The sequence below is a fragment of the Microbacterium sp. CFBP 8794 genome (assembly GCF_014841235.1).
In the GTDB taxonomy this organism is placed as follows: Bacteria; Actinomycetota; Actinomycetes; order Actinomycetales; family Microbacteriaceae; genus Microbacterium.
Genome location: NZ_JACYTT010000003.1, coordinates 170,809 through 395,094 on the forward strand (window position 1 = coordinate 170,809; position 224,286 = coordinate 395,094).

Annotated in this window: 236 protein-coding genes, 1 tRNA gene and 1 pseudogene (2 of these 238 cut by a window edge); 148 read left to right on the forward strand and 90 right to left on the reverse strand. The window is 69.5% G+C overall.

The window, feature by feature from the left end; all coding sequences use genetic code 11:
• The 3 genes from IFU19_RS08165 to IFU19_RS08175 all read right to left on the reverse strand — a co-directional run.
• On the reverse strand, positions 1-822 hold the 5' portion of the coding sequence (locus IFU19_RS08165) for a glycosyltransferase (protein WP_192013421.1). It extends 276 nt beyond the left edge of the window; 822 of the gene's 1,098 nt are visible here — the first part of the coding sequence; it begins with the start codon at positions 820-822; its stop codon lies off the left edge, out of view.
• Positions 819-1,412 (reverse strand): acyltransferase, encoded by a 594-nt coding sequence (locus tag IFU19_RS16835; RefSeq protein ID WP_274604680.1) that lies wholly within the window; start codon positions 1,410-1,412, stop codon positions 819-821. Before IFU19_RS16835 ends, IFU19_RS08165 begins: the two co-directional genes overlap by 4 nt.
• A 111-nt stretch (positions 1,413-1,523) precedes the next feature.
• Complete coding sequence (locus tag IFU19_RS08175; RefSeq protein WP_342343394.1) at positions 1,524-2,678, reverse strand: glycosyltransferase; 1,155 nt, start codon at positions 2,676-2,678, stop codon at positions 1,524-1,526.
• Positions 2,679-2,853: 175 nt separating this feature from the next.
• Between IFU19_RS08175 and IFU19_RS08180 the strand changes: the two genes are divergently transcribed.
• The gene (locus tag IFU19_RS08180; protein WP_207301771.1) at positions 2,854-4,608 is read left to right on the forward strand and encodes a DUF4012 domain-containing protein; all 1,755 of its coding nucleotides are present in this window, start codon (positions 2,854-2,856) and stop codon (positions 4,606-4,608) included.
• 52 nt (positions 4,609-4,660) lie between these two features.
• Here IFU19_RS08180 and IFU19_RS08185 read toward each other — a convergent pair whose 3' ends face one another.
• Together IFU19_RS08185 and IFU19_RS08190 are read right to left on the reverse strand one after the other, a co-directional pair.
• The gene (locus IFU19_RS08185) at positions 4,661-4,945 is read right to left on the reverse strand and encodes a hypothetical protein (RefSeq protein WP_191916637.1); all 285 of its coding nucleotides are present in this window, start codon (positions 4,943-4,945) and stop codon (positions 4,661-4,663) included.
• Positions 4,942-5,424, reverse strand: a complete 483-nt coding sequence (locus IFU19_RS08190) for a GtrA family protein (RefSeq protein WP_191916638.1) — start codon at positions 5,422-5,424, stop codon at positions 4,942-4,944. The genes IFU19_RS08185 and IFU19_RS08190 overlap by 4 nt, the downstream gene beginning before the upstream one ends.
• 62 nt (positions 5,425-5,486) lie before the next feature.
• On the opposite strand from IFU19_RS08190, the gene IFU19_RS08195 reads away from it, so the two are divergent.
• The 13 genes from IFU19_RS08195 to IFU19_RS08255 all read left to right on the forward strand — a co-directional run bounded on the left by IFU19_RS08195 (position 5,487) and on the right by IFU19_RS08255 (position 20,372).
• Positions 5,487-6,278 carry a glycosyltransferase gene (locus IFU19_RS08195; protein ID WP_192013424.1) on the forward strand — a complete coding sequence of 264 codons (792 nt, stop codon included), beginning with the start codon at positions 5,487-5,489 and terminating at the stop codon, positions 6,276-6,278.
• Positions 6,279-6,280: 2 nt separating this feature from the next.
• Positions 6,281-6,757: a VanZ family protein gene (locus IFU19_RS08200; protein ID WP_191916640.1), complete on the forward strand. Its 477-nt coding sequence runs from the start codon at positions 6,281-6,283 to the stop codon at positions 6,755-6,757.
• Entirely contained in the window at positions 6,754-8,313 is a 1,560-nt protein-coding gene (locus IFU19_RS08205) for a hypothetical protein (RefSeq protein WP_191916641.1), read from the forward strand. Before IFU19_RS08200 ends, IFU19_RS08205 begins: the two co-directional genes overlap by 4 nt.
• Before the next feature lie 892 nt (positions 8,314-9,205).
• Positions 9,206-10,099 (forward strand): glycosyltransferase, encoded by an 894-nt coding sequence (locus IFU19_RS08210; RefSeq protein WP_192013425.1) that lies wholly within the window; start codon positions 9,206-9,208, stop codon positions 10,097-10,099.
• Positions 10,089-11,189 (forward strand): glycosyltransferase, encoded by a 1,101-nt coding sequence (locus tag IFU19_RS08215; RefSeq protein WP_191916643.1) that lies wholly within the window; start codon positions 10,089-10,091, stop codon positions 11,187-11,189. The genes IFU19_RS08210 and IFU19_RS08215 overlap by 11 nt, the downstream gene beginning before the upstream one ends.
• Entirely contained in the window at positions 11,171-12,184 is a 1,014-nt protein-coding gene (locus IFU19_RS08220) for a glycosyltransferase (RefSeq protein WP_191916644.1), read from the forward strand. The genes IFU19_RS08215 and IFU19_RS08220 overlap by 19 nt, the downstream gene beginning before the upstream one ends.
• Positions 12,185-12,336: 152 nt before the next feature.
• Positions 12,337-14,235 (forward strand): hypothetical protein, encoded by a 1,899-nt coding sequence (locus IFU19_RS08225; protein WP_192013426.1) that lies wholly within the window; start codon positions 12,337-12,339, stop codon positions 14,233-14,235.
• Positions 14,228-15,709, forward strand: coding sequence for a lipopolysaccharide biosynthesis protein (locus IFU19_RS08230; protein WP_191916646.1), 1,482 nt, complete (start codon positions 14,228-14,230; stop codon positions 15,707-15,709). The genes IFU19_RS08225 and IFU19_RS08230 overlap by 8 nt, the downstream gene beginning before the upstream one ends.
• Before the next feature lie 45 nt (positions 15,710-15,754).
• Positions 15,755-17,113: an O-antigen ligase family protein gene (locus tag IFU19_RS08235; RefSeq protein WP_191916647.1), complete on the forward strand. Its 1,359-nt coding sequence runs from the start codon at positions 15,755-15,757 to the stop codon at positions 17,111-17,113.
• A 218-nt stretch (positions 17,114-17,331) separates the two neighbouring features.
• Positions 17,332-17,703 (forward strand): hypothetical protein, encoded by a 372-nt coding sequence (locus IFU19_RS08240; protein ID WP_191916648.1) that lies wholly within the window; start codon positions 17,332-17,334, stop codon positions 17,701-17,703.
• 380 nt (positions 17,704-18,083) lie between these two features.
• Positions 18,084-19,127: a polysaccharide pyruvyl transferase family protein gene (locus tag IFU19_RS08245; protein WP_191916649.1), complete on the forward strand. Its 1,044-nt coding sequence runs from the start codon at positions 18,084-18,086 to the stop codon at positions 19,125-19,127.
• Between the two features lie 404 nt (positions 19,128-19,531).
• Positions 19,532-19,678 carry a hypothetical protein gene (locus tag IFU19_RS08250; protein WP_191916650.1) on the forward strand — a complete coding sequence of 49 codons (147 nt, stop codon included), beginning with the start codon at positions 19,532-19,534 and terminating at the stop codon, positions 19,676-19,678.
• Between the two features lie 175 nt (positions 19,679-19,853).
• Positions 19,854-20,372 (forward strand): YdcF family protein, encoded by a 519-nt coding sequence (locus IFU19_RS08255; RefSeq protein WP_191916651.1) that lies wholly within the window; start codon positions 19,854-19,856, stop codon positions 20,370-20,372.
• A gap of 732 nt (positions 20,373-21,104) precedes the next feature.
• On the opposite strand, the gene IFU19_RS08260 is transcribed toward IFU19_RS08255, so the two are convergent.
• From IFU19_RS08260 to IFU19_RS08270, 3 genes are all read right to left on the reverse strand, one after another.
• Positions 21,105-23,357, reverse strand: a complete 2,253-nt coding sequence (locus IFU19_RS08260) for a hypothetical protein (RefSeq protein ID WP_191916652.1) — start codon at positions 23,355-23,357, stop codon at positions 21,105-21,107.
• Between the two features lie 315 nt (positions 23,358-23,672).
• The gene (locus IFU19_RS08265) at positions 23,673-24,278 is read right to left on the reverse strand and encodes an arsenate reductase/protein-tyrosine-phosphatase family protein (protein WP_191916653.1); all 606 of its coding nucleotides are present in this window, start codon (positions 24,276-24,278) and stop codon (positions 23,673-23,675) included.
• Positions 24,275-25,699 carry a polysaccharide biosynthesis tyrosine autokinase gene (locus IFU19_RS08270; RefSeq protein ID WP_191916654.1) on the reverse strand — a complete coding sequence of 475 codons (1,425 nt, stop codon included), beginning with the start codon at positions 25,697-25,699 and terminating at the stop codon, positions 24,275-24,277. Before IFU19_RS08270 ends, IFU19_RS08265 begins: the two co-directional genes overlap by 4 nt.
• A 160-nt stretch (positions 25,700-25,859) precedes the next feature.
• On the opposite strand from IFU19_RS08270, the gene IFU19_RS08275 reads away from it, so the two are divergent.
• The 35 genes from IFU19_RS08275 (at position 25,860) to IFU19_RS08445 (ending at position 48,011) form a co-directional block, all read left to right on the forward strand.
• Positions 25,860-27,284 (forward strand): hypothetical protein, encoded by a 1,425-nt coding sequence (locus tag IFU19_RS08275; protein WP_191916655.1) that lies wholly within the window; start codon positions 25,860-25,862, stop codon positions 27,282-27,284.
• Entirely contained in the window at positions 27,281-29,164 is a 1,884-nt protein-coding gene (locus tag IFU19_RS08280; RefSeq protein WP_191916656.1) for a DUF4012 domain-containing protein, read from the forward strand. Before IFU19_RS08275 ends, IFU19_RS08280 begins: the two co-directional genes overlap by 4 nt.
• Before the next feature lie 110 nt (positions 29,165-29,274).
• Complete coding sequence (locus tag IFU19_RS08285) at positions 29,275-29,493, forward strand: hypothetical protein (RefSeq protein WP_191916657.1); 219 nt, start codon at positions 29,275-29,277, stop codon at positions 29,491-29,493.
• Positions 29,494-29,928: 435 nt separating this feature from the next.
• On the forward strand, positions 29,929-30,237 hold the full coding sequence (rpsJ, locus tag IFU19_RS08290) for a 30S ribosomal protein S10 (protein WP_013584016.1): 309 nt from the start codon (positions 29,929-29,931) through the stop codon (positions 30,235-30,237).
• Between the two features lie 8 nt (positions 30,238-30,245).
• Positions 30,246-30,905 carry a 50S ribosomal protein L3 gene (gene rplC / locus IFU19_RS08295; protein WP_055833690.1) on the forward strand — a complete coding sequence of 220 codons (660 nt, stop codon included), beginning with the start codon at positions 30,246-30,248 and terminating at the stop codon, positions 30,903-30,905.
• A gap of 2 nt (positions 30,906-30,907) precedes the next feature.
• On the forward strand, positions 30,908-31,570 hold the full coding sequence (gene rplD / locus IFU19_RS08300) for a 50S ribosomal protein L4 (protein WP_055833692.1): 663 nt from the start codon (positions 30,908-30,910) through the stop codon (positions 31,568-31,570).
• Complete coding sequence (gene rplW, locus IFU19_RS08305) at positions 31,567-31,866, forward strand: 50S ribosomal protein L23 (protein ID WP_055833695.1); 300 nt, start codon at positions 31,567-31,569, stop codon at positions 31,864-31,866. Before rplD ends, rplW begins: the two co-directional genes overlap by 4 nt.
• A gap of 24 nt (positions 31,867-31,890) precedes the next feature.
• Positions 31,891-32,730 carry a 50S ribosomal protein L2 gene (gene rplB, locus IFU19_RS08310; protein ID WP_055833696.1) on the forward strand — a complete coding sequence of 280 codons (840 nt, stop codon included), beginning with the start codon at positions 31,891-31,893 and terminating at the stop codon, positions 32,728-32,730.
• Positions 32,731-32,742: 12 nt separating this feature from the next.
• Complete coding sequence (rpsS, locus tag IFU19_RS08315) at positions 32,743-33,024, forward strand: 30S ribosomal protein S19 (RefSeq protein ID WP_013584011.1); 282 nt, start codon at positions 32,743-32,745, stop codon at positions 33,022-33,024.
• 25 nt (positions 33,025-33,049) lie between these two features.
• A complete protein-coding gene (rplV, locus tag IFU19_RS08320; protein ID WP_055833699.1) occupies positions 33,050-33,448 on the forward strand; it encodes a 50S ribosomal protein L22 in 399 nt (132 codons plus the stop codon).
• Complete coding sequence (gene rpsC, locus IFU19_RS08325) at positions 33,448-34,206, forward strand: 30S ribosomal protein S3 (RefSeq protein ID WP_055833702.1); 759 nt, start codon at positions 33,448-33,450, stop codon at positions 34,204-34,206. Before rplV ends, rpsC begins: the two co-directional genes overlap by 1 nt.
• Entirely contained in the window at positions 34,206-34,625 is a 420-nt protein-coding gene (gene rplP / locus IFU19_RS08330) for a 50S ribosomal protein L16 (RefSeq protein ID WP_055833705.1), read from the forward strand. The genes rpsC and rplP overlap by 1 nt, the downstream gene beginning before the upstream one ends.
• Positions 34,625-34,936 carry a 50S ribosomal protein L29 gene (gene rpmC, locus IFU19_RS16840; RefSeq protein ID WP_013584007.1) on the forward strand — a complete coding sequence of 104 codons (312 nt, stop codon included), beginning with the start codon at positions 34,625-34,627 and terminating at the stop codon, positions 34,934-34,936. Before rplP ends, rpmC begins: the two co-directional genes overlap by 1 nt.
• Entirely contained in the window at positions 34,936-35,268 is a 333-nt protein-coding gene (gene rpsQ, locus IFU19_RS08340; protein WP_070408572.1) for a 30S ribosomal protein S17, read from the forward strand. Before rpmC ends, rpsQ begins: the two co-directional genes overlap by 1 nt.
• Positions 35,269-35,302: 34 nt before the next feature.
• Entirely contained in the window at positions 35,303-35,671 is a 369-nt protein-coding gene (gene rplN, locus IFU19_RS08345; RefSeq protein WP_055833708.1) for a 50S ribosomal protein L14, read from the forward strand.
• 2 nt (positions 35,672-35,673) lie between these two features.
• Complete coding sequence (rplX, locus tag IFU19_RS08350) at positions 35,674-36,033, forward strand: 50S ribosomal protein L24 (RefSeq protein ID WP_055833711.1); 360 nt, start codon at positions 35,674-35,676, stop codon at positions 36,031-36,033.
• Positions 36,034-36,035: 2 nt separating this feature from the next.
• Entirely contained in the window at positions 36,036-36,626 is a 591-nt protein-coding gene (gene rplE / locus IFU19_RS08355) for a 50S ribosomal protein L5 (RefSeq protein WP_055833716.1), read from the forward strand.
• A 90-nt stretch (positions 36,627-36,716) separates the two neighbouring features.
• Positions 36,717-37,115 (forward strand): 30S ribosomal protein S8, encoded by a 399-nt coding sequence (gene rpsH, locus IFU19_RS08360; RefSeq protein ID WP_055833719.1) that lies wholly within the window; start codon positions 36,717-36,719, stop codon positions 37,113-37,115.
• Between the two features lie 7 nt (positions 37,116-37,122).
• Positions 37,123-37,659 carry a 50S ribosomal protein L6 gene (gene rplF, locus IFU19_RS08365; protein WP_055833722.1) on the forward strand — a complete coding sequence of 179 codons (537 nt, stop codon included), beginning with the start codon at positions 37,123-37,125 and terminating at the stop codon, positions 37,657-37,659.
• A gap of 2 nt (positions 37,660-37,661) precedes the next feature.
• Entirely contained in the window at positions 37,662-38,021 is a 360-nt protein-coding gene (gene rplR / locus IFU19_RS08370; protein WP_055833725.1) for a 50S ribosomal protein L18, read from the forward strand.
• Entirely contained in the window at positions 38,018-38,698 is a 681-nt protein-coding gene (gene rpsE, locus IFU19_RS08375; RefSeq protein WP_070408571.1) for a 30S ribosomal protein S5, read from the forward strand. The genes rplR and rpsE overlap by 4 nt, the downstream gene beginning before the upstream one ends.
• Entirely contained in the window at positions 38,698-38,883 is a 186-nt protein-coding gene (gene rpmD, locus IFU19_RS08380) for a 50S ribosomal protein L30 (RefSeq protein ID WP_013583998.1), read from the forward strand. The genes rpsE and rpmD overlap by 1 nt, the downstream gene beginning before the upstream one ends.
• Positions 38,883-39,416: a 50S ribosomal protein L15 gene (rplO, locus tag IFU19_RS08385; protein WP_070408570.1), complete on the forward strand. Its 534-nt coding sequence runs from the start codon at positions 38,883-38,885 to the stop codon at positions 39,414-39,416. The genes rpmD and rplO overlap by 1 nt, the downstream gene beginning before the upstream one ends.
• A gap of 108 nt (positions 39,417-39,524) precedes the next feature.
• Positions 39,525-40,847, forward strand: a complete 1,323-nt coding sequence (gene secY, locus IFU19_RS08390; protein WP_055833728.1) for a preprotein translocase subunit SecY — start codon at positions 39,525-39,527, stop codon at positions 40,845-40,847.
• Complete coding sequence (locus IFU19_RS08395) at positions 40,844-41,437, forward strand: adenylate kinase (protein WP_055936036.1); 594 nt, start codon at positions 40,844-40,846, stop codon at positions 41,435-41,437. Before secY ends, IFU19_RS08395 begins: the two co-directional genes overlap by 4 nt.
• Position 41,438: 1 nt before the next feature.
• Positions 41,439-42,278, forward strand: coding sequence for a type I methionyl aminopeptidase (gene map, locus IFU19_RS08400; RefSeq protein ID WP_082509262.1), 840 nt, complete (start codon positions 41,439-41,441; stop codon positions 42,276-42,278).
• Positions 42,278-42,982 (forward strand): DsbA family protein, encoded by a 705-nt coding sequence (locus tag IFU19_RS08405; protein ID WP_156458705.1) that lies wholly within the window; start codon positions 42,278-42,280, stop codon positions 42,980-42,982. The genes map and IFU19_RS08405 overlap by 1 nt, the downstream gene beginning before the upstream one ends.
• A gap of 140 nt (positions 42,983-43,122) precedes the next feature.
• On the forward strand, positions 43,123-43,344 hold the full coding sequence (infA, locus tag IFU19_RS08410) for a translation initiation factor IF-1 (RefSeq protein WP_013583992.1): 222 nt from the start codon (positions 43,123-43,125) through the stop codon (positions 43,342-43,344).
• Positions 43,345-43,403: 59 nt separating this feature from the next.
• Complete coding sequence (gene rpmJ / locus IFU19_RS08415) at positions 43,404-43,520, forward strand: 50S ribosomal protein L36 (RefSeq protein WP_005050492.1); 117 nt, start codon at positions 43,404-43,406, stop codon at positions 43,518-43,520.
• Positions 43,521-43,665: 145 nt separating this feature from the next.
• Positions 43,666-44,040: a 30S ribosomal protein S13 gene (gene rpsM, locus IFU19_RS08420; protein ID WP_055833737.1), complete on the forward strand. Its 375-nt coding sequence runs from the start codon at positions 43,666-43,668 to the stop codon at positions 44,038-44,040.
• A 34-nt stretch (positions 44,041-44,074) separates the two neighbouring features.
• On the forward strand, positions 44,075-44,473 hold the full coding sequence (rpsK, locus tag IFU19_RS08425; RefSeq protein WP_013583990.1) for a 30S ribosomal protein S11: 399 nt from the start codon (positions 44,075-44,077) through the stop codon (positions 44,471-44,473).
• A gap of 188 nt (positions 44,474-44,661) precedes the next feature.
• The gene (locus IFU19_RS08430) at positions 44,662-45,651 is read left to right on the forward strand and encodes a DNA-directed RNA polymerase subunit alpha (RefSeq protein ID WP_055833740.1); all 990 of its coding nucleotides are present in this window, start codon (positions 44,662-44,664) and stop codon (positions 45,649-45,651) included.
• Positions 45,652-45,693: 42 nt separating this feature from the next.
• The gene (rplQ, locus tag IFU19_RS08435; protein ID WP_191926933.1) at positions 45,694-46,251 is read left to right on the forward strand and encodes a 50S ribosomal protein L17; all 558 of its coding nucleotides are present in this window, start codon (positions 45,694-45,696) and stop codon (positions 46,249-46,251) included.
• Positions 46,252-46,370: 119 nt separating this feature from the next.
• Positions 46,371-47,216, forward strand: a complete 846-nt coding sequence (gene truA / locus IFU19_RS08440; RefSeq protein WP_192013427.1) for a tRNA pseudouridine(38-40) synthase TruA — start codon at positions 46,371-46,373, stop codon at positions 47,214-47,216.
• A gap of 81 nt (positions 47,217-47,297) precedes the next feature.
• Positions 47,298-48,011, forward strand: a complete 714-nt coding sequence (locus IFU19_RS08445; RefSeq protein WP_192013428.1) for an endonuclease/exonuclease/phosphatase family protein — start codon at positions 47,298-47,300, stop codon at positions 48,009-48,011.
• Between the two features lie 45 nt (positions 48,012-48,056).
• Here IFU19_RS08445 and IFU19_RS08450 read toward each other — a convergent pair whose 3' ends face one another.
• Together IFU19_RS08450 and IFU19_RS17015 are read right to left on the reverse strand one after the other, a co-directional pair.
• A complete protein-coding gene (locus IFU19_RS08450) occupies positions 48,057-48,611 on the reverse strand; it encodes a hypothetical protein (protein ID WP_192013429.1) in 555 nt (184 codons plus the stop codon).
• Between the two features lie 183 nt (positions 48,612-48,794).
• The gene (locus IFU19_RS17015; RefSeq protein WP_192013430.1) at positions 48,795-50,567 is read right to left on the reverse strand and encodes a DUF4012 domain-containing protein; all 1,773 of its coding nucleotides are present in this window, start codon (positions 50,565-50,567) and stop codon (positions 48,795-48,797) included.
• Between the two features lie 88 nt (positions 50,568-50,655).
• On the opposite strand from IFU19_RS17015, the gene IFU19_RS08460 reads away from it, so the two are divergent.
• Complete coding sequence (locus tag IFU19_RS08460; protein ID WP_055833754.1) at positions 50,656-51,294, forward strand: hypothetical protein; 639 nt, start codon at positions 50,656-50,658, stop codon at positions 51,292-51,294.
• Here IFU19_RS08460 and IFU19_RS08465 read toward each other — a convergent pair whose 3' ends face one another.
• Both IFU19_RS08465 and IFU19_RS08470 read right to left on the reverse strand, forming a co-directional pair.
• Entirely contained in the window at positions 51,295-52,413 is a 1,119-nt protein-coding gene (locus tag IFU19_RS08465) for a diguanylate cyclase (RefSeq protein WP_192013431.1), read from the reverse strand. It abuts the gene before it with no gap.
• Positions 52,410-54,077 (reverse strand): sensor histidine kinase, encoded by a 1,668-nt coding sequence (locus IFU19_RS08470; RefSeq protein WP_244630658.1) that lies wholly within the window; start codon positions 54,075-54,077, stop codon positions 52,410-52,412. Before IFU19_RS08470 ends, IFU19_RS08465 begins: the two co-directional genes overlap by 4 nt.
• Positions 54,078-54,254: 177 nt before the next feature.
• Between IFU19_RS08470 and IFU19_RS08475 the strand changes: the two genes are divergently transcribed.
• Positions 54,255-55,055, forward strand: coding sequence for a fructose 1,6-bisphosphatase (locus tag IFU19_RS08475; protein ID WP_192013432.1), 801 nt, complete (start codon positions 54,255-54,257; stop codon positions 55,053-55,055).
• A gap of 45 nt (positions 55,056-55,100) precedes the next feature.
• On the opposite strand, the gene IFU19_RS08480 is transcribed toward IFU19_RS08475, so the two are convergent.
• Positions 55,101-56,159, reverse strand: coding sequence for a hypothetical protein (locus IFU19_RS08480; protein ID WP_192013433.1), 1,059 nt, complete (start codon positions 56,157-56,159; stop codon positions 55,101-55,103).
• A gap of 145 nt (positions 56,160-56,304) precedes the next feature.
• On the opposite strand from IFU19_RS08480, the gene IFU19_RS08485 reads away from it, so the two are divergent.
• The gene (locus IFU19_RS08485; protein WP_055833768.1) at positions 56,305-57,783 is read left to right on the forward strand and encodes a glycosyltransferase family 2 protein; all 1,479 of its coding nucleotides are present in this window, start codon (positions 56,305-56,307) and stop codon (positions 57,781-57,783) included.
• Between the two features lie 98 nt (positions 57,784-57,881).
• Here the strand turns inward: IFU19_RS08485 and IFU19_RS08490 are convergent, their stop codons facing one another.
• The gene (locus tag IFU19_RS08490) at positions 57,882-58,826 is read right to left on the reverse strand and encodes a response regulator transcription factor (RefSeq protein ID WP_181015995.1); all 945 of its coding nucleotides are present in this window, start codon (positions 58,824-58,826) and stop codon (positions 57,882-57,884) included.
• Between the two features lie 133 nt (positions 58,827-58,959).
• A complete protein-coding gene (locus IFU19_RS08495; protein ID WP_235560518.1) occupies positions 58,960-59,985 on the reverse strand; it encodes a glycoside hydrolase family 6 protein in 1,026 nt (341 codons plus the stop codon).
• Between the two features lie 74 nt (positions 59,986-60,059).
• On the opposite strand from IFU19_RS08495, the gene IFU19_RS08500 reads away from it, so the two are divergent.
• The gene (locus IFU19_RS08500) at positions 60,060-60,377 is read left to right on the forward strand and encodes a DUF7882 family protein (protein ID WP_055833774.1); all 318 of its coding nucleotides are present in this window, start codon (positions 60,060-60,062) and stop codon (positions 60,375-60,377) included.
• 7 nt (positions 60,378-60,384) lie between these two features.
• Here IFU19_RS08500 and IFU19_RS08505 read toward each other — a convergent pair whose 3' ends face one another.
• Positions 60,385-60,837: a MarR family winged helix-turn-helix transcriptional regulator gene (locus tag IFU19_RS08505; protein ID WP_192013434.1), complete on the reverse strand. Its 453-nt coding sequence runs from the start codon at positions 60,835-60,837 to the stop codon at positions 60,385-60,387.
• A gap of 317 nt (positions 60,838-61,154) precedes the next feature.
• Positions 61,155-61,403, reverse strand: coding sequence for a hypothetical protein (locus IFU19_RS08510; RefSeq protein ID WP_156459378.1), 249 nt, complete (start codon positions 61,401-61,403; stop codon positions 61,155-61,157).
• 211 nt (positions 61,404-61,614) lie between these two features.
• Here IFU19_RS08510 and IFU19_RS08515 point away from each other — a divergent pair, with 211 nt between their 5' ends.
• The 6 genes from IFU19_RS08515 (at position 61,615) to IFU19_RS08540 (ending at position 65,051) form a co-directional block, all read left to right on the forward strand.
• The gene (locus IFU19_RS08515) at positions 61,615-61,992 is read left to right on the forward strand and encodes a DoxX family protein (RefSeq protein WP_070408563.1); all 378 of its coding nucleotides are present in this window, start codon (positions 61,615-61,617) and stop codon (positions 61,990-61,992) included.
• 7 nt (positions 61,993-61,999) lie between these two features.
• Positions 62,000-62,518 (forward strand): 2'-5' RNA ligase family protein, encoded by a 519-nt coding sequence (locus tag IFU19_RS08520; protein ID WP_192013435.1) that lies wholly within the window; start codon positions 62,000-62,002, stop codon positions 62,516-62,518.
• A gap of 17 nt (positions 62,519-62,535) precedes the next feature.
• Entirely contained in the window at positions 62,536-62,913 is a 378-nt protein-coding gene (locus IFU19_RS08525; protein WP_082509263.1) for a PPOX class F420-dependent oxidoreductase, read from the forward strand.
• Between the two features lie 268 nt (positions 62,914-63,181).
• On the forward strand, positions 63,182-63,673 hold the full coding sequence (locus tag IFU19_RS08530) for an FBP domain-containing protein (RefSeq protein WP_192013436.1): 492 nt from the start codon (positions 63,182-63,184) through the stop codon (positions 63,671-63,673).
• A 248-nt stretch (positions 63,674-63,921) separates the two neighbouring features.
• On the forward strand, positions 63,922-64,143 hold the full coding sequence (locus tag IFU19_RS08535; protein WP_082509264.1) for a hypothetical protein: 222 nt from the start codon (positions 63,922-63,924) through the stop codon (positions 64,141-64,143).
• Positions 64,144-64,148: 5 nt separating this feature from the next.
• The gene (locus tag IFU19_RS08540) at positions 64,149-65,051 is read left to right on the forward strand and encodes a helix-turn-helix domain-containing protein (RefSeq protein WP_192013437.1); all 903 of its coding nucleotides are present in this window, start codon (positions 64,149-64,151) and stop codon (positions 65,049-65,051) included.
• A gap of 46 nt (positions 65,052-65,097) precedes the next feature.
• On the opposite strand, the gene IFU19_RS08545 is transcribed toward IFU19_RS08540, so the two are convergent.
• The 3 genes from IFU19_RS08545 to IFU19_RS08555 all read right to left on the reverse strand — a co-directional run bounded on the left by IFU19_RS08545 (position 65,098) and on the right by IFU19_RS08555 (position 67,988).
• Positions 65,098-66,063: an LLM class F420-dependent oxidoreductase gene (locus tag IFU19_RS08545; RefSeq protein ID WP_055833795.1), complete on the reverse strand. Its 966-nt coding sequence runs from the start codon at positions 66,061-66,063 to the stop codon at positions 65,098-65,100.
• 108 nt (positions 66,064-66,171) lie between these two features.
• Positions 66,172-67,194, reverse strand: a complete 1,023-nt coding sequence (locus IFU19_RS08550; RefSeq protein ID WP_055833798.1) for a TerC family protein — start codon at positions 67,192-67,194, stop codon at positions 66,172-66,174.
• 230 nt (positions 67,195-67,424) lie between these two features.
• Positions 67,425-67,988, reverse strand: coding sequence for a TetR/AcrR family transcriptional regulator (locus IFU19_RS08555; RefSeq protein ID WP_055833802.1), 564 nt, complete (start codon positions 67,986-67,988; stop codon positions 67,425-67,427).
• A 119-nt stretch (positions 67,989-68,107) separates the two neighbouring features.
• Here IFU19_RS08555 and IFU19_RS08560 point away from each other — a divergent pair, with 119 nt between their 5' ends.
• Positions 68,108-70,765, forward strand: a complete 2,658-nt coding sequence (locus tag IFU19_RS08560) for an MMPL family transporter (protein ID WP_192013438.1) — start codon at positions 68,108-68,110, stop codon at positions 70,763-70,765.
• Between the two features lie 90 nt (positions 70,766-70,855).
• A complete protein-coding gene (locus IFU19_RS08565; RefSeq protein WP_055833809.1) occupies positions 70,856-71,041 on the forward strand; it encodes a hypothetical protein in 186 nt (61 codons plus the stop codon).
• A 149-nt stretch (positions 71,042-71,190) separates the two neighbouring features.
• Here IFU19_RS08565 and IFU19_RS08570 read toward each other — a convergent pair whose 3' ends face one another.
• Positions 71,191-72,630, reverse strand: a complete 1,440-nt coding sequence (locus IFU19_RS08570) for a glycosyltransferase (protein WP_192013439.1) — start codon at positions 72,628-72,630, stop codon at positions 71,191-71,193.
• On the reverse strand, positions 72,627-72,875 hold the full coding sequence (locus tag IFU19_RS08575) for a hypothetical protein (protein WP_191915754.1): 249 nt from the start codon (positions 72,873-72,875) through the stop codon (positions 72,627-72,629). The genes IFU19_RS08570 and IFU19_RS08575 overlap by 4 nt, the downstream gene beginning before the upstream one ends.
• A 123-nt stretch (positions 72,876-72,998) precedes the next feature.
• On the opposite strand from IFU19_RS08575, the gene IFU19_RS08580 reads away from it, so the two are divergent.
• Positions 72,999-73,682, forward strand: coding sequence for an esterase/lipase family protein (locus IFU19_RS08580; RefSeq protein ID WP_192013440.1), 684 nt, complete (start codon positions 72,999-73,001; stop codon positions 73,680-73,682).
• A gap of 51 nt (positions 73,683-73,733) precedes the next feature.
• On the opposite strand, the gene IFU19_RS08585 is transcribed toward IFU19_RS08580, so the two are convergent.
• The 3 genes from IFU19_RS08585 to IFU19_RS08595 are packed head-to-tail and all read right to left on the reverse strand — an operon-like array spanning position 73,734 to position 77,014.
• Positions 73,734-75,587, reverse strand: a complete 1,854-nt coding sequence (locus IFU19_RS08585; RefSeq protein ID WP_192013441.1) for a DUF2207 domain-containing protein — start codon at positions 75,585-75,587, stop codon at positions 73,734-73,736.
• A gap of 51 nt (positions 75,588-75,638) precedes the next feature.
• A complete protein-coding gene (locus IFU19_RS17020) occupies positions 75,639-76,430 on the reverse strand; it encodes a transglutaminase family protein (RefSeq protein WP_192013442.1) in 792 nt (263 codons plus the stop codon).
• Positions 76,427-77,014: a MarR family winged helix-turn-helix transcriptional regulator gene (locus IFU19_RS08595; RefSeq protein ID WP_192013443.1), complete on the reverse strand. Its 588-nt coding sequence runs from the start codon at positions 77,012-77,014 to the stop codon at positions 76,427-76,429. Before IFU19_RS08595 ends, IFU19_RS17020 begins: the two co-directional genes overlap by 4 nt.
• A gap of 81 nt (positions 77,015-77,095) precedes the next feature.
• Between IFU19_RS08595 and IFU19_RS08600 the strand changes: the two genes are divergently transcribed.
• A complete protein-coding gene (locus IFU19_RS08600) occupies positions 77,096-77,473 on the forward strand; it encodes a DUF7882 family protein (protein WP_192013444.1) in 378 nt (125 codons plus the stop codon).
• A gap of 200 nt (positions 77,474-77,673) precedes the next feature.
• On the opposite strand, the gene IFU19_RS08605 is transcribed toward IFU19_RS08600, so the two are convergent.
• Positions 77,674-77,901, reverse strand: coding sequence for a hypothetical protein (locus IFU19_RS08605; RefSeq protein ID WP_156458710.1), 228 nt, complete (start codon positions 77,899-77,901; stop codon positions 77,674-77,676).
• A gap of 146 nt (positions 77,902-78,047) precedes the next feature.
• Between IFU19_RS08605 and IFU19_RS08610 the strand changes: the two genes are divergently transcribed.
• Entirely contained in the window at positions 78,048-78,638 is a 591-nt protein-coding gene (locus IFU19_RS08610) for a hypothetical protein (RefSeq protein WP_192013445.1), read from the forward strand.
• A 10-nt stretch (positions 78,639-78,648) separates the two neighbouring features.
• On the opposite strand, the gene IFU19_RS08615 is transcribed toward IFU19_RS08610, so the two are convergent.
• Positions 78,649-79,584, reverse strand: a complete 936-nt coding sequence (locus tag IFU19_RS08615) for an aldo/keto reductase (protein WP_055833833.1) — start codon at positions 79,582-79,584, stop codon at positions 78,649-78,651.
• Between the two features lie 48 nt (positions 79,585-79,632).
• Positions 79,633-80,976 carry a cell division initiation protein gene (locus IFU19_RS08620; protein WP_192013446.1) on the reverse strand — a complete coding sequence of 448 codons (1,344 nt, stop codon included), beginning with the start codon at positions 80,974-80,976 and terminating at the stop codon, positions 79,633-79,635.
• 573 nt (positions 80,977-81,549) lie between these two features.
• On the opposite strand from IFU19_RS08620, the gene IFU19_RS08625 reads away from it, so the two are divergent.
• A complete protein-coding gene (locus tag IFU19_RS08625; RefSeq protein WP_055833836.1) occupies positions 81,550-82,245 on the forward strand; it encodes a DUF998 domain-containing protein in 696 nt (231 codons plus the stop codon).
• Positions 82,246-82,289: 44 nt separating this feature from the next.
• On the forward strand, positions 82,290-82,475 hold the full coding sequence (locus IFU19_RS08630) for a hypothetical protein (RefSeq protein WP_156458711.1): 186 nt from the start codon (positions 82,290-82,292) through the stop codon (positions 82,473-82,475).
• Here the strand turns inward: IFU19_RS08630 and IFU19_RS08635 are convergent, their stop codons facing one another.
• Positions 82,476-84,950 (reverse strand): LuxR C-terminal-related transcriptional regulator, encoded by a 2,475-nt coding sequence (locus IFU19_RS08635; RefSeq protein WP_191915760.1) that lies wholly within the window; start codon positions 84,948-84,950, stop codon positions 82,476-82,478.
• A 339-nt stretch (positions 84,951-85,289) separates the two neighbouring features.
• Here IFU19_RS08635 and IFU19_RS17025 point away from each other — a divergent pair, with 339 nt between their 5' ends.
• Positions 85,290-86,930 carry a polysaccharide biosynthesis tyrosine autokinase gene (locus tag IFU19_RS17025; protein ID WP_156458712.1) on the forward strand — a complete coding sequence of 547 codons (1,641 nt, stop codon included), beginning with the start codon at positions 85,290-85,292 and terminating at the stop codon, positions 86,928-86,930.
• A 64-nt stretch (positions 86,931-86,994) separates the two neighbouring features.
• On the opposite strand, the gene IFU19_RS08645 is transcribed toward IFU19_RS17025, so the two are convergent.
• Positions 86,995-88,470, reverse strand: coding sequence for a sugar transferase (locus IFU19_RS08645; protein ID WP_192013447.1), 1,476 nt, complete (start codon positions 88,468-88,470; stop codon positions 86,995-86,997).
• Between the two features lie 342 nt (positions 88,471-88,812).
• Between IFU19_RS08645 and IFU19_RS08650 the strand changes: the two genes are divergently transcribed.
• A complete protein-coding gene (locus tag IFU19_RS08650; RefSeq protein ID WP_055833847.1) occupies positions 88,813-89,088 on the forward strand; it encodes a helix-turn-helix domain-containing protein in 276 nt (91 codons plus the stop codon).
• A 34-nt stretch (positions 89,089-89,122) separates the two neighbouring features.
• Positions 89,123-89,536 carry a hypothetical protein gene (locus IFU19_RS08655; protein WP_192013448.1) on the forward strand — a complete coding sequence of 138 codons (414 nt, stop codon included), beginning with the start codon at positions 89,123-89,125 and terminating at the stop codon, positions 89,534-89,536.
• Here the strand turns inward: IFU19_RS08655 and tatC are convergent.
• Both tatC and IFU19_RS08665 read right to left on the reverse strand, forming a co-directional pair.
• Complete coding sequence (gene tatC, locus IFU19_RS08660) at positions 89,525-90,256, reverse strand: twin-arginine translocase subunit TatC (RefSeq protein WP_192013449.1); 732 nt, start codon at positions 90,254-90,256, stop codon at positions 89,525-89,527. The genes IFU19_RS08655 and tatC overlap by 12 nt on opposite strands.
• Positions 90,257-90,297: 41 nt before the next feature.
• Positions 90,298-90,543 (reverse strand): twin-arginine translocase TatA/TatE family subunit, encoded by a 246-nt coding sequence (locus IFU19_RS08665; protein WP_055833857.1) that lies wholly within the window; start codon positions 90,541-90,543, stop codon positions 90,298-90,300.
• 223 nt (positions 90,544-90,766) lie between these two features.
• Between IFU19_RS08665 and IFU19_RS08670 the strand changes: the two genes are divergently transcribed.
• Positions 90,767-91,432, forward strand: coding sequence for an arsenate reductase/protein-tyrosine-phosphatase family protein (locus IFU19_RS08670; protein ID WP_192013450.1), 666 nt, complete (start codon positions 90,767-90,769; stop codon positions 91,430-91,432).
• A gap of 286 nt (positions 91,433-91,718) precedes the next feature.
• Here IFU19_RS08670 and IFU19_RS17145 read toward each other — a convergent pair whose 3' ends face one another.
• The 7 genes from IFU19_RS17145 to IFU19_RS08705 form a co-directional block, all read right to left on the reverse strand.
• Positions 91,719-92,153: a VanZ family protein gene (locus tag IFU19_RS17145; protein ID WP_192013451.1), complete on the reverse strand. Its 435-nt coding sequence runs from the start codon at positions 92,151-92,153 to the stop codon at positions 91,719-91,721.
• A 55-nt stretch (positions 92,154-92,208) separates the two neighbouring features.
• Positions 92,209-92,373, reverse strand: a complete 165-nt coding sequence (locus IFU19_RS08680) for a hypothetical protein (RefSeq protein WP_192013452.1) — start codon at positions 92,371-92,373, stop codon at positions 92,209-92,211.
• 97 nt (positions 92,374-92,470) lie between these two features.
• Positions 92,471-94,477 (reverse strand): AarF/UbiB family protein, encoded by a 2,007-nt coding sequence (locus IFU19_RS08685; protein WP_192013453.1) that lies wholly within the window; start codon positions 94,475-94,477, stop codon positions 92,471-92,473.
• Between the two features lie 20 nt (positions 94,478-94,497).
• The gene (locus IFU19_RS17030) at positions 94,498-94,677 is read right to left on the reverse strand and encodes a hypothetical protein (protein WP_055936111.1); all 180 of its coding nucleotides are present in this window, start codon (positions 94,675-94,677) and stop codon (positions 94,498-94,500) included.
• 156 nt (positions 94,678-94,833) lie between these two features.
• Complete coding sequence (locus tag IFU19_RS08695; RefSeq protein WP_192013454.1) at positions 94,834-95,058, reverse strand: hypothetical protein; 225 nt, start codon at positions 95,056-95,058, stop codon at positions 94,834-94,836.
• A gap of 194 nt (positions 95,059-95,252) precedes the next feature.
• Positions 95,253-96,578: a nucleotide sugar dehydrogenase gene (locus tag IFU19_RS08700; protein WP_191915765.1), complete on the reverse strand. Its 1,326-nt coding sequence runs from the start codon at positions 96,576-96,578 to the stop codon at positions 95,253-95,255.
• A 77-nt stretch (positions 96,579-96,655) separates the two neighbouring features.
• Complete coding sequence (locus IFU19_RS08705; protein ID WP_342343395.1) at positions 96,656-98,140, reverse strand: sugar transferase; 1,485 nt, start codon at positions 98,138-98,140, stop codon at positions 96,656-96,658.
• Positions 98,141-98,455: 315 nt separating this feature from the next.
• On the opposite strand from IFU19_RS08705, the gene IFU19_RS08710 reads away from it, so the two are divergent.
• Positions 98,456-99,544: a PIG-L family deacetylase gene (locus IFU19_RS08710; protein ID WP_192013455.1), complete on the forward strand. Its 1,089-nt coding sequence runs from the start codon at positions 98,456-98,458 to the stop codon at positions 99,542-99,544.
• A 10-nt stretch (positions 99,545-99,554) separates the two neighbouring features.
• On the opposite strand, the gene IFU19_RS08715 is transcribed toward IFU19_RS08710, so the two are convergent.
• The 3 genes from IFU19_RS08715 to IFU19_RS08725 all read right to left on the reverse strand — a co-directional run bounded on the left by IFU19_RS08715 (position 99,555) and on the right by IFU19_RS08725 (position 100,668).
• Positions 99,555-99,773, reverse strand: coding sequence for a three-helix bundle dimerization domain-containing protein (locus tag IFU19_RS08715; protein ID WP_055833876.1), 219 nt, complete (start codon positions 99,771-99,773; stop codon positions 99,555-99,557).
• 9 nt (positions 99,774-99,782) lie between these two features.
• Positions 99,783-100,307, reverse strand: a complete 525-nt coding sequence (locus IFU19_RS08720; protein ID WP_192013456.1) for a YbhB/YbcL family Raf kinase inhibitor-like protein — start codon at positions 100,305-100,307, stop codon at positions 99,783-99,785.
• Between the two features lie 79 nt (positions 100,308-100,386).
• Positions 100,387-100,668 (reverse strand): hypothetical protein, encoded by a 282-nt coding sequence (locus tag IFU19_RS08725; protein WP_192013457.1) that lies wholly within the window; start codon positions 100,666-100,668, stop codon positions 100,387-100,389.
• Positions 100,669-100,906: 238 nt separating this feature from the next.
• Here IFU19_RS08725 and IFU19_RS08730 point away from each other — a divergent pair, with 238 nt between their 5' ends.
• Positions 100,907-101,998 carry a PIG-L family deacetylase gene (locus tag IFU19_RS08730; RefSeq protein ID WP_192013458.1) on the forward strand — a complete coding sequence of 364 codons (1,092 nt, stop codon included), beginning with the start codon at positions 100,907-100,909 and terminating at the stop codon, positions 101,996-101,998.
• A gap of 7 nt (positions 101,999-102,005) precedes the next feature.
• Here IFU19_RS08730 and IFU19_RS08735 read toward each other — a convergent pair whose 3' ends face one another.
• From IFU19_RS08735 to IFU19_RS08760, 6 genes are all read right to left on the reverse strand, one after another.
• Positions 102,006-103,136 (reverse strand): sensor histidine kinase, encoded by a 1,131-nt coding sequence (locus IFU19_RS08735; RefSeq protein ID WP_192013459.1) that lies wholly within the window; start codon positions 103,134-103,136, stop codon positions 102,006-102,008.
• Complete coding sequence (locus tag IFU19_RS08740) at positions 103,133-103,780, reverse strand: response regulator (protein WP_070408534.1); 648 nt, start codon at positions 103,778-103,780, stop codon at positions 103,133-103,135. Before IFU19_RS08740 ends, IFU19_RS08735 begins: the two co-directional genes overlap by 4 nt.
• Positions 103,781-103,953: 173 nt before the next feature.
• Positions 103,954-104,373, reverse strand: coding sequence for an organic hydroperoxide resistance protein (locus tag IFU19_RS08745; protein ID WP_192013460.1), 420 nt, complete (start codon positions 104,371-104,373; stop codon positions 103,954-103,956).
• Positions 104,374-104,420: 47 nt separating this feature from the next.
• The gene (locus IFU19_RS08750; protein ID WP_055833893.1) at positions 104,421-104,900 is read right to left on the reverse strand and encodes a MarR family winged helix-turn-helix transcriptional regulator; all 480 of its coding nucleotides are present in this window, start codon (positions 104,898-104,900) and stop codon (positions 104,421-104,423) included.
• Positions 104,901-105,000: 100 nt separating this feature from the next.
• Positions 105,001-106,305, reverse strand: a complete 1,305-nt coding sequence (locus IFU19_RS08755) for a hemolysin family protein (protein WP_192013461.1) — start codon at positions 106,303-106,305, stop codon at positions 105,001-105,003.
• 163 nt (positions 106,306-106,468) lie between these two features.
• Positions 106,469-106,969, reverse strand: coding sequence for a PepSY domain-containing protein (locus tag IFU19_RS08760; RefSeq protein ID WP_191915772.1), 501 nt, complete (start codon positions 106,967-106,969; stop codon positions 106,469-106,471).
• A gap of 140 nt (positions 106,970-107,109) precedes the next feature.
• Between IFU19_RS08760 and IFU19_RS08765 the strand changes: the two genes are divergently transcribed.
• The 5 genes from IFU19_RS08765 to glmM all read left to right on the forward strand — a co-directional run bounded on the left by IFU19_RS08765 (position 107,110) and on the right by glmM (position 111,394).
• Positions 107,110-107,946, forward strand: a complete 837-nt coding sequence (locus IFU19_RS08765) for an alpha/beta fold hydrolase (protein WP_055835851.1) — start codon at positions 107,110-107,112, stop codon at positions 107,944-107,946.
• Between the two features lie 190 nt (positions 107,947-108,136).
• Positions 108,137-108,895 (forward strand): CPBP family glutamic-type intramembrane protease, encoded by a 759-nt coding sequence (locus IFU19_RS08770; RefSeq protein ID WP_192013462.1) that lies wholly within the window; start codon positions 108,137-108,139, stop codon positions 108,893-108,895.
• Between the two features lie 187 nt (positions 108,896-109,082).
• On the forward strand, positions 109,083-109,529 hold the full coding sequence (gene rplM, locus IFU19_RS08775) for a 50S ribosomal protein L13 (protein WP_055833904.1): 447 nt from the start codon (positions 109,083-109,085) through the stop codon (positions 109,527-109,529).
• 24 nt (positions 109,530-109,553) lie between these two features.
• On the forward strand, positions 109,554-110,024 hold the full coding sequence (gene rpsI, locus IFU19_RS08780; RefSeq protein WP_055833907.1) for a 30S ribosomal protein S9: 471 nt from the start codon (positions 109,554-109,556) through the stop codon (positions 110,022-110,024).
• Between the two features lie 14 nt (positions 110,025-110,038).
• The gene (gene glmM, locus IFU19_RS08785; protein WP_191915774.1) at positions 110,039-111,394 is read left to right on the forward strand and encodes a phosphoglucosamine mutase; all 1,356 of its coding nucleotides are present in this window, start codon (positions 110,039-110,041) and stop codon (positions 111,392-111,394) included.
• A 63-nt stretch (positions 111,395-111,457) separates the two neighbouring features.
• Here glmM and IFU19_RS08790 read toward each other — a convergent pair whose 3' ends face one another.
• Positions 111,458-112,387: a Ppx/GppA phosphatase family protein gene (locus IFU19_RS08790; protein WP_055833911.1), complete on the reverse strand. Its 930-nt coding sequence runs from the start codon at positions 112,385-112,387 to the stop codon at positions 111,458-111,460.
• A gap of 74 nt (positions 112,388-112,461) precedes the next feature.
• Between IFU19_RS08790 and coaA the strand changes: the two genes are divergently transcribed.
• The 10 genes and pseudogenes from coaA to IFU19_RS08840 all read left to right on the forward strand — a co-directional run bounded on the left by coaA (position 112,462) and on the right by IFU19_RS08840 (position 121,425).
• A complete protein-coding gene (gene coaA / locus IFU19_RS08795; RefSeq protein WP_055833914.1) occupies positions 112,462-113,415 on the forward strand; it encodes a type I pantothenate kinase in 954 nt (317 codons plus the stop codon).
• Between the two features lie 68 nt (positions 113,416-113,483).
• Positions 113,484-115,334, forward strand: a complete 1,851-nt coding sequence (glmS, locus tag IFU19_RS08800; protein WP_055833929.1) for a glutamine--fructose-6-phosphate transaminase (isomerizing) — start codon at positions 113,484-113,486, stop codon at positions 115,332-115,334.
• 239 nt (positions 115,335-115,573) lie between these two features.
• A pseudogene (locus IFU19_RS08805) lies at positions 115,574-115,921 on the forward strand (holo-ACP synthase); the annotation flags it as partial.
• Positions 115,922-116,049: 128 nt separating this feature from the next.
• Positions 116,050-117,171, forward strand: coding sequence for an alanine racemase (gene alr / locus IFU19_RS08810; protein WP_055833933.1), 1,122 nt, complete (start codon positions 116,050-116,052; stop codon positions 117,169-117,171).
• Complete coding sequence (gene tsaE, locus IFU19_RS08815) at positions 117,168-117,671, forward strand: tRNA (adenosine(37)-N6)-threonylcarbamoyltransferase complex ATPase subunit type 1 TsaE (protein WP_070408527.1); 504 nt, start codon at positions 117,168-117,170, stop codon at positions 117,669-117,671. The genes alr and tsaE overlap by 4 nt, the downstream gene beginning before the upstream one ends.
• A gap of 80 nt (positions 117,672-117,751) precedes the next feature.
• Positions 117,752-118,984: an OmpA family protein gene (locus IFU19_RS08820; RefSeq protein WP_192013463.1), complete on the forward strand. Its 1,233-nt coding sequence runs from the start codon at positions 117,752-117,754 to the stop codon at positions 118,982-118,984.
• Between the two features lie 2 nt (positions 118,985-118,986).
• Positions 118,987-119,517, forward strand: a complete 531-nt coding sequence (locus tag IFU19_RS08825; protein WP_192013464.1) for a DUF3060 domain-containing protein — start codon at positions 118,987-118,989, stop codon at positions 119,515-119,517.
• Positions 119,514-119,792, forward strand: a complete 279-nt coding sequence (locus IFU19_RS08830; protein ID WP_055833947.1) for a DUF4190 domain-containing protein — start codon at positions 119,514-119,516, stop codon at positions 119,790-119,792. Before IFU19_RS08825 ends, IFU19_RS08830 begins: the two co-directional genes overlap by 4 nt.
• A complete protein-coding gene (locus IFU19_RS08835; protein ID WP_055833950.1) occupies positions 119,789-120,508 on the forward strand; it encodes a response regulator transcription factor in 720 nt (239 codons plus the stop codon). Before IFU19_RS08830 ends, IFU19_RS08835 begins: the two co-directional genes overlap by 4 nt.
• Positions 120,505-121,425 (forward strand): sensor histidine kinase, encoded by a 921-nt coding sequence (locus tag IFU19_RS08840; RefSeq protein WP_055833953.1) that lies wholly within the window; start codon positions 120,505-120,507, stop codon positions 121,423-121,425. Before IFU19_RS08835 ends, IFU19_RS08840 begins: the two co-directional genes overlap by 4 nt.
• A 36-nt stretch (positions 121,426-121,461) precedes the next feature.
• Here the strand turns inward: IFU19_RS08840 and IFU19_RS08845 are convergent, their stop codons facing one another.
• On the reverse strand, positions 121,462-122,382 hold the full coding sequence (locus IFU19_RS08845) for an alpha/beta fold hydrolase (RefSeq protein ID WP_191915779.1): 921 nt from the start codon (positions 122,380-122,382) through the stop codon (positions 121,462-121,464).
• Positions 122,383-122,447: 65 nt separating this feature from the next.
• Here IFU19_RS08845 and tsaB point away from each other — a divergent pair, with 65 nt between their 5' ends.
• The 4 genes from tsaB to IFU19_RS08865 are packed head-to-tail and all read left to right on the forward strand — an operon-like array spanning position 122,448 to position 125,216.
• On the forward strand, positions 122,448-123,080 hold the full coding sequence (gene tsaB, locus IFU19_RS08850) for a tRNA (adenosine(37)-N6)-threonylcarbamoyltransferase complex dimerization subunit type 1 TsaB (protein WP_192013465.1): 633 nt from the start codon (positions 122,448-122,450) through the stop codon (positions 123,078-123,080).
• The gene (gene rimI, locus IFU19_RS08855) at positions 123,080-123,673 is read left to right on the forward strand and encodes a ribosomal protein S18-alanine N-acetyltransferase (RefSeq protein ID WP_055833961.1); all 594 of its coding nucleotides are present in this window, start codon (positions 123,080-123,082) and stop codon (positions 123,671-123,673) included. The genes tsaB and rimI overlap by 1 nt, the downstream gene beginning before the upstream one ends.
• Positions 123,673-124,773, forward strand: a complete 1,101-nt coding sequence (gene tsaD / locus IFU19_RS08860; RefSeq protein WP_192013466.1) for a tRNA (adenosine(37)-N6)-threonylcarbamoyltransferase complex transferase subunit TsaD — start codon at positions 123,673-123,675, stop codon at positions 124,771-124,773. Before rimI ends, tsaD begins: the two co-directional genes overlap by 1 nt.
• Positions 124,770-125,216: a hypothetical protein gene (locus IFU19_RS08865; RefSeq protein ID WP_192013467.1), complete on the forward strand. Its 447-nt coding sequence runs from the start codon at positions 124,770-124,772 to the stop codon at positions 125,214-125,216. Before tsaD ends, IFU19_RS08865 begins: the two co-directional genes overlap by 4 nt.
• Positions 125,217-125,225: 9 nt before the next feature.
• On the opposite strand, the gene IFU19_RS08870 is transcribed toward IFU19_RS08865, so the two are convergent.
• Entirely contained in the window at positions 125,226-126,413 is a 1,188-nt protein-coding gene (locus IFU19_RS08870; protein WP_055936178.1) for a class I SAM-dependent methyltransferase, read from the reverse strand.
• Positions 126,414-126,542: 129 nt separating this feature from the next.
• Here IFU19_RS08870 and groES point away from each other — a divergent pair, with 129 nt between their 5' ends.
• The 3 genes from groES (at position 126,543) to IFU19_RS08885 (ending at position 129,410) form a co-directional block, all read left to right on the forward strand.
• Positions 126,543-126,839 (forward strand): co-chaperone GroES, encoded by a 297-nt coding sequence (gene groES, locus IFU19_RS08875; RefSeq protein ID WP_039394204.1) that lies wholly within the window; start codon positions 126,543-126,545, stop codon positions 126,837-126,839.
• Positions 126,840-126,979: 140 nt separating this feature from the next.
• A complete protein-coding gene (gene rarD / locus IFU19_RS08880; RefSeq protein ID WP_191926431.1) occupies positions 126,980-127,921 on the forward strand; it encodes an EamA family transporter RarD in 942 nt (313 codons plus the stop codon).
• 205 nt (positions 127,922-128,126) lie between these two features.
• Complete coding sequence (locus IFU19_RS08885; protein WP_055833974.1) at positions 128,127-129,410, forward strand: ABC transporter substrate-binding protein; 1,284 nt, start codon at positions 128,127-128,129, stop codon at positions 129,408-129,410.
• Between the two features lie 168 nt (positions 129,411-129,578).
• Here IFU19_RS08885 and IFU19_RS08890 read toward each other — a convergent pair whose 3' ends face one another.
• The 5 genes from IFU19_RS08890 to IFU19_RS08910 all read right to left on the reverse strand — a co-directional run bounded on the left by IFU19_RS08890 (position 129,579) and on the right by IFU19_RS08910 (position 134,418).
• Positions 129,579-130,316 carry a hypothetical protein gene (locus tag IFU19_RS08890; protein WP_191915786.1) on the reverse strand — a complete coding sequence of 246 codons (738 nt, stop codon included), beginning with the start codon at positions 130,314-130,316 and terminating at the stop codon, positions 129,579-129,581.
• 104 nt (positions 130,317-130,420) lie between these two features.
• Positions 130,421-131,203, reverse strand: coding sequence for an ABC transporter ATP-binding protein (locus tag IFU19_RS08895; protein WP_055833979.1), 783 nt, complete (start codon positions 131,201-131,203; stop codon positions 130,421-130,423).
• A complete protein-coding gene (locus IFU19_RS08900; RefSeq protein ID WP_055833982.1) occupies positions 131,203-132,135 on the reverse strand; it encodes an ABC transporter ATP-binding protein in 933 nt (310 codons plus the stop codon). Before IFU19_RS08900 ends, IFU19_RS08895 begins: the two co-directional genes overlap by 1 nt.
• Positions 132,128-133,108, reverse strand: a complete 981-nt coding sequence (locus IFU19_RS08905) for a branched-chain amino acid ABC transporter permease (protein WP_055936190.1) — start codon at positions 133,106-133,108, stop codon at positions 132,128-132,130. The genes IFU19_RS08900 and IFU19_RS08905 overlap by 8 nt, the downstream gene beginning before the upstream one ends.
• Before the next feature lie 11 nt (positions 133,109-133,119).
• Complete coding sequence (locus IFU19_RS08910) at positions 133,120-134,418, reverse strand: branched-chain amino acid ABC transporter permease (RefSeq protein ID WP_070408515.1); 1,299 nt, start codon at positions 134,416-134,418, stop codon at positions 133,120-133,122.
• A 300-nt stretch (positions 134,419-134,718) separates the two neighbouring features.
• On the opposite strand from IFU19_RS08910, the gene guaB reads away from it, so the two are divergent.
• The 7 genes from guaB to IFU19_RS08945 all read left to right on the forward strand — a co-directional run bounded on the left by guaB (position 134,719) and on the right by IFU19_RS08945 (position 142,535).
• The gene (gene guaB, locus IFU19_RS08915; protein WP_055833991.1) at positions 134,719-136,221 is read left to right on the forward strand and encodes an IMP dehydrogenase; all 1,503 of its coding nucleotides are present in this window, start codon (positions 134,719-134,721) and stop codon (positions 136,219-136,221) included.
• 73 nt (positions 136,222-136,294) lie between these two features.
• Positions 136,295-136,975: a TMEM175 family protein gene (locus IFU19_RS08920; protein ID WP_055835854.1), complete on the forward strand. Its 681-nt coding sequence runs from the start codon at positions 136,295-136,297 to the stop codon at positions 136,973-136,975.
• A 15-nt stretch (positions 136,976-136,990) separates the two neighbouring features.
• Positions 136,991-138,106 (forward strand): GuaB3 family IMP dehydrogenase-related protein, encoded by a 1,116-nt coding sequence (locus IFU19_RS08925; RefSeq protein WP_055833994.1) that lies wholly within the window; start codon positions 136,991-136,993, stop codon positions 138,104-138,106.
• A 12-nt stretch (positions 138,107-138,118) separates the two neighbouring features.
• Positions 138,119-138,988, forward strand: coding sequence for an SURF1 family protein (locus IFU19_RS08930; RefSeq protein WP_342343396.1), 870 nt, complete (start codon positions 138,119-138,121; stop codon positions 138,986-138,988).
• Positions 138,989-138,998: 10 nt separating this feature from the next.
• Entirely contained in the window at positions 138,999-139,520 is a 522-nt protein-coding gene (locus IFU19_RS08935; protein ID WP_055834000.1) for a DUF3817 domain-containing protein, read from the forward strand.
• Positions 139,517-141,097 carry a glutamine-hydrolyzing GMP synthase gene (gene guaA / locus IFU19_RS08940; RefSeq protein ID WP_055834003.1) on the forward strand — a complete coding sequence of 527 codons (1,581 nt, stop codon included), beginning with the start codon at positions 139,517-139,519 and terminating at the stop codon, positions 141,095-141,097. Before IFU19_RS08935 ends, guaA begins: the two co-directional genes overlap by 4 nt.
• Positions 141,098-141,167: 70 nt before the next feature.
• Positions 141,168-142,535: a glycosyltransferase gene (locus tag IFU19_RS08945; protein WP_192013468.1), complete on the forward strand. Its 1,368-nt coding sequence runs from the start codon at positions 141,168-141,170 to the stop codon at positions 142,533-142,535.
• Between the two features lie 95 nt (positions 142,536-142,630).
• Here IFU19_RS08945 and IFU19_RS08950 read toward each other — a convergent pair whose 3' ends face one another.
• Positions 142,631-143,344, reverse strand: coding sequence for an MBL fold metallo-hydrolase (locus tag IFU19_RS08950; RefSeq protein ID WP_192013469.1), 714 nt, complete (start codon positions 143,342-143,344; stop codon positions 142,631-142,633).
• Positions 143,345-143,412: 68 nt separating this feature from the next.
• Between IFU19_RS08950 and IFU19_RS08955 the strand changes: the two genes are divergently transcribed.
• On the forward strand, positions 143,413-143,970 hold the full coding sequence (locus tag IFU19_RS08955; RefSeq protein ID WP_192013470.1) for a TetR/AcrR family transcriptional regulator: 558 nt from the start codon (positions 143,413-143,415) through the stop codon (positions 143,968-143,970).
• On the opposite strand, the gene ligD (IFU19_RS08960) is transcribed toward IFU19_RS08955, so the two are convergent.
• A complete protein-coding gene (gene ligD, locus IFU19_RS08960; protein WP_192013471.1) occupies positions 143,937-145,166 on the reverse strand; it encodes a non-homologous end-joining DNA ligase in 1,230 nt (409 codons plus the stop codon). The genes IFU19_RS08955 and ligD (IFU19_RS08960) overlap by 34 nt on opposite strands.
• A 190-nt stretch (positions 145,167-145,356) precedes the next feature.
• On the reverse strand, positions 145,357-146,226 hold the full coding sequence (locus tag IFU19_RS08965) for a Bax inhibitor-1/YccA family membrane protein (RefSeq protein WP_192013472.1): 870 nt from the start codon (positions 146,224-146,226) through the stop codon (positions 145,357-145,359).
• A gap of 142 nt (positions 146,227-146,368) precedes the next feature.
• On the opposite strand from IFU19_RS08965, the gene IFU19_RS08970 reads away from it, so the two are divergent.
• The 4 genes from IFU19_RS08970 to IFU19_RS08985 all read left to right on the forward strand — a co-directional run bounded on the left by IFU19_RS08970 (position 146,369) and on the right by IFU19_RS08985 (position 150,535).
• The gene (locus IFU19_RS08970; protein ID WP_192013473.1) at positions 146,369-147,349 is read left to right on the forward strand and encodes a glycerophosphodiester phosphodiesterase family protein; all 981 of its coding nucleotides are present in this window, start codon (positions 146,369-146,371) and stop codon (positions 147,347-147,349) included.
• Between the two features lie 87 nt (positions 147,350-147,436).
• The gene (locus IFU19_RS08975; RefSeq protein WP_192013474.1) at positions 147,437-148,366 is read left to right on the forward strand and encodes an NAD(P)/FAD-dependent oxidoreductase; all 930 of its coding nucleotides are present in this window, start codon (positions 147,437-147,439) and stop codon (positions 148,364-148,366) included.
• A gap of 61 nt (positions 148,367-148,427) precedes the next feature.
• Positions 148,428-149,453, forward strand: a complete 1,026-nt coding sequence (locus IFU19_RS08980) for an ABC transporter ATP-binding protein (RefSeq protein WP_192013475.1) — start codon at positions 148,428-148,430, stop codon at positions 149,451-149,453.
• Entirely contained in the window at positions 149,450-150,535 is a 1,086-nt protein-coding gene (locus tag IFU19_RS08985; protein WP_192013476.1) for an ABC transporter permease, read from the forward strand. The genes IFU19_RS08980 and IFU19_RS08985 overlap by 4 nt, the downstream gene beginning before the upstream one ends.
• Before the next feature lie 113 nt (positions 150,536-150,648).
• Here the strand turns inward: IFU19_RS08985 and IFU19_RS08990 are convergent, their stop codons facing one another.
• Positions 150,649-150,855, reverse strand: coding sequence for a hypothetical protein (locus tag IFU19_RS08990; RefSeq protein WP_191915899.1), 207 nt, complete (start codon positions 150,853-150,855; stop codon positions 150,649-150,651).
• A 54-nt stretch (positions 150,856-150,909) separates the two neighbouring features.
• Complete coding sequence (locus tag IFU19_RS08995) at positions 150,910-151,905, reverse strand: GTP-binding protein (RefSeq protein WP_192013477.1); 996 nt, start codon at positions 151,903-151,905, stop codon at positions 150,910-150,912.
• An 80-nt stretch (positions 151,906-151,985) separates the two neighbouring features.
• On the opposite strand from IFU19_RS08995, the gene ykgO reads away from it, so the two are divergent.
• The 4 genes from ykgO to IFU19_RS09015 all read left to right on the forward strand — a co-directional run bounded on the left by ykgO (position 151,986) and on the right by IFU19_RS09015 (position 153,003).
• A complete protein-coding gene (ykgO, locus tag IFU19_RS09000) occupies positions 151,986-152,108 on the forward strand; it encodes a type B 50S ribosomal protein L36 (RefSeq protein ID WP_055834032.1) in 123 nt (40 codons plus the stop codon).
• A gap of 20 nt (positions 152,109-152,128) precedes the next feature.
• The gene (locus tag IFU19_RS09005) at positions 152,129-152,317 is read left to right on the forward strand and encodes a hypothetical protein (RefSeq protein ID WP_192013478.1); all 189 of its coding nucleotides are present in this window, start codon (positions 152,129-152,131) and stop codon (positions 152,315-152,317) included.
• A gap of 84 nt (positions 152,318-152,401) precedes the next feature.
• Entirely contained in the window at positions 152,402-152,710 is a 309-nt protein-coding gene (locus IFU19_RS09010) for an ArsR/SmtB family transcription factor (protein ID WP_070408504.1), read from the forward strand.
• A complete protein-coding gene (locus tag IFU19_RS09015; protein ID WP_192013479.1) occupies positions 152,707-153,003 on the forward strand; it encodes a hypothetical protein in 297 nt (98 codons plus the stop codon). Before IFU19_RS09010 ends, IFU19_RS09015 begins: the two co-directional genes overlap by 4 nt.
• Positions 153,004-153,117: 114 nt before the next feature.
• Here the strand turns inward: IFU19_RS09015 and IFU19_RS09020 are convergent, their stop codons facing one another.
• The 7 genes from IFU19_RS09020 to IFU19_RS09050 form a co-directional block, all read right to left on the reverse strand.
• Positions 153,118-153,342 (reverse strand): RNA-binding S4 domain-containing protein, encoded by a 225-nt coding sequence (locus IFU19_RS09020; RefSeq protein ID WP_055834045.1) that lies wholly within the window; start codon positions 153,340-153,342, stop codon positions 153,118-153,120.
• 70 nt (positions 153,343-153,412) lie between these two features.
• Entirely contained in the window at positions 153,413-153,829 is a 417-nt protein-coding gene (locus IFU19_RS09025; RefSeq protein ID WP_191915801.1) for a hypothetical protein, read from the reverse strand.
• Positions 153,826-154,290 (reverse strand): helix-turn-helix domain-containing protein, encoded by a 465-nt coding sequence (locus IFU19_RS09030; RefSeq protein WP_197978629.1) that lies wholly within the window; start codon positions 154,288-154,290, stop codon positions 153,826-153,828. The genes IFU19_RS09025 and IFU19_RS09030 overlap by 4 nt, the downstream gene beginning before the upstream one ends.
• Before the next feature lie 65 nt (positions 154,291-154,355).
• Positions 154,356-154,431 (reverse strand) — tRNA-Met (locus IFU19_RS09035).
• Between the two features lie 92 nt (positions 154,432-154,523).
• Positions 154,524-155,252, reverse strand: coding sequence for a GntR family transcriptional regulator (locus IFU19_RS09040; RefSeq protein ID WP_192013480.1), 729 nt, complete (start codon positions 155,250-155,252; stop codon positions 154,524-154,526).
• Positions 155,233-156,138: a DMT family transporter gene (locus IFU19_RS09045; protein WP_055834071.1), complete on the reverse strand. Its 906-nt coding sequence runs from the start codon at positions 156,136-156,138 to the stop codon at positions 155,233-155,235. The genes IFU19_RS09040 and IFU19_RS09045 overlap by 20 nt, the downstream gene beginning before the upstream one ends.
• Before the next feature lie 156 nt (positions 156,139-156,294).
• On the reverse strand, positions 156,295-156,732 hold the full coding sequence (locus IFU19_RS09050; RefSeq protein ID WP_192013481.1) for a MarR family winged helix-turn-helix transcriptional regulator: 438 nt from the start codon (positions 156,730-156,732) through the stop codon (positions 156,295-156,297).
• 54 nt (positions 156,733-156,786) lie between these two features.
• Here IFU19_RS09050 and IFU19_RS09055 point away from each other — a divergent pair, with 54 nt between their 5' ends.
• Positions 156,787-157,155, forward strand: coding sequence for a VOC family protein (locus IFU19_RS09055; RefSeq protein WP_192013482.1), 369 nt, complete (start codon positions 156,787-156,789; stop codon positions 157,153-157,155).
• Between the two features lie 106 nt (positions 157,156-157,261).
• Positions 157,262-158,200: a hypothetical protein gene (locus tag IFU19_RS09060; RefSeq protein ID WP_192013483.1), complete on the forward strand. Its 939-nt coding sequence runs from the start codon at positions 157,262-157,264 to the stop codon at positions 158,198-158,200.
• A 42-nt stretch (positions 158,201-158,242) separates the two neighbouring features.
• On the opposite strand, the gene IFU19_RS09065 is transcribed toward IFU19_RS09060, so the two are convergent.
• The gene (locus IFU19_RS09065) at positions 158,243-158,638 is read right to left on the reverse strand and encodes a YccF domain-containing protein (RefSeq protein WP_055936254.1); all 396 of its coding nucleotides are present in this window, start codon (positions 158,636-158,638) and stop codon (positions 158,243-158,245) included.
• A 143-nt stretch (positions 158,639-158,781) separates the two neighbouring features.
• Between IFU19_RS09065 and IFU19_RS09070 the strand changes: the two genes are divergently transcribed.
• From IFU19_RS09070 to IFU19_RS09080, 3 genes are all read left to right on the forward strand, one after another.
• Positions 158,782-159,258, forward strand: coding sequence for a general stress protein (locus IFU19_RS09070; protein WP_070408497.1), 477 nt, complete (start codon positions 158,782-158,784; stop codon positions 159,256-159,258).
• A 93-nt stretch (positions 159,259-159,351) separates the two neighbouring features.
• Complete coding sequence (locus IFU19_RS09075) at positions 159,352-161,796, forward strand: ATP-dependent helicase (protein WP_192013484.1); 2,445 nt, start codon at positions 159,352-159,354, stop codon at positions 161,794-161,796.
• 107 nt (positions 161,797-161,903) lie between these two features.
• A complete protein-coding gene (locus IFU19_RS09080; RefSeq protein WP_192013485.1) occupies positions 161,904-162,986 on the forward strand; it encodes an SseB family protein in 1,083 nt (360 codons plus the stop codon).
• A gap of 173 nt (positions 162,987-163,159) precedes the next feature.
• On the opposite strand, the gene IFU19_RS09085 is transcribed toward IFU19_RS09080, so the two are convergent.
• The gene (locus tag IFU19_RS09085) at positions 163,160-163,786 is read right to left on the reverse strand and encodes a DUF1684 domain-containing protein (protein ID WP_192013486.1); all 627 of its coding nucleotides are present in this window, start codon (positions 163,784-163,786) and stop codon (positions 163,160-163,162) included.
• A 110-nt stretch (positions 163,787-163,896) separates the two neighbouring features.
• On the opposite strand from IFU19_RS09085, the gene ligD (IFU19_RS09090) reads away from it, so the two are divergent.
• Entirely contained in the window at positions 163,897-164,928 is a 1,032-nt protein-coding gene (gene ligD / locus IFU19_RS09090) for a non-homologous end-joining DNA ligase (protein ID WP_192013487.1), read from the forward strand.
• A gap of 24 nt (positions 164,929-164,952) precedes the next feature.
• Here ligD (IFU19_RS09090) and IFU19_RS09095 read toward each other — a convergent pair whose 3' ends face one another.
• The 6 genes from IFU19_RS09095 to IFU19_RS09120 form a co-directional block, all read right to left on the reverse strand.
• On the reverse strand, positions 164,953-167,205 hold the full coding sequence (locus IFU19_RS09095) for a S8 family serine peptidase (RefSeq protein ID WP_192013488.1): 2,253 nt from the start codon (positions 167,203-167,205) through the stop codon (positions 164,953-164,955).
• A gap of 542 nt (positions 167,206-167,747) precedes the next feature.
• Positions 167,748-168,791 carry an ATP-dependent DNA ligase gene (locus IFU19_RS09100; protein WP_192013489.1) on the reverse strand — a complete coding sequence of 348 codons (1,044 nt, stop codon included), beginning with the start codon at positions 168,789-168,791 and terminating at the stop codon, positions 167,748-167,750.
• A gap of 3 nt (positions 168,792-168,794) precedes the next feature.
• Positions 168,795-169,973, reverse strand: coding sequence for an AI-2E family transporter (locus IFU19_RS09105; protein ID WP_191915814.1), 1,179 nt, complete (start codon positions 169,971-169,973; stop codon positions 168,795-168,797).
• 177 nt (positions 169,974-170,150) lie between these two features.
• Complete coding sequence (locus IFU19_RS09110) at positions 170,151-171,398, reverse strand: acyl-CoA dehydrogenase family protein (RefSeq protein ID WP_192013490.1); 1,248 nt, start codon at positions 171,396-171,398, stop codon at positions 170,151-170,153.
• Positions 171,399-171,534: 136 nt separating this feature from the next.
• Entirely contained in the window at positions 171,535-172,203 is a 669-nt protein-coding gene (locus IFU19_RS09115) for a TetR/AcrR family transcriptional regulator (protein ID WP_055936279.1), read from the reverse strand.
• Positions 172,204-172,228: 25 nt separating this feature from the next.
• The gene (locus tag IFU19_RS09120) at positions 172,229-174,061 is read right to left on the reverse strand and encodes a S8 family serine peptidase (RefSeq protein WP_192013491.1); all 1,833 of its coding nucleotides are present in this window, start codon (positions 174,059-174,061) and stop codon (positions 172,229-172,231) included.
• Between the two features lie 188 nt (positions 174,062-174,249).
• Between IFU19_RS09120 and IFU19_RS09125 the strand changes: the two genes are divergently transcribed.
• Positions 174,250-175,737, forward strand: coding sequence for an FAD-dependent oxidoreductase (locus IFU19_RS09125; protein WP_191915817.1), 1,488 nt, complete (start codon positions 174,250-174,252; stop codon positions 175,735-175,737).
• 82 nt (positions 175,738-175,819) lie between these two features.
• On the opposite strand, the gene IFU19_RS09130 is transcribed toward IFU19_RS09125, so the two are convergent.
• The 4 genes from IFU19_RS09130 to IFU19_RS09145 all read right to left on the reverse strand — a co-directional run bounded on the left by IFU19_RS09130 (position 175,820) and on the right by IFU19_RS09145 (position 181,709).
• Positions 175,820-176,452 (reverse strand): LysE family translocator, encoded by a 633-nt coding sequence (locus tag IFU19_RS09130; RefSeq protein ID WP_055834121.1) that lies wholly within the window; start codon positions 176,450-176,452, stop codon positions 175,820-175,822.
• A 109-nt stretch (positions 176,453-176,561) separates the two neighbouring features.
• Positions 176,562-178,133 (reverse strand): FAD-dependent oxidoreductase, encoded by a 1,572-nt coding sequence (locus IFU19_RS09135; RefSeq protein ID WP_192013492.1) that lies wholly within the window; start codon positions 178,131-178,133, stop codon positions 176,562-176,564.
• Positions 178,126-180,312 (reverse strand): molybdopterin oxidoreductase family protein, encoded by a 2,187-nt coding sequence (locus IFU19_RS09140; protein WP_441004773.1) that lies wholly within the window; start codon positions 180,310-180,312, stop codon positions 178,126-178,128. The genes IFU19_RS09135 and IFU19_RS09140 overlap by 8 nt, the downstream gene beginning before the upstream one ends.
• 5 nt (positions 180,313-180,317) lie before the next feature.
• A complete protein-coding gene (locus IFU19_RS09145; protein ID WP_192013493.1) occupies positions 180,318-181,709 on the reverse strand; it encodes an MFS transporter in 1,392 nt (463 codons plus the stop codon).
• Between the two features lie 461 nt (positions 181,710-182,170).
• On the opposite strand from IFU19_RS09145, the gene IFU19_RS09150 reads away from it, so the two are divergent.
• On the forward strand, positions 182,171-182,383 hold the full coding sequence (locus IFU19_RS09150; protein ID WP_249405401.1) for a nuclease: 213 nt from the start codon (positions 182,171-182,173) through the stop codon (positions 182,381-182,383).
• 146 nt (positions 182,384-182,529) lie between these two features.
• Here IFU19_RS09150 and IFU19_RS09155 read toward each other — a convergent pair whose 3' ends face one another.
• Positions 182,530-182,754, reverse strand: a complete 225-nt coding sequence (locus tag IFU19_RS09155) for a hypothetical protein (RefSeq protein WP_192013495.1) — start codon at positions 182,752-182,754, stop codon at positions 182,530-182,532.
• A gap of 207 nt (positions 182,755-182,961) precedes the next feature.
• On the opposite strand from IFU19_RS09155, the gene IFU19_RS09160 reads away from it, so the two are divergent.
• Entirely contained in the window at positions 182,962-183,996 is a 1,035-nt protein-coding gene (locus IFU19_RS09160; RefSeq protein ID WP_192013496.1) for a hypothetical protein, read from the forward strand.
• A gap of 9 nt (positions 183,997-184,005) precedes the next feature.
• Positions 184,006-184,428, forward strand: coding sequence for a hypothetical protein (locus tag IFU19_RS09165; RefSeq protein WP_192013497.1), 423 nt, complete (start codon positions 184,006-184,008; stop codon positions 184,426-184,428).
• Between the two features lie 279 nt (positions 184,429-184,707).
• On the opposite strand, the gene IFU19_RS09170 is transcribed toward IFU19_RS09165, so the two are convergent.
• The 3 genes from IFU19_RS09170 to IFU19_RS09180 all read right to left on the reverse strand — a co-directional run bounded on the left by IFU19_RS09170 (position 184,708) and on the right by IFU19_RS09180 (position 187,017).
• Positions 184,708-185,628 (reverse strand): Ltp family lipoprotein, encoded by a 921-nt coding sequence (locus IFU19_RS09170; protein WP_192013498.1) that lies wholly within the window; start codon positions 185,626-185,628, stop codon positions 184,708-184,710.
• A gap of 403 nt (positions 185,629-186,031) precedes the next feature.
• Positions 186,032-186,241, reverse strand: coding sequence for a DUF1653 domain-containing protein (locus tag IFU19_RS17035; protein WP_192013499.1), 210 nt, complete (start codon positions 186,239-186,241; stop codon positions 186,032-186,034).
• 110 nt (positions 186,242-186,351) lie between these two features.
• Positions 186,352-187,017, reverse strand: a complete 666-nt coding sequence (locus IFU19_RS09180; RefSeq protein ID WP_192013500.1) for a FadR/GntR family transcriptional regulator — start codon at positions 187,015-187,017, stop codon at positions 186,352-186,354.
• A 185-nt stretch (positions 187,018-187,202) separates the two neighbouring features.
• Here IFU19_RS09180 and IFU19_RS09185 point away from each other — a divergent pair, with 185 nt between their 5' ends.
• Positions 187,203-188,978, forward strand: a complete 1,776-nt coding sequence (locus IFU19_RS09185; protein WP_192013501.1) for a 2-isopropylmalate synthase — start codon at positions 187,203-187,205, stop codon at positions 188,976-188,978.
• A 43-nt stretch (positions 188,979-189,021) separates the two neighbouring features.
• Here IFU19_RS09185 and IFU19_RS09190 read toward each other — a convergent pair whose 3' ends face one another.
• From IFU19_RS09190 to IFU19_RS09200, 3 genes are all read right to left on the reverse strand, one after another.
• Complete coding sequence (locus IFU19_RS09190; RefSeq protein WP_192013502.1) at positions 189,022-189,426, reverse strand: carboxymuconolactone decarboxylase family protein; 405 nt, start codon at positions 189,424-189,426, stop codon at positions 189,022-189,024.
• A complete protein-coding gene (locus tag IFU19_RS09195) occupies positions 189,423-189,833 on the reverse strand; it encodes a MerR family transcriptional regulator (RefSeq protein WP_192013503.1) in 411 nt (136 codons plus the stop codon). Before IFU19_RS09195 ends, IFU19_RS09190 begins: the two co-directional genes overlap by 4 nt.
• Before the next feature lie 90 nt (positions 189,834-189,923).
• Positions 189,924-190,424, reverse strand: coding sequence for a hypothetical protein (locus tag IFU19_RS09200; RefSeq protein ID WP_055834165.1), 501 nt, complete (start codon positions 190,422-190,424; stop codon positions 189,924-189,926).
• A gap of 219 nt (positions 190,425-190,643) precedes the next feature.
• On the opposite strand from IFU19_RS09200, the gene IFU19_RS09205 reads away from it, so the two are divergent.
• The 6 genes from IFU19_RS09205 (at position 190,644) to sucD (ending at position 195,229) form a co-directional block, all read left to right on the forward strand.
• The gene (locus IFU19_RS09205) at positions 190,644-190,859 is read left to right on the forward strand and encodes a hypothetical protein (protein WP_055936386.1); all 216 of its coding nucleotides are present in this window, start codon (positions 190,644-190,646) and stop codon (positions 190,857-190,859) included.
• Positions 190,860-190,925: 66 nt separating this feature from the next.
• Positions 190,926-192,101 carry a sensor histidine kinase gene (locus IFU19_RS17040; protein WP_055835870.1) on the forward strand — a complete coding sequence of 392 codons (1,176 nt, stop codon included), beginning with the start codon at positions 190,926-190,928 and terminating at the stop codon, positions 192,099-192,101.
• On the forward strand, positions 192,098-192,700 hold the full coding sequence (locus IFU19_RS09215) for a response regulator transcription factor (protein ID WP_055936389.1): 603 nt from the start codon (positions 192,098-192,100) through the stop codon (positions 192,698-192,700). The genes IFU19_RS17040 and IFU19_RS09215 overlap by 4 nt, the downstream gene beginning before the upstream one ends.
• Positions 192,701-192,789: 89 nt before the next feature.
• A complete protein-coding gene (locus IFU19_RS09220; RefSeq protein WP_192013504.1) occupies positions 192,790-192,984 on the forward strand; it encodes a hypothetical protein in 195 nt (64 codons plus the stop codon).
• Positions 192,985-193,142: 158 nt separating this feature from the next.
• Positions 193,143-194,306, forward strand: coding sequence for an ADP-forming succinate--CoA ligase subunit beta (gene sucC, locus IFU19_RS09225; RefSeq protein WP_055834177.1), 1,164 nt, complete (start codon positions 193,143-193,145; stop codon positions 194,304-194,306).
• A gap of 20 nt (positions 194,307-194,326) precedes the next feature.
• Positions 194,327-195,229, forward strand: a complete 903-nt coding sequence (gene sucD / locus IFU19_RS09230) for a succinate--CoA ligase subunit alpha (protein WP_055834180.1) — start codon at positions 194,327-194,329, stop codon at positions 195,227-195,229.
• A 268-nt stretch (positions 195,230-195,497) separates the two neighbouring features.
• Here the strand turns inward: sucD and IFU19_RS09235 are convergent, their stop codons facing one another.
• Positions 195,498-196,949: an NCS2 family permease gene (locus tag IFU19_RS09235; protein WP_055834182.1), complete on the reverse strand. Its 1,452-nt coding sequence runs from the start codon at positions 196,947-196,949 to the stop codon at positions 195,498-195,500.
• Between the two features lie 66 nt (positions 196,950-197,015).
• Between IFU19_RS09235 and IFU19_RS09240 the strand changes: the two genes are divergently transcribed.
• The 9 genes from IFU19_RS09240 to purH all read left to right on the forward strand — a co-directional run bounded on the left by IFU19_RS09240 (position 197,016) and on the right by purH (position 208,129).
• Complete coding sequence (locus IFU19_RS09240; protein WP_191915834.1) at positions 197,016-197,453, forward strand: nitroreductase family deazaflavin-dependent oxidoreductase; 438 nt, start codon at positions 197,016-197,018, stop codon at positions 197,451-197,453.
• 503 nt (positions 197,454-197,956) lie between these two features.
• A complete protein-coding gene (gene nirB, locus IFU19_RS09245) occupies positions 197,957-200,536 on the forward strand; it encodes a nitrite reductase large subunit NirB (RefSeq protein ID WP_191915835.1) in 2,580 nt (859 codons plus the stop codon).
• Complete coding sequence (gene nirD / locus IFU19_RS09250) at positions 200,533-201,003, forward strand: nitrite reductase small subunit NirD (protein WP_191915836.1); 471 nt, start codon at positions 200,533-200,535, stop codon at positions 201,001-201,003. The genes nirB and nirD overlap by 4 nt, the downstream gene beginning before the upstream one ends.
• Complete coding sequence (gene cobA / locus IFU19_RS09255) at positions 201,000-202,247, forward strand: uroporphyrinogen-III C-methyltransferase (protein WP_191915837.1); 1,248 nt, start codon at positions 201,000-201,002, stop codon at positions 202,245-202,247. Before nirD ends, cobA begins: the two co-directional genes overlap by 4 nt.
• Positions 202,244-203,383 (forward strand): uroporphyrinogen-III synthase, encoded by a 1,140-nt coding sequence (locus tag IFU19_RS09260; protein ID WP_191915838.1) that lies wholly within the window; start codon positions 202,244-202,246, stop codon positions 203,381-203,383. The genes cobA and IFU19_RS09260 overlap by 4 nt, the downstream gene beginning before the upstream one ends.
• Complete coding sequence (locus tag IFU19_RS09265) at positions 203,380-204,084, forward strand: sirohydrochlorin chelatase (protein WP_055834197.1); 705 nt, start codon at positions 203,380-203,382, stop codon at positions 204,082-204,084. The genes IFU19_RS09260 and IFU19_RS09265 overlap by 4 nt, the downstream gene beginning before the upstream one ends.
• Before the next feature lie 188 nt (positions 204,085-204,272).
• Positions 204,273-205,772, forward strand: a complete 1,500-nt coding sequence (locus tag IFU19_RS09270; RefSeq protein ID WP_192013505.1) for a cell division protein PerM — start codon at positions 204,273-204,275, stop codon at positions 205,770-205,772.
• 81 nt (positions 205,773-205,853) lie between these two features.
• Positions 205,854-206,453 (forward strand): phosphoribosylglycinamide formyltransferase, encoded by a 600-nt coding sequence (purN, locus tag IFU19_RS09275; protein ID WP_055834203.1) that lies wholly within the window; start codon positions 205,854-205,856, stop codon positions 206,451-206,453.
• Positions 206,454-206,518: 65 nt separating this feature from the next.
• Complete coding sequence (purH, locus tag IFU19_RS09280; protein WP_055834207.1) at positions 206,519-208,129, forward strand: bifunctional phosphoribosylaminoimidazolecarboxamide formyltransferase/IMP cyclohydrolase; 1,611 nt, start codon at positions 206,519-206,521, stop codon at positions 208,127-208,129.
• 438 nt (positions 208,130-208,567) lie between these two features.
• Here the strand turns inward: purH and IFU19_RS09285 are convergent, their stop codons facing one another.
• Positions 208,568-209,083, reverse strand: a complete 516-nt coding sequence (locus IFU19_RS09285) for a DUF1697 domain-containing protein (RefSeq protein ID WP_055834210.1) — start codon at positions 209,081-209,083, stop codon at positions 208,568-208,570.
• Positions 209,084-209,199: 116 nt separating this feature from the next.
• A complete protein-coding gene (locus tag IFU19_RS09290) occupies positions 209,200-210,627 on the reverse strand; it encodes a dihydrolipoyl dehydrogenase family protein (protein WP_191915840.1) in 1,428 nt (475 codons plus the stop codon).
• Between the two features lie 255 nt (positions 210,628-210,882).
• Between IFU19_RS09290 and IFU19_RS09295 the strand changes: the two genes are divergently transcribed.
• The 12 genes from IFU19_RS09295 to IFU19_RS09340 form a co-directional block, all read left to right on the forward strand.
• Positions 210,883-212,502, forward strand: coding sequence for an AlkA N-terminal domain-containing protein (locus tag IFU19_RS09295; protein WP_192013506.1), 1,620 nt, complete (start codon positions 210,883-210,885; stop codon positions 212,500-212,502).
• The gene (locus tag IFU19_RS09300; protein WP_191915841.1) at positions 212,499-212,996 is read left to right on the forward strand and encodes a methylated-DNA--[protein]-cysteine S-methyltransferase; all 498 of its coding nucleotides are present in this window, start codon (positions 212,499-212,501) and stop codon (positions 212,994-212,996) included. Before IFU19_RS09295 ends, IFU19_RS09300 begins: the two co-directional genes overlap by 4 nt.
• Positions 212,997-213,294: 298 nt before the next feature.
• Positions 213,295-215,160, forward strand: a complete 1,866-nt coding sequence (locus IFU19_RS09305; RefSeq protein ID WP_192013507.1) for an ABC transporter ATP-binding protein — start codon at positions 213,295-213,297, stop codon at positions 215,158-215,160.
• Positions 215,157-216,974, forward strand: coding sequence for an ABC transporter ATP-binding protein (locus IFU19_RS09310; RefSeq protein ID WP_055834224.1), 1,818 nt, complete (start codon positions 215,157-215,159; stop codon positions 216,972-216,974). The genes IFU19_RS09305 and IFU19_RS09310 overlap by 4 nt, the downstream gene beginning before the upstream one ends.
• Before the next feature lie 218 nt (positions 216,975-217,192).
• On the forward strand, positions 217,193-218,218 hold the full coding sequence (gene mpaB / locus IFU19_RS09315) for a daptide biosynthesis RiPP recognition protein (RefSeq protein ID WP_192013508.1): 1,026 nt from the start codon (positions 217,193-217,195) through the stop codon (positions 218,216-218,218).
• Positions 218,215-219,462, forward strand: a complete 1,248-nt coding sequence (mpaD, locus tag IFU19_RS09320) for a daptide-type RiPP biosynthesis aminotransferase (protein WP_342343397.1) — start codon at positions 218,215-218,217, stop codon at positions 219,460-219,462. Before mpaB ends, mpaD begins: the two co-directional genes overlap by 4 nt.
• Positions 219,459-220,862 carry an iron-containing alcohol dehydrogenase gene (locus tag IFU19_RS09325; protein WP_191915844.1) on the forward strand — a complete coding sequence of 468 codons (1,404 nt, stop codon included), beginning with the start codon at positions 219,459-219,461 and terminating at the stop codon, positions 220,860-220,862. The genes mpaD and IFU19_RS09325 overlap by 4 nt, the downstream gene beginning before the upstream one ends.
• Positions 220,863-220,869: 7 nt before the next feature.
• Complete coding sequence (gene mpaA2 / locus IFU19_RS16845; protein ID WP_274604442.1) at positions 220,870-220,992, forward strand: MpaA2 family daptide-type RiPP; 123 nt, start codon at positions 220,870-220,872, stop codon at positions 220,990-220,992.
• Positions 220,993-221,056: 64 nt separating this feature from the next.
• Positions 221,057-221,179 carry an MpaA3 family daptide-type RiPP gene (gene mpaA3 / locus IFU19_RS16850; RefSeq protein ID WP_274604443.1) on the forward strand — a complete coding sequence of 41 codons (123 nt, stop codon included), beginning with the start codon at positions 221,057-221,059 and terminating at the stop codon, positions 221,177-221,179.
• A 70-nt stretch (positions 221,180-221,249) separates the two neighbouring features.
• Entirely contained in the window at positions 221,250-222,071 is an 822-nt protein-coding gene (gene mpaM, locus IFU19_RS09330) for a daptide-type RiPP biosynthesis methyltransferase (protein WP_191915845.1), read from the forward strand.
• Positions 222,072-222,084: 13 nt separating this feature from the next.
• Positions 222,085-223,752: a daptide biosynthesis intramembrane metalloprotease gene (gene mpaP, locus IFU19_RS09335; RefSeq protein ID WP_191915846.1), complete on the forward strand. Its 1,668-nt coding sequence runs from the start codon at positions 222,085-222,087 to the stop codon at positions 223,750-223,752.
• A 2-nt stretch (positions 223,753-223,754) separates the two neighbouring features.
• Positions 223,755-224,286: the 5' portion of an ABC transporter ATP-binding protein gene (locus IFU19_RS09340; RefSeq protein ID WP_191915847.1), read on the forward strand. 185 nt of this gene lie beyond the right edge of the window; 532 of the gene's 717 nt are visible here — the first part of the coding sequence; it begins with the start codon at positions 223,755-223,757; the stop codon falls past the right edge of the window.

The following is a 224,286-nucleotide window of genomic DNA, read 5'->3' on the forward strand; positions in this document are numbered from 1 at the left end:
GGGCAGAACGCTCGGCACCACGACGACGTGCGCGGCGTCGAGGTGCGCGCGCACGTCCGACGTCGGGCCGACCACGACGATGCGGTCGTGACGCGGCGAGGTGGCGACGAGGGCGGGCACGTCGACGGCTTCGCCGCTCGGCGGCCGATCGCCGAGGATCTCGAGCCGCAGGTCGTCTCGACGTGTCGCGTTCCAGGCGTCCAGGAGCACGCGGTGGCCCTTCCAGGCGTTCCATCGGCTCGCGACCACGACGCGGATGCCGTCGACGAATGTCGGAAGCGGGGTCGGGGGCGCCGCCTCGAAGCCGTTGTTCACCACGCGCGTGCGCCCCCGCAGGGCCGCCGGCAGAACGTCGGCGACGGCCGCGCTGACGGCGATGATGCGGTGCGCGAACCGGAGGAAGGGGACGACGGCCTTCGAGCGCTCGTCGATGTGCTCGTGCAGGTGCAGAACGACGCGGGCGCCGGACACGCGTGCGGGCGGGGCGGCGAGGGCGGCGGCCGCGGTGTTCAGGTAGACCAGGTCGGGGCGAGCGGCCAGCAGACGGGCTCCGGTCGTCAGCGCTCGCCAGGCGAGGCCCGGAAGGCGTGCGGGCCGCAGGTAGGCCCGTCGCATGATCGGGAGAGCGCGGTGGTGCACGCGGATCCCCGCGTCCTGAAGCGCGCGGGTGAGCTGGCGCTCGGGGTAGTCGACGTCGGTGGGCAGCCACACCTCCACGTCGAGATCGCGGGGCACCGTGCGCAGCACCTCGAGCAGCACGCGGTCGGCGCCGTACATCTCGTCGGAGGGGTGGATGACGATGGCGCGGCGACGTCGGTTCACTCGGCGACTCGCGACTTCAGCTCGCGCGCGGGGATGCCGCCGTAGACGGCCCCCGCCGGGACGTCGCGCGTCACGACGGCCCCCGCGGCGATGACCGCACCGTCACCGATCGTCACGCCCGAGGTGATCGTCACGCCGCTGGCGATCCAGCATCCGGAGCCGATGGTGATGGGCGACCACTCCACGCCCTGCGACTTCACGTCGAGGGAGGGATCGCTCATGACGTGGTCCTCGGCGAACACGCGCACGCCAGGGCCCAACATGGTCTTCTCGCCGATCGTGACCCCGCCGGAGCATCCGATGTAGCACCCGGGCGACAGGCTGCTGCCGTCGCCCATGACGAGTCCGACGCCGATCGCGCGGGAGTAGTAGCTGCTGGGGCGGATGAGTGTGCTCGAGCCGATCGACACCTTGTCTCCGAAGCGGATGCCGCCACGGCTGAGGCCCTGGATCTCGGCGAAGTCCTCGACGATGAGGTCGGCGCCGGCGTGCACGAGGTGCGGGTTGCGCACGCGAACGCCTCGGCCGATGAGCGGAAGTCCGGTCGAGGTGCCGAGGCGGGGGGCGAGGAGAGCACCTCGAACCGCCATCGGGCCGACTTTGGCCGCTAACTGCGCGCTGACGATCCGCCACCGGTCGCTGCCGACCTCGCGGAGACGCTCGCGCTGTTCGTGGACGATCTTGCTCGCAATACCCATGACTCAGCGGGCCCGCTTCTCGGAGGGGTGCGGGGAGCCCTCGGTCGAGCGAAGATGGGAGCGAAGAAGCCGTTCGTACGACGCGTTGACGCTTTCCCAGGAGTAGGCGTCGACCGCGCGACGCACCGCGTTCTCGCTCAGCTCCTGCTGACGCGCGGGGTTCGTCAGCAGGCCGCGCAGTGCCGCTTCGATCTCGGAAGGAGTCGCGCCCGTGAACTCACCGGCGTCGGCGCCGAGCACCTCGCGGCTGTGCACGGTGTCGCGGGCGACGATCGGGGCGCCGGCGGCCATCGCCTGCACGAGTGCGGGGTTGGTGCCGCCGACGCTGTGCCCGTGGAAGTATGCCCCCGCGTGCTGCCACAGGCTGTGCAGGCGGTGGTCGTCGTGGACGTGACCGAGCCAGTGGAAGCGGGGGAGGCGTTCCGCGAGGGCGGCGGCGCGATCGTCGAGATCACCGCCATAGCCGGACGACCCGACCACGATGACGTCGTGCGTCTCAGCGAGGCGCTCGGCGGCGTCGAAGAACTGTCCGACGGTGTTCTCGGGCACGAAACGCGCGACGACGAGCGCGTACCCGCGGTGGGTGAAACCGGGTTCGATGGGCAGCGGTGCCGGCACGTCGGCGCCGTAGGGGATGAAGGTCCCTCCGACGCCGAACTTGGTCTGCCAGGCGTCACCGATCGTGCGGGCGTCGACCACGCGCTCGGTCGACCACTTAGCTGTCACCTTGGCGCCGGCACGGAAGACCGCTTTACCCAGAGCGCTCCACTTCTCACGTTCCCACTCAAGACCGTCCACATTGACGATGGTCGGGATGCCGCCGGCGCGAAGCATCGGCAACCAGAACCCGTTCGCGACGTTCATGATGAGTGCGACGTCGGGCCTTCTGCGCGCGGCGTCGAACGTCGAAGTGAATCCGTACGACAACGTGCTGAGAGCCTTTGAATCCACGCCCTTGGTCATTCGCGAGACGACGCGTGGATCGCGCTCGGGGTCGGCGGGATCCGTTGCACCCGGCCGGCCGTAGACCGTCACGTCCCAGCCGTGCTCGACCAGAAAAGGAGACAGGCGTCGCACGGCTGTCTCGAAACCGCCGTAATAACTCGGATAGCCGCGCGTGCCAATGATGGCCACGGCGGGCATGCGGCGGTGTCCCACGCGTCTCCTCGGGTTTCTCGGGTAGGAGCGGCGGCGCAGCGCAGTGGTTTCGGCGCTTTCGCGCGCACAGCAGTCTTTGCCCCCGACTTCGGTAGCATACCCATCTGCGCGGCTATGCCCCGTCGCGCCTACGCCGTACCCCGACTCCCGGCGTGATCGGATCAGCATGCCGCGAATGTCCCTCGCCAACTACACCCCCACGAAGATCGCGTGGATTGTGCTCGCCGCACTTTCCGCTGTGCTGGTGGCGCTGGTGGCCGCTGTGGGCATCGGTGCCTTCATCGCGCAAAAGGAATTGCGCGCCGCAGTACCCCTGGTGTCGAAGGTGCAGGGGCAATTCGGATCTGACGATCAGGCGGCGCTGGCCGACTCCGTCGAGAAGTTGAAGGGGCATGCGTCGGCCGCTCGCGCCGCCGCTGACACGTGGCTGTGGCAGGCGGCGGAGCAGGCCCCTTTCATCGGGTCGACTCTGCACGCTGTGCGCTCGTCGACGATCGCGGTCGACGAGCTCGCCGAGGGTGTACTTCCCGTGCTCTCCGATGTCGATCCGGCTCTTCTCCGTCCGCAGGGCGGCGTCTTCGATATCGCGGCGATCGCCAACCTCACCGGACCGGTGTCCACCGCCGCGGAGGCGGGCGAGAAGGCGGCGAATGCGCTCGAGGGCGTCGACCCCACAACCGCGCCCGGCATGCTGCGGGCGCCGCTGACACAGCTGACCGGCGCGGTTGGGGCACTGCAGCCCGCGCTGTCGAGAATCAACGCACTCATGCCGCAACTCCCATCGATGATGGGCCAGGACGGCCCGCGCGACTACCTGCTGCTCGTTCAGAACAATGCCGAGGCGCGCGGGACGGGTGGCATTCCGGCATCGGTGGTGATGTTGCGTCTCGAGGGCGGCAAGCTGTCGATCGCGGCGCAGGCGACCAGTCGCGATTTCACGAACAAGCGCGCGACGCCGATCATCCCACTCGATCCCGAGGTCGTGAAGCTCTACGACGACAAGGTGGGGCGTTTCTCTCAGGACATCACCTCGACTCCCGATTTCGCCCTCTCCGCGGAACTGGCGAAAGCGTTCTGGACCGAATCGTTCGGAACGCCCGTGGACGGTGTGATCTCCATCGATCCGGTAACCCTGTCTTACATTCTTGAGGCGACCGGGCCGATCACGCTCGAGACGGGCGACGAGCTGACGTCGTCCGACGCCGTGAGCATTCTGCTGAGCGACGTCTACGCGCGCTATCCGAAGAACGCCGACCAGGATGCGTTCTTCGCCTCCGCCGCGGTCAAGGTCTTCGACGCGGTGTCGTCGGGAGATTTCCAGCCGGTTCCCTTCGCCGAGGCCATCGTGAAGGCTGTCGATGAGAACCGCGTCCTGTTCCACTCCTTCGACGAGGCGACGCAAGCGGCCTTCACCGGGTCTCGTCTGCTCGGGCCGCTGCCCGCGACCGATGATCCCGCCGACCCGACGCTCGGCGTCTTCGTGAACGACCTCACCGAGGGCAAGCTCAGCTACTACACGTGGATGTCGGCCGAGGTGCAGGTCAACCGGTGCGCCGCCGTGCCGACCTACACGTCGATCGTCACGTTCGTGAACGCTCTGGATCAGGCGACCTCCGACGGCCTGGTGAACTACGTCGACGGCGCACGCCACTACGCGAAGGGGACGATCGGAACCGACCTGCAGTTCTACGGTCCGAGCGGATCCACCTTCGTCGGCGCGGCGCTCGACGGTGTCGACGTCGACATCACGACCGGGGAGCACCTGGGGCGCCCGGTGGGCCGCATGTGGGTCGTGAACCCGCCGCAGACGGTGCACACTCTGGCCGTGCAGTTCCAGGGTTCTCCCGGCGACGGCGATAACGCGTCGATCGTGCACACCCCGATGGTGAACCCCGTCAACACGACGGTGGTCGACGTCCCCTGCAGCTGATCGTCTGAGGCGCGGCGTCGCAGACGAAGCGCCGCGCGCCTTCCGAACGGGCTCAGAGGACGGCGAACAAGTACGCGTATCCCGCCAGCAGGCCGAGGTTCATCAGGCCGCCGATCGGCGCGAGTACACCGGGCGATCCACGGCGCAGGATCACAGCGACCACGGCGAGCACCAGCCCCAGCACCGCACCCGCCGTGCTCAGCGCGAGTGTGCTGGTCAGCGGGATCGTTTCGACGAAGGCCGCCCAGAGGCGTGCCACCACGGCCAGCTGCACGCCGATCGATGCAAGGGCGGCCAGCAGCGACAGGGTTCCGAGCACTCGGGGGGCGGTCTTCACGCGCCGAGCCTACCGGAGGGCTCTTCAACGACCGGAATCGTGCGGGCGGGCGGGAAGACCACGAAGTGGTAGAGAACGAAGCGCACGACGGTGACCCCGGCGATCGAGACGAGGTTGACGATGTTCAGCCCGATCGGGCCGGCATCCCCGTAGATCGCCTCCAGTGCCTGCGCTCCAGCCCACACCGCTGCTGCGCCCAGGCCCGTGCAGACGGCGTTCACGAGCAGGAAACGCACCATCTGGCGCCCAGCTCCGGTGCGGGAACGGGAACGGAAGGCCCACTCCCGGTTGCCCACGTACGCGTTGACGAGGGCGATGAGAGAGGCGATGACTTTCGCGGCCACCGGGCCGACACCCGCGAGCAGCAGCAGGTTGAACGCCGCGATCTCGATCCCGGTGCTGATGGCGCCCACGATCAGGAACCGCACGGACAGAGCGCCCGCGCGCCGAAGATTCCTGGTGCGCCCCACGAGTGTCATACGCTACATGTTCGGGGGAGTAGCCGGGTGAATTCATCCCGGAGGAATGCGGGGATGCCAGGGTGCAGGCGCAAGATCACGTCGCGGTCGTGATACCGGCGTTCAACGAGGCCGAGGCGCTTCCGTCGTTCCTTGCAGAGATCCGCGCCTCGTTCGCTACCGTCGGCCGTTCTGTCACGCTGATCGTCGTGGACGACGCATCGATCGATGACACCAGCACCGCGGCCGCGCCGCTCGCCGATGTCGTGCGTGCCCCCGTCAATCGCGGGCATGGACCGACGGCGCTCGCCGCGTACGCCGAAGGCCTGCGCAGTGGGGCGGGGACCATCGTGCACGTCGACGGCGACGGCCAGTTCTACGGCGACGACATCGCCCGCGTCGCCGTCGCCCTCGATCGCCCCGAGGCCGACGTCGTCCACGGCGTGCGTCGAGGCCGCACCGACCCCTGGTTCCGCCGATGCCTCAGCGGGCTCGTCCGCTTCGCGGTGGTGCTGTTGTGCGGGCGGTCCGTGCCCGACGTGAACACTCCGCTCCGCGCCTACCACCCCGATACGCTGCAACTGCTCGTCGATGGAGTCCCCGACGGCGCTCTCGTCCCGCACGTGCACTTCTCTATCGCCGAGGCTCGCGAGCGCCTCCGTGTCCGCTACGTCTCGGTGGAGAGCATCCCGCGTCGTGGGGCGGTCTCCCAGGGCACCATGTGGGGTGCGGGACGTACGCGCGTGGTGCTGCCGCCTCTCCGCCTCGTGCGGTTCGCCGCTCGAGCTCTCGCCGAGCTGTGGCGCGTCGACATTCTCGGACCACGCCGCGGTGGGGCCCGCATCTCCGGGCACGACGCAGCGTTGCGCGGCTGACCGTGCGCCTTCTCATTGCCGCAACGGGACTGGGCCTCTGCCTGGCTCTCGTGCTCGTGGTCACCATGTCGCCCACGCCGATCGATCAGGGTTACGAGAGCGCGATCGAACGGGTGCTGTCCGTGCTTCATCGCAACGGCGTTCCCGGATGGTTCGGGTACCGCTGGTTCGAGTTCTCGGCGAACATCGTTCTCTTCGTACCGGTGGGGTACTTCCTCTCCCTCCTCTTTCCGGCACGCTTCCTCTGGATCGCCCTTCCGCTCGTGCCTGCCCTGTCCGCGACGATCGAGACGCTGCAGTTCTTCGTGCTGCCGGCGCGCTTCGCCACCGTGAACGACGTCATCGCCAACACCATCGGCGGGTGGGGTGGGGTGGTCACCGCGGCGATCACGGTGGCGGCGGTGCACATCCGTGACCGCAGGGTGCTGCAGAAGTGGCGCGAGCGCAACGTCGTGGGCGTCCGGGAGCCGGCCGCGTGAGCCTGCTCCGTTCGCGCGCGGCGCTGCTGTCCGCGGCATCCGCTCTCCTCATCAGCGCGCTCGCCTACGTACCGATGATCCTCTCGGGTCACATCACGCGCGATTCCGGCGTCTTCCTCTACACCGGCATGGTCGTCTCACGCGGGGGGATGCCGTACGTCGACTCGTGGGATCACAAGGGCCCCCTCCTGGCGGCGATCGAGACGGCGGCGTGGCGGTTGGGGGGAGGGATCGTCGGGGCGCCCCTCCTCGAGGCGCTCGTGCTGTTCCTCGGCCTGTCGATCGCCGGGGTCATCTGGTCGCGGTGGATTGGAGGCTGGGCTCCGCTGGTGGTCTTGATCGTCGGCGTCACCTACCTGGGGGTCTTCGAGGGCGGGAACTTCACCGAGACGTGGCTCTTCCCCTTCCAGCTGACCGCGTACTCCGCGGCCGCGCACGTCGGGCTCCGGCACGGACGCGAGGCCTCAGCCCGCGTGGCGGCTGGCCTCGGACTCGTCGTCGGGCTCGCCCTTTCGGTCGGACTGTTCACGCGAATGAACAATGTGGCGGGGCTCACCGTGCTGGCCGTGCTCGGTGTGATCGCTTTGCGCCGGCGCTTCGTGTTCCTGGGCGCCGTGGTCGCCGTGGTCGCGGTGATCGGGGGTGCACTGACGCTCTGGCTCTGGGGTGGGGACGCGCTGCGCGCCGGAGTCGACCAGTACCTGCGCTACAACCTCTTCTACTCGGGCGGTACGCCGCTCGGCGAGCGCGTGAGCGCCTTCGCCACCCTGTCGCAACTTCTTGTCTCGGGCGCGGTCGTGGCGACGGCGCTCGTGGTCGTGGGCGCGTGGATGGCGCTCGGAGGCGCAAGACGGGGTGCCGCCCCGGCGAACATGGCGGTCGTCGTTGTGTTCCTGGCCGTCGGCGCCGTCGATGCCCTCTCGCAGATGGCGTCGGGGCGCCCCTATCCGCACTACCTGGTGGTGGCGATCGCTGGTTTCGCGGTCGCCATCGTCGCGGCGGTGCACCGGCTTCGTCCCTCGGCAGGGGAGTGGTGGAGGGCCGAAAAGGCTCCACGGCGCCGGGTCCTCCGGGCGCTGGGTCTCGCAGCGCTTTCGCTCCTCGTCGTCTCCAGCTCGGCCGCAACGGCTGTGCAGGGGCTTCGGTCAACGATGGACGCGGGCGTGGATGTCGCCGGTTCGTATCAGGCGCAGATCGTCGATCGGGTTCTGGCCGAGACGAGCCCCGACGATCGCGTGCTCGTGCACGGCGCTGAGACGTGGATCCTCGCCGCGGCCCAGCGGCTGTCGCCGACGTCGATCACGTACTCGCTCCCCGTCGAGCAGGGGTACGAGGGCCTGTCGGCTCAGTACCTGGCGGACGTGACTGCTTTCCCGCCCGCCCTCATCGTGGAGTCTCCGCTGTCGTGCGGCATTTCGATCGAATGCTCGGCCGACAAGGATCACTTCGCGGGCTTGGCGCCATGGATCGTCGCGTCCTATCAGCTCCAGGGTGACGTCGTCGGTGTTCGGTTCTGGCAGCGGGTAACGACCCACCTGTCCTCGACACCACCCTAGGAGAAGGCGAAGTACGAAGACGAGGCAGAGATCACCCTCCCCGTTCTGCAGGAGAAATCTGGGCCATCATGCGGATTCGCATGCGGTAGGAGTCGGGGGTGGAGTCCCGGCGGCTTCCAGACATGGCGCGGTGCAGGTTGATATCGCCGGGTCCGGTTTGAGCGAGGTGCGATGTTCTCCATCCAGGCAGCGAGTTCGGAGCCTTCGTGCGCGTAAACGCAGCCGGCAGCCGACTATGCGACCGGGTAGTCTATTCGCGATGACGCTCAACATCGCCAAAACCGGACTGCGCGCGTGGGCCGATCCTGTCTCGCATATATTTCTACCGTGGCGACGACAAGGTTATTCCGGCGACGCCGGCATATCGAGGCGACGCAAAGGTGGGCGGTTGCGTTCTGCGATTGATGCGACCGGTGAGGAGCTTTGGCCGGCGCAGCAGAGGCCCGATACGGGGGGGGTTCAGTCTCGCGCGCGATCCATCGACGGGTTGTTCGTCGCGCTCCATGCGTCGAGTCTCACGCGTGTTTTGTCGCCCTCGCCTGCTCGGGCGGCGTTCGGGCCATGCCGACGTGCCGCAATGCCTCCCACCGCGCGACGAGCAGACTTTCTGAAAATGCACGCACCCAGGTGATTCTCGTCCGTGGGGACCCGGCAGCGTGTGGCAGGTGGCGATTTGATGACAAAATGGCGAGCGGCCTACCGCGAGATGTTTGGAATGCTCAATGGGGGAGAAGCTATGAGGTTTTCACTACACCGCGTGCGAAGGGAGGAAGATGCTGTGAGGCGGCGATCTCAAGGCGCCCCGGGCTTCTCTGACCCCCTGCTGACCTGGACAAAACGTCGTCGGCTGCTTCTCGTAGCATCGACCGGGGGGCACCTCGCGCAACTCCACATGATCGCTGACCGCCTCGGTGCCAGCGACGATTCCGTATGGATAACGTTCGACAGCCCGCAGAGTCGGTCGCTGCTCGCAGGTAAGGATGCGCGATTCGTCCCCTACATCCCGCCCCGGGGATGGCGGCAAGCCCTGCGAGCCTGGGTTCTCGCAGCACGAACCACACGTTTCATGTCGTTCGACGCAGCCGTGAGTACGGGCGCAGGTTTGGCGTTCGCGGTCCTCCCCCAGATGCGTGTGCGCCGCATCCCGACGTACTACATCGAGAGCGTCTCGAGAATCAACGGCCCGTCGCTCACCGGTCGAATGATCAGCGCAACGCGGGCGGCAAGCCTGCGGACGCAGCATTCGTCCTGGGCCGACGCGCGCTGGCGACCCTTTCCTCCGGTCCTCGGGCAGTTCGTTGCCCACCACAGGGAGCCGCCCGGCGTAGATGCGGCAGGCGATGATACGCGCCGCCCCACCGTATTCGTCACACTCGGGACGATCCACCCCTATCGCTTCGACGCGCTCATCGACGGACTTCTGGCCTCCGGATTGGTAGACGAAAGGACCGTGTGGCAGATCGGAGAGACATCGCGTTCAGACTTGCCAGGCATGGTCAATCAGTACATGAGTGCGGACGATTTCACGCTCGCGTGTGCGAACGCGGACGTTGTTGTCACTCATGCTGGCGTCGGTACGATTTTGGCGCTGCTTGATGCGGGAGTGTTCCCGGTGGTCGTTCCGCGCCGTTCGGCGCGGAGAGAGCACGTCGACGACCATCAAGGCCAAATATCGACTCTGGTTGAACGACTAGGCGTCGCGGCAGTGACAGAGGCGAACGGTGATCTTGCTTCGGCCATTCTCGAAGCGAGTATGAAGCGAGTGGCCAGATCCGATGACCGCTAGGAACGACAGACCGCTTCGGGTCGTCCATGTCTTCAACACCCTGAACGGTGGCGGACTTCAACGCGTGGTGCTGGCGCTATCACGCTGGATGCGGGAGGAGCATGACGTCGAGGCGCTGCTCGTCAGCCACGGTGGACCTCTCGAACGTCAACTGGAGCCCACGGACCGCTGGGTGGGAAAGGCGCAGGCGGGAGGCTTCTTCGGCGAAGTGATGCAGCTCCTCTCGATCGTGCGTCGGGAAAAGCCGGACGTTCTCCACGCTCATCAACGCCGCGACGCTCTCAGCTGCCTTATCGTGGGCGCCGTGACGAGGACGCCGGTCGTCGAGCACGCGCACAACACATTGCCCAACACCGGTATCAAGGCGCTTTCGTTTCGTGCTCCGATGACATTCGCTGTAAGTAATCAGGTGCGCGACATGATCGTCCACACCTATCGGCGTGATCCCGCCACAATCCACGTGGTGGGTGGTGTGCCGTTCAATCTCTCGAGCGAGCCGCCCTATCCGCGCCCCGACGAGGCCGGCAGGCCTCGTCGCATCCTTGGGATTGGACGGTTGGAGGAGCAGAAAGACCCGGAACGCTTCATTCGTGCTATCGCATCCGCGGCCCGTCGCGTACCTGTCGAGGCTCGCTGGTTGGGGGACGGCGGGCTGCGCGGACAATGCGAGAGACTCGCGCTGGAGCTCGACGCTCCAGTCACCTTCGTAGGCCCGAGTGATCGTGTCACGGAGGAGCTCGACGCTGCGGATGGTTTGTTGATGACGTCACGGTGGGAGGGTTTAGGGCTGGTGATTCTGGAGGCTTTCGCACGAGAGCGGCCAGTGGTCGGTCTTGCACACGGCGGCATGGGCGAATTGCTGGCCGAGGGTCGCGGTACGCTATTGCCGTCAGATGTGTCCGACGAGGCCCTCGCTGAGGCCGTCATCGGCGGGACTGCCACCTCGGTCGAGGTCGGGCACTCCATAGATTTGGCATCCGACTACGTCAGTCGCCACGCGACGGCCGAGGTCGTCTATGGGGCGGTCCTGGCCGGCTACCGCTCGATAATCGACCGGACAAGGGGGGCATCGTGCCATCTGTCACAGTGATTGCACCGATTCGCAACGGCATTGAGTTCGTCGACGATTTTGTGCGCCAGATGCGAGGTGAACTCGGAGTCGACGACCGGGTTATCGTCGTCGACGACGCCTCGACAGACGGTTCAGCTGAGGCTGTCGAACGGGCTACACACGGAGATTCGCGGTTTCTCCTCATTCGAAACGAGAAGAACCTCGGTGTTGCTAAGTCACGCAATCTCGCTGTCGGCATGGTGCGCACGGAATTCGTGTGGTTCGTGGATCACGACGATTTCTGGGAGTCCGGCACGCTCTCGCACTACCGCGCGGCCATTGAGGATGCAGACGTCTTGATCAGCCGCGCTGATTACCGGACCAGACCTGATGTACCGGGTCGCATCGTCGATGGAATAGATCGCGCCGAGGATCTCGACGCCGCGGGAGCTCTTCGGCTCATGCTCGAGGGACTCGTCCACGGCTATCTGTGGAGCAAGCTTATCCGCACGTCTGTACTGGGAGTGGATCCGTTCCCGCCTCTGACGTCGCAATCCGATTTCTGCGGCGTGGCGGCCATGGTGTCGCGCGCATCGAAGGTGAAGACCATTCCGGATGTCCGGTACCACTACATCAAGAGGACGGGTTCGATCACCCGGGGGCGGCGGGTCGAACTGGGCAACTTCATGGTCGGCCGAGAGACGATGCTCAACGCAGCCGGGCGCGTTGGCCTCGACCGCGACACGAACCTCCTGCAGTTCTTCACCTGTTGGTTTTTTTGTCACGCATTGGTCTTTGTCCCGCTGCGACAGGGCTCGCCACGCGAGATCTTCGACGAAGGAATGCGTCTCAGCCGCCGCACACTCCGGGGTATCCCTCTTCTGCCCGTTTTCCGTCGTCGCCCCAGGGTGGGAGCTGAAATGCTTCTCCTACGTTACGGATGGTTCGCTTATCGACCTGTGATGAGCATGGCGTTGCGAGTCGTCGACGCGCGCAAGCGCGAAGCTGAACGACGTTCAACGGGGGGCAAATGATGTCCCCCAGGGTGTTCGTGTGGGCGGAGGGGCTTGCATCCAACCTCGGTGACTCTGTCCTCCGACGTGGCCTTCTTCGACGTCTGGAAGCCCAGAACGCAGTCCATGCGTACGTCGGGCGCGGGGACAGGGGATATCTCGCTGGTCTGGAGATGTCGAACCGCACCACCGCGTACACGTCGGAATGGCGATGGCACCTGGCGATCGTGCGGAGCTCGTTGCTACGACGGACCGTTGTTCTGATGAGTCCTGGTGAAGCGATCGCAGATCGTCGCTCGCTTCTTATGCGCACCGCCTTCGTCGTGGAGGGCCTGTTGCTCCGGTTGCGCGGAGGCGCCGTGCATCAAACTGGAGTCGGCATCCGTCGTCCGGTGGGGCGTTGGCCCATGGGTATCAGAGCGACCGCGCGGGTTTGCGAGATCGTGACGTGGCGCGACGAATGGAGTCGCGACTTCATCGGCAAGGGGTCCGTCTTTCCTGACTGGGCGATGGGTGAGGGGCCACGTTTCGCCACAGAGGGGGTGCCGCGCGACCTGCTTGCGTTGTCGTTCCGTGGAGATCGTGCTCAGCCGACCGTTGATGATGTCAGCGCTCTGCGTGATATTAGTGTCGAGCTCAACCTGCGTCCGATCGTGGTTGCACAAGTCGCAGCCGATGACGCGCCCGGTCGTGCGCTCGCGCAGCAGCTGAACTGCGATTTCGTCGAGTGGGGGTCGGGGGATCACGCCGACATCGAAGCCCGCGTGCGATCCGTGTACGCGCGGACGCAGCTCATCCTGAGCGATCGCGTCCATGGTCTCATCATCGCCGCGACGGAGGGCGCGATACCCGTCCCGTTCGGGTTCGTCTCGGTGGAGAAGGCACGACGTACGCTCGACGCGGCTGGTCTGGCGGCGCCGAGCATCGACCTCGAGGACCTTCGTTCCGGGAACGCGAGCCGGGCCCTTCGAAAGGCCGTCGCCGCTGGGGAGGACATCCTCGGAGCCGTGAGCGACGCATCGTCGCAGCTCGATGCTCTTGCCGCTCGGATCGAAGAAACCGTTCGGGGACGCCCGGCCAGAGTGCTGCACTCCATGGCGGCGCCTGACGGCACGGTTACTCGGTACGCCGATCACATGGCTGCGGTCGAGGCGCCCGACGTGCAAGTCTCATTCTTTTCATGGCACCGAGCGCTCATTGGAAGATATGACATCTTCCATGTGCATTGGCCGGAGTATCTCGCGCGGGCATCTCGCGGGGCGCGCGGTTGGGGTAAGCGCGCAGCGATGCGGCTACTCATCCTCCGGCTGCGGCTGAGCCGAACACCGGTGGTGTGGACGATGCATAACCTCGATCCGCACGAGGCGGCGAGCGGTGGGGAGCAATCGCGTGTGCGCGCTCTTCTGGACCGCGTGAGCGTGAGCGTCGCACTCAACCCCGCCCAGTCGACTCCGCTCAAGGTCCCGACGGTGTACATCCCGCATGGGCACTACAAGGAACGCTTCGCACGTCACCCGCACAGCGAGATGGAGATGAGCCGAGTCGTCTTCTTCGGCTTGATCCGCCCCTACAAAAACGTTCCTCGCCTCATTGAGGTCTTCGCGGAGACAGCGCGACCGGGCGAGTTTCTGTCCGTAGTGGGCAGACCCCAGGAGGACTGGCTGCGGGCCGAGATAGTCCAAGCGGCCGCAGGGATCACGCAGATCGGGCTCGACTTGAGATTCGTCGCCGATGAGGAACTTGTTGCGGAGGTGACGCGTGCACAGCTCGTGGTCCTTCCATATCTCGAGATGAATAACTCTGGTGCTCTCTTCGTCGCCCTCTCACTCGGACGTCCTGTTCTGGTACCTCGTTCTGCAGTGAATGAGGCGATCGCCGCAGAAGTGGGCCCCGAGTGGATGCAGCTGTTCGACGGCGAAATGACCTCTGAAGTCTTGCGACGGGGTCTCGCGTGGTCGGAAGCTCCGCGAACCGAGCGAACGCCCGCCATGGCGCAGCGCGATTGGGAAGCGATCGGTGCGCGTCACCGTGAGCTTTACCGGTCACTTGCGGACCGGACAGTCCGTGTCTGATAACAGCTCTGGATCTAACCTGGGCAGGTCGGCCGCGGGCGGCGCGCTCGTGACCCTGGGATCGCAGGGGCTGCGGATCGGGCTGCAGTTCATCTCGATCGTCACACTCGCTCGAATCCTCACGCCCGAGCAGTTTGGCCTCGTCGCGATGGTGACGGCGATAATCGGCATCGCCGAGGTCTTCCGTGATTTCGGGCTCTCTATGGCCGCCGTGCAGGCGCCGACGCTTACCCGCGGTCAGCGCGACAATCTGTTCTGGGTCAACACCCTCATCGGCTTGGTCCTAACGGGAGTCACCGCAGCCCTTGCGCCGGCCATCGCCTTGCTCTATGGGGAACCCGACTTGGTTCCAATCACCCAGGCGTTGTCGATCACGTTCTTCCTGAACGGACTGTCAACGCAGTATCGCGCGGACTTGACTCGTCGCCTCCAGTTCCTCAAGCTGAACGCCGCGGAGATCGCGGGCCAAGGGGTCGGGCTTGCGGCGGGCATCGCTGTGGGTCTGCTGGGGTGGGGATTCTGGGCGCTGGTCGTGCAGCAGGTCACCCAGGCCGCTGTCGCGGCTGCGTTCCTTGTCTCCGTTGCGCGCTGGATTCCGGGGTTGTACACGCGGAACGAAAGCATTCGATCCTTTTTCGGATACGGAATGAACCTTCTTGGTGTTTACGCCCTGGCGTACGGCGCCAAGAACCTTAGCGGGGTGATCATCGGAGCCAACTTGGGTGCTGCGCAGCTGGGAGCCTACAACCGTGCATACCAGCTCCTGACCCTCCCGCTTGCTCAGTTGAATGCGCCGTCAACGAGAGTCGCTCTTCCGGTGCTTTCGCGAGTGCAGTCGGAGCCAACCCGGTTCGACGCTTTCCTTATCCGCGGCCAGTCGATGTTGCTTCACGCCGTGCTGCTCGTTTTCTCTCTCTCGGCTGCCTTGGCCAGCCCTCTCGTCGAGATCGTGCTGGGCCCGCAGTGGGGATCGGTCGTCCCGATCTTCCAGATACTTGCGATCGCCGGTGTGGCGGAAAGCGCCGCCTACGCCGCCTACTGGGTCTTCCTCGCGCGAGGGCTCACTCGACAGCATCTCTATTACGCAATGGTCATGCGACCCCTGCAGATCGGATTGGTCGTCGCTGGAGCGCCCTTCGGTCTGTACGGAGTGGTGTGGGGGTACACGATCGGACTCGTCATCGCCTGGCCTGCGAGCCTCATCTACTTGCGGATCCTGCGTGCGGCCCCCGTGGGCCGTATGGCGCGAAGCGTTGGTGCTATCACTCTGGCCTACGTCGCGGCGGCGGCGGCGACCTACGGAGTGTGGACCCTCACCACCGGTTTGTCCGTGTGGGCGCAAGCTGCCATCGGCATCGGAACCATGGCGCTGTCCATGCTCCTGGTTTGTGCGATCTGGCCACACTTTCGCGCTGATGTCCTTTCCATCGTCGGGCTGGTGAAGCGAGCCATTGTCGGTAAGTTCAAAAGATGAGCCGCGGCGCCGCGGCGAAAGGCATTCGGAACATTGGATAGAACCATGACGACAGCCCTCTCGAAGCGATCAGACGCGCGGTCGGGGACAGTGCGCATCGTCGGCGCCCTTGTGGGTTTTTCTGCTGCCATCGTGAGCGTGCATTGGCCGGAAGCTCTGGGGTCAGCACCGTCCCCCAGCACCATGCTGATCGTCGTCGCCCTCGCGATCGCGTTCATTCATGCCGGTCGGGAGTCTGCACGTCTGGTTCTGGGCCCGTTCGACTTCGCGATGATCACGCTGATCTTCATCCGAGCCGTGGTTGAGATCTTCAACGCTTCCGATCTCGGGCACTCCGTCGCAACAGGAGCGATGACCACTCTCGTTCTGTTGTATCTGTCTACCTTTCCGGCTCGGTTAGTCATACGATCCCGGCAGGATTTCCGGACCTTCTGCTTCTATCTCGCCTTGCCCGCCATTCTCGTGGCCATTGTGGCTGTCCTGCAGCTCATACGCTTCCCGGGGGTGATGGAGTGGATTCTGCAGAACGTCAGCGTGGGAGGACTCCAGAACCGCGTTGACGCCGGTCGTGACGATCTGCGCGCCACGAGCACGATCGGCCACTGGACGTCGCTTGGAGGGTATCTCTGCGTAGCGACCGCTCTGTTCTGTCTGGAGATATTGATGTCGAGAGGGGAGAAGGGACTGGGACGCAGAGGCATCGCGGTCGTCGGCATCGTCGTTCTCTTCGTCGGACAGGTTTCGACCCTCACGTTCGGAACAATCGCCGTCTGCGCCGCTGTCATCTTGGTGACCATCCTGCGGCTCAAGGTCAATCCGCTCTATCTCGTCGTGGCCGCGGGCGGAGGTCTGATCGCTTGGCAGATCTTCGGCTCCAGCATCGAACAACGACTCGAAGATCAGGCAGTCGTCAGTCGCTACACGGACGAGTCCCTGCGGTGGTTGCCCTCTACCGTGGCTTACCGAGTTCGGATATGGCAGACGGAGACCATCCCGGCCATCGAACAGCGGCCCTTGACCGGGTGGGGTCAGCAAACATACACGTTCCCAGACAATTGGTCTGTTTTCCCGTCGATGTTGGTGTGGAACTCGCCCGAGTCGCAATGGCTGGGACTCATTGTTCGAGGTGGACTTGTCGACCTCGCGGCATTTTTGGGGCTCTTGGTCGCGATGTTCATCGTCCTACGGCGCGCGCGACGCGTAATCGGAACTGCGACGACGCCACTCACCGTCGTCCTCGTGGGCCTCTTGGTGACCTGCCTGATCAATTCGCCGTTCTCGACGAACGGAGTACCGCAGATTTGGTGGCCCATCCTTGGTGCTTTGCTCGCTCTGGCATCTCCGCGCCTCGGCGAGAAAAGCGCCATCGCCTCGCCAACATCGGAACGTATACAGACTCTCTAGGGTGGGATAAGGTCACCGTCATGCGCAGAATGATTGTATTACTGCTTATCCTCTCTCTCGCGCTGTCCGGTTGCACCGAGGTGTCGAGAAGCGGGTCGGCGGTCGCACCGGACGATGGACAGGATCATCAGTCGTCCGACGGTTCGAGTACCTCAACGGGTCAAGGGGCTTCGGACTCTCCCCCGGAGTCGGGCGCCCCGACCGATAACGAGCAGCCAGTGGATAGCGTCACTTCAGCCCCGTCTGCGGATGAATCGGATTCCATTCCACCCGCGGATCCGGGTGCTCCGGCGGATGAAGTTGTCCCGTCGGTACCGGGCGGAGATGCCGGGGAGCGGGATGAGCAGACGTATGAAGCAGGTGACAGCCAGTTCCTCGACGCTGTGGGCACCGCGTGGCGAGGCGACGTCCCTGATGAATCAACCGTCTTGCAGATCGGTCGGAACGCTTGCGAGCAGATTAAATCCGGCGTGCAAATCTCCAACGTGAATGTGGTCGAGGGAGATGGCGACGTACGAGATCTGAACAACGACGTGTCACGCCTCGCTGCGCTGCACTTGCTGTGCCCAGAATCGATACGTTTTGAATGAAGACTGCCCGGCCCGGTAGCCCTCATTCACGGCGGACGTCCTGGCGAGGACAGTACGGGAATCGGTCTAGATTAGTTCTTGGCCCGCCGCAACTGCATCCGCATCGTGCCGAGCCAGTCCACCTGTTTCGGATGCACCTCCCAGAGATCTGGGGAGCGGTGCACAAGCGCTCGGCTTCACGGGCTCAATCCACTGCGGAAAACCGCGCCATCGTCGGAGGAGACGCCTTGATGAGATCCAAAATCCGATCCCTCGGACGGTGGGGCTTCCCTCGGGTCGATCGTGTCGTGTTCGCCCTGGGTGCGCTATTTCCATCCAAACAACCCCCTGTCCACGTACTTATCACAGCCCCCGGCGGGGGTAACATCGGCGACCAGGCAATGTTCGAGGCGTTCGCTGAGAATTCCTCCGGCCGAGTGCTGGCCATCCTGCCTTCGTCCGGTGCGCTGAATAACCCTGATCCCGGCCGCGTCGAGACCGCGGCGATGCCCGCGCTCATGCAGCTCACCGGTGTCCGACATTGGGTCGACGTATGGCGTTTGGGGCGACTGGTATCCGAGACTCGATCGCTGAGTGTGACCGGTGCCGACATCATGGACGGTGGCTACAATCCAGTGGCCAGTGTGGCGCGGTGGAATCTCGCCCTTTGCTTCGCCCGGAAGGGCGTGCCCAGTCGTCTCCTCGGCTTCAGCTGGAACGGACGTTCCCCGGCAATCGTCGCGGCGTATGCAAGGGCGGCGCACGACGCGGGCGTTCAGCTGTTCGTGCGCGACCCCGTATCTCTCCGCCGTATCCACGCCGACGGTCTCCCGAAGGCGGTGGGAACCTCTGACACGGTCTTCCAATTGACGACCAACAATCCCGCGATCACCCAACGGGAGGAATTCGAACGGATCGCCGGGCGCGCATTCGTGATAGTGAATGCCAGCGCGCTGGTTGCGCGCGGCCTCGATCAAGTTTCGGAACTTCGTGAGGTAATCGATGCCATTCTCGCCTCCGACCGAAACGTCGTGGTCTTGCCGCATGTCCAACGTGGACCTCACGGAGACATCGAGGAAGGGGCTCGTGTGGCGCAGGGGTATCCGGCGGACCGGGTAATCTTCGTGGATCGACTTCTCGAACCCTCGGGAGTTCGCTCTTTGACGAGACGGGCAGAGGCCGTTGTCACCGGGCGAATGCACCTTGCAATCATGGCGCTGAGCCAGGGAACGCCGGCACTTGTGGTTTCCACGCAGGGGAAAGTTGAAGGCCTGGCGGAGCTTTTTGAGACGCCCGATCTTCTCCTCGAGCCTTCTCCAGGCTTCGGCGCCACCGCGATCGAGCGAATCGCTCCGGAGCGGCTGGACGCGTTCCGTCGACGGGTCGCCGCGCGCTTACCGGTGGTGACCGAGTTGGCGTCGAGGAACTTTGAGGGTGTGGCTTGAATGCAGGCGGCTTCAACAATCGAGCAGGAAGTGGCGTAGTACTTCCGCAGCCCCGATGAGCGTGCCTGAGAGTCCAGTGGGCGACCGGGTTCGACAATTCGTCGGACAGCCGAGCCGTGGGCCCAGGTGCACTGCACGGGCGCTAGGACGATGTTGATCTGCAAGCCCATCCACGTGACACTTCTCGCGCAGGATTGTGATCGAATGGCGGTCACCGCTGCCGGAGAGCTTAAGCCGCGCACGCCAGAGACGCCACGGTCGCGCGTAACCTGGCGCACGGGGCCGAGACAGATGCCCCAGTTCGTTGAGGTGATCACGTCGCTCTACGCCTGCGGCGTGACCGTTCGCGAAACCGGACACCGTCTGCTCGCGCCCACCTGGGTCAGAAGATCTATGCTGACGTTGTGCAGACCAATCGAAGGGCCGTGACCGAGCGCCATCTGCCCGACTGGGTCGCCCTGATCCTCATCAACTTCGCCAGCTTCGGCTCCGTTGCCGCCCTCATCCTGCTTAGCATGGCAGCCGACAATTTTCTCTCCAACCTCAGCTGATTCTCCAGCTGATAGACACGTGCGTCGCGACGAACCTGCACGCTGATGGCGGGGCCGTGCGCCTTTTCCTAGGCGCGTACTCGGATATAAGCGCAGGGTCCATGTGCGAGCGATCGAGCAGCTGACGGTATAAATTGGCGCCAGGACGCGAAGGTGGAAATTTATAGGAGATGATGTGCGAAAAGCGTCTCGAGGACCGATAATTGTCGGCAGTATCCTTCTCGCTCTGCTTTTTAGTTGGATCGCGGTGGGGGTGATTGCGTTCACATTCCCGGCGGACGATCAGCTCAGCGAGGTGGATGCAGTCTTTGTCCTCGGGCCGGCAACTCACGCCCGTATCGAGGCTGCAGAACGCATTGTCGCTGAGCGCGGAGGGAACATTCCTCTCATTGTCTCAAAGCCGAACAACAGTCGTTGCTACGTTGCGCCGAGAATTTGTGTCGCCGCGAAGCCTGCCACGACAGCAGGGGAGGCTGCCGCTCTCCACCTAGAGTCCGCTCGCTTAGGCTTTAAACACCCCGTGGTCGTCACATTTACGCCCCACGTGGCTCGCGCCCGTTACATCTTCCAAAAATGTTACGGCGATGACGCGGCGGTTATCGGTGTGCGCGAAGATCTCACGCTGGACGACGTCGCGTTCCAAATCATCTACCAGACGATAGCATTCGCGAAAGCAGTCGCATCTGAATGTTGACAGGGGGCGGTGTCATATCGTCGTAGCAACGAGGGGGTTGTTGGATGGTGCGTCGGGTGTTGTCGTTTCTGGATCGCGCTCAGATCGTGGTCGGGATCAAGCAAGGGCGTCGGATTCTGAGATCGGTGAGTTGATCGATCGGGATAGGACGGTGGTGTGGCGCGAGCGTGCTCGGAACTCATTGGCTCCCGGAGAGTACAAGCCGGTGTCCGCTGACTGCCGTGCCGAGCGGCGCCGCCGGCGCCCGCAGCATCGACTCATTGACGCTGACGAGGTGCTCGCCGAGCGGGTGCGCGCTGATCTGAAGCGGTCGCGAACACCGCGGCAGATCGGCCGGTTGCTCCTTGAGGCGACAGACGCGAGCGTTGACACCATGGATGAGTCGCCGAACGCTGCAGGCAGGACCGTGTCGCACGAAGCGATCTACCGGTGGATCTACGCGCTCTCCAAAGGGGAGCTCGCCCAGCACGGCATCCTGCTGCGATCGAGGCGCACGGCGAGGCAGCCGCGTAAGCCCGTGGGTGAGCGCGGTGCTCCGATCGTGGGGACGGTCTCGATCGATGACCGGCCAGAGACGGCGTCGGATCGGCGCCTTCCGGGGTCATGGGAAGGGAACCTCATCATCGGCGCGCACGGTAAGTCCGCCGCCGTCACCCTCGTGGGGCGCTCCCTAGATCCCTCCTGGGTGATGCACCGGAGAATTGCGATCTCACCAGCTTCGATGGCAGGATCTCAGGCCAATTCCCGCCAAACAGAACCGTCCCAGACGATCTGAAGCTGATCGTTCTTGCGGAGGATTCGCGAAGTGGTGCCATACAGAACGATCCCGGTTGTGGAGTCCGTAGAGATTTTCCAGGATCCTGAAACCAGGTCCTGGATCCAAAAGGTAACGATCTGTCCTCGTATGTAGCCGTTCACAAATTTCTTGACGAGAAGGTTTTGTGTACTGGGGTTCACTTTGACGATCACGCTGGGGTCTGGTGACTGTCGAACCCTCGTCATTGGGTCCTCGAGCAGTTCTGTATTTCCCAGGTAGAAGAATGCCGAATTCTGGTCTTGCGGCGCCTGCCCGGGGTCACTATTGCAACGCCACTCGATAAGAGAACTCTCGTGACGGTCGCCCGGCAGCACCGTGAACGTCTCGTTGAACTCCACCCCCCGCGCGTTAATCATGTGCGAGCCGCCGATGAAGGGTCGTGAGACGCGGCTGCGAACGGACGGTGTCGATCTGATCCGTACGCCGTCGAGGACAGTCTCTTGGCGACCCGGTGACCATGAACTGTCTGTCGATACCGCTAGAAACGGCTGCGGCACCCCAGTCGTGTTCTGCGTGTAGTCGAGCAGGATGCCGCGCGCCTCGATGTACGAGTTGCGGTTGGTGATTCCGTTGTACTCGCCCTTGCTCACGCCCAGCGGTGGAGTGTATTCGGCATTACTCAATCGAACGTTTGCGTTGATGGCGTATAGCAGTCGACGGCATTCGTCGGCGACGATATCGGTCGCTCGGAGCGTCTGCTCGGGTGACCGCGTTCGCGCGTCCGGATGATTGTCCCCGTGGATATTGACGATCAGAGCAGCGCTCGTGGCTCTGCGCACCAGCAGATCACTGACGGTGTGACCGTAAGACTGCCCACTCGCGCCTTCGGTGAAGACGGAAACGCCAGATTCCATGTCTATGGACACGCAACCGGAGACGCGATGATTCTTCCCGCGGAGTCCAAAGCCTGCGTAGCCCTTATCGCCTTGTGGAATGCCGCCAACCGCGGTGCATCCAATGAACTGGACTCCTTCTGATGCGTGATGGGTATCCCAAGCGTTGTTATAAGTCATCGTAGCTACAGCGCCCACGATCTGTGTACCGTAGGTGCGGCCGTAGGAGCTAGGGGCGCTGTTGGCGGGCACTCGAGGGGAATCGTCCGTGTATGCGTGCCGAACTCGTCGGAATAGGCCGCCCGTGATGCGACCGAAAGCGGAGCCGTTGTCCAAAATGCCGTAGCCCAGCTGCCCGTTCGACAGATTTTCCGTGATCCCGTCCACCAGGCAGTTCGTGATCGAGTACCCGAAGCAAGAACTCAACTGGAACGCGATAGCGGAAGCGCGACGAACCCTCACGTTGCGGATGATGGGTTCCCGAAGACGCATGAGATGCACCGTGACGCCACGAGAATTCGTGACACCCACATCCGTTGTGTCGAAAGTCATCCCCTCCAGTGTCAACGTTTGCTCGGACGTGGCCGCGGCACGGATGTTTGTTGCGTGGGCCTCGCGCAGTGGCGCTGCCAGCGTCGTCAAGTTGCCTTCTGTGGCGTGCACGACGGCGAATTCGCCGAGTCTCGACTGACTACCTCCCGATCCTGCTCGAGATTCAGGGATTATGTCGTCGGACACAATCTTCACAACGTCACCCGCGGACCATGTCGGTGCGTTCGAGGTTGTGAATCGTGAGACGGGTGCGCTCGCGCCGCTCGGGAATTTGACCTCGTCTACGCGCAGATCACGGACGGCGACAGGGCTACTGTATTGGCCGGATGCACTCAGCAGCGGAACCGTACCCGCGTGGATCAAGGTCGCACCGTACCCAACGATCCGGATCGATCGGCCACTCGGGATGCTGAGGTTGCCCTTGATGATGTAGCGGCCGGCGGGAAGGACGAGTTGTCCTCCGTCGGGCGTCGCTAGGAGGGCGGTCTGCAGCCCGTCCGTCGAGTCCGAGTTGCCGCGTGGGTCGACTCCCGGGAAGGTTGAGGGGTCAGCGATGATGCCCGCGGCATCCGCGCTGTCCTGCCTTTGCGCTCCGATGTCTGCGGCTCGGAGCGTCACCTCGCCGGTTTGGCCGTTTACGCTTTCGACAAACTCATTCTGCGCCCGAGCACTGTCCGAGGGCGTCAGAACGCCTCCGACAGCTGCGATCGCGGCCGCCGCTCCACCCGCCATGATGAAGTCGCGACGATTTCGCCGCCACTCGAATCCATCTGCTTCGGCCATGTAACCGTCTCTCGTCTCGTGCCGCGCTCTCGGGGTGAAGATCAAGAAGTTTACCGATGTTACTCGCAACGTCCTTCCGGCCATTGTGCCAAAGGCGGGCCCCGACTGCGAGAAATCCAGCCTTGCTAGGGCGCCTTGCCCTTCGATGCGAAAGAGGATAGACGGCTACGACGATGAAAGACGGTACAGAACCTCGTGCTCGAATGACTGCCATACTGCCAGCGCAGCGTGTGCAACAACCTCCGGACTGCGCACCGGAGTCCGGAGGTTGTCTCTCCCAGAGGAGGCGGTTCGGACGGGGTTGGTCGTCTGATCTCAATCAGATTTCCTGGCCCGTGCCGCGGCAGTCAGGTATGAGGCGACGACCTCTGCGGCCGGTCGCAACTCATCGAATGATTGCTCGTAAATGTCTTCGGACCGTCGGTAGGGGTCGATGACGTCGAAGTCGCTTGGATCTGCCGGCGGCGGCACTGTTCCTCGGAGGGCCGCGGCCAACGCGACGCCCGCGCGCACGGCATCTTCAGCGGTCTGCGCACCGGCGGCGCGTACGGCATCTTCGAGCTGTGGCCGCACCACTTCGGCAATGCGCGCGAATTCACGCAAGGTAAATGACCTCCGCATCGCTGCAGGTACGTGCTGGACGACGACCCTCCGATGCTCGCGAGCCATCGTCAGCACGAGGTCAGCACGTCGGATCATTGCCATGTTGATCTGACGAGCCTCGTGGGCTGAGGCGTCGATCCCGATAGAAGCTGCGCGAAGACGCGCTGGGTCAGGCACACCCGCACCCACGAGTGCCCCAGTTCCCGCACTCTCGACGTGAATACCGGCCACAGAGGAGAGATCACGGGCGAGCATGAGTTCCGCGACGGGGGACCGGCAAATGTTACCAGTGCAGACGGAGAGGATTGAGAAACTCACTTGCTTTCGGCCTCGTCTCGGCGCGAACGACGCTCGCCCTTCTGCGGCTTGGGCGCGTCCCCAACAGTCGCGTAGGAGTAGGAGCCATAGCCGTAGCTGTCCGGGCCCTTGGCCGGGAGCATGGTGACGATGACGCCGAACAGGCGGCTTCCGATAGCATTCAGCTTCTCGACGGCCGCCGTGAGCTGCGGTTTTTTTGTGGTGCCCGAGGCTGCCACCATCAGTACGCCGCTGGTGAAGCGGGAGACGACGGCGGCGTCGGTGACGAGCAGGAGGGGAGGCGCGTCCACGAGCACGTAGTCGAATGCTTCCTCCAGTGCCGCAAGAGTCCGCTGCATAGCCTGGCTACCGAGCAACTCCGACGGGTTTGGGGGCGTCCGTCCCGAAGGCAGAACGAAAAGTTTGTCGGTACCCCATTGCTGAAGAACGTCGACAAGCTCGGCGCGCCCGATCAGCACATCGGTCAGGCCTACCCCGCCCTCTAAACCCATGTAGTCCGCGACACGCGGAAGACGGAGGTCGCCGTCGACGAGCGCCACACGCGCTCCTGTCTCAGCCAGGGCGAGCGCGAGATTGGCTGTCGTCGTCGATTTCCCCTCGCCGGGTCCGGCGCTTGAGACAACGAAGGAGCGCGATGATCCATCGACATCGACAAACTGAAGATTGGTACGCAGACTGCGGAAAGATTCTGTACGTGGATTGCGCGGGTCAGCATGCACAATCAGTGGACGCTTCTTCGCATCAGGGTCGAGTGCGATGCCGCCGAGCACGGGGGCATCGGTAGCCGACTCAATGTCGTGCAAAGAGTGAATGCGCGTGTCAAGGATGGAACGGAGCACGGCGACAGCAAGTCCGAGGGCCAGGCCGATGGCGATACCCAGAACGATGTTCACTGGCGTGTGCGGAGAGGCCGGGGAAGTCGGCACCAGCGCTGGCTCGATTGTCTCCACCCGAACGAGGCTAGCGGAGTCGCCTTCGGGCTTTTCCAAACGGTTCACCACGACATCGGCGAAGTGGCTTCCGACGGAGTTGGCGATCGCTGCAGCCCGTTCTGCGTTCGTGTCTGAGGTCCGGATCGCAATGATCACGGAATTCGTCGGCGACGACGCGTCGATCTTACTGGCCAGCTGCTGTGCTGTTTCGTCGAGATTCAGGTCGTTGATCACCCGATCCAGGACCACGGAGCTGTCTACGACGTCGACGAAGCTGACCACTGCCTGTCGAGCGAAGCTGGTGCCTTGCGCTAGTTCGCTGACGCCCGAACTGTCGGACCTCACCGACACGTACAGCTGGGTGTTCGCCTCGTACGTCGGTGTCTGAAGCAGCGAGTAACCGAACGCCCCCGCACCGCCGAGAATGGTTAGTGCAAGGATGAGAATCCAGTTGCGGTGAAGGATTCTGAGATAGTCGCGCAGTTCCAAGCCTCGTCCATTCGCCGGTGGGGAGATGAGCGGGTGCCCGGAGGACTCGCACGAATTCTCGGGCTATTCTGTCCCGGAGCAATCCGCGCCGCATCCGGCGCCCATCGACTACCCTACGACATTCGCAGAACAGCGCCGGAGATGGCGCCCAGGAGACGCCATGAACGATCTCAGAACGATCTTTGGGCCCACCACCGAGCAGACTTCAGCAGGGCGCGATACGTCTCTGGGCTCCGCAGACACCGCATCGCTTCGCGCTCTCGTCGGCGCTGAAGAAAAGGCAACGGATGACCCTCGTCCGGCGAATTCCTCGGCGCTCAAGGATCTCGTCGGTGGAGCTTCCCCTTCCGTCGAAGGGCGGACGGCACCAAGTCTTGCTGAGCTTTTGGGTGGAGCGGAATCGGACTCCGACGCGCGTTCGCGGGGTGACCTCGGCGCGCAGCTCGGCGGATCGCGAGCCACCTCCGCATCGGCGTTGAAGGCCGACCTCGCAGCCCTTGTCGCAACGGGCGGGACGAGAGTCGAGCAAGACGGATGGCGGGCCCCGGAACTCGCTCAGGTGGGCAAGCGCCCGATCTTCGGCGGTCGCCGCAAGGCGGGTGCGGTCAATTATCTGAGCGTCGCGGCCGCGGTGCTCGCCGTCGTCGCCATCGTCGGCACGGCGTCTTTCGCCGTTGTGCAGCGCGCCACCGCAAACCCCGCCGACGATGCCATGATCAGCCTTCGCGAGCGCGAGGCTGAGCTGGCCAACGACACGAAAGTGCTGCAGACGGCGGCCGACCTGTATGCAGCATCCATCGCCGAGGGAGCAGCGCTCGCGCAGAACAGCGGTCCGGTGTTGACCGCCCTTCAGGGCCGCGTCGACCCTGTACCGTTGGCCGCGGCGGAAGCGTCGCGTATGGCGCTCCTTCAGGCGACGGAGGTCGCCACAACCGTGACGGTGCCGACGTACGCTCGTGCATCGATCGATGAGAAGTCGCTCGCCGATGTCGGTGAGGCGATCGACGATGTTCGTCTCGCAAAGGACTCGTTGCCGGCCCTCGTCACCGCGGCCCGGGATGCGCGGTCCCAGGTGACATCCGCGCTTTCCAGCTTCCGCGGGGAGCTCACCTCGTTGGGGTCCGCCATCGAGACCGAGGCGACCAAGATCGTGGTGACGAACGACTCGGCGAGCCAGAGCTTCCGCGCTGCCGTGACGGACGCCGCCGCGCGCGTCCGGGCCTCGCAGCAGGCCGGGGGCGACGGCCTTTCGGAGATCCCGGTGTTCGCTGCGGCGGTCGACGCCTTGCGCACGGAGAACCAGCGCGTGCTCGCCCTCGAAGAGGCGGAACGCGAAGCGACGCCCAGCCAGCCCTCGACCCGCAACCCCGGGTCGGGTGGGTCGAATTCGGGCGGTGGGTCGTCGAACCCCGGCAATTCCAACCCTTCTCCGACGCCCGCCCCCTCTCAGCCCAGCAGTCCGTCCGAGCCGGGCACCCCGCCGTCTGACCCGCCCACAGAGGAACCGACCGAAGAGCCGTCGCAGCCACCGATCGTCACTGACCCGCCGGTCGACGAACCCGCCGGCGGGACGGGATCGCAGTGACCGACGCCGCCCCGCAGTCCCGCAGGGACCGGTCCCGCCGACCGGGGTTGGCCGCCGAGCCCGCTGTCTCCACCCGGCGCAAGCGCGCCGCCACGATCGCCGGTTGGACCGTCGGCGTCCTCGGCTTCGCCGTCTGCGGCGCAGCCGCCGTGTCGCTGGCCTTCGCCCACCAGGCCGGTGTCGTCCGCACCGATCTGCTGGGCGCGCAGTCGAAGCTGTCCTTCGTGCCTCAGATCGTCGCGAACCGCGACATCGCCGGCCTCAACCAAGTGTCCGGTGAGGTTCTCGAGCAGACCGAACGCGCCGACGCCAACTCCTCCGGCCCGCTGTGGGACCTGGCATCCTCGATTCCCCTCGTCAAAGACAACACCGAGGCGGTGCAGAGCCTCACCGCCATGACCCGCGAACTGACCGGGCGCGCCCTGCCGCCGACGGTCGCCCTGCTGTCGGCGTCGGACTTCTCGTCGCTCGCGGTCGAGGGTGGTGGCATCAACCTCGAACCGTTCCGCCAGGCCGAGGGTGCGCTTCCCGAGATCACCGCGGCGTTCACCGACGCCAAGGTCGTCACGGACGGCATCGACCGCACCAATCTGCTCCCGATCGTCACCGAACCCCTCGATCAGGTCGCCCAGATCGTCGACCAGGCGGCACCGTCGCTCACCCTCGTGCAGAAGTACCTGCCGTCCCTTCTGGCTGCGGCGGGCGGCGACGGACCCAAGACGTACCTCGTGTTGTTCCAGAACAACGCCGAGATCCGCGCCACCGGCGGAAACCCCGCGGCGTCGAGCGTGATGGTCGTCGACAACGGACGCATCGAGCTCAAGGAACAGTCGGACTCGATGGCGTTCTACGCGGCGGGGCAGGCGGGGCGCTCGGCGCTCGACCTCCCCGAGAGCACGCTGGCGCTGTACCCCGACACCTTCACCCGCTACTCGCAGGACTTCACGTTCACGCCCGATTTCCCGACGACCGCGCGTCTTTTCGAATCGCTGTGGGATCGCACCGACGGCTCGCAGTTCGATGGTGTGATCTCGATCGACCCCGTTGTGCTCTCTCACATGCTCGAGGTGCTGGGCCCTGTCGATCTGCCCACCGGCGAGCAGATCACCGCCGAGAACGCGGTCAAGCTCGTGCTCAGCGACGCGTATCAGCGTTACGGCGACGCCGGTGACAACGGGCGCTCGTCCGACGAGTTCTTCGCCTTGGTGTCGTCGACGGTGTTCTCCCGCCTGTCGGGGGGACAGTGGAACCCCATCGCGATGTTCGACCAGCTCACGCGCAGCGCTCAGGAGCAGCGCATCAACCTGTGGTTCACCGACGAGCAGGCACAGGCCCTCGTGACGGAGGTCGGTCTCGACGGCGGTCTGCGCACGGACAATGCCGCATCGACGCAGGTGGGCATCTATCTGAACGACTTCTCTGTCGGCAAGCTCGAGTACCACCTCGCCACCGAGGTGTTCGCGAGCTGCAACGCCGCGGATCGCACCGTCAACGTCTCGATGAACCTGCGCAACAGCATCACGGATGACATCACCAATGCCTACACGCTGGGTGCGCGCAACGGCACCTACGGCCTGCCGCGCACGACGATGATGCTCGACACCCTGTTCTTCGCGCCTCCGGGTGCCACGATCACCGCGATGGATCCCGCCGATGGTGACATCCCCTCTCTCTCGCGAAGCGGGAACGAGAACGGGAACACCGGGGAGAGTCGAATGGTGACGCTCGGACAGAACGAGTCGCGCACGGTCTCGTACACGGTGCAGCTTCCGGGCGGACCGCTCGGACCGCTCGACCTTCGTCACACTCCGACGGCGAGCGACACCCCCGTGACGGTCGACGCGTCGTGCGATCCGTTCGTCGCGGGCTTCGCCGGTTGATACACCCCCTGCGCCGGAGCGGGGAGGCCTTCCCCTCCCCGCGCCACCCGCTCCACAATGAAGGTCGACACGCCGGCATCCCGCCGGCACCGGCACCGAGGGAGACGCACATGGGTGGCGTGGACGACATCATCGCGAAGGGCAAGAAGCTCCTCGACGAGAACCGCGACAAGATCGAAGAGGCGCTGAAGAGCGAGAAGGCCGAAGAGGTCAGCGACAAGGTCCTCGACGGCGCTGCCGAGGCCATCAAAAAGGTCGTGCCGACCGAGCATCACGCGAAGGTCGACGAGACGCGGGCCAACGTCGACAAGCACATCGGCAACGCCTGACGTCGCAGCTCTGCATCGACGCCGCTCCCGCGAACCGGGGGCGGCGTCGTCGCGTTCGGGGCCAGCGATCCTGGGTATCCGCCGGGCGCGACACGCCCGGGTTTGCGACTCGCTTCGGGGCTACGTAGACTAATGCAGTTCCACATTCCGGTGTGCGCTCGGCGCGCGCCAGGATCACTGTCAGGGCAGTGCACAGGCGGCGCGAAAGCGCAGGGTCCTGGGCCGCCGGCAGCAGAACAGACACCGAGCCCCTTCCTTCATCGGATTCGCACGCGTGCGTGCGGGGTGGGCCGGATGCCATGGCATCCGGTTTGACAGCTGAACAGCGGTGCAGCATCTCTCGCGTGAGCGAGGGGAAGTGCCAGGGTGCGAGAGCACCACCGTGCGTCCAATGCCCCAGGTCGGGTAAGACGCGAGAAAGAGAGAGAGCAGACAATGGCGGGACAGAAGATCCGCATTCGCCTGAAGTCGTACGATCACGCCGGGCTGGACTCGTCGGCGCGCAAGATCGTCGACACCGTGACCCGTGCCGGTGCCACCGTGGTGGGCCCGGTTCCCCTTCCGACCGAGAAGAACGTCGTGTGCGTCATCCGGTCGCCCCACAAGTACAAGGACAGCCGCGAGCACTTCGAGATGCGCACCCACAAGCGCCTCATCGACATCATCGACCCGACGCCCAAGGCCGTCGACTCGCTGATGCGCCTCGACCTTCCGGCCGATGTCAACATCGAGATCAAGCTCTGAGGTTCGACATGTCTGACATCAACTCCAAGATCTCCAAGGGCCTCCTCGGCACCAAGCTCGGCATGACCCAGGTGTGGGACGAGAACGGCAAGCTCGTTCCCGTCACCGTCATCGAGGTCGCTCCGAACGTCGTGACCCAGCTGCGCTCGCTCGAGAAGGACGGCTACAACGCCGTTCAGATCGGCTACGGCCAGATCGACCCCCGCAAGGTGAACAAGCCCCTCACGGCTCACTTCGACGCCGCCGGCGTGACCCCGCGTCGCCACCTCACCGAGGTGCGCACGGCGGATGCCGCCGACTACTCGCTCGGCCAGGAGCTGACCGTCGACGGTCTCTTCGAAGCCGGCCAGCGCGTCGACGTCGTCGGCACCAGCAAGGGCAAGGGCACCGCGGGGGTCATGAAGCGTCACAACTTCAAGGGTGTGTCCGCTTCGCACGGTTCGCACCGCAACCACCGCAAGCCCGGCTCCATCGGCGCATCGTCGACCCCGAGCCGCGTCTTCAAGGGCATGCGCATGGCCGGCCGTATGGGTGGCGAGCGCGTGACCGTCCTCAACCTCACGGTGCACGCCGTCGACGCCGAGAAGGGCCTGATGCTCGTCAAGGGCGCTGTCCCCGGTGCTCGTGGCCGCATCGTCTACGTCCGCAACGCAGTGAAGGGTGCCTGATCATGGCTGACTCGACTCTCGCGCTCGACGTCGTGAAGGCCGACGGCAAGAAGGCAGGCTCCGTCGAGCTGCCCGCCGCGCTCTTCGACGTCAAGACGAACATTCCCCTCATCCACCAGGTCGTCGTGGCGCAGCGCGCCGCGGCACGCCAGGGCACGCACTCGACCAAGCGTCGTGGCGAGGTCTCGGGTGCCGGCCGCAAGCCCTTCAAGCAGAAGGGCACCGGTAACGCCCGTCAGGGCTCGATCCGCGCGCCGCACATGACCGGTGGTGGCATCGTCCACGGCCCCAAGCCGCGTGACTACAGCCAGCGCACGCCCAAGAAGATGATCGCCGCCGCCCTGCTGGGTGCGCTCAGCGACCGTGCTCGCGGGCAGCGTCTGCACATCGTCGACAGCTTCGCCATCGAGGGTGCCCCCTCGACCAAGGCTGCCGCTGCCGCGCTGAAGGCCTTCGGCGCCGTCAAGAACGTCCTCGTGGTCATCGACCGCGACGACGAGCTGACGGTGAAGAGCGTCCGCAACCTCGCGTACGTCCACGTGCTGACCGTCGGCCAGCTGAACACCTACGACGTGATCGTCTCCGACGACATCGTCTTCACCAAGGCCGCTTACGACGCGTTCGTCGCGTCGAAGTCCGCTGCCACCGAGGAGGTCTCGGCATGACCGCCGTCAACAAAGACCCGCGCGACATCATCCTGAAGCCGGTCGTCTCCGAGAAGAGCTACTCGCTCATCGACGAGGGCAAGTACACCTTCCTGGTGGACCCGCGCTCCTCGAAGACCGAGATCAAGCTCGCCATCGAGAAGATCTTCGGCGTCAAGGTGGCCTCGGTCAACACGATCAACCGCGTCGGCAAGGCCCGTCGCACCCGCTTCGGCACCGGCAAGCGCAAGGACACCAAGCGCGCCATCGTGTCGCTCAAGTCGGGCACCATCGACATCTTCACGTCTGTCGGCTGACGGTCGGGATAGAGGACAAGAACAATGGCTATTCGCAAGTACAAGCCCACGACCCCCGGTCGCCGCGGCTCGTCGGTGGCCGACTTCGCCGAGATCACCCGATCGACGCCTGAGAAGTCGCTGCTGCGCCCCCTGTCGAAGACCGGTGGCCGCAACAACCAGGGCCGCATCACCACGCGTCACATCGGTGGTGGACACAAGCGTCAGTACCGTCTGATCGACTTCCGTCGTAACGACAAGGACGGCATCGACGCCAAGGTCGCTCACATCGAGTACGACCCCAACCGCACCGCGCGCATCGCGCTGCTGCACTACGCGGACGGCGAGAAGCGCTACATCATCGCGCCGAACAAGCTGTCGCAGGGCGATGTCGTCGAGTCGGGTGCCGGCGCTGACATCAAGCCCGGCAACAACCTGCCGCTGCGTAACATCCCCACCGGTACCGTGATCCACGCGATCGAGCTGCGTCCCGGTGGCGGCGCGAAGATGGCCCGTTCGGCGGGCGTCTCCGTGCGCCTCGTCGCCAAGGACGGCCCCTACGCGCAGTTGCGTCTGCCCTCGGGTGAGATCCGCAACGTCGACGTGCGCTGCCGCGCCACGATCGGCGAGGTCGGTAACGCCGAGCAGTCGAACATCAACTGGGGCAAGGCCGGCCGCAAGCGCTGGCTGGGCGTCCGCCCGACCGTGCGTGGTGTCGCCATGAACCCGGTCGACCACCCGCACGGTGGTGGTGAGGGTAAGACCTCCGGTGGTCGTCACCCCGTTTCGCCGTGGGGTAAGGCCGAAGGCCGCACCCGTCACGCGAACAAGGAAAGCGACAAGCTGATCGTCCGCCGTCGCACCGCCGGCAAGAAGCGTAAGTAGGAGTAGAGGAAGATGCCTCGCAGCCTTAAGAAGGGCCCCTTCGTCGACGAGCACCTGCTTCGCAAGGTCGTCTCGCAGAACGAAGCCGGTTCCAAGAACGTCATCAAGACCTGGTCGCGCCGTTCGATGATCATCCCCGCCATGCTGGGACACACCATCGCCGTGCACGACGGTCGCAAGCACATCCCCGTGTTCGTGACCGAGACCATGGTCGGTCACAAACTGGGCGAGTTCTCGCCCACCCGCACCTTCCGCGGCCACGTGAAGGACGACAAGAAGGGCCGCCGCCGCTGACGCGGTGGCGCTAGAGGAGAGAGAAATGGTGGAGTCCATCGCACGCGTGCGACACATCCGCGTGACCCCTCAGAAGGCTCGTCGTGTCGTCGCGCTCATCAAGGGCAAGCAGGCCGAAGAGGCCCTCGCCATCCTGAAGTTCGCGCCCCAGGGCGCGAGCGAGCCGATCTACAAGCTCGTCGCCTCGGCGATCGCGAACGCTCGCGTCACCGCTGACAAGACGAACGAATACCTGGATGACGCCGACCTGTACGTGAAGAACGCGTACGTCGACGAGGGCACGACGCTCAAGCGTTTCCGTCCCCGTGCACAGGGTCGCGCCTTCCAGATCAAGAAGCGCACGAGCCACATCACGGTCGTGCTCGCGACGCCGGAAGACGCTGCTGCGGCCCCGGCGCGCGCCAACAAGAAGGCGAGCAAGTAATGGGACAGAAGGTCAACCCGTACGGCTTCCGCCTCGGCATCACCACCGACCACGTGTCGCGGTGGTTCTCGGACTCGACGAAGGCCGGTCAGCGTTACGCCGACTACCTCGCCGAGGACATCAAGATCCGTCGCCTGCTGACCACTTCGCTTGACCGCGCCGGTGTCAGCAACATCGAGATCGAGCGCACGCGTGACCGCGTCCGCGTCGACATCCACACCGCCCGTCCGGGCATCGTGATCGGTCGCCGCGGCGCCGAGGCCGAGCGCATCCGTGCCGACCTCGAGAAGCTCACCAGCAAGCAGATCCAGCTGAACATCCTCGAGGTCAAGAACCCCGAGGCCGATGCTCAGCTCGTCGCGCAGGGTGTCGCCGAGCAGCTCACCGCTCGTGTGGCGTTCCGCCGCGCGATGCGCAAGGGCCTGCAGGGCGCGCAGCGTGCCGGCGCCAAGGGTGTCCGCATCCAGGTGTCGGGTCGCCTCGGCGGCGCCGAGATGAGCCGCTCGGAGTTCTACCGCGAAGGTCGTGTGCCCCTGCACACCCTGCGCGCGAACATCGACTACGGCTTCTACGAGGCCAAGACCACCTTCGGGCGCATCGGCGTGAAGGTCTGGATCTACAAGGGCGACCTCACCAACAAGGAGCTCGCCCGCGAGCAGGCCAACGCGCCCAAGTCCCGCGGTCGTGACGACCGCGGTGGCGACCGTCGTCGTGGCCCGCGCAACGAGGCCCCCGTGGCAGAAGGAGCGTCGGCGTAATGCTCATCCCCCGCAAGGTCAAGTACCGCAAGCAGCACCACCCCGGCCGTTCCGGCCAGGCCACCGGTGGCACGCAGGTGTCGTTCGGTGAGTACGGTATTCAGGCGCTGACCCCCGCTTACGTGACCAACCGTCAGATCGAGTCCGCTCGTATCGCCATGACGCGTCACATCAAGCGTGGCGGAAAGGTGTGGATCAACATCTACCCCGACCGCCCCCTCACCAAGAAGCCGGCCGAAACCCGCATGGGTTCCGGTAAGGGTTCGCCCGAGTGGTGGGTCGCGAACGTCAAGCCCGGCCGCGTCCTCTTCGAGGTCGCGGGTGTCGACGAGCAGCTCGCTCGTGAAGCACTGACCCGAGCCATTCACAAGCTGCCCCTGAAGGCACGCATCATCAAGCGCGAGGAGGGCGACGCGTAATGGCGATCGGCACCAAGCAGCTCGCCCCGAGCGAGCTCGACACGTTCGAAGACCAGCGCCTCGTCGAGGAGCTGCGTAAGGCCAAGGAAGAGCTGTTCAACCTGCGCTTCCAGTCGGCCACCGGCCAGCTCGAAAGCCACGGTCGCATCCGTGCAGTCAAGCGCGACATCGCGCGTCTGTACACCGTGATCCGTGAGCGCGAGCTCGGCATCCGCGCCACCCCGGCCCCGGTCGAGGCGACGAAGGCGAAGAAGAGCAAGGCGAAGAAGGCGGACGCCGCTGACGACGCCGCGAAGGAAGAGGCGGAGTAATGGCTACCGCGAAGAAGGCAGAGGCCGAGGCGCAGGTCGTCGGTCACGAGCACTCCGAGAACGATGTGCGCGACGAGAACGCCCGCGGTTACCGCAAGGCGCGTCGTGGCTACGTCGTCAGCGACAAGATGGACAAGACCATCGTCGTCGAGGTCGAAGACCGCGTGAAGCACCCGCTCTACGGCAAGGTCATCCGCCGCACCTCCAAGGTCAAGGCGCACGACGAGACCAACTCGGCGGGCATCGGCGACCTGGTCGTCATCAACGAGACCCGTCCGCTGAGCGCCACCAAGCGCTGGCGCCTGGTCGAGATCCTCGAGAAGGCCAAGTAAGCCTCGCGCTTACTTGGAATCCAAGGAGTAAAAAGTGATTCAGAACGAATCCCGGCTGAAGGTCGCCGACAACACCGGCGCCAAGGAGCTGCTCACCATCCGCGTGCTCGGCGGCTCCAACCGTCGTTACGCGGGCCTCGGTGACGTCATCGTCGCCACGGTCAAGGACGCGATCCCCGGTGGAAACGTCAAGAAGGGCGACGTGGTCAAGGCTGTCGTCGTCCGTGTCGTGAAGCAGACCCGCCGTCCCGACGGCTCATACATCAAGTTCGACGAGAACGCCGCCGTGATCCTGAAGAGCGACGGGGAGCCCCGCGGCACCCGCATCTTCGGACCCGTCGGTCGTGAGCTTCGTGACAAGAAGTTCATGAAGATCGTCTCGCTCGCCCCGGAGGTCATCTGATCATGGCGAAAATCAAGAAGGGTGACCTGGTTCAGGTCATCACGGGCGCCAAGCCCGAGCGTGGCGGCGACCGCGGCAAGCAGGGCAAGGTCCTCGAGATCCTGACCGAGCAGAACCGCGTCATCGTCGAAGGCGTGAACTACGTCACCAAGCACAACCGCGTGGGCCAGTCCCAGCGCGGCACCAAGACCGGTGGCATCGAGACGTTCGAAGCCCCGATCCACATCTCCAACGTCGCGCTCGTCGACCCCTCGACCAAGAAGCCGACCCGCGTCGGCCGCCGGGTCGAGGAGCAGGTGAAGGACGGCGTCAAGCGCACCGTCCGCGTGCGCTTCGCGAAGAAGTCAGGCAAGGACCTCTGAACATGAGCACCGTGACTGCCGCGGAGACTGGCAAGATCCAGCCCCGCCTGAAGCAGAAGTACAACGCCGAGATCAAGAAGGCTCTGCAGGAGGAGTTCGGTTACCCGAACGTCATGCAGATCCCCGGACTGGTCAAGGTCGTCGTGAACACCGGTGTCGGCGAGGCCGCTCGCGACAGCAAGGTGATCGATGGTGCGGTCGACGACCTCACCAAGATCACCGGTCAGAAGCCCGTCGTCACCAAGGCTCGCAAGTCCATCGCGCAGTTCAAGCTGCGCGAGGGTCAGGCGATCGGCGCGCACGTCACCCTCCGCGGTGACCGCGCGTGGGAGTTCGTGGACCGTCTCGTCAACCTCGCTCTGCCCCGTATCCGCGACTTCCGCGGTCTCTCGGCCAAGCAGTTCGACGGCAACGGCAACTACACCTTCGGTCTCCAGGAGCAGTCCGTGTTCCACGAGATCGATCAGGACCGCATCGACCGCGTGCGTGGATTCGACATCACCATCGTCACCACCGCGAAGACGGACGAGGAAGGCCGCTCGCTGCTGCGTCAGCTCGGCTTCCCCTTCCAGTCGGCCGACGCTCAGGCCTGAACTCGGGCCCCCGGGTTTCCGGGGGCCCCTCATCGAAGGTCGGCTGTCGCGTAACGGCAGTCGAAACCTCATGAACGAAAGAAGCAACACATGACGATGACAGACCCGGTCGCAGACATGCTGACCCGTCTGCGCAACGCGAACTCGGCTCACCACGACTCCGTGTCGATGCCGAACTCGAAGCTGAAGACGAACATCGCCCAGATCCTCAAGCAGGAGGGTTACATCGCCGACTGGACCGTCGAAGACGCCCGTGTCGGCCAGACCCTCAACATGACGCTGAAGTACGGCCCGAACCGCGAGCGGTCGATCGCCGGCATCAAGCGCGTCTCCAAGCCCGGCCTCCGCGTGTACGCGAAGTCGACCGAGGTCCCCACGGTCCTCGGCGGGCTCGGCGTCGCCATCCTGTCCACCTCCTCCGGTCTCCTCACCGACCGTCAGGCCGAGCAGAAGGGCGTCGGCGGGGAAGTCCTCGCCTACGTGTGGTGATCTGAGAATGTCGCGTATCGGACGTCTTCCCATCGACATCCCCGCTGGCGTCACCGTTTCGGTGAACGGCCGGGAGGTCGCCGTCAAGGGCCCCAAGGGCGAGCTCGAGCTCACCATTGCCCAGCCCCTCGAGGTGTCGGTCGAAGAGAACCAGGTTCTCGTCACCCGCCCCGACGATGAGCGCGAGTCGCGGTCGCTCCACGGCCTGACCCGCACGCTCATCAACAACAACATCATCGGTGTCACCCAGGGCTACACCAAGGGCCTCGAGGTCGTCGGTACGGGTTACCGCGTGGCGCAGAAGGGCAGCTCGATCGAGTTCGCCCTCGGCTTCTCGCACCCCGTCCTGATCGAGCCGCCCGCAGGTATCACCCTCACGGTCGAAGGCAACAACAAGGTCACCGTGAGCGGCATCGACAAGCAGGCCGTCGGCGAGGCCGCCGCCAACATCCGCAAGATCCGCAAGCCCGAGCCGTACAAGGGCAAGGGTGTGCGGTACGCGGGCGAGGTTGTGCGCCGCAAGGCCGGAAAGAGTGGTAAGTAGCCATGGCTGTCAAGACAAAGTCCGTCGCCCGTGCCCGTCGCCACGCGCGCCTTCGCAAGAAGGTCGTCGGCACCGAGCTGCGTCCCCGTCTCGTCGTGACGCGCTCGGCGCGCCACGTGTTCGTCCAGGTCGTGGACGACAGCAAGGGCCACACCGTGGCCTCTGCCTCCACCCTCGAGACCGACCTGCGCGGGTTCGACGGTGACAAGACCGCCAAGGCCCGCAAGGTCGGCGAACTCGTCGCCGAGCGTGCCAAGGCCGTGGGCGTCGCCGACGTCGTGTTCGACCGTGGCGGTAACCGCTACGCCGGCCGTGTCGCCGCGATCGCCGACGGAGCTCGCGAAGGAGGGCTGAACCTGTGAGTGACAACAAGGAGACCGAAGTGACCGAGCAGACTGCACCGGTAGAGGGTGCGGCTGCGGCCACGGCCCCCGCCGAGCGTGAGCGCGAGCCGCGTCGCGGTGGTCGCGAGCGCAACACCAACCAGCGCGACCGTGGTTCGCGCGACCGCAACGAGAGCCAGTTCCTCGAGCGCGTCGTGACGATCAACCGCGTCTCGAAGGTGGTCAAGGGTGGTCGTCGCTTCAGCTTCACGGCGCTCGTCGTCGTGGGTGACGGCAACGGTGTCGTGGGCGTCGGTTACGGCAAGGCCCGCGAAGTCCCCCTCGCCATCTCCAAGGGTGTCGAAGAGGCCAAGCGCAACTTCTTCCGCGTCCCGCGTTCGGGTTCGACCATTCCCCACCCCGTCCAGGGTGAGGCTGCCGCCGGTGTGGTGCTCCTGCGCCCCGCCGCTGCCGGTACCGGTGTTATCGCCGGTGGTCCCGTCCGCGCCGTCCTCGAGTGCGCCGGCATCCACGATGTCCTGTCGAAGTCGCTCGGCTCGTCGAACACGATCAACATCGTGCACGCGACCGTCGCAGCCCTGAAGCAGCTCGAAGAGCCCCGCGCCGTGGCAGCCCGCCGTGGCCTGGAGTTCGACCAGGTCGCCCCGGCCCGCCTCGTGCGCGCCGAGGCCGCCGCCCAGAAGGTAGGTGCCTGATGGCCGAGCGTCTGAAGGTCACGCAGATCAAGTCCAAGGTGAGCGAGAAGCAGAACCAGCGTGACACGCTGCGTTCGCTCGGTCTCAAGCGGATCGGCGACTCGGTCGTCCGTCCCGACGACGCGCAGACGCGCGGTTACGTCAAGACCGTCGCCCACCTCGTCAAGGTTGAGGAGATCGACTAATGGCTGACAAGAAGGACGAGACCGCAACGGTCGCCGCCCCGAAGAAGGCCTCGGCCCGTAAGACGGCTGAGAAGAAGGAAGCCCCCGCGGCGCGCCCCGGCGTGCTGAAGGTCCACCACCTGCGTCCCGTCCCGGGAGCCCACAAGGCCAAGACCCGCGTGGGTCGCGGTGAGGGCTCGAAGGGTAAGACCGCCGGTCGCGGTACCAAGGGAACCAAGGCCCGCTACCAGGTCCGGGTCGGCTTCGAGGGTGGGCAGATGCCGCTGCACATGCGCACCCCGAAGCTCCGTGGCTTCAAGAACCCGTTCCGCGTCGAGTACCAGGTCGTGAACCTGGACAAGCTCGCCGAGCTCTACCCGCAGGGTGGCGACGTGACCGTCGCCGGCCTCGTGGCCAAGGGTGCCGTCCGCAAGAACGAGAAGGTCAAGGTGCTCGGCACCGGCGACATCTCGGTCGCGCTGACCGTCTCGGTCGACAAGGTCTCCGGCTCCGCTGAGCAGAAGATCGTCGCCGCCGGCGGTTCCGTCAACTGACGCACGACCCCTGAGGGGCCGGCGGGCTTACGGCCGTCGGCCCCTTCTGGGTTAGTCTGATTTGGTGTGCGCCCTGCGGCGTGCCGAGATCGTTCTGGAGGAATCCCCTTGTTCAGCGCCATCGCGCGGGTTTTCCGCACGCCCGACCTGAGGCGGAAGATCGCCTTCACGCTGGGCATCATCGCCATCTACCGGCTCGGTGCCCACGTCCCCACGCCCTTCGTCGACTTCCCCAACGTCCAGCAGTGTCTGAACCAGTCGGGCGGCACCGAGGGGCTGCTGTCGCTGGTCAACCTCTTCTCGGGCGGCGCACTGCTGCAGCTGTCGATCTTCGCGCTCGGCGTCATGCCCTACATCACGGCCACCATCATCGTGCAGCTCCTGCGCGTCGTGATCCCGCACTTCGAGACCCTCTACAAAGAGGGCCAGGCGGGGCAGGCCAAGCTCACCCAGTACACGCGCTACCTGACGATCGCTCTGGCTCTGCTGCAGTCGACGACCCTCGTCACCGTGGCCCGCTCGGGACAGCTGTTCGGCTCGGCCGGCATCCCCGAGTGCCAGCAGCTGCTCACCAATGACATCTGGTGGGCGCAGCTGCTCATGATCATCACCCTGACCGCCGGCACCGGCCTGGTCATGTGGTTCGCCGAGCTGGTCACCGAGCGCGGTGTCGGCAACGGCATGTCGATCCTGATCTTCACCTCGATCGCGGCGACGTTCCCCGGCGCCATGCTGTCGATCCTCACCTCGCGCGGCGTGGAGGTCTTCCTCCTCGTCCTCGCCGTGAGCATCGTGATCGTCGCACTGGTCGTCTTCGTCGAGCAGTCCCAGCGCCGCATCCCCGTGCAGTACGCGAAGCGCATGGTCGGGCGTCGCACCTACGGCGGCACGAACACCTACATCCCGATCAAGGTGAACATGGCCGGCGTCGTGCCCGTCATCTTCGCCTCGTCGCTGCTGTACATCCCCGCCCTCATCGCGCAGTTCAACCAGCCGCAGGCGGGCCAGGAGCCGGCCGGTTGGGTGACCTGGATCTCGCAGTACCTCACGCGCGGCGACCACCCGCTCTACATGCTCGTGTACTTCCTGCTGATCGTCGGCTTCACGTACTTCTACGTGGCCATCACCTTCAACCCGGTCGATGTCGCCGACAACATGAAGAAGTACGGCGGGTTCATCCCCGGCATCCGTGCGGGTCGTCCGACGGCCGAGTACCTCGACTACGTGTTGACGCGCATCACCCTGCCGGGATCCATCTACCTCGGTCTGATCGCGCTGCTGCCGCTCGTGGCGCTGGCGACGGTCGGGGCAAACCAGAACTTCCCGTTCGGCGGAGCATCGATCCTCATCATCGTGGGTGTCGGTCTCGAGACGGTGAAGCAGATTGACGCGCAACTCCAGCAGCGTCACTACGAAGGGCTGCTGCGATGACCGCGCGTCTTCTGATCGTGGGGCCCCAGGGCTCGGGCAAGGGAACGCAGGGCGTCCGCGTCGGCGACGCCCTCGGCATCCCGGTCGTCTCGACGGGCGACGTCTTCCGTTCGAACGTCGCCGAGGGAACAGACCTCGGTCTGCAGGTGAAGTCGATCATCGACGGGGGAGACCTCGTCCCCGATGAACTGACGAGCGCGGTCGTGCGCGACCGCCTCTCGCAGGCCGACGCCGCCGAGGGCTTCCTCCTCGACGGGTATCCGCGGAACCTCGCCCAGGTCATGCACCTCGACGAGTTCCTGGGCGGACGCGACGAACGTCTCGACGCGGTCATCGCCCTCGTGGTGCCCCGCGACGAGTCGCTCGCGCGCTTGACGGCCCGTGCGGCCGAGCAGGGCCGCGCCGACGACACCGAAGAGGCCATCGCCACGCGTCTGGGCATCTACGAGCGCGAGACCGCGCCCATCCTCGACGTCTACGGCACGCGCGGCATCGTCGACGAGATCGACGGTGTCGGCGGGCTCGACGAGGTCACGGCACGCATCTTCGCCGCCCTCGAGGCGCGCGGAATCGCCCCGTCGGCTGTCTGACGTGGCGCTGCGTTCCTCCATCTACAAGAAGCCCGCCCAGCTGCGGTCGATGATCGAGCCGGGTCTCATCACGGCTGACGCTCTGGATGCCGTGCGCGCACGGGTCGCGCCCGGGGTGACGACCCTCGAGCTCGACGCCGAGGCATCGCGCGTGATCACATCGCGCGGAGCGGAATCGAACTTCCAGATGGTGCGCGGCTACCGTCACACGATCTGCGCCTCGGTGAACCAGGAGGTCGTGCACGGCATCCCGAACGACCGGCCGCTGCAGGCGGGCGACATCCTCTCGATCGATGCCGGAGCGCAGTTCCGCGGGTGGAACGGCGACTCGGCGTTCACCGTCATCGTGCCCGGGGATGCCCCCGAAGAGGTCGTCTCACCGCGTCGCCGGCTGTCCGAGGTGACCGAGGGGTCGCTGTGGGCCGGGATCGCGGCGCTCAGTCGGGCCACCCACCTCGGCGAGGTGGGTGCGGCGATCGAGCAGTACATCGCCGACAATGCCCCCGAGGGCGGGTACGGCATTCTGCGCGACTACGTCGGGCACGGCATCGGACGCAAGATGCACGAGTCGCCGAGCATCTTCAACTACGCCGTGGCGGATCGCGGACCCGAGGTGCGCCCCGGTCTCGCGGTGGCGATCGAGCCCATGGTCGTCATCGGCGACCAGCAGACCTTCACCGAAGACGACGGGTGGACCGTCTCGACCGTCGACGGCACGGCCGGCTCCCACTGGGAACATAGTGTCGCCGTGCATGATGGGGGCATCTGGGTTCTCACCGCGCACGACGGCGGTGCCGAAAAACTGGCGCCGTTCGGTGTGGTGCCGAAGGAGATCGATTGATGATGATGGCGGCTGCACGCAAGTCCACGAACTGGTTCGCGATCGGCGTCACCGCCGCCGCGCTCGTGGTCGTGCTGATCGTGGGCGGGGTGGTGTGGTTCGCCAACAGCCAGGCGACCTCGGCCGGCACCCTGCCGCAGGCGTCGGCGGTCAACACCGACACGGGCGCCATCGCCGTCGGCTCGGGTCCCAAGACGGTCGACACCTACGTCGACTTCATGTGCCCCATCTGCAACCAGTTCGAGCAGAGCTACGGGCCCACGCTCGACCAGCTCGTGCAGAGCGGTGAGATCACGCTGAACATCCACCCGATCTCGATCCTCGACAGGCAGTCGCAGGGAACGCAGTACTCCACTCGAGCGGCGTCGGCCGCGTACTGCGTAGCCGTCGACGACGCCGCGAACGTGCCGGCCTTCGTGAAGGCCCTGTACGCGCAGCAGCCCTCGGAGGGAACGGCCGGTCTCGACGACGCCACCCTTGCCTCGATCGCGACGACGGCCGGAGCCTCGGATGCCGTGGCCTCCTGCATCTCGGATGGCACGTATACGAAGTTCGTCACCGCGATGACGCGCGAGACGCCCCTTCAGCAGGGCGCGGCGGGAATCTCGACCCCGACCATCGCGGTCGACGGCACGGTGCTGACCAACCAGACCGATCTGTCGGGCGATCCGCAGAAGGACATCGTCGCGCGCCTCAACGGGTGATCGCGGCCCCGGCGAGTTGCCGGGTCTCGTGATACCACGTATGCTTGATCTTTGGTGCGTTGCGCCTTCATTGGCGTGTCGAAGCACCGAATCCCCATCCACCGCAGACCAGCCGGTCTGTCCAGAGCGTGAGCGAGTATATGGCGAAGAAAGACGGTGTCATCGAGATCGAGGGCACGGTGTCCGAAGCACTGCCCAACGCGATGTTCCGTGTCGAGTTGACGAACGGGCACAAAGTGCTCGCGACGATCTCGGGCAAGATGCGACAGAACTACATCCGTATCATCCCCGAGGACCGCGTCGTCGTCGAGCTGAGCCCGTACGACCTCACTCGTGGTCGTATCGTCTACCGCTACCGCTGAGCCCGGCTGAGAAGTAACGATCCGCATCCGCGGATCGAAGACAGCGAAACAGGAACATCATGAAGGTCAATCCCTCCGTCAAGCCCATCTGCGATCACTGCAAGGTGATCCGTCGTCACGGGCGCGTGATGGTGATCTGCAAGAGCAACCCGCGTCACAAGCAGCGCCAGGGCTGAGTTCGCTCAGAGCTCGACACTTTTCAACTGAATACACACCGGCAGGATCAGATCTCGCCCGCGTCAGCGGGCGGGGGACACCTCGGGGCGGAGGCCCGAGCACCGATCCTGCTTCACACCTCCACGACACTCTGAGGAGAGCCGCATGGCACGTCTCGCCGGCGTCGACATCCCGCGCGACAAGCGCGTGGTGATCGCACTTACTTACATCTACGGCGTGGGTCGCACCCGCTCCGTCGAGATTCTCACGGCAACGGATATCAGCCACGACATCCGCGTGAAGGACCTCACCGACGACCAGTTGGTCGCGCTTCGCGACTACATCGAAGGCACCTACAAGGTGGAGGGTGACCTCCGTCGCGAGGTCGCCGCCGACATCCGCCGCAAGGTCGAGATCGGTTCCTACGAGGGCATCCGCCACCGCCGCGGCCTCCCGGTGCGCGGTCAGCGTACGAAGACGAACGCTCGTACCCGCAAGGGACCCAAGCGCACCGTCGCCGGCAAGAAGAAGGCGCGCTAGGCCTCCGCCGGCGCAGGATTCAGGAGAACCGCACATGGCACAGGCCAAGTCCGCAGCGCGCAAGCCGCGCCGCAAGGAGAAGAAGAACATCGCCGTGGGTCAGGCCCACATCAAGTCGACGTTCAACAACACCATCGTTTCGATCACCGACCCCTCGGGTGCCGTCATCAGCTGGGCTTCGTCCGGCGGTGTCGGGTTCAAGGGCTCGCGCAAGTCGACGCCGTACGCCGCCGGCATGGCCGCGGAGTCGGCCGCTCGCCAGGCGCAGGAGCACGGCGTCAAGAAGGTCGACGTCTTCGTGAAGGGACCGGGTTCGGGTCGTGAGACCGCGATCCGTTCGCTCACGGCTGCCGGCCTCGAGGTCGGCTCGATCCAGGACGTGACGCCCCAGGCTCACAACGGCTGCCGTCCGCCCAAGCGCCGCCGCGTCTGACGCGTCCGTTCCCGGGGAGTGCTCGTCGCTCCCCGGGAACGCCGCGCTTACGCGCGACTCAGACTTCCGGATGCCACGGCTCACCCTCGGCGCATCGCTCAGGTGACTCGGCATCCCGCGAGTACAACTCAACACCTCACCCCATTACACGTGTCATATAGCGGGCACGTGATCGAAAGGAACACATAGTGCTCATCGCACAGCGTCCCACTCTGACCGAGGAGAAGATCGGGGAGTTCCGCAGCCGTTTCATCATCGAGCCGCTGGAGCCCGGTTTCGGTTACACGATCGGCAACGCGCTGCGTCGCAGCCTTCTGTCGTCGATCCCCGGCGCGGCCGTCACGAGCATCCGCATCGACGGCGTTCTGCACGAGTTCAGCACCATCCCGGGCGTGAAGGAAGACGTCACCGAGATCATCCTGAACATCAAGCAGCTCGTCGTTTCGAGCGAGCGCGACGAGCCCATCACGGCGTACCTGCGCAAGACGGGTTCGGGCGAGGTCACCGCCGCCGACATCTCCGCCCCGGCGGGTGTCGAGGTGCACAACCCCGAGCTGGTCATCGCCACGTTGAACGACACGGCCAAGTTCGAGCTCGAGCTCACCATCGAGCGCGGCCGCGGCTACGTCTCGGCTACGCAGAACCGCAACGAGTACGCCGAGGCCGGTCAGATCCCGATCGACTCGATCTACTCGCCGGTGCTCAAGGTCAGCTACCGCGTCGACGCCACGCGCGCCGGAGAGCGTACCGACTTCGACAAGCTCGTCCTCGACGTCGAGTCGAAGGCGTCCATCGCGCCGCGCGACGCCGTGGCGTCTGCCGGTCGCACCCTCACCGAGCTGTTCGGTCTCGCCCGCGAGCTGAACGTCGAGGCCGAGGGTATCGAGATCGGACCCGCCCCCGTCGAGACCGTTCTCTCGAACGAGCTGTCGATGCCGATCGAGGACCTCGATCTGTCGGTGCGCTCGTACAACTGCCTCAAGCGTGAGGGCATCAACACCGTTTCGGAGCTGGTCGCCCTTTCGGAGACGCAGCTGATGAACATCCGCAACTTCGGTCAGAAGTCGGTCGACGAGGTGCGCGACAAGCTCACCTCGCTCGGACTGTCGCTCAAGGACTCGGTGCCCGGTTTCGACGGCGCCCAGTTCTACAGCGGCTACGACGAAGAAACCGTCTGACCCTGTCGGACCCGACCGAACCTTCTACTGGAGTAATACGACATGCCTAAGCCCACGAAGGGTCCCCGCCTCGGAGGCGGCCCGGCCCACGAGCGTCTGCTTCTCGCGAACCTCGCCGCAGCGCTGTACACGCACAAGTCGATCAAGACGACCGAGACCAAGGCCAAGCGTCTTCGTCCGCTCGCCGAGCGACTGATCACCTTCGCCAAGCGCGGCGACCTGCACGCTCGTCGTCGCGTGCTGTCCGTGATCGGTGACAAGGGTGTCGTGCACACCCTCTTCACCGAGATCGCGCCGCTGGTCGCCGACCGTGAGGGTGGCTACACCCGCATCACGAAGGTCGGAAACCGCAAGGGCGACAACGCCCCCATGGCCGTGATCGAGCTCGTCCTCGAGCCCGTCGCGAAGAAGGCGTCGAACAAGGCCGCCGCGGCTCCCGCCGCCGCAGCCCCGGTCGCCGAGGAGCCCGTCGCTGACGAGGCCCCCGCCGAAGAATCCACCACCGATGAGGCCGCCGACGCCGGCGCCGAGTCGCACGAAGAGGGCGCAGCGGCCGAGGCCGCAGCCGAGGACGCCGTCCAGGACGACACCAAGGCCTGAGTTCTCCCTCTCGGTACGATGCCCCCACCCTTCCGGGTGGGGGCATCGTCGTTTCGCCGGGGTCCTTCGGCAGGGTGCGCGGGGGAGGGGTGGGAGATCACCCCGCGTAGGCTGATCGGGTGCGCATTCGTCTCGACATCGCCTATGACGGAACGAATTTCCGCGGATGGGCGCGTCAGCCGGGTCTGCGGACGGTGCAGGGCGAGATCGAAGAGGCGCTCGAGCGCATCCTCGGCGGAGACCCGCGCCTCGTCGTCGCCGGCCGCACCGACGCGGGCGTGCACGCCTCGGGGCAGGTCGCGCACATCGACCTCGACGCGGGGCAGATTGCGCGCCTTCCGCGCCGGCGGCGTGACAACGACGAAGCGGATGCCGTGACGGCCCTGGCGGGCCGTCTGCGCGGCGTTCTGGGCTCGTATGCCGACGTGACGGTGCGCTCGACGACCGTGGCTCCTGAGGGCTTCGACGCGCGATTCTCGGCGGTCTGGAGGCGCTACTCGTACCGCCTCGCCGACGCCACGACGGGCTACGACCCCCTCGATCGCCTGCGCACGACCGCGGTGCGCAGCACCCTCGACCTCGCGGCGATGGATGCCGCGGCGCAGCGGTTGATCGGCCTGCACGACTTCGCGGCGTACTGCAAAGCGCGAGAAGAGGCGACGACGATCCGCACGTTGCTGGAGTACGACTGGCGCCGTGCCGACGACGGCGTGCTCGTGGCGAACGTTCGCGCCGACGCGTTCTGCCACAGCATGGTGCGCGCGTTGGTCGGTGCGTGCGTGGCGGTGGGCGAGGGGCGTATCGAGGTCGACGATGTCGTCGCCATCCGTGACGCGAGGATGCGCATCCCGGAGACGAAGGTGCTGGCGGCCCGAGGATTGGTGCTGGCCGAGGTCGGATACCCGGCCGACGACCTGCTCGCCGCCCGCGCGGAGCAGACCCGTCGGCGGCGCGACGACGAGTGACGCGGCATCCTGATCCCCTCGGGCGGAACGGGTGCAACCCCACCGCTCGTGCAGATCGCTCGGTCGTATGCTGTGATCGCCATGAAGGTCATCTCGTACAACCTCAACAAGCACCGGGCCGCCGGTGAACTCGTCGCTCTCGTCGAGAAGCACGAGGTCGACGTGCTGTGCCTGCAAGAGTGCGACAGCACAGACATCCCGGAGCGCATCGGTGGGCTTCGGCTCGCCGACGCGACGCAGCGCAACAGGCTCGGGCTCGCGCTGTACTACCGCGAGAACGCCTACCGCGCCGAGGACGTCCGGGCCATCAGCCTGAAGAAGTCCCTGCACGACTACGTTCTGAAACCCGCCGAGGAGCGCATGCTGGGCGTGCGACTGCGCGACATCGACAGCGGTCGCGACATCATCGTGGCCTCGTTCCACGCGGCTCCACTGACGGCGCTGAACTCGTTGCGGCGCCACCAGATCCGCACCGCTCTCACCGAGCTGCAGAACCTCGGACCGGGGCTTCCCGCCCTCATGGTGGGGGACTACAACTACCCGGTCTTCAAAGAGAACCTGGGGCAGAAGGTGCGCGACCAGGGGTATGAACTGACCCTCAGCGATACCCGCACGTACACCCGGTACCGCTTCTTCCGTGGGCACTACGACTTCGCGACGTCGATCGGCTTCGACATCGCGCACATCAAGACGCTGCCGCAGGGCCTGAGCGACCACCTGCCGATCCTCATCACCGCCGAGGTGACGAACTCCCGTCCGGCGAGCCTCGAGGCCCACACGGACGGACAACGCTGAAGGGGGCCGCCCGAAGACGGCCCCCTCCGCGTTCGCGGCGGTGACTCAGGCGGAGGCCGCCTGACGGCGACGGCGTACCGCGGCGCCCATGGCGACGGCGCCACCGGCAGCGACCAGCGCTGCTCCGGCGATCCAGAAGCCCGTGGTGCTGTTCGCGTCGAAGCCCGTGACGGCGAGCCCGCCCTTCGAGGTGTTGTCGGAGGTGGGCGCGGTGACGACGACGCTCGAGTGCAGCACGACCTTGCTCGAGAGGCCGGTGAAGGTGAAGTAGTACGTGCCCGTCGCGTTCGAGGGGAGCTTGATCGCGACATTGAGCTTTCCGAACGCGGCGGTCGTGCTCAGTGAGTTGTTCGTCTGCACCGCGACCGACCCGAGCGTGACGGCGCTCGCGTTGGCTCCCGTGATCGAGATCGCCACCTGCTCGTCGGTCTGGAAGGGGGCCGTCGAGGTGGTGAACGTCGCGGAGCCGCCCGGGACGACCGTCGACGGCGACACCGAGACGGCGGCGGGGTCGGTGTACGCGTTGGCGGCCGTCGGCGCCATCAAAGCGGCCGCGGCGAGTGAGAGGGCGGCGACGGCCCGGATGATCGTGGTCTTCATGATGTGCCCCATCTGCTTGGCGTAGTCGAGCCGGTGTGCTGAGTTCGAAGTGGTGCTCGCTCCCCTGAGATGAGGGAAGGCGACTCCTCGTCAGAGTCTCGGGGAACCGTCGCGCGCGAACCCCCGCGCTGCGCCAGGTTTCACGTCTCGCCGTGCCCGACTTCACCCGGGCGTCGGGCGGACTCAGCCTCGCGGGAAACGGCACTCGCCCCCGCGCGGGATCTCCGACGGATCGCGCGTCGGGGTCGCGTGAGCGCCGAGCTCGGCGGTACGGGGGAGCTGCACCTCGAGATCCAGCTGCGCGCGCTGCCCGGGTGAGAGGGTCACCGCCCACTTCACGACCTCCCGCCCGTGCGCGGTCCCCCCGGCGAAACCGGGAGCGGCGGCGGTGTCGCCGCCGGTCTGACGATCGAGGAGCCGCGCCCCCTCGGGGAGGTAGACGTAGACCCCCGTCAGGGCGTCGCCGACGGGTACGCCGTACTCGCCGCCTCCGGTGACGTAGGCCGGGAGCGACGCGGGGTCGGGTGCGTCGCTGCGCAGCTCGACGTGCAGCGACGCGCGGTCGGGGCCGCACCAGGCCGTCTCGACCTCGGGGCGCAGGTAGTAGTCCATCTTCGAGCCCGTGCCGTCGTTCAGGTACACCCCGAACATGCTGCGCGTCGCGTCGGTGGCGGGCAGCGCACCCTGCAACGGGGTGCCGTCGAGAATGGCCTGGGTCTCGGCATCCGCGTTCCACACCAGCAGGCGTCGCTCCTCACCCGCTCGCGTCACCGCCGAGATGAGAGCCGTCGGATCGGCGCGCCCTGCGGCGAGCGACTGGAACACCGCCGTCGCGGCGCTCTGGAAGAAGGCGTCTTGCACGTCGGGATCGTCGTAGCGGCGGTAGACCTCGTCGAGCAGCAGCGAGACCGCGTTGTCGGCGGTCAATTCCTCGCCCGAGGGCAGTGCGACCGGGCCGGTGGCGCGCAGCAGGTACGACAGCGTGACCGGGTCGAGCGTTACCACCCCGTCGACCGAGACACCGTGCAGGCGCCGCCACATCTCGCGCGCCAGGGGCGCGCCGACGGAGAAATCGGGGATCTGCGTCGAGTTCTGCACGAAACGGGCCGGGCGTGTGTCGAAGAGCGCGCGGTCTTCGTCGGTGAGGGGGAGGACGGGACCCGCCTCGGCGACGTCGGTGAAGTCGCTCGACGACGCCTGCGACACGAGCGAGATGCGGCCGCCCGCCGTGTCGACCTGGGCCACGGCGCCCACGACTCCGCCGAGGGAGCGCCACTCGGCGTTGTTCTGGAAGAGCACCAGGTACGAGCGCGGTCCGTCGGCGCCGAACATGGTCGGCACGATCTCGGTCGCCCGGTGCAGCGCATCGGCGCTGTCGGCGGCGCGGATCAGCAGGGCCGTCGACTGTTCGACGGTGCGGGCGAGATCGCCGAGAAGGGGTGCCCGATCGATTCCGGACAGGTCATCGGCCGCGCGACGCAGTGCCGCCGCCGCGAGGGCTGCGGTGGGTTCGACGGCGGCGATCCGCGCGACGTCGATGGTGCCGTCGACGGGGGTCAGCGCTGCCGGGCTCAGGTCGGACGCCGACGCGGCCAGCGGGGCGAAGGCGTGCGCGGCGACGTCGTCCAGGGCCGCCGCGGAGCGTGAGACGGCGGCGAGCTGAGGGCCGACCCACGGCAGGTGGGTGGCTGCCCGCCAGACCGGATCGCCCGTGAGGGCCGCGGCCGCCGCGGTGTCGTCGCCGATCGTGGCGAGGGACGCCATCGCGGCCGAGGGATCGTCGACCGCGGTGGCGGCGGCGACCGTCGCCTGCGCGGAGCGAAGGTGGTCGGCGGCCAGCCCCGCTCGCACCCCGATCCACGTGGCGCCGCCGAGGCCCGTGACCAGGAGCAGCGCCACGGTCCACGAGAAGACGCGTGCGGCCACGTCGGCCGGACGGCGAAGGGTGTCGATCACGCGAACACCCTAGACGGGGCCTTCGGTGGTGGCGCGACCGGGTCGCCGCGGGCGTCTTACACTGGGCAGAGGATCCAGGGGAGAGTACATGAGGCTCGCAGCGCGCAGAAGCAAGGCGATCATCGGGGTGACCCTGATGGGGGCGACGCTCGTGGCGTTGACCGGGTGCGGAGCCCCCCCGTGGGCCCAGGGCGGCGCGCAGGCGTCGTCGTCGGCGTCTCCCACGGCCGCGAACAGTGCCGCACCGCAACCGGTGCGCAACGATCTCTCGAGCGGCTCCACCAAGAGGACGCTGACCGCGGGAGCAGTCGGCGCAACGGTCGACTACTGGTCCACGCTGTCGATGGACCGCTGGACGCCGACCGCTCTCAAACCCGTCAGCATCTCGATGGTGACCACCGTGACGCCCGACGACGGTCAGAAGGTCTACCTGCAGCGCGCGACCATGACCGCCGTTCCCGGCAACGCCTCGCAGTCGTTCGCGCCCCTGACGGCCCAGAGCGATCAGACGGATGCGCCGGGGTATCTGGTGCTCGCCCCGTACAGCTACTCGCAGACCTTCAACGTCGGCGAGGTCCCCGATGACTCCACGTTTGTCACCCTTCAGTTCACCTTCGAGTTCCTCGTCCAGACCACCCCGAACTCGAGCGAGTTCGCGAAGCAGACCGCGACCGACACCCTGACCGTCGCGATCGCCGGGGGCGGCCAGGCCACACCCGCGAGCTGATCAGCCGCGCACGCGCTCCCAGCGGTCGCCGCCCTGACGCGTGGCCGTGGCGGCGGCATCGTCGGCCGCGGCGATGAGAGCGCGGAGGTCGAAGTCGGCCGCCTCGGCGGGGACCCATCCCACGCTCGCGGAGAGCTGGACGTCGATATGGCCCGAGACGTCCACCTCGGTGATGCGGCGGAGGGTGTCCCTGACGTGCTCGCGCAGGACGGTGTCCGGGCGGGCGAGGACCACCACGACCCGTCCCCGTGTCTCGCGGCCGAGGTCGGCTTCTGCGGGGAAGGAGTCGGCGACGATCCCCTCGAACTCCGTGACGAGCCGGCCCCAGCTGCTCTCGCCCGCGGCGCTGCGCAACTGAGCGGGGTCGTCGAGACGAACGGTGAGAACCGCCCACGACTGCTCACGAGCGCGCCGTGCGCGAGCGAGGCGATCGGATGCCGTGGCGACGAAGTGGGGCCACGACGAGACGGAACGGGTCCCCGTGGGGGAGACCGAGGTGAAGTACAGCAGGGACACCGTCGCGCAGACGAGGTACACCAGCATGGCGAGACCGTTGAGGACGCGGGGGAGCGTGAGGTCGCCCATCTCGGCGGGGGCGGCGACGCCCGCGACCATCACCGCCGCCCCGAGCGCCACGAACGTCGCCGAGACGATGGCCAGAGGAAGGGCGAGGCGTTCGAGCCGATCGGCCGCCCGGAGCAGCTCGAGGTTCGTCAGGCCCGCGAAGACGGCGGCGCCGAGGAACGCGACACGGAAGGCGAAGCCGTAGGCCGAGAGATCGGGGACCACCACGAATACGGCGGCCGTCGCGACCGCCTGCGCGGCGCCGACCCAGGGCAGGGCACGCACGCCGCGTCGGGCTCGGAAGCCAGACCAGACCAGCGCGGGGGCGCCGAGCATGAGTCCGAGCCCCGCGCGCCGGATCGCTTCGTCTTCGACGATCGATCCGGCGACCGAGACCCAGGTGCTCGTCATCGCCAGCACGAACGCCAGCGACCAGAGCAACGCCGACCGCGAGGGGCGGTGCAGGAAGCCCAACCCGATGAGCATCACGGTGCCCACCGTGGCGACGGTGGCCTGGGCGAGACCCAGGTTGGAGAGGGCGTCGGCGGGGATCACGAGGACTCGGCGGGGGTGTGCGCGGGCAGCACGACGGTCACCGTGGTGCCGGTGCCGAGCTCGCTCTCGATGAGGAGGGAGCCGCCCTCGTCTTCGATGATGCTGCGGATGATGCCCATGCCGAGCCCGGTTCCCGGAGTCGAGCTCTCGCGCACGGACTGCGCGCGGAAGTACGGGTCGAAGACACGCGCCAGATCGGAGGGATGGATGCCGATACCCGTGTCGGCGAAGCGGAGGATGACGTCGTCGGGGGTGAGTTCGCCCGAGATGAGGATCGAGCCGCCGGCCGGGGTGTACTTGATGGCGTTGCTGAGGATGTTGTCGAACGCCTGACGCAGCCGGAAGGCGTCGCCGACGACGGCGGCTGTCTCGGGGAGGTCGTCGACCACGCTGACGCGCCGGGAGGCTGCCGCCGGGCGGAAGGATTCCAACGACGACGCGATGATGCGGGTGGCGTCGGCGACCGAGGGGGCGTTCTGCTCGCGGAAGACCCCACGCGAGTTCGCGAGGATCTCGGAGATCAGCTTCTGCATGCGCTCGCCGGCGCCGGCGATCACCTCGAGCTGGTCCCGCACCTTGGGGGTGAGGCCCGGGTCGTCCAGTGCGAGGTCGGCGTGACCGATGATGGCGGTGAGCGGGTTGCGCAGCTCGTGCGAGACGGTCGCGGCGAGACGCTCGCGCGCGCGCTCGGACTCGATCAGCGCCGTGATGTCGTGCACGATGAGCAGCGTGCTCTCGGGTTCGTCCGAAGAGATGAGGCGCCGCGTCGACACCGACAGCGCGTGCCACTCGCCGTGGGTGTCGAAGAGCCACGTGCGTTCGTCGTCGAACTGCTCGCCGCGTGCCGCGCGGGTGAACGGGCGCTCCGCCTCGGGCAGCGGGTCGCCGCGAAGAGTGGCGTACTCGACGGCTCCCCCCGGACGCTGGGACTCGTCACGCTCGATGCCGTACAGGTCGACGTAGGTGTCGTTCAGCGCCAGCACCTCGCCGTCGGCCGACAGCCGGGCGATGCCGGTGTCGAGCCCGTTCAGCATCTGCGAGACGCGGCGCTCCTGCCCCGACACGCGCTGCAGGGTGCCCTGCAGGCGGCTGGCCTGCCGTCTGAGCAGTTGCTTGAACGCCCGCGTCTGCCGGGCCGAGAGGAACGACGTGATGGCGATGAACGTGAGCGAGAGCAGCACGACGATGAGTCGCAGAGCGGTGACGGGTCCCGCCGCGTTGACCGCGGCATCCACCACGATGATGAAGCCCACCGTGGCGAGCGCCGAGATCATGTACGCGAGGCTGAAGTGGGTGGCGATCCAGATGATCGGGAAGACCCAGAAGAAGCCGAACCGCAGATCGGTCCCGAAGCTCAACAACCCGATGCCGACGATATCGGCGAAGGGGATCGCGGCGACCGCCGCACGCGGGAGGCGGTGCCAGGGCACGACGATCGCGACGGCCGTCAGGGCGATGATCACACCGACGCCCGACGAGAACGGCCACAGGAGGAACAGGGTCGGTTCGAGGGCCTGCACGAGCAGTACCGTGATGACCACGCTCGCCCCGAGGACGAGCTGCAACAGCCACACGGAGCGTGTGTAACTGCTGGGTCCGGTGCCGTCGTCGTCCTGTGCGCTCACGGGAGGAACCGCCGGCGGCACGCTCCTCATGGATGCCATGAGATCGAGTGTATAGAGAGTGGTGTAGTCTTCTGCGCGCCATCCTGTCTCTGCTCGCCGCACGTGCCCTTCTGGGGCGCGGTGCCCGGTCAGACTCCCCCTGAGGCCTGCATCCCGCAGCGTGATGGTCGATTCTCGACCTCTGCGCGCCTTGCGCCGTTACCTCAGGAGACACCTGTGAGCACGCCCCTCCGCCGTCGCGCCCTGCGCGCGAGCGCCCTCGCCCTCGTTCTGGCTTTCGCCGGGCCGGTCGCGCTGACCGGCTGCGGCCAGATCAGCGACGTCATCGGTGCCTTCCCGGGGCAGGGGGGCAACCAGGCGGCCGTCGTCCCGACCCCCGCGCCGTCGGCGTCCGCCGACAAGCCGTTCGACTCGCAGTTCACGTACGACGGCTCGGTGTCGCTCTCGACCGAGGTCGCCGACGGCCTCGAGGTGCGCCTCGACGTGTGGGCGGTCAACCCCAAGCGCACGATGGAGTGGACGCCGACCAACGACAAGCAGTTGGGCTTCGCGGTCAACGTCGTCGACCACCGCGTCGACGAGAAGGCCGTGCTCGCTCAGAAGCGTCGCGTCTACGTCTCATCGCTGTCGGTCACGTCGCAGACCGCGCAGACCAGCGGTCAGGTGTCGAGCCCGTTCCAGTTCAGCGCCGACCCGCGCACGCTCGTCCCCTCGGACACGCTCCGTTCCGACCGCGGCCTCTTGCTCAACAGCTTCCAGGGCGGCCTGCTGGTCCCCACCACCTCGATCCGCCAGCTGCCCGCTGACACCTACGGCATCACGCTCGAGTTCGCCCTCAACGTCGCGGTCGAGGGCTCGGCCAACACCGAGACGTCGTTCGGGCAGCAGACGGTGTACCAGTACCTGCCGATCGCGATCTTCGCCGACAGCGAGCAGGGGTCGGCCTCATCGGGTTCCACCCCCGCCCCCGGCAGCGGTCGCGCTCCGGGGTGGGGGCAGTCCGGCAGTCAGGGCTGATCCCGCCCGCGCGCCCGCCGCGGGCGGCCGGGTAGGCGCAGCGGCTCAGCGAGGACGGAGACGGCGACTCTCGAGCAGGTGGGAGAGTTCACCGACCTCGGTGATCACGACGTGCTGGAAGGCCAGGTCGGGGACGTCGTCGTACCCGATACCCGGCATGCGGGAGGCGAACGCGCGTCGGACGGCGACCTCTTGCGCGTCGCCGTCCGACGCCACGGGCGCCACGACGAAGACGGTGTCGCGTGCGGGGATGCCGGTCGCGGCGCGGGGGATCGCGTCGTTGGCGGCGTCGAGCAGCTGTCGCATCATCGTCTCGGCGCGCTCGGAACTGTGCGCGGTGCGGATGAGGTCGAGCTCGGGCACGCGGATGACGGTGACCTGGGCCGCCGCGGCGTCGGCGAGCAACGCCGCCGCCGCGGCGCGCAGTGATCCGCGATCGTGCTCCCGTGTTCCCGGAATCGGAGCGTCGTCGAGGTGGCGACCGATGCGCACGGCCGCGAGCGAGACCAGCGCGATGGCGACGGCGCTGACGGCGGCCGTGGTCTCGGCCGAGACGAGTCCGCGTCCGAGGAGGGGATCGAGGCCGGCGACCGCCACCACGGCCAACCGGGCGATGTTGTAGACGCCGTACAGGCCGAGGGTCCACGTCATCAGCCGGGCGCCGGACAGGTCCGCGAGCGGGCGGCGCGCCATCTCGAGGGCTCCGAGCGCGGCGAACACCGCGAGGCCGGCGGTCTTCACCAGCGTCGCATCGTCGAGGGGGACGAGGAAGGTGAGTCCGAACATCAGGATGCCGCCGGCACCGACGCTGATCGCACCGATCGCCGATCGGGCGTTCAAGCGCCGTGCTCCGGCCCAGAGCAGACCGACGGCCACCACGTTCGTGGCGTTCCCCGCCGCCGCAGCGGTGGTTCCGCCGCCGGCCGCCTCGAACAGGTTCATCGCTCCGCAGAGCAGCGCCGACACCGCCGACAGGTTGCAGTACCGCACGAGGTCTGCCCGGGCTCCGCCGCGATCGTCGCGGGCGCGACCGTGCGTGAGGACGATCGTGGCGAGAGCGAGACCAGCGGCGAGAATCGCGGCGAGGAGGGCGAGGAAGATCACGGAACTCTCGCCTCCTTCGGGGGGCCGGCGCAATCTTGAGCAAATCTTGCGGGGAAGAACGACGTGTGTCCTGGCCGTCTTGCGGCGAACCTACCAGAGTGGGTCTTGGCCGATCCGCCACCGCTCCCACAGGAAGACCACCGTCATGACCGATGCGCGCAGCTTCTCCTCCCCCTCCCGGGAGTTCTCCCACACCGCGGGCGAGCTGACGACGGGGGCTGTCGAGGAGAACCACGGCTTCGCCGACGACTTCTCCGCCGTGCTCGAGAACACCACGGTGCACCGCTCCACCATCGGGTGCGTCATTCCCGCGTACAACGAGGAAGAGTCGATCGCGGACGTCATCGAGGCGCTTCTGTCGCAGACGCGCGTGCCGGACGTGATCCACGTGGTGGTGAACAACACCTCGGACGCGACCGTCAAGATCGCTTCGGAGTACAGCGGCCCGCACGAGATCACCACCGAGCTCGGCGAGCAGTTCACCGAGGTGTTCGTGCACGACATCGGCAAGAACCCCGACAAGAAGGTGGGCGCCCTGAACTACGGGTACTCGCTGGTCGAGGGATACGACTACCTTCTGGGTGTGGACGGCGACACGATCGCCGATTCGAAGGCCGTCGAGTATCTCGAGACCGAGGCCGTCTCCGACTCGCGCATCGGCGGCATCTCCGCCATCTTCACGATCGACGACAAGCCCATCAAGGGCCTCGTGGCGCGATTCCTCACCGCGGGTCAGCGCACGCAGTTCGCCGCGTTCAACCTGCAGAACATGCTGCGCGGTCGAAACATGGCGGTGCTCGGCGGGCAGTTCTCGATCTTCTCGACCAACGCGCTGCGCGAGGCGATGAAGCAGAATCACCAGGTCACGCCGTGGGTGAAGGACTCCGAGGTCGAGGACTCGCTCCTCTCGCTGCAGATCAAGAGCGCCGGGTACCTGACGAAGATCAGCCCCTACGCCCGCGCCGACGTGGGCGGCATGACGACGCTGTCGGGCTACGACGCCCAGCAGGTGAAGTGGACCTACGGCGCCATCGAGCTCATGTGGCCCGGCCAGCGCGGCGACACCAAGGGGCAGCCGTTCCACCCGAACCTCCGTCTGCGGTGGTTCGAGAACTTCGGCATGCTGACCAACCTGTTCGTGCGCGTGGCGTTCCTCACGCTGCTCGCCGGCTCGCTGACCCTCAACGCCTTCGTCTTCTCGCCGCTGTGGCTGATCCCGCCCGTCATCGCGATGCTGCTGAACCTGCGCATCGCACGCACCATCAAGTCGGTGGACCGCTCGGACATCCTCTTCGCCATCCTCTTCTTCCCGGCGGAGATCTTCATGTGGATCCGCATCAGCCACTTCGTGCGCTCCTGGACCCGATTCCTGTCGCGCAAGAAGGTCGACAACTGGGCCATGCAGGCCAAGGCCGAGCGCGGTGGCGGACTCGGCCACTGGACGCCGCTGGTCGTGCTGGTGGCTGTCGCCATCGCCCTCGCCGTCATCTGGATCATGGTCGGACCGATGGTGCAGTCCTCGATCCTCTGGATCGGCTGGCCCATCGTCGGTGTGGTCACCGTGCTCCAGACCGTCATGATGTTCACCAAGCTCGTCCGTCGCCACCACGGCTTCAAGGTCTGACGGACCGACGGTCTGATCGCCCGAATGCATCAGAAAGACGGATGCCTCGGCCCTGGGGAGGGTCGAGGCATCCGTGCTGTCGGTGCGGGTCGCGCGAATCAGGTGGGAGCGAGCAGCTCCGACGTGAGGCGGTATCCGACACCGCGTACGGTCTCGATGTATCGCGGGTTCGCGGGGTTGTCACCGAGTTTGCGTCGCAGGTTCGTCATGTGGGCCTCGATCGCCCGCTTGTCGGCCTCGCCGACGAAGTAGCTGGTGACGTAGGACTCCCCGCGGAGCACGAGCGTCAGGTCGGCCTTGCTGCGCACCCGGCGCTTGGACTCCATGAGGGTCGCGAGCAGGTCGAACTCGGTGCGCGTGAGTTCGAGCTCGTCGCCGCCCACCCGCACGAGGCGGCTGTCGGGGTCGAGCTGCAGATCGCGGTGGACCACCCACTGGGCGCCGGTGGGGGTGAGGTCGTTCGTGGCCATCGCGCCCGCGGCGGGGCGCGGGACGATCTCGGCACCCGCGGGTGCGGAGCGGGGGTCGGGGCCCTGCGAGGAGGGCACCACGACGGGAGCGCTCGGGGTCGCCACGGGGGGCGGTGTCTCGGTGCGAGGAGTGGGGAAGGACGGCCCGACATTGTCTTGGCGCGGGGCCGACGACACGGCGGGCCCGCCGCCGCGCGGGCGGCGCAGCAGCGCCTCGATCCGCGCGCGCAGTTCGCGAGGGCGGAACGGCTTCACGACGTACTCGTCGGCTCCGGCTCCCAGGCCCAGCACGACGTCGGCCTCTTCTTCGAGGCCGGTGAGCATGATGATGTAGGTATCGCTCTGCTGCCGGATGCGACGGGCGGCCTCGAACCCGTCGATGCCGGGCATGTTGACATCGAGCGTGGTGATGAGGGGCTGGTAGGCGATCACCGCACGGACGCCGTCGATGCCGTTGCCGACGGAGACGGTGGAGAAACCCGCCGCCTCGAGGACCTCGACCAACAGGTGTCGGATATCGGGATCGTCCTCGACGATCACCGCGGTCTTCAGCATTTCAGTGCTGTCGCTCATGTCACCCACTCTTCCGGCTTCGCACGCTGGCGTGCCCACGTTCTCCCCCGAGCCGCGGTGTCGCAGAGCGACGAGCGCAATCCTGGCACATATTCGGCCCATCCCGGCCCGATTGCGCGGGATGCGACGGGCCTCAGCCCCGCTCGCGCGCCAGTTCGGCGGCCGCAGCGGGCCACCAGGTTCCGGCCACCGGGCCGCCGTTGCATTCGCCGTCGCTCTCGCCCGGCGGCTTGATCCAGAGGTTCGTGTCGACGACGTCGTCGCCGTACGATCCCCCCGCGCTGCCCACCAGTCGGCCCGAGGGGTTGCACCACTCCGCGCCCGCGGGTCCCGCGCCGTTACGCGACGTGTCGATGACGGCGTGAGTGCCGCCGAGCTGTTCGGACAGCGCGTGGGCGTAGGCGAACTCCGCGGCGGTGTCCTGGTAGTTCGAGACGTTCAGGGCCACGCCGCGGACGTCGGAGAGCACGCCCGTCGAGCGAAGGAGATCGGCCATCTCGGTGACGGGATGCCACGCCGAGTGGCCGCCGTCGATGTAGATCCAGGTGTTCGTTCCGCGGATGTTGTCGACGGCTCCGCGCAGGTAGGACGCCCGGTCGGAGAACGAGCCGCAGGAAGAAGACAGTGCGATGCTGTCGGGTTCGAGCACGACGATCTTCTGGATGTCCGACGCATTGCCCAGCGCATCGCCGATCCGGGCGGTCCACTCGCGATAGGCGTCGGGATCGAGGCCGCCGGCGGAGTGGTTGCCGCAGTCGCGATCGGGCAGACCGTAGACGGCGATCGACAGCGCGGCATCCTGATCCCGCGCCTCGGCGGCCAGGTGCGCGACGCGGTCCCAGACCTCGTCGATCGGGTCGATCTCGGGGGTGAGCCAGTAGGTCGTCGGTTGGGTCGAGAGCCAGCTGGCGGCGTCGTTCTCGTCGGCGCTGCCGGCGGCGGCGCTCGCTGCCTGCGCGGCCTTGGACTCGTCGGGCGCCACGATGCGCGTGTCGACCGCGGGAGGTCGAGCCGACAGAGTCTGGAAGAGGGTGGTGACGAGACTTCCCACGACGGCGATCACCGCGATGAGCGCAGCGATCACGACGACCGCGCCGATCGCCAGGACGGCCCGGGGAACGCGGCGGCGGGGCCGGTTCGGGCGGTGTGTTCTCACCACGATCAGGACTCTAGTCGAGCGTTCGTCGGTCGGGGCCGCGTTAGCTAACCGAGGTGCCGATATAGGCTGTATCGGTGGGAAAATTGGTTTACAACACGCTCGGGCACTCGTTCGACATCGAAGACCGGACCCTGTCGCATCTGCGACTGGTGTTCATGAACAAACTGCGTCGCGCGGAGCCGTTCATGTTCCATTACGCCCACGGCGACGGCAGTGGTACGCGGAGTCTGTGGATCCACCCCTCGATCCCGCTGGTCTTCCACTTCTACGGCAGCCGAGCCCCCCAGCTGAATCGGCGCTGGATCGACGACATGATGAACGAGGCCAGTTCACCCAACGGCCTCGCGGTCGGCATCGAACCGGAACCCGACGGAGCCGTGGCGGTCGTGTGATCCGGCGTCAGCCGCACTCCGCGTCGACGACCTCGCGGACGCGGTCGAGGAACGACACGATCTGATCGGCGGTGTCGGCCGGAAGGTCGAGGGCGAACTCGCGGATGCGGGCGGTCACCGGGTCGATGGCATCCGGGTCCTGATCCCGGTCGAACGGGACGACGAACTTGCTGCGTCGGTCCGCGGGGTTCGCCATGAAGGTGATGAGCCGGCCCGCGTGAAGGCGGTCGAGCATCCCGGTGACGGATGCCGTCGAGATGCCCAGCGCCTGGGCGATCTCGGTCGGGGTCACGTGATGGCCGTCGTCGGTGCGCTCGAGGATGAGTCGCATCGCCGCGCGCGCGTTCTCGCTCGGGCCGCAGTCGGTCTGCCGACGGCGGGAGAGCCGGGCCTCCGCCAAGCGGAGTCGTTCGACGGCGCGGGCTGCGCTCGTGGCGGGTTCGTCCGTCGCGATCGTCATACGCCTCCTGTCGGATCCGGGCGAGGTGACCGACAGTCTAGTTAGGTTAACGAGATTCCAGGCGGTCGATACATCTTGGGCGGCGTCCGATAATTCACCTCTGCGGCCGCATATTGTCGGGTTTTCCTGGCCGATAGTTAGGCGGCCTAGTAAAATATGAGTGCGAAATATCTCCCGAGGGAGACGTTCCTGGGCCTTTCGTACTCCGGGTCGTCCGTACAGCCCTTCTCTTTCCCCGACCCGTCGGGCGGGGTCATTCTCGACCCCGGAGCGCACCGACCTCGACGTCGCTCACAGCGCCCGCCTGACGCGTCCGCTCAGCGTTGGCCGGCGGCGTGTCGGTGAGCGATGACCGACATCCACTGCATCCCCGGACACGGCGGCGCCGAACGGCCGCGCATGCGCTCCCACGCCTCGACGTAGATGCCCTCGAGAAGGGCGTCGGCGGAGGCGGCGACGCCGGTGAGGGAGAGCAGCACCGCATATACGCGCGGGGCGGTGGCGTCGTAGAACGCGACGAAGGCGTCGCAGTCGCCACTAGCGGCGCGGACGAGCAGAGCGTCCACGTCGGCGTCCTCACTCGCTGTAGATGCTGTCTCGGTCATCGTCATGGTCACCCCCTTCGTCGCGTATCGTCAGTCAACCGCGCAGCGCCTCGAGGACACGGGGCTTGCGCGATCCGGCCGGGTGGCGTAGTCGCCGCGATCCGTCGCGCAGAACGCGCGCGTCGTCGTCAAGCCCACCGGATCCACGTCTCGCGGCTCGTACCGTGGTCGCATGAGATCTGTCGTACGGTGGGCGCTCGCCCTGGCAATGCTGTTCGCCGGTGTGTCGCATCTGACCTTCGCGCGCCGCGATTTCCAGGCGCAGGTGCCGGATGCCCTGGTCGAACGGGGGCCCCTCGATCGCGACGCCGTGGTCGTGGCATCCGGGGTCGTCGAAGCGGGTTTCGGCCTGGCCCTGCTGGTGCTGCCGAAAGAACGTCGCCGGGTGGGGGCCGCCCTCGCGGCCTTCTTCGTCGCGATCTTCCCCGGCAACATCGATCAGTGGCGCAAGCGCCGTTCGGCGTTCGGTCTGGACACCGACCGCAAGCGCCTCGTTCGCCTGTTCTTCCAGCCGGCTCTCGTCGCGGCGGCCTGGTGGTCGACGCGATGACCGCGCGATGAGCGACGGCACCAGCCTGGAACTGCTCTTCGACGACGACACCGACGCGGCCGTCCGACGCGAGTGGGACCTTCTCGTCGCGGCCGACCTCCCCAGCCAAGCTCGGCACACGGGCGAGAGCAACCGCCCGCATCTGACGATGCTGGTGCGCGGGGCCCTCGACGAGATGGATGCCACGGGGCTGGCTTCGTCGCTCCCGCTCCCGCTCACACTCGGGGCGCCGCTGCTGTTCGGCGTCGGTCGCACCCGCGTCATCGCCCGCTCGGTCGTTCCCACATCGGCCCTGCTCGACCTGCACGCGCGCGTGCACGAGCGCGCGGGTGCCGGCGACGACGCCGACCACACGCGCCCGGGTTCGTGGACGCCGCACGTCACCCTGGCGCGACGCGTGCCGGTGGACCGGATCGGCGAGGCGCTCTCGGCGTTGGCACGAGGAGGCGGGGCGGACCTCGCGGTGCGGGCGACGTCGATCCGTCGCTGGGATGCCGCCACGAGAACGGTCTCGGACATCGCGTGACGTGGCACCCTGGAGGAGTGCTGACCGATGACGCCTTCGCCTTCTTGCGCGAGTACCACCTGGCCACCCTCTCGACCGTCGGCCGTTCGGGTCGGGTGCACTCCGTTCCCGTGGGCTTCACGTACGAGGACGGCATCGTGCGCGTCATCGGCTCGCGCGGCACCCAGAAGTTCGTGAACGCCGCACGCAGCGGCCGTGCCTCGGTGTGCTCGGTCGCCGGGGCGCAGTGGATCAGCTTCGAAGGGTCGGCGCAGGTCACCGATGATCCGGAGGCCGTGGCCCGCGCAGTGGAGCTGTACGCCGCGCGGTACCGGCAGCCCCGTGAGAACCCGGAGCGCGTCGTACTCGAGATGACGGTCGAGCGCACGCTTGGTTCGGCGGCGTTTCGGGCCTGACGGGCGTACCCTGGAGGTATGTCCTTCGTCACTCCTTCGGTGCCCTCCGGGCGTGAGGGGGTCGTCGGCGCGCGGAGCGCCGGCGGCACAGGCGTCGTGCGCGCCGCTTCCCCCGCCGTCTGACCGACGGGGCCCGCTCGCCGGTGTGCGAGCCACCTCGATCCCTGTCGTCCTCTCGACCGGTCGATCACCTTCGCGCGTGCGCTCCTTCTCGCACGCACGTCTTCGTTCCGCCCGCGCGGGCGGACCCTCTCTTCGGGATACCTCCATGCACGCTCTCTCCGCCTCCACCCTCCGTTCCGCCTTCGTCAACGTCTCCACCCGTGAGCGCAGCGCCCTCACGGTGCCCACCGACATCGAGGCTTCGCCGTGGGACCGCCTCGACTACGTCGGATGGCGCGACGCCAAGTCGCCCCTGCTCGGGTTCGTCGTCGCCGAGATCGACGGCACGCCGGTCGGTCTGCAGTTGCGCCAGACCGAACAGCGCACCCGCACTCGCGCACAGTGCTCGTGGTGCACCGACGTGACGCTGCCGAACGACGTCGTGCTGTTCTCCGCGCGACGGACGGGCAAAGCGGGCCGGGCGGGGAATACCGTCGGTACCCTGCTCTGCGCGGGATTCGAGTGCTCGCGCAACGTGCGTCGGCTCGATCCGCCCGCGTACCTCGGTCATGACGCTGCGGCGGCGCGCGATCGTCGCGTGGCGTCTCTGCGAGCGCACGTCGACGCGTTCTTCCGCGACCTGCGCGACGGGGTCTGACCGCGCGGCGCGGGAGCGGACTCGTCGGGGCGAGGCCCTCGGCGGTCCGCTCTGCTGCGATACTCGCCGCGGGGATCCCGGCATCCGCTGACCCCCCGATCGCGGGGAAGCCGCAACCTCCGACCGACGACGGGTCGGAGGACGCATCCCGTGCGGGACGCGGCCCCGGATCATGGTCGGCGAGGGGGACGCGCCCCGGCACGCCCGCCGAGCGTGCGGGCAGACCTCGACCGGCGGGTCCCGCGCAGGTGGGGCGCCCGTCGTCCGGTCGCCCCCGTTCTTTCGCGGACCTCCGCACCGGGGTGCTCGAGGGGCGCACGTTCGCGTCGTTGCAGGACTTCGCCGTCGCCGCGGTCCTCGAGGGCGGATACTCGGTGTCGACCATCGCGCGTCTGTTCCGCATCCAGCAGTGGCGTCTGCAAAAGTGGGTCGATGAGGCCGCCGCCGCGCCTCGGGTGAGGCGGGGATGACACGGATGACGGACGTGACGGTGGACCATCGACTCGACGGTGTTCTGCGTGGCCTCGCCGACCGGGTGCGGGCACTGCGAAGGGTGCGGGACTTCTCGGTCGCCGGGTTGGCTTTCGAGGCCGGCATTTCGGAGTCACGCGTCCGCGCGATCGAGTCGGGACGCGCGACGGCGTCGCTGGCGACGCTCGTCGCCCTCGCCGAGACCTTCGAGATCGGGATCGCCGAGCTCTTCGGCGGCGTCACGCGCACGGCGTCGGGCGACGAGGCGACGCGCAGCGAATACGTGGTGCCGAGCGAGGTCGTGTGGGGAGGCGACCTTCCCCCGGCGCCCTGGATGAGCGCGCCCGAAGCGAAGGTCAGCCCGTACGTGGTGCCGAGCGAGGTGGTGTGGGGTGGGGAGCTCCCCGCCGCGCCCTGGAGTTCTGCGGTGGCCGCGCCGACCATGCCCGAGCCGCCCCTCGCGCCCGTCCGGCCCGAGTCGGCGGTTTATCCTCCGACAGAGCAGACGTGGGGCGGGCCGCTGCCGCCCGCGCCGTGGGTGCGCCACGAGGCGCCGATACGCCCGCCGGAAGCCGCGTGGTCTGCGATGCACGCACCCGCGCCCAGCGAGACGGCGTCCCGCCCGGCCCCGCCGGCGACCGGCGTCGTCGCCTCGCGACCTCAGCCCGTCGCCGGCTCGGTCATGACCGGCGTCGAGCGTGCCCCGGCACCGCGTCGGCAGCCCCGCACCTTCACCGAACTGCGCGAAGGAGTGCTGGCGGACCGCGAGTTCCGCTCGCTCCGCGAGTTCGCCGTCGCCGCGGTCGTCGAGGCCCGGCATCCGGTCTCGGTCGTCGCCCGTGTCTTCCGCCTGCCCTCGTGGCGCCTCGAGAGGTGGATCGCCGAGACCGGCGCCTCTCCGCGCTGAGCCCGGGAGTCCGGGGCGTCGTCGCCGACGCGCCCCGGACCACGGCTCACAGGGCGCGGAGCTTGTCGAGCAGGGGAGCGGCGATCTCGTCGACGAAACGCTGCTGCTGCTCGTCGCCGACCTGCACGATGGCGATGTCGGTGAAACCGGCGTCGATGAACGGCCGCACGCTCTCGGCCAGCTCATCGAGGTCGGGGCCGCAGGCGATCGACTCGGCGACGTCTTCGGGTCGCACGAACTGCGATGCGCCCGCGAAGCCCGCGGGGGTCGGGAGGTCGGCGTTGACGGCCCAGCCTCCGGCGAACCAGCGGAACTGGTCGTGGGCGCGTGCGATGGCGGCATCCTTGTCGGGGTCCCAGCTGATCGGGATCTGACCGATCTTGCGCGACGCGCCCTCGTGGTGCTCGTCCCAGCCCTGGACGATCTCGGCATCGGGCTCGGTGGTGATGAGGTGGTCGCCCAGGGGAGCGAAACGCGCGATCGAGTGCTCGCCCGACACCGCCACACCGATCGGCACGCCGCCGTCGGGCGCATCCCACACGCGCGCGGAGTCGACGCGGAAGTATTCGCCGTCGTAGGTGACGAGGTCGCCCGTGTGCAGGGCGCGGATGATCTCGATGGCCTCGACCAGCATGTCCTGGCGGGCGTGGACCGCCGGCCAACCCTCACCGACGACGTGCTCGTTGAGGTTCTCGCCCGAGCCGAGGCCGAGAGTGAACCGCCCCTCCGACAGCAGCTGAAGGGTTGCCGCCTTCTGTGCGACGACGGCGGGGTGGTAGCGAACCGTCGGGCACGTCACGTACGTCATGAGCTCGACGTCGGTCGTCGCCTGCGCGACGGCACCGAGCACGGTCCACGCGTAGGGCGCGTGACCCTGGCTGGTGAGCCAGGGCGAGTAGTGGTCGCTCGAGACGAGGAAGTCGTAGCCGGCGCGCTCGGCGCCGACGGCGTAGTCGACGAGCGCCCGGGGGCCGCTCTGCTCGGTCATGAGGGTGTAGCCGAATCGCGTCATGACCGCCACGGTAGGACCGCCGAGGGACGCGTCCGCCGGGGTTGCGCACGACGCCCGGATACGGCAACGGGCCCACGGCGATCGCCGCGGGCCCGTCGTCGTGCGGGGTCAGTCCTCGGGTGCGTGGATGACCTTCTCGCCGTCGAACGTCTCGCGTTCCTTCTTCTGGTCGTCGTTGCGGGTCTTGCGCAGGCTGAGGAACGTCGCCACAGCCACGGTCGCCGCGATGAACAGCAGCGAGAACCAGATCGGGATCTCGGGTACCCACAGCAGCGGCTCGCCGCCGTTGATGAAGGGCAGCTCGTTGACGTGCAGGGCGTGGAAGACGAGCTTCACACCGATGAACGCCAGGATGACGGCCAGTCCCTGCGCGAGGTACACGAGGCGCTCGAGCAGTCCGCCGATGAGGAAGTAGAGCTGACGCAGGCCCATCAACGCGAAGGCGTTGGCGGTGAAGACGATGTACGCCTCGTTGGTCAGACCGTAGATTGCGGGAATCGAGTCGACCGCGAAGACGAGGTCGATGAAGCCGATCGCGATGATGACGAGCAGCATCGGGGTGACGAAGCGCTTGCCGTCCTTCTTCACCGTCAGCTTGTCGTCGTTGTACTCCTCGCTCACGGGGAGGACGCGGCGGACGAACTGCATGAACTTGCCGTTCGCGGGGTCGCTGTCGCCGTGCGAGAACGCCTGGCGGTAGGCGAGGAAGAGCAGCAGGGCGCCGAAGATGTAGAAGATCCACGAGAAGTTCTCGATCAGCGCGGCACCGACGGCGATGAATGCGCCACGCATGATCAGCGCGATCACGATGCCGATCATCAGCACCTTCTGCTGATAGATCTTCGGCACGGCGAACCCGGTCATGATGATCAGGAACACGAAGAGGTTGTCGATCGACAACGCCTTCTCGGTCAGGTAGCCGGCGAAGTACTCGCCGCCGTAGGTCCACCCCGAGACGGCGCCGATACCGACGCCGAAGAGCAGGGCCAAGCCGATGTAGAACGCCGACCATCGAGCGGACTCAGCGATCGTGGGCTCGTGAGGCTTTCGCACGTGCGCGAAGAACTCGAAGACGAAGAACGCGATCGTGATCGCGATGGTGATGATCCAGACCAGGGGTGTGACGCCCAAGACGGCCTCCAGGGAGAATAGGTGTACGCCAGAACACCAAGGTCTCTTCCACCCGGCGAAGCGGGCCGACGTCCCGGGTCCACGATGGCGTGGCCGTATTGACGAGATCGTCGCGTGGGAGTACTCCCCTTGCTGCGCACGATTCTACGGGATGAAGATGTGCGTGGGTGGGCTGGACGCCGTTTCGGGCGATGTGCTAGTCGATCCTGAGTCCTGCGGCCGCCGCCGGGTCAGGTGCGAGCACCCACGATCGCGTCGACGAGAGCGAGCATGTCGTCGCGATGGAAGGCCTCGCGACTCAGGGCGCGCAGGATGACCGCTCCCACCAGGGCGTCGGCGGCGGCGTCGAGACGGGGCCCGGTGGCTCCTCCCAGCGCTTCGGACAATCGCGCCATGAGAGGCGCCGCGAGGATCTCGGTGCGCAGTCGTCGGCCGGTCTCGGCACTTCCGGCGGCCGCGGCGACGAGCGAGTGCAGCATGCCCTCGCCCTCGGGGCTGGCGCGCAGGGTGAAGAGTTCGTCGAGCCAGTCGGCCAGGTCGATGCGCGCGTCTCCGGTGTCGGGGAGGTCGCGCCGGCCGCCGAGCAGGCGGCCCTCGAGGATCGCCTCGGCGATGACGTCTCCCTTGCTCGGCCACCAGCGATAGATGGTCTGCTTGCCGACGCCGGCGCGCCGGGCGATGCCCTCCATCGTGAGGTGGTCGTAGCCGCGCTCCACGAAGAGGGCGACGGCCGCATCGATGATCGCGAGGCGCGCCGCCTCGCTGCGAACGGGTCCACTGCGCGGAAGAGCCATGACACACATTCTGGACGACCTCGAGCCGAATCGAGACGAGACGGTGCGTGTTATCTTCGACGGACTGGTCGGAGCCGACGGTGCTCCTCCGCGCGCACCGCACGAGAGGAACATTCCGCATGGCTGAACTGCTGCACCGTCTCGGAACCTTCGCGGCGCGCCGCGCGTGGACGGTGATCGTCGCGTGGGCCGTGATCCTCGGCGTGGTGGTGGGCGGCTTCCTGCTGGGCTCCAAGGGCCTCAGCTCGAGCTTCGACATCCCGGGCACGGCATCCGGGGACGTCATCGCGAAGCTGCAGGAGGAACTGCCCGACTTCAGCGGCGCCTCGGGAGCGGTGGTGTTCCGCACCGCCGACGGCTCGGCGCTGACCGACGAGCAGAAGAGCGAGATCTCGGGGCTGGTCGCCTCGGCAGGCGACCTGCCCGACGTGGCGCGCGTCACCGATCCCTTCTCGACGCAGCAGCAGCTCGACGATCAGCGACAGCAGGTGGTCGACGGCCGCCAGCAGCTCGCCGACGCCCGCGCGCAGGCCGAGTCGGGCGCGCAGCAGCTCGACGCGGGGACGGCGCAGCTCGACGCGGGCCAGCAGCAGCTCGATGCCGCCCGCGCGCAGCTCGAGGCCGCGCCGCTGCCCACCGCACAGAAGCAGGCGCAGCTCGAGGCCCTCGACCAGCAGCAGGCGCAGCTCGACCAGCAGCGCGCGGCGCTCGCGCAGCAGCAGACGCAGGTGACCGACGGCCTCGCGCAGATCTCCGCGCAGGAGACCCAGCTCGCCGACGGAGCCGAGTTGCTGTCGTTCGCGGATGCCATCCGTCTGGTGTCCGACGACGCGTCCACCGCGATCGTCAACGTCGGTTTCAGCGAGCCGCGGCTGGAGCTGTCGGAGGCCTCGAAAGACGCCGTCGTCGAGCACTTCACGGCCGAGCCGGTGCCGGGCGTCGATGTGGCGTTCAACACCGAGATCGCTCAGGGTGTGCCCGAGATCCTCGGCGTCGGCGAGGCCATCGGCGTCGCGATCGCCGCCATCGTGCTCGTCGTCGTTCTGGGCTCGGTGCTCGCAGCCGCGTTTCCCATCGTCACCGCGCTCGTCGGCGTCGCCATCGGGGCCATGGCCACGCTGTCGTTCTCGGGCGTGGTGCAGATGGCATCCGTCACCCCGATCCTCGGCGTGATGCTCGGCCTCGCGGTCGGCATCGACTACGCGCTGTTCATCCTCTATCGCCACCGGCGCCAGCTGCTGCAGGGCGCCGAGGTGGTCGAATCCATCGGCCTCGCCAACGGAACGGCCGGGAACGCCGTCGTCTTCGCCGGCACGACCGTGATCGTGGCCCTGCTGGCGCTCAACATCACCGGCATCCCCTTCCTCGGCCTGATGGGAACGGCGGGGGCGGTGAGCGTGCTGGTCGCCGTGCTCATCGCGGTGTCGCTCATCCCCGCGCTGCTGGGGCTGGCCGGTCCACGGATCCTCACCCGCAAGGCCCGCGCCAGGGCGACAGCCGCCGCGGACGCGATGGAGCGCCCGCGCCGGGCCGCGGGCTCGGCCCCGGCTCCCGTCGACTCCGCCGAGCATCCGCGTCGCGCAGCCCGGTCCGCCGAGCCTCCCGTCGCCTCCGCCGAGCACCCGCGTCGCGCCGCCCGCACGGGGTCGATCGCGACGGTCTCCGCGGTGAAGCCGATGTCGACGCTGCGTGCCGTGCTCACCATGGTGATCGCGACCCTGGCGCTGCTGGTCGTGGCGATCCCCGCCCTGTCGATGCGGCTGGGCCTGCCCGACGGCGGGTCGGAGGCCGAGGACTCCATCGCGTACCAGGCGTTCACCTGGACCGACCAGGCGTTCGGCGCCGGGGCGAACGCCCCCCTGCTCGTGACCGCGACGCTGCCAGCCGGCACCGCCGAGGCCGACGTGCAGGGTATCCAGCTCGACGTCGCGCGCGAGCTGTTCGCGCAGGACGATGTGGCCGCGGTGGCCCCGGTCGCGGTGTCGGACGACCGGACGCTCGCGGCGTTCCAGGTCATCCCGAAGGAGGGCCCGAACGCGGTGTCCACCGAACAGCTCGTGCGCGATCTACGGTCCCTCCCCGCGGTCGACGGCGACATCGAGCTGGGGGTCGCGGGCGCCGCCGCGATCAACATCGACATCTCCGAGGGTCTCGCTGACGTGCTGCCGATCTACCTCGTGGTGGTCGTGGGGTTGTCGTTCCTCATCATGATCATGGTCTTCCGCTCGCTGCTGGTGCCGTTGATCGCGACGGTGGGCTTCGTGCTGTCGTTGTTCGCGACCTACGGCGCGGTCACCGCGGTCTTCCAGTGGGGCTGGCTGGGCGGCATCCTGGGCGTGCACAACCCCGGCCCGATCCTCAGCTTCCTGCCGGTGATCCTCGTCGGCATCCTGTTCGGTCTCGCGATGGACTACCAGTTGTTCCTCGCCACCGGCATGCGCGAGGCGTGGGCGCACGGGGCCGCGCCCCGACTGGCGGTGGCGCAGGGGTTCCGCGCGGGACGCACGGTCGTGACGGCCGCGGCGATCATCATGATCGCGGTGTTCTCGGGCTTCATCGCGTCGGACGCGGTGATCATCAAGTCGATGGGTCTCGGCCTCGCGCTCGGCGTGCTCTTCGACGCGTTCATCGTGCGCATGCTCCTCATCCCCGCGATCATGCACGTTCTCGGAGGGTCGGCCTGGTGGCTGCCGCGATGGCTCGATCGCATCGTGCCGAACGTCGACGTCGAGGGCTCGGCGCTCGAGCGTCGTCACCCGGCGCATCACGACGCGTGAGCATCTCGGGCCAGGTCGGCGCAAGCCCCGGTCGGCTCGCGACGAAGGGGGTCAGGATGCCAGTCACCACCCTTTCCGAGGAGGACGACGATGACTGACCGCGAAGAGACCCAGGACGCCCCCGTGATGGACGGTGCGACCGACGCCGGGGTCGAAGAGAAGAAGCAGGGCGAGCAGGAGCAGCGCGCCGCCGACGCCCAGGTGAACGACGACGTGTCGAACGAGGACCTGAAAGACGACCTGCGCAGCATCCGCGGCTACGGCGAAGACCGCTGAGAACGGCGGCGACTCCCGTCCGGAGCCGCGTGGGGGAGGGCTCGACGGACGGGAGTCGTCGGTGGCACCGAGATCGGTGCCTTCCGCGCCGGCGATGCCGGGGTGGTGAGAGGAACGTTACGCCTGCGTGGGCCCGATAGGTCCGGATCTCAGCCGATCCGAAGGCGGCGCCGCAACATCTCGCGGGTGCGCCAGGTGGTCCCTCGGAGCCGGTGTCTCCGTCGGGCCCGAGAGAGCGCGCGCCCCCACAGGCGCAGGACCGCGGCCTCGTCGTACGCGCGTGCCCTCTCGACGGCGGCACGGCGCATGCGGGCGAGGGTCGCCGGGCTCGCGGATGCCGCGTGCACGAGCGCCTCACTCAGCGCGGCGACATCACCGGGCGCCACGAGCCACCCGGTGCGTCCGTCGGCGATGAGCTCGCGGGGGCCGTACGGCACGTCGTAGGCGATGGGCAGACAGCCGGCGGCCATCGCCTCGGCCACCACGAGCGAGAAGGCCTCGGAACGACTCGTCAGCAGGAGCGTCGAGGCGCGCCGGAGGGCATCGCGCGCGGCGGGATCGAAGCCGTGGAACACGACGCCGTCGCCGGCCCGTCGCTCCAGAGCGGCGCGGGAGGGACCGTCGCCGTACACGTCGAGGTGCACCTGCGCGCCGTGCGACCGTGCCAGCCCGATGGCGTCGACCGCGTCGTCGACGCGCTTGATCGGCTCGAGCCGGGCCACCACCACCGTGCCGTCGCGCGGTGCACGAGTATCGGCGTCGGGCACGTCGACCGGATGTGGTACCGCGGTCAGCAGGGGGATGGGCCCGACCTCGCGCCGCACGTCGGCCACCTGCCGTGGCGTGCAGAACACGACGGCGTCGAAGGCGCTGAGCCGCGAGAACACCTCCGCGCGGGAGGCGCGGATGGCGCTGCCGTCGTCGGTCAGGTGGGAGCCGTGCACCACGTGCAGCACGACCACGCCGGCTCGGCGATACCCGGCCGCGAACCGTGCCATGGCCTTGCTGTCGACGAGCAGGAACGACCGGGCACCGCCGGTCAGCCGGTCGAGCCACGCGGTGTACAGCTCCCTCACCCCGCGCCACGCGGCGCGAGGGGCGCCGCTCTCATCGCAGGCCACGATGACGCGCCGGGTACGGCCGGAGCCGTGGGCGACATCGCGGCGGTCGCTGACGGCGAGCGTCCCGTCGGCGCGCAGGTGATCGATCTGCTGCACCGCCCCCGCGGCATCCGTCCGTATCCGCCGCACCAGGAGGCCCGCGGTGTACTCGGCGGTGGCCGAGGCCGTCAGGGGTGAGAATCCCGCGCCGGCGGCGACCGGACGGCCTCGCAGCGTGTTCTCGCGAAGCCAATCCCACAGGTTGGTGAGGTGCACGCCCGGGGCGAGGGCACCACGACGCTCGAGCTGCGCCGACACGGCGACCCGATCGTCGCGGTCGTCGCACGTCAGCACGTGCACGGGGGAGCCGTGGTCGGCGAAGGCGCGCGACCGCTGCAGGAGGGCGGCGGTGAGGCCGCCGTACTCAGCGGGTATGCCCCACGTGAGGACGAACTGCCGACCGCGGGGAAGAGAGGGGCCGCGCGTCATCCGGCGTCGTCGGGGGAGATCTCCCCGGCGGCGATCGCGTCGGCGTACGTGCGGATGTCGGGACCCGGCTCGTAGTCGATGAAGCGGTTCTTGATGCGGGCGTTGATCTGCGCGAACGCCTCGTCGGAGGAGATGCCGTCGCTCTCGCGGGCGATGGCGACGACGGCCTCGCGCAACACCGCGTCGGCGTCGTCGAGGATCTTCTGGCGGGCGGGCTCGTTCCAGCGGATATCCGAGGTGTCCATGGCGACAGATTACGACGGGCCGCAGACACCGAGACGCGGGTTGCGCGCACCGCGCGGGTGTGCGGCGAGGCCCGTCGGCGCAACCCGACGCCCGCGCGGAGGAGCCTCGACGAGGATGGGGACATGGTGATCGCGAAGCTCCGCACCGGTATCCGCGACCTCGGGTGGTGGGTGCGCGACTACGTCTACGCCGTGCGCGGTCAAGTGCGGGCGCTCACCGGTCGGGACGCCCCCGATGCGCTCGCCGAGGGGAGCGGGACCCCGATCGTGCTGCTGCCCGGGATCTACGAGACCTGGCGCTTCATGGAACCCCTCGCGAAGGCCCTGCACGACCGCGGGCACCCGGTGCACGTCGTCACCGAGCTGGGCGGCAATCTTCGGCCCGTGGCCGACGCCGCCGATCGCGTCGCCGCGCTGCTCGTCGCGCGGGGGCTCGACGACGTCGTGCTCGTGGCCCACAGCAAGGGCGGGCTGATCGGCAAGCACGTCATGGCCTTCCATCCGGAGGGCGAGAGGGTGCGCGCCATGGTGGCCGTGGCCACGCCCTTCGGCGGCTCGCGCTACAGCCGGCTCATGCCCACCCCGTCGTTGCGGGCTTTTGCCTCGGGCGACGCGACCGTGCGCGCGCTCGCCGCTGCGGCCGAAGCGAACGTGCGGATCGTCTCGGTCTACGGTCTGTTCGACCCGCACATCCCCGAGGGGAGCGAGCTGGCGGGGGCGCGCAACGTCCGGCTCGCCGGTGGCGGGCACTTCCGCGTATTGGCCGACCCGCGGGTGATCGCGGAGGTCATCCGCGTCGCGGAGTGACGCCTCGCGGACGTCGTCCCGCCACGGTCTCGAGCTGCGGCCCCGACGGCGTCACCGACCGCCGCCGCCGCCTCCGCCCATTCCGCCGCCCGAGAAGCCCCCGCCGAACGACCCGCCCGAGAAGCTCCCGGATCCGCTCGTCGTGGCCGTCGCCGGGGCGCTGGCGGTGCGCATCGATCCCATCGTGGCGAGGAAGGCCGTCGACGAGAAGCCGTTCGAGCCGGCGTACCAGCCCAGCTCGCCGCCGTTCTCGCGCACACGCGTGTCGAGGACCTGCGCCCATTCGCGCTCGACTCCCCACACCACGGCCCACGGCAGAAGGCGCTCGTACAGGTGCAGCACGTGCGCCGAGTCCGCCGTGTCGACGGGGCGCCGCTCGGCTCCCTCGGGACTCTGCAGAACGCGCAGGCGGTCGGCCTCCGCGAGCTGCAGGTAGTCGCGCAGGCCCCGAAGGTGGTCGCGGGCGGGGGCGCCGGCGTCGGTGACGCGGTCGCGGTAGCGCAGCAGGACGAACGCCAGGATGCCGAGGACCACGGTCGCGGGAATCGCGGCGATCTGCCACCACGTGGGGGCCGTTCCCATCGCCGCGAAGATGAGGGCTCCCACCGCGACGACGAATGCCGCCACCGCGGTGATGCCGGCGCCGATCGAGAGGCCGTGACGCTGCGGGTGGGTCCATCCCCGCGCCCGCAGTTCTGCGGAGGCGCCGGGGGGAAGCGCCTGCAACGCCTTCGCCACGTCTTGCCGGTCGGGCCCCAGCACGACGCGGGCACCGGGCCGGGCTCCCGAGCCGAAGACGGCCGTGAGCACCGCGGCGTGCAGGGGGCTCGCGTCGTCGGTGCGCACGAGTTCGAGCATGAGGGTCTGCGCGTCGTCCCCTGACTCGACGATGCGCAGATGGCCCGCGATCGCCGCGTCGAGCAGAGCGGCGGGGATGCCGGCGCCCCCGCGCTGCACGAGTTCCGCGCCCTGCAGGACGTCGACGTCGGACGGTGGGGCGTACTCGGGCACGATGACCCCGCGCCCGGCGGCATCCCGCCCGCGGCGGCGCGCGACGACGGCGGTCCCGATTGCGGCCACCGCCAGGCCCACCGCGCCGAGGGAGAGCCCCGCCAGAGCGGGCGCCGCGTCGACGGAGAACTGCTCCATGGGAGTGCGGACGACTTCGCCCGGGACGAAGGTGCCGGGTGAGAAGCCCACCGCGACGGTGACGTTCTCACCCGCGCCGAGGTCCCGTGCCCCGGCGGTCCAGACGAGCGACCCCGTTGCATCCGAGGTGCGGGTGATGTCGCACCTCGCGTCGGAGCCCTGCTCTCCGACGTAGCACGCGGCCGCCCCGTCGATCGCCGTCGGTGAGAGCGACGAGTCGACGCTCAGTCGGACCGAGACCTCGCCGAACGGCTGCTCCCAGTCGGTGCCGTTGATGTCCCGGTAGAACTCGTCGGTGTCGGTGTCGGCGAACGACCGGATGGTGTCGCGCTGCGTGTACGAGATGACGTAGGTCTGCACGCCGCGCACGTAATCGTCGTCGCCCGTGAGCACCCGCACCTCGCGGCGCCCCTCCTCGATCTCGTAGGGCACGTCGGCGCCCGACGCGTCGGTGACCGACACGACACGGGTCTGCAACGGCACTCCGTCGTAATCGTCGGGGATCGCCCGCACGATGCCGCGGTTCTGATCCTCGTCGGGGAAGCGCGCCACGATGGTCTCGACGACGGCGAGCTCGGCGTGCCCGTCCGAGGTGCGCGACAAGCTCATGTCGGCGTCGAAGGAGTCGAAGGTGAAGTCGTCGGTGTCGGCCGCGGCCGGGCGGGGGATGGCGACGAGCAGAACCGCCAGTGCGAACACCGCCACGAGGGCAGCGGCGCGGCGAAGGGCTCGAGACGGCGGGGGGAAGACGTCCATGCTGCGACGTTACCGCGCGGGGTTCCGGCGGGGATCCCCCGTGAGGGGGACTCAGGGTAGGAGCACCGCGCCGCGATGGTCGTCGGTGGTGAAGGCGCCGATGGCGACGGCGCTGACCTCGACGGAAGACAACGTCATCGTTCCCGACAGCGTGGTGAGGAAGGCCGTGTCGGCAGCGTCCCGCCCCGTCGCGATGCGGACGAAGTGGGGGCGCGGCGCCAAGCGGGTGGCATCCACCACCTCCCACCGTCCGTCGACGAAGGCCTCGACGACGGCGTGGAAGTCCATGGGGGACAGGCCGGGGGCGTAGACGGAGACGAGTCGGGCGGGAACGCCCAGGGCGCGCAGAAGCGCGATCGTCACGTGGGCGTAGTCGCGACAGACCCCCTCGCGGCTGCGGAGGGTGTCGAGAGCGGTGTCGGTAGGCCCGCTGGACCCGCTCACGTAAGACAGCGCATCCGCGACCCACTGCGGCACGAGCGAGACCAATTCGCGGGGTGCGGCCCCGCCGAAGTTCGGGATGCCGTCACCCAGGGCGTCGGAGGGGACGTAACGGCTGGGCCGGAGGTAGCGCACGGCGTCGAGCTCATCCGAGGGAGCGGGGGCGGTCGGGCTCGTGACCTCGGCGTCGTAGTCGATCCGAACATGGCCGACCGGCAGCGTCACGCGATGCAGGCGTCCGCCGTGGTGGTCGACGCTCTCGTTGACGGGCAGCACCCCGGCTGTGGTGCGCACCTGGAGTCGCTCGTCATCCGTCCACCCCGAGGCGGCCGCGATCGAGAGGACGACGTCGGCGTCGCTGTCGACCTGGAGCTCGATGGCCGCGGTGACTCGCGCTCTCACGCCGCCACGTCCGGGACGGTCTCGGGAACGACGGCCGAGGGGGAGGCGGCGGGGACCCCCGCGATCGCGCAACACGGGTCTCCCGTCGAGGCGCAGGCGTTCGTCACGGCGCACCGCATGCGCCCGAGGAAGGCGGTGACCGCCGTCGTCTCGGCTTCGGTCATTCCGCGGGTGGCCTGCATCATGCGTCGATGCATCGCCGCCAACGTGTCGCGCATCTCGTCGTCGGCGTGGATCGTCGCAGACACGAGCACCTTCCGGCGATCCGTCGGGTGCGGACTCCTCCGCACGTGGGCACTCTTCTCGAGACGGTCGAGCAGCGCGGTGATGGATGCCGTCGACACGCCGAGATGGCGCGCCAGGTGGATCGGAGTGACGTCCTGACCCGACCCCGCCGCCCGCGTCAGATAGCGCAGAACGAGCAGCTCGTTCTCGCCCATCGCCATCGAGTCCTGGGTGCGACGGCGCATGGCCATCTCGGCGCTGCGATACGCACGCAGTGCCTCCATGACCCGGGATCCCCGTTCGTCGTCGGCGCTTTCGCTGTACCAGTACGACGGAGGCGTGCTGCTTTCGGTCGTCATCCGGTCCCCTAATATCTTGTTTGCCTATTCGCTAGTCTAACTAGTAAGTTCTCAAACAAGCAACGAGCAGAGGGGTACACCATGGCCAAGCTTTTCTACGGCACGACCGTCGAGCCGATCATCATCGAGGACCGACTGCTGGCACACGTGAAGGTCGTCGTGGCGACCAAGCTCCGTCGTGGCGAGAGCTTCACCCTGTCGTGGGTGCACGGCCCGAACGAACCGGCCGGACGCTCGACGATCTGGCTGCAGCCGTCGATCCCCCTGCGGTTCGTCTTCGACTCCGAGCAGCCCGAGTCCCTCGACCAGAACATCCTCAAGCGCATGGCCAACGACGCGAACTCCTCGCGCGGACTCAGCCTCGACGGAATGCTCGACGCAGCTCCGGCGGCCGAGGCCCCGGCGCGTCCGGCGCCCCGATCCGCGACCGCGACGCGCTCGCTCGCCCGCGTCGCGTGATCGGGGGCCCGCCGGGGGCCCCGACTGCCGCACCGCCGGCCCGCACGCGCATCGACGCCGATCTCGCGGCGGCGATGCGTGACACAGCGCAGAACCTCACCTCACGTCCGTCGCAAGAGAGAAGCTCATGAACCCCGTCGCCGCCTGGGACCTGCCCACCGAACCGATCTCGGTCGTCTTGATCGAAGACCGGGAAGCGGTCACTCCCCGCTGACGCGCTTCGTGGGCTCGTCCGTCGCCCGCTCGCTCGCGGCGCCTTCGCGGCGGATGCGCAGCGCTCCCAGGGCGAGGATGATCGTCCCGACCACCAGGAACGCGACCTTGGGTCCCGTCGGCGAGTCCGCGGCGAGAAAAAGCGTCGGGGCGGCGAAGACGAGAGCCGCGATGCCGCAGAGGAAGACTCCCGCAAACGGTCGGATCGACGTCATGAGCTTCCCCTCCTCGTGGATGTCGAGCACAGCCTAGCGAAGCGGGTCGGGCGGCGATCCCTAGCGCTCCCCGGCGTCCGCGTCCACCACCGCGCGGTCGGTCGCCGCGGTGGGTACCGTTACGCGGACCGACGAAGGGAACCCCCGTGCGCCTCCGACCGGCCGTTCTGGCCATCTCCGTACTTTTCGCCTCGCTGGCCCTCGCTCCCGCGGCGGCACAGGCCACGACGGGACCGGCGGTGACCATCGACCCGGCGGCCGTGGCGATCGGCGAGACCACCACCGTCACGGCGACAGGTCTCGGGGGCCTCGAGACGGCCACCTTCGGGATGGATGCCACCGACGCCGCGGCCTTCGACGGAGACGGCGTCGACGCGGGCGGGACGACCGCCCGCGTCGCGGTGGTCGACGGATCAGCGACCGTCGAACTCATCCCGACGCGCGCCGGTGAGATCGTGGTCGCGGTCGGCACGGGGGAGTCGACGTTGGCGCAGGCGACGGTCACCGTCACCGCGGCGACGTCGGAGCCGGTTCCGGCGACCTCGGCGCCCTCGTCGGCACCCGAGTCGTCCGCCTCCCCCTCGGCGGGGGAGGATTCCGCTCAGGCGGAACCCGACGCCGAGGCGGAGACAGGTCGACTCGCGTTCGTCCTCGTTCCGCTGATCGCCGCCGTCATCGTCGGAGTCGGCCTCATCGTCGTGATCTCCCGCAGTCGCCGGGGGCGTCGCGGCGACTGAGACACACCGGTCAGGGGACGACGTAGCCCGCGGCGCGCACGAGCGCGTACCACTCGGCGCGGGTGAGGTCGATGTCGGAACCCGCCGCAGCCTCGGTGAGGCGCTCGGGCGTGGTGGTGCCGAGCACCACCTGTATTCCGGCCGGGTGTCGGGTGATCCACGCGACCGCGATCGCGAGGGGCGTCACCCCGTAGCGCGCGGCGAGCTCGCCGATGACCGTGTTGAGCTCGGCGTAGGCCGGGTTGTCGAGGAAGACCCCACCACCCCGCGATCCCTGCAGCGGAGACCAGGCCTGCAGGGTGATGCCCTCGATGCGGCAGTACTCGATCAGGCCGCCCCCGTCGAGCACGGCCGACTGCGCCGTGCCCTCCATGTTCGCCGCGAGCCCCTGGGTGAGCAGGGGCGCGTGGGCGATGGACAGTTGCACCTGGTTGGCCACGAGAGGCTGGCGTACGGCCGTGCGCAGCAGATCGATCTGACGCGGTGTGTGATTCGAGACGCCGAACGCCCGCACCTTGCCCGCGGACTCGAGGTGGTCGAAAGCCCGAGCCACTTCGTCGGGCTCGACGAGGGCATCGGGGCGGTGGAGAAGAAGCACATCGACGTAGTCGGTGCGCAGAGCCCGCAGGGATTCTTCGACCGATGACACCAGGTGGTCGTACGAGAAGTCGAAGTACGGCCCCTCCCGAACGATCCCCGCTTTGGTCTGCAGGCGGATCTCCGACCGTTCGGCCGAGTCGAGCGACAGGGCTTCGGCGAACCGGCGTTCGGCGGAGTGCAGTTCGGCCGCGTAGATGTCGGCGTGGTCGAAGAAATCGATTCCCGCGTCGCGCGCGGCGCGGTAGAGCCGGCGGACGTCCTCGTCGCTCTTCCCGTCGATCCGCATCATTCCGGCGACGACGTGGGGGACTCGAGTGCCGGAGGGGCCGAGGGGGACGGTGCGCATGCTTCCCACGTTAGCCGGGGAGCTCCGGGAGAGCATGCGCGCCAAACGTCAGCTGGGAGGATCGACCTCGTCGTCCTCGTGCGCGCCGACCGTGACGTCTCGTTCCACCTCGGTGTGCTTCTCGTCGTGTTCGGTACTCGAAGCCGGTGCGTCGTCTTCGAGGTCGAGACCCGTCGACCCACCGCGGGGCACAGCGCGCAGAAGCTCGTTCATCTCGGCCATGAAGCTGCTCAACTGCTGCTGCTGCCACCGCAGATCACGGGTTCGGTCCTCGGCGTCTCGGAGGACCGACGCCGCGTGCGTCGTGATCGTGTCGGCGATGCGCTGTGCTTTCTCGCGGGATCCGTCGAGGATGTCGCGCGCGCGCACGTGCGTGTCGGCCTCGACCTGCTGCGCCTGGGCGCGGGCCAGCCGCTCGTAGTCGTCGGCCCGGGCGCTGATCCGGCGCGCGTGCTCGAGTGCCGCCGCCACCTGATCGCTCGCATCGGAGGTGATCCGCTCGGCGTGGGCGACCGCTTGGTTGTGCAGCACGAGGAACTCCTGCTGCGCATCGTCTTGCCGTCGCGTGAGGGATTCTTCGAACTCGAGCACCCGCGCGGTCATCTCGCGGACGTCGCGCTCCGCCTTCGCGCGAAGATCCCCCGTCTCGCGAGACACCATCGAACGCAGGGCGGCCGCGCCCTTCTCGGCTTCGGTGCGCACCGCCACGGCCTCGCGTTCCGCCTGCGACACCCGTTCGGCGGCGTGCGCGCCTTCGCGCTCGAGACGCGCGGCGTGCGCCGTCGCCTCCGTCTCGATGCGGAGGCGGATCTGGTCGGCGTCGTGCTGGGCTTCGGCACGGAGGCGGGACTGCTCGGCGACGGCGTCCTCGCGGATGGAGGCGGCTTCGTCGTGAGCGCTCGTCAGCAGGCGCTCCGCCTGCCCGACGGCGTTCTGCACGAGCACGGTCGCCTGTTCTTCGGCGACGCGCAGGATCGCATCGAACTGCTGTCGCCCCTGTTCGGGATCGATGTCCTCTCCGAGCCGGGCGGCGAACTCGCCGGACAGCGCCGATGCCCGTGTCTCGGCCTCGGCGGCACGCGCCGCCGCTTCGCGCAGACGTTCCTGCAGCTCGCCGTTCTCTTCGCTGTGCCGCCGCGCAGCCTGCTCGAGCTCGTCATCATGCTCCGCGCGCTGCTGGGCGAACATCGCTTCGGCGCGCATCTTCGCGTCGTGCGCGTCGTCCGCCGCCCTTCGCAGACGTTCACCGAGTTCACGAACGGCTTCGTCGACGACGTCGCGATCGTAGCCGCGGAAGCCGACGGGGAAGATGGGCGCCCCTTCGTCGCCGTTCTCGGACGCCTGAAGAAGGGCATCCAGGCCGGTCTCGTGGTCGGCGCGGTCGTCGGTCACGGGGTCCTCCTCGGGGTGGCGCGTCCGATCCGGGCGCCCTTTGATTCAACCCCATCGGCGTGCGGGCGTAAGGCGTTCGGAGGAGGCTCTAAGGGGATGCGCGGTCTCGCGGCCGGGTGCCGAGGCGGCGAGACCGCGCATCCGAGAGTGAGCGATCGCGGTGGAAGAGTTCGAATCTTGGGGGAGAACAACTCGACGATCGCTCGATCTCGAGGATTGCATCGATCCGACCCGGCTGGTGCGTAGATCCCCCCTTTTTCACCCCGGCGCTCGCCCCACCCGGAGTGCTCCGGTGAATGGGCGCGCCGGCGCCCGTTACGACCGGGTCGTCGACGCGAGGTACCGCCGAAGGGGGAAAGGTGCGGGCAGAGCGAGACATTCAGCAATGCGGCCCCCCGGCTCGCAGGCGACGTGCTCGCTCTGCCCGCGGATCCAGCATCGGGTGCGCCGCGCGAGCAGGCGGACCAGGGCGTGGGGAATTCACCCCGCTGGATCGACAGATCACCTCGGCGTCGGACAGCCCGGGGTGAAGCGATAATGTGGCCGAGCCCCGTTGTCCCCCAGGAGGAGTCGATGATCGACACCGTCGACCAGTCCGCGCCCGCACGATCACGGGTGAGACCGCCTCGACCCGCCACGCTCGCGACCGTGGGGGGATCGGCCGCTTTCGTCAGTGCCGCGCTCATCTGGGTCTGCCGGGGTGTGGACCCGAGCGTGCAGTACGTCAGCCAGCTCGGTGCGACCGGCATGCCCACGGCGCCGCTGTTCAATCTCGCGCTGCTTCTGCTCGCCATCGCGGCGGTGCTCGTCGATCGCGCCCTCGTCGGTCGAGGCGGGGGATACGTCGTCGGATGGCCGGTCGCCACGACCCTGCTGGTGTGCGGGCTCTGCTTCGCCGTGGCCTCGGTCATCACGTGCTCCCCGGGCTGCCCGGTTCCGTTCACCCCGGGCGCACAGGTGCAAGACCTCTTTCACATCTCGTTCGCCGTGCTGGGGTTCGTCCTCGCCATCGTGGCGATGGGCCAGGTAGCGGCTCTGCGACGACGGCCGTGGATGCGCGCGGCGAGCGTCATGACCCTCGTGGCCGTCGGGGTGACGTCGTTCACCGGCGCCATGCTCTCGCTCTTCGGCGGGGACACGGTGCTCGGAGGCAACCTGGAATTCACTGCCGCGACGCTGGCGATCGCCTGGTTCGGCGTCTTCGGCCTGCAGGTGGCGGCCGATGAGCGGGCGGCTCCGGGGCGTCGGTCCACCCGACCGGTCTCCTGAGGTCGCGGGGCGAGCCCTGCGGGCGAGAGGTTAGCGTTGTCGCCGTGACTCGACGACGTGTATGGCAGATCGTGATGTTGCTGGCTCCGCTGGCGGCGCTGATCGTCGTCGTCGCGGTCCTGCGCGGTGCCGGGGTTCCCCTGTCGGTGCCCGGGGTGATCGTCGTCCTGGTGCTGCTGGTCGTGGCTCGCGTCGTCGTCGGTCGACTGCGTCGGCGCCGGCCCAAGTGATCAGGCCTCCGTCTCGATCTCGATGAGGCCCCACGCGTGGGCCGCGCGGATCGCGCTGGAGCGGTCGGACACCTCGAGCTTGCGGTACAGGCTCTGCAGCTGGGTCTTGACCGTGTTCGGCGACACGACGAGGACCCGTGCGATGTCGGCGATCGTCGAGGTGGGCGTCAGGTGGGCGAGCACGACCTGCTCGCGCTTGGTGAGGTGCGGCACGCTGACGGATGATGCGAAGAACGAGCGCCGTTCGCTCACCCGCTCTCGCGCAGCGGGCGTCAGCATCTGAAGGACCAGCGCGCGGTCCTCCGGTGCGACGGCGCTCCACGGACTCCACAGATCGTGCTGGATGCTCAACGACTCCGCGCGTTGCGCGGCGGTGCGATGTGCGCTCACCCCGTTGAGGCGGACGTCGGCCACCACGCTGACGACGAGACTCTCGAGAGCCGCGCGCGGAGCGGGCTCGTGGTGCAGACCCCATTTGACGCTCATGACGAACGCTTCGTGCGTCCGCCCCGCGTACAACTGCGACAGTGCGATCGCCGGCGCGGTGGCCGGAGAAAGAGAGAACGGCCCTTCGAAGAGGGCGAGCGCCTTGCGCGCCTGTCGCAGCGCGATCAGGACTTTCGCCCGCGCGGTGAGGAGCTGGGTCGACTGGTAGTGCGAGGGCGGGGTGCTGCGCGCGCGAACGGCCCAGACCCGGAGCAGACCCAGGGAGTCGGATGCCGCTCCCGAGAGCAGGAAGGCGAGGGCGTGGATCGACGCGGCGTACGGCCAGAGCTCACGCGCTCCCCGGGTCGACGGGATCTGGTCCAGCAGCGCCCGAGCCGACGCCGGATCCCCTCCCTCCAACTGCAGCCATGCCGTCGCGACGCGGAGCCCTTCTCCCCAGGGGGACGCCGTCCAGTTGTCGTCTCGGTTCTGGCCCACGATGCCCGACGCTCCCCGGACGTCGCCGTCGAGGAGCGCGATGACCGCGAGCGCCCCTCTCACGCGTGATCGGCCGGCGGGTGAGGCGAGGCGTTCCGATTGACGGAGGGACTGCGCCGCGTCGCGCAGTCGCCCCATCGCGAACGCGGTCATGCCCGCTTGGTACCACCCCTCGGCGGAAGCCTCCGGCTCCGCATCGCGGTGGCGGCGGAGGCCGTCGACGAGGAGCGACGCCGACTCCGTGGCGAGAGCGAAGCGCCCGGCCGCCCTCAGGAGACTGATGCGCAGAGTCAGAGCCTCGAGGTTGCTCGCCGCCGCGGCCGTCTTCGCATCGGGGAGGCGGCCCAGTGCGGAGACGGCGAGCCCGGGAGTCTCGGGTGACAGCGCCGTATCGGGGTCGAGCGCGAGGAGCACGTCGATCGAGAGGGGGTCGGTCGGCGCGCTGTCGCGCAAGCGCCCCACCAGGTGAGCGAAGCTGTCCGCGTCGCGAGCCCAGATCTCCGGAGCGGAATCTCGCAGCACCGATGCCAGCGTCTGCCACTGTTCGGCGTCCGCCGCGATCTGCGCGGCGAGCAAGGGTTCGCCCGCTTCGACGAGATGATTCAGCAGGCTCAGACGGGCGGTCGTCACCACCCCCGGCGTACGTGCCGAGATGTCGCGCAACCATTGCTCGCGGATGGGCTCGGCGAGGACGAGCCGTGTCGAGCTCGGCCAGACCAGACCCGCGTGTTGCAGGTGCACGAGGAGTTCCGCCGTCGAACCCGTCGTGGAGTCGATGCCCATCGCCTCCGCGAGTGCCGCGTTGATGAAGGGGGCGACCGCGAGCAGGCGAACCTCGTCGGTGATCGGGATATCGAGCCGTTGCTCCATGTCGGAGGTCAGAGCCGCGCCCGCGTAGTCGGCGACGGCGATCGCCTCTTCGCGCGTTCTCAGCGGCAGGCCCTCCAGACGGAGCCGGGCGCTTGCGAGCTGGCCGAGCGCGGGCCATCCGTGGGTGCGCTCGGCGAGTTCGTCGGTGGCGGCCTCGGTGGTCTCGACCCCGTTCAGCGCCAGGACGAGTGCGAGCTCGTCACGTGTCATCCGCAGGCGAGCGGCCGGCACGACATGGACGTCGAACTCGAGAGCCACGAGTGGGCTCTCCAGACCGGTGGCGTACCGGGTGCCCACGACGATTCGCAGCTCGGAATCGGCGTGAAGCATCTGCAGAAGGTGTTCGGAGGAGACGCCGACGCCCTCGACGTGATTGTCGACCAGCAGCACATGCCGCGACGGCCCGCTGGCGAAGCTCTCGGCGATGCGGTCGATGCTCTCGGGCGGCGTGAGGTTGCCGTCGATGAGCTGCACACCGATCTCGGTGTCGTCTTGCAGGGTGAGCGCGAACTGGCGCAGCAGGGAGGTCTTCCCGACCCCGGTGGGTCCGCGCAGCAGCACGATGTCGCTCGCGAGGGCCTCGCGCAGATGAGAGATCGGCCCCTCGCGCGGTGCCCAGAAACGGCTCGTCCGCCGGGTCACGCGCGCTCCGGCCGGAAGGGTGTCCACATCGATCAGCATCGTCATCTCCACTAGGGCGGGGCCTCCCCCCGAAGGGTGGGAGTTCTCGGCGCGGCACGTCTCGGCCGCTTGGTGCTGATCCTGAGGGTGAGGACCGGGCGAACTCGGCGGAGAACAGGTCTTTCATCCCCCTCGTCACCCCGGCATCACCCCATCCGCATCACCCCATCCGCATCACCCTCTTCTCGACTGCCGACCGGCATCCCCTGCGGTTCGTGTCGTGAGTGTCTCGCCCGCCACCCCGGCCGTCCGTGCCGAGAGAAGCGTCCTCGCGCCTGTGCCTATGCTGCGGGCGACCCGACGGTCTCGCCGTCGCGTCATGCGAAAGGCGGACACAGAGTGGACATTCAGCGAGTGATGCGCATCTTGCGCGCCTACTGGAAGGCGATCGTCGTGATGACGGTCCTGGGAGGGCTGGCCGGACTCGGGTGGAGCGCCACGCAGGCGCGGGTGTACTCCGCCGACGCGAGCGGGTACGTGGCGGCCGTGGCGTCGGACGGTTCGACGGGTGCCGCCCTTGCCGGCGACCAGTTGGCGCTGTCCAAGGTCAAATCGTTCATCGACATGGGGTACTGGCGCAGCGTCGCCGATACGGCTCGACAGCAGCTCGGCCTCTCCGACAGTCCCGAGGCTCTCGTGGAGCGCATCCGCGTCTCCAACCCGGTCGACACCGTGAACGTCCGCGTCGACGCCACCGGGGCGACCCCGGAATCGGCCCGCGATCTCGCCGAGGCGTGGATCCGCGCGATGACGACGCAAGTGGACGAGCTCGAGTCGGGGGGCAGTGGTCAGGGCGCGGTGCGACTCGTCGCCGGCGACTCGGCGCGACTGCCGACCTCGCCGTCCTCACCGAACGTACGACTGGACGTGATGATCGGTGCGCTTCTCGGCCTCGTCGCCGGTGTCGTGTTCGCGCTGGTGCGACGCACCTTCGACCGACGGTTGCGGTCGGCCAGCGACATCACCGATGCCGTCGATGCGTCGGTGGTCGGTGTGCTCCCGGTGGACAAGGAGTTGGCGGCGGGGCGCGCCGTCTTCTCGTTCGACGACATCCGCGACGGGCGCGGGTCGTTCGCCCACAAGGAGGCCATGCGCGAACTGCGCACGAACCTCCAGTACGTCGACGTCGACCGCCCGGCGCGCATCATGGTGGTCACCAGCCCGCTCCCCGGCGACGGCAAGTCCACCACCGCCGCGAACCTGGCGGTGAGCATCGCGGCGACCGGGCAGTCGGTCATCCTCGTCGACGCCGATCTCCGTCGCCCTGTTCTGGGCGGCATGTTCGGGTTCTCGGACGACGTGGGCCTCTCCGACGTCCTCGCCGGCCGCGCGCAGATCGAACAGGTCGCCCATCAGGTCGACGAACACGGACGGCTCTTCGTCGTGGCCGCGGGGCGAACCCCGCCCAACCCGAGCGAGATGGTCGGGTCGAAGCGCATGCAGGCGCTGTCGCGGAAGCTCGCCGAGGATCTGGTCGTCATCGTCGATTCGCCTCCGACGCTCGCCGTCGCCGACGCCGCGGTGATCGCGAGCTGGGCCGACGGGACCGTCCTCGTGGTGACGGCCGGGCGCACCACCGACGACATGCTGACGCGGGCAACCGCGAACATCGCGAAGACGCGAGGGCACCTGCTCGGAGTCGTGCTGAACCGCGCGCCGCTCCGTGGGGCGGATTCGGGCTATTACGGGATGCAGTACGGCGGCTACTACGGCTACGGAATCGGTCGCACCGAGAAGAGCACGTGGTGGCGGCGGGTGCTGCGGAAGTCGTCGACCGAGCCCGGCGCGGCCGAGGAACACGGCAAGCGGCGCACGTCGGCCGACCTTCCCGCCGAGAACGTCAGCGCCCTCCGCCCCCTGTCTCATCGGAGGACAAAGGATCGGGACGCGGGTGAAGCTACGAGTGAAGTTGAGGTGGTGCGCACGTCTGAGCCGCCGGTCGACGCGGGCGCCCCGCGCCGACGACGCACGACCCCCTGACGCTTCCTCGCAGACACGACGAAGGCGCCGACCCGTCCGGGTGGGCGCCTTCGTCGTTTCCGTGTCAGTGCGCGGTGGACCCGGGCGCGACCACCGCCTTGAAGGTGCGGGCGAGGATCACGAGGTCTCCGATGAACGACCAGTTCTCGACGTAGAAGAGGTCGAGCCGGATGGCGTCGTCCCACGCGAGGGCCGAGCGTCCGCTGACCTGCCAGAGGCCGCTCATACCGGGCCGGACGATCAAGCGCCGGTGCGCATCGTCGTCGTAGAACTCGACTTCGGCGTCGCGCTGCGGGCGCGGTCCGACGAGACTCATCTGCCCGCCCAGGACGTTGAAGAGCTGCGGGAGCTCATCGAGGGAGTACTTCCGCAGCCAGCGACCGACAGGGGTGATCCGCGGGTCGTTGTCGATCTTGAACAAGGGCGTTCCGTCGCGCCCCTGTGCGGCCAGAAGGCCGTGCAGGCGGGCATCCGCCCCGTCGACCATCGAGCGGAACTTGAGCATGCCGAAGTGCGAGCCCCCCTGGCCGACGCGCTCCTGGCGATACAGAATCGGTCCCGGTCCCGACGCGCGGACGAGCCCGGCCAGCACGAGCAGTATCGGAGACAGGAGAAGAACCAGGGTGCCGGCGCCGACGATGTCGAAGGCGCGCTTGAGCACCCGTTGTCTGGCGGAGTACTGGGGCGTCTCGATGTGCACGAGGGGGAGTCCGGCGACGGGGCGGGTGTGCAGGCGAGGCCCGGCGACGTCGGTCAGGTTCACGGCGACGATCAGGTGCTGGCGGCCGGGATCGAGGCTCCAACCGATCCGGCGGATGTCGTGAGAGTCGAGCAGAGCGCCGCCCGAGACGAGGATGCTGTCGGCATCGAGCACGCGAAGTTGCTCGCGCAGGAGATCGGCCTGCTGCTCCGTCCACGTCGGACCGGACGACGCGCGCGCCAGGGGGCGTACCCCGACCACATGGAGTCCCGCGGCGGGCTGGCGGGCCAGCTCGGCGGCCACGCGCGCGTTCTCTTCGTCTGCGCCGACCAGCACGACCCGCGCCCCCATGGCTCCGGACCGTCTCTTGCCGGCGAGCCATCGGCGGCAGAGGACCCGCCCACCGAGCAGGGCCGCGGAGCCGACGGGGAGGCTGAGGAGGAAGTACCCGCGCGAGAGGTCGGCGCTGGTCAGGTAGGCGGCGATGGCGACGATCCCGAAGACCTGGGTGGAGGCGGCGAGCACGAGCCGGTACTCCGTGACGCCGTAGCCCACCACGCGGGGGTGTCGGCTCCCCCAGAGGCCGAGGGCGAGGAGCCACGCCAGACAGAGGCCGACCGACACCGTCGTGTAGTCGACGGCGACCGAAGCCACGTCGACGGGGTGCGGCCCCAGCCAGAGCAGCTGGGTGCCGACGACGGCGATGACGACGACGAGGGCGTCGACGACGACCACGAGTCGGGCGTATCGACGCTGCCAGGTACTGCGTCGGGGCGACTCGAGCGGGGTGAGCCGCGCCAGCCGCGCGGGTGACTCGGTGAGTGAGACGGCAGGATTCATGGGTGCTCCGCAGTCCGGGCCCGGGGGACATTCACTGGAGAGCCGCGCCGGGATGGAAGCGGCCGTGGGCGCGGGGACTCTCTCATCGCGTCGGAGTGCGGAGGGCAGAGCGCCGGCTGAGTGGGCGCGGGTGAAGAGAGCCCCTCGTGCCGGTGCGGCAGGCCGCCCGCTCGTCGCGTGGGCGGGCACCGGCGGCGAGTTCCCGTCTCGGATCGCCTGGCGCGTCACCCGACGGCTTCTGGGCGTCACCTCGACGCGGTGAGGCTGCGGCCAGGAGCTTCCTCGCGATCACGGCATGTTTGCATGTGTATGTGAGCGTGAGTCCCCGAGCAAGCTGGGAGCATGACCGACGCGCCCGATCCCTGGAACGACTTCGTCCGCGAGTTGGGAGTGCGGCTTCTCCGTGCCCGGGCAGACAAACGGATGTCGCAGGAGCAAGTGGCGCACGCCGCGGGGCTGGCGACCTTCACGTACCGCAAGCTCGAGAAGGGCGAGTCCAACCCGGGCACCGCGGCGAATCCGCGGCTTCGCACTCTGGTAGCCCTCGCCGAGGTGCTGGAGGTTCCGCTGCGGGACCTTCTGCCCACCCCTCCCGAAGGCCTCGCTCCCGGCCGCTGAGGGCGGTGTCGGAGGTGTGCGATTTACTTATTTCGTGCCCGCCGATGTTCGGGTCGCCGGTGTCGCCGGCGGCTCCACGAGAGAGGTGTCAGGCATGGAACGGCGAGTAGCTGCCGAAGACGTCGAACGGCGAGCGCGGTGCGCGTTCGAGTGGTGCACGACGGATCACGGTGCGACGGTGCACCCCGACGATGAGGATCACCGCAGCGAGGGGTGGGGGTGGCCCGGCCGCGTTCGCGACGGCCGAGGGAGCGGGCCGGGAATCGTGACCGTGCTCGAGGTCGGCGTGCTCCGTCGCACCGATGACGCCGCGGCGTGGATCGTCATCGAGACCGGTATCGGCACCTCGCTCGCGTTGTCGCCCGAGGCTGCGCAGACCCTTGCGCGTCGACTTCTCGACGACGGCGACGTCAGGGCGGTATCCGCCGCTCCGGGCTCAGCCGGCTGAGAGGGCGCGGCGCGCGGATCGACGGTCGTGCACCCACGCCCACGCCGCGGCGCCGATGTACAGCAGGCACAGCGGCAGGGCGATGAGGGCCATGCTCATCATGTCGGAGGGAGGGGTGACCGTCGCCGAGAAGATGATGATGACGACCAGAGCGACACGCCATCCGCGAATGATGGATCGCGCGCTCAGCACCCCGACCGCGTTCAGCGCGATGATTCCGAGGGGGGAGACGAAAGAGATCCCGACCCCGACGATCAGTTTGAGGAGGAAGTCGAAGTACTGGCTCGCGGTGAGCATCGTCGAGGAGCCGACGGGGGCGAAGCCGGCGAGCAGGGTAACGATCTGGGGGACGACGATCCACCCGAACCAGGCTCCAGCAAGAAAAAGCGGGACTGCGGTGCCGACGAAGACGATGCCGATCCGCCGTTCGCGCGAGGTCAGGCCGGGAACGAGGAACGCCCAGACCTGGTAGAGCCAGACGGGCGCGGACAGAACGATGCCGAGGGTCATCGCGATCTTGAAGCGCAGGTCGAACGCCTCGCCCAGACGTGTGAAGTTCAAACCGGTCAGCGACGGCCCCTGAATGTGCGTGAGCGGGGCAGCAGCGGCTTCGATGACGACGTCGGAGAGGGCGAAGCCGGCGATTCCGGCGACCACGACGGCTGCGGCCGAGATGGCGATCCGCCGACGGAGTTCCGCGAAGTGGGAGAGGAGGGGCATGGCCCCTTTCTTGCCACTCGTGCGTCGCGAGCGCGGTAACATCACGCGGGCGATGACGGGCCCGACTCGGAACGGTGGGGGAGTTCGTCCTGTGCCGCGCCGGTGGCGACCGGTTCGTCTTCGGCCTTGGCCTTCTTGTCACCGCCGGATTCGCTGCGCAGGATGCGGACCGACTCTCCGACGCTCTTGGCGAGCCCCGGGAGTTTGGCTGCGCCGAACAGAAGGAGGATGACGGCGAGGATCAGGATGAGGTGCCACCCCGAGAATGCGTTCCCAAAAATACCCATGGGGGACCTTTCGATAGCCGGACGGTTCTTCCATGCTCGACGGGGGTCGTGACTCAGCCCGCGGCGCGGGGGCAACATCGCCCGATCTGCTGCCGCACTTCACCAGCCCTGGGCTCGTGGGGTGTGCGTCCGTTCCGGTTCACCCCCGCCTGGCACTCCGGTTGACTGGCGCCGCGTGGCAGGTGTCGCGCAGAGGGAGACGTGCGATGCGCCGATGCGACCGATGATCACCAACCGCGTGCTGGTGGTCTGCACGGCCAACATGATCCGATCCCCTTTCGTCGCCGCGCTCCTGCGCACGCGTCTGGCCTCCGGCCCGGGCGCGGTGCTGGATATCTCGAGCGCCGGCACGGCGGCCCGCCCGGGGGACGCGGCGGCCGACGGCGTGATCGAGATGGGGCGTACCTACGGCCTCTCGCTGGACGAGCATCGCACTCGGCGGCTCGACGAGGGGGTGCTGCAGACCGGCGACACCGTGCTGTGCGCGGAACGCGCCCACCGCCGTGCGGTGCTGGACCTTCGCCCCGATCTCATCTCGTCGGTGTTCACGGTGCGAGAGTTCGCCCGCTCGGTCGAGACCGTGACGACCGCGGGCGGGGCCGGGAACTGGCCCGCGCTCGTGCAGGCGGCCGCTCGGGCTCGTTCCGTCGAGCGACGCGGGCTCGACGACGACATCGTCGACCCGGTCGGCCGACCGGCTGACGTGTGGCTGGCGTTCGAACGGGAGGCCACCCGGGCGGTGTCGACCATCCTCGCGTCGATCGCCTCGCTTCCCCGCATCGATGCGGAGGCCGCCGCGCAGGGCTTCATTCCCGCCACGCGGCGGGAATACAGGGGAATGCAGCTGGCAGAGCCCCCGGCCGCGCCGCCCGCGGGCTGGAGGAGCTGACGTGTTCGACATGGGCATGGACAAGCTGATCTTCGTGGGCGTCATCGTCGGGTTGATCATCGGCCCGGAGCGGTTGCGCGAATGGCGGCACTCCCTGCCGCGCGCGGTGGGTCGCATGCACGCGCTCTATCTGCAGGGCAAGTCGCAGGTCGTGGACGACCTGAATGAGCTGGCCCCCGACTGGCGCGAGTACGACCCCCGCCTGTTGCACCCGAAGCGGATTATTCGAGACCTCACCGACGCGGCGGCCCAGCAGGCGCTCGAAGCGGACCGCGACCGGGCGAAGTCAGGACATGCGGCGGGTGTCTCGCCGGGTGACGTATCGGCGTCGGATCCCCACCCCGATGGCGCCCATCACCCCGCCGAGGGTGTTCGCGACGACGTCGATCGCACTGCTCGTCCGGCCGGGGAGGAAGACGCCCTGAGCGATCTCGACCAGCAGCGGGACCGTCCACGCGATGCCCAGGAGCAGCCAGGGGCGACCGGGCAGGAGTCGCGCGAGCAGGACGCCGAAGGGGATGAGGAAGACGACGTTCGCGATGACGTCGAGGTCGACCGACCTGGCAGCGGGCACGACGGCGTACAGCCTGTCGTAGAGGAAGTCGACGCGGCGCTCGAGGTGCACGGGCCAGAACACGATCACTCCGAGGGTCACCAGGTACAGAGCCGCCGCGACGGCTCCACGGCGACGAGCGAGTGACGCGACACGAACGGAGAGCACGTCTCACCGTACGAAGGGCGCCCACCGCGGTGGAGCTCCGCGGAAGCGGGTGAGGTCAGAGGCGCGCGGGGACGAGGAGCGGGTCCGACGAGCGGCTCAGCACCGTTCTGGATTCTTCGGCGTCGGCGCGCGCCATGACGCGACCGAGCCCGATTCCCGCGGCGAGCGAGACCGTCGCCCAGAAGGCTGCGGCGATGAGGATCACGGCGAGAATGACCATGGGACTTCTCCTTCGGAGTCCGAGCGGCCACCGAACGGTGGTTGTGCTCAAAGTAGCGGTCGATCGGGCCCGGGGTCGCACCGGTGCGGGCGTGTCGTCAGTCCTTGCGACCGAACGTCCTGCGCACGATGCGGAGTAAGCCGAGGAATCCGAAGAGACCGACGACGGCTCCGAGCACGGCGAAGAGCGTGACGTCGCCGCCGAGGACCGGACCGCCTCCCGCGAGGATCAGGACCACCGCGATCACGACGGCGGCGATCGAGACGAGGGTGGAGGCCACCTCGGCGGTGACCCGCCCGAGGATGCCGCTGACGTCGTCGCCGTCGTCACTGCGCAGCGTGATGCCGATCGACCCCTTCTCCACACCGGTCAGCAGAGCATCGAGGCGGCGCGGGATGTTCTCCAACCGCGCCATCGTGATGACGCTCTGCGCCTGGAGGTCGGTCGCCATGCGCTTGAGGGACACCGTGCGGCGCAGCAGCGTCGGCATGAGCGGGAGCGCGCGCCCGACCATGTCGAAGTCGTCGACGATCACGCGCAGGCAGCCCTCGAGGGTGGCGAAGCTGCGGAACGCCGAGGCCAGCTCGCCCGGGAGAGCGATGCGGTGCTGACGGATGACGTCGACCATGCGCGTGAAGATGGATCCCTGGCCGCCGGTGCGCAGATGCTCCGTGGTCAACACGATCCCGACGTCATGACGGAAAGCCTCGAGGTCGACGTCGGCCGGGGCGTCCACGATGAGCAGAAGCGCGTCGGTCGCGGCGACGTCGTTCTCACTGAGGGCGGCGAGGAGCAGAGCGGTCATGTGCTGTCTGCGGCTGCGCTCGATGATCCCGACCGCGCCGAAGTCGATGAGCCCGAGGGTGCCGTCTTCTTTCAGGAGGACGTTGCCGGGGTGCAGGTCGGCGTGGAAGACGCCGTAGACGAGGATCTGCTCGATCACGGTGGACATCAGCACCTGGGCCAGCCGGTCGCGTTGCTCGGCGTCGAGAGCGGCGAGGTGATCCGCGGAATCGCTCAGCGCGACGCCGTCGACGAGCTCCATCGTGAGGACACGCTGCCCGGACGCGGCGGCGAACACCTCGGGCACGGTGACGACACCGCGCCGCTCGGGCTCGGCGCGATCGATGAGATCGAGAGTCGAGTGGATCATGCGCGTGTTGCGCGCTTCGATGCGGTAGTTGAGCTCTTCGACGAGGGTGGCGGTGAATCCGCGGGCGACGGACTCGATGCGCAGATCCCGACCCACCCGCGTGCGGGCCTCGGCGCGATGAGCGAGCCGGCCGATGATGTCGGCATCGGCCTCCACCTGTGCGCGTGCCGCGGGTCGCTGAACCTTCACCACGACGGGGGTGCCGTCGAGGAGGTGGGCGCGGTGAACCTGCGCGACGGAGGCCGCGGCGAGGGGAACGGGGTCGACGTCGGCGTAGACCTCGTCGATGGAGGCGCCCAGATCGTCTTCGATGACCGCGCGGACGGTGTCCCAGGGAAGAGTGGTGGCGCTCGTCTGCAGAGATGCGAGCGCGCTGAGATACGGCTCGGGGATGAGGTCGCGGCGGGTGGAGAGCACCTGGCCCAGCTTGACGAAGCTGACTCCGGCATCGTTGATGGTGGCGACGATGGCCTTCGCGCGTTCCTCCGAGGTGCTGAGCTCGGCCTCGACGCGGGAGCCGCCGCCATGGAAGAGCCAGCCGACGCCGTGGCGGGAGGCGATCGTGAGGATCTCGAGGTAGCGCCGAGTGCGTTTGCGTTGGCGCAGGGCTGCCCGCACGAGGTCGACGGGATTGGGCAGTGGTCGGGTCGGGAAGATCGCCTCGATGGCGACGAGGGTGGCCACCCCGAGGGCGAACACCCACGCCAGGGACAGGGCGATCAGGCCGATCCACAGCCAGACGTCCTGCGCGGGGATCACGGTCGTCCCCTCGGGAAGACCGGTCTGGCGCAACGTCCATTCGGCGGAGGGGACGCCGAGGAAGAAGACGAGGAGCCCGACCACGATGCTGCGGGGCCAGCCGACGGCGGTCCCGAGAATGCGGCGCGCCACGAACCCGACCAGGACCGCCGAAACGATGGCGGAGATCGAGATGAGGATGCTGGCGATCACGGGGTCAGCGTATCCGGCCGTCAGCCGATCTGCGGCAGAGCGCACTCGGGGCAGCGCCACCAGACGCCGCGCAGCCCGCTCTCGGGCGTGGTCGTGGCGAGACAGCGCCGGCAGGTCGGTGCGAACCCGCCGAGGAGGTCGAGGTCGTCGCCGGCGTCGTGCGAGGCGGCGTGTGCGGCGAGGCGTGGCGCAGAAGTCACGGGGTCTCCTTCGGGTTGTGCAGCATCTTTGCATGCGCATGTGCGAAGAGGGTGGCGTCATCCACAGGGGAGCATCCGCCCTCGGGGCGACGCGGGCACGACGTCCGCAGAAGACGTCCCCGGGCCGCACCGAGGAGGTGCGGCCCGGGGTCATGCTCACTTACGCAGCTGGCGCATCGTCTTCTTCGCGCGCTTCTCGGCGGCGGCGGCGGCCTTCCTTGCCGCCTTGTGGCGACGCTTGCGTGCACGAGGGTCGTTCCACAGGCGCACCACCTGGTGACCGACCGACTCCCGGTTCTTGACCTGTACACGCGATGCCCGCGCGCCGATGACGTAGGCGATGAACACGATCGCGCCGACCGCGATGACCTTGTTGCGCATGGCATCCTCTTCCTCTTCGATGTGCTCCGTGGCGAGAGGTCACGAAGACCCGCTCACGATGGAGACGTATCGGGACACCGATTCGTCACGCCCGCGGCCGAACCCGGGTCGCGGATCTCATCGTCGCGGTGCGCTCGCCGGAATGCGGAAGACGCCCCGACCGAGCGGTCGGGGCGTCTTCCGTCGGGCAGGGATCAGGGGCGACCCATGCCGAAGTAGGTCCAGCCGGCGGCTCGCCATGCGGCCGGGTCGAGGCAGTTGCGGCCGTCGACGACGACGCGTCCCCGCGCGAGCGAGGCGGCGTGCTCGGGGGAGAGCTCGCGACGGTACTCGTCCCACTCGGTGACGACGATGACGGCGTCGGCGTCGCGCAGGGTCTCGTCGAGGTCGCGCTCGTACGTCAGCTGCGGGTGGATGCGGCGGGCGTTGTCGATCGCGGCCGGGTCGGTGAGGGTGACCTTCGCGCCCAGACCGTGCAGACGCACGGCGACGTCGAGCGCGGGGGAGTCGCGGATGTCGTCGCTGTGGGGCTTGAACGCCGCGCCGAGCACGGCGATCTTCTTCTCGAAGACGCTGCCGCCCAGGGCTTCGGTGGTGAGTTCGACGGCCCGGTCGCGTCGGCGGAGGTTGATCGCGTCGATCTCTCGCAGGAAGGCGACGGACTCGCCCCGCCCGAGCTCCTCGGCACGAGCCGAGAAGGCGCGGATGTCCTTCGGGAGGCACCCGCCGCCGAAGCCGATGCCCGCACCCAGGAAGCGCCGACCGATACGGGCGTCGTGGCCGATGGCATCCGCCAACGTCGTGACGTCGGCACCCGTGACCTCGGCGATCTCGGCGATCGCGTTGATGAAGCTGATCTTGGTCGCCAGGAACGCGTTGGCCGACACCTTCACCAGTTCCGCGGTGGCGTAGTCGGTGACGATGAAGGGCGTGCCCTTGGCGATGGAGGGGTGGTAGACCTCGCGGAGCACCTGAGCAGTGCGCTCTCCTTCGGCCGAGGGGGCGCCGTTCTCGGTGGGCACACCGGCGACGAGGCGATCGGGGTCGATCGTGTCCTGGACGGCCCAGCCCTCGCGGAGGAACTCGGGGTTCCACACCAGGGTCGCGCCGCGCTCGGCCACGCTCGGCGCGAGCCGCGCGGCGGTGCCGACCGGGACGGTCGACTTGCCGGCGACGATGTCGCCCTCGCTGAGGAACGGCAGAAGGCCCTCGATCGCGGCGTTCACGTAGGTGAGGTCGGCGGCGTGGCTTCCCGCCTGCTGCGGCGTTCCGACGCCGACGAAGTGCACCTTGGCGCCCTGGGCGGCAGACATGTCGGTGGTGAAGGTCAGGCGGCCCGACTCGATGCCCTCGGTCAGGATCTCCTGCAGGCCGGGCTCGAAGAAGGGGGCCTCCCCCTTGTTCAGGGTGGCGATCTTCCGTTCGTCGACATCGATACCGACGACGTCGTGACCGATGGAGGCCATCGCGGCCGCGTGAACGGCTCCCAGGTACCCGCAACCCACTACAGACAAGCGCACGATTCAGAGCCTTCCAGATTCCTGACGACGCGACCCGGTGACACCGGGTCGCGGACCCGCGAGGGAGCGCGGGGATTTCACGCGGCCGTCTCGCCCGGCGCCAGGGCGGCGCGGGCGGTTCTGCCGAGAATGACGAAGTCGCCGAGAAGGGTCCAGTTCTCGACGTAGGAGAGGTCGAGGCGTACCGACTCCTCCCAGGACAGTGACGAGCGGCCGCTGACCTGCCAGAGACCCGTGATGCCGGGCTTGGCGAGGAAGCGACGGTGCACGTGGTCGGCGTACAACGCGACCTCGGACGGCAGAGGCGGACGCGGGCCGACGAGCGACATCGAGCCGCCGATGACGTTGAACAGCTGGGGGAGCTCGTCGAGGCTGAACTTGCGCATGATGCGGCCGATGCGTGTCACGCGCGGATCGTTCTTCATCTTGAACAGCACCTCGTTGCCCGCATCGCGCTGCTGCGCGGCGAGCTCCTGCAGGAGCTCTTCGGCGTTGACGACCATGCTGCGGAACTTGATCATCGTGAACTCGCGGCCGCGGAATCCGACGCGCGTCTGCCGGAAGAAGACGGGCCCGTCGCTGGTGAGGCGCACGGTGATCATGAGGAAGAGCAGGAGGGGGCTGAGCAGGACGACGCCGATGGAGGCGGACACGAGGTCGACGCTGCGCTTGAGGAAGCTCTGGCCGCGCGAGAACTTGGGCGTCTCCACGTGGATGAGCGGCAGCCCCGCCACCGGCCGCGTGTGCAGACGGGGACCGGCGATGTCGATGATGCTGGGGGCGAGCACGAGGTGCTGCTTGCCCGCTTCGAGACTCCAGGAGATCTGCTTGACCTTGTCGGCCGGCAGATCGTCGGCGCTCGTGATCGCGACGGTGTCGGCGCCGGTGGCATCGAGGGCGCTCGTCACATCTCCGACGTGTCCCATCACGGGGATGTCGGTCCCGGGGATGACGTCGGCGATCTTGCCATTCGGCACGCAGGCGCCGACCACGCGGTAGCCGGCGCTCGGCGTGCGGGCGAATTCGCGAGCGAGCTGCGTCACCGACGCGAGCGAACCGACGAGGAGCACGTTTGCCGAGTACTTGCCGGTCGAGCGCTGGACGATGAGCCAACGACGCCACATCCAGCGGGTGAAGATGAGCACCAGGATGCCGAGGGGGAGGCTGATCAGGAGGTACCCGCGGGCGACATCGATCTGGGTGAGGAAGGCGATGATCGCGACGGTGCCGAAGAGTCGGAAGCTGGCGTCGGCGATGCGCACGTACTCCTGCGAGCCGGTTCCGATGACCCGGTCGCTGCGGGAGTCGACGAAGGCCAGGGCCCACATCCACGTGAGGATGAGGAGGGCCGAGAACACCCAGTACGACAGATCGGTGATGCGGGAGTCGCGCCCCGCCGCCACCTGAGCGTTGCCGAGACCGAACCACAGCAGCTGGGTTCCGTACACGACCCACGTCAGCGAGAACAGGTCGGTGAGGGCGAGATTGCGTCGATAGCGACGGCGCCACGGAACGTGTCGGCTGGAGGCGGGCTGCGAGATCCGCTCAGCACGAGCGGGCACGGGCAACTCCGCGTCGAACGACGGTGTCGCGCTTTCCCTGAGGTCGAAGGTCACGTGTGTAGCTCCTCCCCCCGGGTCGAGCTCGTCGGTTTCACCTCGTGAACAATAACAGGGAAGAATCACCCGACAAGTCACCCAGCGCTTCCTGTCATCTCGTCGTCAAATGCCGGAAACCCGGGCGGCATCACCCAGGGGGTGAATCTTGGGCCCGACGGCGGGCGTCCCCTACACTCGGGCAGCGGATCGGCCCTCTCGCCGGACCTGCACACGCACCCGCCGAGCGGGGTGTCGCACCGCCCGCCCGGAGGATCACAGATGTCCCGCGTCTCGACGCCCTCGCGACGTTCCCGCCGTCGGCGTCGATCCGCCGCGGTGGTCGCAGCCCTCGTCGCCGTCGTACTCGTCGCAGTCGCCGCCGCCGTCGCCTTCTCGCTCGGCCGCGCGGCCGACATCGTGGCATCGGCGCCGCCGTCGGCCGCGGGGACGCCGACTCCCTCCGTCGCGCCGTCTCCGTCGGTGACCCCCATCCCCACGTCGACCCCCACCCTGATCTCGACTCCCGCACCCCTGTCGCCGGCGGCGCAGCCCTGCGACGGTCATCCGACCCTCATGAGCGTGTGGGCGCATCCCGACGACGACATCATCTTCGGCAACCCGGCCATCTCCGACGCCATCTCGGCCGGCGACTGCGTGCGGACCGTGTTCCTCACCGCCGGCGACGCGGGCAAGGGGCAGGGGTACACGTCGTCGCGGGAGCTCGGCATCCTGCGCGCGTACAACTCCATGCGCGGGGTGAGCGGATTGTGGGACACCGACGAGATCGTGCTCGACACGGGGATGCACGTGACCCGTCTCACTCCGCAGAACGATCCACGTCTGTCGGTCGTGTTCGTGCGCCTCCCCGACGGCAACATCACCGACGGGGGATTCGCCTCGACCGGCCACGCGACGCTCAGCAAGCTGCTCGACGGGACGATCCCCACGCTGTCGCCGACCGACGGCGGCCCCGATGTGACGCTCGCTCAGCTGTCGGACAGCCTCATCGAGCTCGCCGAGGCGTGGCAGCCGAGTACCGTTCTCACCCACATCCCGCGTGGCAGCGCCTTCGCGCCGGGAGACCACCCCGATCACTCGGTCACCGGCACCCTCGTGCGCGATGCCCTCGGATCCCTCCCCGCGGTGGCACCCGGCATCCGGTACCTCGTGGGGTACCCGTCGGAGAAGCTGCCGCGCAACCTCGACGGCGAACAACTGGACGCCAAGATCGAGACCTACCGCGTCTACACGCAGCAGGACGAGGTCATCCGCTGCGCCGATCGGTCGGCCTGCCTGGGCACCCGGCGTTTCGGCGAGTGGCTGCAGCGGTCATACCCGAAGAGCGAGGCCGAGCTGCAGATGGGCTGAGCCCGACGGCTCAGTCGGCCTGCAGTTCTTGCTCGACGCGGGCGCGGGCTTCGCGCTCGGCGATGATGTCGACGAAGTCCTTCACCGGTGCGTCGGCGAACTTCTCGACCGCGACCACCGCCTCGTGGTGGACCACGTCGGGCTCGGCCTCGGGGAAACGGTCGTGGAGACGTTCCTCGACGCCGGAGACGGTCGCGTCCTTGTCGAAGCCCTCGCTGCGCTGCGTCATCGGTCGTCCTCAGTGCTGATAGGTGCCGTGGACGATGGCGCGTCCGAGGGTCGAGAAGGCCAGACCGAACGAGACGGCGGCGGGAGTGGCATCCGGATCCGCCCCGAGGGAGTCGGCGCCCACCGCGTGGACGACGAAGAAGTAACGGTGGGGCTGATCGCCCTTGGGGGGAGCGGCGCCCAGGAAGCCGGCGTGACCTCCGTCGTTGCGGACGTGGAACGCACCGGCGGGGAGCTCGCCGCCCGCGAATCCGGCCGGGATCTCGGTCAGGTCGGCGGGGAGATCGACGAGGACCCAGTGCCAGAAGCCGCTCGGCGTCGGGGCATCGGGGTCGAAACAGGTGATCGTGAACGACTTCGTCCCCTCGGGGACGTTCGACCAACGCAGGTGCGGGGACGTGTTGCCCTTGTCGGCCACCTGGTCGTCGGAGAGCGGCTGCCCCTCGCGCACATCATCGCTGACCACATCGAACGCCGCCACGGAGGGGAGGAGCGGATACGGGTCGGGCGACTGCGCACGCGTGAGGTCGGTCATGACGGAACTCTAAACACGGCGGCCGTGGCCCCCCGAGGGGTTGCCGAGGCAGGAGCGGAGAGGTAACGGATGCCGGAACTCACTGCGCCAGCGCGAGCAGCGATCGCGCGGCTTCGCGGCATCCGTCGGGGGCGGGCAGACCGTAATCGACCTCGACGACCGTTCTGAGGTCGTCGGCCAACTGCTCGACGGACGGGCGGGATGACAGCGCCGCCAGGATCGGAAGGATCAGGTCGTCGTACTCGTCGTCGGGCCAGCCGTGGCCGATGTGATGCACACCGATCGGGTCCCACTGGTTCAGGACGGCGCGTACACGCAGGGCGGCGGGCGACAGTGACCGCGGCTTCGAAGACGTCTGCATGGGGCGAGTGTCCCCAGCGGTCTTAGGTGCCGGCTGGGTGTCTTCGATGTACGGGGTGCGTGCGCCGCGGCCCGGAGAGGTCGATCTCCGCCGGATGGCCACACCGTCCCCGCCGCGCGGCGGGGGTGTGCGGGTCGGGCCAGCGCAAGGGTGGGTGTGCGCGATACCGTCGAGACGGTGGTGCCGCCGCGACGACCCGAGCGCGGAGCGGCACCGCACGAAAGAGAACGGAGCCACCGTGAGCGACGCACAGCCGCCGTCCCCCGACGAATCCCGGGACGGCGAGGCCTCGCGCGACGCGGACGCGGACGCGGCGCTCGCCCGGGCGCGCCGTGTCGTGGTGACTCGACGGGTGGCCATCGCGGGGGGTCTCACCCTTCTGGGGCTGGGCGGAGGGGCGCTGCTCTATCGTCAGGCGCGACGCTCGGACGGTCCCGACGGGGCGTGGGTGCCGCTGGCTCCCATCGTGCCCGGACCGCTGCCGTCTGCGATACCGACCTCTCCGGCCGCCGAGCCCCCCGGCCTCGACACCACGCTCGCGGTGTGGGCCCACGCCGACGACGACATCATCTTCGCCAACCCCGCGCTCGCCGGGGCCATCCGCAGCGGCGGGACCGTGCGCGCCGTCTACGTCACGGCCGGCGACGCCGGGCGGGGCCTCGCCTACGCCGAGAAGCGCGAGGCCGGCATCCGCGCCGCGTACGACTGCATGCGCGGAAGCACCGCGCCCTGGGCGACCACGCAGATCGAGCTGCACAGCGGTGCGCGGGTGACCCGCTTCGTCCCTTCGGACGATCCTCGGCTCTCGATCACCGTGCTGCGTCTGGCCGATGGAAACCTGGATGCCACCGGGTTCGCCTCGACGGGGAGTGCCGGCCTGACCCAGCTCATCAACGGGGCGACGCCGACTCTGCATCCGATCGACGGCGCACCCGCGTACACACTCGACATGCTGACGGCGACCCTCGCCGAGCTCGCCGATGCGGCCCGGCCCCAGCGCGTGTCGACGAACGTGCCGCACGGCAGCGCCTTCGCGCGCGGCGACCACCCCGACCACTCCGCCGTGGGGTCGCTGATGCGCGCGATCGTGCCGACCGTCGGCATTCCGGCCGCAGCGGTGTCGTACTTCGTCGGGTACCCCTCGAAGCGCGAGCCGGCGAACGTCACGGGGGCGCTCCTCGACGACAAGGTCGACATCTACGAGACCTACGCCGCTCACGACCCGGTGGTCACGTGCGAGAACGCCTCGGCCTGCCTCGCCCAACCGGGCTTCGGGCAATGGCTGCGGCGGTCGTACGCCAAGAGCGACGACGAGCTCCGGCTCGCCTGACGCCCGCTCAGCTCTCGGTCTCGCGCCGCGGCACCGACACGGCCAGGCGGAAGCCGCCGTCGACACCCTCGGCCGCATGCAGGCGGCCGCCGAGGAGTTCGGCCCGTTCGCGCAGCCCCCGCAGCCCCGTGCCGCTGGAGGGGAGGCGCAGGCGGGCCGCCCGGGCGGCGTCGTTCTGCACGACCACGTCGATGCTCGAGGTGGAGGCCGTCGCGGTCACGCGAACGAGGGCTCCCGGTGCGTGCTTGCGGGCATTGGTCAGCCCCTCCTGCACCGTGCGGTACACCGCGCGCTGCACCGCGGGGGTGAGGTCGGAGGGGAGGTCGGCCTCGAGCCGGGCATCGAGTCCGCTGTCGGCGATCAGCCGGGGGAGGTCGGCGAGGGTGGGCTGCGGGGCGGGGGAGTCGGTGGTCGCTCCGTCGGCGCGCAGCACGCTCACCATCTGCCGCAGCTCGTCGAGGGTGCGCACCGAGAGAGTGCGGATGATGCCGGCCACGCGCCGCGCTTCGGGATCGGGCGAGGCGACCTGGAGCGCACCGGCCTGCACGGCCGTCAGGCTCACCTGGTGCGACACGACGTCATGCATCTCGCGCGAGATGCGGGCCCGTTCCCGCCGCAGGACGTCCTGCTCATCGCGGCGGCGCTCGCTCTCACGCGCGGCCGACAGCTCGGCCACCCGGGCGGAGAGCTCGAGGCGCGTGCGCACGAGGGCGCCGAGCGCGATCGGGGTCGCGGCGTACATGAGGGCGTACAGGAGCGAGGGCGCCAGATAGTCGAGCGGGGGCAGCTGCCAGTCGGGGAGCAGGAAGCAGGCGAACGTTACTGCGCCCGCGCCCACCAGCAGCGGGATCCGCCGCACGCGCACCGCCACGGAGTACAGGGCGATGGGAGCGGCGACGGTCATGGCATCCACCACCAGCCCCGGGAGGACGAGGGCGAAAGCCACCCAGGGCAGGCGCCGGCGCACCAGGAGCCCCGCCACGGCGAGCAGCGCCCACGCCGACTCGATCGGCGACCACCCCGGTAGCAACACGGCCACGTCGAGCAGGGCCGCGGCGGCCAGGGCGACATCGATCGTCGCGTCGAAGACCCGGCTCCCGGCGAACGCCGCCCATCGCGCCCGGATCGCCGAGATCATCCGCGCCCGCCGCGACGCCCCGCGCGTTCGGCGATGAGCGCCGCCTCCAACCGCGACGAGACCGACATCTTGCCGAGGATGGCGCTCACGTGGTCTTTCACGGTGGCCCCGCTGAGATGCAGCCGCTTGCCGATCTCGGCGTTCGACTCGCCCGTCGGCAGGCAGGCCAGCACGTCGCGTTCTCGATCGGTCAGCAGTGCGACCCGTCGAGACGCCTCGCGGTCGGTCGCCCCCGCGTACCCCTCGACGAGGGTGCGCGAGACCTGGGGCGAGAGCACGACCCCGCCGGCCGCGAGCGTGCGCACCATCGCGGCCAGGTGCTCGGGAGCCGTGTCTTTGACGAGGAACCCCGCGGCGCCCTCGTGCAGGGCGCGCGCGATGTACTCGTCGGTGTCGAACGTCGTGAGGATGCCGATGACGGGGCGATCCGCGTCGGTGGCGAGTTCCGTCAGGATCTCGAGCCCACTGCGGCCGGGCATGCGGATGTCGAGCAGCGCCACGTCGGGCTTCTCGCGGCGGATCACCTCGACCGCGACGTCGCCGTCGACCGCCGCGACCACGTCGATGTCGGGGGAGGCGCCGAGGATCATCTCGAAACCGGAGCGCACGAGCGCCTCATCGTCGACGACAACCACGCGGATCACGACAGTCACTGTACGCGCGGGGCTCCACGCGCGGGGCTCCGCCCGGATGCAGGCGGGCGACAGAATGACGCCGCCCGCGGGGAGCGGGCGGCGTCGGGGTTCTTCGCGGGGCGAAGTCCGGAACGGGGTGCGATACGTGGGGCTCAGCACCCCGCCCCGGGGTCGGGGAGAGGTCAGTCCTCGGAGACGGTGACGGTGACCTCGATGTTGCCGCGGGTGGCGTTGGAGTACGGGCACACCTGGTGGGCCTCGTCGGCGAGCTGCTGGGCGAGGTCGTGCTCGATACCGGGCAGGACCACCTCGAGCAGGACGGCGAGCTGGTAGCCGCCCTGGCCGTTCGGGCCGAGGTGGACGCGGCCGCCGACCGAGGAGTCTTCGATCTTCACCTTGTGCGCGCGGGCGACGGCGTGCAGTGCGCTGTGGAAGCACGCGGCGTACCCGGCGGCGAAGAGCTGCTCGGGGTTGGTGCCCTTGCCCGAGCCGCCCAGCTCGGTGGGAGGGGCGACCTCGAGGTCGATGTAGGGGCCGGCGGTGACGTGGCCGGTGCGGCCCTGACCGGTGGAGACGGCTTCGGCGGTGTAGAGAACGTCCATGGGTGTTCCTTTCGAGGGGCGGGTGGGGAGGAGGAGTCGAGTGGGGCTCACGCGGGCGGGCGCGGCACTCCGGCGGCGGCGAGCACGGTGTCGGGGCGGTCGCGCAGGTCGCGCATCGCGTCGGTGAGCTGGTGCAGGGCGTCGATCAGCTCACGCGCGCTGTCTTCGTCGGTCAAGCCGGAGCCTGCGGCGATGCATCGGGGGACGTGCGCGAGTTCCTGTCGCATCTCGTGCCCGCGATCGGTCAGCGCCACGGTGACGACGCGCTCGTCGTCGGATCGGCGCGATCGGGTGAGGTAGCCGGCGGTCTCCATGCGCGCGAGCATCGGCGACAGAGTCCCGGAGTCGAGCTGGAGGGCGTCGCCCAGGCTGCTCACGGTCTGGTCCCCGTCGACCCACAGCGTCACCAGGGCGATGTACTGCGGATACGTGAGGTTCCACGGCTCGAGCAGCACCCGGTAGGCCTGGGTGGTCGTGCGGTTCGCGGCGTAGAGCGCGAAGCAGACGAGGTCGTCGACGGCGGGCATGACAGAAGCATTGCACACAACTCGGTTGTGCACAACTTTGTTAAATGCGCCTCATCGACAGCCGGTGCGCGGGGTCCGGACCGGACCCCGCGCACCGGGGTCACACCGAGCTGGACGCCTCGGTGTCGGGAGTCTCATCGTCGAGGGGATGCCGCGTCACCAGCAGTTCCGCCACGCGTCGTCGATCCACGGCCTTGACCTGGAGCGTGGCGCCGTCGACCTCGACCGTGTCGCCGACACGGGCCAGCCGGCCCAGGCGTTCGACCACGAAACCGGCGACCGTGTCGGAGGCGCCGCGGGGGAGGCTGACCCCCGTCGCCTCCTCGAAGTCCTGCAGGTTCAGCCGACCCTCGACGGTGCCGTGCTCACCCTCGGCGAGGGGTTGCTCGGCGTCGGTGTCGTACTCGTCGAAGATCTCGCCGACGACCTCTTCGACCAGGTCTTCGAGCGTCACGATGCCGTCGGTTCCGCCGTACTCGTCGACGACGACGGCGATGTGGCTGCCCTCGGCGCGCATCGCGGTGAGCGTGGGCAGCACCCGAGCCGTCGACGGGAAGTACCTGATCGCGCGCATCACGGCGGCCAGGGGCCGCTCCGGGTCTTCGTAGAGGTCGCGCACGTGGACGAAGCCCACGACGTCGTCGATGGTCTGCTCGGCCACCGGGTACCGCGAGAACGGGAGGTCGCGCACCTGATCCATGGCTTCGGCGATGGTGCCGCCGGCATCCAGGGTCACGACCTCCGGTCGCGGGCGCATGACCTCGCTCACGTGGCGGTCGCGGAGGGACAGGACGTCGTCGAGGATGCGCCGTTCGTCAGCCGGAAGCCCCTCGTGGCTCGACACGATGTCGCGAAGTTCTTCTTCGGTGAGCTCCTCACCGGTCTTGTTGGGGTCGCCGCCCAGCAGGCGCACCAGCAGGTTCGTCGACAGCGACAGCAGCCAGATGACCGGTCGCATCAGCTTCGCGAACCCGTTCAGCACCGGTGCCGCCGCGTACGCGAACGCGGCGTTGCGCTGGATGGCGAGGCGCTTGGGCACGAGCTCGCCCAGAACGAGCGAGAGGTAGGCGATCACCAGGGTGAGCGCGATGGTCGAGACCGTGGCCGCGAGGCCCGGCTCGAGACCGAGACCCTCGAACAGCGGGGTGACCGAGGGGGCGATGGAGGAGGCGCCGTAGGCGGCCGACGCGAAGCCCGCCACGGTCACGCCGATCTGCACCGCCGACAGGAAGGTGTTCGGGTTCCGGGCGAGCTCGGCGACCTTCTGTCCGCGCTTGCCTCGGGCGGCCAGGGCGTTCACCTGACTGTCGCGCAGCGTGACGAGCGCCATCTCGGTCGCGGCGAAGACTCCGCCGACGAGGACGAACACGACGACGAGAACGATGTTGAGGACGAGATCGTTCATCGCCTTCCCTCCTCCGATCCGCGAAGGACGGCACCCGGGGTCACCCGGGCGCTCGGACTGTGACCGTCGGAGTCGGCAGCGTGGCTCATGACGGAATCGTATTCAGGCGGGCCCGGGGCGGGCAGCTTCCCGTCCGGGCTTGCGTGGTCACGCCCGTTCTGCTTCAGCGGCCGGTGCTGACGACCGCGCCGTCGCCGGCGGAGATGCGCACCACGGCACCGCTCTGCATCTCGACCGTCCACGACCAGTCCCCTCCGTCGTCGTCGAGCTCCACCTCGTCGATGCGGTCGCCGCCCGGGTTCTGGGCGGCGGCGATGCGGACGGCGTCGGCCAACGTCGTCACCGCCGCATCGAGGGCGGCGCGCTCGTCGGCGTCGATCCCGTCGTCGTCGCTCCGGGACTGCACGGTCGCCCCGTCGGACGCGAGGTGCACCTCGACCTCGCGGTCGCCGACGGCGACGTGGACCTCCCAGGAGTCGTCGTCGCCGCGGTCGAGGGCGAACGCGCGTCCGCCGGCATCGGCCTCGGCGGTGTTCGCCGCCCTGATCGCGGTCTCGTCGGTGGCGGAGGTGTTCGCGCCTCCGGGTGCCGGGGTGCAGGAGCTGAGGGCGAGAGCGCTGACGACGGCGAGCAGGGTGATGCCGGGGATGCGGGTCGAATCCATAGCGGCAGGTTAGCCAGCCCGCTCGCGCGCGCGGCGGTCGTTGCATCCGGGCGACCGCTGTGCGAGTGGCGCCCTAGCAAGCCGCGGATGGAACGTCAACGGCAGGCCCGCGTACAGGTGGGAGTCGAACCATGGCGGTCATGAGCGAGATCACCGCACACCATGGACTTCTGACCGACATCGACCTGCACGTCGACGACACGGGCGGCACGGGTCGCCCCGTCGTGCTGATCCACGGATGGCCCCTCTCGGGCGAATCCTGGGCCCATCAGGTGCCCGCCCTCGAGGCGGCCGGCCACCGCGTGGTGACGTACGACCGTCGCGGCTTCGGCCGGAGCGACAAGCCCCGTACCGGGTACGACTACGACACGTTCGCCGACGACCTCGAGGCCGTCCTCACCGCCCTCGACCTGCGCGACGTCACGCTCGTCGGCTTCTCGATGGGCGGCGGCGAGGTCGCCCGCTACCTGACGCGTCACGGATCGGGTCGTGTGCACAGCGTCGTCTTCGCGGCAGCCGTGCCCCCGTACCTGGCGAAGACCGAGGACAACCCCGAGGGCCCCCTCGACGACGAGACCGCCGACGGCATGAAGCAGGGCCTGAAGGGCGACGAGAAGGCGTTCTACCACCAGTTCACGACGGACTTCTTCTCGGTCGACGGCGCGCTCGCCGTGCCCGCAGCCGAGCAGGTCGAAGCCGAACGCCTCGCGAACCAGGCCGACCACCACGCGGCACTGAAGTCGATGGAGGCGTTCGCCACGACCGACTTCCGCGAGGATCTGCCGAACGTGACCGTTCCGACCCTCGTCATCCACGGGGACAGCGACGCCACGGTGCCTTTCGAGGGATCGGGCAAGCGCACGCACGAGGCCATCGCGGGCAGCGAGCTGCACGTGGTCGCGGGGGCTCCGCACGGTGTGAACGTCAGCCACGCCGACGAGTTCAACCGCGTGCTGATCGACTTCCTGCAGCGCTGATCGGTCCGCGTCCCTCTCTCGCCCGCATCCGCGGAGGACGCGCACACGACATCACGGACGCCCCGTCACCTCACCGGTGGCGGGGCGTTCGTGCGTGCGGGTGAGAACGCGCAATCCAACGGGTGAGTCGACGCGGGGGAGGCGCGGGGTGACCGGGTCGACGGCGACCTGCAGCCCTAGCCTGACGCGCATGAGCGACGAATCCGCCGTCCCGAGCCCCGCCCGGCGTGCCCGGCGTCGTCGGCCACGCCGGTGGCGCGAGGGCGGCTCCACGACCGCGCGCTGGGGCGTCGAGATGCTCGGCTGGGCCGTGCTCGCGCTAGGCGCGGGGGCGCTCGCGTCGCGCGCCGCGTCGGAGATGCTGCCCGTCGAGACCCGCGCGGCGTCGGCGCAGGCGGTGATCTGGCTCGCCTTCGCGGTGCCCGTCGTGTTCGCTCTCGGTCGTTCCCGTCCTCGCGGTCTGCTCGTGTTCCGAACGGTGGACCTGCTCTACGGGGTCGTGTTCGGCGTCCTCGTGCGCCTGGCCCAGGGGGCGATCGCCGGAGCCGGGGGAGAGCCGGCCCCCTGGCCGACGACGTTCTCGGCCGACGGCGCGCTGCCCACGTCTTTCGTCTTCGACGCCGTCGCCGGCACGATCGTGTCGTCCGGGGCGGAGGAGTTCTTCTTCCGCGGCGTCGTGCTCGTGTGCGTCTATACGGTGCTGCGACGATTCAGCGGCCCGGTTGCGGCCGGCGTGGCCGCGGCGGCCCTGTCGACCGGCTCGTTCGTCGGCGCGCACCTGCTGGTCGCGGCGCCCGGCTCGGTGGATGCGCCGACCCTCGGCATCCTGGGACTGGTCGCCAGCGCCCTCGTCCTCGGCTCGGGACGTCTGGGCGGCGCGCTTTTCACGCATATCGTCTTCAACGCGACGGGGTACGCCCTGATCGCGGTGGGGACCCTGTCGGCCTGAGCGGGCCGGCGACGTTTGGTGCTGGCATCCGGATGCCGTAGTCTTGCTCTTTGGTGCCCGCCTCTCTGCGAGCGGGTTGCCCGAACGTGAGCCCTCCACCGGCCCTGTTCCCCCGTCATCGGCGGGGAACGGACCACCGGAGCGGGATTCACGAACTCCTCCGTTCGAACAAGAAAGCAGCACTACTGTGACGCGCACTTTCACCCCCAAGGCCGCTGAGGTCACGCGCGAGTGGGTCGTTATCGACGCCACCGACGTCGTCCTCGGCCGTCTGGCCTCGCACGCGGCGGTCCTCCTCCGCGGCAAGCACAAGGCCACCTTCGCCAACCACATCGACTCGGGCGACTTCGTCATCGTGATCAACGCCGAAAAGGTGGCGCTCACGGGTCAGAAGCTCCAGAAGAAGAAGGCCTACCGCCACTCGGGCTACCCGGGCGGCCTCAAGTCGGTCACGTACGAGGAACTCCTCGACAAGAACCCCGTCCGCGCGGTCGAGAAGGCCATCCGCGGCATGCTGCCCAAGAACAGCCTCGGCGCGGCGCAGCTCAAGAAGCTCAAGGTGTACCGCGGCGCCGAGCACCCCCACGGTGCTCAGCTGCCCACGGCCTACACCTTCGACCAGGTCGCCCAGTAAGCGCCGCCGGATAAGGACGAAACAGTGTCGAACATCGACCCCAGCAACTACAGCACCGAGACGCCGGCCGAGCAGTCCGTCGTCGCGGCCGAGCGCCCCGTTCTCTCGGTTCCCGGCGCAGCCGTCGGCCGTCGCAAGCAGGCCATCGCCCGCGTGCGTCTGGTTCCCGGCTCGGGCACGATCACGGTCAACGGCCGCACGATCGAGGACTACTTCCCGAACAAGCTGCACCAGCAGCTGATCAACGACCCGTTCACGGTGCTCGAGCTCGCGGGCTCGTACGACGTGATCGCGCGCATCTCCGGTGGCGGCCCCTCGGGTCAGGCCGGCGCGCTGCGTCTCGGCATCGCCCGTTCGCTGAACGGCATCGACGAAGAGAACAACCGCCCCACCCTGAAGAAGGCCGGCTTCCTCTCGCGCGACGCTCGCGTCAAGGAGCGCAAGAAGGCCGGACTCAAGAAGGCCCGCAAGGCGCCTCAGTACTCCAAGCGCTGAGTTCGAAACTCCGGATGCCTCTTTTCGGCACGGACGGGGTGCGGGGGCTGGCCAACGGCCTCCTCACCGCCGAACTCGCGCTGCACCTGGCCCAGGCGACTGCTGTCGTCCTGGGCCAGGGCCGTTCGGCGGAGGCGCGGAAGGCCGAAGGCCGCCGCCTCACCGCCGTCGTCGCGCGCGACCCGCGCGTCTCGGGGGAGTTCCTCGCGGCCGCGGTCGCTGCGGGGCTCGCCTCGTCGGGCGTCGACGTGCTCGACGCCGGGGTCATCCCCACCCCCGCCACCGCGTTCCTCATCGCCGACCATGACGCCGACTTCGGTGTGATGGTCTCGGCGTCGCACAACCCCGCTCCCGACAACGGGATCAAGATCTTCGCCCGCGGGGGCACCAAGCTCCCCGACGAGGTCGAGCAGCGCATCGAGCAGGCGCTCGAGGGCGAACGACTGCAGCCCACCGGGGCCGGCGTCGGTCGCATCCGTCGGTTCGCCGACGCGGAGGACCGCTACGTCCTGCACCTGCTGGGCTCGCTGCCGCACCGCCTCGACGGCATCCACGTCGTGCTCGACTGCGCCCACGGCGCCGCGGCCGGCGTGTCGCCCGAGACGTTCAAGGACGCCGGCGCGACGGTCACCGTCATCGGCGCCGAACCCGATGGTCTGAACATCAACGACGGCGTGGGCTCGACGCACCTCGACGTGCTCGCTGAAGCCGTCGTGCGCCTCGGCGCCGACGTCGGCATCGCCCACGACGGCGACGCGGACCGCTGCCTGGCCGTCGACGCGCAGGGCAACATCGTCGACGGTGACCAGATCATGGCCATCCTCGCGGTGGCGATGAAGCAGCGTGGTGCGCTCGTCGACGACACGCTCGTTGCGACGGTCATGAGCAACCTCGGCCTGCACCGCGCGATGGAGGCCCATGGCATCCGGGTCCTGCAGACCGGCGTCGGCGACCGTTACGTGCTCGAGGCCATGAACGAGGGCGGCTACTCCCTCGGTGGCGAGCAGTCGGGCCACGTCATCATGAGCCGCTTCGCGACGACGGGTGATGGCCTGCTCACCGGGCTGCACCTCGTCGCCGAGATGGCGCGACAGGGCAAGACGCTCGGTGAGCTCGCCTCGATCATGACGGTGTACCCGCAGGTGCTCGTGAACGTGCGCGGCGTCGACCGCGACGGCGTGCACGACCACGCGGTGCAGGAGGCCGTCGCCGCGGCGACCGCCGAACTGGGCGACTCGGGCCGCGTGCTGCTGCGCGCCTCGGGCACCGAGCAGCTCGTGCGCGTCATGGTCGAAGCCGCGTCCGAAGAAGACGCCCGCGCGCACGCGGACCGTCTCGCCGAGGTCGTGCAGGAGCGCTTGGCGCTGTAATCCGGCCCGTCGGCGGGCTCACGCTCCTTCACACGAGGGGCGGAGCACGCCGACGCCGCGGCGTCAGTACTCGAGCGACTCGATGTAGCGCAGCAGGACGCCCTCGCGGAGTGCCCAGGGGGAGACCTCGAGCTCCTCGACGTCGAGGGCCTTCATCGCCCGCTCCACCACGATCGCGGCGGCGACGATCTGGAACGTGCGATCGGCGGTGATGCCGGGAAGGGCCTCGCGGGCGTCGGCGGGGATGCGCGCGAGGCGCGGGATCCAGTCCTTCAGCTCCCGGCGGGGCAGGACCATGCGATCGATGCCCGACCACCCCGGCACCGGGTAGCCCGCGAGCTTCGCGAGCGAGCGGATCGCCTTCGACGAGCCCACGACGTGGTCGGGACGGGGGAGCGCGGCGAAGCGCTCGGCCACCGGCGCGAGCACCGTCATGGCGTGCTGGCGCAGCGCGTCGATCTCGTCGGCGCTCGGCGGATCGTGCGGGAGGAACTGCACGGTCGAACGGCCCGCGCCCAGGGGCACCGACTCGGCGAGATCGGGCAGCTCGTCGGCACCGCCGGCGATCTCGAGCGACCCGCCGCCGATGTCGAACAACAGGATCTGCCCGGCCGACCAGCCGAACCACCGCCGCACCGCGAGGTAGGTGAAGCGCGCCTCGGTCTCGCCCCCGAGCACCTGCAGGGGCTGGCCCAGGGCCTCCTCGATCAGCGCGATGACGGCCTCGCCGTTGGTCGCGTCGCGCACGGCCGACGTCGCGGTCGCGAGCAACTCGTCGACGCCCTCGGCCTTGGCCGTCGCGCAGGCCGCGGTCACGGCATCCACGAGGCCCTTCACGCCCTCGGGCGAGATGGACCCGTCGGGCTGCAGATACCGCATGAGGCGCAGGACCGAGCGGTGCGAGGTCGTCGCGGTGGGACGACCTCCGGCCCGGGCGTTCGCGACGAGCAGATGGACGGTGTTCGAACCGATGTCGAGGACTCCCAGGCGCACGGTCCGAGCGTAGTGGGCACGCGGTGACGGGGTGATCCGCGGGGGAGGGACGACGACGCCGGTAGCATGGGCGGGTGTCCGCCGCCGAGACCGCCGCTCCCGCGCCGTCGCTGAGCCCCTACCGCCAGATCGACCGCGACGACTGGGCCCGCATGGCCGGGGGGATCGCGCAGCCGCTCACCGACAACGAGATCGTGCAGCTGCGGGGCATCGGCGACCGCCTCGATCCGCGCGAGGTGGCCGAGGTGTACCTGCCGCTCAGTCGTCTGCTGAGCCTGTACGCGCGGGCGACCCGCCGACTCGGCGCCGACACGAGCGAGTTCCTGGGCGAGCCCGATGCCACGACCCCCTTCGTCATCGGTGTGGCGGGGTCGGTGGCGGTGGGCAAATCGACCATCGCGCGCCTGCTGCGCGAACTCATGAGCCGCTGGCCCGACACTCCCCGCGTGGAGCTCGTGACGACCGACGGCTTCCTCTATCCCAACGCCGAGCTCGAGCGACGCGGGTTGATGGACCGCAAGGGCTTTCCCGAGTCGTACGACCGGCGGGCGCTGGTGGAGTTCCTCAGCGAGGTGAAGTCGGGCGCCGGCGAGGCCCGGGCACCGTTCTACTCGCACGTGCGGTACGACATCATGCCCGACGCCCACGTGAGCGTGCACCGCCCCGACGTCGTCATCGTCGAGGGGCTCAACGTCCTGCAACCGCCGCCGTCGCCCAACGAGGTCGCCGTCAGCGACCTGTTCGACTTCTCGATCTACGTGGATGCCGACGCGGCACACATCGAGCGCTGGTACGTCGACCGCTTTCTGGCGTTGCGCGACAACGCGTTCACCAACCCCACGTCGTTCTTCCGGGTCTTCGCCGACATCAGCGACGACGAGGCCGTCGAGCGGGCCCTGGGGTACTGGCGCGAGATCAACCTGCCGAACCTCGAAGAGAACGTGCTCCCCACGCGCCACCGCGCGAAGCTCGTGCTGCAGAAGGGCGCCGACCACACCGTCGAGTCGGTGCTGCTGCGCAAGCTCTGAGCGGCTCGCCGCGCGCGCGCGAGGGCTTCGACGGGGTTCGCTCAGTCCCGCCACGTAGACTCGGACCCATGTGCGGAATCATCGGTTACGTGGGTCCCCGGCAGAGCCAGGACATTCTTCTGGCGGGTCTGTCGCGGCTGGAATACCGGGGTTACGACTCCGCTGGAATCGCCGTCATCGACGGTGAGGGCGGGCTCGGCATGCGCAAGCGAGCGGGCAAGCTCGCGGTGCTGCGCGACGACCTCGAGTCCTCGCCCATGCCCAACGGCACCACCGGGATCGGCCACACGCGATGGGCGACGCACGGCGGTCCGACCGACGCCAACGCCCACCCCCATCTGGCCGACGACGACAAGCTCGCCGTCATCCACAACGGCATCATCGAGAACTTCGCCGAGCTGAAGAGCGAGCTCGTCGGCGAGGGCTTCGCCTTCCGCAGCGAGACCGACACCGAGGTCGCCGCGGTCATGATCGGCCGCGAGTACGCCCGTACCAAAGACCTGGTGCAGGCGTTCCGCGCCGTCGTCTCGCGTCTCGAGGGCGCGTACACGCTGCTCGCCATGCACGAGGATCACCCGGGCCTGGTCGTCGGCGCGCGCCGCAACTCGCCCCTGGTCATCGGGCTCGGTGAGGGAGAGAACTTCCTCGGCTCCGACGTCGCCGCCTTCGTCGAGCACACCCGCAACGCGCTCGCCATCGGTCAGGACGAGATCGTCGCGATCACGCCCGACGGCGTCGAGGTCACCGACTTCTCGGGCGCGCCCGTCGAGGTCGAGGCCTTCGAGGTCACGTGGGACGCGTCGGCCGCCGAGAAGGGCGGCTGGTCGTCGTTCATGGCCAAGGAGGTCTCGGAGGAGCCCGAGGCCGTCGCGAACACCATCCGCGGTCGCATCCACGAGGGCCGCGTCGAGATCCCCGAGCTCGAGGGGCTCGACGACTTCCTCGCCGACATCGACCGCATCCTCGTGATCGCGTGCGGAACGGCCGCCTACGCCGGCATGGTCGGCAAGTACGCGCTCGAGACGTGGACCCGCGTTCCCGTCGACGTCGAGCTCGCCCACGAGTTCCGCTACCGCGACCCGGTGCTGTCCGCGCGCACGCTGGTCGTCTCGATCAGCCAGTCGGGCGAGACGATGGACACGCTCATGGCCGTGAAGTACGCCCGCTCGCGGGGGGCCAAGACGCTGTCGATATGCAACACGCAGGGTGCCACCATCCCGCGGGAGTCGGATGCCATCGTCTACACGCACGCGGGACCCGAGGTGGCCGTGGCCTCGACGAAGGCCTTCGTCGCACAGATCACCGCGCTGTATCTTCTCGCCCTGCACGTCGGTCGTGTCCGCGGAGCCATCGACCCGGTCGTCGCCGTCGAGGCCGTCACCGAGCTCGAGGCCGTTCCGGGCAAGATCGCCCGCGTGCTCGAGACCGAGCAGGCGCGCATCGAGCAGCTGGCGCACTGGATGGCCGACACCCGCTCGGTGCTGTTCCTCGGCCGCAACGTCGGGTACCCCATCGCGCTCGAGGGTGCCCTCAAGCTCAAGGAGCTGGCGTACATCCACGCCGAGGGCTTCGCCGCCGGTGAGCTCAAGCACGGCCCCATCGCGCTGATCGAGCCCGGCCAGCCCGTCTTCGTCGTCGTGCCGTCGCCGCGCGGCTCGGGCGAGATGCACAAGAAGGTCGTCTCGAACATCCAGGAGATCCGCGCCCGCGGTGCCCGCGTCATCGCGATCGCCGAAGAGGGCGACGTCGCCGTGCTGCCCGCGGCCGACGAGGTGCTGCGCATTCCGCTGGCGGCCCCGCTCTTCGAGCCGCTGCTGGCGGTCGTACCGCTGCACATCTTCGCGATGAGCCTGGCTGAGGCCAAGGGGCTCGACGTCGACCAGCCGCGCAACCTGGCGAAGTCGGTGACGGTCGAGTAGTCGTCTCGTACGAAGGGGCCGGATGCCGTGGCATCCGGCCCCTTCGTCGTTCCTCGCATCGCGGAGCGCCGATCGAGCCGGGCCGAACTCCTGGGTTCTCGCTCGATTGAGGGTGAAGCGACCTCGGGAGCGGCCCTGGATGCCTTTTCTCCGGAGTTCGGCCCGCGTCGGATCGGCCCGCCGCGGCCGATGTCGGCCGGCACCGGCAGAATGGAGAGGATGCCACGAGGGGAGGGCGCATGATCGTCGGAATCGGCGTCGACGTGGTCGACGTTCCGCGGTTCGCCGCGACGCTCGCTCGCACTCCGCGCCTGCTTCCCCGCCTGTTCGCCCCGGCCGAGCGCGTGCTGAAGCCGCGCTCGCTCGCCGCCCGGTACGCCGCGAAGGAGGCCCTGATCAAGGCGCTCGGCGGGTCGGACGGCGTGCACTGGACCGACATCGAGGTGGCGTCCGAGCCCTCGGGTCGGCCCGTGTTCGCGCTCCGCGGTGAGACCGCCGCGACGGTCGCCGAGCGGGGGATCACCGCGTTGCACCTGTCGATGTCGCACGATGCGGGCCTCGCGACGGCGTACGTCATCGCCGAAGCGAGCGAGGTCGCTCCGGCGCCCGGTGCGATCGCGGCCCGGCAGCCCGCGCCGACGAGCGCGGGCGTCGAGCCTGTCGCGATCGACGGGCCCCCGGCATCCGCCCCCGAGACCACCCGAGAGGACACCGCATGAGAATGGCACCCGGCGTGCTGCGCGAAGCGCTCATCGATGTCGACGCGATCACCGAGAACGTGCGTCACCTGCGAAAGCTCACCGACTCCGAGATCATCGCGGTCGTCAAGGCCGAGGGGTACGGCCACGGCGCCTACCGTGCCGCGGTCGCGGCGCTCCGCGGGGGAGCGGCCCGCATCGGCGTCTCCGACATCGACGAGGCGCTGGCGCTGCGGCGAGCGGGCATCCGCGCTCCGCTGTTCGCGTGGCTCCACGCGCCCGGCGCTGCGTTCGGCGAGGCCGTGCGAAACGACATCGAGCTCGGCATCTCCGACATCGATCAGCTTCTGCGCGCGGGCGAGGCGGCGCAGGGCGATCGCCCGGCGGCGGTGCACCTCAAGATCGAGACGGGCCTGTCGCGCAACGGCATCGCGCCGGCCGACTGGCGCGTGGTGTTCTCCGAGGCCGCCCGTCTGGAGCGCATCGGGCGGCTGCGCGTCGTGGGGTTGTTCTCGCACCTGTCCAACACGAGCGAGGCCGACGACCGTGCCGCGCTCGCCCGGTTCGAGGAGGGCGTCATCCTGGCGGCATCCGCCGGTCTTCACCCGCCGCTTCGCCACATCGCGGCGACGAATGCCGCCATCGCCCTGCCCGAGGCGCGACTCGGATGCGTGCGCATCGGCATCGGTCTCTACGGGGTCTCGCCGTTCGACGACCGGACGCCCGCCGACCTGGGGCTGCGCCCGGCGATGACGCTGCGCGGCGCCGTCGCGGCGGTGCGGCGCGTGCCCGCGGGCACCGGGGTGTCGTACGGCTACGACTACCGCACCGAGAGCGACACGACGCTGGCGCTCGTTCCGCTCGGCTACGCCGACGGCGTGCCCCGCCAGGCGTCGGGTCGGGGATCGGTGTCGATCAACGGGCGCCGCTTCACGGTGGCCGGCCGCATCGCGATGGACCAGTTCGTCGTCGACGTCGGCGATCACCCGGTCACGGTGGGCGACGAGGTCGTGCTGTTCGGCGACCCGACGCTGGGCGTGCCGTCGGCGCGGGACTGGGCGGATGCCGCCGACACCATCGACTACGAGATCGTCACGCGCGTGGGGGTCCGGGTCCCCCGGCGGGAGGTGGGCGCGTGAGCGTTCCCGACGAGCTGCTGGGCGTGCGCGAGGTCGCGGGGCCGGCCGACATGGAAGACCTGGGCCGCGCCGTCGGGCGCGCGCTCGCTCCCGGCGACGTCGTGGTGCTGACCGGCCCGCTCGGCGCCGGCAAGACGACCCTCACCCGCGGGATCGGTGAGGGACTCGGCATCCGGGGTCCGGTGCAGAGCCCGACGTTCGTGATCGCGCGCACGCATCCCTCGCTCGGGGGCGGCACGCCGCTCGTGCACGTGGACGCCTATCGCCTGGGGGCCGCGGTCGAGCTGGACGACCTCGACATCGACGTGGCGGGTTCCGCCGTCGTCGTCGAGTGGGGGAGCGGGGTGGCCGAGTACCTCGCCGACACGTGGTGGGAGATCGAGATCGACCGTCAGACCGGCGGCCGCGGCGTCGACAACGCCTGCGGTGAGATCGCGGTGCACACCGTCGAGCTCGACGCCGACGCCCCGCGCACCGTGACCATCTCGCGCCGACCCTGACGGGACGTGTCGCGGAATCGCGACACGGTTGCGACACCCCCGCGACCACGGCGGCGCGGCGCTTCAATACGGTGGATGCCATGAGTCGATCCCCTCGCCGCCCCGCCGTGCTCCGCCCCACGGCGGTTCGCCTGGCCGCGGCCGTCTCGGCCTCCGTCGTCGTGATGAGCCTGGCCGGCTGCGTCTCGGAGCCGGTGCCCTCGACCGCGAGGTCGTCGGCGGCCGCCGACACCCCCGTGCCCACGCCGACGGCGGCCGCGGCCTCAGCCGCTCGCGTGCCCGGCTACGACGTCGGCGAGATCCCGCCCGTGCCCCTGTTCGTGCTGCCCGACCTGTCGCTGCTGGGCGGCTCGGCGTCGGCGTTCACGATCTCGGCGGCGTCGACGCTGTCGAGTGCGCCGGGGGTGACGGTGGCCTCCGCGGCGTGCGGGACCCCCGGCCAGGTGTCCACGTCGGCCGGCACGGCTGTGTTCTACGGCGACGGTTCCGGCTCGTACACCGGCGCCGACGGAACCGTCCAGAACTTCGGCGACGGCTCGGGGACCACGACGATCGACGGTGTCGAGATCCAGAACTTCGGTGATGGGTCGGGGACGTACCGGTCGGGCGAGGTCGCGATCCAGAACTTCGGCGACGGTTCGGGCACGTACGTCGACGCGTCGCGCCAGGTGCAGATCTTCGGCGACGGGTCGGGAACGTCCACGCACGGCGACGAGAGCATCCAGAACTTCGGCGACGGGTCGGGGACGTACCGGTCGGGCGAGGTCGCGATCCAGAACTTCGGCGACGGGGCGGGGACGTACACCGACGGCACCCTCACGGTGCAGAACTTCGGCGACGGCACCGGCCGCGTCGACGGTGAGCCCGTGACGGTCGACCCGCTGCCCCCGGTGCCGCGGTTGGGTGTGTTCCCGCCTCTGGCGGCCCTCGCCCCGGTCGCGAGCTGCGGCACGACCCTGACGCTCTCGGACGCCGTGCTGTTCGACTTCGACTCGGCCGAGTTGCGCGCCGATGCCGCCGCCGTGCTCGACGCGCTCGCGGCCGTGCTGATCGACGGCCGGGTGCCGGCGGCGACCGTCTCGGGGCACACGGATGCCATCGGCACCGACGCCGAGAACCAGGACCTGTCGGAGCGGCGCGCGCAAGCAGTCGTCGCCGCCTTGACCGAACGCGCCACGCCCGTGGCCTGGACGGCCGAGGGCTACGGTGAGACGCGTCCGGTCGCCGCCAACGAGCTCGACGGGGTCGACAACCCCGCGGGTCGGCAACTCAATCGCCGGGTCGAGATCCTCGTCCCCTCATTCGGAGGCTGAACATGCGCAGAACCGCCCTCTCCCTGCTCGCCGCGGGGCTCGTCGCCGGGACGCTCGCCGGCTGCTCTATCCGCGTCGACGAGGGCCAGGATGCCGTGATCTCGACGCCCGTGCCGGCGGCGACCACCGCCGCACCCGCGGCGCCCGCTCGCACGGCACAGCCCGCCGCCCCGACGTCGACGGCCCCGAGCGCCGGCGTCGACACCACCTCGAACCTGCGCACCCGCGACGAAGCGATCGCCCTGGCCGACTCGACCATCGCGTGCACTCCCGGTCTCGTCATCCCCGACGACGGCAGGGTCGTGCGGGTCGAGGGGGCCTGCGACGACGTCACCGTGTCGGGCTTCGCGGCGGTCGTGATCCTCGACGACGTGTCGACGCTCACCGTCACGGGTGACGGGTTGGTCGTGTACGCGAAGGCCCTGACCGACCTCTCCGTCAGCGGAGACGTGAACACGGTCGTCTGGCGCGGCAGCGCGCCGCGGGTCGACGACACCGGCGTCGCGACGACCGTGCTGCGGGACGAGCGATGAGCGCCCCGCAGGCCGCATGGGCGCCGCCCGCGCGTCGCACGAACGGCCTGGCGATCGCCGCCCTCGTGCTGGGCCTCTGCGGCTTCGGTCTGCTGCCGGTGATCTTCGGCCACATCGCGCTGTCGCAGATCCGCCGCACCGGCGACGGCGGCGGTGCCCTCGCGATCGCGGGACTCGTGCTGGGGTACCTGGCCATCGCCGCCGCGGTGATCGGCGTCGTCTTCGTCGTCGCCGTGTCGGTCGGCATCCCTCTGCTGGCGACGCGTACCTCATGACGGGCGACGAGCGTCCCGGCATCCTGCTCGTCGACGATGACGAGACCATCCGCGCGGGCCTGGGCGCGTTCCTCGAACGCAGCGGGTACCGGGTGATCGTCGCCGCCGACGGGCAGGAGGCGCTGGACCTGCTGGCGGATGCCGATGTCTCGCTCGCGGTGTGCGATGTCATCATGCCGCGGGTCGACGGACGCGCGTTCGTGCGACGCGTTCGTGCCGAGGGGCGCTGGCTGCCGATCATCCTGCTGACGCAGGTGGGGGAGTCGTACGAGCGCAGCGCCGCCCTCGACGAGGGGGCCGACGACTACCTCAACAAGCCCTTCGATCCCCAGGAGCTGCTCTCGCGCGTGCGCGCCGTGCTGCGGCGCACGGTTCCCGGCGAGCGTCCCCTGAGCGCGTCGTCGCGGGTGCGCGCGGGTGCGCTCGAACTCGACCGGTCCGCTCGGCGGGTGTGGTTGGGCGGGGCGGAGCTCTCGCTCACCCCCAAGGCCGTGATGCTGCTGGACTACCTCATGACCCACCCCGGCGAGGTGCACACGCGCGACCGGCTGCTCTCGGCGTTGTGGGGGTTCGAGGTCGCCACGAGCACGCGCGCCGTCGACCACCGGGTCGCCGAGCTGCGCCGCGTGCTCGACGACGACCCCGGCGCGCCGCGCTTCATCGAGACGGTGCAGAACGCGGGGTACCGCTTCGTGCACGCGGTGGTGACCCCGTGAGCCGCGCGGTGCGGATCGGTGCTGTCTGCGCGCCCGTGCTCCTCGCTGCCCTCACCGCGGGAGTGATGGCCTGGGCGGGTGAGCGACGGGTCGTGACGGTGGCGACCGCCCTTCCGGCGGTGGTCCTGCTGCTCGGTGTCGTGGTCTCGGCCGTGATCGGTGTCGTGCTGCTGATCGGCGCTCGGCGTCGGCGCGTCGCCGCGTCGCGCGCGCGTCAGAGCGCCGAGGCGTGGGCGGCGGGCCGGGCCACCGAGCGTGAGGAGCACCGCCGGTTCCTCGCCCGCCTCGACCACGAGCTGAAGAACCCCATCACGGCCATCCGCGCCACCCTCGCCGGCGTCGATCCCGCCACCGCGCCCGCTCACGTGGCCGTGATCGACGGGCAGGCGCGGCGACTCGCGGCCCTCGTCGGCGATCTGCGCAAACTGGCCGAGATCGAGACCCGCCCGCTCGAGACCGAGCCGGTCGACCTCGAGATGCTCGTGCGCGATGCCGTCGACGCCGTGCACGACCAGCGTCCCGAGACGCGGGGGCGCATCCGCATCGTCGCCGAGCGGGTGCCGTGGGCCGTGCCGCCCCTGCCGGCCGATCCCGACCTTCTCGCCCTCGCGGTCGACAACGTGCTCGCCAATGCCGTGAAGTTCTCGACCGACGGACCGATCGAGGTCCGCCTGCGCGAAGACGCCGGCGCGGTGGTGGTCGAGGTGGCCGACACGGGTCGCGGAATCCCGGCCGACGCGCAGGAGCACGTCTTCGACGACCTCGCCCGGGCGGCCAACGCCCGCGACGTCGCCGGATCGGGGATCGGCCTGTCGCTGGTGCGCACGATCCTGCGCCGTCACGGGGGCGATGTCGACCTGCGCTCGCGAGAGGGAGCCGGAACCGTCGTCACGCTGCGATTGCCGATCGCGCGATAGCGGCGGTGCGACCCCTCGCCCATCCGCCGACCAGGCTCAGGCGCGCGCGTCGGAGCGGCGTCGCGCCGGAGCGCGGTCGGCGGCCCACACCTCGCGCAGGGCGCGCAGGGTGAGGACGGGCTGCTCGACGTGGGCGAAGTGCCCGCTGTCATCGAGCACACGGTCGTCGTAGTCGCGCATCAGTCGCCCCCAGGTGCGCGCATCGCGCGCGGCGACGAAGACGTCGTGCGATCCGCGCACCGACCTCACGGGGCACGCGATGCGGCGCCACACCCCGTCGTCGTGGGTGCGCGACAGGCGCGCGGCGGCGAGGAAGGCCGCGGGGCGGATCTCGGTCGCCAGGGCATCGGTGACTTCGCGGTCGACGTGCTCCGGATGCCGGAACAGCGGCCGCGACAGCGTGCGCAGCGCCCCCGTGCGGCGGAGCAGGCGCAGCAGGGGCCCAGCGAGCGGCCCGAGACCTCGCAGCACCCGCATCGCGACCACCATCCCGGCCAGCCAGGGGAGCCGTACGGCGCCGGAGACCGGGCGCCGCGTCACCGCGCGTGCGCCCGCCCCGCTGGGCGACACGACACCGACGGCCACCGTCTCGCGCGGGAAGCGTGCGGCGATGTCGAGGGCGATCACCCCGCCGAGCGAGTGCCCGACCACCCGCCAACGGGGATACCCCAGCGCGCGGGCCACCGCCGCGATGGCGACCGCCAACTCGGCCGGGTCGGGGACGGGCCCCGGTGACTCGCCCCAGCCGGGCAGGTCGAGCGCGACGATGTCCGACAGCGGGAGTCCGAGAGCGTCGGATGCCGCGACCATCGGTTCCCAGGTGCGCCACGATCCGGCGGCACCGTGCAGCAGCACGGTCGCGACCGGGCTGCCCGAACCACGCCCGGCGTGCGCCACGATCGGCCCCACCGACGTGGGGACGACGACACGGCGCAGGCCGAGGCCGATGGCATCCATGCCCTCTCTTCGGAGCAGACCACGAAGTCGGATGGCACAGGGGAGGTGCCGGATACGCTGGAACGGTGATTCTCGGCATCGACACCTCGCTCGGCACCGCCGTGGCCGCGATCTCGCGCGACGGCGAGGTGCTCGTCGACGAGCAGAGCAGCAATCCGCTCGGACACGCCGAGGTCATCGGCGACCTGTTACGGCGGGCCAGCGCGGTCGCCCCCGCGCCGACGCACGTCGCCATCGGCATGGGTCCCGGGCCCTTCACGGGCTTGCGCGTGGGCATCGCGACCGCGCGGGTGTACGCGTTGGGGCGCGGCATCCCCGCCGTCCCCGTCCCCAGCCACGACGGCGTCGCGCTGGGCATTCTGCTCGCCGACGCCCTCACGGGCACCGACACCGGCCGCTTCGCGGTGGTCACCGACGCGCGTCGCAAAGAGTTCGCCTTCAGCATCTACGACGGCCTCGACGACGACGGGCTGCCGGTGCGCGTCACGGATGCCGCTCTCAGCCCGCGCGACGGGCTCGACGAACGACTCGCCGCCGCCGGCGCGCGCCGTTACGACGCCACCGCGGTGTCGGCCGCCATGATCGCGCTCGCCGCCGCGCGGGCGCTCGATGCCGGCCGCACCCTCGCCGACGGCGAGCCGCTGTACCTGCGCAGCCCCGACGTCGTCGCCGCCCACGCGCCCAAGCGGGTGAGCTGATGCCCACCCGCGCTGCCACCTCGGCCGACCTCGACGCGATCATGGCGCTGGAGCACGCGTCGTTCCCCACCGACGCGTGGAGTCCCGCCATGATGCGCGAGGAGCTCGTCTCGCCGCACGGGTGGTACGTCGTCGTCGAAGAGGCCGGCCGGCTCGTCGGCTACGCCGGTCTGCGCGCCGCGCGGGGCGCGCGGGATGCCGATATCCAGACCATCACGATCGCCGAGACGGCGCGGGGCCGAGGTCGCGGCCGGGCCCTGTTGACGGCGCTGCTCGACGAGGCCGTGCGGCGGGACGTGCACGAGGTGTTCCTCGAGGTGCGCGCCGACAACCCCGTCGCCCAGACCCTGTACGCCTCGGAGGGTTTCGCCGAGGTCGGCCGGCGTCCGCGCTACTACCAGCCCGACGACGTCGACGCCCTCGTGATGCAGCTCGATCTGCGCGGGTGGGCCGCCCGCCGCGCCGAGACACGCGGCGGTGAGCCCGGCGACGGGTCCGGTGGATCCGCCGCCCTCTCGGCCACCCCGGCGCCTCAACCCGCCGACGGAGCCGGAACCCCCGCTCCCCCCGCCACCGGAAAGGGCTGGTGCTGATGGACGCGCCCCTCGTACTCGGCATCGAGACCAGCTGCGACGAGACCGGCATCGGCATCGTCCGCGGTCGCACGCTGCTGAGCAACACCATCGCCTCGAGCATGGACGAGCACGCCCGCTACGGCGGCGTCGTCCCCGAGGTCGCCGCCCGCGCGCACCTCGAGGCGCTGCAGCCCTCGATCGACGCCGCGCTCGCCGAGGCGGGCGTGACGCTCGCCGAGCTCGACGCCATCGCCGTCACGAGCGGTCCCGGCCTCGCGGGTGCGCTGATGGTCGGGGTGGGGGCCGCGAAGGGCCTCGCCGTCGCCCTCGACAAGCCGCTCTACGCCGTGAACCACCTGGTCGGTCACATCGCTGCCGACATCCTCGACGACGACGCCGCCGAACTCGAATACCCCACCGTCGCCCTGCTCGTCAGCGGGGGGCACACCTCGCTGCTGCTCGTGCGCGACCTCACCGGCGACGTCGAACTGCTCGGCGAGACCATGGACGACGCAGCGGGCGAGGCGTTCGACAAGGTCGCCCGACTGCTGAAGCTGCCCTACCCCGGCGGCCCCGAGATCGACAGGGCGGCAGCCTCGGGCGATCCCACCGCGATCCGGTTCCCGCGGGGCATGTCGCGCGCCTCCGACATGGCATCCCACCGCTACGACTTCTCGTTCTCGGGCCTCAAGACCGCCGTTGCCCGCTGGGTCGAGCAGCACGAGGCAGCGGGGCAGCCGGTGCCCGTCGCCGACGTCGCGGCGTCGTTCCGCGAAGCCGTCGTCGACGTGCTCGTGACCAAGGCCCTCGACGCGTGTGCGCGCCACGACGTCCCGCGCCTGCTGCTGGGCGGCGGGGTCATCGCCAACAAGCGCCTGCGCGACGTCGCCCTCGAGCGCGCGGCGGCGGCGGGTGTGGCCGTGCGCATCCCGCCGCTGAGCCTGTGCACCGACAACGGCGCGATGATCGCCGCCCTCGCCGCAGAGCTCATCTCGTCGGGGCGCCGGCCCTCGACCCTGGCGTTCGGCGCCGACTCCACCCTGCCGGTGACCGAGATCCAGGTCGCCGAGGATCCCGATGCCGAGGCCCCCGGGCTGCGCTCCGGACGCGTCGCATGAGCGAGGCGGCTCCGCCGACGCGGCGCGCGCGCAAGGTCGCCGAGAGCGTCGAGCCCGCCGACGACCTGCGCGCCGCCATCACCCAGGCGGCGGCGTCCGCTCGGCGCGACGACGAGGGCGACCCGGAGCGCCTGCCCACGGCGCAGCTCGAGATGGCTGCCTTCGGCGATCACGTCATCCCCTACGTCCCGCCGGCGCCGCCCACCCCGCCGTCTCTGGCGCCGTGGGCGCTCGGCGTCTCGATCCTCGCCCTCGGGGCGGCCCTGTTCACCGGCTGGCTCCTGCCGCTCGGAGCGCTCGCGGCGATCATCGCCATCGTGTCGTTGCGCCGCGCGCACGACAGTCGTCGCGTCGCCGCGTGGGCGCTCGCGCTCGCGCTGACGTCGGTGGCGTTCAGCGCCGGGTGGTTGATCTGGGGGTTCTCGCAGCTCGCCGTCGTGTGACGACCGGGCTCACACCCGATCGGCCAGCAGCGCGAGGCGCTTCGAGCCGATGCGGGTGAGCAGCAGGGTCGCCGACTCGTCGCCGCGCAGCGACAGCTTCTTGCGCAGCACGGCGGGGTCGACGTCGACGCCGCGCTTCTTGATCTCCAGGGTGCCGATGCCGCGCGCACGCAGGGCCTGGGCGAGCTTCTTCGGGTCGGCCGGGAGTTCTTCCCGCACGCGGAACGACGATACGAACGGACTCGTGAGGGCGGCGTCCGACGTGAGGTAGGCGATGCCGGGCGCGAGCATGCCCGCCTGCAGCGCGCGGGCGACCTCGCCGATCAGCCGGGCGCGGATGATCGCCCCGTCGGGTTCGTGCACGAAGGCACCCAGCTCGCGCTGCTCGACGTCGGGGGAGTCGGCGGGGGCGGTGAGCTCCCAGGCGTCGGTGCCGCGCACGACGAGGGCCGCACGACGCACGTTCTCGCGGGCCAGCACTCCCGACCACAGCACCAGTTCGATGGTCGACCCGTCGGCGCTGATCCACTGCGCTTCGACGTCGTCGGGAATCCGCCCGCGATCGAAGCCCGGGCCGAGCTTCACACCCCCGGGCGTGCTCTCGAGCAGAGCGAAGACCCACTCGAGCGAGGGCGACCATTCGCTCGACGACACCTGCCGCGTCTCGGAGTGCCCCGCCGTGCGGCGCGCCGGATCGAGCCAGACGGCATCCGTCTGATCGAGGTCGGTGTCTTCGGCGCGGCCGTGCGCGACGGTCACGGTCTCACCGAAGGGGGCGAGGTTGTACGCGGCGATCGCGGCCGTCACCTCGTCGGCGTCGACGGCGTGCACCCGGATGCCGAGCCCCGCCAGTCCGAGGGCGTCGCCGCCGATGCCGCAGCCGAGGTCGGCGACGCGGTCGAGACCGGCGGCGCGGAAGCGTCCGGCGTGGCGGGCGGCGATCGACAGGCGCGTCGCCTGCTCGAGGCCGGCGCGGGTGAACAGCATGCGCTCGGCGAACGGGCCGAACTTGGCCGCTCCGCGCACCCGCAGACGTGCCTGACCGACGACGGCCGACACGAGATCGGGGGAGTGCCCGGCCGCGCGGAGTCGAGAGACGGCTCGGGCCGCGTCGTCGGTGGACTCGATGCCGCCCACCTCGTCGAGCAGGCGGAGGCCGTCGGGCGTCAGCAGGGCGGTGAGCTCGCGGGTATCCACCGATTCAGCCTATGCGGGCGATTGTGTTGGCACTCGCGTTGCGTGAGTGCCAGTGCTTCCCTAGACTCGAATTAGCACTCTCCCCGTGTGAGTGCTGACAAGTCTTCTGTAACGAGAAAGAGGTAGACCGTGTCGGTTTCCATCAAGCCGCTCGAGGACCGCATCGTCATCAAGCAGGTCGAGGCTGAGCAGACCACCGCGAGTGGTCTCGTCATCCCTGACACCGCCAAAGAGAAGCCGCAGGAGGGCGAGGTCGTCGCCGTCGGACCCGGCCGTATCGACGACAACGGCAACCGCGTCCCCCTCGACGTCGCCGTCGGCGACCGCGTGCTCTACAGCAAGTACGGCGGCACCGAGGTCAAGTTCGGCGCCGACGAGTACCTGGTGCTCTCGGCTCGCGACGTGCTGGCGGTCGTCGTCCGCTGATCGCGCAGTCCTGCACGAAGGCCCCGCATGCTCCGGCATCCGGGGCCTTCGTCGTTCCCTCACCCCCCGGCGTCGCGAGGTGGCAGGAAAGTGGTGGGGAACGGCGGCCCGCGGCGTCGCCCCGCGCGTAGGCTGAATCGGTGACCCCCGCCGCCCCTCCTGTCTCCGGCGGCAGTACCCGCGGTGCCCTCTACGCCCTCGGTGCCTATCTGTTGTGGGGCGTCCTGCCGCTCTACTTCCTGCAGCTCAAGCCCACCGGCCCGTTCGAGGTCGTGGCGTGGCGGATCCTTCTCGCCTTCGTCTTCTGCCTGGTGCTGCTCACCGTGCTGCGCGCCTGGCGCCCGTTCCTGGCGATCGTGCGGCAACCGCGGCTCATGGCGCTCACCGCGGTGGCCGGCGTGCTCATCTACGTCAACTGGCAGACGTACCTCTACGGTGCCCTCACGAACCACGTCATCGAGACGAGCCTCGGCTACTTCATCAACCCGATCGTGACGGTGTTACTGGGGGTGCTGGTGCTGCGCGAGCGACTGCGGGTGCTGCCGTGGATCGCGATCGGCATCGCCGTCGCCGCGGTCGTCGTCATCGTGGTGGGCTACGGCACCTTCCCGTGGATCGCGCTGACGCTGGCCTTCTCGTTCGGCTTCTACGGTCTGGTCAAGAAGCAGATCGGGCCCTCGGTCGATGCGGTGAGCGGCCTGACGCTGGAGTCGATGTGGCTGCTGCCCGTAGCCGGTGTGCAGCTGGCCGTCGTCGCGGCGTTCGGCGGTCTCACCCTCGGCACGGCGGGCACGCTGCACACGGTGCTGCTGTTGGCTGCGGGGGCGGTCACGGCCGTGCCGCTGCTGCTGTTCGCCTCGGGCGCCCGTCGCGTGCCCCTCACGGTCATCGGGTTGCTGCAGTTCGTGGCGCCGATCATCCAGTTCGCGATCGGGGTGTGGGTGCTCGGCGAGGCCATGACCCTCGAGCGGTGGATCGGTTTCGCCCTGGTCTGGGTGGCGTTGATCATGCTGAGCGTCGATTCGGTCGTCGCGTCGCGCCGACACCGCCGCGTCGTCGTCGACGTGACGGAGCCCGTCTGACCGGCCAGATCATGCGTTTGTCGTCCCTGCCGACATATCTCCTAGTGCACCGCGACGACGCCGTGTGAAACCGTTATGCGGCCGTGATCGCGACGACTCACATCGTTAACGAACGGCAACACGCAGAAAACGCGCGGCGGCTTAGGTTTAGGACACCAGGCGGTCCTCGTGGGCTGCCCAACGTTCATTCACAGCAAGGAGCACTATGAGCGTCATCACACGTACGCGCACTGGCAAGGTCATCGGCGGCATCGCCCTGATCGGTGCCAGCGCGCTCGTCCTCGCCGGTTGCGCCGGTGGCGGCAACGACGCCGCTGCCCCCAGTGCATCATCCGGCGGCGGCGCCGTGTCAACTGCAGACGGGGCTTTCCACGTCGGCACCATCCTCCCGGCCACGGGTAACCTCGCCTTCCTCGGCCCGCCCGAGGTCGCGGGTGTCAAGCTCGCGATCCAGGACATCGAAGCCACCGGCGACGCGTTCCCGTTCACGACCGAGCTGACCGAGCGCGACTCGGGTGACACCACGACCGACATCGCGACCCAGTCGGCCACCGAGCTCGTCGACGCCGGCGCCGATGTCGTCATCGGTGCGGCTTCGTCGGGCGTGTCCTTCACCTTCGTCGACCAGCTGGTCGACGCGGGCGTCGTGCAGATCTCGCCGGCGAACACCTCGCCGGACTTCACCACCTACGCCGACGACGGGTACTACTGGCGTACCGCTCCATCCGACGTGCTGCAGGGCCGCGTGCTCGGCAACCTGATGGTCGGTGACGGCGCGGCCAACGTCGGCGTCATCTACATCAACGACCCCTACGGCATCGGCCTCAAGGACAACGCGACCAAGGCCATCGAGGCCGCCGGTGGCGAGGTCTCGGTCGCAGTTCCCTACAACCCGGGTGACACGGTCTTCACGTCGCAGGTCGACCAGGTGCTCGCGTCGCAGCCCGACGCCGTCGCGATCATCGCGTTCGAAGAGACGTCGTCGATCATCCCGCAGCTCGTCAGCACGCAGGGCTTCCCGGCGTCGAAGGTCTACTTCGTCGACGGCAACCTGTCGAACTCGTACGAGTTCGCCGCCGGCACGCTGCAGGGCGCCAAGGGAACGCTCCCCGGAAACCCGGCCGACACGTCGTTCCAGTCGCGTCTGAAAGAGGTCGATCCCGCCCTCACCGACTTCAGCTACGCGCCGGAGTCCTACGACGCCGTCATCGTCGCCGCCCTCGCTGCGGCGCAGGCGAAGGACGACTCGGGTACGGCCATCCGCGACAACATGCAGTCCGTCTCCGAGGGGGGCGAGAAGTGCACGACGTTCGCCGACTGCCTCGCGCTCATCAACGAGGGCACGGACGTCGACTACGACGGCGTCTCCGGCCCGATCACCTTCGACGAGAACGGTGACCCGACCGAGGCGTACATCGGCATCTACCAGTACGGTGCCGACAACAAGTACACCCTGCTGAACACGGAGTTCGGCTCGCTCAACGAGTGACCTGACACCGCACGAGGGCCCGGATCCGCCAGGATCCGGGCCCTTCGGCGTTCGTGCGGGCCGGATCGGTGCCGCGCCGGCATCCGCGTCCCGGCGTGCCACGGGCTCTCGGGGCCTCGGAGGGCTCGGCGCGGCCGGCGGCAGCCCTCCGCGGCCTCGGCCCCGGCGTCAGGGGGTCAGGCCGCAGACGGAGGCGGTGAAGGCGAGCAGGGCATCGGCGACCGCCTGCGGCCGGTCGAGCGGAACGACGACGTCCCGGCCGTCGACCCGCGCGACGAGGTCGAACAGGGTGCCCACCTTGTCTTCGGCGATGGCGTGGGCGTCGCAGCGGATCGGCGTGACCGGCACCGTGGTGGTCGTGGGGGCGTCGCCGGCGGCGACGGTGAGGCCGAGAGGCGCCTCCGTGCCCTGCGGGAAGCGCAGCAGCGGGGTCCCGCGCAGGGAGACGAGCTCGACGCTGCCCGCCGTGGCATCCGGGGTCGGCTCGATCGACAGCAGCAGAGCGGCGGTCCCGTCGCCGGACACCGACACCGCGGTGGCCGAGACGCGGGCGACGGATGCCAAGGCCTCGCGGTCGCATTGCGTCGCGCTCAGGCGGGGGAGCACCCCGAGGGCGTCGTCGACCGCCACGGTCTGCTCGAGCGTTCCCCGGTCGTCGCTCACGCCGAGCACGGCTCGCGGGCCGGCGTCGGCGGCCTCCGGATCGCAGCGCGAATCGGGGAGTGCGACGGGAAGATCGATCGTGCGCCCCGGCTGCAGCGTCTCGGGGCGTTTCGTGTCTCCGCCGCCCGTCGCGGCGAGCAGGGGCGAGCGCAGCACCGCCGAGGTCACGGTGACCGCGGCATCCGAGGTGTTCGTGACGCGGAGCTGCACGCGCCCCGAGACGATGTCGCCCCGCTGCTGCACGAGCGTGACAGACAGCGGGGGAGGCGCGGGAGGTGCGCCCGCGCATGCCGCGAGCGCGACGCCCACCAGGGTGAGCGCCGCGCTCGCGGTGTATCGACGTGGGATCAGGCCGGGGGCTCCTGGTGGTCGCGCTTGGCGTCCTCGTCGGCGGCCAGCGTTCCGAGGTACAGCTCGATGACGCGGGGATCGGTGAGCAGCTCGCGGCCGGTGCCGGTGTACGCGTCCTTGCCCTGGTCGAGCACGTAGGCCCGGTGGCAGATCTGCAGGCAGCGGCGGGCGTTCTGCTCGACCATGATGATGGTCACGCCGGCGCGGTTGATCTCGGCGACGCGCAGGAACGTCTCGTCCTGACGCACGGGCGACAGGCCTGCCGAGGGCTCGTCGAGCAGCAGCACCGACGGGTCCATCATGAGCGCGCGGCCCATGGCGACCATCTGCCGCTCACCGCCCGACAGCGACCCCGCCCGCTGGCGGCGACGCTTGCCGAGTTCGGGGAAGAGCCCCGTGACGAATTCGAAGCGCTCCGCGAAGGCCTTGGGACGTTGGAAGAGACCCATCTGCAGGTTCTCTTCGATCGACAGGCTCGGGAACACGTTGTTGTTCTGCGGCACCATCCCGACGCCCTTGCCCACGAGCTTGTCGGCCTTCAGCGTGGTGATGTCTTCGCCGTTCAGCAGCACGGAGCCGCCACGGATCTTCACCTGGCCGAAGATGGCCTTCAGCAGCGTCGACTTGCCGGCGCCGTTCGGGCCGATGATGCCGATCAGGTCGCCCTGGTAGGCGTCGACCGTGCAGCCGTTGAGGATGTTGACCCCGGGCAGGTACCCGGCGACCAGGTCGTCGGTGCGCAGCACCGCGGTGCGCGTGGCGGTTGCGGTGTCGGACATCAGAGCTTCCCGTCCTTCTCGTCGGCGATGAGCTCCGCCTCCGCCTCGGCGGCGGCTTCGGCTTGGATGGTCTCGAGCTGCGACGTGGTCATGTCGCCGAGATCGGTGTCGTGGTGCGCGCCCAGGTAGGCGTCGATGACGGCCTGGTCGGTCATGACGGTCTCGGGCGGCCCCTCGGCCACCACGCGACCCTCCGCCATGACGATGACCCAGTCCGAGATGTGACGCACCATGTGCATGTCGTGCTCGACGAACAGCACGCTCATCCCCTCGCTCTTGAGGTTGAGGATGTGACCCAGCAGGCTCTGCGTGAGCGCCGGGTTGACGCCCGCCATGGGCTCGTCGAGCATGACGAGCTTGGGGTCGCTCATGAGCGCGCGGGCCATCTCGAGGAGCTTGCGCTGGCCGCCCGAGAGCGACGCGGCGAAGTCCTCGCGCTTGGCGTCGAGCTTGAAGCGGCGCAGCAGGTCGTCGGCCCGTTCGGTGTTGGCCTTCTCTTGCGAGCGCCAGATCGAGGGGATCAGGGCGCGGAAGATGTTCTCGCCCTTCTGCCCACGGGCGCCCAGCAGCATGTTCTGCAGCACCGAGAGGCGCCCGAGCGACTTGGTGAGCTGGAACGTGCGCACCATGCCCTGCCGCGAGACCTTGAACGCGGGCACGCCGGCCAGGTTCGACCCCTCGAAGCTCCACCGGCCGGTGTTGGGCTTGTCGAAGCCCGTCAGCAGGTTGAACAGAGTGGTCTTACCGGCACCGTTGGGGCCGATCAGCGCGGTGATCTGCCCGCGGGGGATCTCGAGGTGCTCGACGTCGACGGCTTTCAGGCCGCCGAACTGGCGGGTGACGCCGTCGGCGACGACGATCGGGTCGACCTTGGCGCAGCCGGGTCCGACCTCGCCCTTGACGAGCGGATGGGTGACGGTGGTGTCAGACATTGAACGACAGCTCCTTCTTGTTGCCGAAGATGCCCTGTGGTCGGAAGATCACGAGGAGCATCAGTCCGATGCCGACGAGGATGAAGCGCACCTGGCCCGCCTGGGTGGTGGACATGAAGCCCAGGATGCCGACATCGCGGAGCCCCACGATGATGCCGTTCGACAGCGACAGCAGCACCCAGAACAGGGCTGCTCCCACGATCGGTCCGAGCAGGGTGGCGGCGCCACCGAGCAGCAGTGCGGTCCAGACGAAGAAGGTGAGCGCGGTGCCGTAGTTTCCGGGCTGCACGGCGCGGGGGAGGATGAAGATCACTCCCGCGAGGCCGCCCATGACACCGCCGAGCACCAGCGCCTGCATCTTGTACGAGTAGACGTTCTTGCCGAGGCTGCGCACGGCGTCTTCGTCTTCACGGATGCCCTTGACCACACGGCCCCAGGGGCTGCGCATGAGCACGTAGACGAGCAGGGTCGCGATGATGACGAGTCCCCAGCCGAAGATGCGGACCCACCAGTCGTTCGCCGAGTAGGTCCACGGCCCGATGCCGTAGGTACCGGCCGGCAGCGGGTTCAGCGCCTGGAACTCGCGGTTGTACCCGTTGAGGCCCTGCGAGCCGCCCGTGACGTTGGTCAGGCCGACGGTCGAGACGACGTAGCGCACGATCTCGGCGGCCGCGATGGTGACGATCGCGAGATAGTCGGCGCGCAGTCGCAGGGTCGGGATGCCGAGAAGGAACGCGAACAGCACCGACGCGACGATCGCGACCAGGATCGCGAGCCACACGGGGGCCGAGAACGACAGCGTCGCGATCGCGAAGGCGTACGCGCCGACGGCCATGAAGCCCGCCTGTCCGAAGTTCAGCAGACCTGCGTAGCCGAAGTGGACGCTCAGGCCGATCGCGGCGAGGGCGTAGGCCGCGGTGGTCGGGCTGATGAGCTCGCCCGCGGCGTTGTTGAAGATTGAAAGCCAGTCCATGTCGTCGTTCCTCAACCGATCCGCTCTTTACGACCGAGCACACCTTGCGGCCGGAAGAGCAGCACGCCGATGAGCACGATCAGGGCCACCGCGTACCGGAGGTCGGGTGGGATGACGATGGTGGACAGTTCCGTGATGATGCCGATGATCAGCGAACCGACCAGGGCGCCGAAGGCACTGCCCAGGCCGCCGAGGGTGACGGCGGCGAACAGCAGCAGCAGGATCGCGAAGCCCATGTCCCAGGTGACGCCGCGGTACAGGCCGTAGAGGACGCCCGAGAGGCCCGTCAGGCCACCGGCCAGCATCCAGACGATGCGGATGACGCGGTCGACGTTGATGCCGGACGCCGCGGCGAGCGACGCGTTGTCGCTGACGGCGCGGGTGGCCTTGCCGATGCGGGTGCGGGTCAGGAAGTAGGCCACCGCGCCGAGCATGACGACGCTGACGCCCATGCTGATGATCGAGGTGAGCGTGACCGTCACCGGGCCGATCGTGACGTTGTCGGTGATGCCGGTGTCGATGTTGCGCGTGCCGCCGTCGAAGAAGTAGAGGTACAGGTAGCGCAGCACGATCGACAGACCGATCGTGACGATCAGCACTTGGACCAGCCCCACCCCGCGTTTGCGCAGAGGTTTGAACAGGACGGCATCCTGTGTCCAGCCCAGCGCGACCGAGAGCGCCACGGTGAGCAGCACCGCCAGGATGATGTTCCAGCCCATGGCCGTGAACATGTAGAAGATGATCGCGCCGAAGGTGAGCATCTCGCCGTGCGCGAAGTTGTTGACGCCCGTCGTGCCGAAGATCAGCGAGATGCCGATGGCGGCCAGGGCGAGCAGCAGGCCGAAGTTGAGGCCGTAGAAGAAGCGCGAGAACAACGTGTCCCAGATCGAGCCGCTCGCCGCCGTTCCCTCACCGGTGGGGAAGAGCACGTTGACCGTGTTCGTCGTTCCCACCGTGACGTCACGCGTGACGTTGTCGGGGTCGCGGGGTGCGACACCGTCGGGCAGCGTGTCGACCTGGAGCTCGGCGGTGTAGCTGCCGGGCCCGGGAACCGCGACCGACCAGCGACCGTCGGCACCGGTCGTGCCGACCTCCGAGAAGCCGGAGCCCTCGACCGAGATCTCGACGCCCTCGAGCGGTTCATCCTCGGCGCGGATGATGCCGCCGATCGTGTACTGCGATGAGACGTCGCCCGTTCCGGTCGTGGCGGCGGGTGTTGGTGCGGTGGTGGCGGCTGCGCTCGCAGGTGACGCGAAGAGCAGGCTCAGGACGGCTATCGCACTCGCGAGGAGCGAGACGACGGCAGCCATGCGGGATAGGGATCGCGATCGTGTCGCGGTGGGGGAGGAATGACCCACGGAGTCTCCAGTTCGGCAGCGCTGACGAAGTCGTCCGTCAGCTTCGACGGTCGACGCTACGAGCGTAATGTGTCGAGGGTGTTTCGCCGACCGCGTCGTTAGCGAACCGTGTCATGAGGATTGCGCGTCGCGGCCACCTGCACGGGAACAATTCCCAGGGTCCCGACGCTTAGAATTACGGGCGGAGCGCTTCGCGCGCCCCGGCCGACGTCGTCCTTTTTTCGAACAGGCGCCGCGCGCGCAGGAGGATCCATGGAGCAGCACGACCCCTTCGGTTTCATCGGACTGACCTATGACGACGTGTTGCTCCTTCCCGGGCACACCGACGTCATCCCGAGCGAGGCCGATACGTCGTCGCGTCTCACCCGTCGCATCACCGTGGCGACGCCTCTGCTCTCCAGTGCGATGGACACCGTCACCGAGGCCCGCATGGCTATCGCGATCGCCCGGCAGGGTGGCATCGGCATCGTGCACCGGAACCTCTCGATCGAGGACCAGTCGTCGATCGTCGACCAGGTCAAGCGCAGCGAGTCGGGCATGGTCTCGAACCCCATCACCACGACCCCGGATGCCACGGTTGCCGAGGTCGACGCGATGTGCGCCCAGTACCGCATCTCGGGTCTGCCGGTGGTCGACCCCGACGGCGTGCTCGTGGGCATCATCACCAACCGCGACATGCGTTTCGTCTCCGGCTTCGAGCGTCAGACGACGCTGGTGAAGGACGTGATGACCAAGGACGGGCTCATCACGGGCCACGTCGGCATCCACGCCAACGACGTCATCGCGACTTTCGCGAAGCACCGGGTCGAGAAGCTCCCCCTCGTCGACGAAGACGGAAAGCTCGCCGGCCTCATCACCATCAAGGACTTCGACAAGAGCGAGAAGTACCCCCTCGCCACCAAGGACGACCAGGGTCGGCTGCGCGTCGGCGCCGCCATCGGTTTCTTCGGCGACGCCTGGCAGCGCGCCGAGGCGCTGCGCGACGCCGGTGTCGACGTCCTCGTCGTCGACACCGCCAACGGGCAGTCGGCCGGCGTCATCGACATCGTCACCCGCCTCAAGGCCGACGCGTCGTTTGCGCACATCGACGTCATCGGCGGAAACGTCGCGACGCGCGAGGGCGCTCAGGCGCTCATCGACGCGGGAGTGGATGCCGTGAAGGTCGGCGTCGGACCGGGGTCGATCTGCACCACCCGCGTCGTGGCCGGCGTGGGCGTGCCGCAGGTCACCGCGATCTACGAGGCCGCACAGGCCGCGATCCCCGCGGGCGTGCCGGTCATCGCCGACGGTGGTCTGCAGTACTCGGGCGACATCGCCAAGGCGCTCGTCGCCGGCGCCGACACCGTCATGCTCGGTTCGCTCCTCGCCGGCACCGACGAGTCGCCGGGCGAGATCGTCTTCCAGGGCGGCAAGCAGTTCAAGCAGTACCGCGGCATGGGCTCGCTCGGTGCGCTGCAGACCCGCGGCAAGAAGACGTCGTACTCGAAGGACCGCTACTTCCAGGCCGACGTGCCCAGCGACGACAAGCTCATCCCCGAGGGCATCGAGGGCCAGGTCCCCTACCGCGGCCCCGTCGCCGCGGTGGCGTACCAGCTCATCGGCGGCCTGCGTCAGTCGATGTTCTACGTCGGCGCCCGCACCGTCGAGGAGCTCAAGAGCAAGGGTCGCTTCGTGCGCATCACGTCGGCGGGTCTGAAGGAATCGCACCCGCACGACGTGCAGATCGTCGTCGAGGCGCCGAACTACAAGAAGTAACGCGGTTCACGAGGGGCCGGGCAGGCGACTGCCCGGCCCCTCGTCGTTCCGCTCCCGCGACTACGCTGTGCGCATGATCCGACGCAGGAGCCACCCCGAGGCGTCGCTCTCGGCGCGGCGGACCGAGGCGTTCACCGATGGCGTGTTCGCGATCGCCGCGACCCTGCTCGTGCTGGGCCTCACCGATCAGTCGCTGGGGACGATCCGTACGAACGACGACCTCGCGGCCGGTCTCGTGGGTCTCGCGCACCCCGTCTTCTCGTTCGTCATCAGTTTTCTGCTCCTGTGCCTCATGTGGATGACGCACGTGCGGCAGTTCGAGTACATCGCGCGGATCGACGCGCTCGGCATGTGGATCAACAGCTTCCGCCTGCTGCTCGTGGTCCTGGTGCCTTTCACCTCGTCGCTCAACACCACCTACGACGATCTGCTCCTGGGGCGCGTGCTGCTGCCCGTCAACTTCTTCCTCGCGATCCTGCTCGGCTGGATCCAGTGGGTGTGGGCGGCGCGGTCCGGTGCGATCCCCGACCTCTCGCGCGACGACGCCCGTCGCATGGGGCGTGCGGGATTCAGCGCCGTGGTGCTGGGTCTCGTCGCGATGGCGCTGAGCCCGGTGATCGGGTCGATGGCGTTCCTGGTGTTCCTCTTCGACGGACTCCTCACGCGAATCCTCCGCGGCGGCAACGACCTCGCCGCGCCCGCCGATGCCGCCCGCGCTCCCGACCCCGGCGGCGATGTCGAAGGGCGCGGGTAGGCTGGAGGGGTGACCATGGAGATCGACCTCGGCCGCGCCAAGCGCGCCCGCCGCGCCTACACCTTCGACGACATCGCCGTCGTGCCGTCGCGGCGCACGCGCAACCCCGAAGACGTCTCGACGGCGTGGACCATCGACGCGTTCCCGTTCGAGATCCCCGTGCTCGGTGCGCCGATGGACTCCGTGGTGAGCCCGCGCACCGCCATCGAGCTCGGTCGTCTCGGCGGCCTCGGCGTGCTCGACCTCGAAGGCCTCTGGACGCGCTACGACGACCCCGAGCCCCTGCTGGCCGAGATCGCGACGCTGGCCGATGCCGACGCCACCCGGCGCATGCAGCAGCTGTACGCCGAGCCCATCAAGCCCGAGCTGGTGCGCGACCGCCTCGCCGAGGTGCGCGCCGCGGGGGTCACCGTCGCCGGCGCCCTCACCCCGCAGCGCACGCACGACCTGTACGAGACCGTCGTCGCCGCGGGCGTCGACCTGTTCGTCATCCGCGGCACCACGGTCTCGGCCGAGCACGTCTCGAGCGGCGTCGAGCCGCTCAACCTCAAGAAGTTCATCTACGACCTCGACGTCCCCGTCATCGTCGGTGGGGCGGCCACCTACACAGCGGCGCTGCACCTCATGCGCACGGGCGCCGCGGGCGTCCTCGTCGGCTTCGGCGGCGGTGCCGCCTCGACCACCCGCGCCACGCTCGGCCTGCACGCGCCGATGGCCACCGCCGTCGCCGACGTCGCCGGCGCCCGCCGCGACTACCTCGACGAGTCGGGCGGACGTTACGTGCACGTCATCGCCGACGGAGGCGTGGGCACCTCGGGCGACATCGTGAAGGCCCTCGCCATGGGTGCCGATGCGGTCATGCTCGGCGTGGCGCTCGCCCGCGCCACCGACGCCCCGGGCCGCGGATTCCACTGGGGTCCCGAAGCGCACCACCCCAAGCTGCCGCGCGGCCACCGCGTCGCGGTCGACCGCGTCGGACCGCTCGAGCAGGTGCTCTTCGGGCCGGCGCCCGTCGCCGACGGCACCGCGAACCTCATCGGAGCCTTGAAGAAGTCGATGGCGACCACCGGGTACTCCGACCTCAAGGAGTTCCAGCGGGTCGAGGTCGTCGTCGCCCCCTACGGGCACTGATACGGAGACCGAGTGACCGTCACCCCCGCGACCCGACCGGAGCCGCCGCGGATCTTCCCGCCCACCCTGCGGGAGGTCATGCTGCGACCCCGGTGGATCGCGCTGCTGGCGTTCTCGCTCGTCGTCGCCGGTGCCCTCGCGTGGCTGGGGCAGTGGCAGCTGGGCCGCGCGATCGACACCTCGCCGCCCGAGCCCGGCCTGACCGAGAACGTCCAGCCGCTCGCCGACGTCGTGCAGCCCGGCGCGTACCTGCCCGAGCCGCAGGTCGGGCAGCGCGTCGAGGTGAGCGGCCAGTGGGTGGCATCCGACTTCATCGTCGTGTCGTCTCGTTTCAACGACGACGTCGAGGGGTACTGGGTCACGGGCCAGCTGCGCATCACGGGTACCGCTGAGCCCACGTCGGTCGCCGTCGCCACGGGCTGGACCGCCTCGCGCGAGCAGGCCGACGCCGCTGTCGAGGAGCTCCAGGCCGCCGTCGACGCCGACCCCACCGCGACCGTCGAGGTCACGGGTCGTCTCATCTCCGACGAAGGCCCGTCCGTTCCGCCCCGGGGGGCCGACACCCAGACCCTCACCCGCATGTCCCCGGCGATGCTCCTCGGCCGGTGGCACGACGTCGACGACCTGCGGGTGTACCGCCAGTACATCGCCTCGCAGGCCGCCATCGGGCCCCTCGAGCCGATCGCCTCACCGGCGCCCGACGAGGGTTCGAGAGTGAACTGGCTGAACATCTTCTACGCGGCGGAGTGGGCGATCTTCGCCGGCTTCGCGCTGTACCTCTGGTACCGCCTCGCACGTGACGCGTGGGAGAAAGAGGTCGAAGATCTCGAAGACGAGTACGCCGACGCGCTCGCGGCGGGGGCCTCGGCAACCCACGACTAGACTGGCATCCATGCCCCGTGCCCCGAAGCTCGCCTCGTTCCCGGCGATTCGCGGAGCCCTGAAGTTCTACCAGATCTGCTCGGTCATCACCGGTATCGGCCTGCTGCTGCTGGTCGCCGAGATGATCCTGAAGTACACGCCCCTGCACATGGAGCTGTTCCTCGGCGGATCGGGTGGCTTCCTGTGGTTCGCGGATGCCATCCCCGGCCCCGATTGCCAGTGGTTCTCGCTCTTCGTGCCCTGGACCAACGAGTGCAGCATCCTCTCCACGGGTGACGGCGTCAACGTCTCTCTCGCGATCCTCGTCGCGCACGGCTGGTTCTACGTCGTGTACCTGATCTCGTGCTTCCGCGTGTGGAGCCTCATGCGCTGGCCGTTCCGTCGGTTCGTGTTCCTCGCCCTCGGTGGCGTGGTGCCGTTCCTCTCCTTCATCCTCGAGGTGCGCACCGCCCACGGCGTGCGCGCCTATCTCGCCGAGCGCGAGGCCGCCCTGGCATCCGCTCCCGTCTCTGCCCCGGAAGGCCAGCGGTGACCGAACAGACCGAAACGTCCCAGCGCCCCGTCCTCGTCGTCGACTTCGGCGCCCAGTACGCGCAGCTCATCGCGCGTCGCGTCCGCGAAGCGGGCGTGTACAGCGAGATCGTGCCGCACACCGCGACCGCCGCCGACATCGCCGCGAAGAACCCCGTCGGCATCATCCTGTCGGGTGGCCCGTCGTCGGTGTACGAAGAAGGCGCCCCCCGCCTCGATGAGGACGTCTTCGACCTCGACGTGCCGACGCTGGGTATCTGCTACGGCTTCCAGGTCATGGCGAAAGCCCTCGGCGGCGAGGTCGCCAACACCGGGCTCCGCGAGTACGGCGCGACCGACGCCACCGTCGTGACCGAGGGCACGTTGCTCGAGGGACAGCCCGCCGAGCAGAACGTCTGGATGAGCCACGGCGACCAGGTCTCGCGCGCACCCGAGGGCTTCGAGGTGCTCGCCCGCACCGCGCACACCCCCGTCGCAGCCTTCTCGAACGACGCCCGTCGCATGTACGGCGTGCAGTGGCACCCCGAGGTCAAGCACTCCGACCACGGACAGCGCGTGATCGAGAACTTCCTGCACAAGGCCGCGGGACTCCCCGCGGACTGGAACAGCGGCAACGTCATCGCCGAGCAGGTGGAGCGCATCCGCCAGCAGGTCGGCACCGGCCGCGTCATCTCGGCCCTCTCCGGCGGCGTCGACTCGGCCGTCTCGACCGCCCTCGTGCACGAGGCCGTCGGCGACCAGCTCATCGCCGTGTTCGTCGACCACGGACTCCTCCGCCAGGGTGAGCGCGAGCAGGTCGAGAACGACTACGTCGCATCGACCGGCGTCCGCCTCATCACCGTCGACGCACGCGAGACGTTCCTCGACGCCCTCGCCGGTGTCAGCGACCCCGAGCAGAAGCGCAAGATCATCGGCCGCGAGTTCATCCGCGCGTTCGAGAAGGTGCAGGCCGACCTCGTCGCCGAAGCCGCGGCCGAAGGGGAGCAGGTGCGCTTCCTCGTGCAGGGAACGCTCTACCCCGACGTCGTGGAGTCGGGCGGCGGTGCGGGCACGGCCAACATCAAGAGCCACCACAACGTCGGCGGTCTTCCCGAAGACCTGCAGTTCGAGCTCGTCGAGCCGCTGCGCACCCTGTTCAAAGACGAGGTGCGCGCGATCGGCCGCGAACTCGGGCTTCCCGAGGCCATCGTCGGCCGTCAGCCCTTTCCGGGGCCCGGTCTTGGCATCCGCATCGTGGGCGAGGTCACCGCTGACCGCCTCGAGATCCTGCGTGCGGCCGACGCCATCGCCCGCGCCGAGCTGACCAAGGCCGGTCTCGACGACGAGATCTGGCAGTGCCCCGTCGTGCTCCTCGCCGACGTGCGCTCGGTCGGCGTGCAGGGCGACGGCCGCACCTACGGTCACCCGATCGTGCTGCGGCCCGTCTCGAGCGAAGACGCCATGACCGCCGACTGGACGCGGCTGCCGTACGACGTGCTGTCGAAGATCAGCAACCGCATCACCAACGAGGTGCGCGACGTCAACCGTGTCGTGCTCGACGTGACGTCGAAGCCGCCGGGGACGATCGAGTGGGAGTGAGCTTCGGCTGACTCCTGACCCGCAGCGGTGCCGGCCGGGGAATCGGCGGCGCGTGGGGGAGGATGGGGGAGTGACTCTCGGCGACTTCCCCGACGCGTGGTACCTCATCCTGTCGAGTCGGCTCATCCCCGATCTCGACGGGGGGTACACGATCTCCACTCTCGCGCGCGCCGGGCAGATGGCCGAGGCGGGAGCAGCTCCGCTGCTGCTGACGGTCGACCCCGGCACGGCCGACGCGCACGCGGCGCATCGGGCGACCTTCGTCGAGCGCGGGGTGGCGGCGGCATCGGGCATGTTCCGGAACCTCTTCGACGAGGCCGTGGCACCCGACGGAGGAGCGGCCGCGTGGGTGCGGCAGGCGGCACGCCAGGGTGAGGCCGACCCGGCGTTCGAGTACCGGAGCGTCGCCGGGGGTGCCATCGAGCTGCCCCAGGTCGCGGACCCCGATTGGCACCTCACCACCGCACCCATCGTGATCCGGGATGCCGCGGGCGAGCCCGTCGGGGTCGTCGACGGATTCGGCGCCCTGTACCGCGCGTGGCTGACCTCGCTCGCGTCGGGCCTGCGCGCCGAGAACGACCGCCCCATCGTCGTCATCTGCGAGTCGCGTCAGCTCGGCGAGCTCATCGTGGGCTGGGGCGACGACCGCGCGCGGATCGTGCACACCGTGCACACCATCCATCTCGAACCGCCGTACCGGGATGACTCCGACCTCAACGCGCTGTGGACGCGATGGTTCCGCGTCGCCCCGCGCTTCGACGCGGTGCTCTGGCCGACGGACTACCAGCGGTGCGACGTGCGCGACCGCTTCGGCCCGTTGTCCCACGACCTCGTCGCCCCGCACGCCGTGATGGGTCCTGAGGTCAGCGTCCCCTCGGCCGATCGCGACGCGGGCCGGGTGGTCGTGCTCGGTCGCCTCGCGCCCGGTAAGCGGCTCGGGCACGCCATCCGTGCCTTCGCGCGCGTCTCGGCCGACGTGCCCGGGGCGCGACTCGAACTGTGGGGAGAAGGGGCGCAGCGCGCCGACCTCGAAGCCCTCGTCGCCGAGCTCGGCCTCGACCAGGTCGTGACGCTCCCCGGACTCACCACCGATCCCGGCGCGGTGCTCGATCGGGCCGCGGTGTACCTCACGACCTCGGCCTTCGAGGGGCAGGGGCTGGCGCTGGCCGAAGCCCTCGCCCACGGCACCCCGGTGGTCGCCTACGACATCCGCTACGGCCCGCGCGACATGCTGGCCGGGGGAGGCGGCATCCTGGTGCCCGACGCCGACGAAGATGCGCTCGTCGACGCGCTGCGGCGCGTGCTGACGGATGCCGCGCTGCGCGAACGCCTCTCGACCGAGGCCCTCGATGCGGCGACGACGCTGAGTCCGGCGCGGGCGATGCAGACGCTGGCGGCGGCGTGCGCAGAGGCGCTGTCGCGCGACCGGCGGCGCTGAGCCCGGCGGGGCGGGGCGCTGCGGCGACCACGGCTCGGACCCTGAGCCTCGACGGGGGCGGAGCGGCCGTCGCGCGCGAACCCCGCGAGCCCCGCTCAGCCGCGCGCGGCAGCCCTCACGGCGTCGGCGGCGGCGGACGGTGAGCCGTGGAAGGCGGGACCGTGCCCGGGCAGGACCCATTCGGCATCCAGTCCGGCGATGCGGTCGAGGGAGGCCATCGCCTCGGCGGGGTCGTCGGTGAACGGTGCGGGGGCGGCGCCCATGCGACCGGTGAGCACGTGGCGCGTGGTGAGCGCATCGCCGACGAACACCGCGCGCACGGCCGGGGAGTGCACGGCGATGCTCCCCGGGGAGTGCCCCGGCATGCCGACCACGCGGGGGCTGCCGGGAAGCTCGAGCACGCCGCCGTCGGAGACCTCGTTCACCTCGGTCAGCCACTGGGGGCGCACGCCCTTGCGGATCCCGTAGGCGGCGAAGCTGAGCAGCGGGCCGAGGCGCATCGGGCCCATGGCCGCCTTCGGCTTCGAGCCCCCGCGGGCGCGGTCGGCGTCGGCGGAGTGCACGTAGACGGGGACACCGTTCTCGCGGCGCAGGCGCTCGGCGAAGCCGACGTGGTCGCTGTCGCCGTGGGTGAGCACGACGCCGCGGATGTCGCCGGGGGTGCGGCCGATGGCATCCAGTTCTCGGAGCAGATCGGCGTGCATGCCGGGGAGTCCGGCGTCGACGAGGGTGATGCCCTCGGGGGTGACGATGAGGTACGAGGCGACGATGTCGTTGCCGATGCGGTGGAGCGACGGGGCGAGTCTCATGAGGGGCCTTCCTGGATGGCTACGAACGTTAGCCATGATAGCTTATATCCGTAGCCATGGGAGGAATCATGCCGACTCCGGAGAGAACGAGCCTCGATGAGATCGTCGATGCGGCAGCGCGACTGCTCGACGAGGGCGGACCGAGCGCCGTCACGATGCAGGCCGTCGCGCAGGAGGTGGGGGTGAAGGCGCCCTCGCTCTACAAGAGGGTGCGCGACCGCGAGACTCTGCTCGCGCGCGTCGGGGAACGGGCCGCCGACGAGCTCACCGCTCGGCTGACGGCGGCATCCGACGACCTCGACGCCCTGCTGATCGCGTTCCGTCGCTTCGGCCACGATCGTCCCGAGGCGTTCCGTCTGCTGTTCACGACGGTGGTGGATGCCGATCGCCTCGCGGCCACGAGCGCGCCGGTGCTGCGGGCGACCACGTCGGCGGTGGGCGAGAAGCACGCGCTCGACGCCGCGCGACTGCTGACGGCCTGGGCCACGGGCTTCGTGACCATGGAGCTCGGCGGGGCCTTCCGGCTCGGCGGCGACCTCGATCAGGCGTACGACTACGGTCGCGCCCACCTCGTCGCCTCGCTCTCGAACGCTCACGACGGGGATCGGCCGGCCCAGGGGTCGTAGTCGGCGATCAGGCCTTCCTGCGCCGGGCGCTCGGCATCCGGAACGTGCTGCAGGTTCACCCGCACGCGGTACCAGAGCGAGCTCGAGCCGCGCATGCCGTCGACGAGCACGTCGGCCGGGTGCAGGGCGGAGGTGGCGTCGGGATGCCGCTGCTTCCACGTCTCGAGTGCCTCCAGCGCCTCGGGCTTGGTCTTGGTGCGCGCGACCTCGATGAGCGGCATGATCGACGCTCGCCGGCCCGAACCGTCGCCGCCACGCGGGGGCTTCTCGGCCGGACCGAGCTCTTTCGCGAGGGCGAGGAGCGCGTCGAGAGACCCCGCCGCGTCGTCGATCCCGGCGTGCGGGTCTCCCAGGGTCGCGAAGCGCTCGGGCACGGTGAGCACGGTGAACTCGTCGGGGCGGCGGCTTCGCACCTCGTCCCAGGTCAGCGGTGTCGAGACGCGCGCGTCGGGGAGGGCGCGCACGGAGTAGGCCGACGCGACCGTGCGGTCCTTGGCGTTCTGGTTGAAGTCCACGAAGACGCTCTCGCCCCGCTCCTCCTTCCACCAGCGGGCGGTGGCGAGCCCGGGCGCGCGATTCTCGACCTCGCGGGCCAGGGTCTCGGCCGCGAGACGCACGTCGGCGAAGTTCCACTCGGGGCGGAGGCGCACGAGGATGTGCAGCCCGCGCGACCCCGAGGTCTTGGGCCAGCCGACGAGGCCGTGGTCTTGCAGGACGTCGCGGGCGATGAAGGCCACGTCGACGATCTGCGACCAGTCGACCCCCGGCATCGGGTCGAGGTCCACGCGCAGCTCGTCGGGATGATCGAGGTCTTCGGCTCGCACGGGATGCGGGTTGAGGTCGAGGCAGCCGAGGTTGACGACCCACGCCAGCCCCGCGGCATCCCGGATCACCGTCTCTTCCGCTGACGTGCCCGAGGCGTAGCGCAGGGTCGCGGTGTCGATGAAGGCGGGGTGGTTCTCGGGCACGCGTTTCTGGAAGAATGGCTCCTGGTCGAGGCCTTTCGAGAAGCGCTTCAGCACCATCGGCCGCCCACCGGCGCCCCGGAGCGCCCCCTCGGCGACGGCGAGGTAGTAGCGCACGAGGTCGAGCTTGGTGAGGCCGGGCTCGGCGAACACGACGCGATCGGGACTGGTGACGCGCACCTCGTGTCCGTCGATGTCGAGGATCTCGGCGGGCGTCTTCGCGGGGCTCATGACGCGACGCTAGCGCCGTGACGAGCGGCCGCGGCACCCCTTGCGGGCGCTCCTTCCCGTCGTTGAGTGTCCAGGACACGCCGTACGTCGGCCTGGTCGCGCGGCGTGTCCTGGACACTCAACGGGAAGGAGGAGCGGCGACGACGAAGGGCCGCCCCGAACGGGACGGCCCTCCGCGTGAATCGGTGCGTCAGTTGTTGCCGCGGATGATCGCGATCATGCGCAGGATCTCGACGTACAGCCACACGACGGTGACCATGATGCCGAAGGCGCCGACCCACGCGTAGACGCGCGGGGCGCCGTTGCGGACGCCGCGCTGGATCTGGTCGAAGTCGAGCACCAGCGAGTACGCGGCCATGATGACCACGAGCACACCGAGGATCAGACCGATCGGGATGCCGGCGATCGTGGCGCTGCGCAGGCCGAACGCCATTCCCTCGGGCAGCACGCCGAAGAGCATGAGGCCGACGTTCAGCAGGCTGAAGACGAGGTAGCCGACCATCGCGATCATGAAGATCTTGGTGGCACGCTTCGAGGCGCGGATCTTGCCGCTGGCGAAGAGGGCGAGGGTCACACCGACGACCGAGAGGGTCGCGAGGGTCGCCTGCACGACGATGCCGGGCATCATGAACTCGAAGAACGACGAGATTCCGCCGATGAACAGACCCTCGAACGCCGCGTACGCGATGAACACGGGGACCGACGGCTTCTTCTTGAAGATCGCGACCATGGCGAGCACGAAGCCGCCCAGGCCGCCGATGAGCATCGGAGCAACGCTCGGGTTGGGGTTGGCGACGCTGACGCCGCTCATCGTCCAGATCCAGCCGACGACGGCGGTGGCGACGAGGATGCCGAAGAGGGCCAGCGTCTTGAAGACGGTGTCTTCGACGGTCATGCGACCGGTCTGGGCTGCGCTCGCCGCGGGGGCGGCGTACGCCCCTTCGATCGACGCGTCTGCGGCGGGATCGACGGCCGGGGGCGGGCTGTAGCGCGTCTGGGCGCCACCGGCTCGAGGGTCCTGGAACGCCGGGTTGCTGAATGCCGGGTTGTTGAGGGCCACGGGAACTCACACTCCAAAGATGGTGATCACAGCACCGTGCTGTCAGACAACACTAGCCGAGGGGGCCGCGGGATTCCTTGTGCTGACTGGGATTCTGCTTTGAGCGGACCCGTTGTTCACCCGGCGTCGTTAGCGTGACGGAATGCCCCTCGTGATCGGCCATCGCGGCGCCCCCGGGTACCTCCCCGAGCACTCCCGCAGCTCGTACGCGCGGGCGATCGCCGCGGGAGTGGATGCCGTCGAGCCCGACGTCGTCCCCTCGAAAGACGGCGTACTGGTCGTGCGTCACGAGAACGAGATCAGCGCCACGACCGACGTCGCGACGCGTCGCGAGTTCGCCGACCGGCGTACGTCCAAGACGATCGACGGCGAGCGGCTCGAGGGGTGGTTCACCGAGGACTTCACCTGGGCGGAATTGCAGACCCTCCGGTGCCGGGAGCGCATCCCCGCGATCCGTCCCGCCAGCGCCGCCCACGACGACACCGAGCCCGTGCTGCGCCTGCGCGACGTGCTCGATCTCGCCCGCGAGGGGGGAGTCGGGGTGGTGCTCGAGATCAAGCACGCGGCCGCGTTCGCCCGTCTCGGCTTCGACGTGGCCGAGCTCGTGCGCGACGAGCTGCGCGCGGGCGGATGGGCCGATGCCGTCGACTCCCTCGTCATCGAGTCGTTCGAACCGCTGGTGCTCGCCCGGCTGCGCGACCTCGGCATCCGCGTTCCGCTGGTGCAGTTGATCGAGGCCGACGGCGCGCCGTGGGACCTGCGGGAACGCGACGGCGCCGATGCCACGGGGTACGCCGCCATGCTGACCCCCCGGGGGCTCGACGGGCTCGCCGCCGAGGTCGATGGCATCAGCCCCGACAAGCGCCTCATCCTCGCCCCCGACCGCTGGGGCCGCGCGCGCGGCCCGGCTCCGCTCGTGGCCGAGGCGCAGGAACGCGGTCTGCGCGTCTTCACCTGGACATGCCGTCCCGAGAATATGTTCCTGCTGCGCGCGTATCGGCGGCCCGGCGGCGCCGCGGCGTTCGGCGACCACCGCGCGGAATGGTCGGTGCTGCGCGACGCGGGGCTCGACGGGGTGTTCGTGGATAATCCCGACCTGGGGGTCGAGTTCTTCCGGAGCTGAGCGCGTCGAGTCGATCTGCGGGGCGCGGTGGATCGGAGGCCGCGCAACCCCGCCCCTCCACCTCGCATCACGCGGGAGGATGACCGCATGACAGTGGATGTGACGGTCGTCGGCGGCGGGATCTCCGGGCTCGCGTGCGCGCGAGCGGTGCAGGATGCCGGGAGGTCGGTGCGCGTGCTCGATCGGGGGCGCCGCGTGGGTGGGCGCCTGGCGAGCCGCACGATCGACGGGCGCGCGGTCGATCTCGGCGCGTCGTACTTCGTCGTGGGCGAGGCGGAGCGCTTCGGTCATCTCGTCGCCGACTGGGAGGAACGGGGACTCGCCCGTCCCTGGACCGACACCTTCTCCGTCATCGACGCCGACGGCGGGCAGACGCCCAAGCCCGGTCCGATGAGATGGGCGGCTCCGCTGGGCTCGCGTTCGCTGACGCTCGACCTGGCCGAGGGGCTCGACGTGGTGTCGGAGCACGCCGTCGAGCGCGTCGAGCCCTTTCGCGTCGACGGTCGCGATGCAGGCGAGGTGGTGCTCGCGATGCCCGCCCCTCAGGCTGCGCGGTTGACGGGCGAGGCTCCGGGTGGCGCTCAGGACTGGGAGCCGGTCATCGCCGTGGTGCTCCGGTGGGACGACAGGCAGTGGGATGCCGACCTGCACGGTGCCTTCGCCGACGGCGACGCCGACGTGTCGTTCCTCGCCGACGACGGCGATCGTCGCGGCGACGGTGCTCCCGTGCTCGTGGTGCACACCACCGCCGACCGCGCCCGACGGCACCTCGATGACCCCGACGCGGCGATCGCGTCCGTCGTCGCGGCGACCCGTCGACTTCTGCGGATCGATGCCGATCCCGTCGCCGCGCGCGCCCACCGCTGGACCTTCGCCCGACCCGTCGAGGCGACCGGGGAGCCGTTCTTCCGCTCGCCCGGGCTCTCGGCCTGCGGTGATGCGTGGGGAGAGAGTGCGGCGGTGCGCACCGCGTGGGCGTCGGGCGACGCTCTCGGCCGGGCGCTGGCGGCATCCTGAGTCCTGGCATCCGCGAATCGCGAGACGAGCCACGTCGGAGCCCCCCTCTAGGGTGGGGGCCATGGACGCCGGTATCGAAGTCGCGGGAGTGAGACGGTCATTCGGTTCGGTGCAGGCCGTGCGGCAGGTGACGTTCACCGCCGCACCGGGCCGCGTCACGGGCCTGGTCGGACCGAACGGCTCGGGCAAGACCACGCTCATGCTCATGCTGGCGTCTCTGCTGCGGCCCGACGACGGTGAGCTGCGCATCGGCGGCATCGACCCGGTCGCCCACCCGGCCGGTGTGCGACGCGTGCTCGGATGGATGCCGGACTCCCTGGGCGCGTGGCCGAGCCTGACGGCGCGAGAGGTGCTGGTGGCGACCGCGCAGCTCTACGACCTGTCGCGTGACGCCGCGCGTTCCCGCGCCGACGAACTTCTCGAGCTCGTCGACCTGACCGCGCTCGCCGCGGCACCTGCCCGCGTCTTGTCGCGTGGACAGAAGCAGCGTCTCGCTCTGGCCCGCGCGCTCGTCCACGACCCGCGCGTGCTGTTGCTCGACGAGCCGGCCTCGGGCCTCGACCCGCAGGCGCGCATCGCGCTGCGCGTGCTGTTGCGACGCCTGGCCGCCGAGGGACGCACGATCCTGATGTCGAGTCACGTGCTGTCCGAGCTGGAGGAGGTCGTCGACGACGCCGTGTTCCTGGTCGACGGACGCACCGTCGCGGGCGACCGCATCGCGGCGGCGGCGACGCGCGTGCGGGTGTGGCGCGTGCGACTGGCGACCGACTCCTTGAGGTCGGTCGAGGCGGCGCGCGGAGATATCGCGGCGGCCCTCGGCCGCTCCGGCGACGAGATCGGTCTCGACCGGCGCGATGCTCTCGTGCCGTTCGCCGACGACGCGGGTGCCGTCGCAGGGCTGCGCGCTCTCGTCGGCGCGGGCCTGCCGGTGGTGGAGTTCGCTCCCGCCGTGGGTGATCTCGAGCACGCCTTCCTCGACCTGCGGTCCGAGTCGGCGCCGCCCCCGCCTCCGCCGGGTGCCCCCGCACAGGGGCCGACGGCGCCCGCCGTGCCCGATGACCGCGACGACGAGGGGAGCCGCGCATGAACCCGCACCGCCTGCGCACGATCATCGGCATCGAGCTGCGTCAGCGCGTCCGCTCGGTGGGCTGGTACGTGCTGCTCGGGATCTTCGCCGCGATCCTGCTCGGTGTCATGGTGCTCTCGCTCGCCGCGTTCTCGCTCTGGAGCGGCGGCAACGAGTGGTTCTTCTCGCTCGTCATCATGCTCGTGCTCCTGCTCGTGCTGCTGGTGTCGCCCACGCTCAGCGGCAGCGCGGTCAACGGCGACCGCGACGGCGCGACCCTTGCTCCGGTGCAGGTGACGCTCGCCACGACGACCGAGATCGTGATCGGCAAGTTCCTGGCCGCCTGGATCTCCGGTCTCGCCTTCCTCGTCGTGGCCGTGCCCTTCCTCGTCGTGTCGACGTTCGCCGGGGCGCTGAATCCGGGCGTGATCGTGAGCTCGCTCGGCATCCTGATCCTCGAGGTGGGCATCGTCGCGGCGATCGGGGTGGGTTTCAGCGCGGTGGTCGCGCGGCCCATCTTCTCGGTGGCCAGCACGTATCTGGTGGTCGCCGCGCTCACCATCGGCACGCTGCTCGCCTTCGGATTGGGCGGCGCCGCTCTGCGCACGCCGCAGGTGACGGTGAGTCGCGACGTCGACTGGAACGCGGTGCCCACCGGCTGCGACCCGGGCGCGCCGAGTCCCGGGGCGGGGTGCCCCACCTACGACGAACTCGAGTGCGTCGAGTCGAGGTCGTACGGCGAGACCCCGCGCTTCGACCGCGTGTGGTGGCTGCTCGCGGCCAACCCCTTCGTGATCCTTGCGGATGCCACGCCTCCGACGTATCGCGACGGCTACCCGTCCGACCTGTTCTCGCAGATCGCCGCGGGCGTGCGCCTCGCGCAGATCGAGCCCGACCCGGCGCCGCGCTACGACGCCTGCGCCGACCCCGCGGGCAGCGCATACGACTACCCGACCACCGAGGAGCAGCTCGCCGGCACCGCGCCGAGCTGGTTCGTGGGGCTGCTGCTGCAGGCGGTGGTCGCCGGTGGACTGCTGTGGTGGGGAATCTCCCGCACGCGCACGCCCGCGAAGCGCCTGCCGCCGGGGACGCGGATCGCGTAGCGGCCGAGCGGAACCCGCTCCGAAGCCGCTGCCGTCGACGGGACTCGCGTCACCGGTCGGTGCAGGAGGAGCGCCCGGGCAGATGCGCGCCGGGCGCTCCGATCACCGCTAGTTCAGGCGTGACCCTCGGCGGCAGGGAACCCGGGGTCGTCCGCCGGGGCGTCGCCGTCGAGCGCGTCGCCCGTCTGGTTGTCGAGTTCGACGTGTTCCTCGGACTCGGCGGCGTCTTCGCGCACCTCGTCGGTCACGGCGTCGGTGGGGGCGGCGGAGTCGGCGTGGGCGTCGTCGGAGTGGCGGGAGGGGATCTCAGGAGTGCTCATGCCGCCACGTTGCCCCACGCCGCCGCCACGGTGAACCGGCTTGACAGGTCGTCGTCAGTCGGTGGCATCGGGGATCGACGACTCCACCGCGGGCCAGGCCGGCAGCGGGTCGTCGAACAGCGCCCAGGCCGTGGGGCCGCTGGCGAGCTCGTCGTCAGTGAGAGCGGCCCGGTCAAGAACGTGCGCGAGCTTCGGCGCCGAGAGGTCGAGGCCGGTGAAGGCGATCTCTTGGCCCATGCCCATGAGTCCGTCGTCGGCACCGATCGGCTCGAGCCACATCGCCGAGCCGACGTGCTCCCACCGCGCCAGGATGCCGGGGCGTGAGGCCAGGCGACAGAATCCCGCGGAGCGCACGAGGCGTCCGGCGGCGCCGTCGTCGAGCCGGTCGAGCGCGGCCGACAGGCGGGCCGGATGGAACGGCCGCAGCTGCTCGTAGCGCACCGTCATGACGCGGTTGTCGCGCATGTAGGGGTCGTGCTCGGCGTTGAGGGCGTGCACCCAGCCCGCTCGCTCGAGGATCTCGCCGTCGCGGGGAGCTTCCGAGTGCAGGTCGCTGAGCGGATCGCGCGACAGGCGCACCACGGCGGTGGGGTTCAGGTGCGAAGCGAGGGCCATCTGCACGGAGAGGGCCGCGGTGGGCACCTGCTCCCAGTTGATCCAGACGATGCGTGTCGCCAGCTCCAGGGCCAAGGCCGCCTGCCGCGCGCGTGCACCGACGTCGGCGCGGGTGTCGCCGGGACGAGCGGATGCCACGAGGGGCGCCTCGTCGAGCAGGTCGCCCACCATGTGTCGGGCGTCGACGACGCAGACCGCTTCGACCTCGGCGCCGCCGCGCGAGGCGATCGCGTGGATGAGGTCGACGTCGGTGCCCAGGTCGACGACGGCGTGCGCGGTGCTCGGGCGTGACCGCGGGTGGGGAAGGGCGTGGGAGGACCGGAGGTCGGCGAAACGCAGCAGGTGCAGCGGGCGATCGAGCGCGACAGCGGTGCGTTCGGCGTAGGCCCGGCGTTCCGGTGCGCAGACGCCGAGGATGGCGATCGTGCGGTGCATGGCATCCACCTCTCGTTTGTCAGGGGGCTCCCGACACCCTACCGTGTTAGTGATAACAGTTATCAACAAGGAGGATCCCCATGAAAGTTCGCGCTTCGCTCGCGTCGCTCAAGAAGCAGCCCGGTGCGCAGGTCGTTCGCCGCCGCGGTCGGGTGTTCGTGATCAACAAGCAGAACCCGCGCTTCAAGGGGCGTCAGGGGTGACGCCTTCGTAGAATCGCCCCATGGAACTCGGGGCGCTCGCTGTGGGGATCGCCATCGGTGTCGCGGTGGTGGGCGCGGGGCTCGGCATCGGGCGCCGCGCCCAACGGCGACGCGACGACGATGACATTCGCGCGGCGGCCGAAACGGCGTGGATGCGGGCCGCGTTCGGCGAGGGTCGGTCGAGCGGAGGCCGCGACGACCTGCCGTGACGTGCCGTCGGCACGCGAACGAGAATCGCTCCCAATAGCCTGAACACATTGCAATTCGTGCATGTGTATGGTCGAGTGGATGCCGTGGACAAGATCGCGGGACTCGACGAAGCCGCGGAACTGTTCAAGGTTCTGGGCAACGAGTCGCGTCTCGCGCTCGTGTGGCTCCTGAGCCGCGAACAGCTCACGGTCAGCGTGCTCGCCGAGCAGGCGGGCCTGTCGCAGCCGTTGGTGTCGCAACACCTGCGGACACTGCGCCAGGCGGGCTTGGTGAGCTCGGAGCGCGAGGGGAAAGAGATTCGATACGCCCTCGCCGACCAGCATGTCGCGCACGTCGTGCTCGATGCGATCGCCCACGTCCAGGAACCGAACGACCAGGGGAACGAACAATGAGCACCACCGAAACCCACGCCGAGCACTCCGTCGACGAGCACGCCCACGGCGACGACTGCGGCCACCAGAAGATCGAGCACGGCGACCACATCGACTACGTGCACGGCACGCACCACCACGCCCTGCACGGTGACCACTACGACGAGCACGAGTCGAAGGCCGAGCACACCGTCGACGAGCACCGTCACGGCGACGACTGCGGCCACGAGAAGATCGAGCACGACGGCCACGCCGACTACGTGCACGACGGCCACCGCCACTCGATGCACACCGACCACTACGACGAGCACTGATCCGCCGCTGAGCCAAGCGGCATCCCGTGTCACGAGCTCGGGATCTCGCCTGTCGGGCCCGCCTCTCCTTCGGGGGGAGCGGGCCTTCCTCGTGTCAGAGGGGGCGCGGTGACGTCACGGCTGGACGCGGAGCGACTGCCCCTCGAACGTCACGACATCGCCGACCTGCAGCTGTCGCCCGCGCTGGCGTTCGACTTCGCCGTTCACCTTGACGTACCCGTCGATGATCGCCTCTTTGGCGTCTCCGCCGGAATCGACGATGCCGGCGAACTTGAGGAACGCGCTCAGACGAATGCTCTCGCTGCCGATGAGGACGTCCTGGGGTGCGGGGCTGGTCATCGCTCCAGTCTGGCACCGGTCACGGCGCGGGCGCGGGTTCCGAACACCGGGCCTTCCGAGGCGGCGGCGCTCAGCTTGACGCCGACGCCTGGGCTGCGAGCCTCCATCGGTTCACATGGGGAGGCAGCTCGGTGGTCAGAGTGACCCAGAAGAACTCGTCGTTCATCGCGCGGTAGCCGGAATGCGAGGCGATGTTGCGCATCGTCTTCAGGGCGGTGAACACCTCGTTCGGGGTGGTCGCCAGGAAGTCGGCGAACTCGTCGGTCTCGAAGAGCGCGGCCGCCCGGATGATCGCCATCGAGCCGGACGCGTACGCGGGAGAGTTGCGCTGGAATGCGTCCCTTCCACCGCTCGTCGCGTGGGTGAGGAACGCGTCGATCGCGTCGACGCTGTTCAGGAAGTTCTCCTGCGAAACGTCTTTCCGTGGACGATCGGTGCGGGGTGCACGAGTGAAGGGCTTGGCCGGCACGGGCTCGGAACCCGTCACAACGCGGCCATCGGCGTCGAGTCGAGGAATGCGGGGCGCCGCTCGTCGTCGACGATCACGTCGACGGAGAATCCGGTGAGCTTTTCGACGGCATTCACGAACGCGGCGATGTCGAAATAGCCGCGCCCGCTCTCGACGCGGGCGAGCAGGTCGATGTCCGATGAGAAGTGATCCGCTCCCGTGGCCACCGAGCCGAAGACACGGATGTCACGGAGCCCGTGACGGAGTCCGGCCTCGACGATCGCCCCGGCATGCTCTTCCACGGCCAGACTCGGCCGGTAGTCGGCGGCGCGGAGGAGGCGCTCGAAGGCGTCGGCACTGGGGTTCCTCGTCCCGGATTCCACGGCTGCCACATTGGGCTGGCTCATACCCGCGGCTCGCGCCAGATCGGCCTGAGACATCCCCCGGTCGAGGCGAGCGGCTCGCACCAGCTGCGACGCTCGGCTGTGGTCGAAAGTCACTGTCACGGTATACCTCCGTGATATAGCCTACGCGTGGCGACCTTCTCGTGCCCGTGGTGCGGAAGTGGACGCGACGGCGGGAGTCGAACCCGCCACGCCTTCGGTTATGAGCCGAGGCCCGGGACCGCCCGGATCGCCGCGATGTGCCCTCACGCTAACCCCGACCGCGGACGCACGGTGCGGGCGTTGCGAGAAGTGACGACAGATGTCGCCGTGTGGCGCTCGACCCCGTGTCAGCGCGCGCGCCGCCCGTCGATGATCGCTCGCGTCGAGTGGGCGAGGTGCGCGCGCACGGCCCGCTCGGGCTCGTCCAGTGCCGCTCGCACGTAGGCGCGATGCTCGGCCGTCAGCGTCCCCGGTGCATACGCCGGGCGCACGTGGGTGAGCAGCAGGTGCATCTCGGAGTCGAGGCGCCGGTACTCCTCGGCGATCCGCGGGCTGCCCGCGGCATCGACGAGGGCGAGGTGCACACGGGCGTGCGCGTCGAGCGTGGCGGGCCAGTCGCCCGAGGCCTCGGCGTCGGCGAGGGAATCGAGCGCCGCGTCGACGTCGGGCGGATGGATGCCGCGATCCCGCACGATCCGCAACGCCTCGGTCTCGAGGGCGCAGCGCAGCTGCTGCAGCGCGATGAGTGCGGCGTCGTCGAGCAGCGAGACCCGCACGCCTCGATAGGGCTCGGCGGTGACGAGGCGTTCGCCGGCCAAGCGGGTGAGTGCGGTGCGAGCGGTGTGGCGCGAGACGCCGTGCGTCGCGCTCAGCTCCTCTTCGCGCAGCGGGGTTCCGGGGGCGAGATCTCCCGACAGGATGCCGGAGCGCACCGCGTCGGCGACGAGGTCGGCGGCGCGGGGGCCGGGGGAATCCGCGGTGGCGCGGCCGGGTGCCGCCGAGACGCGGGTGTCCCGCCCGGCACCACCGTGTCCAGCCGCGGCGCGGGCGGAGGCGTCACGCGCGGGCCGTGGCATCCGGAACCTCCTCGCGACGACGTGACGGAACGGACACCACGGCGAGGCCCACGGCGATGAGCGCGAGGCCGACGGCTCCCATCGGGGTGAGCTGCTCGTGCAGCACGAACAGCCCGAGCAGCGTCGCCGCGAGGGGCTCGGCGAGCGTGAGGGTCGAGACCGTGACGGCGGTCAGCCGTGCGAGCCCCCAGCCGAACAGCAGGTAGGCGATCGTCGTCGTGACCACTCCGAGCCAGAGCGCGAGCGCGAGGCCGTTAGGAGTGAGCAGCCAAGAGGACCCGGCTAGCAGCAGCACCGGCAGGCTGGCCACCGCGGCGACGCCGAAGACCGTGCCCATAACGCGGGTGGAGTCCCACCCCCTCTCGATCAGCGCCTTGCCGCACACCGTATAGAGGGCATACGACATTCCTGCGCCCGCCGAGGCGAGGAGGCCGCTCGGAGCGAGCGCGATCGAGCCGCCGGTGACTCCCGACACCAGCACGACACCGGCGAGGGCGATGGCGGTGGCGAGCATCCAGCGCGGCGAGGGGGCGCGACGCAGGCGCACGGCATCCACGATTCCGGTTGCGATCGGCGCGGAGCCGAGCGCCACGACCGTTCCAATGGCGACGCCGTTCTCGCGCGTGCCGAGGAAGAAGAGGGGTTGGTAGGCGAGCACGCCGATCGCTCCGAGTGCGACGAGTCCGCTGACGGATCCGCGCATCACCCGCAGCGGGGGAGTCGGCGCGCGCCGCAGAAGGGCGACGAGACCCAGGATGCCGCCGCCCACGACGATCCGCGCGGCACCGACCGCGACGGGGGAGGCGTCGACGCCTGCCAGCGCCTGTGCCGTACCCGTGGTCGAAAAACACAGGGCCGCCGCGAGAACGGCGAGGGCGGGCAACATGAATTGATTGTTACACAATCTGCAATTCAGGGTGCTGGCGGACGCGGAGCACAACGGCGGACGACGAAGAGGACGCGCCGAGTCCGAACGGACCGTGTCGGCGTGTCGGCGAACTGCCCCGCCGTTGTGCGAGGCGGCGCCCGAGTCGGACTGGGATCAACCGCGCAGTGACGCCGCCATCGAACGCAGCGCGTGCAGGGCGGCGGCCCGCTCGGCGTCGGACATTCCGCTGAGCATGCGACGTTCCACGGAGCGCACGGCGGCGCTCGCCGCCTCGAGGGAACGGAGGCCGCGCGCGGTGAGACGCGTCGGGAGCGCCTTGCCGACGGGGGCGGCATCCGGGCGCTCGACGATGCCGTCGCGCTCCAGCGTCTGGAGCAGCACGTTCATCGACTGCCGCGTGACGAATGCCCCGCGGGCGAGGTCGGAGTTCGACAACCCCGGACGCTGAGCGAGGAGCTCGAGGCAGGAGTAGTGGGTAATCGTCATGCCGAGGGGGCGCAGGACGTCCTCCATCGCGGAGCGCAGCGCGCTCGCCGCCTCTTTGAGCAGGTACCCCATCGAGGTGTCCAGATCGATGCGCTCTTGCGTCATGTCAGTATTCTGACATACAGTGGATGTCAGATAACTGACACACAAGGAGATTCCATGCCTGTCACCGGCCCCGACTTCCTTTCCCTGCAGGTGCGCGATCTCGCCGCCTCGCACGCCTTCTACGCGCGGTACCTCGGACTCGAGCGCTCACCCGCGGGCCCCCCGCACGCCGTGGTCTTCACCACGACGCCGATCGCCTTCGCCCTGCGCGACCTCGCGCCGGGGACAGACCTGACCGGTGTGGCGCAGCCCGGGATCGGCGCGGCCGTCTGGCTGCACGCCACCGAGGTGCAGCGAATCCACGACGCACTCGTCGCCGACGGTCACCGCATCGTCACGGACCCCATCGACGGACCCTTCGGCCGCACGTTCACTTTCGCCGATCCCGACGGATACCACGTCACTCTGCACGACCGGGCCTGACCGTCGGTCCGCCCGGCCGCGCTCGCGTGCCGCGGTCGCGAGGGGCGGCCCGGGTGGCCCGGCCTTCGCGGTCGGAGCGCGCGGGTGTGCCCGCTAACGTAGGTGCATGGCGACGACGACGGGGCGAGGCGTTCTGGCGCTGAGCACCGCCGGCGTACTCCTCGTGCTCGGCCTCATCCTGTCGTTCGTGGTCGATCCCTTCACCCGCGCTCCCGTCGTCGTGAACGCGACGACCGAATGGTTCGGCCGCGGTCTGCTGCTGCTCGGGGTCGTCTGGGTCGTCATCGGCATGGTCGCCGCCCGCACCAGCCTGGTGCGCCGCCCCGGCGCGGCGGCCGCGCGTGCGACCTGGATCGCGTCGACGCGACCCTGGCGGGCCCGCGAGTCCAGCCTCGGACTGCTGCCGCTCGACCGGTGGTTGATGATCCTCATTCCGGGCGGCCTGCTCGTGGCGACCCGCATCGTGCAGACGCCCCGCGACGGCCTGTGGGGCGCGGCCGTGGCCATCGCCAGCTGGCTCGTCTTCGCGATCGTCGTGCGGCTGCTGCTCGGCAGGCGCTCGCCGTGGCCCATCATCGCGGCCGTCGGCGGCGCGCTCGTGCTGCGCTGCGTCGTCGCCCTGACGGCGGTGGCGCTGTCGGGCTCCGAGGGCATCTGGTCGGGGTTGTGGACCATCCCCGCGGTGCGGGTGCTCTATCTGACGGGGGCGTTCGCCCTACTCGCCTGGGTGTTCGTCGCCGCCGGATGGTCGCTCCGCCCCCAACTCGGACGCCGTCGCGCGACCGGCATCGCCCTGGCCGGCATGGGCGTGGGGTGCGCCGTCCCCGCGGTCACGGTGGCGTTCATGGGAGCGGGCGCTGCGCTGCGGTCGTGGAACGAGCAGGTCGGCGTGCTTCCCTGGGACCTCGCGCGCTTCGCCGGCGCGCGCGACGGAGCCTTCCCGGTCGAGCTCGTCATCACCACCGCGGTGATCGGGGCGATCGTCACGCTCGTCGGCATCCTGCTCGCCCTTCCCCGACGGGTGTACGAGCGCACCGCGCGCTGACGCGCCGGGGTGAGCCGCCGTGCGCGCCGGCCGAGGACCGGGTCACCGGTCGAACGGACCCCCGCGACGGAGCTCGCGCACCTCTTTGCCGAGGGGCATGAGAGAGACGGGCACGAGCTTGAAGTTCGCGATCCCGAGCGGGATGCCGATGATCGTGACGCAGAGCAGCAGGCCGGTGACGACGTGCTCCAGCGCCAGCCACCACCCGGCGAGGATGACCCACACGACGTTCCCCAGGAACGAGCCCACACCGGCGGTGGGCTTGGAGACGATCTCGCGGCCGAACGGCCACAGCGCGTACAGGCCGATCCGGAACGCCGCGATGCCCCACGGGATCGTGACGATGAAGATGCACAGCACGATCCCCGCGGCGAAGTAGCCCAGGAAGAGCCAGAAGCCCGAGAGCACGAGCCAGAGGACGTTGAGGATGAGGCGCATGTCCCCATCATGACCGGCCGGGCTGTGTGGCATCCCGGGTTTGACAGCCCCGGGCTTATCCAGGGGCAGGACGACGCGCAAGCGCCCCGCCCGTCGAGACGCGGAGGGCTAGCGTGAGGCCCATCCGAGGGAGAGGAACCCCCATGACCGACGTCACCCGCGCCACCCCCGAGCGCCGCACACTCTCGAGCTTCAGCGACTACACCGGAGCGCAGGCGGCCGTCGACCGCCTCTCCGACGCCGGCTTCCCCGTCGAGCACACCGCGATCGTCGGGCACGGCGTGCGCATCGTCGAGCAGGTGACCGGCCGCCTGACCCGCGGACGCGCGGCGGGTCTGGGCGCCGCCTCCGGTGCCTGGTTCGGCCTGATGATCGGCGTGCTGCTGGGGCTGCTCACCCCCGGAGGATTCCTCGGCCTGCTGGTCTGGGGCCTTGTTCTCGGCGCCGTGTGGGGCGCGGTGTTCGGCTTCGCCGGTCACGCGTTCACCGGCGGCCGCCGCGACTTCTCGTCGGTGCAGGGACTCGAAGCCGAGCGGTGGGACGTGACGGTGGATGCCGAGCACTACTCGCGCGCGCAGTCGCTGCTGTCGTCGGGGGCGGCGGGCGAGGCGCGGGCGTAACGTTTCGCCGGGGCGGGGGCTCGCGACATCGCGGGAGCCCCGCGGCCAGCGCGGAGGGCCGATGTCGGAGGCCCCGCCTAGACTTGACCCGCCATGACCGACGCCTCCACCACGCCCCTCATCGTCGGCGGGTCCGCGCCGTCGGACGCCCGCCCCGACGCCGACCTGCTCGAGGGACTCAACGGTCCCCAGCGCGATGCCGTCACCTACCGGGGTCAGGCGCTGCTCATCGTCGCCGGCGCCGGATCGGGCAAGACCAGCGTGCTCACCCGGCGCATCGCCTCGCTGCTGCGCACGCGCGAGGCGTATCCGAGCCAGATCCTCGCCATCACGTTCACGAACAAGGCTGCGGGCGAGATGCGCGAGCGCGTGCACCAGCTCATCGGGCAGAAGTCCGACGGCATGTGGATCTCGACGTTCCACTCGGCCTGCGTGCGCATCCTGCGGCGCGAGGCCGAGCAGTTCGGCTTCACCAAGGCCTTCACCATCTACGACTCGGGCGACTCGCGCGCTCTCATCAAGCGACTGGTCAAAGAGCACGAAGGCGACTCGTTCGGTCTGACTCCCGCGGGTACGCAGAGCCGTATCTCGAAGCTCAAGAATGAGCTCGCCGACGCCGAGTCGTACGCCCGCTCGGCCAACATGAGCGACCCGGCCGAGCGCGTCTTCGTCGAGATCTTCGGCTCGTACCAGCGCGAACTGCTGCGGTCCAACGCCTTCGACTTCGACGACCTCATCGCGCAGACGGTCTACCTCTTCCGCGCCTTCCCGCAGGTCGCCGACGTGTACCGCAAGCGGTTCCGGCACATCCTGGTCGACGAGTACCAAGACACCAACCACGCGCAGTACGCCCTCATCCACGAACTGACGCGGCCCCCGGGATCCGACGCCGAGCCGATGTCGGCCGGCGGCGGAATGATGATCTTCGAGGCCGAACCCGTCGGCGAAGATGCGGCGTCCCTCACCGTCGTCGGTGACTCCGATCAGTCGATCTACGCCTTCCGCGGCGCCGACATCCGCAACATCAGCGAGTTCGAGCGCGACTACCCGGGCGCCAAGGTGGTGTTGCTCGAGCAGAACTATCGCTCGACGCAGAACATCCTGTCGGCGGCCAACGCGGTCATCTCGAACAACTTCGACCGCAAAGAGAAGAAACTCTGGACCGACGTCGGCGCGGGCGATCCCATCATCGGCTTCACCGGGTACTCGCAGCACGACGAGGCGCAGTTCGTCGCCGACGAGATCGAGTCCCTGCACAAGAAGGGCGTCGACTACTCCGGTGTCGCGGTGTTCTACCGCACCAACTCGCAGTCGCGTGCGCTGGAAGAGATCTTCATCCGCTCAGCCGTGCCGTACAAGATCATGGGCGGCACCAAGTTCTACGAGCGCGCCGAGATCAAGGACGCCCTCGCGTACCTCGTCGCCGTCGCCAACCCCGCCGACGGCATGGCCGTGCGCCGAATCCTCAACCGTCCGCGCCGCGGCATCGGAGATGTCACCGAGACCGCGATCGCCCGCTATGCCGCCGAGCACGGCATCACCTTCCGCGATGCGCTGGCCAACTCGCCGCAGATCGGCGTCGGACCCAAGCTGCAGAAGGCCATCGACCAGCTCGATGCGGTGCTCACCGAGGCCACGGCGATCATGCTGCCGGCATCGGGAGAGCTCGCCCCCTCCACGTCGGTCACCGAGGGACTCACGCTGCTCCTCAACAAGAGCGGCTACTTCGACGCCCTGCGCGCCAGCCGCGACCCGCAAGACGAAGCGCGCCTCGAGAACCTCGACGAGCTCGTCGCGGTGACGCGCGAGTTCGCCCGCAACAACCCCGAGGGCACGATCATCGACTTCCTCACCGAGGTCACTCTGGTGGCGGATGCCGATGACCTCGACGACGCGTCGGGCTCGGTCTCGCTCATGACCCTGCACACCGCGAAGGGCCTCGAGTACGACGCGGTGTTCCTCACCGGCGTCGAAGAAGACCTGTTGCCGCACCGCATCTCGGCCAACGAGCCGGGCGGTCCGCAAGAGGAACGCCGCCTCTTCTACGTCGGCATCACCCGCGCCCGCAAGCGCCTGCACGTCTCGCTCGCGATGACCCGCGCCCAGTTCGGCGAGGTCACCGTGGCCATGCCGAGCCGGTTCCTGCAAGAGATCCCGGCCGACCTCATCGACTGGCGTCAGTCGCCGGGCGACGTCAACGGTCGAGGTGGCTCGCAGTCGCGCGCGCTCAACGCCCGCGGCGGCCGATGGGCCGGTCAGGGCGGCTCGGGCGGCAACCGCTACGGCGACGACCTCGTACCGCTGCCCAAGCGTGCGCCGGCCGACCCGAGCAAGTTCCCCAACCGCATTCCGGCGAAGGTGCGCGACAACGGCGACCTGGTGCTGGCCGCGGGAGATCGCATCCGTCACGACGACTTCGGCGAGGGGCGTGTCGACGCCGTCACCGGCGAGGGTGCGAAGCGCGTGGCGCACGTGCGCTTCGACACGGTGGGACCGAAGAAGCTGCTGGTGAAGATCGCGCCGATCGCGAAGGTGTGAACCGGCGCGGCGTCGGACCACGCCGCGCCATCTCAGACCACGACGGGGCGAGGTCGCGGTCGGGCCGGCCGGGCCCGCGACAGGGACCGCCCGGATAGGCTGGAACAATGGCCCTCTTCTCGCGCCGCAACAAGCCCGATTCCGACGACGCATCGGCCGACCGGCCCGACAGCACCATCGAACCGGGCGAGCAGCCCGTCGATCCCGCCGGTCCGAGCGACGCCGCCCCCGCCCCCGAGCAGGCCCCCGCCGCCCCCACGGTCGGCATTTCGATGTCTTCGTTCCGTGGTGTGGGTGCCGGTCCCGAAAACCCTTCGGCGCCTCCTCTCTCGGCGCGACCGTCGGCCCGCCAGCCCGGACCGATGGAAGCCCCCGAGGCTCCCGAGACGGTGCAGGGTCTGCGCGACAACGCTCTGCTGGGGATCGCCCTCGCCGAGATCAAGGACCAGCCCGAGCCCGCGCAGCTGCTCAACGTCGCCCGTCAGCTGCTGCAGGGGCACGTCTTCCTGCGGGTGAAGGGTGACGCGCGCGCCCTGCTCGCCGAGGGCAAAGACCTTCCGCTGGCCGTCGCCAATCGCGGCGACGAGCAGCTCGTGCTCGCCTACAGCGGCGGCATGGCCCTGCGCGCGAGCGTCGAAGCCGACGGCGACCACGACACCTCGGCGATGGGCCAGCCCGTGATGGCGCTGCTGCAGCACGTGCTCGGCGGCTCGTACGCCGGCATCGTGCTCGACCCCGCCTCGGGCGACAATCGCGCCGTGCTGCCCAAGGCACTGCTCGAGCGCATGGTCGCCGAGGTCGACCCCGAACTGCGGATCAAGACGGCCCTGTGCGAGACGCGCGATGAGACCACGGCATCCACGATCGTCGACGCCATGGTGGCCGAGGCGCCGATGTGGATCGCCGTCGCCCAGACCGAAGAGGGCGGACCCGTCGGCGTCGCCGAGTCGCGTTCGGCCGGTGGCGAGCGCTATCTCGAGGTGTTCACGCACCCGCTCGAGCTGCTCGCGCTCGGCCGCGGCGACCAGCCCCTGCCGGTCAAGCCGCTGCAGCTGGCGAAGGCCCTCGCCGGCGACGCGGAGCTCACCGGCGTGCTGATCGACCCGGCCGGCCCCTGGATCCGCCTCACGCGCGATGAACTCGCTCCCGTGATCGCCCTGGCGGCGGAAGACACCGCGCCGACCTCCTGACCTCTCGACCACGGCGGGCCGCTTCCTTCTCGGAGGGCGGCCCGTCGTCGTTGCTGTCTGGGTTCCCTGGTGCAGTGGACCGCCTATCACTTCAGCGGCGCCGGGCTTTGGCATCCGTCCCGCGATGCCCGAGGGTGAGCCCGTGCAGGGACACCGGGGAACGCGCCCGCGGGTCAGACCCCGTACAGCTCGCCCACCGGCACGGCGACCGGGAGCACGTTGCCTGCCGGGGCCAGGGGGCAAGCCCACATCGGGTCGTAGGCGCATGAGGGGTTGTACGCGAAGTTGAAGTCGATGACCAGGCTGTCGGGCGCGGAGCCCTGGCCGAGATCGGCGCCCTTGACGGTGTCGAGCAAATAGCGCCCGCCGCCGTACGTGCCGCCCGGGCGTCCGGCGGCGCCGTCGCGGACGGGGATGAACAGTCCGCCGGCGTACGAGGTCAGCCGCCACACGTCGAGAGAACCGGTGTCGGGCAGTTCGACGCGGCCGATGCGCTCGAACTCGACCTCGCCGTCGGTGCCGGTGGTGGCGACGAACGACGCCTCGTCGGCGTCGAGCAGCGGCACCTCGAACCGCCAGGCGGCGTCGTACGGGGCGATCGGCAGGCCGACGAAGCCCTCGCGCTGCTCCGGCAGCAGGGGAGTGGCCGGGTGATCGGCCAGCAGCGCGTCGCGCTCGATGCGCCAGAGCTCGTGCGCCTCTTCGGGGTCTGCGGCTTGCCGCACGGCGTCGTACAGAGCGAATACGCGGCGGCGCCAGTCGGCGATGTCGAGGGCTTTACGGGCGGCGGCGGAAGTCATGGTCCGAGCGTAAACGCAGGCCGGATGCCGGGACCCCGGGCTGGACACGGGCACCTCACGCTGAGCGCAACGGGGAGACGCCGACGGCTCCGGCGCACTAACGTCGGGGCATGGCATCCCCCCGCATCACGCTGACCGTGCCGGGTCCCGAGGGCGACCGCGAGATCGGCATCTCGAACCCTGATCGCGTGCTCTGGCCCGAGGTGGGCATCACCAAGCGGGAACTCGCCGAGTACCTCATCGCCGTCGCCGACCCCTTCATCGCGGCGAACGGGCATCGGCCGGTGTCGCTCGAACGCTTTCCCGAGGGCGTCGGGGGCGAGGCGTTCTTCTCGAAGAACCCGCCCAAGGGGGCGCCGGCGTTCGTCGAGGCCGTGACGGTGACCTACAACAGCGGGCGGCGGCATCCGCAGCTCTTCCTCGGTGAGATCGGCTCGGCCGTCTGGGCGGCGCAGATGAACACGATCGTGTTCCATCCGTGGGCCTCGCTCGCGAGCGACGCCGACCATCCCGTCGAACTGCGCATCGACCTCGACCCGCAGCCGGGGACGGGGATCGCCGAAGCGGTCGTCGCCGCGCACGAGCTGCGCACTGTGCTGCGCGAGGCGGGGCTCGAGGCGTGGATCAAGACGAGCGGCAACCGGGGTCTGCACGTGTTCTGCCCGATCGAGCCCACGCACGAGTTCCTCGACGTGCGACACGCGGTCATCGCCGCGGCCCGGGAACTCGAGCGTCGGATGCCGGATGCCGTGACCACCAGCTGGTGGAAAGAGGAGCGCGGCGAACGCATCTTCGTCGACTTCAACCAGGCCAACCGCGACCGCACGATGGCGGGCGCCTATTCGCCCCGTGCCCTGCCGACGGCCACCGTGTCCACGCCGGTCGAGTGGAACGAGCTCGACGGCCTCGACCCGCTCGCGTTCACCGTGCGCAGCATTCCGGAGCGGTTGGCATCGGTCGGCGATCCGTGGGCCGGGTTCGCCGAGAAGCCCGGGCGCATCGATACGCTTCTGGAGTGGTGGCAGCGCGACCTCGACGACGGCCTCGGCGAACTGCCGTTCCCGCCGGAGTTCCCCAAGATGCCGGGGGAGCCGCCGCGCGTGCAGCCGTCTCGTGCGAAGAGCCCCGCGTCGGACGGCTGAGCGACCCGACCGACGCGAGGGGCGTCACAGACGGGGACGGCCCGTGCGGCCGCGACGCAGGAGAACCACCCCGAGCCCGCCGACGACGAGCAGCGCGCCGAGAACGCCGCCGGTGAGGGCGCCGTCTGCCGATGTGCCGGTGCGTCCGAGTTCGCGTGTTCCCCCGGCGTCGTTCGGCACGGGAACGGCCGTCGACGTGGGCTGGGGGAGGGGCGTGTCGGTGGGTGTCGGTACAGGTGTCGGTGTCGGTACCGGTGTCGGGGGGACGGGCGTCGGGGGAACCGGGGTGGGAGTGGGAGTCGGCGCGGGGAGCACGGAGAGGAACCCCGCGGCATCCACGAGACCGGATCCTGTCACGTCTTCGCGCTCGACACCCGGAAAGATGAACGGCACCTCTCGAGAGGTCGAGGTGAGGGCCGCGGTCACTTGAGCGGGGGTGAGGTCGGGGTTCTTCTGCAGCCCCAGGGCCGCGACCGCCGCGGCGGACGGAGCCGCCGCTGAGGTACCGGTGAATGAGTAGGTACCCGGCTCGTCCGGCACCGGAGTGCCGAAGAAGTTGGTCCAGACACCATCGAGGCCCGTCAGGGTGGGCGCCCCGGCGATCGGCTGCGGCAGGGCCTTCGTGCCGGGGAAGGGCTCGAAGTACAGGGTCAGCGGCCCGGTGCCGCTGAAAGGCTCGATGACGGAGGAGTCGGCGGCGTTGGCCGCCACCACGCTGACGCCCGACGGCGTGCCCGCGTGCCCGTAGATGGAGGGGCCGACGATGTCTCCCCCCGTGTTCTCGAAGTACTCGGCGCCGCGAAGGTAGCTTCCGGTGAAGATGGCCTTCACACGCGGAAGAGATGCCGGGATGCCGTCGGTGGTGTTGCGAACGACGACGAAGTCGTATTCGCCCCCGGTGCGGAGGTCGCCCTGATCGGGTTCGAAAGCCAGCGTCTGCAGGGGCAGTCCGAGAGGCTGCGACGGAGTGATGCGAAGGATCTTCCCGTCGGAATCGAGCACGGCTGCCATCAACTGGGTGTCGGACGCCCTGATGGCCTGCGCCCACTGCAGCATGATGGTCGCCGACGGGTTCGCCTGGTTATGCAGGTTCGGGTACGTCAGGGTGTCGGTCGGGTCTGCCTGTTCGGAGGGGCTGAAGTCGAGGCAGTCCCCGGTCATCTCATTGTCGCGAAGGTAGGCCGCCACGGACGGGGGGCAGTCTGTGGGACGGTACTCAGGTGTCTCCCACGACGAGATGACGTGACCGGTACTCGGTCCCACACTGGCGAACGACGTGTCATTGCCGGCGGCGGTGAAGAAGGGGATGCCGTCGGCAACGGCGTCTGAGAGGGCGTTCGAGGCCGGGCCGTCTTGGAACATCAGTTCGCCCGAGTACCCGAGGTCATCGACGATGACGTCGGCGCCTGCGTGTGTCAACGCGTCCACGGCGTCGACGAACCCCGCCTGCCCACCGGATCCGCTGGCGAACAGAAGGGTCGACCCCGGCGCGATGCTGTGCACGAGCTGGGCCATGGCACGCCCCTCGTCGGATCCGGCCTGACGGCTCTCTTTGACGACCTGCACCGGCTGTGCGTAACCGCACGGGTTGCTGTCACCGGGAAGGAGCCCGGCGGCGATGTCCTGTTCCGGCGTGCTCAGGGGGTCTGTCCGTGTCGCGTAGGAGTCCGAGATGATCCCGATCTTCACCCCCGTGCCGTCGACGCCGTAAAGCTCGCGCGCGAAGGGAACGTTCAGGGGCTCGGCCAGGTTGGCTTCGATGGTGCGGCAGGAGTCGGTCGGACGCGAGGCCGAGGTCGTTTCTGCTCGGGCGCCCACGATGTCGCGGCTCACCCCCGATGTCGTCGGGGCGATGTTCTCGAGGACATAGGCGATGTTCGGAAGGGCGGCGACCGTCGCCAGCGCTGCGGCCGGGATCGTCGCGTCGACGACGAGGTACTTCGCCGCCACGTCGTCGACGGTGCCGAGCTCGCGGATGGCAGCGAGATCGCCGTCCGTGGGCGGTGTCGTGTAATAGATCGTCACGGCGATACCGCCGGGGGAGACCTGCAGACTCGCCGGCCCGCCGTCGACGGTGCCGAGGGTTACCGACTGCTCGTCGATCTGCCGCGATGCTTCTGCGGGGTCGTCCGACAGGTCGAGCTGAGTGACCTGCAGCAGGCGTCCCGAGAGCGTGTCGGACCCATCGTCGTCCGGTCCCGGTGCCGCCGATGCCGCGGTACCTGCGAGAAGGGTGGTGACCAGCGAGCCAGTGATCACGGCGCCGACAACGGTCATTCTGCCCAGACGGTGCACGCTTATCCCCAAGAGCCAGCGGCCCCGAGCAGAGCCGCGCTCACAATAGCAGCCCCCGATTTCGCGGCCAGAAGCTACGCTCCTGTCGTGATCATCGCCGTCGAAGCTCGCGTCTCGAAGGTGATCGCGTTGGCCCCCACGCTCGGCTGGTTTCGCGCGCCGGGTGCGCTCGATCGACTCCGTGTTCCGGTCGTCGTCATGACGGGAGCGGCAGACAGGGTGACGCCTCCGTCAACCGTGGATGTCCTGCGCGCTGCCCCCGCCACCATCAGCGTGCGAACCTACCCCGGTGCCGGCCATCTCGATTTCCTCACTTCGCTGCCTCCGAACGTGTCACCGACACCCGGCCTCGACCACCATGCGTTCCTGGCGACGCTTACTCAGGATTTCGTACGAGACTCGCATAGCTGCGGCCCCGACCGGTCGGTCTCTCCTCGCGCGGGCGGAACGAGTGGACGACCGAGGTGGGCAGCCCGGGGGCGACGCTCCGTCGTGCTCGACATCGAGGGCAGGAAGACCACCCCTCAGTCCAGCACGTCGCCCAGGTCGTACGACGTCACCGTCTCGAGCTGCGCGAAGGTGCACGAGCGGGCGTCGCGGTCGGGGCGCCACCGGTCGAACTGCACGGTGTGGCGAAAGCGCATGCCCTCGAGCTGGTCATAGCGCACCTCGAGCACGCGCTCGGGGCGCAGGCGCACGAACGACACGTCTTTGGATGCCGAGAAGCGCGAACGGTCGGTCTCTCCGACGACCGCTTCGCCCTCGGCGTCGCGCTCGACGAGCGGCGCGAGCTCGTCGATGAGTTCGCGGCGGCGGGCGTCGGTCCACGCCGATACCCCGCCGACGCCGTGCAGGGTGCCCTCGTCGTCGTAGAGGCCGACGAGCAGTGACCCGACGCCCTCGCCCGACTTGTGGATGCGGTACCCGAGCGCCACGACGTCGGCGGTGCGGGCGTGCTTGATCTTGAACATCGTGCGCTTGTTCGGCGCGTACGGCTGGGCGAGGGGCTTGGCGATCACGCCGTCGAGGCCGGCGCCCTCGAACTCGGCGAGCCACCGGCGCGCGAGGTCGGGGTCGTCGGTCGTGCGGGTGACGTGAACGGGATGCGGCACGGCGCCGAGCAGGTTCTCGAGCTGGGCGCGGCGTTCCGAGAAGGGCTCGGCTTGCAGGTCACGGTCGCCGCGCGCGAGCAGGTCGAACGCGATGAACATCGCCGGCGTCTCGTGCGACAGCATCGTCACGCGCGACGCAGCGGGGTGGATGCGCTGCGACAGGGCCTCCCAGTCGAGTCGCTGGTCACCGCGCTGCCCGCGCGCGACGACGACCTCACCGTCGATCAGGCACGGCTCCGGCAGGATCTCGGCGAACGCCGCGACCAGCTCGGGGAAGTAGCGGGTGAGGGGCTTCGCTCCGCGGCTGCCGATCTCGACATCGGTGCCGTCCCACGACACGAGTGCGCGAAAGCCGTCCCACTTGGGTTCGTAGCTGAACCCTCCCTCGACCTTGGCGTGCTCGGGCACCGCGGGAACGGACTTCGCCAGCATCGGTGCCGGGATGTCGTAGGCCATGGCTCAGCCTTTGCTCTCGCCCCCGGCGAGCGGGACGGGGTTCTTGCGATTCTTGCGACGCGCCCACTCGGCGGGCCGGTCGGTGCCGTTCCAGACGCTGACGATGCCCCAGACCACGGCGGTGAGAGGCACGGCCAGCAGGGTGCCGAGGATGCCGCCGATCGCGGTGCCGCCGGCCAGCACCACCAGCACGACGAAGGAGTGCAGCTTCATGGTGCGGCCCATGAGCACCGGCTGCAGGAAGTTGCCCTCGAGCTGGTTGACGAGCACGACGACGCCGACGACGATCAGCGCCACGATGGGGCCGTTCGTGACGAGGGCGACGAGGGCCGCCAGGATGCCGGCGGTGACCGCGCCGACGATGGGGATGAACGCGAGAAGGAAGACGAGCACGGCGAGGGGCAGCGCGAGCGGCACCTGCAGGATGAGCAGACCGATGTAGATGCCGATCGCGTCGACGGCGGCGACCGAGGCGGTGCCGCGCATGTACGACCCGAGCACCGTCACCGTCTTGTCGCCGATGCGGCGGGCGCGGTCGTAGTGGTCGCCGCGGAACGGGCGCAGGACGAACTCCCACATGCGCGGGCCGTCTTTGAGGAAGAAGAACAGGATGACGACCATGAGCACGAAGCCGGTGACGAACGACGCCACGGCGCTGACTCCCGCCAGGGCGCCGCTGCCGAACTGCGAGCTGGTGACGAAGTCCTGAACGCCCTGGATGAGGCCGTTGACCTGGTCCTGCGAGATCGCGAAGGGCAGCGTGTGGTACCAGTCCTGTGCCTGCTGGAAGCCCTGCACGGCTTGCGAACTGAGCTTCGGCCACTGGTCGACGACGGCGTTGACGACCAGCCAGCCGAGGGCGCCCAACACGACGACGACGGCGAGCAGCGTGAGAAGGGTCGCCAGGACCGCCGGCACTCCCTTGCGCCTCATCCACATCGTCACCGGGCCGAATGCCGAGGCGAAGATGAGAGCGAGGATCAGCGGGATGATGACGAGCGTCACCTGCTGGATGCCCCAGATGAGACCGGCGACGAGGATGACCACGACGATTATCTGCAGCGCACGGACGGCGAGGCGCCCGAACCCGTCGGCCCAGAGGCTTTTCGGAGGCGTCTGCACCTCCTGAGCGACGGAGGTGATCGCGTCGCGTGGCGCGGGATGACGAGAGAACAGGCCCATGCTCACAAGGTAGCGGGGGCGTCCGACATGGCAGGCGCGGGTTGCGCGGTGTCGTGGCGCCGGATAGGGCCTGGGGATGCCGGAAACCGGGGCGTTCCACAGGCCCCCGGGCGGTCGCCGAGGGCCGGTGACCGCGGCCCCGACGCCGAGGAGGGCGCCGGGGCGTGGCATCCGGGGTCAGACGAACGCGCTCATGCCGGTGATGTCGCGGCCGAGGAGCAGTGCCTGCACGCTCTCGGTGCCCTCGTACGTGTGGATCGCCTCGATGTCGGCCAGGTGCTGCATGACGCCGTTCTCGAGCAGGATGCCGTTGCCGCCGAGCAGATCGCGGGCGACCGAGGCCACCCGACGGGCGGCGCGGGTGTTGTGGTACTTCGCCAGCGACGCCTGCGTGGGGCGCAGGCCGCCGGTGGTCTCGAGGTCGGCCAGGCGGCGGCAGTAGAGCTGCATGGCGGTGACCTCGTCGAGCATCTGCGCCAGGCGTTCCTGCACCATCTGGAACTTCGCGAGGGGCTTGCCGAACTGCATGCGTTCCGTGGCATACGTCCGCGCGATCTCGTAACAGGCGGTGGCGTGACCCAGCGCCGACCAGGCGACGCCCGAGCGGGTCGCGAAGAGCACGATCGATGCGTCCTTGAACGTGTGTGTGCCCGGGAGCACGGCATCCTCGGGCAGGTGGACGTCGTCGAGCGCGATGTGGGCCTGATGGATGCCGCGCAGCGACACCTTTCCGGTGATGACCGTTCCGGTGTACCCCGGGGTGTCCTGCTCGACGAGGAAGCAGCGCACCGCTCCGTGGTCGTCGCCGCCCTCGTTCTCGACCCGCGCCCACACGAACGTGATGCCGCCCGATGCGCCGTTGCCGATCCACTTCTTCGTGCCGCGGAGTGACCACCCCTCGGCCGTGCGGGTGGCGGTGGTCTCGAGCGAGACGGAGTCGGACCCGTGGTCGGGCTCGGTCAGCGCGAAGGCGCCCAGCACCGACCCGTCGGCGAGGGGCTGCAGCCAGCGCTGCTGCTGTGCGGGGGAGCCGAAGAGCGCCAGGGTGCGCAGCGCGAGTCCGCCCTGCACGGCGAGGGCGGTGGCCAGCGACCCGTCGTGCCGCGAGATCTCCATGTTGACCAGGCCCGCGGCCAGGGGAGAGGTCGCGGGGAGGTCGGGGTGCTCGATGCCGTCGGTGAAGAGTTCGAGTTCGCCCATGCGGCGGACGAGCTCGATGGGGTAGGTCGCGGCATCCCATTCGCCCTGCATGCGCGTGCCGACCTCGTCGGCGAACTGCTTCGCGCGCTCCCACGCGGCGCGGTCGGCCTCGGGGATGTCGGCGAAGACGGCGTAGTAATCGGTGTCGCGGCGCCCGAGCAGGTCGTAGCGGGCGATCCGCTCACCGGGGAGCGTGGGAGTCTCGGCATCGGCGTCGATGGTCATGGTTCCCAGTATCGCCCATCTTGGGACTGGGTGTCATGGTGTGCGGGCAGAGCGTTGAGTGTCCCAGACACGCCGCACTCCCCGTGCGGGAGCGGCGTGTTCGGGACACTCGATGAGGCGGGTGCGTCGTCCGCGCTCAGTCCTCGAGCGACGCGCGCAGGCGGCGCGACATCTCGGCGGTGGGCATGCGCCGGGGGAACGCGGCGACGATCACGTCGTCGCCGGCCGGGTCCTCCCCGTCGGGATGCACACCGTACCGACGCAGCACGTCGTCGAGCGCGCGGCGCAGAGTGGATGCCGGAACCCGGGCGCCGCGCATGAGTCGACGCAGCACGTGGTTGTGCACGGCGGTGACGAGGGCGGCGAAGCCGACGGCATCCAGCGGATCGAGGCCCGGGAGGGCGTCGCGCAGGTACTCGTCGAAGAGGCGCTCGTACCGGAAGACGGTGACGATCTCGCGGTCGCGCAGCCCCGGGATCTCGCGCACGATCGCGTAGCGACGGCGGGCCAGCTCGGGGTCGGCGGCGAAGTGGCGGAACACGCGCATCGAGGCGTCGCACACGGCCGCCCACGGGTCGGCGTGCGGCTGCGCGAGGTACGCGCGGGTCTCGCCGATGAGCACCTCGTGGTCGGCGAAGACGACGTCTTCTTTGCCGCCGAACTGGCGGAAGAACGTCGAGCGCGAGACCCCGGCGGCCTGGGCGATCTGCTCCACCGACGTCTGGTCGTACCCGTGCGCGGCGAACAGGTCGATCGCGGCCGCCACGACCGCCGTGCGGCTCGAGGGGGCAGGGGTGTCGCTCACACGGGAAGCCTAACCGGGGCGCCGCTCACCGCCGCCGCGCGCGCGAACGCGCCACCAGCAGGATTACGCCGCCGATCACCACCACCCCCGCGGCGATCGCCAGGGGTACGAGGGCGGTGGCATCCATTCCGGTCGATGCGAGGCGACCCCCGTCGGGAGCGGCGGCCGGGGCCGGAGACGCGCTGGGCGAGGCGATCGGGCCCGCTGTCGCCGTCGGCGAAGGCGTCGGCGTGGGTTCCGGCGTCGGCGTCGGGTCCGGCGTCGGTGTCGGTTCGGGGGTGGGGCCGGGGCGCGGAGGCAGGGCGGCCAAGGCCGCTTCGGCGTCGATCAGGCCGGCGCCCACGATGTTCTCGGCGGGGACCGAACCCCAGGGCGAGGGAGCGCGGGTCGCCGTCGAGGTGAGCAGGGCGCGGATCTGCTCCTGGTCGGTGTCGGGGGCCAGGGAGCGGATCAGCGCGGCGACGGCGGGGGCGTTGGGGGCGGCCGCCGACGTGCCCGAGAAGATCTTGACGCCGGGTTCGTCGGTGTCGGCGCCGAGCACCGAGGTGCGGACCCCGTCGACCGAGAGCAGATCGGGCTTCGACACCACCGGACGAGGGTCGAGCACCGCCGACGGATCGGCCGCGAAGCGCGAGCCGAACGCCCAGGTGACCGGTCCGATGCTGCTGAAGTCCTCGACCTGCAGCGGGGTGGCGGCGGGAGCGGCGGCGACCGAGATGGCAGCCGGGTCGCCGTTGTGGCCCATGATCGTGCGGCCCACGGTGTCGTCGCCGCTCGAGCGCCAGTACTCGGCGGCTCCGACCTGCACGCCCTGGTCGAACGAGACGAAGACCGGCGGCAGGGGCAGCGAGGTCGCGGCATCCGGGATCGCGAGGCGCGCGACGGTGATGTCGATCTCGAACGGCTTGTCGCGGGCGGGCAGGGCGACGGTGAAGCCGGGGGTGGCGTCCTGCAGCGGTGTGGGGGCGGTCGACAGGGGCTCTCCGTCGATCATGACGACGGGGACGAACAGGCCGCTCACGCGGTCGGCCGGCTCACCCCATTGGAAGATCACCTCGCCCTCGTTCTGCACGCCGATCACGTAGTTCAGGGTCGTGTCGGAGCCCTCTGCGGGGTCGACGTCGAGGCAGTCGAGGGGAGCGGTGCGTCCCTGCGCGAGAACCGCCGCGGTCACCCCGTCGGGGCAGGCGGTCGGCCGGTACGCGGTCGTCTCCCAGCCGTTGACCGGCGCCTTCGACTGACCCGGCCGTGGGGCGACGGCGATCTTGTTGCCGTTGCCCGCGGCCGTGAAGTAGGCAACGCCGGCCGCGGTTGCGCGCACGATCGCCTCGCCCGAGAGGGAGCGCTGGAAGATCGAGTCGTCTTCCATGCCGATGTCGTCGACGATGACGTCCGCGCCCGCGGCGACCAACAGGTCGATGGATTCGCGCAACGAGGCCGCGCGATCGGCATCCACTCCCGCGAACATCAGCGTCGCGCCCGGGGCGATGCCGTGCACGAGCTGCAGCATCGCGCGTCCCTCGTCCTTGCCCCCGGTCGTCTCGTGGACGACATCGACGGGGGTGGTGCGCCCACAGGGGTTGCCGGGGCCCGGCAGCAGACCGTGGGCGATGTCGTCGGCCACGGTGGCGCCCGCGGCGGAGGTCAGGCCGAACGAGTCCGAGAGCACGCCGACCGTGACGCCGGTGCCGTCGACGCCGAAGCGCTCCCGCGCGAGGTCGGCCTTGAGCGGCGCGTCGGCGTCGACCGGGATCGACCGGCAGGATTCCGCCGCGTCGGTGGGGACCGCCCACGCGGCGGGGGCGATACCGGCGGTGACGAGGATGAAAGCGAGGGCGAAGCCCACTGAGGTCCGCACGCGAACGACTCCCAGGGTCGGTGACGCCGTCGACTGGTCAGCTCGGCGGTGGCTCAGGGAGCCGACGAGCTTCATCCTAGGGGCCACGCTCAGCGCACTCACAGCTTTCGTGGACTCCGCACGTAGACGACGGGACCGGCGTCGGCAACCCGCTGCGCGGAGGCCGTCACCGAGAGTTCGATGGGACCATGACCTCCCCGCTGTGGATCCGAGACCGCACGCCCGCCGACACGACCTCGATCGAGCCCGGGACGCACCACGACGTGATCGTCGTCGGTGCCGGGATCACGGGCCTCTCCACCGCCGTGCTGCTCGCGGAAGCCGGCGTCGACGTCGCCGTGGTGGACTCCGGCGACGTGGGCGGGGGCGCGACCGGGGCGTCGGTCGGCATGGCGTCGCTGCTGCAGGGCACGACGCTCGCGACCCTGCGTCAGCACCACCCCGCGAGTCTCGTGCGCGCCTACGTCGAGTCCAACCGCGCGGGCCAGGAGTGGCTCGCCGAGCGGGCGGGTGCCGCAGCCGACCGGCGGACGGCGTTCACCTTCGGCCGCGGTCTCGCCACCGACACCGCGCTCGACGCCGTCCGCGACGCCGCGCGCGAGGCGGGCCTCGACGTGCGCGAGGACGCCCCCGACGAGCTCGGCGGGCGCACTCCCGTGCGCGCCCTCGCCCTCGACGACCAGCTCGCCCTCGACCCCGTGCAGCTGGTCGATTCATTGGCCCGCGCGGCCGTCGACGCCGGGGCGACTCTGCACACCGGGGCGCGCGTCACCGACGTGCACGCGCTCCCCACCGGACGCGTCGACACCGTTCACGGTCCGCTCCTCGGCGACACCGTCGTGCTCGCCACGGGCACGCCCATCACCCGCCGCGGGTTGTACGACCTCAAGACGCGGGCGCTGCGCTCGTGGGCGATCGCCTTCGAGCTGGAGGGGGATGCCGCGGCCCCCGGCGGCATGTGGAGCGAGGCCGGCGTCGACGGGCGCAGCGTCGTGGCGGCACCGTCGTCGCTCGGGCGTTCCGCGCTCATCGTCACCGGGGCACGGCATCCGGTCGGCTCAGCGCGGTCGGAGGTCGCGCTCGCCGAAGAACTGGCCGCCTGGGCTCGGCGCACCCTGCCGGTGGGGGCCGAGATCGCCCGCTGGTCGGGTCAGGACTACCAGTCGCACAACCTCGTACCGTTCGTCGGGGGGATGCCGCGCGGCCTCGGCCGCCTGCGTTTCGCCACCGGATACGCGGGGTGGGGCCTCACGAACGCCCCCGCCGCGGCGATGCGGTTGAGCGACGAGATCCGCGGAGTCTCACGCGGCGATCGGCCGCACTGGATGCGCACGATCGGCACGCGCATGACGGTGCCCGCCGACCTCGGTCGGGGGATCGGCGAGGCGAGCCGGCGGGTCGGCGTGGTGGCGGGGGCGCTGACCTCGGCCGTCCCCGCCCCGGCGAAGCGCCCCGCCGAAGGGGCCGGCGTCGTGGCGCGCCGGGGCCTTCGCACGGCGGCGGTGTCGACCGTCGAGGGGTGTACCCGCGCGGTCGTCGCCCCGGTTCCGCTCACCTGGAACGACGCGGAGCGGTCGTGGGACAGCCCCGTCGACGGTTCGCGCTTCGCGCCCGACGGAACGCGGCTCGAGGGCGCGGCCTCGGCGGATCTCGACGTGCGGGGTGCGGTGGGCTGAGGTCGCGGGCGCCGCGCACACTCGGCGCTGCGCGCGAGACGCCGCGGCCTCGCCGGCGCTCACGCGAGAGCTGTGCGGCGCCTCAGCTCTTCGCGCCGGTGAAGGCGAGAGCACCGCCCAGGCCGATCATCATGACGCCACCCGTCGCCGAGAGCGTCGAGATGCGCTGCGGCGAGCGGGCGAACCATGCGCGTGCGGTGCCGGCGGCCAGGGCCCAGGCGCTGTCGCACGTGAGAGCGAGCACCTGGAAGACCAGGCCGAGCAGCAGCAGCTGCAGCCACACGGCGCCGGCCTGCGGGGCGACGAACTGCGGCAGCACGGCGACGAAGAAGGCGATGGTCTTGGGGTTCGTGATCCCCACGACGAAGCCCTGGCGCAGCAGCATCCACGACGAAGCGGGGGCGCGGGACGCACCGGCGACGTGGTCGCGGCGATGACGGATCGCCTGGATACCGAGCCACACGAGATAGATCGCCCCGACGACCTTCAGCACGGTGAAGGCGACCACCGACGACGCCACGATCGCCCCGACCCCGAACGACACCGCGAGCACCGCGGGCACCGTGCCGAGGGCGTTGCCGACGACGCTCAGCACGCCCGCCCGACGGCCCAGGGCGATCGAGCGGCCGATGACGAACAACACGCTCGGGCCGGGGATGACGATGATCACGACCGACGCGGCGACGAAGGCCACGAGGTTCTCGAGCGGAGGCATGCGTGAAGCGTAGTGCGGCTGCGTTACGTGCAGACGTCGCGGCCGCCCCGCGCGATCTCCCCGTGTGCGAGGGGGCGTGGAGCAGCAGGATGCCGGGGTGGCGGGCGCACTACGCCGGCACCGCGTCGCGCGCGATCAGCTCGGTGATCCGACCGACGCAGCCGCCGCAGCCGGTGCCGGCGCGGGTCGAGGCCTTCACGCACGCCACCGTCGGCTCCCCGGCCGAAACGGCGTCGCGGATGGCTCCCGCGCTCACTCCGTTGCACCAGCAGACGGTCGCGTCGGCCGCGAAGGGGTCGGCGACGACGGCCATGCCGACATCGGGCGCATCGAGCCGCAGCAGGGAGGAGCGGTCGGCGGGCAGCTCCGAGCCCCGCTCGAACAGCAACGTGAGCTCGGCACCGGTGCGCGGCATCCCGACCGCGACGAACCCGGTGAGCACGCCTTCGACGGTGACGAGCTTCACGTAGGCCCCGCGCGCGGGGTCGGCCCAGAGCGTGACCTGGGGGCCATGGCATCCGGACGCATGCACGGGCGCGAAGGGGTCGGCGCCGACCTCGCCGCCGGCGACGACATCGATGCCCTCGGCCTTGAGCATGACGACCCCCGGACGCTCGGCGACCGCGGGCGACGAGACACCCGACGACAGCAGCGCGGCGAGGCGGTCGGCCTGGCGCCAGCCCGGGCCGATGAGTCCGGTCGGCCCGCCGGGCACCCGGCCGTCGGTGTCGGCGGCGGCCGGATCGGCGACGTGCGCGCAGTCGCCGATCGCGTACACGGCCGGGTCGGTCCACGAGAGCGACGAGCCGTCGACGAGCACGCCCGCCGAGGTGGCGAGGCCGCTGAGCGATGCCAACTCGGTCCGCGCCCCGACCCCGCACGACAGCACGAGCAGATCGCCGGCGAGCACCTTGCCGTCGGCGCAGGCCAGGCCGTCGAACCAGGCGTGGCCGTGGTCGTCGTAGCGCTGCACGATGCTCTCGGCGCGGGCGTGGTGCACCATCTCGACGCCCGCCGCATGAGCGGCGGCGGCCAGCACGCGCCCGCCGTTCTCGTCGAGCGTGCGGTTCATGGGGGCGGCCGAGTGGTACGCGACGATCACCTCTGCGCCCGCTTCGGCGGCGGCCAGGGCGAGTTCCATCCCCAGCACGCCGGCGCCCAGCACGACGATCCGCTGCCCGGCCGTGACAGCGGCGCGCACGAGTTCGGCGTCGGCGAGATCGCGCAGCGCGACGACGCCGCGGGGGAGCGGCGCCCCGCCCCGGTCGAGGTCGTCGGGCGCCCCGGGCCGGGCCGACCGGTCGCGCCGAGCCCGCTCCAGGCCGGCCAGCGTCGGGACGTTGGCGCGGGCGCCGGTGGCGAGCACGAGTCGGTCGTAGTCGATCCGGATGCCATCGTGCAGGCGCACCACCTGCCGGTCTCGGTCGATGCCGACCACCGTCGCGCCGAGCACGAAGCGCACGCCCGCGTCTTCGGCGACGCGGCGGTCGTCCATGTCGAGGCCGGCGCGGTCGGCGCGGCCCACGGCGTACTCGGCGAGCAGCACGCGGTTGTACACGTCGTGGGCCTCGGCCCCGACGACGGTGAGATCGATGCGTCCCGCGCGCACGGCGGGGAGCAGCCCGTCGACCAGCCGCGCCCCGACCGGACCATAGCCCACCAGCACCACGCGCTCAGACATGCATCTCCTCCTGGGGGCGGTGATCGGAGTGGCCCGCCATCAGAACGCCGGGGCGCTCGACGACGTGGGGCGCTGCGGCTCGCGCGTCAGTCGTCACGGCACCGGTCGTGGTGGGGGCGCCGGGGGCGGCGGCATCCGGAGCCACCCGCACCCGCGTGCGTTTGAACTCCGGCATGGCCGACGTCGGGTCGACGATGGCCTCGGTGAGGCGGTTGGCGCACTCGTCGCCGGCGTAGTGGAACGGCAGGAAGACCGTGTCGTGACGGATGTCGGTGGTGACCGTCGCCCGCGCCCGCACGGTGCCGCGCTCATTCGACACGGCGACGAGCGCATTCTCGCGGATGCCGAGGCGGGAAGCCGTCGCCGGATGGATCTCGAGCCGCGCCTCGGGGCGGGCACCGTTCAGCTCGGCGACGCGTCGGGTCTGCGTTCCCGACTGGTACTGCTGCAGGTAGCGGCCGGTGACGAGGGTCAGCTCGCCTCCGCGGTCGGTGGGCGCCGGGGGAGTGGCGGACACCGGCACGAGGCGCGCGCGGCCGTCGGCGTGGGCGAAGCGCTCGGTGAAGGGGCGCGGGGTGCTCTCGGAGCGGTAGGGCCAGTACGCCTCGACGCCGGTGTCGAGCAGCGCGTGCGACAGGCCCGAGTAGTCGGCGACACCGCCCTCCGAGGCGCGGGCGAGTTCGTCGAACACCTCGGCCGGATCGGTCGACCAGGTGGATGCCGCGCCCAGGCGCCGCGCGATCTCGGACATGATCCACAGCTCGCTGCGGGCGCCGTCGGGCCCGGGCAGCGCCTGGCGGCGGCGGATGACCCGGCCCTCGAGAGAGGTCATCGTGCCCTCTTCCTCGGCCCACTGCAGCACGGGCAGCACGATGTCGGCGAGTTCCGCGGTCTCGGAGAGGAAGAAGTCCAGCACGATGAGGGTGTCGAGGGCGGTCAGGTTCGCGCGGACGGCCTCGACGTCGGGCGCCGACACGACGACGTTTGAACCGGCGACCAGCAGCGTCTTCACCGGCCCACCGAGCTCTGCGAGCAGGGCGGTGGCCGGGATGCCGGCATCCGGAAGCGTGTCGGGATCGACGCCCCACACCCCGGCGACGTGCCGCCGGGCTTCGGGGTCGCGGATCGAGCGGTATCCGGGCAGCTGGTCGGCCTTCTGACCGTGCTCGCGTCCGCCCTGGCCGTTGCCCTGGCCCGTGAGGGTGCCGTAGCCCGAGCCTTCGCGGCCGACGAGGCCGAGCACGAGGGCGAGGTTGATCGCGGCGGTTGCGGTGGCGGTGCCGTCGACGTGCTGTTCGACGCCGCGTCCGGTGAGCACGTAGGAGCGTCCCGCGGCAAGGCGCCGGGCGGTGGCACGCAGCTGGGCGACGGGCACACCGGTGGTGGATGCCGTCCGCTCCGGCCACCACTGCGCGACGCTGCGGCGCACGGCGTCGAACCCGCTCGTGCGCACCTCTATATAGGCCCGGTCGGCGAGGCCCTCGGCGAGGGCGATATGCGTGAGACCGAGGAGGAGGGGCAGGTCGGTGCCGGGCGCTGCCTGCAGGTGGGTGCCGGCGCCGTCTTCGGTGAGGCGCGCGGTCGCCGAGCGGCGCGGGTCGACGACGATGAGGCCGCCGGCGGCGCGGGCTCCGGCGAGGTGCGCGAGGAACGGCGGCATGGTCGCGGCGACGTTGGAGCCGAGCAGCAGGATCGTCTCGGCGTCGTCGAGGTCGGTCACCGGGAACGGAAGGCCGCGGTCCATGCCGAATGCTTGATTGGCTGCGGCGGCCGCCGACGACATGCAGAAGCGACCGTTGTAGTCGATGCGCGAGGTGCCGAGGGCGACGCGGGCGAACTTGCCCAGCTGGTACGCCTTCTCGTTGGTGAGTCCGCCGCCGCCGAAGATGGCGTTGGCGTCGGGTCCGTGGGTGGCCTTCGTGTCGCGGAACGCTGCCGCGACGGCATCCAGTGCGTCGTTCCAGGTGGTCTCGGCGAGGGTGCCGTCGGAGCGCCGCATCAGTGGCATCCGGAGTCGGTGGGGGGATGCCAGGAGCTCCGCCGACGTCCAGCCCTTGGCGCAGAGCCCTCCCCGGTTGGTGGGGAAGTCGCGGCCGGCGACCGTGGTGGACCCCTCGTGGGTCACGGTCATGGCGCACTGCAGCGCGCAGTAGGGGCAATGGGTGTCGGCGGAGCTCATGGTCATCAGATCCGGGTGCCGGTCTTCTTCGCCATCCGCAGGTAGACGCCGGCGGTGAGGGCGAGGAAGGCGACGTACGCCAGGGCGAACCAGCCGAGGGCGGGGGTGTACGAGCCGAACGTCGTCTTCGAGAAGCCCAGCAGCTGCGGGATGAAGAAGCCGCCGTACGCGCCGATCGCCGAGATGAGGCCGAGGGCCGCCGCGGCCTTGCGCTGAGCGCCGATGCCGTTGTTCGAGCGCAGGGCGAAGATCGTCGGGATCATTCGGTACGTCGAGCCGTTGCCCATGCCGGCGGCGGCGAACAGCACCAGGAAGCAGAGCAGGAACACGGCGAAGTTCTGCATCGGCAGGGTGAGGATCACGCTCAGGATGCCGAGACCCATCACTGTGAAGGCGCCGATCGTGATGACGGTTCCGCCGAACCGGTCGGCGAGCTTGCCGCCGTAGGGGCGGGCGAGGGAGCCGACCAGGGCACCGAGGAAGGCGAGGGTGACGGTGGCCGTGCCGATCGCGATCCCCTTGAAGTCGGGGAAGGTGTCGGCGAGGAGCTTCGGGAAGACACCCGTGAAGCCGATGAACGAGCCGAAAGTGCCGATGTAGAGGGTCGCGAGGATCCACAGGTGCGGCTCTTTCAGGGCGGCGAGCGATGCCGCGACGTCGGCCTTGGCGGCGCTGAGGTTGTCCATGCGGAAGTACGCACCGACCATCGCCACGACGATGAGCGGCACCCAGATGAGGCCCGCGAGGGGGAGGTTGAGGGTGGCCGCGGCGCCGATGGTGATGACGATCGGCACGACGAACTGCGCGACCGAGGCGCCGAGGTTGCCGCCCGCGGCGTTGAGTCCGAGCGCGTACCCCTTCTGCGCGGCCGGGTAGAAGAACGTGATGTTCGACATCGAGCTGGCGAAGTTGCCGCCGCCGAAGCCGGCGAGGGCGGCGATGAGCAGAAGCACGCCGAACGGAGTTGCGGGGTTCGACACCGCGATGGCGAGGCCGATGCTGGGGATGAGCAGCAGGGCGGCAGAGACGATCGTCCAGTTGCGACCGCCGAAGCGCGGAACCATGAACGTGTAGGGGATGCGCAGCGTCGCGCCCACCAGGCTCGGCATGGAGATGAGCCAGAAGATCTCACCCGTCGACAGCTGGAAGCCCGCCGCCGGGAGAGAGACGACCACGACCGACCACAGCTGCCAGACCACGAAACCCAGGAACTCGGCGAAGATCGACCACCGCAGGTTGCGGGAGGCGATGGCCTTGCCGACGCTGTTCCACTGCTCGGGGTTCTCGGGGTTCCAGTTGTCGATCCAGCGGCCGGGGCGGTGTGTGAGTTCTTGTGCTGCCTCGGGCGTTGCGGGCGGCGCGGTGGCCGCTTCGGGGCGCGGGTCGGTGACGGTCACGGGGTCCTCCGGTGGACGATGCGGGGAGGTGCAGCGCCCCGCATGGGTGGGGCGTGCCGTCAGCGTAGGGAGGAGGGGTTTCCCGGGACCGCGCCGCCGAGGGCGGGGAGGTAACGGTTGACTCACCCGGGCGGAGGGGGTGGGAGAGGGGGAGTTTACTTGGGCGTTACATGGGCGAGGTCAGGTCGGGTCGATGATTCCAGATTGCATCACGGCTGTGCGCCTGACATATGGCCGACTATCAGTTTGACCGGTCTGCTCCGCTTCCCCGTCTCTGCGGCGCCGAGGGCTCCGAACGCGCAGTGCATTGATGTCGAGCGAGTCCGCGTCGTTACGCCTTACTACGCCGCAGATCGCCCGCCCCCACGGCATCCCGTAGCTTCATCTCACCAACCCCTCCGAAGGCAGGTGAAGCCATGTCCCGCACGATCTCGTCGACAGTCCACCCGATCCAGCGCTGCATGGCAGCCTCGAACCCGTCGGCGTGGTGGGACGGCCTCGTGATCGACGCCGATGGCACGACGGCGACCGTCGCGCTGCTCAACGGCACGACGGTAGAACTGCGGGTCGTCGGCCCGGCCGTCGACATCGCGGTGGGGGAGCCGGTGGCCTACCACCCGGTTGCGGAACTCCTCAGCGCGTCGGCGATCCTCACGACCGCGCGCTTAGCTTAGCCTCGCAGGGGAGGCAGACCAATGACCCAGGGCGAGCGAGAGGGTTCTCCCGCCGTACTGGTCGCCGTTCTCGTCCTCGCCGTGCTTGCGGTCTTCTTCCTATTGACGTCCGGGCTCCTGGCGACGTTCTTCGATCCCGAAGTGGGTCAGGAAGACATCGAGGCCATCATTGCCTTGCACTTCATGACCATGTCGTCGCAGGCCATCGCGCAGTAGCGGCACATCTCGTCCATGTCGGCGTGCGCGCGGCACTCGGCGGCGCAGGCCTTGCCCATGGTCATGCAGGCGGTCATCATGGCGCTCATCACGTCCATGTTCATCCCGGCCGGACGCATCATCATGTGCATCGTCGCCTGCGCCATCTCGACCATGTTCGAGCACATCGCGCAGCACGTCGCCATCTCGGGGCCGCGAGGCGCGCCCTGCTCGAGGGGATCCGCGCCGCTCGGATGAAATACGGGCTCCCCTGCGGTGAAATCTCCTCAGTGATCGGCGGTCTCCTGCTTCGGTGTTGAGCACCGACACGGGAGGAAGGGCCTCGCCGTGTTCCTCAACGAGGAGGACCAATGCGCCGTCGATTGAACGTCGTCATCACCGCAGGGATTACCTGCGCGCTCGCGATATCTGTCGCGATGCCCGTTTACGCGTCCGATACGGCGCCCGAACCTTCCGAAGGCGACACTCTCACCGCGGTCACAGCGGGGGCTCTCGAGGCGCATTACGGAGAAGAGCAGGCTGATCCGGTCCAGGCCGGGGCCGCGTCTGAAGTTGAGCTGAGTCCGGAGGGGCTCTCTGGTCAGGCCGTGGATGTCGTCCTGCCGTCGACGCCCTCAGCTGAGGTCGAAGGTGACGAGTCGTCCGCCGCACCGGTCTTCTATACGGACGCGACGGGGGATGGCATACGTATCATCTCGACGTTTCCCACCGCGGAGGACGTCGTCGATCTGAGGTACGAGATGGGTGGCGTCCTTGATCCCTACCTCGTGCAAGTTGGCGACGCGTTCAAGGTGCTCGACTCAAATGATCGATACATCGTGGATCTTGCCGCACCCTGGGCCATCGATGCCTCGGGGCGATACCTCCCCACCCGCTACACGCTGACGGGAAACGAACTGCGGCAGCACGTTGATTTCACCGGCGCAGTTTTTCCCGTGGTGGCGGATCCGGCTTGGACCTATGCGGTAGATCACGCATCCTTCAACCTGATCACTGGCAAGGAGAAGGCCACGCCGTCGCGGGTCATGGCTGAGCTGAGAAGGTGCTTCAACTGCAGTTTCCCGGTTGCGAACGCGCCGCGAGCCTTCCCATCAGTCGGTCAGACCATCAATCTCAACGCAAGCCCGTTCACCATGATCAACGTCGCCGCACCGGTGCGAGTCTCAGCGGTCGTGAAAGACGGATTCAACTTCATCGCGTTGCCCGGTCACTTCGACGGAGTTGACTCTACGGTCTCCTTCCGCTTCTACAACGACCGTTCCGGGTGGCTGCATATTTCGGTCGTTGCGCTCATCTGGAAGGACCGAGGTGCGCTCGCGAACGAAACGAATCGCCGCATCGCGAGCCAGACGTGGGCCAATTTCCTGGCCAACCTGATCCGCCAGCGCACGCTGTAGCGTCGGGTCATGCGGCACACCTCCCTGCGCCCGAACGCGCGAGCTTTCCTAGCGTGCTTCGTCGCGGGCGCAGGGGGCGTGGTGTTGGCCGCTTTAGCGATCGTGAGTCCTGAAGTATCGGTGGCGACAGCTCCTTGGGGGTTGATGCTGTGGGCAGGGCCTGCCGGGTTTTCTATCGGGGCCGCGCTCGGCCTGATCGCATGGGGGATGACCCGCTCTCTTATGACCCTGTCGTTTGTTCAGCATCCCGTGGCGCGTTTGGCGGTTGCCATGGTGCCCGCCGCGATTGGTGCTGCGGCGGGATACGCGAGCTTCGCGAGTGCGCGCCCCGTCGTTGCCGCTGCAACGATGATCGGAGGCGCGCTCGGCTTGCTATGCGGCGTAATGGAGGCCTCGGCCGCGGCGCGGCGCAAACCCGACTCGCCACAATAAGCGGGTCATAGATGGCCGGCCCGGGCGTCGACATCGACGCGGTGAGAGAGTGGCCGCGTCGCCGCGGAATGCCCGCGAGGGTGTTCGGCGCTCGTGGGTCTGAGACGGCGTCTCGCTAGCGTGATTTGTGCTCTGAGTGGCGCACTCTGGCCTCACCGCCGACGACCGCAGCAGCCACGCGTGCTCAAGGTTGATCACGGAGAGGCGGCCCTCCAGTCGCACGGATGCGGTGAACGCGGTGCATGGGGTGGGCGTTGTGATGCCCGCCCCATGCACGACTTATAGGCCGACGGCCGCGAGGCCGAAGTTCGCCTGCTCGGGGGTGAATCCCTCTCCGTATTCGCTGGTCAGCTGGTCGTACAGGCCATCGCGAGAGAACCCCTGGAAGTCCAAGTAGGACTTGGCTGCCTCTGCGGCCTCCTGGTTCCAGTCGACGGCACCGGTGGCCTCCAATTGGGCGATGGCGAACTCGGCGTCCTCGGGGGCGAACCCCTCTCCGTACTCGCTCGTCAGCTGCTCGCTGAGTCCGGCACGCGAGAAGCCCTTGAAGGACAGGTAGGACTTCGCTGAGCGGACCGCGCTGGATTGCGCCGTGGTCAATGCGGGTTTCTCGGGCTCAGCGGCCGCGGGTGGGGCTGACGGGGCGGCGGCCTCAGGCGCGGTCGAGGGCGCAGCGGCAGCCGTCTTCTCGACGTTGATCACGACGGTGTCGCCGGTCTTGGCGGCTGCCCCGGAAGCGGGAGTCGTGCTCAGGACGGTCCAGTTGTCTCGATCGATGACGAACCCCTTGTCGGCGGAGAATTCCGCTTGAAGTCCTGCGTTCTCGATCAGCGCGGCCGCTTCCTTAGCGGTCAGACCCGTTGTCTCGGGAACGGTGATCGCGGCATCTGTGTCCTCTTCGACGACCGGAGCCGCCGCCACTGCCTTCGTGTCGGCTGTTGTGGTGGCACCCTTTCCTCCACCCATTGCGCTGCCGATGCTTCCGATGACGATGAGTCCGGCCAGGACGCTGACGGGGATGACGATTGCCTTTCGCTTGTACCAGGGTGCCTTGGCGGCAGGTTCTGCGAGGGGACTGGCCCCGATCGGCGCGGGGCGGGTTTCGTTCGTCCAGGCGGTGCCGTCGTAGTAGCGCTCGGTTCCGAGTGCGTTGGTGTCGGCGTACCAGCCTGCGGGGTAGGCCGGAGTGTTATCGGTCATGGAGATTCCTCGGTTCTTCGGGCATAGAACACGAGCGCACGCGCGCTCGGCTCTCTCTGTGCAGACGCGTTGCATGCGGCGTTCAGGTGCGCGACCGAGGAGCGACCACGGACACCGGTTCGGCGGCATCATCGTGAACGCGCCCCAGCGTTCGCTACGCTGCCCGCTCCCCACAGGAGAATTGGTCGAACACTAGTCCGGAGCAGAGGCGCGTCGGTCGACTTGTCAGGTTCCGAGACGCTCAGGAGGATCTATTCATCCAAATGGATGAGGGGCAGGTGATTTTGAGAGCGGAGTATCCCTGCGCCACCACGCCTAGAACCCTCGTGATGGGTTATCAGCGGCGTCGCGGTTCGGTGGCCGTGTGTGGTCCTCCGCCATCCCTGGGAGCCGCGCCCGCGTCCTAGACGACCCGCCGGAATCTAGGCCCCGCGTACCCGTCTCGCTCGACGCTCTCGGTGAACATCTCTATGGGACGCACCCAGAAGGAGTAGTCGTCGTACAGCTTGCGGTAATAGACGAAGAGATCCTCGGTCTCGGTGTGTCTCGCCGTGCCGAATACTTCATAGCGCTGGCCTTTGAAATGTTCGTAGATGCCCGGTTCGATTGCCACGGGAACGCCCTTCTGTGCACGAGGTGAGGATCTTGAATGGCCCCGGATCGACTCGGGCGCCGAGCGCGACCGTGAGCTGAGCGCTGCTGGCCACGAGATCGCTGACGGTATCAGCCGAGCATCTCTTTGAGCGCGAGAAGGTGAACGCGCGTCAGCGCGCCGGCGGCAGTCGTGTCCCGTGACGCGATCGCCTCGAAGATGCGCTCGTGGATGTCGTGGTCGGCATCGTCGCCGTGATGTCCGCGAAGGCGGAGCATGTCGGCCATGGCCTGACGGCTGCGCGGGGCGAAGTTGTCGAAGAGGTCCAGAAGGATCGGGCTGTGCGCTGCCACGGTGACGAGCCGGTGAAACGCAGTATCGGTCGCGACGTGTTGGTCGATATCAGCGCGGTGCGTTTCTCGTTCGTTCAACGCCTCCCGCAGGGATTCCCGTTCGGCGGCCGTGTGACGCTCGGCGGCCAGTACCGCCGCTTCGACTTCGATCGCGGTCCGAGCTTCGATGACCGCTGCGATGTCGGCATGCCGGAGGGCTTCCAGGCTGACGGGGACGTCGGTCGCCGTGACGAACACCCCGGATCCCTGGCGGGTGGCGAGAATCCCGCGGCCGGCGAGGATGCGAATTGCCTCCCTGGCAGTGGATCGGCCGATGCCGAGCTGCGGAGCAAGCGTCGTCTCGCCGGGCAGCTTTCCGCCGATCTCCCATTCGCCGTCGCGGATGCGGGCGAGCAGGAGTCCGGCGGCCTGCTCGGCCAGGGACTCACGGCGAACGGTCGTCATACCGTCATCCTTCCATCCCTCAGGTTGTCTACTTGTCTGAGCAGTTGTGGTAGCGTCAGCGCGTGCCTATTTCTCGGTTCCTTCTTCTTCGCTGCCACGGCGGGGCTTAGCCAGACCGGCTCCCCGACGTGGAGTCGTGACGCGCGCCGGTTGCCCCTTCTGACGATCCGGACAGGAACTGGACCATGAACAGCAGCCCTTTCGCTACCCTCGCCACTCCGGCAGGCCCGATCCCGGCGGATGCGCCAGTGTGGAACCGGCAGCGGCATTCGCAGATGCCTTCGCAGCGCTACCGCGACGTGTACTCCCGCGTGCCGGTGCCGCTCACTGCCCGTCACTGGCCGGCCAATCGGTTGACCCAGGCTCCGTTGTGGGTTCCGGTCGACCTGCGTGACGGGAACCAAGCTCTCGCGGAGCCGATGGACCCGGACCGAAAGCGGCGCTTCTTCGAGCTGATGGTCGCGATGGGCTACAAGGAGATCGAGGTCGGCTACCCCTCTGCTTCACAGACCGACTACGACTTCGTGCGTCTGATTGCAGAGACCGACATTGCGCCCGAGGACGTCACGGTTGTGGTCTTCACCCCCGCGCGGCGGGAACTCATCCAGCGCACAGTGGAGTCCATTCGAGGCATCCGCAACCCCGTGGTCATCCACATGTACACGGCTACCGCCCCGACCTGGCGCGAGGTCGTCCTCGGCGAGGACCGAGAGGGTCTGAAGAGGCTGATCCTCGCCGGGGGCAGTGACGTGCTCGAGTTCGCCGGACATCTGCCGAACGTGCGGTTCGAGTTCTCGCCCGAGGTCTTTAACCTCACCGAACCCGACTACGTCCTCGACATCTGCGACACGATGACCGAGCTGTGGGATGCCACGCCCGAGCGTCCCGTGATCCTGAACCTCCCGGCGACCGTGGAGATCGCGACTCCCAACGTGTATGCAGATCAGATCGAGTACATGCATAAGAATCTCGGCCGCCGCGATGCGGTGATCCTTTCCGTGCACCCCCACAACGACCGTGGCACGGGGGTGGCGTGCGCTGAGCTTGCCGTGCTCGCCGGTGCCCAGCGCGTCGAGGGATGCATCTTCGGCAACGGAGAGCGCACCGGCAACGTCGACCTCGCGACGCTCGCGCTGAACCTTCACGCGCAGGGAATCGATCCGATGATCGACTTCTCGGACATCGATGAGATCCGCCGCACCGTCGAGTACTGCAACCGCATCGAGCTCCATCCCCGCCACCCCTACGTCGGAGACCTCGTCCACACGGCCTTCTCGGGAACGCACCAGGACGCGATCAAGAAGGGCTTCGCCGAACACCGGGGCAGAGCAACCGCAGAAGGCCGACCCGAGCGGGAGATCGAGTGGCGTGTGCCGTACCTGCCCATCGACCCGGCTGACATCGGACGAAGCTACGACGCCGTCATCCGCGTGAACTCCCAATCCGGCAAGGGTGGCATCGCCTACCTGCTGGAAACCGAGTACGGCATCGAACTGCCTCGCCGCCTTCAGATCGACTTTGCTCGATACGTCCAGAAGCACACCGACGAGAAGGGCAGCGAAGTCACTGCGGCACAGCTCTGGGACATCTTCCGCATCGCCTACCTCACCACCCCATCCGAGGCGCCGGTAGAGCTCGTCGGCTTCGACACGACCAGTCGGAACACCACCATCACGCTTCGCGCGGGCGCCGCCGAGAACACCACTCGCCACGACGCGGGAGGTCCTGTCGAAGCACTCACCGCCGCACTCGCGCACCTCGGGTTCACCACCGACATCCTCTGCCTCCATCAGACCAGCACCAGCGCCGGAAGCGATGGCGAAGCACTCACGCTCATCGAATACCGCCACGGCCCGCGCACCGGTTGGGCCGGCGCAAAACACCGTTCTGTTCTCACCGCCTCCCTGCTCGCCGTCATCAACGCGACGGTGATCGGGGCCGTCTCGGGATCCGCTGGGTAACCCGTCGATGTAGAGCGGCAGGCGCCCCCCGCGAGCGGGAGCCTCATTCCACCGGCAGCAACCCCCGCTCCGCGAAGACCTTCTTCGCGGTGAACGTGGCGTTGAGGGCGCGCGGGAAACCGCAGTACACCGCGGCGTGCAGCATGGCCTCGACGATCTGCTGCGGCGTGAGCCCGACGTTGAGCGAGGCGTTCACGTGCACCTCGAGCTGCGGCTCGCAGCCGCCGAGCGCTGTCAGCATGCCGAGGGTCACGAGCTGCCGGTCGCGGGGTTCGAGCCCGGATCGGGAGTAGATGTCACCGAAGCCCCACGCCACGACCTGATGGGCCAGCTCGGGAGACACCTCGCCCAACGCCTCGATGACGTTCGCGCCGGCCTCGCCGTCGATGGCATCCAGCACCGTTTTGCCGCGCGCGAAGCGCTGCTGTCGTTGCGTCGTGTCGGTCATCGTGCGTCCACTCCTGTCGGTTCGTTCGCGGTGGGGGAGGCGAGGCCTCGGCGATAGACCGCGATCTTCTCGACCAGGGCCTGCTCGTGGGTCTGCAGGCGAGCGATCTGCTCCCGCAGCTCGGCGTGATGCGCCTCCAGGAGCCGGAGGCGGCGAGCTGTCGTCGTCGGCCCCTGCTCTCGGAGCGCTGCGTAGTCCTGCATCTGCGCGATCGGCATGTGCGTCTGCCGAAGCCGCAGCAGGAAGCGCACCCACTCGACGTCGACAGCGGAGTACCGCCGGTGATTGCCGGAGTTCCGCGCCACGGGGCGGATCAGCCCCGCCCGCTCGTAGTAGCGCAGGGTGTGGGCGGTCACCCCGGTGGCCTCGGCCATCTGGGCGACACTCAGGCCGTCTTCGTCCTTCATCACACGAGCAGGCTAGAAGTTCGAGCGCGCTCGAAGTCAAACGGGGGGCGATGTCGACGGCTGCCGGGGGAGTGGCATCCGGAGTCTGCGTCACGCGACCGCCCGCAGAACGCCCGTGAGGATCAGCGTGATGACCGTGGTCCACAGCACGATCGCGGCGGCCTGCCAGGCGAGCACGCGCAGGGGCGAGACACCGGTCGAGGTGAGGGCGGCAGCGGTGAACTGCGTGGGCAGCAGCAGGGGGCCGAGCAGGCTCACGCCGGGGGTTCCGTAGCGGTGGTAAGCCTTCTCGAACTTCTGGCGGCGCGCGGTCAGGGGCTTCTCGACGGCTCCGCGACGGGTGGTGACGGCCGTACGCACGCGCGAGGTCGCGAACACGACGACGGCGACGCAGATCAGGTTGCCGATCGCGCCGGCGATGGCCGCGACGGCCGGGTGGATGCCACCGACGATGCCGATCGCGGCGGCACCCTCTCCTTCGATGAACGGCACGGCGCCGGCAAGGGCGACGATGAGCGGCTGCACGAGGTCGGGCACGTCGGCGACGAGGCCCTGGAAGCCGAGGATGAGATCCGAGACGGGGTTCGACATGAGGACTCCTGGGGGATGAGTCGCGGCGTGTTCCGCGGTGATCCCATCCCATCGGGAGCGGCGTCTCCGCGGCAGTGTCGCGGTGTCATGGCCGGGCGGGAGGATGCGCCGATCGACCCGTGACGAATGTCATGCGCCCGGCGGCGCGGCGGGAGCGTGGGCGTTGGGGCGACGGCGGAATTCTCGATACGTTCGGACAAACCCCAAGGAGAGTGCACCATGACCGACAACCCCGCCGCCCCGTCCGCACCGCGTCAGTGGCTCAAGGCTTTCTACAGCGCGCTCGCCGCGGCGCTCGGATACGTGATCGTCGAACTGATCTTCCAGCACGACACGACCTACATCCTGGCCGGCGCTCTCGGCATCCTCGTCGTCCTCACACCGATCTTCTACGCGATCAACCGCCACAGCAGCCGTCGGACACCGAAAGGCTGATCGAAGGGCGGGTGGGGCGCCGGGCGCTCCACCCGTGACGAATGTCATGGACGTACTGTGGCCGGTGTGACGAGCCCCCTCCCCGCGCCCCCGCCCGCGTCGACGTTCGCCCGCGACGTGCGGGTCACGTGGTGGTACACCGCCGCGTCCATCGCCGGGTTCCAGGTGTTCGGGCTGTCCATCTGGACCCTGCTCATGGTGCTGAGGGCGTCGACTCCCGCCATCGTGCTGTTCATCGTCGGCGGCCTCGGGTCGGTCGCCGTCTCGCTGCTGCTGATGGCGCGCTACCGCCGCGAACCGCTCGACATCGGCGACGTCTCGGGCCACCGGCCCGTCTGGCCGCTGGTCATCGCCGGCATCGTGTTCGGCGGTGTCACGGGGGCGGCGGCCGGGTCTCTGCTGCTCGCCGTCGTCCTCGGAGCGCAGACACTGTGTCTGGTGCGCTGGCGTGCCGGCATCCGGATGCGTCTCGTGGTGCTGCTGATCGTCGTCATCGTCGCGGCGTGGGTGATCGAGGTCACCCGGCTCAACCCCGCCGGATACGTCGCCGATGCCTTCGGCGTGGGCCTGTTCCTGGCGATGCTGCCGCCGCTCACGGCGACGTCGCTGTGGTGGTGGGACATCGTGCGCGAACTCGACCGCGCTCGCCGCGCCGAGGGGCGTCTCGCCGCCGCCCAGGAGCGCCTGCGTCTCGCCGGCGACCTGCACGATCTTCAGGGCCACCACCTGCAGGTGATCGCGCTGCAGCTCGAACTCGCCGAGAAGATGCTCGCCCGCGACCCCGCGGCCGCCGTCGAACAGGTGCGCCTCGCACGCACCAGCGTCGACGAAGCCCGCCGCGGCACCCGCGAGCTCGCCACCCGCTTCCGGGGTGTGCCCCTGCCCGACGAACTCGCCAACGCCGCCGACCTGCTGCGCGCCGCGGGGCTGCGCGTCGAGCTGTCGGTCGCCCCCGACGCCGCCGACGCCCCGGCCGACGTGCTCGGCCCGGTGATCCGCGAGTGCACGACGAACGTGCTGAAGCACGGCGGTGGGGTCTCGGCATCCCTCGCTCTGATGCACCACGACGGCGAATGGGTCTTCACCATCGACAACGACGTGCGCGAGGTACGTGGCACGGGCGGCAGCGGTCTGGACGGTATCGCCGACCGCGTCGGCCGCGTGCGGGGAACAGTGGATGCCGGGCACTCCGGCGATCGATTCAGGGTCACCGTTCGGGTGCCCGAGGGGGTGATGGCGTGATCCGCGTGCTCATCGCCGACGACGAGGACATGATCCGCACGGCGCTCGCCGCCCTCTTGCGCCTCGAGCCCGACCTCGACGTGGTCGCCGAGTGCCGCGACGGCGAGAGCGCGATCGCCGAAGCCGACCGACTGCGGCCCGACGTGTGCCTTCTCGACCTCGAGATGCCGGGACTCGACGGCGTCGACACGGCCGCGCGCATTCTGCGGCGCGTGCCCTCGCGCTGCGTGATCGTCACGCGGCACGCGCGACCCGGCGTGCTGCGGCGGGCGCTCGGTGCGGGCGTCGACGGGTTCCTGCCCAAGTCCCGCCCCGCGGATGACGTGGCCGCGGTGATCCGCGAGGTCGCGGCGGGGCGCCGATACGTCGACCCCGAGATCGCCGCCGACGCCCTGAGCGACGAACGCAGCCCCCTCACCGACCGCGAGCTCGACGTGCTGCGGGCGGGCGCCCGCGGTGAGACGATCGCCGAGATCGCGGCATCCCTGCACCTGTCGGCGGGAACGGTGCGCAATCACGTCTCGTCGGTGCTGGGCAAGCTCGGGCTCGCCAGCCGGCAGCAGGCGACGATCCACGCGCGCGAGCGGGGCTGGATCTAGACGACGACCGGCGAGAGGACGCCCATCCACAGGACGGCACGATGCGTCAACCACTGCCGCACGGCGGTGACCGTCGGTAGCTTCGGCGCATGAGTGAGCGCGCATCGCGAGACGCGGGTCTGGCCCGCTACGTCATCATCGGAGTCGTCGTCGGCATGATCGCGGGACCGATCGTCGGCCTGCTCGTGCCATCGGTGGGGGTCGGGTTCGGGATCTCGTTCGGCCTCGTCTTCGGAATCGTCGGGGCCGTCGTCGCGTGGCTCGTGGTGCGTCCGCGAAAGTGAGGCGGTGAGCGGTCGGGTCACCTCTGCCCCCCTCCCTTCGGAGGTGCAAGGGTCGGGCTCCTTCACCCCCGTCTAGTAGGGTTGTCGACTGGCGAGATCTCTTGATATCGAGAGACTTCGTCTTCTCCCACCACCGATCGCCCAGCGAAGGATTGTCCGTGGATCTCTACGAGTACCAGGCACGTGACCTGTTCGAAAAGTACGAGGTGCCGGTACTCGCCGGCATCATCGCCGACACCCCTGAGGAGGCGAAGGCGGCTGCCGAGAAGCTCGGCGGTGTGGTCGTCGTCAAGGCTCAGGTCAAGACCGGAGGCCGCGGCAAGGCCGGCGGCGTGAAGGTCGCCAAGAACCCCGAAGAGGCATTCGAGGCGGCCCAGGCCATCCTCGGCCTCGACATCAAGGGCCACGTCGTCAAGCGCGTCATGGTCGCAGCGGGCGCCCGCATCGCCAAGGAGTTCTACTTCTCGGTGCTGCTCGACCGCTCCAACCGCTCCTACCTGTCGCTCTCGAGCGTCGAGGGGGGAATGGAGATCGAAGAGCTCGCCGTCGAGCGTCCCGAGGCGCTCGCGCGCATCGAGGTCGACCCGATCGAGGGCATCACGCCCGAGAAGGCGCTCGAGATCGCGAAGGCTGCGAAGTTCGACGACGAGCTGGCCCCCAAGGTGGCCGACGTGTTCGTCAAGCTCTTCAACGTCTACAAGGGCGAGGACGCCACGCTCGTCGAGGTGAACCCCCTCATCCAGAGCGAAGACGGCGACATCATCGCCCTCGACGGCAAGGTCTCGCTCGACGAGAACGCCGGCTTCCGCCACCCCGACCACGAGGCGCTGGAAGACAAGGACGCGGCCGACCCGCTCGAGGCCAAGGCCAAGCAGCACGACCTCAACTACGTCAAGCTCGACGGTCAGGTCGGCATCATCGGCAACGGCGCGGGCCTGGTCATGTCGACCCTCGACGTCGTCGCCTACGCCGGCGAGAACCACGGTGGCGTCAAGCCCGCCAACTTCCTCGACATCGGTGGCGGCGCCTCGGCGACCGTCATGGCCGCCGGTCTCGACGTCATCCTCGGCGACGAGCAGGTCAAGAGCGTCTTCGTCAACGTCTTCGGCGGCATCACGTCGTGCGTCGCCGTGGCCGAGGGCATCGTCAAGGCCCTCGAGATCCTGGGCGACACCGCGACCAAGCCGCTCGTCGTGCGCCTCGACGGCAACCAGGTCGAGGAAGGCCGCGAGATCCTCGCCGCCGCCAACCACCCGCTCGTCACCCTCGCCGCCGGTATGGACGAGGGCGCCGACAAGGCCGCCGAACTGGCCAACGCGTAAGGGATAGGGAAACACCAGACATGTCGATCTACCTCAACAAAGACTCCAAGGTCATCGTCCAGGGCATCACCGGCGGCGAGGGCACCAAGCACACCGCCCTCATGCTCAAGGCCGGCACCCAGGTCGTCGGTGGAGTGAACGCCCGCAAGGCCGGCACCACCGTCTCGCACAAGGACGCCGCAGGCAACGACGTCGAGCTGCCCGTCTTCGCCTCGGTCGAAGAGGCCATCCGCGAGACCGGCGCCGACGTGTCGATCGCGTTCGTGCCCCCGGCCTTCACGAAGGACGCGATGGTCGAGGCCATCGACGCCGAGATCCCGCTGCTCGTCGTGATCACCGAGGGCGTGCCCGTCGGCGACACCGCCGAGGCGTGGGCCTACGCGAAGAGCAAGGGCGAGAAGACCCGCATCATCGGGCCGAACTGCCCCGGCATCATCACGCCCGGCGAGGCGCTCGTGGGCATCACCCCCGCGAACATCACCGGCAAGGGACCCATCGGCCTCGTGTCGAAGTCGGGCACCCTGACGTACCAGATGATGTTCGAGCTGCGCGACCTCGGCTTCTCGACCGCCATCGGCATCGGCGGCGACCCGGTCATCGGCACCACGCACATCGACGCCCTCGCGGCGTTCGAGGCCGACCCCGAGACCAAGGCCATCGTCATGATCGGTGAGATCGGCGGAGACGCCGAAGAGCGCGCCGCCGCCTACATCGCCGAGCACGTCACCAAGCCCGTCGTCGGTTACGTCGCCGGCTTCACCGCCCCCGAGGGCAAGACCATGGGCCACGCCGGCGCCATCGTCTCGGGCTCGGCCGGCACGGCACAGGCGAAGAAGGAGGCCCTCGAGGCCGCCGGTGTCAAGGTCGGCAAGACGCCGTCCGAGACCGCTTCGCTGATGCGCGAGATCATCGAGAGCCTGTAAGCAGCACTCTCCTGAGGGCCCGGATGCCATGGCATCCGGGCCCTTTCGCGTGTCCGGCGGCTGGTGTGGGGCGGGGCGCGGCGAGGCGTCGGAGTATGCACCCCGCGAGACCGCACGAGATTGCCGAGACCGCATCGGATTGGCGCCGAACGGGTGCGTCATCGGCAAACGCGTGCGGTTTCGATGCCGCGGATACGTCCGACGGCGCAGCGGCGACGAAAAAGGGGCCCGGATGCCGTGGCATCCGGGCCCCTCACGAGCGCGGGGCTCAGCCCAGAAGCGCCTCGACCGGGCCGCGGGCGAAGAAGACGACGAAGCCGGCGGCGACGATCCACAGCAGCGGGCTCACCCGGCGGGCGCGGCCCGACAGGGCCTGGATGAGCACCCAGCTGACGAAGCCCGCGCCGATGCCGTTCGCGATCGAGTACGTCAGGGGCATGACGGTCACGGTGAGGAAGACCGGGATGAGCACCGACATGTCGCTGAGGTCGACGTGGCGGATCTGCCCCATCATGAGTGCGCCGACGATGACCAGGGCCGCGGCCGCGATTTCGGTGGGCACGATGCTCGTCAGCGGCGTGAAGAACATCGCGAGCAGGAACAGTCCGCCGGTGACGACGTTGGCCAGGCCCGTGCGCGCGCCCTCGCCGATGCCCGATCCCGACTCGATGAAGACGGTGTTCGACGACGACGAGGTGGCGCCGCCGGCGACGGCACCGATGCCCTCGATGACCAGCGCCGAACGCAGGCGCGGGAACGTGCCGTCGGGGGCCGCGAGACCCGCCTCGCGCGACAGGCCGGTCATCGTGCCCATGGCGTCGAAGAAGTTCGTGAACACGAGGGTGAAGACCAGCATGAGGGCGGCGAGCACGCCGATGCGGCCGAAGGATCCGACGAGGTCGACCTGACCGACGAGCGCGAGGTCGGGAAGGCTCACCCACTGCGCGGGGAGCGTCGGAACGCTCAGACCCCAGCCGCCGGGGTTGCCGTCGGCGCGCGCGCCGAGACCGAAGACGGCCTCGACGATCACGGCGATGACCGTGCCCGAGAGCAGACCGATCAGCAGCGCGGCTTTGACCTTGCGCACGAGCAGCACGGCGGTGATGACGAGGGTCAGCACGAACAGGGCGGTGGGGACCGTGGTGATCGAGCCGCCGACACCGAGGCCCACCGGGGGCGAGCTCAGGCCGGTCGAGGTGACCAGGCCGCTGTCGACGAAGCCGATGAACGCGATGAACAGGCCGATGCCGACGGTGATCGCGGTCTTGAGCGCGAGGGGAACCGCCTCGAAGATCATGCGGCGGAGTCCGGTGACGGCCAGCAGCACGATGATCAGGCCGTTGATGACGACGAGGCCCATGGCCTCGGGCCAGGTGACCTGACCGACGATGCCGACGGCCAGGAACGAGTTGATGCCCAGACCCGCCGCGAACGCGAACGGCAGGCGCGTGACGAGGCCGAACAGCATCGTCATGACACCGGCTGTGAGGGCGGTGACCGCGGCGACCTGCGGGAAGCCCAGGGCGTTGCCGGCGACGTCGGGGGTTCCCGACAGGATGATCGGGTTCAGGATGACGATGTACGCCATCGTGACGAAGGTGACCACGCCTCCGCGGATCTCGGTGCCGACGGTCGAGCCGCGGGCGGTGATCTCGAAGAACCGGTCGAGGCGGTTCTTCGGTGCGGTGGCAGCAGTGGTCTCGGGAGCGGAATCGCTCATGAAGGCTCCAGAAAAAAGGGGGAGGGACTGGACCGGAGGGGAAGACGCCGACGTATCGTGTGAGCTATGTCACTCTCAGGAGAGTATCTACCCAGCACCAGCGAATGGGCCCGCCAGCAGGCCGAGACGTTCGAGGCCTCGGGAGGCCAGGAGTCCGCCGACATGCGGGGCGTACCCATCATCGTCCTCACCACCGTCGGCGCCAAAACCGGGGGTCTGCGCAAGACCGCCCTCATGCGCGTCGAGCACGACGGCAAGTACGCGGTCGTGGCATCCAAGGGTGGGGCCCCGGAACACCCCGCGTGGTTCTACAACCTCGTGAAGAACCCCCGCGTCGCCCTGCAGGACGGCGGCGTGAAGAAGGAGTACGACGCGCACCAGGCCGAGGGGGCCGAGCGCGACGAGTGGTGGGGCTACGCGACCGAGGTCTGGCCCGACTACGACGAGTACCAGAAGAAGACTGAGCGGCGCATCGAGCTGTTCGTGCTCACGCCGGTCGACTGACGCCCGCTCGGGTGGCCCCCGCCGCGGTCGCGCCTGCGCGGCTGCCCCGGGGGCGTTGAGTGTCCAGAACACGCCGCTGCCTTCGCGGTGGATGCGGCGTGTTCTGGACACTCGAGGGATGCTCGCGGCCGCCTCGGACGCCGAGGGGCGGTCGCGCCCTGCGTCGCCGCTCGAGAGGGCTCGCGCGTGCGCGGCTGCCCGGCCTCGCGCCGCCGCCCCAGAGTGTTGAGTGTCCAAGACACGCCGCTGCGCCCCGAGGGGATGCGGCGTGTCTTGGACACTCAACGGGGGGAGGAGAGGGGGAGGGGCGACGGATGCCGGGGAGCCAAACCTCACATGAACACCGCCGCCGCGTGAGAGAAACGTTCGCCGGGGGTAACGCCCGCGCGACGGCGGGGGAAACGTCCGCTGCTTAGCGTCGGGGCATGGCCCGCTCACACACCGCAACCGGCGCGAAACACGCCGCTGACCGCCGCGCAAAGTCCGCCGCGTACGGTGACGACATGCTCCACCCCGCGACATCCGGTTCGGTCGTCGTCGTGGGGGCCGGCATGGTGGCGCACCGCTTCGTCGAGAGTCTCACCCGGCGCGACACCGACGGACGCTGGTCGGTCACCGTCCTCGGCGACGAGGCCCGCGGGCCCTACGATCGCGTGGGGTTGACCGGGTACTTCACCGGCAAGAGCCCCGAGCAGCTCTCGCTCGACCCCGCGGTGCTCGAGCACGAGCGGGTGCGGGTCCACACCGACGCCCGTGTCACCGCCATCGACCGTGCGAAGCGCACCGTCACCACCGCGGGCGGGTCGACCTACGACTACGACCGTCTCGTGCTCGCCACCGGCTCGTACGCCGCCCGCCTCGCGCTCGACGGCTTCGACCACCGTGGCTGCTTCGTCTACCGCACGCTCGACGACGTCGTCGCGATGCGCGACTGGGTCGCGCGGCGTTCGGCGCAGCTCGGCCGTCCCCTGCGCGGCGCCGTCGTCGGCGGCGGCCTTCTCGGCCTCGAGGCCGCCGGTGCCCTGCAGGCCGAGGGCGTCGCGCCGTTCGTGCTGCAGTCGAACGAGCGCCTCATGTCGGCCCAGCTCGACCTGGGCGGCGCGAAGGCGTTGCAGCGACTCATCGAATCCCGCGGCATCGAGGTGCGCACGAGCTCGGTGACGACCCGGGTGGATGCCGATGCCTCCGGCGCCGTGTGCGGCGTGGAGCTGCGCGACGGCACGTGGGAGGCCGTCGACATCGTCGTGTTCACGGTCGGCGTGCGCCCGCGTGACGAACTCGCCCGCGTCGCGGAACTGCGGGTCGATGCCCGGGGCGGCGTCGTGATCGATGCGGGCTGCGACACCTCCGACCCCTCGATCCTGGCGATCGGCGAGGTCGCCAGCTTCGACGGCCAGTGCATCGGCCTCGTCGCCCCGGGTTACGCCATGGCCGAGGTCGCCGCGACCCGCCTGCTCGGCGGCGAGGCCCAGTTCGACGGCTTCGACACCTCGGCCAAGCTCAAGCTCTCGGGTGTCGAGGTCGCCAGCTTCGGCGACGCGTTCGCCGAGACGCCGAACGCCCTCGACGTCACCTACGCCGACCCGGTGTCGGGCGTGTACAAGAAGCTCGTGCTGAGCGACGACGCGCAGACGCTGCTCGGCGGCATCCTGGTCGGCGACGCCTCGGCGTACACGTCGCTGCGTCCGCTGGTCGGTCGCGCTCTGGGCGGCGATCCGGCCGCGTACCTCATGCCGTCGGATCTCGCGCCCGCCCCGCAGGGCGACCTGCCCGTCGACGCCATCGTCTGCTCGTGCAACGGCGTCACCGCCGGCACCGTGCGCGACGCCGTCACCGAGCACGACTGCGCGGATGCCGCCGAGGTCAAGGCCTGCACGAGGGCGGGGGCGGCGTGCGGCTCGTGCTTCACGCTCGTGAAGAAGCTCGTGGCGACCGAGCTGGCGGCATCCGGAAAGGAAGTGTCGAACGGCCTGTGCGAGCACTTCTCGTTCACCCGCGCGCAGCTCTTCGACGCCGTGCGGGTGTCGGAGCTGCGCACCTTCACCTCGATCGTCGAGCGCTTCGGCACCGGCCGCGGCTGCGACATCTGCAAGCCGGCGCTGGCGAGCATCCTGGCGAGTCTGTACTCCGGTCACGTGCTCGACGGCGAGCTCGCGACCATGCAGGACACCAACGACCACGTGATGGCGAACATCCAGCGCGACGGCAGCTACAGCGTCGTCCCGCGCATCGCGGGCGGCGAGATCACTCCAGAGGGACTCGTGGTGATCGGCGAGGTCGCCCGCGACTTCGGGCTGTACACGAAGATCACCGGTGGCCAGCGCATCGACATGTTCGGCGCCCGCCTCGATCAGCTGCCCGACATCTGGCGCCGCCTGGTCGACGCGGGCTTCGAGTCGGGGCAGGCCTACGGCAAGTCGCTGCGCACGGTGAAGTCGTGCGTCGGACAGACGTGGTGCCGCTACGGCGTGCAGGACTCGGTGGGCATGGCCGTGCAGCTCGAGTTGCGCTACCGCGGCCTGCGCTCGCCGCACAAGATCAAGTTCGGCGTCTCGGGCTGCGCGCGCGAGTGCGCCGAGGCCCGCGGCAAGGACGTCGGGATCATCGCCACCGAGGCCGGCTGGAACATGTACGTCGGCGGCAACGGAGGCTTCACCCCGCGGCACGCGGTGCTGTTCGCCGAGGGACTCGACGACGACGCTCTACTGCAGGCCATCGACCGGTTCCTCATGTTCTACATCCGCACGGCCGACCGGCTGCAGCGCACCGCGCCGTGGATGGAGGACTACGAGGGGGGCCTCGACGCGCTGAAGGGCGTCGTGTTCGACGACACGCTCGGCATCGGTGAAGACCTCGACCGCGCCATGGCCGCGCACATCGACAACTACGAGGACGAGTGGGCGGCGACCCTCGCCGACCCCGAGAGGCTCAAGCGGTTCCAGAGCTTCGTCAACGCCCCCGAGGTCGCCGACCCCTCGCTCGCGTACGTCGCGGAGCGCGGACAGCCCCGCCCCGCCACCGACGAGGAGCGCTCGTCGGGGGCGGTCTTCATCGGCGGGACGACGCTGGCGGTGCGCGCATGACGATCGTCGAGACCGCGGAAACGGATGCCATGACCCCGGATGCCGAGACCCCCGCCGCTGCGCCGCCCACCACTGCGCTGTCCACCACTCCGGCGCCCGCGCCCGGCTGGACGCGCATCTGCCGCGTCGACGATCTGCTCGTCGAGCGCGGTGTCGCCGCCCTCGTCGACGGCCACCAGATCGCGCTGTTCCGCACCTTCGACGGCCGCATCTACGCCACCGACCAGATCGATCCGTTCAGCGGTGCGGCCGTGTTGGCGCGCGGCATCGTCGGCGACCGCGCGGGGGTTCCCACCGTGGCCTCGCCGATGTACAAGCAGGTGTTCGACCTGCGCACCGGCGCCTGCCTCGACACGCAGGGCAAAGCCCCGCTGACCGTGCGCGTGCACCCCGTCGCCGTCAGCGACGGCGACGTGCTCGTCAGAATCGTCCCCGCCGTCCCCGCCGCAGAAGGAGATCCCCGATGATCGCTCTCGCAGGACTCGACCTCACCGACCGTCTCGTGGTGTGCGTGGGGGCGGGGAGCGTCGCGGAACGGCGCATCGCCCGGCTCCGCGCCGCCGGAGCGCGGGTGCGGCTCGTCGCCCCGGTCGCCACCGAGCGGTTGAGCGCCCTCGCGGCGTCGGGTGCGATCGAGTGGCACGCGCGCCCCTTCGCGGCCTCCGACCTCGACGACGCCTGGTTCTGCCACACCGCCACCGGCGACGCGGCCATCGACGCCGTCGTCGTCGACGCCGCCGAAGAGCGACGCGTGTGGTGCGTCAACGCCGGGCACGGGGGCCGGGGCACCGCGCGCCTGGCGGCCGAGACCACCAGCGGCGACGTGATGGTCGGCGTGGTCTCGACCGCCGGCGCCGACCCGCGTCGCACCGTCGCCGTCCGCGACGCGATCGCCCAGCGCCTCGCCGAGGGCGCCCTTCCGCTCCGCCGTCGACGTCGCCCGCTCGTGGGGAGCGTGGCGCTCGTCGGCGGCGGCCCCGGCCCCATCGACCTGATGACGGTGCGCGCCCGTGCGCTGCTGGCCGAAGCCGACGTCGTCGTGCACGACCGGCTCGGGCCCACCGGCGTGCTCGCCGAGCTCGGCGACGACGTCGAGCTGGTCGACGTGGGCAAGCGCCCGCAGCATCACCCCGTGCCGCAGGACGAGATCAACGCGATCATCGTCGACCGCGCGGCGAAGGGCCTGCGGGTCGTGCGGCTCAAGGGCGGCGACCCGTTCGTCTACGGTCGCGGCGGCGAAGAGGTCATCGCGTGCCGGGCCGCCGGCATTCCGGTCGAGGTCGTTCCGGGCATCTCCAGTGCCGTCGCTGTTCCCGCGGCGGCGGGGGTCCCCGTGACGCATCGCGGTGTGGCCGGTACGCTTCACGTCGTGAACGGTCAGGATGCCCCGAGCGAGGCCACCCTCGCCGCGCTCCGTGACGACACCGCGACGGTCGTCGCCCTCATGGGTGTGAGCGCGCTGGCGCGCTTCGTGTCGGCGGCCCGCGCCGCCGGTGCTCCCGAGACCCGCCCCGTCGCCTTCGTCGAGAACGGCCACACGCCCCAGCAGCGCACCATCCGCACGACCCTCGGCACCGCGATCCAGGATGCCGAGACCCACCGCCTCGCCAACCCCGCGGTGCTCGTGTTCGGCGAGGTCGCCCGCGCCGACCTGCTGCTGCCGGCGGCGGCGGTGCCCGTCGCCGCGGCGCACGGCGAGGGCATCGGGTGACGACACCCGCGCGGACGATCAGCACGGTGCTCCAGGGGTGCACGGTGCTGCTTCCCGTCGACCGTCGGTCGGGGGAGCTGTCGGCCGCGCTCGAACGGCACGGGGCACGCGTGCGCGTGGCCCCGGCGCTCACGATCGTGCCGCACGTCGACGACGACGAGCTCATCGCCCAGACGCGACAGCTGGTCGCCGACCCGCCCGACGTGGTCGTCGCCACCACGGGCGTGGGCTTCCGCGCCTGGATGGAGACCGCCGACGAGGCGGGCGTGCACGACGAGCTGGCCACGGTGCTGCACCGCGCCCGCATCGTGGCGCGCGGACCCAAGGCCCGCGGCGCCATCCAGCAGGCCGGATTCGAGGCCGACTGGGTCGCCGAGAGCGAGACGGCGGCCGAACTGCGCGACTTCCTCGTCGCCGAAGGCCTCGACGGGCTGCACATCGCCGTGCAGCACCACGGCTCCGGCGCCGACGGCCTCGACGAAGCGTTCGAGGCGGCCGGTGCCCGCGTCATGAGCCTCACCATCTACCGCTGGGGCCCACCCCCCGACCCCGAGGTCGTCGCGGCATCGACCCGCCAGGTCGCGCGCGGCGAGATCGACGCCGTGCTCTTCACCTCGGCTCCCGCGGCACGCGAGTGGCTGCTCGCCGCCGAGCGTGCCGAGGCGCTCGAGGGAGTGGCATCCCGGGCCCGCAACGGCCACGTGCTGGTGGCGGCCGTCGGACCCATCACCGCCGCCCCGCTGATCGAGGCGGGGATCGACCCCCTCGTGCCCGACCGCGGACGTCTGGGCGCCCTCGTGCGCGCCGTCGTCACGCACTACGGCGGCGTCGACGCGCGGGTCATCCCCACGACGTCGGGGCAGCTCGGCATCCGCTCGTCGGGGATCGTGGTCGACGGGGTCCTGACCCCGCTTCCGCGCACCGGCGTCGAGATCTTCCGGGCCCTGGCCCGCGTGCCGGGCGCCGTGGTGTCGCGGGCCGACCTCGTCGCCGCGCTCTCGAGCGCCGAATCCAGCGGGCACGCGGTCGAAGTCGCCGTCGCTCGCACGCGCGACGCGCTCGGCGACCTCGACCTGATCCGCACCGTCTACAAGCGCGGCTACCGCATCGACGTGATCGACGAGGAGGATCGATGACCGCCGTTCTCATCGCCTGCGCCCACGGCACCCGCTTCGACGAGGGCCGCGTCGTCGTGCGCGCCCTGCTCGACGTGCTGCGCGAGACCGCCCCCGAGGGCGTCGAGGTGCACGAGGCCTACGTCGACGTGCACGCGCCCTACGTCACCGACGTCGTCGCCGCCGCGCGCGAGCGCACCTCCGACATCGTCATCGTGCCGCTGCTGCTGTCGACCGGGTACCACACCGAGGTCGACCTCGTCGACGCCGCCGACGGCCTGCCCATCGCCCCCGCGCTCGGTCCGCACCCGGTGCTGGCCGAGATCCTCGTCGACCGCGTGCGCGCCACCGGAGCGGGCGTCGACGACACCGTCGTGCTGGCCGCGGCCGGCTCCACGCGCCCCGGGGCGGTCGTCGACGTGGAGCGCATGGCCGAGCTGTTGACGGAGGCCGGTATCGCCGGGCCCGTCGTGACCGCGTACGCCGCGGCATCCGAACCCCGCATCCCGGATGCCGTGCACACGGCGCGCGCCGCCGGACGGCCGACGGTGGCGGCGAGCTACGTGCTCGCGCCGGGACACTTCTCGCGCGTGATCGAGAAGGCCGGCGCCGACCTGACGAGCGCACCCATCGGAGCGGATCCGCGGCTGGCGCGGGTCGTGTGGGAGCGGTGGGCGTCGGCGCGTGCGGCGCGCGCGGGGGAGACGCTCGCCCACGGGTGACGGCGCGGGAGGCACGCCGGTCGTGCCGTCGGTGAGCGTGTACGGGACGCCGCCGCGCCGCGGTTCCGGACTGCGTGCGGACGGTCGCCCGCGGAGGCGTCGACGCGCAACGACGCCGCGCGGAGTGCGCCCTCGCCGCCGCGCCTGAAAGGTGCGCCGAGCCGACGCGGGTACGCTCACAATCGCCCATGCATCGCCTTCTCGTCGCCCTCCTGGCCGCTCTCGACGCCATCCTGGCCGCCGCGGGCGGTATCGCCGTGGTCCTCGCCCCCCTCGCGCTGCTGTGGGTGGTCGGCGTGGGAAGCCCCGACTGGGGAGCCCTGTGGCCCACGACCGCCGCGGTCTGGCACCTCGGCCATCTCGTGCCGATCACGGTGACGCTGCCCGACACCTACCTCGCCGCCACCGGCATCGATCCCTCGTTCGCGAGCTTCACCCTGTCGCTCGCGCCCCTGGCGTTCGCCGCGTTCACGGCCCTGTTCGCCGCCCGCTCGGGCGCCCGCGCGGGAGAGGCCGGCGCCGCGCTCACCGGTTGGCTCTCGGGCTCCGTCGTCTTCGCCGGAATCGCGACCCTCGTCACCCTGACCGGAAACGCCGCGCTCGTGGCATCCGAGACCTGGCTGGCCATCCTGCTGCCGTCGCTGCTGTTCCTGGTGCCGTCGTTCGTCGGCGCGATCGTCGGAGCGTGGCGGGTCGGCGACGACGGACCCATCGACGCCCTGCGGGAACGGGTCGAGCGCTTGCCCGGCGCCTGGGCGACGGTGCCCGCGCTGGCGCTGCGCGGTCTCGCACTCACGACGCTGGGCCTCGTGGGAGTCGGCGGGATCGTCGTGGTGGTGGGGCTCATCGCCCGCTCGACGCAGGTGATCGGCATCTACCAGGCCAGCAACGCGGATGCCATCGGCGCCACCGTCATCGCCCTCGGCCAGCTCATGTACCTGCCGACCCTGGTGCTGTGGGCGGTGTCGTTCGTCGCCGGCCCCGGGTTCGCGCTGGGCACCGACACCGCCATCACCCCGGCCGCCACGCAGGTCGGTGCGCTCCCCGGCATCCCCGTGCTCGGCGCGGTGCCGGACTCGACCTCGTCGTGGCTGCTGCTGCTCGTGCTACTGCCGATCGGCGTCGGAGCCCTCACCGGCTGGATCCTGCGCTCCCGGATGCCGGTGACCACCGACCCCGAACCGATCGGCCCCCGGCTGACGCTCACGGTCGTCGTCGCCGCGCTCACGGGTGGTGCGGGCGCGCTCGCCGCGATCGTCTCGGCCGGTTCGCTCGGACCCGGTCGCCTCGCCGACACGGGCCCGCAGCCCGGACCCCTCGCCCTCGCCCTCGGTCTCGAGGTGCTGCTGGGGCTCGCCATCCTGCTGCTGAGCCCCCGCTTCGGTGCCGCCGCCGACGACCTTCCCCCGCGCGTCCGAGACGAGCGCGACGAGACTCCGGAATCGTCGTTCTCGCCCCGCGCCCACGTTCCCTTCGACCGTGACGAGCACGCGACCGGCCCCGCGCCCCTCGTGTCGGCGCCCGGAACCGGCATCGCCTCCGACGTCTGGCCCAGCGCGTACCGCGGCCCCGAAGACGCCGATCACGCACCGTCGACCGCGCTCGACGACGACGAGGTACGCGCGCGCATCCGCGCCGCCTGGGCGAATCCCGACGACGGCGACAAGGGTCCCGCGGGTCGACGCTGACGGGAGCGTCCGATGCCGGTCGCCCCGCGTCGCCCGCCCCGCGGCTCCACGGGCTCCGACGCACCTGCGTAGACTGAGCGCGTGCTCACGGTCGCCGTCCTCATCTCCGGCACCGGCTCCAACCTCCGCGCCCTGCTCGAGGCGGCTGCCGCCCCCGACTTCCCGGCGCGCGTGGTCGCGGTCGGCGCTGATCGCGAGGCCGACGGCTTCGCGCACGCCGAGCACTTCGGCATCCCCACCTTCCTGGTCCCCTACAGCGCCTTCGCCTCCCGCGAGCAGTGGGGCGCCGAACTCGGCGCACAGCTCGCCGTCTGGCAGCCCGACCTCGTCGTGCTGAGCGGCATGATGCGGCTCCTGCCGGCCGACCTCGTCGCCGAGTGGGAACCCCGCATCATCAACACGCACCCCGCGTACCTGCCCGAGTTCCCCGGCGCGCACGGTGTGCGCGACGCGCTGGCCGCGGGCGTGACGCAGACCGGAGCCAGCGTCATCGTCGTCGACTCCGGCGTCGACACCGGGCCGATCCTCGCCCAGGAGCGCATCCCCGTGCTGGCCGGCGACGACGAAGACGCCCTGCACGAACGCATCAAGCCCGTCGAACGACGTCTGCTCATCGACGTCGTCCGTCGCATCGCCGAGGGCGACCTCGACCTCGCCGCCCCGGCATCCCGAACCGCCTGACCCGCCCGCCGGGCCCCGGCCCGTCGTGCACCCGAATCCGACTCGAGACACAGGAGCCGAAAGCCATGGCCGGACCCCGCCACGACCCCGCCGACTACCGCCCCCGCGACGTCGTCCCCATCCGCCGGGCGCTGGTCTCGGTGAGCGACAAGACCCACCTGCTGGTGCTGGCCGAAGCCCTCGCCGCCGCCGGCGTCGAGATCGTCTCGACCGGGTCGACCGCCTCGACCATCCGCGACGCCGGCTACGACGTCGTCGACGTCGCCGCCGTCACCGGCTTCCCCGAGTCGCTCGACGGTCGCGTGAAGACGCTGCACCCCAAGGTGCACGCCGGACTGCTCGCCGATCTGCGTCTGGCCTCGCACGAGGCGCAGTTGGAGGAGCTCGACATCCGCCCGTTCGAGCTGGTCGTGGTCAACCTGTACCCGTTCGTCGAGACCGTGGCATCCGGTGCCGAGGGCGACGACGTCGTGGAGCAGATCGACATCGGCGGTCCCGCCATGGTGCGCGCCGCGGCCAAGAACCACGCCAACGTCGCCATCGTCGTCTCGCCCGAGTCGTACCCCGCGATCATCGACGCCCTGCAGTCCCAGGGCGGCACCAACCTCGTGCAGCGCCGCGAGCTCGCCGCCCGCGCGTTCTCGCACACCGCCGCATACGACACCGCCGTGTCGACCTGGTTCGCCGAGGGCACCCTCGCCGACGACATCGACCTGCCCGCGCACCTGACCATCCAGGCCGAGCGCCTGTCGACGCTGCGGTACGGCGAGAACTCGCACCAGCGCGCCGCGATCTACTCGCGCGTCGGTGGCCACGGCATCGCCCAGGCCACGCAGCTGCAGGGCAAAGAGATGTCGTACAACAACTACGTCGACGCCGATGCGGCCCTGCGCGCCGCCTTCGACATGGTGAAGCCGGCCGTCGCGATCATCAAGCACGCCAACCCGTGCGGGATCGCCGTCGCCGCGCCCAACGCCCTCGACCCCATCGCCTCGGCACACCTGCGCGCCCACGAGTGCGACCCGGTCTCGGCCTTCGGCGGCGTCATCGCCGCGAACCGCACGGTCACGCTGAAGATGGCCGAGAACCTGCGCGACATCTTCACCGAGGTCATCATCGCCCCCGACTTCGAACCCGAAGCGCTCGAGGTGTTCAAGCTCAAGAAGAACCTGCGCGTGCTGAGCCTGCCCGCCGACTGGCAGCAGGAGCGCATGGACGTGCGGCTCGTGTCGGGCGGCCTGCTGCTGCAGGATGCCGACCGCTTCCCCGACGACATCGAATCGGTCGCGAAGAACTGGGAGCTCGTCTCGGGCGAGCGTCCCGCCGAGGCCGACATGGAGAGCCTGATCTTCGCGTGGAAGTCCTGCCGCGCCGTCAAGTCGAACGCGATCGTGCTCGCCCAGGGTTCGGCCACCGTCGGGATCGGCATGGGCCAGGTCAACCGCGTCGACTCGTGCCGCCTCGCCGTCGAGCGCGCCGGTGACCGGGCAGCCGGCTCCATCGCGGCATCCGACGCCTTCTTCCCCTTCGCCGACGGCCCGCAGGTGCTGATCGACGCCGGCATCTCGGCGATCATCCAGCCCGGTGGCTCGGTGCGCGATGCCGAGGTCGTCGACGCCGCCCGCGCGGCCGGCGTGACGATGTTCTTCACGGGGGAGCGTCACTTCTTCCACTGAGCCCTCGCCTCACGGTCGACGCCGTCGCAGCTTCGGTTGCGGCGGCGTTGTGGTGTGTGTGGGCGGTGGGGCGGCGGCGCGGGCGGGGTGCGGGCGCCGACACGGCGGCGCGGCGCGGGCGGCGCGGCGTGGGCGCGGCGTGGGTGTGGAGCGGCGGGTAGGCGCCCCCGACGCATAAACGCTATTCGTGCGCATAAGCGCGTTGTCGCCGCGTTTATCCGCGGGAACAGCGTTTATGCGCGGGGCCGGTGTGGTGCGGGATGCGTGCCGGGCGCGGCGCGGTCGCGCGCTCGGGCCGCGGGGTGAGCGCGGGCTGAGGCATAAACGCTGATTCTGCGCATAAACGCGCTGTGGCGGCGTTTATGCGGAGGAAGAGCGTTTATGCGCGCGGCCGGGCTGACGCAGATGCGCGCGGCAGATGCGGGCGGCGGGCGCGCGTCAGGCGCTCATCGCGATGAGCTTCGCGACGGTGTTGGCGTTGCGTGCGGTGCCGGTGACGCCGAGGCGCTTCTCGAACCAGCCCGCTTGCAGCTTCGACCCGCCGATGCCCTCGGGGTAGCGCACGAAGACCTCGCGGCCGTCGAGCACCGCCTCCTCGGGCACGCCGTCTGGCAGCTCGAGCCGGGCGGCGGGTCTCGCGTCGAGGAACACCGTCTGCACCCAGCGGCCCTCCGGGGCATGGGCGTAGGGGTTGCGGGCGCGGCTGGCGGCCAGCTCGGCGTGCGTGCGCACGATGACCGGCAGATCGAATCCGAACGCCCCGCGCACCGCCTCACGCACCACCGAGGCGATGTCGCCGGGGGAGCGTCCGGCGTCGTCGACCACGACGTTCCCCGCGACCTGCAGCGTCTCGACCCCACCGAGACCCGCGGATGCCAACACCTCGCGCAGCGCGGCCATCTTCAGCGCCGTGGGACCGCCGACACCGCGGATGAGGGCGACGCTGCGGGACATGCAGCGACCCTAGCGCGACGCGCGTGAGCTCATCAGTGCGCGTGGAGCCCGGTGCACGCGAAGCCCGGCGCACGCGAGGCCCAGTGCACGCGAAGCCCCACCCGCGCGGGTCGGCGTCAGGCCGAGTCGCGCCCGAGCGTCTCGAGCAGCCGCAGCCAGACCTCGCTGACCGTCGGGTACGACGGCACCGCGTGCCAGAGGCGCTTCACCGGCACCTCGCCGACGATTGCGATCGTGGCGGAGTGCAGCAGCTCGGCGATGTCGGGTCCGACGAACGTGGCGCCCACGAGCACGCCCCGGTCGAGATCGACGATCGCGCGGGCCTGGCCCACGTAGGAGTCGGACTGCTCGCTCGACCCGGCGATGCTCGCGAGGTCGTAGTCGAGCACCTTCACGTTCAGGCCCTTCTGCTCGGCCTTCTTGGCGGTCAGACCGACCGAGGCGACCTCGGGGTCGGTGAAGGTCACCTGGGGGACGGCGTCGTGATCGGCCGTGGCGACGTGGGCACCCCACGGCGCGTCGTCGACCTCGCCGCCCTGCGCCCGCGCCGCGATCACGTCGCCCGCCGCCCGCGCCTGGTACTTGCCCTGGTGGGTGAGGAGAGCGCGGTGGTTGACATCGCCCACGGCGTAGAGCCAATCGAACCCGCGCACGAGCAGGGTGTCGTCGACGTCGAGCCAGGTGTCGGCCTCGAGGCCCACGGCATCCAATCCGAGGTCGCCGGTGCGCGGAGTGCGACCGACCGCGACGAGGACCTCGTCGGCCGTGACGGTGGTGCCGTCGGAGAGTTCGAGGACCGCGCGTCCGTCGCCGTCGCGGCGGGCTGCCGTGGCGTCCGCTCCGTTCTTGACGGTCACGCCGCGGTCGCGGAGCGACGATGCGACCAGCTCGCCGGCGAACGGCTCGTTGCCGCCGAGCAGGCCGGAGCGGGCGATGATCGTGACGTCGGTGCCGAGGCTCTGGAACGCGGTCGCCATCTCGGCGCCGACCACGCCCCCGCCGATGATCGCAAGCGAGCCGGGCACCTGCTGCACGGCGGTGGCTTCGCGGCTGGTCCAGGGCGAGATGTCGGCGAGGCCCGGGATGTCGGGCAGGAGTGCGGCGGTACCGGTGCAGACGGCGACGGCGTGACGCGCGACGAGATCGGTCGTGGAGCCGTCCTCGGCGGTCACGCGAACGGTTTTCTCGCCGGAGAGGCGGCCGTGTCCGCGCACGAGGTCGATCCCCGCGCCCTGCAACCATTCGACCTGACCGGAGTCGTCGTATCCGCTGGTCATGGTGTCGCGGCGGCGCAGCACGGCGGCGACGTCGAGGTCGCCGGTGACGGCCTGCCGGGCTCCGTCGACGTCGCGTGCCGCGCGCAGGGCAGCGGCGCTGCGCAGCAGGGCCTTCGAGGGCATGCACGCCCAGTACGAGCACTCGCCGCCGACGAGTTCGGACTCGACGATCGCGGCGGTGAGACCGGCCTGCACGGCACGGTCGGCCACGTTCTCGCCGACGGGGCCGGCACCGATGACGATGAGGTCGTATTCGCGTTCGCTCATGATCCTCACGCTATCGACGGCCACCGACATCGCGCAGGGGTTGCGCGGAGCGGCAGGCCTCCGCTTAACGTCGACAGGCCGCGCGCAGCGCCTCGCCAGCTCGGGCGTTCGTGCTCGTGCGGGTGCGGGGCCGGGGCGGTCGTCCTGCGCGAGACGGCGTCTCGCGACGGGGGCGCGTGGGGGCGGCGGGCGCGCCTCACGGCCGTGTCCGATTTCCGCCAGCCGATGTCGGAGGTCGGTGGCAGGGTGGATGCCATGACCCCCACCGTGGCCGACGCTCCGGGCTTCGCCGAGCGCTATCGCGTCATCCAGTCGCGCGACCGACGCTTCGACGGGCAGTTCGTCACGGCCGTGCGGTCCACCCGCATCTACTGCCGCCCGAGCTGCCCCGCACGCACGCCGAACGAAGAGAACGTCACCTTCTACGCCACGTCGGCCGCAGCCCACGAGGCGGGCTACCGCGCGTGCAAGAGATGTCTGCCCGAGGCCGCTCCCGGCTCGCCCCAGTGGGACGTGCGCGGAGACGTCGTGGCGCGCGCGATGCGTCTCATCGCCGACGGCGTCGTCGATCGCGAGGGTGTCCCCGGTCTGGCCCGGCGCCTCGGCTATTCGTCGCGCCATCTCACGCGTCTGCTCGCCGCGGAGCTCGGCGCCGGGCCCCTGGCCCTCGCCCGCGCGCACCGCGCACATACGGCTCGCACTCTGCTCGTGGGCACCGACCTGTCGTCGGCCGATGTCGCGTTCTCGGCGGGGTTCACGAGCATCCGGCAGTTCACCGAGACGATCGGCGAGGTGTTCGGCATGCCTCCGCGCGACCTGCGCGCTCGACGCTCGCACGCGTCCGGCATCGAGGCGTCGGCGGGCGAGATCGACCTCGCCTTGCCCGTGCGAGGACCGATCGACACGACCGGTCTCTTCGGGTGGATGAGGGCGCACGCCATCCCCGGCGTCGAGCAGGGCGACGACCGTTCGTTCGCGCGGGTCGTGCGGCTGCCCGGCGGCCCGGCGTGGTTCGAGGTGCGCCTCGCCGAAGACGGGCGGCTGCGTCTGCGCGCGCGGCTGTCGGCCCTGGCCGACCTCGGCACCCTCATCTCGCGCATTCGGCGATTGTTCGACCTCGACGCCGATCCGCTCGCGATCGATGAGGCCCTGGCCCGGCATCCCGAGCTCGCCCCCGCCGTGGCCGCCATCCCCGGTGTCCGGGTGCCCGGGGCCGTCGACGCCGACGAGATGCTGCTGCGCGCCATGATCGGGCAGCAGATCAGCGTCGCCGCCGCCCGCACGATGCAGGGCCGTCTGTCAGCCGAACTCGGCGAGCGGGTCGCCGTCGGCCCCGAGGCGATGACACTCTTCCCGACGCCGGCGGCGATCGCGGAACGGGGTCTCGAGGTGCTGCGCGGACCCGCTGCCCGCATGCGCGCCATCGTCGAGGCTGCCGCGGCACTCAGCGACGGCACCCTCGAACTCGGTGCCGGCGATGACGCCACGGAGCAGCGCGCCAGGCTCCTCGCCCGGCGCGGGATCGGGCCGTGGACCGCCGACTACGTGCGCATGCGCGTGCTCGGCGACCCCGACGTGCTGCTCCCCGGCGACTTGGCCGCCCGGGCCGGCGCGGCGGCGCTGGGGCTGCCGTCCGACCCCGCGGGCTTCACCGCGTGGTCGGAGCGCCTGGCGCCCTGGCGCAGCTACGCGATGGCGCATTACTGGTACGCCGCCCCGGTGACCCAGGCATGGCGCTCCCCGGCCGAGACGGCCGCGGCGGCCGCCGTGACGCGCCCGCGCCGGCGGACGACGAGCACCCGCGCCGACGTCGGGGTTGTCGATGTGGTCCTCCCTTCTTCCCCTCCCGCGCCTGAGAGCGAGCGATCCGAATGAGCACCGCCACCCTCCAGTTCCTGGACACCCCCGACGGGTCGTTCGCGATCCTCGCCGACGACGCCGATCGGGTGATCGTCTCGGGCTGGACCGCCGAGACCGACGCCGTGCTCGCGCGGCTCCGCCCCGAACGTCGTCCGGTCGACATCGTGGCCGGCGAGACCTCGGCGGCCGAGGCGGTGCGCGCCTACTACGACGGTGACATCGCCGCCATCGACTCCGTCGCCGTCGCCCAGTGGGGCACCCCGCTGCAGCGGACCGGGTGGGAGGCCCTTCGGCGCATTCCGGCCGGGACCCCGCTCACCTACACCGGCTTCGCCGCCGCCCTGGGGGCGCCGTCGGCGGTGCGCGCCGCGGCGTCCATCTGCGCGCGCAACGCCGTCGCGCTCTTCGTGCCCTGTCACCGGGTGCTCCGCGGAGACGGGACGATGGGCGGCTTCGCGTGGGGCACGCCGGTGAAAGAGAGCCTGCTGGCGCGCGAGTCGGCGGCCTGACGATCGAGGCCCGGAAGACACTCTTGCCCCCGGGCTTCGCTCGGGGATACTCTGGAGGGCTGCCGTCCCCCCGCGGTGGCTCACGCCGACCAAGGAGGATGCCATGTACCGAATCGACGCCCCCGTCGCCCCGGTTGCCGCGCCCTTCGTCGTCGCGCGCCCCGGCCGATCCGCCTAGGGCCCCGCGTTCCGCGCTTCGGCGCGTCCGTTCCGCCCTGCCCGACGATCTTCGTCGCGCCGCTTCACGGCTTCCCCCTCCGCGCCCGATCCCGGCGCCCGCTTCGACTCCTCGAGGATCATGACCACCTCCACGCCCCGCCCGCACCTCTCCACGCCGCGCGCCCTCGCGCGCCTCCTCCCCATCGCTCGCCCGGTGCTGCCACGCCTCATCGCCGGTGCCGGCACCGCGCTCGTCGCGAGCCTGCTGGCCCTGGCGATCCCCCTCGTTCTCGAACAGATCGTCGCCGGTCCCATCGCCTCGCTCGACCCGACCGCGCTCGTGTGGGGATCGCTGGCCGTGCTCGGCCTCGGACTCGCCGAAGCCGCGATGGTGTGGCTGCGTCGCTGGTTCGTGCTCGGGCCGGCCACCAAGGTCGAGTACGACCTGCGCCAATCGTTCTACTCGCGGCTGCAGCGTCTTCCGGTGGCGTTCCACGACCGGTGGCAGTCGGGTCAGCTGCTCTCGCGCATGATGCAGGACATCAGCATGCTGCGCCGCTGGCTCGCCTTCGGCGTCATCCTGCTCGTGGTCAACATGCTGACCATCGTCATCGGCGCCGTCCTGCTGTTCCGGTGGCACTGGCTGCTCGGCGCGCTGTTCCTCGTCACCTCCGCGCCCGTCATCTACGTCGGGTTCCGATTCGAGAAGCGGTACGGCGCGCTGACCCGTCAGAGCCAGGATCAGGCCGGCGACCTCGCCACCGCCGTGGAAGAGAGCGTCCACGGGATCCGGGTCCTCAAGGCCTTCGGCCGGGGCCGGCACGCCCTGCAGAAGTTCACCCGCCAGGCCGAGTCGCTGCGTGAGACCGAGATCGACAAGGCACGCGCCGTCGGCTGGATCTGGTTCTTCCTGGTGCTGCTGCCCGACATCGCGTTCGCCGTGTGCCTGGGCGCCGGTATCGTGCTGACGCAGCTGGGACAGTTGCAGGTCGCCGAGCTCGTCGCCTTCTTCGCGATGGCGACCGTGCTGCGGTGGCCCATGGAGTCCATCGGCTTCCTCTTCTCGTTCCTGCTCGACGCCCGCACGGCGACCGACCGCATCTTCGAGGTGTTCGACGAGCAGAACACCATCGTCGATCCCGAGAACCCGCGCACCCTGACCGCACCCCGCGGAGAGCTCACGTTCGAGGACGTGCACTTCCGTTACCAGGATGCGGCGGCCACCGAGCCCGACCTTCTCGACGGCATCGACCTGGTGCTGCGGCCCGGCGAGACCATGGCCCTGGTCGGACTCACCGGTTCGGGCAAGACCACGCTGACCACCCTGCCGGGGCGCCTGTACGACGTCACCGGCGGCCGCGTGCTGATCGACGGCGTCGACGTGCGCGACCTGACGCTCGCCGAGCTGCGCCGTCACGTGGGCATGGCCTTCGAAGACGCGACGCTGTTCTCGCAGACCGTGCGCGACAACATCCTGCTCGGCCGAGAAGACCTCACCCCGGGGTCCGACGAGGCCGAGGAGGTCCTGCGCGAAGCTCTGCAGGTCGCCCAGGCGCACTTCGTCTACGAGCTGCCCGACGGCCTCGACACCGTGATCGGCGAAGAGGGCCTCAGCCTGTCGGGCGGCCAGCGCCAGCGTCTGGCCCTCGCCCGCGCGGTCGCGGCGCGGCCCGCCGTGCTCGTGCTCGACGACCCGCTGTCGGCGCTCGACGTCGACACCGAGGCGCTCGTCGAAGACGCGCTCCGCGAGGTGTTCAGCTCCACGACCGCCCTGGTGGTGGCTCACCGCCCGTCGACCGTGACGCTCGCCGATCGCGTGGCATTGCTCGAAGACGGCCGCGTCACCGCCGTCGGAGTGCACTCCGATCTGCTGCGCGAGAGCGACCACTACCGGTACGTCATCTCGAGCCTCGAAGAGGCCGAACGCGAAGCCCGCACCGGCGCCATTCCCGTCATCGCCACCTCCGACGACGACGCCCTCACCGAGAAGGAGGCGACCCGATGAGCACCGCGACCGTCTCCGGCACCAGCGGCGAAGACCGCTCCGACTACACGAGCGCCGAGAGCCGCTCGATCCGGCAGCGCTCGCTCCGCCTGCTGGGCTCTCTCGTGTCGCCCCTGCGCGGGCAGCTGATCCTCGCCGCGGCGGTGCTCGTCGTGTCGACGGCGCTGCGCGTCGCCGGCCCCGCGCTCATCGCCTACGGCATCGACAACGCCCTGCCCGCCGTCATCGAGCAGAGCGATTGGATGCCGACCATCGGCGTCGTCGGGGTGTACCTGCTCGCCGGTATCGGCGGGGCCGTGCTGATCGGGTGGTACGTCGTCGTCGCCGCACGCCTCACCCAGGCGGTGATGCTGGATCTGCGCAAACGCATCTTCTTGCACACGCAGAAGCTGAGCCTCGAGTTCCACGAGTCGTACACGTCGGGCCGCATCATCTCGCGTCAGACGAGCGATCTCGACACGATTCGCGAGCTGCTCGACGGCGGTCTGAACGAGCTGGTGTCGGGGGTGCTGTACGGGTTGTTCACGCTCGCGGCGCTCTTCCTCATCGATTGGCAGTCGGGCTTGATCCTGACCGTCATGGGCATTCCGATGTACCTGCTCATGCGGTGGTTCTACCGGCGGTCGCAGGTGATCTACCGCGAGTCGCGCGTCATCAGCGCCCAGGTCATCGTGAAGTTCGTCGAGACCATGACCGGCATCCGCGCCGTGAAGGCCTTCCGGAAGGAACCCCGCAACGACGAGGACTTCGGCGCCCTGTCCGGCGCGTACCGCGACGTCAACATGCGCTCGATCCGCCTCTTCGGCACCTTCGAGCCCGGCATCATGGCCGTGGCCGCGGTGTCGGTCGCCCTGGTGCTGCTCTGGGGCGGCGGCCGTGTCATCGCGGGTCCGCTCGAGATCGGCGCGCTGACGGCGGCGGTGCTGTACGTGCGCAACTTCTTCTCGCCGCTGCAAGAGGTCGCGTTCTTCTTGAACTCCTACCAGTCGGCCACGGCCGCCCTCGAGAAGGTGTCGGGCGTGCTCGAGGAGGAGCCGACGGTTCCCGACCCCAGCGACCCGGTCGACCTGTGGAACGCCCGGGGGCACGTGCGCTTCGACGAGGTCACCTTCGGCTACGCCGAAGGTCGCGTCATCCTGCCGAACTTCTCGCTCGACATCCCCGCGGGGCAGACGATCGCCCTGGTCGGCACCACGGGCGCCGGCAAGACGACGCTCGCGAAGCTCATCTCGCGTTTCTACGACCCCTCGCAGGGGGCGGTCACTCTCGACGACGTCGACCTGCGTCGGTTGCACCCGAAGGACCTCCGCCGCGCGATCGTCATGGTCACGCAAGAGGCCTATCTGTTCAGCGGGACCGTGGCCGACAACATCGCACTGGGCAAGCCCGACGCCACGATGGACGAGATCCGCGCGGCGGCGCGCGCCGTGGGCGCCGACGGCTTCATCGAGAAGCTGCCCGACGGCTACGAGACCGACGTGAACAAGCGCGGTGGGCGTGTCTCGGCGGGTCAGCGTCAGCTGATCTCGTTCGCGCGCGCGTTCCTCGCCGATCCCGCGGTGCTGATCCTCGACGAGGCGACGGCGTCGCTGGACATTCCGAGCGAACGCCAGATCCAGGACGCCCTGCAGACGCTCCTCGCCGACCGCACCGCGATCATCATCGCCCACCGCCTCTCGACGGTCGCGATCGCAGATCGCGTGCTGGTCATGGAGCACGGCCGCATCATCGAAGACGACGCCCCCGCGGCCCTCATCGCGGGCACGGGCAAGTTCGCCCAGCTGCACGCCGCCTGGCGCCAGTCGCTCGTCTGACGTCGATACACGGATGCCACGCCTCCCGCGCTGCGGGGAGCGTGGCATCCGTCGTTCCCGGCGTGGGTGAGGCGAATCGGGGGTGGGGGTGATTCCCGGCCCTGAAGTAGACGTCGGCCCGAAGGCATGTATACATTCTCCCGTGAGGGCATTGACGTCAAAATCTGCACCTCGTGAGATCGGATGGCGCCACGGCGCAAGGACGCCAGGGAGGCACAGTGACCACGAGAGTGGACGACGACCGCGTTGCGCGTATCGTCATCGATTGGATCACCGGCAGCCGCGGTCCCGTCGCACATGCGGTCTTCTGCGCGGATCCACGCGTCGCCCACACCGCCGCCGCGTTGCTCGACGACACCGCCGTCGTCCTCATGCCCGAGAGCGCCGGTCGCGTCGAGACGCGCGCGCTCGTCGTCCCGTACTCGGGGGCGCTCGACGAGGTAGGCGACACCCTTCACGTGGGTGGCCGGTCGGTCGAACTGCAGCACTACCTCGCGGCGGCGTATGTCGAACTGATCGTGCCCACCGTCGTCCGCTTCCTCGACGCCGACGGGTGGTCGGCCTTTCTCGATGACGCCGATCTGGCCCGACGCACCGGCGTGTTCTCGTCCGCTGTCGTGGACCCCCGACTGCGTCTGGGGGACGGCGCAGTGCTTCACGCCCCGTTTGCGACGCAGCGGCCGGGCATCCTGCACGTACATGGCGATGGACAGGTGACCGCCGGTCCTCAGGGCGGTGTCCTCGGCGAAGTCGACGATCTGGCCCGCATCCTCGACACCCCGGTGCCGCGGTTGATCGCCTTCGCGGGGCTCTCGCCGCTCGCCGCTCTCCACGCCGACGTCGCTCGACGTCCTTGGTTGGGGCGTTATCTCCGTGCCGCCGAACTCGCAGGACTGCTCGGCACGCGGGGAGGTCGGCGTCGCATCGACGGCTTCGGGCAGTCATCGATCGTGGACGAACGGGCTGATGCGAATCCGGCATCCGATGATCCCTTTCTGGTCGAGACCGACGACGGCATCCTGCTCGCCGATCCGCGCACGCGACGCCGGCAGCTCCTCTCGACGGAGGCGGCGACGGTCGTCGCCGCCATGCAGACGTCGTCGACCCTCGAGTTCGCGATTGAGCGCTGCAGGGCGGCTCTTGGAATCACCACGGCGAACGCCCGAGCGCTGTGCGCGGAGGCGGGCGCACGGCTTGGAGTGCACGTCGGAGTCTCGGCCACGACGGCGGGAGCGCCCTCGTGACGGTCGTGTGGCCCGCCATGATGCCGGCCGACGCTCGCCATTCCGCGAAGCGCATCGCGGTGGGCGCGCGCGGACACCGCCTCGCCTATGAAGACGGCTCGTCGGCGCTGTGCGCGACGAGCGGGCTCTGGAACGTTCCCCTCGGGTATGGAAATGCGACAGTGGCTGATGCCGTCGCCCGAGCGCTGCACGACGCGTCGTACCTCACCCTCTTCCGGTCGGTCCATCGTCCCGCCGAACGTGCGGCGGAGGCGCTGATCGGGCTGGCGGGCCAGGCCGACTACCGGCGTGTCATCTTCTCGACGTCGGGCGGCGCCGCGAACGACGCGGTCATGAAGCTCGCCCGCCAGTACTGGGCGCAGCGTGGACGGCCGGAGCGCACGCTCGTCGTGGGTCTGCTCGGCAGCTACCACGGCACCATGTATGGAAGCCACTCCCTCAGCGGAGACACCCTCTTGCAGCCGTTGTATGCTCTGGATCGCCGGGCGATCCGTCACGTTTCGCTCGACGACCTGGACGAGCTCACCACTCTGCTGCGGCGTGAGGGCGATCGTGTGGCCGCGGTCGTGGTTGAGCCCGTGCTCGGCAGCGGCGCGCACCCGTTGCCCGAGGCCACCGTCCGCGTCCTCGTCGAACTCCGTGAGCGGTACGGCTTTTTGCTGGTCGCCGATGAGGTCGCGACCGGCTTCGCCCGCACGGGGCCGATGTTCGCGTCGGGGACGTGGCCCGAACGCCCCGATCTGCTGGTGCTCTCGAAGGCTCTGACCAACGGAGCTATGGGTGCCGCGGCGGTTCTTGTGGGCCCGCGTGTCAGTGACGCCTTCGCCACGGGCGGCTGGACCTTCGTGCACGGCGAGACCCAGGCTGGCACCCCCGCGTGCGCGGCGGCGATCCTCGCGGTCGTCGACGAGCTGGCACGGATCGGGGCCGAGGCCACGGTGCGGCGGCTCGGTGAGAATCTGCGCCGGATGGCGGGCGATCTGGTGCGCGACGGCGTGGCGAGCGGCGTCCGCGGGCGAGGCTGCTTCCTTGCCGTGACGGTGCCCGGACGAACGAGCCCGGTCCCTGCGACCGGCGAAGTTTCGGCGATGGTCGCGGCCATCGCCGAGGCCGGTGCAATCGTGCACCCGGGCACGGACGGCATCCAGCTCGTCCCCGCCTACGACTATGCCGGGTCGGAACTGTCCGAACTGGGTGTCGCGATCCGGACGGGTCTTACGCGGTGGCGCGAGGGCGAGTCGTGACGCGCCGGGACCGTCTGCGTCCGAGGCTTCACACGGGTACGGGCATCACCGACGCGACGTGCGCGTCACTCTGCGGCTCGCGACGGGTCGCCATCGTCGCCGATGCGTCTCTCGGACGGATCGCGCGACCGCTCGCAGACGAGGTCGGCATGCGGGCAGCGGTCGTGCGGGTCATGCTGATCGATGCGCGCTCTGTCGATGACGGGGTCGTCGAGCGCCTCGCTGGCGATCTCATCGACGGTCGTGCCGAGGTGGTCGTCGCCGTTGGCGGCGGCACCGTCATCGACGCGGCCGCGGTCGCAGCCCTCGCCGTCTCCTCCCCGAGCGTCTTCGCGTACGCGCTCGCCCGTGCGGGGCGGGGACCGGTCGTCGAGCTGCCGCCGCGCGAGCCCTCCGGCATCGCTTTCATCGCCGTGCCGACCACGGTAGGGACCTCGGCCGAGTCCAACGCCGTCGCGGTGCTGCGGACCGAGCGGGGCTTCCGGTTGCTCCTCGGCGACCGTTTGCGGCCGGACCACGCGGTTCTGGATGCCGCGAACTATGCCTCTCTGCCCAGCGACACCGTCCGAGAGGGGGCGCTCGAAGCGTTGCTGCGCGTCACCGGCGCTCGCACCTCCGCGCGGGCCGACGGCCGGGCGTCCTCTCGCGCCGTCGGCGTGGTGCGCGCTCTTCTCGCCGCCGGTTCGGCGACCGAGCCGGATGCCCTGCGCATCGCGCGGTTGAGTGCGGCGACGCAACGCGCGGGCGTGCTCTGCGGCCGAGATCCCTTCGCCTCGCGGCATTGGTACCTGGCGAACGAGACCGCCTTCGTTTCCGGGCTATCGAAGATGCAGGCCACCGCCGCGGTGATCGGGAGCGTCTGGCGTCGCATCGATGCGGGGGACTCCCGCTGGGGCGATGCCGGCGCGCTGCAAACGTTCTGGGCCGACGCGGCGTGTGACGCCGGGCTTCCGACCGAGCCGGCGCGGGGGATCGACGAACTCCTCGATCGGTGGCGCGTTCCTCGTGCCGAGCGCCCGACCGACGAGGTGCTCGCGGCGGCGGCCGAGGCTACCCGGCGCACATGGGGCGCTCCCGTGCCTGCGCTGGGAGAGCTGGGCTCCGGCGATCACCGACGCGTGCTCGACAACGGCCGGTGGGCGAAGCCCGCCATCGGTGGCCGGGTCGAGTCGCTGTCCGCTTCGCACGGACGAGAGGAGGTGAAGAGGAATGACATCGCTCACGATCACACCACAGCTGCAGTTCGAGGAGCTCGACGCTCTGGAGGCCCCGAGCTGGGAGAGCTTCTACCAGGGAGTCCTGGCCGGACTGACCGTGGTCGGCATCGGAGTCGCCATCGCGACCTGAGCCACGCCGCCTGTTCCTCGACGGCGACATCACAAGCCCTGGGAAGGAGGTGACTTGCACATGACATCGACGCTCGATTTCGTCGAGCTCGACTCGATGGACGCCCCCGGCGACGGATTCGACTGGTTCCGCGGCTTCAGCTATGGCGTAGCTCTCGGACTCATCGCCCTCTCGGCCACCTGAACCTCGTGCGGATACCGTGCGCTCCGGCGGTGTCCCGGTTCGTCCTTGCGGAAGGAGGTGACACATGCAGAAAGACCTTGCTCTCCAATTCGAAGAGCTCGATGACCTCGACACGCCGTTGGCGTGGTGGGAGCACGCGGGCTACATCATTGCGATCGCCGCGGGCGTTGTCGGCATCGCCACCTGAGCGGGTGGGAGGAAGTCGCCCCCACGGCATTCCTCCCACTCTCTCTTTCTAGCTGCCCAGAGAGGACTCCATGACAGATTTGCTCACTGCCTCCGTTCGTCAGCGGCTCGCCGACGCGGGTCGCCGCGCGGCACCCCATGACGTGTACGCGGGCGTCGGCGCGCGCTTCTACGACGACCTGGTCGGACCGGATCGCTCCGAGATCCACGAGGTGCTGACCGTGGCGCGCCGCGGCGGTCCCGCGGTGCTCGATCTCGCGGCCGGCACGGGACGTGTGACGCTTCCTCTGCTACGCGCGGGCAAGCACGTCACGGCGCTCGATCTTTCGACCGACATGCTTGACCGCCTTCGGGTGGCCCTGCCCTACGGTGCGCGGTGCGACCTCGTCGCCGCCGACATGCGCGATTTCGATCTCGACCGCCGTTTCGACCTGGTGGTGCTCGCAGCGACGTCGATCACTCTTCTCGACGCGCCGGGACGCGCACGCCTGTTCGCGGCCGTTCGACGCCATCTGGGTGAACGGGGGTCGTTTCTGCTCTCGGTCGCCGGCTCCGTCACGGTGGAGGCTCTCGATGTGACGGTTGACCGTGTGATCGACATCGACCGAGAGGGAGTGATCGAGGTATTCCTCCAGTCGCAGGAGGTGGACGCCGGGGGCCGTGCGCGCCTGGTCAACTGGGTTCCGCTCGCCGAGGTCGCCCCCGACGAGGAGGTGCCCGTGTTGACGACACGGCTGCACCTGCTCGATGTCGCGACGGTGTCGGCTGAGCTCGTCGAGGCCGGCTTCTCGGCACCGACGGTCCTTCCCGTACGCGGCGGGGGACTTGCTCCCGGAGAAGGCATGGTGCTTCTCGAGACGTGCGATCCGGGGTGGGCCGGCCGTGCAGGGTGAACGGCGGCGATCGGTGGTCGCGACGAGCCCCGGCGAACCGCCGGAGCTCGCGGCATCCGTGCGGTTCGAGCCGACGGGCGTCGACGGGGCGATCGTCATCAGCGTTGACGGCGTGCCGGTGTCGCGCGCGTCGTCGTCGACGGTCGACCTTCTGCGCTCGATGGACGGCCGCGTGAGCGAAGCCGAGCTCCGCGTTCGGTTCGCGCCGGGGCACTCGTCCGAAGCTTTCGCCCTGCTCGTGCGCCGGTTCCGCGCGGCCGGACTCCTCCGCGGGGCGGAGCGGCGACCGGCGGGGCGCCTCACCTATCGCCCGCCGCTCACCGTGCAGCTCGCGACCCTTCGCGCACCTGGGGCGTTCGCGCGTCTCGAGGTGCTGCTGCGACCTCTGTTGCGACGGGGACTGCTGTGGCCGGTCGGGGTGCTGGCGCTGTCGGGGCTGATCGCGCTCGCGCTGCAGGCCGACGTCGCAGCGAGGGCGCTGACGTCGCCGCTGCCGCTGGCCGACGTGCTGGTCGTGGCGGTCGTTCTGGTCTCCTCGACGCTCGTGCATGAGCTCGCGCATGGGCTGGCACTGACGCGGCTGGGTGCGCGCCCGCGTCGAGCGGGCGTCATGTTGCTCTACCTCACCCCCGCTTTCTTCGTGGATGTGACCGACGCGTGGCGGCTGCCGCACCGGCGGGGCCGCGTCGCCGTGGCCCTCGCCGGGCCCGCGGTGCATGTCGTCGTCGCCGCGGTGTGCGCGCTGATCGCAGCTGTCGTGAGCGACCCCGCAACGCGCCAGACGATGCTCGTGCTGGCCTGCGCCTGTGCCGGGGTGGTCGCGGTGAACCTGATCCCCTTCGTACGTTTCGACGGGTACATCGCGCTCATGAGCGCGCTCGACGAACCCGACCTCCGCTCGCGCGCGATCCGCGACGCCACCGCCGCCTTGCGTCTCGGTCTGTTCGGCGGGCCAGCCGAGCCGCGGCTGCTTGCGAGGCGGTGGACCGTCCCCTTCGGTCTGGCGAGCATCGTCGTTCCCGCCGGGCTTGTGCTGTACGCCGTCGCTCGACTCGCCGCCGCCCTGTCCGGAGGCGGAGTCATCGGCGCACTCGCCGTGCTCAGCGTGCAACTTCTGGTCGTCGCGGCCCTCGGCGCAGTGGTGCTCTCGTGGCTCGGCTCGGCTCTGCGCTCCGGGGTCACGCGCCTGCGCCTTGTCGCGGTAGTCGTCGCAGCGATCACCGCGACGACGGTGCTCGGCGCGGTGGTCTCGGTCCCGGTGACACGCGCAGTCGGGTTCGTCCGCGTAGATGGCGAGGTGCTGCTGGTTGAGCCCGTGTCGAACGGCTCGGCACCCGCTCTGCCCGACCACGCCGCCGTGTCGTTCCGAACCCGGGGCATCGTGGCAGACGCCGCTCTCGGCGCGGGTGTGGCGCAGCCCGTAATTCCGCGCGTGATCGACGCACCCACGGACGCTGTCGCCCCGATCGTGGTTCCGGGTGCCAGAATCCCGGTCTTCGTCCTTGGCACTGTGCGCGTCGATCCCGGGGCATCGTTGCCCGACGCGGGCATTGCACGCATCGACCTCGGCTCCCGAAGCATCTGGGAGGCCATGTGGTTCACGAACGTGTGGGCACCGGCATCCGCGCTCTTCCCGTCCCCGGACGGCCCCCTGCCCCACTCCGATCCGAAAGAGGGATGACGATGACCGATCACGCCGTCGAGGTACACCGCCTCACGAAGAAGTACGGGTCCCGCATCGCGGTGGAGGATGTGTCCTTCTCGGTGCGACGCGGGGCAATCGTCGGGCTGCTCGGTCCGAACGGGGCGGGCAAGTCGACGATTTTGAAAACGCTCGTCGGGCTACTTTCGCCGACCAGCGGCGAGGCGCTCGTCGACGGGGTGCCGTTCTCCCGTCTCGCGCGGCCGTCCGCGCACCTCGGCGTGCACATGGACGGCTTCGGCTTCGAAGCGGGGATCACGGCGTACCGGCACCTCGACATCGCTCGGATCACGGTGGGCGCTCCCCGCGGTCGCGTCGAAGAGGTCCTGGACGAGGTCGGGCTCGCCGCCGATGCGCGGCGCCGCGTCAAGACCTTTTCGACCGGCATGGTCCAGCGCCTCGGGCTCGCGGCCGCGCTGATCGGAGACCCCCGCACCCTGGTGCTTGACGAGCCCGCGAACGGCCTCGACCCCGACGGTATCCGGTGGCTGCGGCGTTTCCTGCGCGGCTTCG

Excerpts from the sequence above, each read along its gene's own strand:
- IFU19_RS16835 (WP_274604680.1), bottom strand. The coding sequence starts at position 1,412 with ATGGCGGTTCGAGGTGCTCTCCTCGCCCCCCGCCTCGGCACCTCGACC.
- IFU19_RS08180 (WP_207301771.1), top strand. The coding sequence starts at position 2,854 with ATGTCCCTCGCCAACTACACCCCCACGAAGATCGCGTGGATTGTGCTC.
- IFU19_RS08190 (WP_191916638.1), bottom strand. The coding sequence starts at position 5,424 with ATGACACTCGTGGGGCGCACCAGGAATCTTCGGCGCGCGGGCGCTCTG.
- IFU19_RS08210 (WP_192013425.1), top strand. The coding sequence starts at position 9,206 with ATGATCGCTGACCGCCTCGGTGCCAGCGACGATTCCGTATGGATAACG.
- IFU19_RS08215 (WP_191916643.1), top strand. The coding sequence starts at position 10,089 with ATGACCGCTAGGAACGACAGACCGCTTCGGGTCGTCCATGTCTTCAAC.
- IFU19_RS08225 (WP_192013426.1), top strand. The coding sequence starts at position 12,337 with ATGTCGAACCGCACCACCGCGTACACGTCGGAATGGCGATGGCACCTG.
- IFU19_RS08235 (WP_191916647.1), top strand. The coding sequence starts at position 15,755 with ATGACGACAGCCCTCTCGAAGCGATCAGACGCGCGGTCGGGGACAGTG.
- IFU19_RS08245 (WP_191916649.1), top strand. The coding sequence starts at position 18,084 with ATGTTCGAGGCGTTCGCTGAGAATTCCTCCGGCCGAGTGCTGGCCATC.
- IFU19_RS08260 (WP_191916652.1), bottom strand. The coding sequence starts at position 23,357 with ATGGCCGAAGCAGATGGATTCGAGTGGCGGCGAAATCGTCGCGACTTC.
- IFU19_RS08275 (WP_191916655.1), top strand. The coding sequence starts at position 25,860 with ATGAACGATCTCAGAACGATCTTTGGGCCCACCACCGAGCAGACTTCA.
- IFU19_RS08285 (WP_191916657.1), top strand. The coding sequence starts at position 29,275 with ATGGGTGGCGTGGACGACATCATCGCGAAGGGCAAGAAGCTCCTCGAC.
- rpsJ (WP_013584016.1), top strand. The coding sequence starts at position 29,929 with ATGGCGGGACAGAAGATCCGCATTCGCCTGAAGTCGTACGATCACGCC.
- rplC (WP_055833690.1), top strand. The coding sequence starts at position 30,246 with ATGTCTGACATCAACTCCAAGATCTCCAAGGGCCTCCTCGGCACCAAG.
- rplD (WP_055833692.1), top strand. The coding sequence starts at position 30,908 with ATGGCTGACTCGACTCTCGCGCTCGACGTCGTGAAGGCCGACGGCAAG.
- rplW (WP_055833695.1), top strand. The coding sequence starts at position 31,567 with ATGACCGCCGTCAACAAAGACCCGCGCGACATCATCCTGAAGCCGGTC.
- rplB (WP_055833696.1), top strand. The coding sequence starts at position 31,891 with ATGGCTATTCGCAAGTACAAGCCCACGACCCCCGGTCGCCGCGGCTCG.
- rpsS (WP_013584011.1), top strand. The coding sequence starts at position 32,743 with ATGCCTCGCAGCCTTAAGAAGGGCCCCTTCGTCGACGAGCACCTGCTT.
- rplV (WP_055833699.1), top strand. The coding sequence starts at position 33,050 with ATGGTGGAGTCCATCGCACGCGTGCGACACATCCGCGTGACCCCTCAG.
- rpsC (WP_055833702.1), top strand. The coding sequence starts at position 33,448 with ATGGGACAGAAGGTCAACCCGTACGGCTTCCGCCTCGGCATCACCACC.
- rplP (WP_055833705.1), top strand. The coding sequence starts at position 34,206 with ATGCTCATCCCCCGCAAGGTCAAGTACCGCAAGCAGCACCACCCCGGC.
- rpmC (WP_013584007.1), top strand. The coding sequence starts at position 34,625 with ATGGCGATCGGCACCAAGCAGCTCGCCCCGAGCGAGCTCGACACGTTC.
- rpsQ (WP_070408572.1), top strand. The coding sequence starts at position 34,936 with ATGGCTACCGCGAAGAAGGCAGAGGCCGAGGCGCAGGTCGTCGGTCAC.
- rplX (WP_055833711.1), top strand. The coding sequence starts at position 35,674 with ATGGCGAAAATCAAGAAGGGTGACCTGGTTCAGGTCATCACGGGCGCC.
- rplE (WP_055833716.1), top strand. The coding sequence starts at position 36,036 with ATGAGCACCGTGACTGCCGCGGAGACTGGCAAGATCCAGCCCCGCCTG.
- rpsH (WP_055833719.1), top strand. The coding sequence starts at position 36,717 with ATGACGATGACAGACCCGGTCGCAGACATGCTGACCCGTCTGCGCAAC.
- rplF (WP_055833722.1), top strand. The coding sequence starts at position 37,123 with ATGTCGCGTATCGGACGTCTTCCCATCGACATCCCCGCTGGCGTCACC.
- rplR (WP_055833725.1), top strand. The coding sequence starts at position 37,662 with ATGGCTGTCAAGACAAAGTCCGTCGCCCGTGCCCGTCGCCACGCGCGC.
- rpmD (WP_013583998.1), top strand. The coding sequence starts at position 38,698 with ATGGCCGAGCGTCTGAAGGTCACGCAGATCAAGTCCAAGGTGAGCGAG.
- rplO (WP_070408570.1), top strand. The coding sequence starts at position 38,883 with ATGGCTGACAAGAAGGACGAGACCGCAACGGTCGCCGCCCCGAAGAAG.
- IFU19_RS08395 (WP_055936036.1), top strand. The coding sequence starts at position 40,844 with ATGACCGCGCGTCTTCTGATCGTGGGGCCCCAGGGCTCGGGCAAGGGA.
- IFU19_RS08405 (WP_156458705.1), top strand. The coding sequence starts at position 42,278 with ATGATGATGGCGGCTGCACGCAAGTCCACGAACTGGTTCGCGATCGGC.
- infA (WP_013583992.1), top strand. The coding sequence starts at position 43,123 with ATGGCGAAGAAAGACGGTGTCATCGAGATCGAGGGCACGGTGTCCGAA.
- rpmJ (WP_005050492.1), top strand. The coding sequence starts at position 43,404 with ATGAAGGTCAATCCCTCCGTCAAGCCCATCTGCGATCACTGCAAGGTG.
- rpsM (WP_055833737.1), top strand. The coding sequence starts at position 43,666 with ATGGCACGTCTCGCCGGCGTCGACATCCCGCGCGACAAGCGCGTGGTG.
- rpsK (WP_013583990.1), top strand. The coding sequence starts at position 44,075 with ATGGCACAGGCCAAGTCCGCAGCGCGCAAGCCGCGCCGCAAGGAGAAG.
- rplQ (WP_191926933.1), top strand. The coding sequence starts at position 45,694 with ATGCCTAAGCCCACGAAGGGTCCCCGCCTCGGAGGCGGCCCGGCCCAC.
- IFU19_RS08445 (WP_192013428.1), top strand. The coding sequence starts at position 47,298 with ATGAAGGTCATCTCGTACAACCTCAACAAGCACCGGGCCGCCGGTGAA.
- IFU19_RS08450 (WP_192013429.1), bottom strand. The coding sequence starts at position 48,611 with ATGAAGACCACGATCATCCGGGCCGTCGCCGCCCTCTCACTCGCCGCG.
- IFU19_RS08460 (WP_055833754.1), top strand. The coding sequence starts at position 50,656 with ATGAGGCTCGCAGCGCGCAGAAGCAAGGCGATCATCGGGGTGACCCTG.
- IFU19_RS08470 (WP_244630658.1), bottom strand. The coding sequence starts at position 54,077 with ATGGCATCCATGAGGAGCGTGCCGCCGGCGGTTCCTCCCGTGAGCGCA.
- IFU19_RS08485 (WP_055833768.1), top strand. The coding sequence starts at position 56,305 with ATGACCGATGCGCGCAGCTTCTCCTCCCCCTCCCGGGAGTTCTCCCAC.
- IFU19_RS08490 (WP_181015995.1), bottom strand. The coding sequence starts at position 58,826 with ATGAGCGACAGCACTGAAATGCTGAAGACCGCGGTGATCGTCGAGGAC.
- IFU19_RS08505 (WP_192013434.1), bottom strand. The coding sequence starts at position 60,837 with ATGACGATCGCGACGGACGAACCCGCCACGAGCGCAGCCCGCGCCGTC.
- IFU19_RS08515 (WP_070408563.1), top strand. The coding sequence starts at position 61,615 with ATGAGATCTGTCGTACGGTGGGCGCTCGCCCTGGCAATGCTGTTCGCC.
- IFU19_RS08520 (WP_192013435.1), top strand. The coding sequence starts at position 62,000 with ATGAGCGACGGCACCAGCCTGGAACTGCTCTTCGACGACGACACCGAC.
- IFU19_RS08530 (WP_192013436.1), top strand. The coding sequence starts at position 63,182 with ATGCACGCTCTCTCCGCCTCCACCCTCCGTTCCGCCTTCGTCAACGTC.
- IFU19_RS08540 (WP_192013437.1), top strand. The coding sequence starts at position 64,149 with ATGACGGACGTGACGGTGGACCATCGACTCGACGGTGTTCTGCGTGGC.
- IFU19_RS08545 (WP_055833795.1), bottom strand. The coding sequence starts at position 66,063 with ATGACGCGATTCGGCTACACCCTCATGACCGAGCAGAGCGGCCCCCGG.
- IFU19_RS08555 (WP_055833802.1), bottom strand. The coding sequence starts at position 67,988 with ATGGCTCTTCCGCGCAGTGGACCCGTTCGCAGCGAGGCGGCGCGCCTC.
- IFU19_RS08560 (WP_192013438.1), top strand. The coding sequence starts at position 68,108 with ATGGCTGAACTGCTGCACCGTCTCGGAACCTTCGCGGCGCGCCGCGCG.
- IFU19_RS08565 (WP_055833809.1), top strand. The coding sequence starts at position 70,856 with ATGACTGACCGCGAAGAGACCCAGGACGCCCCCGTGATGGACGGTGCG.
- IFU19_RS08570 (WP_192013439.1), bottom strand. The coding sequence starts at position 72,630 with ATGACGCGCGGCCCCTCTCTTCCCCGCGGTCGGCAGTTCGTCCTCACG.
- IFU19_RS08575 (WP_191915754.1), bottom strand. The coding sequence starts at position 72,875 with ATGGACACCTCGGATATCCGCTGGAACGAGCCCGCCCGCCAGAAGATC.
- IFU19_RS08580 (WP_192013440.1), top strand. The coding sequence starts at position 72,999 with ATGGTGATCGCGAAGCTCCGCACCGGTATCCGCGACCTCGGGTGGTGG.
- IFU19_RS08585 (WP_192013441.1), bottom strand. The coding sequence starts at position 75,587 with ATGGACGTCTTCCCCCCGCCGTCTCGAGCCCTTCGCCGCGCCGCTGCC.
- IFU19_RS08595 (WP_192013443.1), bottom strand. The coding sequence starts at position 77,014 with ATGACGACCGAAAGCAGCACGCCTCCGTCGTACTGGTACAGCGAAAGC.
- IFU19_RS08600 (WP_192013444.1), top strand. The coding sequence starts at position 77,096 with ATGGCCAAGCTTTTCTACGGCACGACCGTCGAGCCGATCATCATCGAG.
- IFU19_RS08605 (WP_156458710.1), bottom strand. The coding sequence starts at position 77,901 with ATGACGTCGATCCGACCGTTTGCGGGAGTCTTCCTCTGCGGCATCGCG.
- IFU19_RS08615 (WP_055833833.1), bottom strand. The coding sequence starts at position 79,584 with ATGCGCACCGTCCCCCTCGGCCCCTCCGGCACTCGAGTCCCCCACGTC.
- IFU19_RS08625 (WP_055833836.1), top strand. The coding sequence starts at position 81,550 with ATGATCGACACCGTCGACCAGTCCGCGCCCGCACGATCACGGGTGAGA.
- IFU19_RS08635 (WP_191915760.1), bottom strand. The coding sequence starts at position 84,950 with ATGCTGATCGATGTGGACACCCTTCCGGCCGGAGCGCGCGTGACCCGG.
- IFU19_RS08645 (WP_192013447.1), bottom strand. The coding sequence starts at position 88,470 with ATGAATCCTGCCGTCTCACTCACCGAGTCACCCGCGCGGCTGGCGCGG.
- IFU19_RS08650 (WP_055833847.1), top strand. The coding sequence starts at position 88,813 with ATGACCGACGCGCCCGATCCCTGGAACGACTTCGTCCGCGAGTTGGGA.
- tatC (WP_192013449.1), bottom strand. The coding sequence starts at position 90,256 with ATGCCCCTCCTCTCCCACTTCGCGGAACTCCGTCGGCGGATCGCCATC.
- IFU19_RS08665 (WP_055833857.1), bottom strand. The coding sequence starts at position 90,543 with ATGGGTATTTTTGGGAACGCATTCTCGGGGTGGCACCTCATCCTGATC.
- IFU19_RS08670 (WP_192013450.1), top strand. The coding sequence starts at position 90,767 with ATGATCACCAACCGCGTGCTGGTGGTCTGCACGGCCAACATGATCCGA.
- IFU19_RS08680 (WP_192013452.1), bottom strand. The coding sequence starts at position 92,373 with ATGGTCATTCTCGCCGTGATCCTCATCGCCGCAGCCTTCTGGGCGACG.
- IFU19_RS08695 (WP_192013454.1), bottom strand. The coding sequence starts at position 95,058 with ATGCGCAACAAGGTCATCGCGGTCGGCGCGATCGTGTTCATCGCCTAC.
- IFU19_RS08710 (WP_192013455.1), top strand. The coding sequence starts at position 98,456 with ATGTCCCGCGTCTCGACGCCCTCGCGACGTTCCCGCCGTCGGCGTCGA.
- IFU19_RS08715 (WP_055833876.1), bottom strand. The coding sequence starts at position 99,773 with ATGACGCAGCGCAGCGAGGGCTTCGACAAGGACGCGACCGTCTCCGGC.
- IFU19_RS08720 (WP_192013456.1), bottom strand. The coding sequence starts at position 100,307 with ATGACCGACCTCACGCGTGCGCAGTCGCCCGACCCGTATCCGCTCCTC.
- IFU19_RS08725 (WP_192013457.1), bottom strand. The coding sequence starts at position 100,668 with ATGCAGACGTCTTCGAAGCCGCGGTCACTGTCGCCCGCCGCCCTGCGT.
- IFU19_RS08735 (WP_192013459.1), bottom strand. The coding sequence starts at position 103,136 with ATGATCTCGGCGATCCGGGCGCGATGGGCGGCGTTCGCCGGGAGCCGG.
- IFU19_RS08745 (WP_192013460.1), bottom strand. The coding sequence starts at position 104,373 with ATGGACGTTCTCTACACCGCCGAAGCCGTCTCCACCGGTCAGGGCCGC.
- IFU19_RS08750 (WP_055833893.1), bottom strand. The coding sequence starts at position 104,900 with ATGCCCGCCGTCGACGACCTCGTCTGCTTCGCGCTCTACGCCGCGAAC.
- IFU19_RS08755 (WP_192013461.1), bottom strand. The coding sequence starts at position 106,305 with ATGAACGATCTCGTCCTCAACATCGTTCTCGTCGTCGTGTTCGTCCTC.
- IFU19_RS08760 (WP_191915772.1), bottom strand. The coding sequence starts at position 106,969 with ATGGATTCGACCCGCATCCCCGGCATCACCCTGCTCGCCGTCGTCAGC.
- IFU19_RS08765 (WP_055835851.1), top strand. The coding sequence starts at position 107,110 with ATGAGCGAGATCACCGCACACCATGGACTTCTGACCGACATCGACCTG.
- IFU19_RS08770 (WP_192013462.1), top strand. The coding sequence starts at position 108,137 with ATGAGCGACGAATCCGCCGTCCCGAGCCCCGCCCGGCGTGCCCGGCGT.
- glmM (WP_191915774.1), top strand. The coding sequence starts at position 110,039 with ATGCCTCTTTTCGGCACGGACGGGGTGCGGGGGCTGGCCAACGGCCTC.
- glmS (WP_055833929.1), top strand. The coding sequence starts at position 113,484 with ATGTGCGGAATCATCGGTTACGTGGGTCCCCGGCAGAGCCAGGACATT.
- alr (WP_055833933.1), top strand. The coding sequence starts at position 116,050 with ATGAGAATGGCACCCGGCGTGCTGCGCGAAGCGCTCATCGATGTCGAC.
- IFU19_RS08820 (WP_192013463.1), top strand. The coding sequence starts at position 117,752 with ATGAGTCGATCCCCTCGCCGCCCCGCCGTGCTCCGCCCCACGGCGGTT.
- IFU19_RS08825 (WP_192013464.1), top strand. The coding sequence starts at position 118,987 with ATGCGCAGAACCGCCCTCTCCCTGCTCGCCGCGGGGCTCGTCGCCGGG.
- IFU19_RS08830 (WP_055833947.1), top strand. The coding sequence starts at position 119,514 with ATGAGCGCCCCGCAGGCCGCATGGGCGCCGCCCGCGCGTCGCACGAAC.
- IFU19_RS08835 (WP_055833950.1), top strand. The coding sequence starts at position 119,789 with ATGACGGGCGACGAGCGTCCCGGCATCCTGCTCGTCGACGATGACGAG.
- IFU19_RS08845 (WP_191915779.1), bottom strand. The coding sequence starts at position 122,382 with ATGGATGCCATCGGCCTCGGCCTGCGCCGTGTCGTCGTCCCCACGTCG.
- rimI (WP_055833961.1), top strand. The coding sequence starts at position 123,080 with ATGCCCACCCGCGCTGCCACCTCGGCCGACCTCGACGCGATCATGGCG.
- tsaD (WP_192013466.1), top strand. The coding sequence starts at position 123,673 with ATGGACGCGCCCCTCGTACTCGGCATCGAGACCAGCTGCGACGAGACC.
- IFU19_RS08865 (WP_192013467.1), top strand. The coding sequence starts at position 124,770 with ATGAGCGAGGCGGCTCCGCCGACGCGGCGCGCGCGCAAGGTCGCCGAG.
- IFU19_RS08885 (WP_055833974.1), top strand. The coding sequence starts at position 128,127 with ATGAGCGTCATCACACGTACGCGCACTGGCAAGGTCATCGGCGGCATC.
- IFU19_RS08895 (WP_055833979.1), bottom strand. The coding sequence starts at position 131,203 with ATGTCCGACACCGCAACCGCCACGCGCACCGCGGTGCTGCGCACCGAC.
- IFU19_RS08900 (WP_055833982.1), bottom strand. The coding sequence starts at position 132,135 with ATGTCTGACACCACCGTCACCCATCCGCTCGTCAAGGGCGAGGTCGGA.
- IFU19_RS08905 (WP_055936190.1), bottom strand. The coding sequence starts at position 133,108 with ATGGACTGGCTTTCAATCTTCAACAACGCCGCGGGCGAGCTCATCAGC.
- IFU19_RS08910 (WP_070408515.1), bottom strand. The coding sequence starts at position 134,418 with ATGGCTGCCGTCGTCTCGCTCCTCGCGAGTGCGATAGCCGTCCTGAGC.
- guaB (WP_055833991.1), top strand. The coding sequence starts at position 134,719 with ATGGAGCAGCACGACCCCTTCGGTTTCATCGGACTGACCTATGACGAC.
- IFU19_RS08920 (WP_055835854.1), top strand. The coding sequence starts at position 136,295 with ATGATCCGACGCAGGAGCCACCCCGAGGCGTCGCTCTCGGCGCGGCGG.
- IFU19_RS08925 (WP_055833994.1), top strand. The coding sequence starts at position 136,991 with ATGGAGATCGACCTCGGCCGCGCCAAGCGCGCCCGCCGCGCCTACACC.
- IFU19_RS08935 (WP_055834000.1), top strand. The coding sequence starts at position 138,999 with ATGCCCCGTGCCCCGAAGCTCGCCTCGTTCCCGGCGATTCGCGGAGCC.
- IFU19_RS08950 (WP_192013469.1), bottom strand. The coding sequence starts at position 143,344 with ATGAGACTCGCCCCGTCGCTCCACCGCATCGGCAACGACATCGTCGCC.
- IFU19_RS08955 (WP_192013470.1), top strand. The coding sequence starts at position 143,413 with ATGCCGACTCCGGAGAGAACGAGCCTCGATGAGATCGTCGATGCGGCA.
- ligD (WP_192013471.1), bottom strand. The coding sequence starts at position 145,166 with ATGAGCCCCGCGAAGACGCCCGCCGAGATCCTCGACATCGACGGACAC.
- IFU19_RS08970 (WP_192013473.1), top strand. The coding sequence starts at position 146,369 with ATGCCCCTCGTGATCGGCCATCGCGGCGCCCCCGGGTACCTCCCCGAG.
- IFU19_RS08975 (WP_192013474.1), top strand. The coding sequence starts at position 147,437 with ATGACAGTGGATGTGACGGTCGTCGGCGGCGGGATCTCCGGGCTCGCG.
- IFU19_RS08980 (WP_192013475.1), top strand. The coding sequence starts at position 148,428 with ATGGACGCCGGTATCGAAGTCGCGGGAGTGAGACGGTCATTCGGTTCG.
- IFU19_RS08985 (WP_192013476.1), top strand. The coding sequence starts at position 149,450 with ATGAACCCGCACCGCCTGCGCACGATCATCGGCATCGAGCTGCGTCAG.
- IFU19_RS08990 (WP_191915899.1), bottom strand. The coding sequence starts at position 150,855 with ATGAGCACTCCTGAGATCCCCTCCCGCCACTCCGACGACGCCCACGCC.
- IFU19_RS08995 (WP_192013477.1), bottom strand. The coding sequence starts at position 151,905 with ATGCACCGCACGATCGCCATCCTCGGCGTCTGCGCACCGGAACGCCGG.
- ykgO (WP_055834032.1), top strand. The coding sequence starts at position 151,986 with ATGAAAGTTCGCGCTTCGCTCGCGTCGCTCAAGAAGCAGCCCGGTGCG.
- IFU19_RS09005 (WP_192013478.1), top strand. The coding sequence starts at position 152,129 with ATGGAACTCGGGGCGCTCGCTGTGGGGATCGCCATCGGTGTCGCGGTG.
- IFU19_RS09015 (WP_192013479.1), top strand. The coding sequence starts at position 152,707 with ATGAGCACCACCGAAACCCACGCCGAGCACTCCGTCGACGAGCACGCC.
- IFU19_RS09020 (WP_055834045.1), bottom strand. The coding sequence starts at position 153,342 with ATGACCAGCCCCGCACCCCAGGACGTCCTCATCGGCAGCGAGAGCATT.
- IFU19_RS09040 (WP_192013480.1), bottom strand. The coding sequence starts at position 155,252 with ATGCCACGGCCCGCGCGTGACGCCTCCGCCCGCGCCGCGGCTGGACAC.
- IFU19_RS09045 (WP_055834071.1), bottom strand. The coding sequence starts at position 156,138 with ATGTTGCCCGCCCTCGCCGTTCTCGCGGCGGCCCTGTGTTTTTCGACC.
- IFU19_RS09050 (WP_192013481.1), bottom strand. The coding sequence starts at position 156,732 with ATGACGCAAGAGCGCATCGATCTGGACACCTCGATGGGGTACCTGCTC.
- IFU19_RS09055 (WP_192013482.1), top strand. The coding sequence starts at position 156,787 with ATGCCTGTCACCGGCCCCGACTTCCTTTCCCTGCAGGTGCGCGATCTC.
- IFU19_RS09060 (WP_192013483.1), top strand. The coding sequence starts at position 157,262 with ATGGCGACGACGACGGGGCGAGGCGTTCTGGCGCTGAGCACCGCCGGC.
- IFU19_RS09065 (WP_055936254.1), bottom strand. The coding sequence starts at position 158,638 with ATGCGCCTCATCCTCAACGTCCTCTGGCTCGTGCTCTCGGGCTTCTGG.
- IFU19_RS09070 (WP_070408497.1), top strand. The coding sequence starts at position 158,782 with ATGACCGACGTCACCCGCGCCACCCCCGAGCGCCGCACACTCTCGAGC.
- IFU19_RS09075 (WP_192013484.1), top strand. The coding sequence starts at position 159,352 with ATGACCGACGCCTCCACCACGCCCCTCATCGTCGGCGGGTCCGCGCCG.
- IFU19_RS09080 (WP_192013485.1), top strand. The coding sequence starts at position 161,904 with ATGGCCCTCTTCTCGCGCCGCAACAAGCCCGATTCCGACGACGCATCG.
- IFU19_RS09085 (WP_192013486.1), bottom strand. The coding sequence starts at position 163,786 with ATGACTTCCGCCGCCGCCCGTAAAGCCCTCGACATCGCCGACTGGCGC.
- ligD (WP_192013487.1), top strand. The coding sequence starts at position 163,897 with ATGGCATCCCCCCGCATCACGCTGACCGTGCCGGGTCCCGAGGGCGAC.
- IFU19_RS09095 (WP_192013488.1), bottom strand. The coding sequence starts at position 167,205 with ATGACCGTTGTCGGCGCCGTGATCACTGGCTCGCTGGTCACCACCCTT.
- IFU19_RS09100 (WP_192013489.1), bottom strand. The coding sequence starts at position 168,791 with ATGGCCTACGACATCCCGGCACCGATGCTGGCGAAGTCCGTTCCCGCG.
- IFU19_RS09105 (WP_191915814.1), bottom strand. The coding sequence starts at position 169,973 with ATGGGCCTGTTCTCTCGTCATCCCGCGCCACGCGACGCGATCACCTCC.
- IFU19_RS09110 (WP_192013490.1), bottom strand. The coding sequence starts at position 171,398 with ATGACCATCGACGCCGATGCCGAGACTCCCACGCTCCCCGGTGAGCGG.
- IFU19_RS09125 (WP_191915817.1), top strand. The coding sequence starts at position 174,250 with ATGACCTCCCCGCTGTGGATCCGAGACCGCACGCCCGCCGACACGACC.
- IFU19_RS09130 (WP_055834121.1), bottom strand. The coding sequence starts at position 176,452 with ATGCCTCCGCTCGAGAACCTCGTGGCCTTCGTCGCCGCGTCGGTCGTG.
- IFU19_RS09135 (WP_192013492.1), bottom strand. The coding sequence starts at position 178,133 with ATGTCTGAGCGCGTGGTGCTGGTGGGCTATGGTCCGGTCGGGGCGCGG.
- IFU19_RS09140 (WP_441004773.1), bottom strand. The coding sequence starts at position 180,312 with ATGAGCTCCGCCGACACCCATTGCCCCTACTGCGCGCTGCAGTGCGCC.
- IFU19_RS09150 (WP_249405401.1), top strand. The coding sequence starts at position 182,171 with ATGGCAGCCTCGAACCCGTCGGCGTGGTGGGACGGCCTCGTGATCGAC.
- IFU19_RS09155 (WP_192013495.1), bottom strand. The coding sequence starts at position 182,754 with ATGGTCGAGATGGCGCAGGCGACGATGCACATGATGATGCGTCCGGCC.
- IFU19_RS09165 (WP_192013497.1), top strand. The coding sequence starts at position 184,006 with ATGCGGCACACCTCCCTGCGCCCGAACGCGCGAGCTTTCCTAGCGTGC.
- IFU19_RS09170 (WP_192013498.1), bottom strand. The coding sequence starts at position 185,628 with ATGACCGATAACACTCCGGCCTACCCCGCAGGCTGGTACGCCGACACC.
- IFU19_RS09180 (WP_192013500.1), bottom strand. The coding sequence starts at position 187,017 with ATGACGACCGTTCGCCGTGAGTCCCTGGCCGAGCAGGCCGCCGGACTC.
- IFU19_RS09185 (WP_192013501.1), top strand. The coding sequence starts at position 187,203 with ATGAACAGCAGCCCTTTCGCTACCCTCGCCACTCCGGCAGGCCCGATC.
- IFU19_RS09190 (WP_192013502.1), bottom strand. The coding sequence starts at position 189,426 with ATGACCGACACGACGCAACGACAGCAGCGCTTCGCGCGCGGCAAAACG.
- IFU19_RS09195 (WP_192013503.1), bottom strand. The coding sequence starts at position 189,833 with ATGAAGGACGAAGACGGCCTGAGTGTCGCCCAGATGGCCGAGGCCACC.
- IFU19_RS09200 (WP_055834165.1), bottom strand. The coding sequence starts at position 190,424 with ATGTCGAACCCCGTCTCGGATCTCATCCTCGGCTTCCAGGGCCTCGTC.
- IFU19_RS09205 (WP_055936386.1), top strand. The coding sequence starts at position 190,644 with ATGACCGACAACCCCGCCGCCCCGTCCGCACCGCGTCAGTGGCTCAAG.
- IFU19_RS09220 (WP_192013504.1), top strand. The coding sequence starts at position 192,790 with ATGAGTGAGCGCGCATCGCGAGACGCGGGTCTGGCCCGCTACGTCATC.
- sucD (WP_055834180.1), top strand. The coding sequence starts at position 194,327 with ATGTCGATCTACCTCAACAAAGACTCCAAGGTCATCGTCCAGGGCATC.
- IFU19_RS09235 (WP_055834182.1), bottom strand. The coding sequence starts at position 196,949 with ATGAGCGATTCCGCTCCCGAGACCACTGCTGCCACCGCACCGAAGAAC.
- IFU19_RS09240 (WP_191915834.1), top strand. The coding sequence starts at position 197,016 with ATGTCACTCTCAGGAGAGTATCTACCCAGCACCAGCGAATGGGCCCGC.
- nirB (WP_191915835.1), top strand. The coding sequence starts at position 197,957 with ATGCTCCACCCCGCGACATCCGGTTCGGTCGTCGTCGTGGGGGCCGGC.
- nirD (WP_191915836.1), top strand. The coding sequence starts at position 200,533 with ATGACGATCGTCGAGACCGCGGAAACGGATGCCATGACCCCGGATGCC.
- cobA (WP_191915837.1), top strand. The coding sequence starts at position 201,000 with ATGATCGCTCTCGCAGGACTCGACCTCACCGACCGTCTCGTGGTGTGC.
- IFU19_RS09265 (WP_055834197.1), top strand. The coding sequence starts at position 203,380 with ATGACCGCCGTTCTCATCGCCTGCGCCCACGGCACCCGCTTCGACGAG.
- IFU19_RS09270 (WP_192013505.1), top strand. The coding sequence starts at position 204,273 with ATGCATCGCCTTCTCGTCGCCCTCCTGGCCGCTCTCGACGCCATCCTG.
- purH (WP_055834207.1), top strand. The coding sequence starts at position 206,519 with ATGGCCGGACCCCGCCACGACCCCGCCGACTACCGCCCCCGCGACGTC.
- IFU19_RS09285 (WP_055834210.1), bottom strand. The coding sequence starts at position 209,083 with ATGTCCCGCAGCGTCGCCCTCATCCGCGGTGTCGGCGGTCCCACGGCG.
- IFU19_RS09290 (WP_191915840.1), bottom strand. The coding sequence starts at position 210,627 with ATGAGCGAACGCGAATACGACCTCATCGTCATCGGTGCCGGCCCCGTC.
- IFU19_RS09295 (WP_192013506.1), top strand. The coding sequence starts at position 210,883 with ATGACCCCCACCGTGGCCGACGCTCCGGGCTTCGCCGAGCGCTATCGC.
- IFU19_RS09300 (WP_191915841.1), top strand. The coding sequence starts at position 212,499 with ATGAGCACCGCCACCCTCCAGTTCCTGGACACCCCCGACGGGTCGTTC.
- IFU19_RS09305 (WP_192013507.1), top strand. The coding sequence starts at position 213,295 with ATGACCACCTCCACGCCCCGCCCGCACCTCTCCACGCCGCGCGCCCTC.
- IFU19_RS09310 (WP_055834224.1), top strand. The coding sequence starts at position 215,157 with ATGAGCACCGCGACCGTCTCCGGCACCAGCGGCGAAGACCGCTCCGAC.
- mpaA2 (WP_274604442.1), top strand. The coding sequence starts at position 220,870 with ATGACATCGACGCTCGATTTCGTCGAGCTCGACTCGATGGACGCCCCC.
- mpaA3 (WP_274604443.1), top strand. The coding sequence starts at position 221,057 with ATGCAGAAAGACCTTGCTCTCCAATTCGAAGAGCTCGATGACCTCGAC.
- mpaM (WP_191915845.1), top strand. The coding sequence starts at position 221,250 with ATGACAGATTTGCTCACTGCCTCCGTTCGTCAGCGGCTCGCCGACGCG.